The sequence below is a fragment of the Desulfovibrio sp. Huiquan2017 genome (assembly GCF_017351175.1).
Classification (GTDB): Bacteria; Desulfobacterota; Desulfovibrionia; order Desulfovibrionales; family Desulfovibrionaceae; genus Pseudodesulfovibrio.
In genome coordinates this window covers 57,672-257,170 of record NZ_JAFMPN010000004.1, presented here as the reverse complement: position 1 = coordinate 257,170, position 199,499 = coordinate 57,672, and the positions used below count along the sequence as shown (strand labels likewise).

180 protein-coding genes, 2 tRNA genes, 2 other RNA genes, 2 pseudogenes and 1 riboswitch (1 of these 187 only partly in view) are annotated in these 199,499 nt (G+C 63.2%); of the genes and pseudogenes, 76 read left to right on the top strand and 110 right to left on the bottom strand.

Annotated features, from left to right (window positions below; all coding sequences use genetic code 11):
- Window positions 1–436 precede the first annotated feature (436 nt).
- The 4 genes from J0909_RS04965 to J0909_RS04950 all read right to left on the bottom strand — a co-directional run bounded on the left by J0909_RS04965 (window position 437) and on the right by J0909_RS04950 (window position 4,480).
- Window positions 437–814: a class I SAM-dependent methyltransferase gene (locus J0909_RS04965; protein ID WP_207260968.1), complete on the bottom strand. Its 378-nt coding sequence runs from the start codon at window positions 812–814 to the stop codon at window positions 437–439.
- Between the two features lie 29 nt (window positions 815–843).
- The gene (locus J0909_RS04960; RefSeq protein WP_207260977.1) at window positions 844–1,962 is read right to left on the bottom strand and encodes a bifunctional glycosyltransferase family 2/GtrA family protein; all 1,119 of its coding nucleotides are present in this window, start codon (window positions 1,960–1,962) and stop codon (window positions 844–846) included.
- Window positions 1,963–2,057: 95 nt separating this feature from the next.
- Window positions 2,058–3,014, bottom strand: coding sequence for a UDP-glucuronic acid decarboxylase family protein (locus J0909_RS04955; protein WP_207260967.1), 957 nt, complete (start codon window positions 3,012–3,014; stop codon window positions 2,058–2,060).
- A gap of 128 nt (window positions 3,015–3,142) precedes the next feature.
- Window positions 3,143–4,480: a hypothetical protein gene (locus J0909_RS04950; protein ID WP_207260966.1), complete on the bottom strand. Its 1,338-nt coding sequence runs from the start codon at window positions 4,478–4,480 to the stop codon at window positions 3,143–3,145.
- A gap of 1,513 nt (window positions 4,481–5,993) precedes the next feature.
- Between J0909_RS04950 and J0909_RS04945 the strand changes: the two are divergent.
- Both J0909_RS04945 and J0909_RS04940 read left to right on the top strand, forming a co-directional pair.
- Window positions 5,994–7,053, top strand: a pseudogene (locus J0909_RS04945) (IS3 family transposase).
- A 77-nt stretch (window positions 7,054–7,130) separates the two neighbouring features.
- Window positions 7,131–7,397 (top strand): annotated as a pseudogene (locus tag J0909_RS04940) (tyrosine-type recombinase/integrase); the annotation flags it as partial.
- 116 nt (window positions 7,398–7,513) lie between these two features.
- Here J0909_RS04940 and J0909_RS04935 read toward each other — a convergent pair.
- Window positions 7,514–7,590 (bottom strand) — tRNA-Arg (locus J0909_RS04935).
- A gap of 58 nt (window positions 7,591–7,648) precedes the next feature.
- Window positions 7,649–8,065 carry a secondary thiamine-phosphate synthase enzyme YjbQ gene (locus J0909_RS04930; RefSeq protein WP_207260965.1) on the bottom strand — a complete coding sequence of 139 codons (417 nt, stop codon included), beginning with the start codon at window positions 8,063–8,065 and terminating at the stop codon, window positions 7,649–7,651.
- A gap of 393 nt (window positions 8,066–8,458) precedes the next feature.
- Here J0909_RS04930 and speD point away from each other — a divergent pair, with 393 nt between their 5' ends.
- Both speD and J0909_RS04920 read left to right on the top strand, forming a co-directional pair.
- Window positions 8,459–8,866 carry an adenosylmethionine decarboxylase gene (speD, locus tag J0909_RS04925; RefSeq protein WP_207260964.1) on the top strand — a complete coding sequence of 136 codons (408 nt, stop codon included), beginning with the start codon at window positions 8,459–8,461 and terminating at the stop codon, window positions 8,864–8,866.
- Window positions 8,848–9,789, top strand: a complete 942-nt coding sequence (locus J0909_RS04920) for a spermine/spermidine synthase domain-containing protein (RefSeq protein WP_207260963.1) — start codon at window positions 8,848–8,850, stop codon at window positions 9,787–9,789. The genes speD and J0909_RS04920 overlap by 19 nt, the downstream gene beginning before the upstream one ends.
- 299 nt (window positions 9,790–10,088) lie before the next feature.
- Here the strand turns inward: J0909_RS04920 and J0909_RS04915 are convergent, their stop codons facing one another.
- Window positions 10,089–10,514 (bottom strand): pyrimidine dimer DNA glycosylase/endonuclease V, encoded by a 426-nt coding sequence (locus J0909_RS04915; RefSeq protein WP_207260962.1) that lies wholly within the window; start codon window positions 10,512–10,514, stop codon window positions 10,089–10,091.
- Window positions 10,515–10,519: 5 nt separating this feature from the next.
- On the bottom strand, window positions 10,520–11,068 hold the full coding sequence (locus tag J0909_RS04910; RefSeq protein ID WP_207260960.1) for a hypothetical protein: 549 nt from the start codon (window positions 11,066–11,068) through the stop codon (window positions 10,520–10,522).
- A gap of 360 nt (window positions 11,069–11,428) precedes the next feature.
- On the opposite strand from J0909_RS04910, the gene J0909_RS04905 reads away from it, so the two are divergent.
- Together J0909_RS04905 and sppA are read left to right on the top strand one after the other, a co-directional pair.
- Window positions 11,429–13,306, top strand: coding sequence for a 30S ribosomal protein S1 (locus J0909_RS04905; protein ID WP_207260959.1), 1,878 nt, complete (start codon window positions 11,429–11,431; stop codon window positions 13,304–13,306).
- 12 nt (window positions 13,307–13,318) lie between these two features.
- The gene (sppA, locus tag J0909_RS04900; RefSeq protein ID WP_207260958.1) at window positions 13,319–14,221 is read left to right on the top strand and encodes a signal peptide peptidase SppA; all 903 of its coding nucleotides are present in this window, start codon (window positions 13,319–13,321) and stop codon (window positions 14,219–14,221) included.
- Window positions 14,222–14,571: 350 nt separating this feature from the next.
- Here sppA and J0909_RS04895 read toward each other — a convergent pair whose 3' ends face one another.
- Window positions 14,572–15,906 (bottom strand): histone deacetylase family protein, encoded by a 1,335-nt coding sequence (locus J0909_RS04895; RefSeq protein ID WP_207260957.1) that lies wholly within the window; start codon window positions 15,904–15,906, stop codon window positions 14,572–14,574.
- A gap of 3 nt (window positions 15,907–15,909) precedes the next feature.
- Window positions 15,910–17,613: a hydantoinase/oxoprolinase family protein gene (locus tag J0909_RS04890; protein WP_207260956.1), complete on the bottom strand. Its 1,704-nt coding sequence runs from the start codon at window positions 17,611–17,613 to the stop codon at window positions 15,910–15,912.
- A 227-nt stretch (window positions 17,614–17,840) separates the two neighbouring features.
- On the opposite strand from J0909_RS04890, the gene J0909_RS04885 reads away from it, so the two are divergent.
- From J0909_RS04885 to J0909_RS04855, 7 genes are all read left to right on the top strand, one after another.
- Window positions 17,841–18,701: an NmrA family NAD(P)-binding protein gene (locus tag J0909_RS04885; protein ID WP_207260955.1), complete on the top strand. Its 861-nt coding sequence runs from the start codon at window positions 17,841–17,843 to the stop codon at window positions 18,699–18,701.
- A 1-nt stretch (window position 18,702) separates the two neighbouring features.
- Complete coding sequence (locus tag J0909_RS04880) at window positions 18,703–19,476, top strand: HD-GYP domain-containing protein (RefSeq protein WP_207260953.1); 774 nt, start codon at window positions 18,703–18,705, stop codon at window positions 19,474–19,476.
- Window positions 19,473–20,039 carry a GrpB family protein gene (locus J0909_RS04875; protein WP_207260951.1) on the top strand — a complete coding sequence of 189 codons (567 nt, stop codon included), beginning with the start codon at window positions 19,473–19,475 and terminating at the stop codon, window positions 20,037–20,039. Before J0909_RS04880 ends, J0909_RS04875 begins: the two co-directional genes overlap by 4 nt.
- A 67-nt stretch (window positions 20,040–20,106) precedes the next feature.
- Window positions 20,107–20,490 carry a cupin domain-containing protein gene (locus J0909_RS04870; protein ID WP_207260950.1) on the top strand — a complete coding sequence of 128 codons (384 nt, stop codon included), beginning with the start codon at window positions 20,107–20,109 and terminating at the stop codon, window positions 20,488–20,490.
- Window positions 20,491–20,502: 12 nt separating this feature from the next.
- Window positions 20,503–21,321: a helix-turn-helix domain-containing protein gene (locus J0909_RS04865; RefSeq protein ID WP_207260949.1), complete on the top strand. Its 819-nt coding sequence runs from the start codon at window positions 20,503–20,505 to the stop codon at window positions 21,319–21,321.
- Window positions 21,322–21,455: 134 nt separating this feature from the next.
- Window positions 21,456–22,334: a zinc dependent phospholipase C family protein gene (locus J0909_RS04860; protein WP_207260948.1), complete on the top strand. Its 879-nt coding sequence runs from the start codon at window positions 21,456–21,458 to the stop codon at window positions 22,332–22,334.
- Between the two features lie 99 nt (window positions 22,335–22,433).
- Window positions 22,434–24,728 carry a PAS domain S-box protein gene (locus J0909_RS04855; RefSeq protein ID WP_207260947.1) on the top strand — a complete coding sequence of 765 codons (2,295 nt, stop codon included), beginning with the start codon at window positions 22,434–22,436 and terminating at the stop codon, window positions 24,726–24,728.
- A gap of 233 nt (window positions 24,729–24,961) precedes the next feature.
- Here the strand turns inward: J0909_RS04855 and J0909_RS04850 are convergent, their stop codons facing one another.
- Window positions 24,962–25,537: a flavodoxin family protein gene (locus tag J0909_RS04850; protein WP_207260946.1), complete on the bottom strand. Its 576-nt coding sequence runs from the start codon at window positions 25,535–25,537 to the stop codon at window positions 24,962–24,964.
- A gap of 9 nt (window positions 25,538–25,546) precedes the next feature.
- Window positions 25,547–26,056 (bottom strand): nitroreductase family protein, encoded by a 510-nt coding sequence (locus J0909_RS04845; RefSeq protein ID WP_207260945.1) that lies wholly within the window; start codon window positions 26,054–26,056, stop codon window positions 25,547–25,549.
- A 167-nt stretch (window positions 26,057–26,223) separates the two neighbouring features.
- Here J0909_RS04845 and J0909_RS04840 point away from each other — a divergent pair, with 167 nt between their 5' ends.
- Together J0909_RS04840 and J0909_RS04835 are read left to right on the top strand one after the other, a co-directional pair.
- Entirely contained in the window at window positions 26,224–26,604 is a 381-nt protein-coding gene (locus J0909_RS04840) for a winged helix-turn-helix transcriptional regulator (RefSeq protein ID WP_207260944.1), read from the top strand.
- A gap of 72 nt (window positions 26,605–26,676) precedes the next feature.
- Window positions 26,677–27,048: an Hpt domain-containing protein gene (locus J0909_RS04835; RefSeq protein ID WP_207260943.1), complete on the top strand. Its 372-nt coding sequence runs from the start codon at window positions 26,677–26,679 to the stop codon at window positions 27,046–27,048.
- Between the two features lie 97 nt (window positions 27,049–27,145).
- Here J0909_RS04835 and phoU read toward each other — a convergent pair whose 3' ends face one another.
- The 6 genes from phoU to J0909_RS04800 form a co-directional block, all read right to left on the bottom strand.
- On the bottom strand, window positions 27,146–27,811 hold the full coding sequence (gene phoU, locus J0909_RS04830; RefSeq protein ID WP_207260942.1) for a phosphate signaling complex protein PhoU: 666 nt from the start codon (window positions 27,809–27,811) through the stop codon (window positions 27,146–27,148).
- 27 nt (window positions 27,812–27,838) lie between these two features.
- Window positions 27,839–28,600 (bottom strand): phosphate ABC transporter ATP-binding protein PstB, encoded by a 762-nt coding sequence (gene pstB / locus J0909_RS04825; RefSeq protein ID WP_207260941.1) that lies wholly within the window; start codon window positions 28,598–28,600, stop codon window positions 27,839–27,841.
- A gap of 122 nt (window positions 28,601–28,722) precedes the next feature.
- Window positions 28,723–29,394, bottom strand: coding sequence for a prolipoprotein diacylglyceryl transferase (locus tag J0909_RS04820; protein WP_207260940.1), 672 nt, complete (start codon window positions 29,392–29,394; stop codon window positions 28,723–28,725).
- A 74-nt stretch (window positions 29,395–29,468) separates the two neighbouring features.
- Complete coding sequence (locus J0909_RS04815) at window positions 29,469–30,740, bottom strand: Hpt domain-containing protein (protein ID WP_353616736.1); 1,272 nt, start codon at window positions 30,738–30,740, stop codon at window positions 29,469–29,471.
- A gap of 4 nt (window positions 30,741–30,744) precedes the next feature.
- Window positions 30,745–31,542, bottom strand: coding sequence for an acetolactate decarboxylase (budA, locus tag J0909_RS04805; protein WP_207260939.1), 798 nt, complete (start codon window positions 31,540–31,542; stop codon window positions 30,745–30,747).
- Window positions 31,543–31,550: 8 nt separating this feature from the next.
- On the bottom strand, window positions 31,551–32,102 hold the full coding sequence (locus J0909_RS04800; protein WP_207260937.1) for a chemotaxis protein CheD: 552 nt from the start codon (window positions 32,100–32,102) through the stop codon (window positions 31,551–31,553).
- A gap of 224 nt (window positions 32,103–32,326) precedes the next feature.
- Between J0909_RS04800 and J0909_RS04795 the strand changes: the two genes are divergently transcribed.
- Complete coding sequence (locus tag J0909_RS04795; protein ID WP_286181777.1) at window positions 32,327–34,897, top strand: PAS domain S-box protein; 2,571 nt, start codon at window positions 32,327–32,329, stop codon at window positions 34,895–34,897.
- On the opposite strand, the gene J0909_RS04790 is transcribed toward J0909_RS04795, so the two are convergent.
- The 4 genes from J0909_RS04790 to J0909_RS04775 all read right to left on the bottom strand — a co-directional run bounded on the left by J0909_RS04790 (window position 34,894) and on the right by J0909_RS04775 (window position 39,589).
- The gene (locus J0909_RS04790) at window positions 34,894–35,907 is read right to left on the bottom strand and encodes an HD domain-containing phosphohydrolase (RefSeq protein WP_207260935.1); all 1,014 of its coding nucleotides are present in this window, start codon (window positions 35,905–35,907) and stop codon (window positions 34,894–34,896) included. The genes J0909_RS04795 and J0909_RS04790 overlap by 4 nt on opposite strands.
- Window positions 35,904–37,055, bottom strand: a complete 1,152-nt coding sequence (locus J0909_RS04785; protein ID WP_207260934.1) for an HD domain-containing phosphohydrolase — start codon at window positions 37,053–37,055, stop codon at window positions 35,904–35,906. Before J0909_RS04785 ends, J0909_RS04790 begins: the two co-directional genes overlap by 4 nt.
- Before the next feature lie 2 nt (window positions 37,056–37,057).
- The gene (locus tag J0909_RS04780; protein WP_207260933.1) at window positions 37,058–38,311 is read right to left on the bottom strand and encodes a response regulator; all 1,254 of its coding nucleotides are present in this window, start codon (window positions 38,309–38,311) and stop codon (window positions 37,058–37,060) included.
- A 123-nt stretch (window positions 38,312–38,434) separates the two neighbouring features.
- Window positions 38,435–39,589 (bottom strand): MFS transporter, encoded by a 1,155-nt coding sequence (locus J0909_RS04775; protein WP_207260932.1) that lies wholly within the window; start codon window positions 39,587–39,589, stop codon window positions 38,435–38,437.
- A 73-nt stretch (window positions 39,590–39,662) separates the two neighbouring features.
- Between J0909_RS04775 and J0909_RS04770 the strand changes: the two genes are divergently transcribed.
- From J0909_RS04770 to J0909_RS04760, 3 genes are all read left to right on the top strand, one after another.
- Entirely contained in the window at window positions 39,663–40,094 is a 432-nt protein-coding gene (locus tag J0909_RS04770) for a 2-thiouracil desulfurase family protein (protein WP_207260931.1), read from the top strand.
- The gene (locus J0909_RS04765) at window positions 40,091–40,810 is read left to right on the top strand and encodes a M48 family metallopeptidase (RefSeq protein WP_207260930.1); all 720 of its coding nucleotides are present in this window, start codon (window positions 40,091–40,093) and stop codon (window positions 40,808–40,810) included. Before J0909_RS04770 ends, J0909_RS04765 begins: the two co-directional genes overlap by 4 nt.
- Before the next feature lie 211 nt (window positions 40,811–41,021).
- Window positions 41,022–41,672: a flavodoxin family protein gene (locus tag J0909_RS04760; protein ID WP_207260929.1), complete on the top strand. Its 651-nt coding sequence runs from the start codon at window positions 41,022–41,024 to the stop codon at window positions 41,670–41,672.
- A 247-nt stretch (window positions 41,673–41,919) separates the two neighbouring features.
- Here the strand turns inward: J0909_RS04760 and J0909_RS04755 are convergent, their stop codons facing one another.
- The gene (locus J0909_RS04755) at window positions 41,920–42,159 is read right to left on the bottom strand and encodes a hypothetical protein (RefSeq protein ID WP_207260927.1); all 240 of its coding nucleotides are present in this window, start codon (window positions 42,157–42,159) and stop codon (window positions 41,920–41,922) included.
- Window positions 42,160–42,251: 92 nt separating this feature from the next.
- On the opposite strand from J0909_RS04755, the gene waaF reads away from it, so the two are divergent.
- Complete coding sequence (gene waaF, locus J0909_RS04750) at window positions 42,252–43,292, top strand: lipopolysaccharide heptosyltransferase II (RefSeq protein ID WP_207260925.1); 1,041 nt, start codon at window positions 42,252–42,254, stop codon at window positions 43,290–43,292.
- Window positions 43,293–43,580: 288 nt separating this feature from the next.
- Here the strand turns inward: waaF and J0909_RS04745 are convergent, their stop codons facing one another.
- The 13 genes from J0909_RS04745 to J0909_RS04685 all read right to left on the bottom strand — a co-directional run bounded on the left by J0909_RS04745 (window position 43,581) and on the right by J0909_RS04685 (window position 55,445).
- Window positions 43,581–44,000, bottom strand: a complete 420-nt coding sequence (locus J0909_RS04745; protein WP_207260922.1) for a F0F1 ATP synthase subunit epsilon — start codon at window positions 43,998–44,000, stop codon at window positions 43,581–43,583.
- Between the two features lie 12 nt (window positions 44,001–44,012).
- Complete coding sequence (gene atpD, locus J0909_RS04740; protein ID WP_207260921.1) at window positions 44,013–45,410, bottom strand: F0F1 ATP synthase subunit beta; 1,398 nt, start codon at window positions 45,408–45,410, stop codon at window positions 44,013–44,015.
- Window positions 45,411–45,426: 16 nt separating this feature from the next.
- Complete coding sequence (locus tag J0909_RS04735) at window positions 45,427–46,308, bottom strand: F0F1 ATP synthase subunit gamma (RefSeq protein ID WP_207260919.1); 882 nt, start codon at window positions 46,306–46,308, stop codon at window positions 45,427–45,429.
- 15 nt (window positions 46,309–46,323) lie between these two features.
- Window positions 46,324–47,832, bottom strand: coding sequence for a F0F1 ATP synthase subunit alpha (atpA, locus tag J0909_RS04730; protein WP_207260918.1), 1,509 nt, complete (start codon window positions 47,830–47,832; stop codon window positions 46,324–46,326).
- Window positions 47,833–47,836: 4 nt separating this feature from the next.
- The gene (gene atpH / locus J0909_RS04725; RefSeq protein ID WP_207260917.1) at window positions 47,837–48,388 is read right to left on the bottom strand and encodes an ATP synthase F1 subunit delta; all 552 of its coding nucleotides are present in this window, start codon (window positions 48,386–48,388) and stop codon (window positions 47,837–47,839) included.
- Window positions 48,385–48,966, bottom strand: coding sequence for a F0F1 ATP synthase subunit B (gene atpF / locus J0909_RS04720; protein ID WP_207260916.1), 582 nt, complete (start codon window positions 48,964–48,966; stop codon window positions 48,385–48,387). The genes atpH and atpF overlap by 4 nt, the downstream gene beginning before the upstream one ends.
- Before the next feature lie 19 nt (window positions 48,967–48,985).
- A complete protein-coding gene (locus tag J0909_RS04715) occupies window positions 48,986–49,408 on the bottom strand; it encodes a F0F1 ATP synthase subunit B (protein WP_207260915.1) in 423 nt (140 codons plus the stop codon).
- 123 nt (window positions 49,409–49,531) lie between these two features.
- Window positions 49,532–49,906, bottom strand: a complete 375-nt coding sequence (locus tag J0909_RS04710) for a bactofilin family protein (protein WP_207260914.1) — start codon at window positions 49,904–49,906, stop codon at window positions 49,532–49,534.
- A gap of 55 nt (window positions 49,907–49,961) precedes the next feature.
- Window positions 49,962–51,074 carry a rod shape-determining protein RodA gene (rodA, locus tag J0909_RS04705; protein ID WP_207260913.1) on the bottom strand — a complete coding sequence of 371 codons (1,113 nt, stop codon included), beginning with the start codon at window positions 51,072–51,074 and terminating at the stop codon, window positions 49,962–49,964.
- The gene (mrdA, locus tag J0909_RS04700; protein ID WP_207260912.1) at window positions 51,064–52,938 is read right to left on the bottom strand and encodes a penicillin-binding protein 2; all 1,875 of its coding nucleotides are present in this window, start codon (window positions 52,936–52,938) and stop codon (window positions 51,064–51,066) included. Before mrdA ends, rodA begins: the two co-directional genes overlap by 11 nt.
- Window positions 52,922–53,407, bottom strand: coding sequence for a hypothetical protein (locus J0909_RS04695; RefSeq protein ID WP_207260911.1), 486 nt, complete (start codon window positions 53,405–53,407; stop codon window positions 52,922–52,924). The genes mrdA and J0909_RS04695 overlap by 17 nt, the downstream gene beginning before the upstream one ends.
- Window positions 53,391–54,314 carry a rod shape-determining protein MreC gene (mreC, locus tag J0909_RS04690; RefSeq protein WP_207260909.1) on the bottom strand — a complete coding sequence of 308 codons (924 nt, stop codon included), beginning with the start codon at window positions 54,312–54,314 and terminating at the stop codon, window positions 53,391–53,393. Before mreC ends, J0909_RS04695 begins: the two co-directional genes overlap by 17 nt.
- 87 nt (window positions 54,315–54,401) lie before the next feature.
- Window positions 54,402–55,445: a rod shape-determining protein gene (locus J0909_RS04685; RefSeq protein WP_286181771.1), complete on the bottom strand. Its 1,044-nt coding sequence runs from the start codon at window positions 55,443–55,445 to the stop codon at window positions 54,402–54,404.
- A 180-nt stretch (window positions 55,446–55,625) separates the two neighbouring features.
- Here J0909_RS04685 and mnmL point away from each other — a divergent pair, with 180 nt between their 5' ends.
- The 3 genes from mnmL to J0909_RS04670 are packed head-to-tail and all read left to right on the top strand — an operon-like array spanning window position 55,626 to window position 57,408.
- Window positions 55,626–56,606 carry a tRNA modification radical SAM protein MnmL/YtqA gene (mnmL, locus tag J0909_RS04680; protein WP_207260907.1) on the top strand — a complete coding sequence of 327 codons (981 nt, stop codon included), beginning with the start codon at window positions 55,626–55,628 and terminating at the stop codon, window positions 56,604–56,606.
- Window positions 56,603–57,106 (top strand): methylated-DNA--[protein]-cysteine S-methyltransferase, encoded by a 504-nt coding sequence (locus J0909_RS04675; RefSeq protein ID WP_207260905.1) that lies wholly within the window; start codon window positions 56,603–56,605, stop codon window positions 57,104–57,106. Before mnmL ends, J0909_RS04675 begins: the two co-directional genes overlap by 4 nt.
- 17 nt (window positions 57,107–57,123) lie before the next feature.
- Window positions 57,124–57,408: a hypothetical protein gene (locus J0909_RS04670; RefSeq protein WP_207260903.1), complete on the top strand. Its 285-nt coding sequence runs from the start codon at window positions 57,124–57,126 to the stop codon at window positions 57,406–57,408.
- On the opposite strand, the gene J0909_RS04665 is transcribed toward J0909_RS04670, so the two are convergent.
- From J0909_RS04665 to J0909_RS04655, 3 genes are all read right to left on the bottom strand, one after another.
- The gene (locus J0909_RS04665) at window positions 57,405–57,602 is read right to left on the bottom strand and encodes a heavy-metal-associated domain-containing protein (protein WP_207260901.1); all 198 of its coding nucleotides are present in this window, start codon (window positions 57,600–57,602) and stop codon (window positions 57,405–57,407) included. The genes J0909_RS04670 and J0909_RS04665 overlap by 4 nt on opposite strands.
- A gap of 24 nt (window positions 57,603–57,626) precedes the next feature.
- Window positions 57,627–60,125 (bottom strand): heavy metal translocating P-type ATPase, encoded by a 2,499-nt coding sequence (locus J0909_RS04660; RefSeq protein ID WP_207260900.1) that lies wholly within the window; start codon window positions 60,123–60,125, stop codon window positions 57,627–57,629.
- A 76-nt stretch (window positions 60,126–60,201) separates the two neighbouring features.
- Complete coding sequence (locus tag J0909_RS04655; protein ID WP_207260898.1) at window positions 60,202–60,630, bottom strand: MarR family winged helix-turn-helix transcriptional regulator; 429 nt, start codon at window positions 60,628–60,630, stop codon at window positions 60,202–60,204.
- A 58-nt stretch (window positions 60,631–60,688) separates the two neighbouring features.
- Here J0909_RS04655 and J0909_RS04650 point away from each other — a divergent pair, with 58 nt between their 5' ends.
- Window positions 60,689–61,219, top strand: a complete 531-nt coding sequence (locus tag J0909_RS04650) for a GNAT family N-acetyltransferase (protein WP_207260896.1) — start codon at window positions 60,689–60,691, stop codon at window positions 61,217–61,219.
- On the opposite strand, the gene recQ is transcribed toward J0909_RS04650, so the two are convergent.
- On the bottom strand, window positions 61,174–63,390 hold the full coding sequence (recQ, locus tag J0909_RS04645; protein ID WP_207260894.1) for a DNA helicase RecQ: 2,217 nt from the start codon (window positions 63,388–63,390) through the stop codon (window positions 61,174–61,176). The genes J0909_RS04650 and recQ overlap by 46 nt on opposite strands.
- Before the next feature lie 118 nt (window positions 63,391–63,508).
- Here recQ and J0909_RS04640 point away from each other — a divergent pair, with 118 nt between their 5' ends.
- Together J0909_RS04640 and J0909_RS04635 are read left to right on the top strand one after the other, a co-directional pair.
- On the top strand, window positions 63,509–65,332 hold the full coding sequence (locus J0909_RS04640; protein WP_207260892.1) for a PocR ligand-binding domain-containing protein: 1,824 nt from the start codon (window positions 63,509–63,511) through the stop codon (window positions 65,330–65,332).
- A gap of 149 nt (window positions 65,333–65,481) precedes the next feature.
- Window positions 65,482–66,879, top strand: a complete 1,398-nt coding sequence (locus tag J0909_RS04635; RefSeq protein ID WP_207260890.1) for an MFS transporter — start codon at window positions 65,482–65,484, stop codon at window positions 66,877–66,879.
- Between the two features lie 206 nt (window positions 66,880–67,085).
- Here J0909_RS04635 and J0909_RS04630 read toward each other — a convergent pair whose 3' ends face one another.
- Window positions 67,086–67,499, bottom strand: coding sequence for a hypothetical protein (locus J0909_RS04630; protein WP_207260888.1), 414 nt, complete (start codon window positions 67,497–67,499; stop codon window positions 67,086–67,088).
- A gap of 55 nt (window positions 67,500–67,554) precedes the next feature.
- A riboswitch (cyclic di-GMP riboswitch) is annotated at window positions 67,555–67,651 on the bottom strand.
- A gap of 140 nt (window positions 67,652–67,791) precedes the next feature.
- Here J0909_RS04630 and J0909_RS04625 point away from each other — a divergent pair.
- Window positions 67,792–68,640: a sulfide/dihydroorotate dehydrogenase-like FAD/NAD-binding protein gene (locus J0909_RS04625; protein WP_207260886.1), complete on the top strand. Its 849-nt coding sequence runs from the start codon at window positions 67,792–67,794 to the stop codon at window positions 68,638–68,640.
- A complete protein-coding gene (gene gltA / locus J0909_RS04620; protein ID WP_207260885.1) occupies window positions 68,630–70,045 on the top strand; it encodes an NADPH-dependent glutamate synthase in 1,416 nt (471 codons plus the stop codon). The genes J0909_RS04625 and gltA overlap by 11 nt, the downstream gene beginning before the upstream one ends.
- Window positions 70,046–70,210: 165 nt before the next feature.
- Here the strand turns inward: gltA and J0909_RS04615 are convergent, their stop codons facing one another.
- A complete protein-coding gene (locus J0909_RS04615) occupies window positions 70,211–71,572 on the bottom strand; it encodes a TAXI family TRAP transporter solute-binding subunit (protein ID WP_207260884.1) in 1,362 nt (453 codons plus the stop codon).
- Between the two features lie 169 nt (window positions 71,573–71,741).
- On the opposite strand from J0909_RS04615, the gene J0909_RS04610 reads away from it, so the two are divergent.
- Complete coding sequence (locus tag J0909_RS04610; RefSeq protein WP_207260883.1) at window positions 71,742–72,614, top strand: LytR/AlgR family response regulator transcription factor; 873 nt, start codon at window positions 71,742–71,744, stop codon at window positions 72,612–72,614.
- Window positions 72,615–72,774: 160 nt separating this feature from the next.
- A complete protein-coding gene (gene acs, locus J0909_RS04605; protein WP_207260882.1) occupies window positions 72,775–74,691 on the top strand; it encodes an acetate--CoA ligase in 1,917 nt (638 codons plus the stop codon).
- 102 nt (window positions 74,692–74,793) lie between these two features.
- Here acs (J0909_RS04605) and J0909_RS04600 read toward each other — a convergent pair whose 3' ends face one another.
- Window positions 74,794–75,861, bottom strand: a complete 1,068-nt coding sequence (locus J0909_RS04600; protein WP_207260881.1) for a M24 family metallopeptidase — start codon at window positions 75,859–75,861, stop codon at window positions 74,794–74,796.
- 5 nt (window positions 75,862–75,866) lie between these two features.
- Window positions 75,867–77,228, bottom strand: coding sequence for a protoporphyrinogen/coproporphyrinogen oxidase (locus J0909_RS04595; protein ID WP_207260880.1), 1,362 nt, complete (start codon window positions 77,226–77,228; stop codon window positions 75,867–75,869).
- 184 nt (window positions 77,229–77,412) lie between these two features.
- Between J0909_RS04595 and J0909_RS04590 the strand changes: the two genes are divergently transcribed.
- The 5 genes from J0909_RS04590 (at window position 77,413) to J0909_RS04570 (ending at window position 82,579) form a co-directional block, all read left to right on the top strand.
- Complete coding sequence (locus J0909_RS04590) at window positions 77,413–77,670, top strand: hypothetical protein (RefSeq protein ID WP_207260879.1); 258 nt, start codon at window positions 77,413–77,415, stop codon at window positions 77,668–77,670.
- 407 nt (window positions 77,671–78,077) lie between these two features.
- Window positions 78,078–80,174, top strand: a complete 2,097-nt coding sequence (locus J0909_RS04585) for a phage tail protein (protein WP_207260877.1) — start codon at window positions 78,078–78,080, stop codon at window positions 80,172–80,174.
- A 34-nt stretch (window positions 80,175–80,208) separates the two neighbouring features.
- Complete coding sequence (locus J0909_RS04580; protein ID WP_207260875.1) at window positions 80,209–80,673, top strand: hypothetical protein; 465 nt, start codon at window positions 80,209–80,211, stop codon at window positions 80,671–80,673.
- Window positions 80,674–80,675: 2 nt separating this feature from the next.
- Window positions 80,676–82,244, top strand: coding sequence for a hypothetical protein (locus J0909_RS04575; RefSeq protein WP_207260874.1), 1,569 nt, complete (start codon window positions 80,676–80,678; stop codon window positions 82,242–82,244).
- On the top strand, window positions 82,244–82,579 hold the full coding sequence (locus tag J0909_RS04570) for a tail fiber assembly protein (RefSeq protein WP_207260873.1): 336 nt from the start codon (window positions 82,244–82,246) through the stop codon (window positions 82,577–82,579). The genes J0909_RS04575 and J0909_RS04570 overlap by 1 nt, the downstream gene beginning before the upstream one ends.
- Window positions 82,580–82,659: 80 nt before the next feature.
- On the opposite strand, the gene J0909_RS04565 is transcribed toward J0909_RS04570, so the two are convergent.
- The 5 genes from J0909_RS04565 to J0909_RS04545 all read right to left on the bottom strand — a co-directional run bounded on the left by J0909_RS04565 (window position 82,660) and on the right by J0909_RS04545 (window position 86,923).
- Window positions 82,660–83,172, bottom strand: coding sequence for a cupin domain-containing protein (locus tag J0909_RS04565; protein WP_207260872.1), 513 nt, complete (start codon window positions 83,170–83,172; stop codon window positions 82,660–82,662).
- A 9-nt stretch (window positions 83,173–83,181) separates the two neighbouring features.
- Window positions 83,182–83,391 (bottom strand): SlyX family protein, encoded by a 210-nt coding sequence (locus J0909_RS04560; protein WP_207260871.1) that lies wholly within the window; start codon window positions 83,389–83,391, stop codon window positions 83,182–83,184.
- A 59-nt stretch (window positions 83,392–83,450) separates the two neighbouring features.
- Entirely contained in the window at window positions 83,451–84,335 is an 885-nt protein-coding gene (locus tag J0909_RS04555; protein WP_207260870.1) for a DMT family transporter, read from the bottom strand.
- 97 nt (window positions 84,336–84,432) lie between these two features.
- The gene (locus tag J0909_RS04550; protein WP_207260869.1) at window positions 84,433–85,614 is read right to left on the bottom strand and encodes a THUMP domain-containing class I SAM-dependent RNA methyltransferase; all 1,182 of its coding nucleotides are present in this window, start codon (window positions 85,612–85,614) and stop codon (window positions 84,433–84,435) included.
- 16 nt (window positions 85,615–85,630) lie between these two features.
- Window positions 85,631–86,923: a hypothetical protein gene (locus tag J0909_RS04545; protein ID WP_207260868.1), complete on the bottom strand. Its 1,293-nt coding sequence runs from the start codon at window positions 86,921–86,923 to the stop codon at window positions 85,631–85,633.
- A gap of 303 nt (window positions 86,924–87,226) precedes the next feature.
- Here J0909_RS04545 and J0909_RS04540 point away from each other — a divergent pair, with 303 nt between their 5' ends.
- Window positions 87,227–87,784: a hypothetical protein gene (locus J0909_RS04540; RefSeq protein ID WP_207260866.1), complete on the top strand. Its 558-nt coding sequence runs from the start codon at window positions 87,227–87,229 to the stop codon at window positions 87,782–87,784.
- 182 nt (window positions 87,785–87,966) lie between these two features.
- The gene (locus J0909_RS04535) at window positions 87,967–89,286 is read left to right on the top strand and encodes an MFS transporter (protein WP_286181767.1); all 1,320 of its coding nucleotides are present in this window, start codon (window positions 87,967–87,969) and stop codon (window positions 89,284–89,286) included.
- 266 nt (window positions 89,287–89,552) lie between these two features.
- On the opposite strand, the gene J0909_RS04530 is transcribed toward J0909_RS04535, so the two are convergent.
- Genes J0909_RS04530 through J0909_RS04520 form a run of 3 tightly spaced genes read right to left on the bottom strand, consistent with a single transcriptional unit; the run spans window position 89,553 to window position 91,851 of the window.
- On the bottom strand, window positions 89,553–90,335 hold the full coding sequence (locus J0909_RS04530; RefSeq protein ID WP_207260865.1) for an ABC transporter permease: 783 nt from the start codon (window positions 90,333–90,335) through the stop codon (window positions 89,553–89,555).
- Complete coding sequence (locus J0909_RS04525) at window positions 90,332–90,985, bottom strand: ABC transporter ATP-binding protein (RefSeq protein ID WP_207260864.1); 654 nt, start codon at window positions 90,983–90,985, stop codon at window positions 90,332–90,334. The genes J0909_RS04530 and J0909_RS04525 overlap by 4 nt, the downstream gene beginning before the upstream one ends.
- A gap of 2 nt (window positions 90,986–90,987) precedes the next feature.
- Entirely contained in the window at window positions 90,988–91,851 is an 864-nt protein-coding gene (locus tag J0909_RS04520) for a tetratricopeptide repeat protein (protein ID WP_353616735.1), read from the bottom strand.
- A 219-nt stretch (window positions 91,852–92,070) separates the two neighbouring features.
- Here J0909_RS04520 and J0909_RS04515 point away from each other — a divergent pair, with 219 nt between their 5' ends.
- From J0909_RS04515 to J0909_RS04495, 5 genes are all read left to right on the top strand, one after another.
- Window positions 92,071–92,631, top strand: coding sequence for a helix-turn-helix domain-containing protein (locus tag J0909_RS04515; RefSeq protein ID WP_207260863.1), 561 nt, complete (start codon window positions 92,071–92,073; stop codon window positions 92,629–92,631).
- A gap of 9 nt (window positions 92,632–92,640) precedes the next feature.
- Window positions 92,641–94,281: an AMP-binding protein gene (locus tag J0909_RS04510; RefSeq protein WP_207260862.1), complete on the top strand. Its 1,641-nt coding sequence runs from the start codon at window positions 92,641–92,643 to the stop codon at window positions 94,279–94,281.
- 204 nt (window positions 94,282–94,485) lie between these two features.
- The gene (locus J0909_RS04505) at window positions 94,486–95,034 is read left to right on the top strand and encodes a helix-turn-helix domain-containing protein (RefSeq protein ID WP_207260861.1); all 549 of its coding nucleotides are present in this window, start codon (window positions 94,486–94,488) and stop codon (window positions 95,032–95,034) included.
- A gap of 97 nt (window positions 95,035–95,131) precedes the next feature.
- The gene (locus J0909_RS04500) at window positions 95,132–96,769 is read left to right on the top strand and encodes an AMP-binding protein (protein WP_207260860.1); all 1,638 of its coding nucleotides are present in this window, start codon (window positions 95,132–95,134) and stop codon (window positions 96,767–96,769) included.
- Between the two features lie 229 nt (window positions 96,770–96,998).
- Window positions 96,999–98,510 carry a hypothetical protein gene (locus J0909_RS04495; protein WP_207260859.1) on the top strand — a complete coding sequence of 504 codons (1,512 nt, stop codon included), beginning with the start codon at window positions 96,999–97,001 and terminating at the stop codon, window positions 98,508–98,510.
- 79 nt (window positions 98,511–98,589) lie between these two features.
- Here the strand turns inward: J0909_RS04495 and J0909_RS04490 are convergent, their stop codons facing one another.
- The 14 genes from J0909_RS04490 to J0909_RS04425 form a co-directional block, all read right to left on the bottom strand.
- Complete coding sequence (locus tag J0909_RS04490) at window positions 98,590–98,844, bottom strand: hypothetical protein (protein ID WP_207260858.1); 255 nt, start codon at window positions 98,842–98,844, stop codon at window positions 98,590–98,592.
- 24 nt (window positions 98,845–98,868) lie between these two features.
- Window positions 98,869–99,339, bottom strand: coding sequence for a 23S rRNA (pseudouridine(1915)-N(3))-methyltransferase RlmH (locus tag J0909_RS04485; protein ID WP_207260856.1), 471 nt, complete (start codon window positions 99,337–99,339; stop codon window positions 98,869–98,871).
- Window positions 99,336–99,995: a metallophosphoesterase family protein gene (locus J0909_RS04480; RefSeq protein ID WP_207260854.1), complete on the bottom strand. Its 660-nt coding sequence runs from the start codon at window positions 99,993–99,995 to the stop codon at window positions 99,336–99,338. The genes J0909_RS04485 and J0909_RS04480 overlap by 4 nt, the downstream gene beginning before the upstream one ends.
- Window positions 99,996–100,133: 138 nt before the next feature.
- Window positions 100,134–102,551 (bottom strand): Lon protease family protein, encoded by a 2,418-nt coding sequence (locus J0909_RS04475; protein ID WP_207260853.1) that lies wholly within the window; start codon window positions 102,549–102,551, stop codon window positions 100,134–100,136.
- A 107-nt stretch (window positions 102,552–102,658) separates the two neighbouring features.
- The gene (fliQ, locus tag J0909_RS04470) at window positions 102,659–102,928 is read right to left on the bottom strand and encodes a flagellar biosynthesis protein FliQ (RefSeq protein ID WP_207260852.1); all 270 of its coding nucleotides are present in this window, start codon (window positions 102,926–102,928) and stop codon (window positions 102,659–102,661) included.
- Between the two features lie 82 nt (window positions 102,929–103,010).
- Entirely contained in the window at window positions 103,011–103,772 is a 762-nt protein-coding gene (gene fliP / locus J0909_RS04465; protein WP_207260851.1) for a flagellar type III secretion system pore protein FliP, read from the bottom strand.
- Complete coding sequence (fliO, locus tag J0909_RS04460) at window positions 103,765–104,139, bottom strand: flagellar biosynthetic protein FliO (RefSeq protein WP_207260850.1); 375 nt, start codon at window positions 104,137–104,139, stop codon at window positions 103,765–103,767. The genes fliP and fliO overlap by 8 nt, the downstream gene beginning before the upstream one ends.
- Window positions 104,132–104,686 carry a flagellar motor switch protein FliN gene (gene fliN / locus J0909_RS04455; protein WP_207260849.1) on the bottom strand — a complete coding sequence of 185 codons (555 nt, stop codon included), beginning with the start codon at window positions 104,684–104,686 and terminating at the stop codon, window positions 104,132–104,134. The genes fliO and fliN overlap by 8 nt, the downstream gene beginning before the upstream one ends.
- Window positions 104,687–104,770: 84 nt before the next feature.
- Window positions 104,771–105,274, bottom strand: a complete 504-nt coding sequence (locus J0909_RS04450; protein ID WP_207260848.1) for a flagellar basal body-associated FliL family protein — start codon at window positions 105,272–105,274, stop codon at window positions 104,771–104,773.
- A gap of 78 nt (window positions 105,275–105,352) precedes the next feature.
- Entirely contained in the window at window positions 105,353–106,078 is a 726-nt protein-coding gene (locus tag J0909_RS04445) for an OmpA/MotB family protein (RefSeq protein ID WP_207260847.1), read from the bottom strand.
- Between the two features lie 2 nt (window positions 106,079–106,080).
- Complete coding sequence (locus tag J0909_RS04440) at window positions 106,081–106,902, bottom strand: OmpA/MotB family protein (RefSeq protein WP_207260846.1); 822 nt, start codon at window positions 106,900–106,902, stop codon at window positions 106,081–106,083.
- Window positions 106,903–106,926: 24 nt separating this feature from the next.
- On the bottom strand, window positions 106,927–107,688 hold the full coding sequence (locus J0909_RS04435) for a motility protein A (RefSeq protein WP_207260844.1): 762 nt from the start codon (window positions 107,686–107,688) through the stop codon (window positions 106,927–106,929).
- Between the two features lie 18 nt (window positions 107,689–107,706).
- Window positions 107,707–108,414 (bottom strand): YggS family pyridoxal phosphate-dependent enzyme, encoded by a 708-nt coding sequence (locus J0909_RS04430; RefSeq protein WP_207260842.1) that lies wholly within the window; start codon window positions 108,412–108,414, stop codon window positions 107,707–107,709.
- A 363-nt stretch (window positions 108,415–108,777) separates the two neighbouring features.
- On the bottom strand, window positions 108,778–109,908 hold the full coding sequence (locus J0909_RS04425) for a twin-arginine translocation signal domain-containing protein (protein ID WP_207260841.1): 1,131 nt from the start codon (window positions 109,906–109,908) through the stop codon (window positions 108,778–108,780).
- 380 nt (window positions 109,909–110,288) lie between these two features.
- Between J0909_RS04425 and topA the strand changes: the two genes are divergently transcribed.
- Both topA and J0909_RS04415 read left to right on the top strand, forming a co-directional pair.
- Entirely contained in the window at window positions 110,289–112,700 is a 2,412-nt protein-coding gene (gene topA / locus J0909_RS04420) for a type I DNA topoisomerase (protein WP_207260840.1), read from the top strand.
- Between the two features lie 397 nt (window positions 112,701–113,097).
- Entirely contained in the window at window positions 113,098–113,775 is a 678-nt protein-coding gene (locus J0909_RS04415) for a 16S rRNA (guanine(527)-N(7))-methyltransferase RsmG (RefSeq protein ID WP_207260839.1), read from the top strand.
- Window positions 113,776–114,071: 296 nt separating this feature from the next.
- Here the strand turns inward: J0909_RS04415 and cysS are convergent, their stop codons facing one another.
- The 8 genes from cysS to J0909_RS04375 all read right to left on the bottom strand — a co-directional run bounded on the left by cysS (window position 114,072) and on the right by J0909_RS04375 (window position 121,598).
- Window positions 114,072–115,529 (bottom strand): cysteine--tRNA ligase, encoded by a 1,458-nt coding sequence (gene cysS / locus J0909_RS04410; protein WP_207260838.1) that lies wholly within the window; start codon window positions 115,527–115,529, stop codon window positions 114,072–114,074.
- A 43-nt stretch (window positions 115,530–115,572) separates the two neighbouring features.
- Window positions 115,573–116,454 carry an aq_1923 C-terminal domain gene (locus J0909_RS04405; protein ID WP_207260837.1) on the bottom strand — a complete coding sequence of 294 codons (882 nt, stop codon included), beginning with the start codon at window positions 116,452–116,454 and terminating at the stop codon, window positions 115,573–115,575.
- 2 nt (window positions 116,455–116,456) lie between these two features.
- Window positions 116,457–117,653, bottom strand: a complete 1,197-nt coding sequence (gene ispD, locus J0909_RS04400; protein ID WP_207260836.1) for a 2-C-methyl-D-erythritol 4-phosphate cytidylyltransferase — start codon at window positions 117,651–117,653, stop codon at window positions 116,457–116,459.
- 60 nt (window positions 117,654–117,713) lie between these two features.
- An RNA gene (gene rnpB / locus J0909_RS04395) (RNase P RNA component class A) lies at window positions 117,714–118,072 on the bottom strand.
- Between the two features lie 12 nt (window positions 118,073–118,084).
- The gene (locus J0909_RS04390) at window positions 118,085–118,828 is read right to left on the bottom strand and encodes a zinc ribbon domain-containing protein (protein WP_207260835.1); all 744 of its coding nucleotides are present in this window, start codon (window positions 118,826–118,828) and stop codon (window positions 118,085–118,087) included.
- A gap of 45 nt (window positions 118,829–118,873) precedes the next feature.
- The gene (locus J0909_RS04385) at window positions 118,874–119,869 is read right to left on the bottom strand and encodes a Nif3-like dinuclear metal center hexameric protein (RefSeq protein WP_207260833.1); all 996 of its coding nucleotides are present in this window, start codon (window positions 119,867–119,869) and stop codon (window positions 118,874–118,876) included.
- A gap of 170 nt (window positions 119,870–120,039) precedes the next feature.
- A tRNA-Ile gene (locus J0909_RS04380) sits at window positions 120,040–120,115 on the bottom strand.
- A gap of 100 nt (window positions 120,116–120,215) precedes the next feature.
- Window positions 120,216–121,598 carry an MATE family efflux transporter gene (locus tag J0909_RS04375; RefSeq protein WP_207260832.1) on the bottom strand — a complete coding sequence of 461 codons (1,383 nt, stop codon included), beginning with the start codon at window positions 121,596–121,598 and terminating at the stop codon, window positions 120,216–120,218.
- 84 nt (window positions 121,599–121,682) lie between these two features.
- Between J0909_RS04375 and J0909_RS04370 the strand changes: the two genes are divergently transcribed.
- The 3 genes from J0909_RS04370 (at window position 121,683) to J0909_RS04360 (ending at window position 124,551) form a co-directional block, all read left to right on the top strand.
- Window positions 121,683–122,525, top strand: coding sequence for an AraC family transcriptional regulator (locus tag J0909_RS04370; RefSeq protein ID WP_207260831.1), 843 nt, complete (start codon window positions 121,683–121,685; stop codon window positions 122,523–122,525).
- A 77-nt stretch (window positions 122,526–122,602) separates the two neighbouring features.
- A complete protein-coding gene (locus tag J0909_RS04365; protein WP_207260830.1) occupies window positions 122,603–123,553 on the top strand; it encodes a proline dehydrogenase family protein in 951 nt (316 codons plus the stop codon).
- Window positions 123,554–123,660: 107 nt separating this feature from the next.
- Window positions 123,661–124,551, top strand: coding sequence for a DMT family transporter (locus tag J0909_RS04360; RefSeq protein WP_207260829.1), 891 nt, complete (start codon window positions 123,661–123,663; stop codon window positions 124,549–124,551).
- A 120-nt stretch (window positions 124,552–124,671) separates the two neighbouring features.
- Here J0909_RS04360 and J0909_RS04355 read toward each other — a convergent pair whose 3' ends face one another.
- On the bottom strand, window positions 124,672–125,736 hold the full coding sequence (locus J0909_RS04355) for a phosphotransacetylase family protein (protein WP_207260828.1): 1,065 nt from the start codon (window positions 125,734–125,736) through the stop codon (window positions 124,672–124,674).
- Between the two features lie 87 nt (window positions 125,737–125,823).
- Window positions 125,824–127,932 carry an acetate--CoA ligase family protein gene (locus J0909_RS04350; RefSeq protein ID WP_207260970.1) on the bottom strand — a complete coding sequence of 703 codons (2,109 nt, stop codon included), beginning with the start codon at window positions 127,930–127,932 and terminating at the stop codon, window positions 125,824–125,826.
- Window positions 127,933–127,947: 15 nt separating this feature from the next.
- Between J0909_RS04350 and rnc the strand changes: the two genes are divergently transcribed.
- On the top strand, window positions 127,948–128,631 hold the full coding sequence (gene rnc, locus J0909_RS04345) for a ribonuclease III (protein ID WP_207260827.1): 684 nt from the start codon (window positions 127,948–127,950) through the stop codon (window positions 128,629–128,631).
- 98 nt (window positions 128,632–128,729) lie between these two features.
- Here the strand turns inward: rnc and J0909_RS04340 are convergent, their stop codons facing one another.
- The gene (locus tag J0909_RS04340; RefSeq protein WP_207260826.1) at window positions 128,730–129,668 is read right to left on the bottom strand and encodes a flagellin N-terminal helical domain-containing protein; all 939 of its coding nucleotides are present in this window, start codon (window positions 129,666–129,668) and stop codon (window positions 128,730–128,732) included.
- Window positions 129,669–131,737: 2,069 nt separating this feature from the next.
- Window positions 131,738–132,424, bottom strand: a complete 687-nt coding sequence (locus tag J0909_RS04335; protein ID WP_207260825.1) for a response regulator — start codon at window positions 132,422–132,424, stop codon at window positions 131,738–131,740.
- A gap of 256 nt (window positions 132,425–132,680) precedes the next feature.
- Between J0909_RS04335 and J0909_RS04330 the strand changes: the two genes are divergently transcribed.
- The 3 genes from J0909_RS04330 (at window position 132,681) to J0909_RS04320 (ending at window position 134,809) form a co-directional block, all read left to right on the top strand.
- A complete protein-coding gene (locus J0909_RS04330) occupies window positions 132,681–132,896 on the top strand; it encodes a hypothetical protein (RefSeq protein WP_207260823.1) in 216 nt (71 codons plus the stop codon).
- Between the two features lie 154 nt (window positions 132,897–133,050).
- Window positions 133,051–134,232, top strand: a complete 1,182-nt coding sequence (locus tag J0909_RS04325; RefSeq protein ID WP_207260822.1) for a GGDEF domain-containing protein — start codon at window positions 133,051–133,053, stop codon at window positions 134,230–134,232.
- 130 nt (window positions 134,233–134,362) lie between these two features.
- Window positions 134,363–134,809 carry a VOC family protein gene (locus tag J0909_RS04320; protein ID WP_207260821.1) on the top strand — a complete coding sequence of 149 codons (447 nt, stop codon included), beginning with the start codon at window positions 134,363–134,365 and terminating at the stop codon, window positions 134,807–134,809.
- A 58-nt stretch (window positions 134,810–134,867) separates the two neighbouring features.
- Here J0909_RS04320 and J0909_RS04315 read toward each other — a convergent pair whose 3' ends face one another.
- Window positions 134,868–136,031: a DegT/DnrJ/EryC1/StrS family aminotransferase gene (locus J0909_RS04315; protein ID WP_207260820.1), complete on the bottom strand. Its 1,164-nt coding sequence runs from the start codon at window positions 136,029–136,031 to the stop codon at window positions 134,868–134,870.
- A gap of 168 nt (window positions 136,032–136,199) precedes the next feature.
- On the opposite strand from J0909_RS04315, the gene J0909_RS04310 reads away from it, so the two are divergent.
- From J0909_RS04310 to hisG, 3 genes are all read left to right on the top strand, one after another.
- Window positions 136,200–137,309 (top strand): PrsW family intramembrane metalloprotease, encoded by a 1,110-nt coding sequence (locus J0909_RS04310; RefSeq protein WP_207260819.1) that lies wholly within the window; start codon window positions 136,200–136,202, stop codon window positions 137,307–137,309.
- A gap of 149 nt (window positions 137,310–137,458) precedes the next feature.
- Entirely contained in the window at window positions 137,459–137,836 is a 378-nt protein-coding gene (gene hisI, locus J0909_RS04305; RefSeq protein ID WP_353616734.1) for a phosphoribosyl-AMP cyclohydrolase, read from the top strand.
- Window positions 137,833–138,711 carry an ATP phosphoribosyltransferase gene (gene hisG, locus J0909_RS04300; RefSeq protein ID WP_207260818.1) on the top strand — a complete coding sequence of 293 codons (879 nt, stop codon included), beginning with the start codon at window positions 137,833–137,835 and terminating at the stop codon, window positions 138,709–138,711. Before hisI ends, hisG begins: the two co-directional genes overlap by 4 nt.
- A gap of 135 nt (window positions 138,712–138,846) precedes the next feature.
- Here hisG and J0909_RS04295 read toward each other — a convergent pair whose 3' ends face one another.
- Window positions 138,847–139,446 (bottom strand): HD-GYP domain-containing protein, encoded by a 600-nt coding sequence (locus tag J0909_RS04295; protein WP_207260817.1) that lies wholly within the window; start codon window positions 139,444–139,446, stop codon window positions 138,847–138,849.
- A 148-nt stretch (window positions 139,447–139,594) separates the two neighbouring features.
- Here J0909_RS04295 and J0909_RS04290 point away from each other — a divergent pair, with 148 nt between their 5' ends.
- The gene (locus tag J0909_RS04290; protein ID WP_502757427.1) at window positions 139,595–142,459 is read left to right on the top strand and encodes a DEAD/DEAH box helicase; all 2,865 of its coding nucleotides are present in this window, start codon (window positions 139,595–139,597) and stop codon (window positions 142,457–142,459) included.
- A 110-nt stretch (window positions 142,460–142,569) separates the two neighbouring features.
- Window positions 142,570–143,340 carry a tetratricopeptide repeat protein gene (locus J0909_RS04285; RefSeq protein ID WP_207260815.1) on the top strand — a complete coding sequence of 257 codons (771 nt, stop codon included), beginning with the start codon at window positions 142,570–142,572 and terminating at the stop codon, window positions 143,338–143,340.
- A 108-nt stretch (window positions 143,341–143,448) separates the two neighbouring features.
- Here J0909_RS04285 and J0909_RS04280 read toward each other — a convergent pair whose 3' ends face one another.
- Both J0909_RS04280 and J0909_RS04275 read right to left on the bottom strand, forming a co-directional pair.
- Window positions 143,449–145,230, bottom strand: coding sequence for an N-acetylmuramoyl-L-alanine amidase (locus tag J0909_RS04280; protein ID WP_207260813.1), 1,782 nt, complete (start codon window positions 145,228–145,230; stop codon window positions 143,449–143,451).
- Between the two features lie 165 nt (window positions 145,231–145,395).
- The gene (locus J0909_RS04275) at window positions 145,396–146,133 is read right to left on the bottom strand and encodes a metallophosphoesterase family protein (RefSeq protein ID WP_207260812.1); all 738 of its coding nucleotides are present in this window, start codon (window positions 146,131–146,133) and stop codon (window positions 145,396–145,398) included.
- An 87-nt stretch (window positions 146,134–146,220) separates the two neighbouring features.
- Here J0909_RS04275 and J0909_RS04270 point away from each other — a divergent pair, with 87 nt between their 5' ends.
- Window positions 146,221–146,700: a chemotaxis protein CheD gene (locus J0909_RS04270; RefSeq protein WP_207260811.1), complete on the top strand. Its 480-nt coding sequence runs from the start codon at window positions 146,221–146,223 to the stop codon at window positions 146,698–146,700.
- Window positions 146,697–147,563 (top strand): HDOD domain-containing protein, encoded by an 867-nt coding sequence (locus tag J0909_RS04265; protein WP_207260810.1) that lies wholly within the window; start codon window positions 146,697–146,699, stop codon window positions 147,561–147,563. The genes J0909_RS04270 and J0909_RS04265 overlap by 4 nt, the downstream gene beginning before the upstream one ends.
- Before the next feature lie 12 nt (window positions 147,564–147,575).
- Here J0909_RS04265 and J0909_RS04260 read toward each other — a convergent pair whose 3' ends face one another.
- From J0909_RS04260 to J0909_RS04250, 3 genes are read right to left on the bottom strand one after another with little or no spacing between them, the layout of a single operon-like run.
- Complete coding sequence (locus tag J0909_RS04260; RefSeq protein WP_207260809.1) at window positions 147,576–148,217, bottom strand: peptidylprolyl isomerase; 642 nt, start codon at window positions 148,215–148,217, stop codon at window positions 147,576–147,578.
- 5 nt (window positions 148,218–148,222) lie between these two features.
- The gene (aroE, locus tag J0909_RS04255) at window positions 148,223–149,050 is read right to left on the bottom strand and encodes a shikimate dehydrogenase (protein ID WP_207260808.1); all 828 of its coding nucleotides are present in this window, start codon (window positions 149,048–149,050) and stop codon (window positions 148,223–148,225) included.
- A 4-nt stretch (window positions 149,051–149,054) separates the two neighbouring features.
- Window positions 149,055–149,981 (bottom strand): ACP S-malonyltransferase, encoded by a 927-nt coding sequence (locus J0909_RS04250; RefSeq protein WP_207260807.1) that lies wholly within the window; start codon window positions 149,979–149,981, stop codon window positions 149,055–149,057.
- A gap of 454 nt (window positions 149,982–150,435) precedes the next feature.
- On the opposite strand from J0909_RS04250, the gene J0909_RS04245 reads away from it, so the two are divergent.
- Both J0909_RS04245 and J0909_RS04240 read left to right on the top strand, forming a co-directional pair.
- Window positions 150,436–150,861: an HIT family protein gene (locus J0909_RS04245; RefSeq protein ID WP_207260805.1), complete on the top strand. Its 426-nt coding sequence runs from the start codon at window positions 150,436–150,438 to the stop codon at window positions 150,859–150,861.
- A 30-nt stretch (window positions 150,862–150,891) separates the two neighbouring features.
- Window positions 150,892–151,176: an integration host factor subunit alpha gene (locus J0909_RS04240; protein WP_207260803.1), complete on the top strand. Its 285-nt coding sequence runs from the start codon at window positions 150,892–150,894 to the stop codon at window positions 151,174–151,176.
- Between the two features lie 60 nt (window positions 151,177–151,236).
- Here J0909_RS04240 and J0909_RS04235 read toward each other — a convergent pair whose 3' ends face one another.
- On the bottom strand, window positions 151,237–152,007 hold the full coding sequence (locus tag J0909_RS04235; protein ID WP_207260801.1) for an SPOR domain-containing protein: 771 nt from the start codon (window positions 152,005–152,007) through the stop codon (window positions 151,237–151,239).
- Between the two features lie 350 nt (window positions 152,008–152,357).
- Here J0909_RS04235 and J0909_RS04230 point away from each other — a divergent pair, with 350 nt between their 5' ends.
- Window positions 152,358–153,743, top strand: coding sequence for a protein kinase domain-containing protein (locus J0909_RS04230; RefSeq protein WP_207260799.1), 1,386 nt, complete (start codon window positions 152,358–152,360; stop codon window positions 153,741–153,743).
- Window positions 153,744–154,149: 406 nt separating this feature from the next.
- Window positions 154,150–156,135 (top strand): acetate--CoA ligase, encoded by a 1,986-nt coding sequence (acs, locus tag J0909_RS04225; RefSeq protein WP_207260797.1) that lies wholly within the window; start codon window positions 154,150–154,152, stop codon window positions 156,133–156,135.
- A 341-nt stretch (window positions 156,136–156,476) separates the two neighbouring features.
- Here the strand turns inward: acs (J0909_RS04225) and J0909_RS04220 are convergent, their stop codons facing one another.
- The gene (locus tag J0909_RS04220; protein ID WP_207260795.1) at window positions 156,477–156,800 is read right to left on the bottom strand and encodes a hypothetical protein; all 324 of its coding nucleotides are present in this window, start codon (window positions 156,798–156,800) and stop codon (window positions 156,477–156,479) included.
- Window positions 156,801–156,802: 2 nt separating this feature from the next.
- On the bottom strand, window positions 156,803–157,429 hold the full coding sequence (locus J0909_RS04215; RefSeq protein WP_207260794.1) for a TetR/AcrR family transcriptional regulator: 627 nt from the start codon (window positions 157,427–157,429) through the stop codon (window positions 156,803–156,805).
- A 528-nt stretch (window positions 157,430–157,957) separates the two neighbouring features.
- Between J0909_RS04215 and J0909_RS04210 the strand changes: the two genes are divergently transcribed.
- The gene (locus J0909_RS04210) at window positions 157,958–158,647 is read left to right on the top strand and encodes a queuosine precursor transporter (RefSeq protein WP_207260793.1); all 690 of its coding nucleotides are present in this window, start codon (window positions 157,958–157,960) and stop codon (window positions 158,645–158,647) included.
- A gap of 121 nt (window positions 158,648–158,768) precedes the next feature.
- On the opposite strand, the gene J0909_RS04205 is transcribed toward J0909_RS04210, so the two are convergent.
- From J0909_RS04205 to J0909_RS04185, 5 genes are all read right to left on the bottom strand, one after another.
- Window positions 158,769–159,419 carry a CatB-related O-acetyltransferase gene (locus J0909_RS04205; protein WP_207260792.1) on the bottom strand — a complete coding sequence of 217 codons (651 nt, stop codon included), beginning with the start codon at window positions 159,417–159,419 and terminating at the stop codon, window positions 158,769–158,771.
- Complete coding sequence (locus tag J0909_RS04200; RefSeq protein WP_207260791.1) at window positions 159,412–160,233, bottom strand: alpha/beta fold hydrolase; 822 nt, start codon at window positions 160,231–160,233, stop codon at window positions 159,412–159,414. Before J0909_RS04200 ends, J0909_RS04205 begins: the two co-directional genes overlap by 8 nt.
- Window positions 160,234–160,313: 80 nt before the next feature.
- Window positions 160,314–161,018 carry an SPOR domain-containing protein gene (locus J0909_RS04195; RefSeq protein WP_207260789.1) on the bottom strand — a complete coding sequence of 235 codons (705 nt, stop codon included), beginning with the start codon at window positions 161,016–161,018 and terminating at the stop codon, window positions 160,314–160,316.
- 27 nt (window positions 161,019–161,045) lie between these two features.
- Entirely contained in the window at window positions 161,046–162,689 is a 1,644-nt protein-coding gene (argS, locus tag J0909_RS04190; protein ID WP_207260787.1) for an arginine--tRNA ligase, read from the bottom strand.
- Between the two features lie 117 nt (window positions 162,690–162,806).
- Window positions 162,807–163,838, bottom strand: a complete 1,032-nt coding sequence (locus tag J0909_RS04185; protein ID WP_207260785.1) for a DUF2157 domain-containing protein — start codon at window positions 163,836–163,838, stop codon at window positions 162,807–162,809.
- A gap of 122 nt (window positions 163,839–163,960) precedes the next feature.
- Here J0909_RS04185 and J0909_RS04180 point away from each other — a divergent pair, with 122 nt between their 5' ends.
- Together J0909_RS04180 and J0909_RS04175 are read left to right on the top strand one after the other, a co-directional pair.
- Window positions 163,961–164,800, top strand: coding sequence for an AraC family transcriptional regulator (locus tag J0909_RS04180; protein WP_207260782.1), 840 nt, complete (start codon window positions 163,961–163,963; stop codon window positions 164,798–164,800).
- A 24-nt stretch (window positions 164,801–164,824) separates the two neighbouring features.
- Window positions 164,825–165,709 carry a DMT family transporter gene (locus J0909_RS04175; protein WP_207260779.1) on the top strand — a complete coding sequence of 295 codons (885 nt, stop codon included), beginning with the start codon at window positions 164,825–164,827 and terminating at the stop codon, window positions 165,707–165,709.
- A gap of 149 nt (window positions 165,710–165,858) precedes the next feature.
- Here the strand turns inward: J0909_RS04175 and J0909_RS04170 are convergent, their stop codons facing one another.
- The 4 genes from J0909_RS04170 to J0909_RS04155 all read right to left on the bottom strand — a co-directional run bounded on the left by J0909_RS04170 (window position 165,859) and on the right by J0909_RS04155 (window position 170,009).
- A complete protein-coding gene (locus J0909_RS04170; RefSeq protein ID WP_207260776.1) occupies window positions 165,859–167,316 on the bottom strand; it encodes a tetratricopeptide repeat protein in 1,458 nt (485 codons plus the stop codon).
- Window positions 167,317–167,463: 147 nt separating this feature from the next.
- Complete coding sequence (locus J0909_RS04165) at window positions 167,464–168,798, bottom strand: tetratricopeptide repeat protein (RefSeq protein WP_207260773.1); 1,335 nt, start codon at window positions 168,796–168,798, stop codon at window positions 167,464–167,466.
- 129 nt (window positions 168,799–168,927) lie between these two features.
- A complete protein-coding gene (locus J0909_RS04160; RefSeq protein ID WP_207260771.1) occupies window positions 168,928–169,680 on the bottom strand; it encodes an MBL fold metallo-hydrolase in 753 nt (250 codons plus the stop codon).
- A gap of 77 nt (window positions 169,681–169,757) precedes the next feature.
- The gene (locus J0909_RS04155; RefSeq protein WP_207260769.1) at window positions 169,758–170,009 is read right to left on the bottom strand and encodes a hypothetical protein; all 252 of its coding nucleotides are present in this window, start codon (window positions 170,007–170,009) and stop codon (window positions 169,758–169,760) included.
- Between the two features lie 135 nt (window positions 170,010–170,144).
- Here J0909_RS04155 and J0909_RS04150 point away from each other — a divergent pair, with 135 nt between their 5' ends.
- Both J0909_RS04150 and dapF read left to right on the top strand, forming a co-directional pair.
- Window positions 170,145–170,516, top strand: coding sequence for a hypothetical protein (locus J0909_RS04150; protein ID WP_207260767.1), 372 nt, complete (start codon window positions 170,145–170,147; stop codon window positions 170,514–170,516).
- A gap of 83 nt (window positions 170,517–170,599) precedes the next feature.
- Entirely contained in the window at window positions 170,600–171,451 is an 852-nt protein-coding gene (gene dapF / locus J0909_RS04145) for a diaminopimelate epimerase (protein WP_207260765.1), read from the top strand.
- A gap of 76 nt (window positions 171,452–171,527) precedes the next feature.
- On the opposite strand, the gene tyrS is transcribed toward dapF, so the two are convergent.
- From tyrS to glmU, 8 genes are all read right to left on the bottom strand, one after another.
- Window positions 171,528–172,808: a tyrosine--tRNA ligase gene (tyrS, locus tag J0909_RS04140; protein ID WP_207260763.1), complete on the bottom strand. Its 1,281-nt coding sequence runs from the start codon at window positions 172,806–172,808 to the stop codon at window positions 171,528–171,530.
- Window positions 172,809–172,845: 37 nt separating this feature from the next.
- Complete coding sequence (locus tag J0909_RS04135; protein WP_207260761.1) at window positions 172,846–173,625, bottom strand: TIGR00282 family metallophosphoesterase; 780 nt, start codon at window positions 173,623–173,625, stop codon at window positions 172,846–172,848.
- Window positions 173,626–173,686: 61 nt separating this feature from the next.
- Complete coding sequence (locus J0909_RS04130; RefSeq protein ID WP_207260759.1) at window positions 173,687–174,577, bottom strand: CheR family methyltransferase; 891 nt, start codon at window positions 174,575–174,577, stop codon at window positions 173,687–173,689.
- Window positions 174,578–174,722: 145 nt separating this feature from the next.
- A complete protein-coding gene (gene rny / locus J0909_RS04125) occupies window positions 174,723–176,279 on the bottom strand; it encodes a ribonuclease Y (protein ID WP_207260756.1) in 1,557 nt (518 codons plus the stop codon).
- A gap of 187 nt (window positions 176,280–176,466) precedes the next feature.
- Window positions 176,467–176,650, bottom strand: a non-coding RNA gene (gene ssrS, locus J0909_RS04120) — 6S RNA.
- Window positions 176,651–176,676: 26 nt separating this feature from the next.
- Complete coding sequence (zapA, locus tag J0909_RS04115) at window positions 176,677–176,946, bottom strand: cell division protein ZapA (RefSeq protein WP_207260753.1); 270 nt, start codon at window positions 176,944–176,946, stop codon at window positions 176,677–176,679.
- 12 nt (window positions 176,947–176,958) lie between these two features.
- Complete coding sequence (locus tag J0909_RS04110; RefSeq protein WP_207260750.1) at window positions 176,959–177,135, bottom strand: hypothetical protein; 177 nt, start codon at window positions 177,133–177,135, stop codon at window positions 176,959–176,961.
- 77 nt (window positions 177,136–177,212) lie between these two features.
- Entirely contained in the window at window positions 177,213–178,589 is a 1,377-nt protein-coding gene (gene glmU, locus J0909_RS04105; RefSeq protein ID WP_207260748.1) for a bifunctional UDP-N-acetylglucosamine diphosphorylase/glucosamine-1-phosphate N-acetyltransferase GlmU, read from the bottom strand.
- Window positions 178,590–179,203: 614 nt separating this feature from the next.
- On the opposite strand from glmU, the gene J0909_RS04100 reads away from it, so the two are divergent.
- The 9 genes from J0909_RS04100 to buk all read left to right on the top strand — a co-directional run bounded on the left by J0909_RS04100 (window position 179,204) and on the right by buk (window position 188,712).
- Window positions 179,204–180,598 (top strand): FAD-binding oxidoreductase, encoded by a 1,395-nt coding sequence (locus J0909_RS04100; protein ID WP_207260746.1) that lies wholly within the window; start codon window positions 179,204–179,206, stop codon window positions 180,596–180,598.
- The gene (locus tag J0909_RS04095; protein ID WP_207260745.1) at window positions 180,591–181,865 is read left to right on the top strand and encodes a (Fe-S)-binding protein; all 1,275 of its coding nucleotides are present in this window, start codon (window positions 180,591–180,593) and stop codon (window positions 181,863–181,865) included. The genes J0909_RS04100 and J0909_RS04095 overlap by 8 nt, the downstream gene beginning before the upstream one ends.
- 578 nt (window positions 181,866–182,443) lie before the next feature.
- The gene (locus tag J0909_RS04090) at window positions 182,444–183,868 is read left to right on the top strand and encodes an SLC13 family permease (RefSeq protein ID WP_207260743.1); all 1,425 of its coding nucleotides are present in this window, start codon (window positions 182,444–182,446) and stop codon (window positions 183,866–183,868) included.
- 20 nt (window positions 183,869–183,888) lie between these two features.
- Complete coding sequence (locus tag J0909_RS04085; protein ID WP_207260741.1) at window positions 183,889–185,013, top strand: 2-oxoacid:acceptor oxidoreductase subunit alpha; 1,125 nt, start codon at window positions 183,889–183,891, stop codon at window positions 185,011–185,013.
- Between the two features lie 10 nt (window positions 185,014–185,023).
- Window positions 185,024–185,851 (top strand): thiamine pyrophosphate-dependent enzyme, encoded by an 828-nt coding sequence (locus tag J0909_RS04080; RefSeq protein WP_207260738.1) that lies wholly within the window; start codon window positions 185,024–185,026, stop codon window positions 185,849–185,851.
- A gap of 1 nt (window position 185,852) precedes the next feature.
- Entirely contained in the window at window positions 185,853–186,386 is a 534-nt protein-coding gene (locus J0909_RS04075; RefSeq protein ID WP_207260736.1) for a 2-oxoacid:ferredoxin oxidoreductase subunit gamma family protein, read from the top strand.
- A gap of 5 nt (window positions 186,387–186,391) precedes the next feature.
- Window positions 186,392–186,619, top strand: a complete 228-nt coding sequence (locus tag J0909_RS04070) for a 4Fe-4S dicluster domain-containing protein (RefSeq protein WP_207260734.1) — start codon at window positions 186,392–186,394, stop codon at window positions 186,617–186,619.
- Between the two features lie 70 nt (window positions 186,620–186,689).
- On the top strand, window positions 186,690–187,607 hold the full coding sequence (locus J0909_RS04065; protein WP_207260731.1) for a phosphate acyltransferase: 918 nt from the start codon (window positions 186,690–186,692) through the stop codon (window positions 187,605–187,607).
- 19 nt (window positions 187,608–187,626) lie between these two features.
- On the top strand, window positions 187,627–188,712 hold the full coding sequence (buk, locus tag J0909_RS04060) for a butyrate kinase (RefSeq protein ID WP_207260728.1): 1,086 nt from the start codon (window positions 187,627–187,629) through the stop codon (window positions 188,710–188,712).
- A 195-nt stretch (window positions 188,713–188,907) separates the two neighbouring features.
- Here buk and J0909_RS04055 read toward each other — a convergent pair whose 3' ends face one another.
- From J0909_RS04055 to J0909_RS04035, 5 genes are all read right to left on the bottom strand, one after another.
- Window positions 188,908–190,845: a sigma 54-interacting transcriptional regulator gene (locus J0909_RS04055; protein ID WP_207260725.1), complete on the bottom strand. Its 1,938-nt coding sequence runs from the start codon at window positions 190,843–190,845 to the stop codon at window positions 188,908–188,910.
- Window positions 190,846–191,087: 242 nt separating this feature from the next.
- Window positions 191,088–193,043: an OPT family oligopeptide transporter gene (locus J0909_RS04050; RefSeq protein ID WP_207260723.1), complete on the bottom strand. Its 1,956-nt coding sequence runs from the start codon at window positions 193,041–193,043 to the stop codon at window positions 191,088–191,090.
- 24 nt (window positions 193,044–193,067) lie between these two features.
- Window positions 193,068–193,847, bottom strand: coding sequence for a substrate-binding periplasmic protein (locus tag J0909_RS04045; RefSeq protein ID WP_207260722.1), 780 nt, complete (start codon window positions 193,845–193,847; stop codon window positions 193,068–193,070).
- 14 nt (window positions 193,848–193,861) lie between these two features.
- Window positions 193,862–195,862 (bottom strand): DUF6785 family protein, encoded by a 2,001-nt coding sequence (locus tag J0909_RS04040; RefSeq protein WP_207260720.1) that lies wholly within the window; start codon window positions 195,860–195,862, stop codon window positions 193,862–193,864.
- On the bottom strand, window positions 195,859–199,499 hold the 3' portion of the coding sequence (locus tag J0909_RS04035; RefSeq protein WP_207260718.1) for an FtsX-like permease family protein. It continues 1,243 nt past the right edge of the window; the window shows 3,641 of its 4,884 coding nt (coding positions 1,244–4,884); its start codon lies off the right edge, out of view — the gene reads right to left on this strand; its stop codon occupies window positions 195,859–195,861. The genes J0909_RS04040 and J0909_RS04035 overlap by 4 nt, the downstream gene beginning before the upstream one ends.

Here is a 199,499-nt window from a genome sequence, read left to right as displayed (position 1 = left end):
GGCTCTACTTTTCAGACCGCCTAGAAATGGGAGGATTACCCGGGCAATTGCCCGAAATGGATGGGCTGGAAAGACGCCGGGAACTCACACAAGACCGGACCTAAATCGGGGGCATCTCCAAGCGGCGGGAAGTCTCTACTACTAGCTGGCCTTGATGGGGGACTTTACAATGTATTCAGCCTATTGTGGGTTCCTAGAAAATGTACTCAACCCCAACTCTTATTAGTTCTGTTTAGACTTGGAGCCGATGACTGATACTCCAAGAGCAAGACAGTATCCAACATTGGAGTCTTACCGTTAGAGAGCGTAACCAATAAATTAACTATTCATTCCAAACTGAAAATATTTATGTTCGATCTGTGTGAATCCACAGCTTTGAAGGAGTGAAAACAAATCCTGTCTGTTGTAATAACGCTTATGGTCTCGAATCTCATCTTCACTTACAATTTTGAGAGTGTATGCAAGAAATTCTAGCACAGGTTTTGCTTTTTTTACTAGGGACAGTACCGACAAGGGCACCCACTTTTTTGAGAACTCTCTTTACCTCACAGAGTATATCAAATGGATGATCCAAGTGCTCCAATACAGCCATCATGGTCACAACATCGAAACACCCACTATCCAAGGTTAGATTCTTAGTTAATGTCACAGACATTGTTTTTAATTTCTCTGTTGCAATATTGGGGGCTTTAAAATCAATCCCAACCCCTCTATCAATAACAGGTTCAACCATTTTTAACAGTCGAGCTTCCCAGCCACATCCGATATCGAGTAAATGGCCTCCTTTAAATTGCGAAATCACAGGCGAAATCATCGACAAACGCCTTCGCCGCAAAAAAGGCTCTAACAATGCTTCCTTCGCATTTTCCTCCCAGGGAAAACAAAATACTTACGTAATATGAAATTACCGCCAAAACCGACAAAAGAAGCCCAAACTTTGCCCGCCAAAGGCGAAAGTCCTATACTCGTCATGGCATAAGTTACAGCATAATCTATGCAGCACATTATTGCCACCATGACAATATAAATAAGCATCTCACCAGGAGCTGACCAACGGGCTTTATGTCGAAAAAGGATAGTGATACACAGCAGGTAATTCGTTGCCGCTGAAAGAATAAATGCTAACCCAATTGATATCGCCAAGCCCAGCCCAAAAGCCAAAAAGGCACAAAACAGACTCACATTAATGATTGCACTTGCACAACCTATAAAGAAATATAGCAAAATCTGCATTGGCAAAGGGGCAGTATGAGCGCTATAGTGAAGAATGCAATAAAAGGCGCGCGCCCCATCCTTCCATCCTATTTTTTTGCCTTCCTCATATGTGCGCGGGGAATAATGAATGGCACACTCATACACTCGATAGCCCAATTGCCCAACATAGGCTGTGACTTCCGGTTCAAAACCGAAGCGATCTTCCTTTAGCATTGGCACAATTTTTTTGATCGCCTCGCGTTTGAAAAGCTTGTAGCAGGTCTCCATGTCGCTAATATCTAAGTTAGTGAACATATTGGACGCAAACGTCAACGCATTGTTCATCCATGTATGCCAAAAATACAGTACTCTCCGTACATCTCGGCGCAAATACCGCGAACCGTAGACAACGTCCGCTTTACCCTCCTGAAGGGGTTTGAGTAGAGTGAGATAGTCTAGCGGATCGTACTCTTTGTCGGCGTCCTGGATACCTACGAAATCTCCCGTCGCATAGGAAAAACCGGTGCGTAGCGCCGCCCCCTTGCCACGATTGACCTCATGGTGGACTACCGTCACTTCCATATACTCATCCGCCAGACTCTGGGCCACAGGCAAGCTGTTGTCGCTTGAGTGATCGTCAACGATTATCAATTCAAGAGTGACGCCGTGTTCTTTCAAGGCGAGACAACGCCGTATACACTCCGCGAGTGTGCCTTCTTCATTATAGCATGGTATGACAAGAGAGAGGACCGGACAAATTGATTCCATTTTATAAATTTCTACCTTTAATAACAAATTAAATGCTGCTTAGCGACTGAAGGGACAACAGTCTGTCTCATTAGCAAATAGCCAATCTCTTCAGGTCATTCATCACTCGCTTTCAGGCGATTTTCGAAGTACGCAATGGTTTTGACCAACCCTTCACGCAGGGGAACTTTTGGTTCCCAACCCAACTTTTCCTTGGCTATGGAAATATCCGGTTTGCGCTGGACAGGATCATCGCACGGAAGGTCGCAAAATGTGATTTTTGACTTGGAGTTCACTAGGTCAACGACCGTCTCAGCCAATTCAAACACGCTAAATTCACCAGGATTTCCAAGGTTTATTGGCCCTGTGCAGTCATCCGAAGTATTCTCCATAAACAGAACAAAGGCATCAATAAGGTCGTCTACGTAACAGAAGCTACGGGTTTGTTCTCCCTTTCCATAAACAGTGATATCTTCCCCTCGTAGAGCTTGAACCACAAAATTGGAGACAACTCGACCGTCGTTCAGGGCCATGCGGGGGCCATATGTATTGAAGAGGCGCGCAACCTTAATGCGCAGGCTGTGCTGGCGGTAGTAATCAAAAAAAAGAGTCTCAGCACATCGCTTTCCCTCATCGTAGCAGGAACGCGGCCCAATAGGATTAACGTGGCCCCAGTAAGACTCAACCTGGGGATGCACCTCAGGGTTGCCATAAACTTCACTGGTGGAAGCCTGAAATATTTTGGCACCGATACGTTTGGCTAAGCCGAGCAGGTTAATAGCCCCATGCACACTGGTCTTGGTCGTCTGCACGGGGTCGTGTTGATAGTGGACGGGTGAAGCCGGGCATGCCAAATTGTAAATCTCATCGACTTCCACATAGAGAGGGAAACAGACATCGTGCCGGAGCACTTCAAAACGGGGGTTACGCAGCAGGTGTAGGATATTATCTTTATTCCCGGTAAAATAGTTGTCAACGCAAAGAACGTTATGCCCTAAGCCCAGCAACCGTTCACAAAGATGCGAGCCGAGAAATCCTGAACCGCCAGTAACGAGGATGTTTTTTTTCTTCATATTCTTAATCGATAAGATTTTGTGGAGTCAGAGCGTTACGATGAAATCTTCCTGGATGCAACAATGTAGTTTGGGTTGTGTGTCGAACATTGGCGGGCTCTTGTCCACTCTGGATCAAAGGGAACCAGTCAAGCAACACATTTCTCCGCGTCCTGGCGGCGTTCAAGTGGCAACAAAACGGGTAACACCACGGTAAGAAGTAGCAATAGATTATAAGGGAGCATTACTCGGTCGGCGCTGGAGGCAATATGCCAATCCAAATCGTAAGGAGTAATTAAATATATCATAAAAACCAATGCGATATATGCCGTGGCGGCAAGCCAAGGTGCCAACAGCGAAAGGGATTGACGACGCGTTGGGACGAATGCACTCCAACGCTGCCGCAGCAGAACACACCCTCCATTGATCAATATCGATGCACACCAAAGCCACACGGTACCCAAGTCTACAAAGACTTTTTGCCATATTATCGACGGGGCTCCAGAGAGGACTGCTGTTTGAATTCGTATCCACATATTACCCGCAAAGAGGTCATTACTTAGCCCCTGTTGCCACAATAGATAACGCCACACCCCCACGGGTAAAAAGACCAGAATCAGCAGGAGAAGCGATGGCAGAGCTCCTCTGAGGCGGACCTTCACGTCGATCATGAGAACCACTATAGCCATCGACACGGTACTCAATATGGCCAGGGGAATCCCCTCATTCTTAAAATAAGCGGCAAAAATGATGGCAATCATAGCGCAAATCAAATTCCTGCGGTGGCCTCTATTCACGTAGTCGATGAAGAACAAATGGCCCAGAACACATGATGCAGCCATCCAGCCATCCATGTACCCATTATACATAAATTTACCCGGCATCCACAGCAAGGCAATCAAGATCGCAGCTTTTGTCCAACCTCGCAAGTCTAAGGCAGCGATCCCCAGCCATAAAGCCACCAGCGGGAGCATGAGCGCCACTTTGCCAAGGTACTCGTTCCACAAGCCTGCAAGTTTAGCGGCGATAGCGGAAAAAAGAGGAATAAATTTTGGGTAGTCAAAGTGGTCCACTACAGACGGATTAAACTTATTAAGGTAAAAGCCGTGCTCGAAAAAAATCATTTTACCATGAAAAAACCATATGGAACGCGCATCCCAGTCCCACAGGGGGGTGTATAATATTTTTATAACCAGCGGAATAAAAGGCAGAAACAAAAAGAAGTGCCGCCTCATTCTTGTCACCCCAGTTCGGCATACCTGGGAAAGAGCTAGCCACAGATAAAAAACTAGGCCGCCATAGAGCGCCCAGCAGAGCCCTTTAAGGGGAACCCCGAGCAAAGCCAAAGTGAATAAAGACGCTGTGCCTGCCTGCAACCGCAGATATGCATTCGAATCCTGGTCAGGAACGCGCAAGCTCAAAGACAAAATGCTGCCAAGGCCCAGGCACCCCAGGATAAGCACTATGCTATTTACTAACGACGCCAATAGACACCCCTTGCTTGTCCCAGACAATTTTCGCCCCGCTCCGAAAGACCGCCTCCGTATCACCCGCGAGAAAGGACGCCCCCTGACTTTGTAGCAAAATAGGATAAGTAAACTCTCTGCTTCGCTGGCGAAGCAAGGAATTTTTCCCCATTTCCCCTACAAGGGTGAAAGTTGTAGCGCCTACTTCGATGAGTCCGCGTTTCAGTAACCGGACCTCTGGGGGGAGTATTTCTTCTCCAGCATGAGATTTGCCCACTGCGGGAAACCCTACCCTCAAATTGTTCCAAAGGCGGTCCAAAGAATACCTACCCCCGTTAGGGGCAATTAACAGCAGAGGTACAATAATGACCAAGCTTGCACAAAACCGCAGTGCTCCCACAATTAATTCTTGCCTTGCTTGTGAGGGGTTTTCTTGGGGGAAAAGGGTATTTACTATTTTACAAAGCGATAATATCATACTTTTATTTGAACTTTATATCAACGTCGCTAAATACTCCGGGAAGGCATAGGCGGACAAGTTTCCTCTCGCCCGTCAGTCAACTGTGATACTTTAATCTTGTTAACCGTATACGGTGACAAGACATAAATCATATTCAATTTAAATAGTTAGGCGAAGGGGTCCATCTAGCTAGATTCGCGTTTTGTATATCTCCATCGACTTGATTCGGTCAACACCCCTGTGAGGGCAATGAAAAATCGAACCAAGTGCCAAAGCCCTTCGTAGGCCATTGGCAACCATGCGCTAGCCGCCGGTTGCGTTGCCGAGCACCTTCTTCTGCTCGTCGGGGTCCATGTTGAGAAGTGATTTCCCAAAATCAAACATAATTCAGTCCCTCCTGTCAGGATGTCGATTGTTAAAAGATCAGGCATCCTAACCCTGGCTTTCGGCCTCAACCTCAAGCAGGCATAAAGGATACGGAACGGAGGGGAAAAACATGAGATTGCAGCTTAACATATTTCGGAATAAGGTCTGCTGCGGGGGAACGCATATATTTTCTTCACAAAAAAAGGCTTGGAAGTTAACTTCCAAGCCTTTTGCTTTCTCNTTAACATATTTCGGAATAAGGTCTGCTGCGGGGGAACGCATATATTTTCTTCACAAAAAAAGGCTTGGAAGTTAACTTCCAAGCCTTTTGCTTTCTCGTGGTGGAGCTGGAGGGAATCGAACCCACGACCTCTTGAATGCTATTCAAGACGCGGGCTTTGTATCATTTGAAATCATTACTGTTTTTTGCCATGATACCAATTTTTTGCGGAAAGCGGTGATTTGAGGCTGCGAGAGGGGAGCCAAGTGTGCTTATGGAAGATAGCTTTTGACCTTCTCAGGACAAAGGCTCATGGCTGCATCTAGCGCCTCTTCTGGTGTTGAACACACGACACAGAACCAATGCCCGCCAGGAGTGACCTGCTCCCGTGAAATAGGTCCACCGACAATGTGAGTTCTTCGGCGAAATCGACTATCAGAAAGTAGGAGGATTTTGTCGTAAAGAAATCAAGGTACACCGAAGAACACATCGCCTTTGCCCTGCGCCAGGCCGAGCATGGGACTCCCGTGAAGGAAGTGATCCACAAGATGGGGATCAGCGAGCTTCGCCGTCTGAAGATGCTCGAAGAAGAAAACCGCAAGCTCAAGAAGATGGTAGCGGATCTGAGTCTCGACAAAGTCATGCTTCAGGACGTGCTGTCAAAAAAGCTCTAAGGCTTGGTCGTCGTCGGGAGTTGGTGGACCACCTCCGGGTTGACTACGACGTAAGCATCCGTTGGGCCTGTCGTATCGCACTGATTTCGCGGTCGCTGTATACCTACTGACGAAAGACCGACGATCAAGCCGAGCTGCGCATGAGAATCTGTGAAATCGCCGCAACCCGAGTTCGCTATGGTTACCGGTGCATTCACGTTTTACTCTGTCGGGAAGGCTGGGGAATCAACCACAAGCGGGTATATCGCCTCTACAAGGAGGAAGGACTGTTGCTCCGCAGCAAGCGGCCCAAACGCATCGTAAGTGCTATGCACCGTGAAAAGGCAGAAAGCGCAACGCGGCCCGACGAAGTGTGGTCCATGGACTTCATGAGCGATGCTTTTTTTGATGGCCGTAGGCTCAAGCTGATGGCCGTAGTCGACAACTATACGCGGGAAAGCCTTGCCATTGAGGTCGCACAGGGGATTACGGGTGAACGGTGACCGAGGTGCTGGCCAAGATAGCCCGTGATCGCTCACTGCCAGCTCGTATCAAATGCGATAATGGACCGGAATTCACGTCAACGGCCTTGGGCAAATGGGCCTATAAACACCACGTTGAACTGGACTATTCCCGACCGGGAAAGCCTACGGACAACGGACATATTGAATCTTTCAACGGTCGTTTCAGAGACGAATGCCTCAATGTGAACTGGTTCTTGTCTCTGGAGGATGCCCAGGGTAAGATTGAGGTGTAGCGACAGGACTACAATGAGAGTCGCCTTCACTCGTCCCTGGGCAACCTGACGCCCATTGAGTTCGCCATCCATTCCGGGCAATTGCCCGAAATGGATGGGCTGGAAAGACACCGGGAACTCACACAAGCCCGGACCTAAAACGGGGGCATCTCCATGACTGGCTGCCACTAACAGCGGAGCTGGCCTGAGCGTTAACCGAACATGCCAAGTCAAAACGGAGTGAATATGTCTTCTGCGACAAGGACGGAATGCCCTATGCGGAACGGCAGCGGTTGATTCCCCGGCTATGCAAGGAGGCCGGGGTGCGACCATTCACCTACCACGCCATCCGGCATCTGACGGCGTCCATTCTGGCTCAGGCGGGCATGGACATCCCCACGATCCAGAAGATGCTCCGGCATAAGAATTCCCTGACTACCACGATCTACCTTCATAGCCTGGGAATCATGAAAAATGAGTTGGACAAGGCGTTCTCCAGATAAAGGGAAAGGCCTCGGAAGCAGCAGTTTCCGGGGCCTTTTTCAGTCCGTTTACACATATTTTTACACACCCAACAAAGAAGCGGCTACGGCAATATGCCGTAACCGCTTAAAATGTTTGGTGCGCCAGGTAGGATTCGAACCCACGGCCGTCGGCTTAGAAGGCCGATGCTCTATCCACCTGAGCTACTGGCGCGCGTGGAAAACTCCTTAAACAAGGCGGGGCGTGGAGGTCAAGGACATTCGACGAGTCGTTATTCGCCGATGATCTTCACCAGGACGCGTTTTTTGCGGCGGCCGTCGAATTCGCCGTAGAAGATGCGCTCCCAGGTGCCGAAGTCGAGTTGGCCGTCGGTCACGGCAACCACCACCTCGCGGCCCATGACCTGGCGTTTCATGTGCGCGTCCGCATTGTCCTCGAACCCGTTGTGCCGGTATTGGGAGACCGGCGCGTGCGGGGCCAGCTTCTCCAGCCAGACCTCATAGTCGTGGTGCAGCCCCGATTCGTCGTCGTTGATGAACACCGAAGCGGTGATGTGCATGGCGTTGACCAGGCACAGCCCCTCACGGATGCCCGACTCGCGCAGACACGTTTCCACGTCCTCGGTGATGTTCACAAACGCCCGGCGCGTGGGAATTTCGTAAAAGAGTTCCTTGCGATAGGATTTCATGCCGCATCCCTTAGCATAATCGCGGCCGGGGGGCCACGGCAAATCACCGCCCTCGTCCTCCCATGGTCTTCGCAAACCCTGGCCCGGCGCGGGTTGTGTCACGATTCGGGGAAACCCGGAAATAATGCTTGCATTCGCGAAATTCTTGCGTACAAGCTCCATCCATTGGCCCGCGGCATCCGGATTGACCGATCCGAACGGCGGCGGGCGCGCGGAACGCCCCTGGGGTATGCACCCACCGGATGTGGCTTCCGCCGGGTTCGCGTCATGTCGGCGCGGGCCAACCGTACCAAGGGGGTTTTATGTGTTCAGTTGATGGCAGGGCGAGTCGCCCGGCCCGTAAGGCAAGGAGGTGTTTCGGTCACTAACCGCTAACTCACGAGGTGTTGATGAATGAACACTGTCGGTGTGCATTGTATTCTTGAACTCAAAGGTTGTCCTTCCCCTCTGCTCGACGACGAGCAGCTCATTCTTGAAACCATGGTCGCCGCGTCCCAACGCGCGATGTCCACCCTGCTCGACATCACCAGTCACAAGTTTCAGCCGCAGGGCGTCACGGCTCTGGCTCTGCTTGCTGAATCCCACATTTCCATTCACACCTGGCCCGAATCGGGCTATGCGGCCGTGGATATCTTCACCTGCGGCCAAACCGCCCGGCCTCGGCTCGCCTGCGAATTTTTCGTGCGCGAACTCCAGGCCTTGGATCACACGTTGACCGTGCTGCCGCGCGGCAACGGTTGCGGGTGCCACCATCCCTTGACCCCGAAAGAGGAGGCGACGCTGTGGCAGGCTCGAAGCTGACATGCGATTACTGGATCACCGAGTACATGACCGAGGATGACGTCCACCTTCATGGGGTGGAACAGATTCTCGAGTTCAAGCGGACGGAATATCAGGAGATGTCCATAGTCCGCTCCAAGACATTCGGCACGGGGCTGATCCTGGACGGCAAGTGGCAGGTCTCCGAGCGCGACGAATTCCTCTACCACGAGCCGCTCGTTCATACCGCCCTGTACCAGCACGGCGCGCCCAGGCGCGTCCTGGTTCTGGGAGGGGCGGACGGCGGGGCCGTGCGTGAGGTGCTCAAGTGGCGGTCCGTGGAAAAGACCGTCCAGGTGGAGATCGACGAAGTCGTGTACAACGCCTGCCAGGAACACCTGGCCGCCATTCACCAGGGATGCTTCCAGAATCCGCGCGCCGAGATCCGTTTCGGCGACGCTTTCGAAGTGTTGGAAAAGGAGGGCGGTTCCTGGGATGTGATCATCTGCGATCTGTCCGACCCGTTGGAGGACAGCCCGGCCATGAATCTGTTCACCCGGGAGTTCTTCACCACCTGCCGCGAGGCCCTGGCCCCCGGCGGCGTGTTCGTCATCCAGGCCGGACCGGTCACGCCGCCCTTCGACGACGGCCACGCCCGTATCGTGCGCACCCTGGGGACCGTGTTCGAACACACCACCCACTTCTTCTCCTGCACCCCCACCTACGTGGTTCCGCTCGGCTTCGCCCTGGGCTCCCTCAACCCCGTGGACACCGACCCGGAACCCGCCCGGGTGGATGCCTTCCTGGCGGAAAACGTGAACGGCGAACTGAAGTTCTTCGACGGCATCGCTCTGCGGGGGCTCATGAGCCCGCCCAAGTACCTGCGCGACAAGGTGGCCAAGGGGGAAACCCTGTCCACCCTCGACGATCCCGCCCGCTATACCGGAACCGGCGTCAAGTCGTAAGCCGTCATTCGGAGCATGAAAACAACAAACCCCGCCGGTGCATGCGCCGGCGGGGTTTGATTTTTGATGCCTCCGGCGGCCAGAGGGGGAAACTTTCGAGAAAGCTTCCCCCTCTGGACTCCCCCTTCCAAGCTTTTCGGGTGCCTGCGGCAGGGGCGTTCGGTCGCGGAAGGGCGTGTGCGTTCCGGGTGATGGGGGACGAAGCGAACCGGGGCCAAGGGCCGCCTTTAAGCCTCCCCCGCGAAACGGCAACAAAAAGTTTAGGAAAAGAAGGGGATGGGGGGTCGGGTGAAGGCCTCCTACCGCTTCTCCCAATCGCGTACGTCGCCCGGGCTCAGGGTAAACAGGGGGTGCGGTGCGGGGCGGCAGCGGCGGGAGTCTTCGAAGCGTTCGGGGTCGCGTTGTTCGAGCTTGCCCAGCAGGTGTTGCCACTCGTAATCGAGCTGGCCGGTGGTTTCGGGGATGGGAGCGGCCTCGGCGTATTCGTCGATTTTGGACGCGTCGAAATTGTAGCCCCGGTTGCGGGCTTCCGCGAGCACGGCCGCGAGATAGGCGTCGATGGCCTTGAGCGGGTCGGGGTGGGCGCGGAAACGGATGAGTTGGGGATGGTTGGTGTAGCCGATGGTCCGGCCGTGCAGCACCTTGCGGGCGAGCAGGCCTTCACGCCAAACGGCCGTGAGACCCTTGACGTCGAGAAAGCGGGGATGGACGGTCCAGAGCCGCACGCCGCCTACCTCGTTTCGGCCAAGTAGCCCAGTTCCCGGGCGAAATCGTCGGTTTCGGCGGGCTTGCCGTGGAGCAGGTGTCCCAGCCGCATCATGTCGCCGGTCGGAAAGTCCTTTTGCCAGCGGGCGTAGTAGCCGGTGAAGCCGTACATCCAGAGCATCTCCGAGGCCTGGGTGAAGACCTGGCTGGCGAACTGGTCCCAGGTGGTCGAGGTTTCGATCTTCCAGACCGGATATTCCTCGCCGCCCACCTCGCGCGTGCCCTTGAAGTCCACCGAGATGTCGAGCACCCCGTCCGGCCTGGGGGTGATCACCCAGTAATACAGCCATCCCTCGCCGCCCCATTCGAATTCGGTATGCCGATAATCGGCCTCCATGTCCGTGGGGGCGTCAAGCCCGTGCACGTCGCACAGACAGCGGAACAGGTCCTTGATGGGCTCGGAGAAATTGGAATTGACGCTCAGGTCAAAGTGCGAATCGCCCGACACCAGGCGGGCTTCGAGCCACCCGGACCGAGCCTCGGTCAGGAAGATTTCAAAACGGTCGTCGGACACCCCGGCCTCCATGTCGAGTCTGTTCGCACACTACATAAGTCGGCTCGGATAGGCAAAGGATACATGACCCGGGGTCAGGCCGGAACGCCGTGCGAACCCTTGCCAGAAAAGGGTTTACAGGGTGCTGTATTTTCGCTACGTACATGACTCTTCTTAATATGGGAGAATAGTTGATTCGTAACATATTCGAATCGCTGATCTTCCTCGAAAGGAGCGTAAAGATGTCGGGTTCGGCCGCCTGCGCCGACCGAGCAAACGGGGCTCGCCTGCCTCGGAAACGATGACCCGCCAGCTCGGAACCCTCATCTTGAAAATATACGTTAAAACTACTTTGTCCGAGGTCCGTTGTGGAGGTAACCCATGGAAAAAACTAATGAATCTGTAGAAACGCCCGAAATGGAAATGAATTTCGCCGACGCGCTCGACGAATATCTTAATTCCGATTTCGGCGACCTGGACGAAGGAACCATCGTCTCCGGTGAAGTCGTCAAGGTCGATAAGGACTACGTGCTCGTCGATGTGAACTTCAAGTCCGAAGGCCAGATCCCGGTCTCGGAATTCACCGAGCCGGACGGCACCGTGTCCGTCGCTGTCGGTGAGAAGGTTGACGTGTTCGTCGCCCGCAAGAACGAAGCCGAAGGCACCATCTACTTGTCCCGCGACAAGGCCAAGCGGATGCAGCTTTTTGATAAACTGGAAGAACTCCAGGAGAAGGACGGCGAAGCCGTCGGCCGTATCATCCGCCGCATCAAGGGCGGCTACACCGTCGATCTCGGCGGCGTCGAGGCTTTCCTGCCCGGCTCCCACGTGGACCTGCGTCCCGTTCCGGATATGGACGCCCTGGTCAACCAGGAATTCGATTTCAAGATCCTCAAGATCAACCGCCGCCGTTCCAACGTCATTGTCTCCCGCCGCGTGCTTCTTGAAGAAATGCGCTCCGAGCAGCGCGAGAAGCTGCTGGAAACCCTCGAAGAGGGTCAGGTGGTTCAGGGCAAGGTCAAGAACATCACCGAGTACGGCGTGTTCATCGACCTCGGCGGTCTCGACGGCCTGCTGCACATCACCGACATGTCCTGGAAGCGCATCAAGCATCCCAAGGAGATGGTCGGTCTGGGCGACGATCTCGAATTGAAGATCCTCAACTTCGACCGCGAAGGCCAGAAGGTCTCCCTGGGTCTCAAGCAGCTCGTGCCCGATCCGTGGGAAAATATCGCCGAGAAGTACCCCGAGGGTTCCCGCTTCACCGGCATCATCACCAATCTGGCCGACTACGGCGCGTTCGTCGAGCTGGAAAACGGCGTGGAAGGACTGGTCCACATCTCCGAGATGTCCTGGACCCGCAAGCTCCGCCACCCCTCCCAGATGGTCAAGGTCGGCGAAGAGGTCGATGTGGTCGTCCTCGGCGTGGACCCCGAGAAGAAGCGCATCAGCCTCGGCATGAAGCAGATCTCCCCGAACCCGTGGGATGTCGTCGCCGAGAAGTACCCCGAGGGCACCGTCCTTGAGGGCGCCATCAAGAACATCACCGAATTCGGCGTGTTCATCGGCATCGAGGAAGGCATCGACGGCCTGATCCACGTGTCCGACATCTCCTGGACCAAGAAGATCCGCCACCCCTCCGAGGTCTACAAGGTCGGTGACTCCGTCCAGGCCAAGGTCCTCACCGTGGACAAGGAGAACGAGAAGTTCACCCTGGGCGTCAAGCAGCTGACCGAAGACCCGTGGACTCAGGTCCCGGCCAAGTACCCCGTGGGCCAGAAGGTCACCGGCACGGTCACCAACATCACCGACTTCGGTCTCTTCGTCGAGGTCGAGGAAGGCATCGAAGGTTTGGTGCACGTCTCCGAGATCAGCCGCAAGAAGATCAAGTCCCCCTCCGAGATGTTCAAGGAAGGCGACAGCATCGAAGCCAAGGTCATCCACGTGTCCGCCGACGAGCGCCGTCTGGGCCTGTCCATCAAGCAGACCAAGGAAGAGCCCGCCCGTTCCGGTGGCGGCAAGTCCAAGTCCTTCGGTGGCGACAGCGTGAGCGCTGGTTCCACCCTGGGCGATCTGCTCCGCGAGAAGCTTGAGGAAGCCGCTGGTGACGCGCTGGCCGCCGCCCAAGAGGAAGAGGCCGCAGCTGAAGCCCCGGTCGAAGAGGCCGTCGCCGAAGCTCCGGTCGAGGAAGTCGTCGCTGAAGCTCCGGCCGAGGAAGTCGTCGAATCCGAAGCCCCGGTCGAAGAAGAAACCAAATAAGGTAACAACGTCATGCGCATGGCAGGAACCGGAGACCGTTTCTCCCAGCGCCACCCCTTCCTTTTCGGGGTGTTGATGATCGTACTGGCCATGGCCCTCATTACGGGGGTCATGGCCTTTTTCCGTTCCATGGGCTGGACCTCGGGCTCCCTCGTCCTGTCCGGCGACAAGATCGGCGTCGTCCACATCGACGGCATGATTCTCGATTCCACCCGCGTGGTCGATTTCATCCGGACCCTGGAGGAGGACGATGCGGTCAAGGGCGTGCTGCTGCGCGTCAATTCCCCCGGCGGGGCCATCGCCCCTTCGCAGGAAATCTATGCCGCCGTCAAAAAACTCAACCAAGTCAAGCCGGTCATAGCCTCCTATGGTACGGTCGCCGCCAGCGGCGGGTATTATTCCTCCTGTCCGGCCCGGCTCATTTACGCCAATCCCGGGTCCCTTACCGCCTCCATCGGCGTCATGGCCGAATTCGTCACCGTGGCCGACGCCATGGAGAAATTCGGCCTCAAGCCCGAAGTCCTGACCACCGGCAAATACAAGGCCGCGGGCACCCCCCTGCGCAACCTCTCCGATGCCCAGCGCGAACAGATGCTCGACCTCATGCAGGACCTCCACGATCAGTTCGTGGACCATGTGGCCGAAGCGCGCGGCATGGATCCCGCTCGCGTCCGGGCCATCGCCGACGGTCGCGCCGTCACCGGGCGGCAGGCCGTTTCCCTTGGCCTTGTGGACCGCATCGGCACCCAGTCCGACGCCATCGTCGAGCTCAAAAAGGAAACCGGCATCACGGGGCGTGCCGCTCTCGTCGAAGGCCCCGTCGTCAAGCGTTCCTTTGTCCAGGAACTCATGGGCTCCCTCAAGATCGACCTTTCCTCCAGCCTTCCGCAAGGCTGGTCCTTCTACTACAAATAGCCGCCGGGGCGCTCCCGGCCTTGCCGGACCCCGCCGGCACCCTTTTGAAAAGGGTTTCCTGGCCCCGCGCTCCCGGGGGGGCTTTGGCTGGGGCATGGTGTGGAGGGTTCGTGCAAAGGCCGCGGGCGTACCACGGCCTCCTGGGGCGGCACCCGACGCAGCAGGGCGGGATTGGACGGAAAGGACGGCGCGCCCCCTCTTATGAGGAAGCGCGCCGTCCTTTCCGCCTGAAGTCGCCGACCTGAACGGGGACGCTTCTTGTCGCGCCTTCCGCAACGAAGGAAGCGGCCCGACAGGTTTGGGAGATTCTCAAGAACCTTTGCCAAGAGGTTCCCAAGCCGCCGGAGGCGTTAGAAGCCGTAGCGAATGTATTCCTTGTCCCGCCTGTTGATCAATTGGACATAGCGGTAGGTGCCCTTGAGCTGTGCGTCCTCGACGGTCTGGTAGCCTTTGGCGCGGCATTCGGGGCAGGCGTTCACAGGGATTTCGACGCCGAGGCAGAGCGGCCCGGAGTCGGCGCGGGTTTCGACCTTGTAGAGTCCCCGGCACTGCTTGCACAGGGTGACGGACTCCTGCTGGACCTCGTTGATGCCGTCGGTGTCGTAGTAGATTTGCTTGTGGCGGACATAGTTGTCGCCGGTGATAACACCTTGGCGGCTGTCTCCTTTGGAGACGAATTTCGGCGGGTCGAAATAGAGGGCGGGGAGCTGTTTGCAGAGTTCCGCGATATATTCGGTGGTCCGGGCGTCCTGCCGGATGCGTTCGGCGTTGTAGTTGGGCTCGCGCACATGCGAGTAGTCCACGCCCGCCATGGCCAGGCAGATGCCGAGGTTGACATAGGGCAGGGCACCCTGGATGGAGTAGCCCCCTTCGAGCACGGCGATGTCCGGCTTGAGCATGTCGTTCATGGCCGCATAGCCGCCCGCCGAGAAGTTCATGTTGGTGATGGGGTCGGAGAAGTGGTTGTCCTGCCCGGCGGAGTTGATGACCAGGTCGGGCTTGAAGTCTTCGAGGATGGGCAGGACCACGCGCTCGACGGCCATGAGGAACCCTTCGTCCGAGGTGTTGGGCGGCAGGGGGATGTTCAGGGTCCGCCCCATGGCGTTGGGCCCGCCGAGGTCGCGGGGGAAGCCCGTGCCCGGGTAGAGGGTCCGGCCGTCCTGGTGCAGGGAGATGAACAGGGTGTCCGGGTCGTGCCAGTAGATGTCCTGGGTGCCGTCGCCGTGGTGGCAGTCGGTGTCCACGATGGCGATGCGCTTGTGGCCGTATTTTTCCCGGATATGCTCGATCATGATGGCTTCGATGTTGATGGTGCAGAAGCCGCGCGAGCCGTGGACCACTTTCATGGCGTGGTGTCCCGGGGGGCGGACCATGGCGAAGGCGCGGTCCGTCTGCCCTTCCATGATCAGGTCTCCGGCCTTGATGGCCCCGCCCGCGGAGATGAGATGTGAGCGGGTGACCACGGAGGGGACGTCCGGGAAGCAGAAGTGGACGCGTTCCACATCTTCCACGGAGGCCACGTCGGGTTTGAATTCGGTGATGCCTTCGATGTCGAAAAGGCCTTCCTCGCGCAGTTGATCCTGGGTGTAGAGGAGCCGTTCCTGGCGTTCGGGGTGGGTGGGCGAGATGGCCCAGTCGAAGGCCGGGAAGAAGATGATGCCGAGGGTGTTGTTGGATTTGATCATGGTTTAGCGTCCCTCTCCGAAGGTCTTGATTACGCCGGGCCGGACCTGGCACTTGACGCGGATGTTCCGGCCCACCATGTCGTAGCCCTCGACCATGTTGAAGCTGGAGGCGTGGGTGATCTGGGCGTCCTCGGCCCGGAGAAACACGCCCATGGAATCGAGCTGCATGGTCAGTTGGTTGGCGGCGTCCCGTTTGGCGTCTTCCAGGTCGTACCCGGAGGGGACGTTTTCGCGGTAGGACAGGGAAGGGATGAACAGGACGTGGCGTTGGGTGTCGGCGAAGAGTTCGAGTTCCCAAGTGGTCCGGGTCAGGGCCGCGCCGATGGCGTTGGCCACGTCGAAGTTGGCGGGCACTTCGGTGGACAGTTGGAAGCGTTCGCGCAGTTCGTCCTTCAGGGCCTCGGCCGGACCGCCCATGAGATAGACCTTCTTGGGTACGATCCGTTTGCCTTCGAGGAGTTCGTGGATGGTGTAGACCGGCTTGGAGTTGATTTCGTCCACCAAGGCGCGGGCGGCGTCCTGGATGGCCCGGGCCGCGTAGGCCACGGCGTCCCCGGCGAGCTTGCCGCCCGTCAGGGTGCGGGCCGAGGCATAGGCGTCAATGGCCTGGCGGGAGGCCGCCACGTCGCCCACCGCGCTTGCTCCGGTGTAGTTCAGGGCGTCGGTCAGGGTGACGCGTTCTCCCCCCAGGCAGACGGACGGGCCGAGCCGGTTGGGGCCGACGCGGACCTCGGGGCCGACCACGGAGATGGCCGAATCGCCGCCGATGCCGATGGAGTGGACCTTGAGCGCGGAGACCAGGGTGGGGTGGGAGCCGATGTCGATGCCTTCGCGCTCGATGAGCGGCGCGCCGTCCGCGAAGACCGCGATGTCGGTGGTGGTCCCGCCGATGTCGAGGATGATCGAGTCGTGGAAGATGTCGGTCAGGGCGATGATGCCCATGACCGAGGCGGCCGGGCCGGAAAAGATGGACTGCACGGGCAGGGTCCTGGACTGGGGCAGGGGCATGGTCCCGCCGTCGGCCTTGAGGATGTTGACCTTGACGTTGCCGAGCCCCATGTCGTCGAGGGCTTCCTCCACGGCGGTGGCGAAGTCGTTGTACAGCCGCCAGACCGCGCAATTGAAATAGGCGGTGGCCACCCGGCGCGGGAAATTGAGCGCCCCGCCGAGCTGGTGTCCCTGGGTGACGAAGTCGGCGTGCTCGCAGGCGTCCACGGATTTGCAGTTGCAGACCGTGCGCCGGATGAGGTTCTCGTGGCGCGGGTTGCGGGTGGAGAACTTGGAGACCGCGGCGAAGACGCGCACGCCGTTTTCGCGGCAGGCGTCCACGGCCTTGGCCAGTTGGTGGGTGCTGAGCGCGCGGACCTCGTTGCCTCGGTGGTCGATGGACCCGTCGATGACGTAGAAGTCCTTGCAGGGCATGAAGTTGTGCGGGTCGATGCCCGGTCCGGCGGAAACGATGACACCCACGTCCTCGGTCTTGTTTTGGACGATGGCGTTGGTGGACAGGGTGGTGGACAGGTTGAGTTGGGTGACCGCGTTCCGGTCGATCCTGTCGAGGATGGCGGCCAGGGCCTCGGTGACGGACGAGAGCAGGTCGTCGTGTCGGGTGGGCACCTTGCAGGAGGCTACCACCGTGGGTTTGTCCCCGATGTCGATGGCGACTGCGTCGGTGTGGGTGCCGCCCACGTCGATTCCTAATAGCATTTCCACTCCATGGTTTAGTCTGGCGTCATTCCGGGGTACCCCCCTTGGGCGCGGCGCGCAAGTGTCCTTTCGGTCAATGGTCGAATCGGGCCGGGGAATGGTCGCGCCTTGATTCCGGAGCCCGGCGGCGGATCGTTTGCCTTTCCCTGCCATCTTCGTGTAGCGTGCGGGCGTCACAAGGAAAATCCCCGCGTGCCGGATGCCGACGGCGGGGGAAGGAGCATTCCATGAGCAGGATTTTCATAGCGGGTGCGGCCGGAAACGTAGGCTCGGCCCTGATCGATACATTTCCCGACAAGACGATGCTGGTGCCCGGCGCGCAAGGGCCGGAGCAGGCGGAAGCCCTGGCGGCCCGGGGCCTGGAAGCGCGGGTTTTCGATTCCGCGGACAAGGATTCCATGGTTGCGGCCATGGCCGGTTGCGACCGGCTGTTCTTGGCCGTGCCCCTGCACGAGAAAATGGCCCGGTTCGGACGGTTGGCGGTGGATGCGGCCAAGGAAGCGGGTATCGGCTACATTGTCTGCGTGAGCGCTTACGGCGCGTCCTCCGACGCCCATTGGCGGCTGGGCCGGGAGCACGGCATGGTCGATCAGTTCGTGGAGGATTCCAAGATTCCGTTCACCGTGCTGCGGGCCAATTCCTTCATGCAGAATTTCAGCACCGTGCTCGCGCCCATGGTCCGGTCCGGGGTCATCGAGCTGCCCGAGGAAGAATACAAGGTCAGTTACATCGACGCGCGCGACGTCGCGGCCTGTGCCGTCCGGCTGTTCAACGACAACGAAGGCTACACGGACGCCTTTTACGCCCTGACCGGCCCCCGGGGCCTGACCCTTGCGGACGTGGCCGCAACCATCGCCGAGGCCGCCGGGATCGAAGTGCGCTACGCTCCGGCGGACGAGGACGCCTATATCAAGAGCCTGGACGCGGCGGGCGTGCCCGAGTGGGACCGCAACATGCTGGTTTCCCTGAGCCGGGTGATCAAGCTCGGCATGATGGGCAACGTGACCCAGGCCGTGGAATATCTGACCGGCACGCCCGCGCGGCCCTTCGAGGATTTCGCCCTCGAACACGTGGACGCCTGGAGATAGTGTGGGCAAGGGGCGTGAGGAATTGCTGCGGGTTATCCGGACCATCTCGGCGGGTGGCCCGGCCGACGGCATCCATGCCTTGACCGGGCCGGAGTACGATCCCGAAACCCAGGAACTGGCCGAGGCCGTGGCCGTCATGCTGGCCAAGATCGAGGCCCGCGAGGATCGGCTGGAGGAGCTCTTGGCCAAGATCCGGCGGGACACCGTGAACACCATCACGGCCGTGGCCCATGCCCTGGGGACGCGCGACGCCTACACCGAGGGGCACGGCGAACGCGTGGGGGTCTATGCCCGCCGCCTGGCCCAGCGGCTCGGCCTGCCCACCGACGAGGTGGAACGCATCCGCATCGCCGGAACCCTGCACGACATCGGCAAGATCGGCTTCAGCGACCGCATTTTCTCCAGCGACGACACCCCGCTGACCCGGGAGATGGTGGACGAGATCCACCGCCATCCCGAATGGGGCCGCGATATCCTGAAGAATCTCGACTTTCTCGGCCCGGCCCTGGAATACGTCTACGCCCACCATGAACTCATGGACGGCTCCGGCTATCCGCGCGGCCTTTCGGGCGCGGCCATCCCGCTGGGCGCGCGCATCCTCTGCGTGGTCGATTATTTCGACGCCATGACCACGGACCGTCCCTATCAGCGGGGGCGTTCGGCCCAGGCGGCCTTCAACACCCTGCGTAGGCTTGCCGGGACCGCGTTGGACCCGGATCTGGTGGAGGCCTTCATCCTCGAAGTGGAGGAAGGCGGCACGGAGGGCGCGGCATGACCGAGACCCAGGAACAAAAGGTCGCCCGGGTCCTGCTGGACCGCATCGAGCTGGTTCCCCCCGATCCGGCCTGGCCCCGCCTGTTCACGGAGGAAAAGGCCCGCCTGCTCGCCTGCCTGCCCCAGGGGCTTGTCGTGTGCGTGGAGCACTTCGGCAGCACCTCGATCCCCGGCATATGGGCCAAACCCGTTGTGGACATGCTCGTGGAGGTCTCGGACCTGGACCGGGCCAGGGAAGAGGCCATGCCCATTCTGGAAGCACTCGGTTACGACGCCTTCTGGCGGCCTCAACCCCAGGGGGCGACTCCGCCGCATTATCCCTGGTTCATCCGGCGCGGCCCAGGTGGGGAGCGCACCCACCATATCCACATGACCGTGGCCGACTCCACTTTGTGGGAGGGGCTGGCTTTCCGCGATTATCTTCGCGCTTACCCGGACGCGGCGGTGGACTATGAGCGGCTCAAGCGGGATCTGCTCGTCCGGCATCCCGGCGACCGCGTGGCCTACACCTGGGGCAAATCCGACTTCGTGCGCGAGATAGCGGCCAGGGCCGCCGAGCATTGACGGCAAGATCGTGCAAGACCGGCCGCCCTTCGGCGGCCTATCCTCCTTGGAAACCAAAGGAGGCATCATGCAACTCTTCTCGCTGTTCGATACCGGAATCGTGACCGCCGAGGGCGCGTCCGCGTCCGCCGCCGATCTGCCCTGGAACCAACACCCGAGCTTCGCCGGGGTGGCCCTCAAGCACCTGATCACCGGAGCCGAGACCGGCGGCCGGTTCAGTGCGCATCTGGTCCGTCTTGAACCCGGCGCGGAAATCGGCGACCATGTCCATGAAAACAGTTGGGAATTGCACGAAGTGGCCGAGGGGAGCGGGGAGTGCCTGCTCCTGGGACGGCGTATTCCCTATGCGCCCGGCGGGATGGCGATCCTGCCGGAAAAGGCCGTGCACCGGGTGCGGGCCGGGCGGGACGGCCTCTGCCTGCTGGCCAAATTCGTGCCCGCGCTGCTCTGATCCGGATGATTCATGGCATACGAACGGACGCGATATCATGAAATTCCCGGCCTGGACGGGGTCGGTGTGGTCCGCCATGCGGGCGCGCCCCCGACCACTGCGCGCCACGCCCACCGATCCGTGTGCGTGGGCGCGGTCCTGGCCGGGAGCCGGAGGGTGGAAGCCCCGGGCGGGAGCTGCGAGGCCGGGGCCGGACAGGTCCTGATCGTGCCCGCCGGACTGTCCCACTCCTGCCCGGACGCGGGCGAGAGCGAATACGTCATGGTCAGCCTCGCGCCTGCCTGCTTCGAGGCCGCCGGACTGATCCCGCGCCTTCCCTCGGACCGGCCCGTCGTGGCGGACGACCCCACCCGTTTGGGGGATGTGCTCCGGCTGGCCGATCTGGCTGGAAGCGGGGCCTCGTCCCTGGAGCGGCAGGCGGCCCTGCTCGCGGTCATGGAGCCTTTGTGCCGTGGCGGAGAGCCGTCAGCTGCGGGTGCCGGTATCGCCGAATGCCCGGGGGCGGACCGCATCGCCGAGGTTCGCCGCCGTCTGGAATCCGCCTGTGCCGAGGACGTGCACCTCGAGGCCCTGGCCGCCCTGGCCGGATGCAGCCCGTGCCGCCTGAATCGGATGTTCGCCCGGGCCGTGGGCATGCCGCCGCACGAGTACCAGATCCTGCAACGGGTCCGCCTGGCCAAGGCCTGCATCCGCCGGGGAGCGGGGTTGGCCGAGAGCGCGGCCGAGGCCGGGTTTTCAGACCAGAGCCACATGACCCGCTGTTTTCACAGGATCATGGGCATGACGCCGGGCGTTTTCGCCGCAGGAGTGCGGGCCCCGAAAAAAAGTTGAAACCCTCGCATGTCTTTGTTCAGCGGAGACGGTGGGTTGCCCGCAACACCGCTTGCCGCCCGAAATTCCCCACACGATTATCGTTGACTTTTGGGGTCAGACCCTTACGTTTTGCACCGGAGAGACGTTATCCGATGAAGTTTGTTTTGATCCTTGCCGGCCTTTTCGTGATCCTCATGCCCGACCAGGCCCTGGCCTGGGGGCCGGGGGTGCACTTGGCCTTGGGCAACGCCGTGTTGGCCAATCTCGGCTGTCTGCCGCCGTTGCTGGCCGCGATCCTGTCGCGCCACCGCGAGGCTTTTCTCTACGGCTCCCTGTCCGCCGACATCTTTATCGGCAAGGGCACCCGGATCAAGCCCGGCCACAGCCATAACTGGGTGACCGGCTTCAAGCTCCTCAAGTCCGCTCCGGACCCGTGCGTCGCGGCTTACGCCTATGGCTACCTGACCCATCTGGCCGCCGATGTGGTCGCCCACAATTATTTCGTGCCCAACGCCCTGGCCGCCCTCAAATCCGGCTCCAACCTGTCCCACGTCTACGTGGAAGCCCAGGCCGACCGCCGTTTCCGGACCGAACAGGAGACCGCGCTCAACCTCTTGCGCATGCCCAATCGCGTCCAGGACGACTCCCTGCTCATGGCCATGGACCGCCGCCGCTTGCCTTTCCTGGTCAAGAAGCAATTGCTCAAGGGCAGCCTTTCCGTGACCGGCCGCAAATCCTGGACCGGCTCCCTGCGCCTGGCCGAGCGGCTACTTCACTCCTCCCGGGTCAACCGCCAGCTTGACGACATGTTTTCCCTGTCCGAAAACCTGGTCTTCGATTTCCTGTGCGGCCCGGACCGCTCCCCGGCCGTGGCCTTCGATCCCATCGGCAGCGGCAACCTGCGCCGCGTGCGCGACATGCGCCTGAACCGCCGTGGCATGCAGCCGTTCGTCCCGGACGATTCCCTGCTGGCCATCCCGCGCCCGGCCGTGGACCTGAGCGGGACCGCTCTGGCCCGAGTCGGGAGCTGACCCGCCGGCCATCTCCTCACGTTTTCTTTCTTCGGCCGTTTTGTTATAGTGGAAATCTCGCGGCGCGATTCCCGGCCGCGACAACGAATGGCTGCTCCCATGCTTAAACGCGTTACCTTCCTGATTCCCCCCGTCATAGGCCTCATGGTAGGCGTCATGGTGTACGTCGGCTATCGCGCGGACCAGGACAATCACGCCCAGAAGGTTCGGGCCCGGGTGGTCCAGACCCTCAACGAGGCCAAGGGAAATCTGGACGCCGCCATCGGCTCGGGCATCCACTTGGCCAGTGCCCTGGAGGCCTTCCTCAAGGTCAATCCGGAGCTCAGTCAGGACCAGTTCGAGGTCATGGCCGACGCCCTGTTGGTCAACATGCCCGCCGTGCGCTCCATCCAATTGGCCAAGGGGGGGATGCTCTCGCACGCCTATCCGCCTTGGAGCGCGGGCAAGGGGTTCGGGCATCCCCTGGTCCAAAACGCTCCCGTGGCCTTGCGAAGCTTGATCGAGCGAGCCAGGGCCACCGGGCAGCGGCAGATTCTGGCACAGGACGAGCATTCCCGCGCATCCGACGAACTCATCATCCTGGCTCCGGTTTTCCTGTCCGGCAGGACGGGCCAGGCGAGCTACTGGGGCTTGATCAGCGTTCATTTCGACGGTCCCGCGCTGTTTCACGGCATGGGCATCGGCGTGCCCGGCGACGTGCTCCTGGCCCTGCGCCGCAGGACCTTTGCGGAGGGCCGCGATCCCATGCTCGCCGGCGATTCCGTGGTTTTCAACATGGCCCCGGTCGTCCGCACCATTCAGGTGCCTTCTGGCGACTGGATCCTGGGCGCGGCCCCGAGCGGCGGCTGGGGCGGGTCCCCGCACCAAAACTATATTCTCGGCCTCGGGCTGCTGGCCATGATCCTCATTCCGGCCTTACTTTGGGCGGTGGCCGTCATCATCCTGGGCCGACTCAAGGACCGCGAGCGTTACTACCAGCTCGTGCACAGCGCCAAGTCCATTATCATCCGCATCGACATGGACGGCGATATCGTCTTCTGCAACGAGTACGCCGCGGATTTCTACGGCTACGAGCCGGGCGAGCTTCTCGGCAAACCCCTGGTCGGCACCCTGGTCCCGCGCAGGAGCCTCGAAGGCCGCTCCGTGCGCCGTTACCTCAATCGGCTGCTCATGAATCCCTCGGCCCATCCGTTCAACGAGGCCATGAACGTGCGCAAGAACGGCGAAATCGTTTGGGTGGCCTGGGCCAATGACTCGGTATGCTCCAAGGACGGGACCATCCTGGGCCTGCTCTGCGTGGGCACGGACATCACCGACCGCAAGCTCATGGAAGAGGCCCTGCGCCAGCGCGAAAAGCAATACCGCCTGCTGGCCGAAAACGTCACCGACATCATCTGGGGGCTGGACGCGGACTATCGGTTCACCTACGTCAGCCCCTCGGACGAGGCCGTGCGCGGCTTCAAACGGTCCGAGGTCCTCGGCCGCCATATCCAGGATTTTCTCGCCCCGGCCTCCAGGGCCCGCTTTACGGATTCCCTCCGCGTGCTCGACGATATGGACGAAAGCCGGGAGCACCTCACCTCGGTCACCGAAGATCTCGAATTCATCTGCGCCGACGGGTCCTCGGTCTGGCTTGAATCCCATCTCGGCATTCTCTTTTCCGAGGAGGGCGAACGCATCGGTCTGCAAGGCGTCAGCCGTGACATCTCCGACCGCAAACTGGCCGAGGCCCTGCGCGAGGATGTGGAACGCATGGCCCGCCACGATCTCAAGACCCCGCTCGGCGCGGTCATCGGCCTGCCCGAGGAAATCCGTCGGCGCGGCAATCTCGACGGACCCCAGGAAGCCATGCTCGCCACCATCGAAAATGCGGGCGCGGCCATGCTCGAACTCATCAACCGCTCTCTCGACCTCTACAAGATGGAATGCGGCACCTACGTCCTGGACCGGACCGCCGTGGATGTCCTGGACGTTCTTGAGCTGATCAAGGCCGAATCCCTGCCCACCCTCAGCGAAAAGGGTATCAGCGTGGGCATCGAGGTGCGCGGCGGGCAGATGGACGGCGCTCTGCCCGTGTCCGCCGATGCCGAACTCTTCCGCTCCATGCTCTGCAATCTCTTCGCCAACGCCCTTGAAGCCTCTCCCGAAAACGGGTCCGTATCCATCCTCTTGGACAAGAACGACGGCCTGACCATCATCATCCGCAACCAGGGCGAAGTCCCCCTGTCCGTGCGCGAAACCTTCTTCGACAAGTATTCCACCTCCAGCCCCTCGCGCGGCTCCGGGCTCGGCACCTACTCGGCCCGGCTCATCGCCCGCACCCACGGCGGCGACATCACCGTCGAGACCGACGTCCCCGGCGAGACCAGCGTCGTCGTCACCTTGCCCCAATAGGGGAGCGCTGTCGGGGAGAAGGCCTTTCCGCACGGTTTTTCCGGGCCTTCCGTCCTTACGCGGCCGAAAGTCCCCTTGGATAAAATGCACGGCTCCTGCAATCTCGAAAGGATGGTTGCATGGCGCGGAGAAGGGTTGGGGCGGAGAGGGAAAAACGTTTTCGAAGAGGCGCAAGAGGCCCGCTCCGGATTGCCGGAGCGGGCCTCTTGTCCGAGTGTGAGCGGGCGGAGGTGTTAGTCCTGGATCTTGTGCAGAAGCCAGGCCATGTTGTCACCGAGGATGTCCATGGTCAGCATGCCTTCTTCGTCCTTGAGCACCTCGCCTTTTTCTCGGCCGAAGCCCATGTTCCAGTAGCGGGAGCCGGGGACGATCATCTGCTGGCTGGAGAAGAAGGCGTTGATGGTGTTGAAGGTCTGCATGGCCCCGCCGCGCCGGGCGGTGACGATGGCTGCGCCGACCTTGCGGGCGTACATGGAGTCGTTGACCATGCCGACCATGCCCGCGCGGTCGATGAGGGCGCTCATTTCGGTGGTGATGGTCGCGAAGTAGGTGGGCGAGGCGAGCAGGATGCCGTCGGCGGCTTCCATGGCCTCGATACATTCATTGAGGAAGTCGTCCTTGACGGCGCAGCGGCGGTCCTTTTTCTCCGCGCATTTGTAGCAGGCGATGCAACCGTGCATTTTCTTGCCCGCCAGCTCGATCATCTCGGTCTCGATGCCCTGGGCCTCGAGTTTGGCCAGGACGCGTTTGATCATCTCGGCGGTATTGCCACCCTTCCGGGCGGAGCCGTTGAATGCGACAACTTTCATGGGACGCTCCTAATAGGTGTTGTAGTGGATTCGGTCCGGATTGAAGCGGCTTTCGGATTTGGGTTGCTGTGCGGGCCAGCCGATGGGGGCGAAGCCAAGGGGCATGACGTGGTCCGGGATGTTGAACATGGCCCGATAGCCGGCCACCCGGTCCTCCTTGGGATAGATGCCGGTCCAGACCGCGCCCAGGCCCAGGGCGTGTACGGCCAGGAGCAGGTTTTCCATGGCTGCGGCGCAGTCCTGGACCCAGTAGCCCGGGAACTTCTCCTTGGACAGATCGCCGCAGACGATGATGCCCAACTGGGCCTGCCGGACCATCTGGACGTAGGGGTGCAGGTCCACCATGGCGTCGAGCCGGGTCCGTTCGTTGACCACGATGAACTGCCACGGCTGGCCGTTGCCCGCGCTGGGGGCCATCATGGCCGCGTCAAGGATCTGCTTGACCATCTCGTCGGGGACGGGCTTGTTTTCAAATTTGCGTACGCTGCGCCGGGTGCACAGGGCTTCCATAGTATCCATATTCAACCTCCTGGTTGGGAGTGCGGAGCACTTGTTTACCTTGTTCATGTTCTCTGCTAACGGAGAGAAAAGATCAAGTACGCACTTCAAAGTTCTATAGTAACCCAAAAGATACCAGCAGGCCGAAGACGCTCCGGGAGGGGCGCTTGCGGATCGGGAGAAAAGTTATGGCCGAGGCGTGTCCTCTGAAGGTTTGCGGCGACAAGAAGTATTATTGCAGCATGGAGTTGACCTTGCAGGTCATCGGCGGCAAGTGGAAGCCGCTCATCATCCATCGGCTGGGAAACGAGGGAACTATGCGTTTCAGCGAGGTCAGGCGATCCATCCCGAACATCACCCAGAAGATGCTCACCCAGCAATTGCGCGAGCTGGAGGCGGACGGCGTGGTCCGGCGCGAGGTCTACGCCCAGGTTCCGCCCAAGGTGGAGTATTCCCTGACCGAACTGGGGGAGAGCATCATGCCGGTCATCGGCAGTCTGTGCCGTTGGGGCGAGGTCTATGCCGAATGGTATGCCCGGCAACAACCCGACGCGGCCGAAGCCGTCTAGCTGCCGGGCTTTCCATGATTTTCTTTTCACCCGGGGGAGCCTGCGTTAGGCTCGGGGCAAAAAGGGGGGGGAATGACGAGTACTTCCGAAGGCGATGAGGGAGACGGTCGGCGTTCGGCGGTTTTCGATCCGGTGATGGCCAGTGCGGAGATGGGGCTGACCCCGGAGGAATTCGCGCTGTTGCTGCCCAAGGCGGCCATGGAGATCCGCTTGCGCCTGGAAGGCGTCCGGCGGGCCTTGGCGGACGGTGATTTTCCCGCCGTGGCCTTGCATAGCCATACCGTTAAGAGCGTGGGGGCGAGCCTTGGGGCCGATGCCGTTCGCCGGGCCGCGTACGAACTCGAATGTTGCGCCCGGGGCGGGGGCGAGATCCTTTGTCCCGAACTGCTGACCGAACTGGAACGACGCTCCGACGATCTGCTGGCCGAACTGGACCGGGCGTAAAACCTTGTCCCCGACCGGCCGTTTTGCAGAAGACAACGGAAAGGCCCGCTCCGTCCTGGTTTGGACGGGGCGGGCCTTTTGCTTCGTGCGGCGTGGATCAGCCCCGGCAGTTGTGTTTCATGCTGGTGCCTTCCACAACGAAGACCACGGTCTCGGCCACGTTGGTGGACAGGTCGCCGATGCGTTCCAGGTGGCGCGCGCCGATGATGGCGTGCACGCCCCGTTCCACGATGCGCGACTCGGTGACCATGTCGGCGACCATCTGGCGGAGAATGGCGATGGTCAGGTCGTCGGCCTTGTCGTCCATGCGGCAGATCTGCCCGGCCAGGGAGACGTCGTCGTCCACGTAGGCCTTGAGCGCCTCGGAGAGCATCTTCTTGACCGTATTGGCCAGGTCTTCCATCTTGGGGTTGTGGGGCATGGGCGGCCGGGTGGACAGGAAGATGGCCCTGTGGGCCAGGTTTACCGCCTCGTCGCCGAGCCGCTCCAGGTTCACCGTGATGCGCTGCGCACCGACGATGGTGCGCAGGTCCACGGCCATGGGCTGGTCCAGGGCGAGCAGCTCCAGGCTGAAGTTGTCGATCTCGTCTTCCATCTCGTTGATGGTTTCGTCGCCGACGATGACCGCTTCGGCCAGGTCGGCGTCGTTTTCGAGGTAGGCCCGGATCGCCTTGTGCACGGCCGACTCGGACAGGGCCGCCATGCGCAGGACCATGACCTTGAGGTCCTCTAGTTTTTTGGAAAAATGTGCGCGTTGTTCCATGATGCGTTGCGTCCTTTGCTGTTCAGCTTAACCGAAACGGCCCGTGATGTAATCTTCCGTCTGTTTGTTGGCGGGGTTGGTGAACATGGTCTTGGTGTCGTCCACCTCGATCAGCTTGCCCATGTAGAAGAAGGCGGTTCGGTCGGACACGCGGGCCGCCTGCTGCATGGAGTGGGTGACGATGATGATCGTGAACTCCTTCTTGAGTTCGTGGATGAGGTCCTCGATCTTCTGGGTGGCGATGGGGTCCAGCGCCGAGGCGGGCTCGTCCATGAGCAGGACCTCGGGCTCCACGGCCAGGGCGCGGGCGATGCACAGCCTCTGCTGCTGGCCGCCGGACAGCCCCAGCGCCGAGGTGTGCAGCCGGTCCTTGACCTCGTCCCACAGGGCCGCGCCCTGGAGGCTCTCCTCCACCTTCTGCTCCATGAATTGCTTGTCTTTGACTCCGTTGACGCGCAGTCCGTAGGCCACGTTTTCGAATATGGTCTTGGGGAAGGGGTTGGGCTTCTGGAAGACCATGCCGATGCGTCGGCGCAGGGAGACCACATCCAGGCCCGGGGCATAGATGTCCTGGCCGTCGAGGGTCATTTTGCCATCGACCCGGGTACCGGGGATGAGGTCGTTCATGCGATTGATGCAGCGAAGATACGTGGACTTGCCGCACCCGGACGGCCCGATGAGCGCGGTGACCTTGTTGGACTCGAAGTCGATGCTGATGTCTTCCAGGGCCTTGAAGTCGCCGTAGTGGAAATCAAGGCTGGAGGAAGACACCTTGATGGTCTTCGTCATTGTTCATGCTCCGTGGCAATTGAAAAGATGTGTTCCGCCAGCGGCGCAACGCATCACGAGTAACCCGGTGGAGTTACGAGACAATGACTCGTTTGTGACAATTGCGTCACAGGGTGGGGGTGCTAGGGCAGGGGGACCAGGACGTGGAGTTCGTCCCCGGCCTTCTTGATGTCCGGCATGACCGGCTTTTTCGGCGGCGTGCGGAAGTGCACGACCATACGGAAGTGGTCCGGGTGTTCGCCCAGGACCAGATGCTTGACCGCGCCCTCCGAGCGCAAGACGTTGACGCCCCGGTAGCGCCACGGGCCCAGGATATCCACCACCAGCCGCCGGGGATTTTCCAGGCGTATGACCGCGGTCTGGCCCACGGCGCGGTCGGCGACCACCTGGATGCTGAAGCCCTGGGCGGTTTCATCCAAGACCACGGAGCGGATCGTCCCCGCGCCCGCGACCGGAGCCATGGCCGGGATCTCCGCCGTGTTGGCGGCCTCGGCCGCCGGTTCGGGACCGGCCGTATCGGCGGGGGATTCGGGGGCGGGCGCCGTGGCCTGGTCGGCGGATGTCGGTTGTTCGGGGGCGGTCGCGGCTTCCGGCTGGTCGGCGGTGGATTCGGCGGGGGCTTCGGTGCCGTCGGGCAGGACGATGGGCAGGACCGTGAAGTCCACATCCATGCGCACCTCGTGGCGCACCGTTTCTTCAGCCGTGGCCGGGCGGATGGACAGGACCGCGACGGCGAGCCCGGCCATGGCGCAGGCCGCCAGGAACAGGATCCGGAGCCGGAAGTTTTTGGTCATGCGTACCCCTTGCTGAATGAAAAACTCTAGTGGGGTATACTGGAATTGTCGGCCAAAGGCAAAGCCGGAAGCGGTCAGAGGGCCTCGTAGTAGGCGGCCAGCTCGTGTGCGATGCGTTGATCCGACCAGCACGCCTCCATGAATGCGCGGCCCGCTTCGCCCGCCCGTTCGCAATAGTCGCGGTCCTTGACCAGCCGAAGCAACAGGGCGGCCAGTTCGTCCTGATTGGTGGCCGTAAGCCAGGGCAGGTCATCGGTCCCGGCGAATTTGCCGATGTGCATCCGGTTCCAGTCGTCCAGCCCCGCGATGACGGCCAGTCCCTGGGACAACCCCTCCAGGCTGGATACCCCGTAGTATCCCTGCATGTGGTCGAACAGGGCGTGGCAACGCCGTTTGCGCGCCAGGCATTCGTGGTTGGGCACATTGTCGATGAGGTCTACGGAAAGATAGATGTTGCGCCGGTTGACGTACTTGACCGCAGCCAGGAATTCTTCGGTGTTTTTCAGGTCCCTGCGGGTGGGAGAATGGCAGACCCTGAGCTGGCCCGGATCGTCGAAGCGGCCCCACATGGGCTTGAGCAGCGGGTCGTTGATGGGCACCGCGTTGGGCATCCAGCGGGCCTCGGGCAGGAGCTTGAGCAGGTCCGGGGTGGACACGAGCAGGTTGGTCCGCTTGCGTTGCCGGTATTTCTCGCGGAAGGACTCGGGGTCGGAACGAAAGTCGTGGTGACCGTGATGGTGGTGGACCACGAGCTTGCCCTTGAGGTAGTCGGCGGGCTTGAGCGGGCCGAAGGGCTGGTTTTCGTCACAGGTCATGTGGAAGTGGAAGACGTCGGCCTCGCGCATGAGGATGGCGACTTCCTCCATGCCGTCCGGGCCGAGGTCCGGGATATGCAGGTCCTTTTCCCAATCGTGTGCGTAACGGGTTTCCAGGGTGACCAGGCGGGCCGAGTGTCCTGTGTGGCGGTTGAGCGCCTTGCAGAACTGAATGGCGGTCCCGGCGGGATCATTTATGGCGAACATCAGGATGCGCATGGCCGGTGTCCTTGCTTGATAGGTGATATCCACATTGTCCAGATACTCGCCCACGGCCTTGGTCAGTTTGGCGGCCGCCGCCAACTCCCCTCGCTGCCCGGCGTTTTCTATGGCCGCCCCCAGTTCGGACAGCCGGGGTAATCCGTAGGAACCGCCGCTCCCCTTGAGAATATGTCCCTGCCGCGCCACCGCCGCGTAATCGCCCGCCGCCACGGCCATCCGGAGTTTTTCGAGCCCGACGCGGCGCAGCGCCAGGTAACGGTCCATGATAGGCATGAGCTCCGGGTTGATGCGCACCGGGTATTGCGGCATGAATCTACTCCGTTTTCGATGTCCCCTGTTCCACGATTTTCAGTTCCCGGCTCCTGTCACCGCCCAGGTCGAGCCGGTCAAAATCGGACGAGTCGGGCAAGTCTAACGCGAATGAGCGTATTTCGTCCAGATGGGCGTCGGTCGAAGCGAAGGAACAGCCCAGGACGTGTCCGCCTCCGGTGCGGTCCCCGGTCAGGAAATGCCAGTGGAACCCGGGCACGTTGATGCCCTTGACAAAGTCGGGCGAGTAGAGTCCCACCAGGGTCCCGGGCCCCGAAAAGTCTGTAATCACCTGTTGTTTCGTGACCTCGGCCAACGGCGCATAGGGCGGTGTTTGCCGGGGAATGGCCCGGGTCCGCACCCGGTCGAAGGCGGCGTCGATGCGGATCGCATAGAATCGGTTCTTGCTGGGCAGACGCGCGGTCACGGCCGCGTTCAGGGCGTCGAGCCCGTGGATTGCGGGCAGGGCCAGGACGATTCCCGGCGTGAAGTGGGTTACGCAGGCGAAGGGCGTCATGGCCGCCCCGGCCGGGATGTCGGTTTGGCCTCCGGCCGCGGCGTGGTAGGCCACCCCGTCGAGGACCACCAGTTCACCGTCCAGGCCGTTCAGGGTGCCGAGGCCGAAATCGCCGTGTGTGAGCAGCCGGTCCATGGTCAGATTGCCGTCGTAGACCCCGGCCAGAAGGGCGTCGATGGTCGCGTATTGGTAGAGGGCGTCCCCGGCCGACGCCCGGACGGCCCAGGCCGTCGGGGCAAGCAGCAGGACGAGGGCCAGAAAAAAGGCGGACCATTTCGTGCGCATGGGGATTCCTAGAATTTGGCGCCTCTCGGGCCGCTGGCGCCGCTGGCCGTGAGCTGGGATTTGTTCAGCTTTTTGACCCAGACGTCGCCGGTGCTGGTGTTGAACATGAGCTTGCGGCCCTGCGGGCCGCCCACATCCTGGGCCTGGATATCCAGCCGGGCGAATTTGAGCAGTTTCTTGGCCATCTCGATATTGCGCCGGCCGATGTTGTACGAGCCCGTGGGTTCCACGTTGTTGACCGCCACGCCCTGGCCGCCGCCGAACATTTTGATACACAGTTCCCGCCGGGGCACGCCGATCTTGTCCATGGTTTCAAGCATGTTCTGCAAGGCCGTGTCCACGAAGCGGCAGATCTGCGGTTCCCCGCCCTGTGGATGGCGGGAAGTGGAACTGTCCGGCAGAAAGGCGTGGCAGATGGTTCCGATGCCCATCTTGGGCGCGTGTATGGTCACGGCCAGGCATGAGCCGAGCACAGTGGTCACCAGAGTCGGTTGTACTCCGATGAAACAGTCGCCTGTCTGTAAAAAAACCTTGGCCAGTTCCGGCCCTCGTGTGTTCATCTTTATCTCCGATTCGGGGGAGGGTCCCCCAATGCATCCAAATATAAACTGCTACATTCTTGTGCGGGAAGTCAACCGCCCGCAAGATTGCCGGACCGCCTTGTACACCAAATCCACGATATGTCCAATTTATAAAGTGGTGCATATGGAAAGACCGCCAATATTCGTGTATTCGGAAGATTGTGGAGGTATCCATGCAGGGACGGAATCGGAGAGTTCTTTCATTGTTGCTCATCATGGTGGCCCTTGTGGCTGCGGTATCCACCTACGGCACGCGCCTCTTACTCAAGACGGCCATCGTCGAGGAAAGGGTCCGGTTGCAGGAACTGGTCGAGAGCCAGGCCAGCTTGGCCGTGGAGATGGGCTGGATGGCCCATGGCGGCGGCGGGGCCCATGCGGAGGTAACCACGGAGGCCATCATCGAGCATCTCGGCCGGGCCCAGCGCGAATTCGAACTGAAGAGCCGATCCGGCCAGTTCATCGTGGCCCGGCTTGAAAATGGGAAGATCCGCTATCTGCTGATCAACGGAAGGCCGGTGCCCGCCGCCGTCCCCGCCGTCGGGGAGTCTTCGGGGAAGGCCGACCACGAGGCCCTGCGGCGGGCCCTGGCCGGGGAGAGCGGAACCCTGATTGCCCTGGACAGCCGCGGTGTCGAGACCCTGGCCGCCTACGCGCCCATGATCCTGAACCGGAACAGGTTCGGCATGGTGGCCAGGATGGACCTGGAGGAGATACGCGCTCCGTTTACCCGGGCCAACCTGACCATTTTCGGCGTGGGCCTGGGGCTGACCATGTTCTGCGCCTTCCTTTTCCTCAAGGTCAGCGAGCCGCTCATCAGCGATCTGCAGTCGAGCGAGAAGAGTTACCGCGATCTGGTCGAGGGCGCCAACAACCTGATCCTGCGCATCAACGGCCAGGGCCGGATCACCTTTGCCAACTCCTTTGCCCGGGCCTTTCTGGCGGGTCGGGACGGAGAAATTCGCGGGCGCACGCTCATGTCCTATTTCGCGGTCTCCGCCGAAGGAGAGGGGCTGGACGCGGTGGTCGAGGTCATCGGCGGCGAAGGCCGCCAGAACGAGATCCCCGTGCGCATGGCCGACGGCCGCGAAGGATACGTCTCCTGGACGGTCAAGCTGATCATGGATCAGGGCCGCCCGGCGGAGCTGCTGTGCATCGGCAACGACGCCACCCGCATCCACAAGGCCAACCAGGCCCAGAAGGAATCGGAGGAACGCTTCCGGGGGCTGGCCAAGGCCTCGCCCGTGGCCATCATCATCACCGACATCGCCGGGAATCTGCTCTACGCCAACGAGAAAATGCACGAGATGACTAAGGCCTCGGCGGTTCAGTTGGCGGGCCAGGGATGGCTGAACAATGTGTACCGCGAAGACCGCAAGCTGGTCTGGAAGCATTGGCTCGAACGGGTCGGCCCGGCCACGGACAAGGTCGAGCTCAGGCTCCTGTCCGGCAACGGGAGTTTCATCTGGGTCCTGTGGCAGGTGGTCGAGATGGGCAATACCCGAGGCAAGGCGGCCGGGAACATCCATACCTTCACGGACATCACCGGGATCAAGGAGGCCCAGTTGGCCATGAGTCGGTTGACCGCGGCCATCGACCAGGCGGCGGAGATGATCGTGATGACCGGTCTGGACGGCCTTATGACCTACGTCAACCCGGCTTTCGAGGCGGTTTCGGGTTTTTCCCGGCATGAGGCCGTGGGCCGGCCGCCCTCCATCCTGGCGAGCGGGGAGCAGCGGGCCGAGTTCTTCGACGACATGTGGCAGACCATCACCGGGGGCGAGGTTTGGAAAGGGCGCATTGTCAACCGGCGCAAGAACGGCGAACGATACACCCTGGAATCGAGTATAGGCCCCATCCGCAACCAGTCGGGCGAGCTCATCGGTTTCGTCGGCGTGGGCCGGGACATCACCCAGCAACTGGTGGTGGAATCACAGCTCAGGCAGTCCCAGAAGCTTGAGTCCATCGGCGAGTTGGCCGCGGGCATCGCCCACGAGATCAACACGCCGACCCAGTATGTGACCTCCAACCTGCAATTCCTGAGCGATTCCTGCGAGACCTACACCCAGACCATCGGGCGTTGCCGGGAACTGGTCCGGTTCGTCGAGGAGCACCCCGATCTTTTCCCGGACGAGTCATTCCGCGAGCGGGCCGGATCCGTCCTGGACGAGGAGGAGATGGCCTACCTGGCCGAGGACGTGCCGAATGCCCTGAAGGAATCCGAGGCCGGGCTCAAGCGCATTGCCGAGATCGTCCGGTCCATCAAGCAGCTGGCCCACCCCGGGGAGCTGGCCAAGGCATTCCACGACCTCAACGAGATCGTCAGGAACGCCATCACCGTGTCCACGAATGAATGGAAGTACGTGGCGGATATGGCGTTTGAGCCGGACGATTCCCTGGCCCCGGTCTTCTGCCTCAAGGGCGAGGTCGGCCAGGTGGTCCTGAATCTGATCGTCAACGCGGCCCACGCCATCGAGTCCAAGCTTCAAGGGAGCGACGGCCAGGGAACCATTTCCATCCACACGCGGTCCGAAGGGGATTTCGCGGTGTTGGAGGTCTCGGACACGGGCACGGGCATGTCCGCCGAAGTGGCGGCCAAGGCCTTCGATCCCTTCTTCACCACCAAGGAAGTGGGCAAGGGCACGGGCCAGGGGCTGGCCATCTCGCACAATGTGGTGGTCGGCATGCACGGCGGACGCATCGAAATCGAGACTGTGGAGGGTGAGGGCACGACCTTCACGGTCCGGCTGCCCTTCGAGGAGCCCCAGGAGGCCTAGCTCCCGGGTTCGCGGATACGCTCCTCGTCCATGAGCGACAGGGCGATGTCCACCACCTGAGGATCGAAGAGCGTTTCCTTGCCTTCAAGCAGATACCCGACGACCTCGTCTTTGCCCAGGCCGCGCCGGTAGGGCCGATGGGTGATGATGGCGTCGATGACGTCGGCCACGGCCAGCACCTTGGACTGGGGCAGCATTTCGTCGCCGGTGAGCCCCAGCGGATAGCCGGAGCCGTCCAGCCGTTCGTGGTGCTCCCGGATCATTCGGGCGATGGGCCAGACCACGCCCAGCCCCTTGAATATTTCGGCGCCCACTTCGGCGTGGGCCTTGATGACCGTGAATTCGGCGTCGCTCAACTCTCCCTGCTTGTTCAGCAGGTGCGAGGGCACAGCCACCTTGCCGATGTCGTGGACCATGGCGGCCAGCCGCAGCCCGGCCACGTCGTCTTCGGCCATGCCCATGCGTTCGGCGATCATCACCGCGATGTCGGCGGTCCGGTCCATGTGCCCGGAGGTGTAGGGGTCGCGGAACTCCACCAACCGGGTGAAGGCGCGCAGGGTTTGCTCGAAGCCGTCCTTCAGGCGGTGGACGATCTCCAATTTCCTTGCGTCCCGAACCATCTCGGCGTGTTCGATGCCCGCTCCGATGGCCATGGCCAGGTCGTCCGGGGCGGAGGGCTTGGTCAGGAAGCGGAAGATGGCCCCGGTGTTCACGGCCCGGATGGCGGTGTCCATGTCCGCGTAGCCGGTCAAGATCATGCGCACGGTGTCCGGGTAAAGCTCGGCCACCCGGGCGAGGAGGCTGATGCCGTCCATATCCGGCATCTTGAAGTCGGTGACCACCACAGTGAACGGGCCGTGGTCCGCCAAGACTTCGAGGGCCGCTTTACCGCCCTGGGCGGTGTGCAGGTCGAACCGGCCGCGTAAGGTCCGGCGGTGGGCGTCGAGAACCTTGGGTTCGTCGTCCACCAAGAGCACCGGGACGTTTTCGTGCGCTGCGCGTCCGGTCATCGGCTTGGAATCTCCGGCACGAGCACGGTAAAGGTCTCGGGGATGCCGACCTTTTCCGCGAACATGTGCATGCGGTCGATTTTGTCCTTGGTCAATTCAAGGCTCTTGCGCACCAGCAGGGCACCCTGCTTGGAGATCACGTCCTCGTGCAGGACCATGCCCGGCGCAAGCTCCCTGAGGGTTACGGTGCGGATGGCGTAGCGCGCCTCCACCCCGAGCATGCCTTCAAGATAGTACATGAGCTCGGGGTCGTAGGCTTCGAGATCCTTTTCCAGGCTGAGGAAGGCTTTTTGGGGGGTGCTTTCGCGCTGCCGGGCCATGTCGTAGTCCAGAGCAACCTTGAGGATGCGGCCTCCCAGCGGGATGTTTTCTTCCTTGACGTTGTCCCGGGGCGTGCCCGTGCCGTCGAACCCCTTGAGCTGATAGGCGATCATATCCGCGATGGACTGGAGCCGGGGCAGGCGGGTGACCAGACTCTGGGCGATGGCCGGGTGCATCTCCCACATCTGGACTTGCTCGGGCGAGATTTCACCGCCTTCCTCCAGGGTCTCCAGGGTGCCTGGCGGCAGGATGAGCGTGCCGAGCTGGCAGAGCATGGCCGCGATATCGTAGCGCCACAAATCCTTGGCCCCCTTCTTCTCGGCGAAGTAGCGCACGTAGCGGCGTACGCGGTTGATGCGTTCGCCCGCGTGGGGGTTGACCATGGAGGTGATCTCGCTCAAGAGGTCCACGCTTCCCTTGAGGGTCTTTTCGAGCAGGACCCGCTTGGCGGTGACCAATTCGTGCTGGCGGACCGCGTCGGCCACGTTCCGGAGCAGGTTGTCGCGTTCGCACGGCTTGGTCAGGAAGCGGAAGACGTTGCCGTCGTTGACCGCGCGGATGGCATTGTCCAGATCCGCGTAGCCGGTCAGCATGAGCCGGGTGGTGTCCGGGCTCAGATTTTTCAGCTCGTTGAGGAATTCGATGCCGTTCATGCCGGGCATGCGGTAGTCCGAGACCGCTGCCGCGTAGGGGGTGGCCTTGTCGATCCGCTTCAAGGCCTCGGCCGGATTGGCCTGGACATCGACCTCGTATTGTTCGCGCAGTTGGCGGCGCAGGGCGGAGAGGACGTTGGGCTCGTCGTCAACGAGCAGGATGCGTGGTTTCATGGCTACCCCTTGTCCAAGATCTTGTTGAGGACGTCTTCGTCGCCACAGTCGAAGGCGTCGATGTCCTGCCAGTGTTCGGTGATGTGGTCCAGCCACGCTTGCAGCCGCTTTTCCTTGAACAGTTGCGGGGCCATCGCCTCGCGGATGCTGATTCGGGCATATTCCTTGTGAAAAACCACGCAGTGGTGGTCGATGGCGTTGGCCGCAGCGATCACGTTGGGGATGTATTCGTCGGAGGGGCGGTGGTCGTGATGGTAGCCGATGGCGTGGACCACCGCATCGGACAGACCCCACAGGCCCATGAGGTAGGCGCCCACCTCGGCGTGGGTGGTGCCGAAGACCCGCTGCTCCACGACGTAGATCGGGCCGCCCTCCTTGCGAACCGTTTCCAAAACCTGTCTATACATTTCGGGAAAGTAGTTGATCAGGATGAGCTTGCCCACGTCGTGCAGCAGTCCGGCCATGCGGCAGTTGACGATGACCTGCTTTTCGGCCTTGTCGCATTCGGCGATGAGCCGGGCGATGTTGGCCACCCGGAAGCTGTGCTCCCAGAGCAGGTTCAGCTTGAGCCCGGAGAGGGCGTGGTCGTCGAAGGAGGTGAACAGGTGGGTGGACAGGATCAGCGTCTTGATGGTTTCCAGGCCGAGCATGGTAATGGCCTTGTGCATGGAGTCGATGTGCGTGGGCAGGCCGAAGAAGGGCGAGTTGACCAGCTTGAGGATCTTGGCCATGAGCCCCACGTCCTGGATGATGCTGTCGGCGATGCGCTCGATGGACGGCTCGGGCTTGGACAGTTCGTCGCGGATCTCCTGGAAGATGCGGGGAATGACCGGCAGGGCGTCGATTTCGGTGATCAGCTTGAGCATTTTGAGGTCGGTCAAGACCTCCTTGGAGCGCAGGGCGCCTTCTATGCGGGCGATGAGATCCTCGGCCGAGCACGGCTTGGAGATGTACTGGTGCACGGATCGGATGGAGCGGATGACCTCGTTCAGGTCCACCTGGCCGGACAGGGCTATGCGGATGGTTCCGGGATAGGTGTCCTTGACCCGGGTCAGCAGCTCGGCGCCATCCATTCCCGGCATCTTGATGTCCGAGACGATGACGTCGAAGGGGGCCTTCTCCTGGGCTTCAAGGGCGGCTTGGCTCGAGTTGACCAGGGTCATGTCCCAATGGTCCCTCTTGTTCCGCAGCATACGGCGCAACGCGGCGAGGACGTTGGTCTCGTCGTCCACGAAAAGCAGGCGTATCTTGTCCATGGGGCGGCGTTCCTTGTTTGGGTGCAGGGAAGTTATTTTCCCATACACCATACACGAAGCCGATCCGTGAGAGAAGTATAAGATATCCTTTGGTCGGAAGGCGGTCCTGGCCGGGGTCCGAAATCAGTCCCGGGCGGCGGCGCGGATCTGGCGTGTGGTCAGTTGGGCCAGGACCAGGGAGGCCAGGGAAAGGCCCACGGCCGCCAGGAAGACCAGCCGGTAGTCGGCCATCCAGATGAGCCCGCCCGTGACCGGCACGGCCACGGCCGCGATATGGTTGATGGTGAAGCCCACGGCCATGCCCGAGGCGATGTCCTGCGGGTCGGCGATCTTCTGGTAGAAGGTCTTGATGGCGATGGCGAAGTTGAAGACGATGTTGTCCAGGATATAGAGGCTTGCGGCCAGGATCGGGTTTTCGGTCAGGGCATAACCCAAGAAGATGATGGCCAGGGCGGTGTATTCCACGGTCAGGACCGAACGCTCGCCGAACTTGTTGATGGACCGGCCGATGATCGGGTTGGCGAAGTAGTTGATGATGTTGTTGCAGACGAACAGGATGGTCACCTGCTGGACGGTGTAGCCGAATTTGGTGACCAGCAGGAACACGGCGAAGACCGTGAAGATCTGTCTCCGGGCCCCGCTTAGGAAAGTCAGGGCGTAGTAGAGCCAGTACCGGGAGCGGAAGGTCATCTTTTTCAACTGGGGCGGCAGGTCCGCCCGCGACGGGTCGCGGGTCAGGCCCCAAAGCCCGGCGGCCACGGCTACCCCGCCGAGCAGGGCGAACATTTCCGTGTAGCCCAGGCTCTTGGCCAGCAGATAGATGGCTCCGCCAACGCTGATGTTGGTCAGGGCGGTGATGGACCGCAGGCGGGCCATGACCACCGGGGCCTCGGTCCTGTCGAAGTATTGCAGGGTCAGGGATTGGTTCATGGTTTCGTAGTAGTGGAAACCGAAACTCATGAGCAGGGTGGTGAAAACCAGGCCGCCCAGGGACGGCATCAATCCAACCAGGGAGACGCCCAGGCCGAGCACCACCACGGACAGGGCGGCCAATCGGTGCTCGGAGACGATCATGATCATGTAGATGGCCAGCAGGGCCAGGAAACCGGGCACTTCGCGCACGGACTGGACGATGCCCATGCTTATGCCGTCCAGCCCGGCCACTTCCACGGCGAAGTTGTTCAGCAGGGTCCGCCAGCCCTGAAAGGCCGCGCTGGAGCAAATGACCAGCACCAGCAGGAAAATGTACATGCGGCGTTTCTTGTCTGTGTCTGTCATGGGATGGGTCCTTGTTTGCGGGAGCCAGACAATAGGGCTTTGACCCGGCAAAGATCAAGTGTAGAATAGGCCCATGCCCGATACGCCCATTCTCGTGTCCGCCTGCCTGGCGGGCTTGTATTGCCGTTACAACGGCGAGGCCGAGCCCTTCGCGCCCGTGGTGGAACTGATCCGCCGGGGGCGCGCCGTGCCGTTTTGTCCCGAAGTCTTCGGCGGTTTGCCCACGCCGCGCAGGCCCTGCGAAATCCGGGGCGATTGCGTGGTGGACGCCGACGGCGCGGACCGCACCGCCGAGTTCCGGCGCGGGGCCGAGGAAGGCGCCCGGCTGGCCGAACTTCTCGGCTGCCGCGAGGCCGTACTCAAGGCTCGTTCGCCATCCTGCGGCTCGGGTGAGATCTACGACGGGAGCTTCTCTTCCGTTCGCGTGCCCGGCGATGGATTTTTCGCCCGGCTGCTCAAGGCTCGCGGCATCAAAGTGCGCACCGAGGAGGAGCTGGCCGAGTGAGCGGCCTCGCCGTTTTTGCCGAGCTGCCCCTGACGGTCAAGGCCAACCCGCGCGCCAAGCGGGTGCTGGTCAAGCTGATCCCGGGCCGGGGCCTCGAAGTGGTCACGCCCAAGCGATTCGATCCGGCCCAGGTGCCGGATATCCTGGAAGAAAAACGGTCGTGGATCGAACGTACCCGCGACCGCATGCGCGCCGCCGGGATCGACCTTTCGGGCGCGCCGCCGCAACTGCCCGCGAGCATCGACTACCGCGCCATCGAACGGACCGTTCGGGTAGACTACCTCGACCGGCCAGGCCGGGTGCGGGTGACCGAGAACGCGGCCCGGCTGCTCGTCGCCGGACCCGCCTTGGATCGCGAGGGGCTTCTCGACGGGCTGTGCCGCCACACCGTGAAGAAGGCGCGCGAGGCGTTGCTGCCGTGGCTTGACCGGGCCAGCCGACGGACCGGGTTCCAATACGCCGCCCTGCGCGTGCGGCGGCAACGAACCCGCTGGGGCAGTTGTTCGTCGCGCGGGACCATTTCCCTCAACGCCAAGCTGCTGTTCCTGCCCCCGGTTCTGGTGGATCACCTGCTTTTGCACGAGCTTTGCCACACCCGCCACATGAACCATTCCCCCGCCTATTGGGCCTGCGTGGCCGAATACGAGCCGGACTACAGGCGGCTCGAAGCCGAGGTCAGCCGGGGTAGCCGCTTCGTGCCCGCATGGTTCCTGTGACCCCCGCGGCTCCACCCCTTGCCCTGCCTTGTCGCGGTCGATGGACTTCGCCCGTCCGCAGACTTCGCCGCATGGTGCAAGGACAGGGCGATCCGGTTTGTGTTGAGATTGGGCGGGAAAGCGGGTTGCGCTTCTTGTCCTTTTGGGATTTTCATCTTCGCTAGAACACCAAGAGCCGCGTGGCGTGCCGCGTCCCGCACAAGGAGCTGGTATGAAACTGATGGCCTTCAACGGCAGTCCGAGGAAGAAAGGGAATACGGCAACCATGATCGAGCACGCTTTGGAGGGTGCGCGCGGGGCCGGGGCCGAGGTGGAGCTGATCCATCTTTACCACCTCGATTTCAAGGGCTGTTCGAGTTGCTTCGCCTGCAAACGGCACGGGCGCCGGGAGATTGGCGTGTGCGCGCTCAAGGACGACCTGCAACCCGTTCTGGAGCGGTTCAGGGAGGCGGACGCCCTGTTGCTCGGTACCCCGGTGTATTACAGCTGCGAGTTGGCCTGTACCCGGGCGTTCCTTGAGCGGTTGCAGTTCCCCTATCTCAACTACGCGGACTACTCCAAGCCGCATTTCCCGGGCAAGATCGCCACAGGGCTGATCTACACCATGAACGTGCCGGAAAGCCGGCTCGACGAGCTGGGCTACCCGTCGATGTTCGAACGGACCCGGGCCAACCTGGCCCGGCATTTTGGCTCTTGCGAACTGCTGCTGTCCACGAATACCACCCAGTACAGCGACTACGACAAGTTCGAGACCGGCTTTGACAAGAACGACAAAGCCCGGCAGCGCGCGGAACAGTTCCCCAGGGATCTTCAGGCGGCAAAGGAACTCGGCGCACGTCTGGCCCGGGGTTACCAGGCCTGATCCTCGGTCCCCATTCCTGTTTAAAGGATCAGGGTCGGCATATAAAAATGTCGGCCCTGATTTTTTCTCTCCTGCGCACACCGCTTCCCCTCCCTCCCAAAAGAAGGGCCCAACATCGCAACCGCTTTCGCGCAGCGATTTAACAAGGCTTGGGGGGGAAGAGGGGGAAGAAGTCCGGGGAAAGGGGAGAGGGGAAACTCTTTGCAAACGGCTTTCCCTCTTCCCTTCCCCCGGCGTGGAAGGCGTCTCAGCTCTCGGCGTCTTCGAATTTGGTTTGGATGATGGCGGCGTCGTCGGGACCGGCTTCAAGTTGCAGGGATTTGGACTGGCCGTGGCAACGCACGCCTGCGTCGGTCAGGGTGATGTACCCGGCGGACAGGGCGGTGGTATAGGGCATCTGTTCGCGCATCTCGTCGAAGTTGATGCGGCTGGGGAAGATGATGGGCACGGCGGTCCCGGAAAAGTCTTCGAACATGATGTATTTCATGGTGGGCTCCTTTGGTGCGCCTAGGGTAGCCGTTGGGCGTTCACAGATCAAGATGTTGCCTGAACCTGCCCGACAGGATACACGTACACCCCATGCGCGAATACAAAAAAATAGGCGTCTGGCAGACCGCCTTCCTGGGTGATGCGGTCCTGACCCTGCCCTTGCTTCGGGCGCTCAAGGACCGTTTCCCGGACGCGGATATTCATTTCTTCGTGCGCACCGGGGTGGAGTCCGTGTTCATGGCCCAGCCCGAGATTGCGCGGGTCCGGCCGTTCGCCAAGCGCGGTGCGCAAAAGTCCCTGAACGCCGCCGTCCGCTTGGGCTGGGAGCTTGGGAAAGACGGCTTCGATCTGTGGATTTCGGCGCATACCAGCCTGCGTTCGGCCCTGGTGGCCGGGGCCACGGGCATTGGGCGGCGCATCGGCTACAACCGTCCGTGGTTCAACCGGCTGGCCTACACCGAGACCGTGGACCGGCGGTTCGACGAGTTGGCCGAGATTGAGCGGCTCATGGAATTAGTCCGGCCGTTGGGCATCATCGGCCCCGCACCCCGCGCCGAACTCGTGCTGCCCGAGGGCGCCAGTCGCGCCTCCGCGCATTTCTGGGAGGCGTTCTGCCTCGACCGGCCGGTGCTCGGCATCCATCCCGGCTCCACCTGGCCGACCAAGTGCTGGCCCGAGGAATATTTCAGCCAAATCGTCGCCCGCGCCGTGGACGCCGGCGCGCATGTACTTGTCTTTGCCGGGCCGGGCGAGGAGCCGGTGGCTGCCCGCGTCATCGATGGTGCGCGGACCGACCTCAGCCGCGTGACCAATCTGGCCGGACAACTCTCCCTTCCGGAATTGGCCGCCTATTTCGGCAGGCTTGATGCCTGTCTGACCAACGACTCCGGCCCCATGCACCTCGCTTGGGCTCAGGATGTGCCCCTGGTGGCCCTGTTCGGCCCCACGGTCGAGGCCCTCGGTTTCTTCCCGCGCGGCGACAACTCCACGGTCCTTGAAGTGGATGGCCTCCCGTGCCGCCCCTGTGGTTTGCACGGTCCGAAGAAATGTCCCGAAGGTCATTTCAAGTGCATGAGGGATCTTACCCCGGATCGCGTCTGGGCGGAGCTGGAGCGGAAGCTCGGCCTCTAAGGCGGGGGCTGCGCACGCCGGTTTGCTCGGACAAGGAGCCATGCCGGGCGGGCGTCTTCGACGGACCAAGAGCCTTTTGGAAAAGGTGCCTGGGGATCTCCAAAACTTTTACGTTGCTTTACGGGGAGTACGCGGCGCACGGCTTGCGGAGGACGTTTTTCCCGCAGTCATTCGGCCTTGCCGAAGGTGCATCACGCAACGCATACAGCGTGGGGCGCGGTAGCCAATGAAAAGGGGCGGTTCCTTGCGGAGCCGCCCCTTTGTTATCGGGTGGTGGGATGGTCGTTGTTAGCAGGTACCGGCGTTCTGGCCATTGGACTTGCAGCTGATGCGCGAAATGGCGCGTTTCAGTGCGACCTGGTTGCGGGCGGCCTCGACCTTCTCCTTGGCGGCCTGGTTGCGCTGTTCGGCGCGTTCCTTGGCCTTCATGGCGCGTTCCACGTCAATCTCGGTGGCTTTCTCGGCAACCTCGGCCAGGATGGTGACCTGGTTGTTGCTGACTTCGGCGAAGCCGCCGGAGACGAAGACGTAGAATGCCTTGCCGTCTTGTTTGTAGTGAAGATTGCCGATCCCGAGAGCGGACAGGAAGGGCACGTGGTTCGGCAGTACGCCGAATTCGCCCATGATGCCGGGCGCGCCCACGTATTCCACATCCTCGGAAAGAACCTTCCGGTCGGGAGTGACAATTTCAAGCTTCATAATGGCCATGAGTTACCTCGCTTACTGCTTGGCTTTTTCGATGGCTTCCTCGATGGGACCACACATGTAGAAGGCCTGCTCGGGCAGGTCGTCGTACTTGCCGTCCAAGATGTCGCGGAACGCCTTCACGGTGTCCTCGGTCTTGACGTACACGCCGGGCACGCCGGTGAAGACCTCGGCCACGTGGAACGGCTGGGACAGGAAGCGTTGCACGCGGCGGGCGCGGGCGACGGTCAGCTTGTCCTCGTCGGACAGTTCGTCCATACCGAGAATGGCGATGATGTCCTGAAGGTCCTTGTACTTCTGGAGCACGGACTGGACTTCACGGGCGGTGTTGTAGTGTTCGGCGCCCAGGACGTCCGGGGACAGGATGCGCGACGTGGAGTCGAGCGGGTCAACTGCCGGGTAGATGCCGAGCTCGGCGATCTGACGGGACAGAACCAGGGTACCGTCAAGGTGCGCGAAGGTGGTGGCCGGCGCGGGGTCGGTCAAGTCATCGGCGGGCACGTAAACGGCCTGGACCGAGGTGATGGAACCCTTGTTGGTCGAGGTGATGCGTTCCTGCAGCTTACCAAGGTCGGTGCCCAGGGTCGGCTGGTAACCAACCGCCGAAGGCATGCGGCCGAGCAGTGCGGACACTTCGGAACCCGCCTGGGTGAACCGGAAGATGTTGTCGATGAAGAGCAACACGTCCTGGCCTTCCTCGTCGCGGAAGTATTCGGCGCAGGTCAGGGCGGTCAGGGCGACGCGGGCGCGGGCTCCCGGAGGCTCGTTCATCTGGCCGTAGACCAACGCGGCTTTCTCCAGAACGCCGGCTTCCTTCATTTCGTGGTAGAGGTCGTTGCCCTCACGGGTGCGCTCTCCGACACCGGCGAACACGGAGATGCCGCCGTGCTGCTTGGCGATGTTGTTGATCATCTCCATGAGAATAACGGTCTTGCCGACACCGGCGCCGCCGAACAGGCCCATTTTGCCGCCCTTGGGGAACGGGATGAGCAGGTCAACGACCTTGATGCCGGTTTCGAGCAGTTCGACCTTGGTGGACTGCTCGGTGAAGGCAGGGGCTTCACGGTGGATGGGCAGCCGCTTTTCGCAGGGCACCTCACCCAGTTCGTCAACGGGCTTGCCGACGACGTTCATGATGCGTCCCAGGGAACCGGAGCCCACCGGAACGGTGATCGGCGATTCGGTGTCCACGGCAGCCATGCCGCGGACGAGACCTTCGGTAGCGTCCATGGCGATGGTGCGGACCACGTTGTTGCCCAGGTGCTGGGCGACTTCGCAGATCAGGTCCGGCGCATCGACGTTGTTGGGATTCTGGATCTCCAACGCGGACAGAATGTTGGGAAGATTCCCTTCGGCAAATTCGACGTCGACGACGGCGCCGATTACCTGAACGATTTTACCAGTATTAGCCATTTTTCATAGCCCCCTTTTATCCTTTCAGCGCTTCCACGCCGCCGACAATGTCCATAAGATCGCCAGTGATGGCGGCCTGCCTTGTCTTGTTGAAGAGCAAGGTCAGGGTGTCCGTCAACTCGTCACATGCCTTGGTGGCGTTATCCATGGCCGCCATGCGGGCCGCGTGCTCGGATGCGGAAGTATCCAGCAGACCGCGGTACACCTGGACCTTGATGAACCGAGGCAGGAGCTCGGCCAGCAACCCTTCCACGGACGGTTCGTACAAGTAGTCGCCGGAGGTTCCGGTCTCGCCTTGCTCCCCGGCTTCCTCGTGCGCCGCCATGGGCAGCACCGTCAGGTCGACGGGCGGCTGTTTGGCCATGCTCTGGAACTCGCCGAAGCACACGTGGACTTCATCGAGGTCGCCCGCGACATAGCCGGAGATCAATTCGTTCCCGACGCTGGCCGCCAGGGTGAAGTCGAAGTGGGTCATGGCGTCGGCCTCGGCCCGCACGATTTCGAAATCGAGCTTCTTGAAGGTGTCGCGCGCCTTCTTGCCGATGCACCAGAGTTTGACCGTCTTGCCTTCAGCCGCTTTGGCCAGAGCCAGTTTCCTGGCCGTGTTGATGATGTTGATATTGAACGCGCCGCACAGCCCGCGGTCCGAGGTGACCACCATGATTCCCACGGTCTTCACTTCTTCACGGACTTCCAGCAGCGGATGCACCGATTCGTCAGCTCCGGCCGCCAAGTCGCCAAGCATCTCGTAAAACTTGTTCGCATACGGACGGAAGCGTTCGATACGCTCCTGCGCGTTGCGCAGTTTTGCCGATGCCACCATGCCCATGGCCTTGGTGATCTGCTTGGTTTTCTTGACGCCAGTAATCTGATTCTGGACGTCTCTTAACGAAGCCATTCAACTACCCCTTGGTTAAGCGCTGAAGCCTTTCTTGAACTCTTCGATAGCGGCCTTGAGGTCAGCTTCGACGGCGTCGTCGATCTTCTCCTTCTCGGCGATGGCGTCGAGAACGGCGGACTTGGCATTGCGCATGTACTCAAGGAACTCGGCTTCGAAGCGCATGACGGCCTCAAGCGGGACATCATCGAGGAAGCCGCGGGTACCGGCGTACAGCACGGAGACCTGCTCCTGGACGGTCAGCGGCTGGTACTGGGGCTGCTTGAGCAGCTCGACCATGCGGGCGCCGCGGTTGAGCTTGGTCTGGGTGGCCTTGTCCAGGTCGGAGCCGAAGGAGGCGAATGCCGCCAGCTCGCGGTACTGGGCGAGGTCGAGGCGCAGGGTACCGGCCACCTGCTTCATGGCCTTGATCTGGGCGGAACCACCGACGCGGGAGACCGAGAGGCCGACGTTGATGGCCGGGCGGACGCCGGACAGGAACAGGTTGGGCTCCAGGTAGATCTGGCCGTCGGTGATGGAGATGACGTTGGTCGGAATGAACGCGGACACGTCACCGGCCTGGGTTTCGATGACCGGCAGGGCGGTCATGGAACCGGCGCCCAGGGAGTCGTTGACCTTGCAGGCGCGTTCCAGCAGACGGGAGTGCAGGTAGAAGACGTCGCCGGGGAAAGCTTCACGTCCCGGGGGGCGGCGGAGCAGCAGCGACATTTCGCGGTAGGCCGTGGCCTGCTTGGAAAGGTCGTCGTAGCAGATCAGGGCGTGCTTGCCGTTGTCGCGGTAGAACTCGGCCATGGTCGCGCCGGTGTAGGCTGCGATGTACTGCAACGGGGCGGGCTCGGAAGCGGTGGCCGAAACAATGGTGGTGTATTCCATGGCGCCATGCTGGCGGAGCACATCGGCGACCAGGGCGACGGAGGCCTTCTTCTGGCCGATAGCCACGTAGAAGCAATGCACGTCGGTGGTCTTCTGGGCCAGGATGGCGTCCACACAGACGGCGGTCTTGCCGGTCTGGCGGTCGCCGATGACCAGTTCGCGCTGACCGCGGCCGACCGGGGTCATGGCGTCGATGGCTTTCAGGCCGGTGTAGCAGGGCTCGTGGACGGATTTACGGGAGATGATGCCGGGGGCCTTCATTTCCACGGGACGGGTCTCGGTGGATTCGATGGGTCCCAGACCGTCGATGGGCTCGCCCAGGGGGTTGACCACGCGGCCCATGACGCCGTCGCCGACCGGGACCGAGTAGATCTGGCCGGTACGCTTGACCGGGTCGCCTTCCTTGACGCCGGTGTCAGAGCCCAGCAGGGCGACACCCACGTTGTCCTCTTCGAGGTTGAGGACCATGCCCATCAGGCCGCCGGGGAATTCCAGCAGCTCCATGGCCATGACGTTTTCGACGCCGTGCACGCGAGCGATGCCGTCGCCGACGTAGAGGACGGTGCCGGTCTCGCTCATTTCAACACGAGATTCGTAATTCTGAATCTGGTCCTGAATGATTTTGCTGATTTCTTCTGCTTTGATCTGCATTGCCCTACTCACCCCTTTTAATATTTTCTTTTAAAATCTGCAGCTGAGCCTTGAGGCTGGCGTCCATTACCCGGTCCCCGACCTTGAGGACGATGCCGCCGAGAATGGACTCGTCGGTGGAGAAGGACAGTTCCAGCTTTTTGCCGGCCTGTTTCTCCAGCTGGGCCTGGATTGCAGATTTTCTTTCCGCGTTGAGTTCGCTCACCGTGACGAGTTCACCGGTGACGACGCCGGAGACGGCATCAATCATAGCCTTGTAATCGGAGGCGATGGCGGGGAGCATCTCGACCCGGCCCCGATCGGCCAGCAGGTCGCAGAAGTTCTTGACCATCTGGTCCAACGACATCTTCTCGACCAGCTTGGTGACGACGGCTTTCTTCTCCTCGGCGCTGAAGGCCGGGTTCTTGAAGAAGGCCATGGCTTCGGGAGCCTCCTCAATGGAGGCGCTGACGGCCGCAAGCTGTTCGCCGTATTTCACCTGCTCGGCCTCGCCCTTGGCGGCGCCGACGGCAAAGAGTGCCTTGGCGTAACGGCGGGAAACTACGTTACCGATCAATTGAGCACCACCTTTGTTAAATAGTCATCCACGAGCTTGTCGTGATCCTGGGCGCTCAGCTTCTCGGCGACGATCTTCTCGGCGGCGGCGATGACCATTTCGGCCATTTCGGCGCGGATGGTCTCGACGGCGGCCTGCGCCTCGTTGGAAGCGGTGCGCTTTGCCTGTTCGGTCAGCGCGACGGCATCGTTTTTCGCCTTCTCGATGATGGCGGTCTTGATGGCCTCACCCTGCGCTTTGGCGTCGTCAAGGATCTGTTGCTTTTCCTGCGCCATGTTGGCGATGCTGGCCTCGACTTCCTTGAGCTTCTTTTCGGCTTCGATCTGACGGGATTGCAGGTCGTCCAGATCCTGCTTGATGCCGTCGCGACGTCCGACGAAGAAGTCCTTCACCTTGGCGCCCGCAAACTTGTAGAGCAGCCATGCGAAGATCACGAAGTTGAGGATGCGCAGGCCGTAATCCTTTATGTTCGCGGCCGTGAAAAGCGCGTGATGGCCTCCCCCTTCATTGGCGAAGGCGATCGAGGAGACAGCCAGGGCGGTCAGCAGGACCGCAAAAAACACATACGTCCGTTTCAAGATGAACCCCTCCTCTCGTCTAAGCCTGGCCCAGGATCTTGCCTGTTGCCTGCTCAGCGTAGTCGTACACGTCCTTGGACAGCTGCTCCATGGCGACCTTGACCTCGGACTCGATCTCGGCGCGGGCGGCCTTGATCAGCCCCGAGGCCTCCTTGCCCGCTTCGGCCAGCATGGCCTGTTCCTGGGCCACGCCTTCATCCTTGGCGGTGTTGCGGATCTCTCCGGCTTCCTTGCGCGCCTGGATGAGCTGGGCCTCGTAGTCGGCCACCTTCTCCGCCGCGCTGGCGTTGAAACCTTCGATCTTGTCCATTTGATCCGCCATCAACCCCTTGCGTTTCTTGATGATTTCGCGGATCGGGCGGATCAGCACGACATTCAACAAGAAGATCATGACAATAAAGTTCAGACCCTGGATAAAGATTGTTTTGTCAGGTAAAACCATACCTATGCCCCCGATGAGGTTGTGAATTTTGGCGCAAAGTCACTGGGAATTACCCAATTTCGCGCGTTGTGTCAAAGGCTTTTTGCCGTTGAACCCACGCGAATTCGCCCTTTCCGAAACCAATCAGGACTGATCGGTTTCCTTTTGCGGCGTTACGCCCGCGGCGGTGTCCAGGCTGCCCATGACGAGTTGGCCCTCAAGCACCGCGCCTTCCTCGACCACCAGGACCGGAGTCCTGATATTGCCCTGTAAATTCGCCGTCTTGTGCAAGACGACCTTGTTCTTCGCTTCGACTTCGCCCTTGAGCCTGCCGGAAAGCACCAGCTGGCCGACCTTGATCTGGCCGTCCACCACGGCCTCCTGACCGATGACCAGCGTTCCCTCGGAGACCACTTCGCCCTGGAAGTTGCCGTCTATGCGCACCGCACCCTGGAAGTGCAACTTTCCGTGATAATTGGTCCCCGCCCCCAAAAACGCGTTGATCTCATCTCTGGCCATGCAAATATGCTCCTGGAAAACCTGGTTGTGAAAAAAGGGGCGTGATCCGTGTCGATCAAGCCTGCTTGAACAGGAATCGGCGCATCGACACATTGAGTACAAGCCCGACGAGGCAAAAATTCACCAAGGTCGCGCTGCCCCCGTAACTGATGAACGGAAGGGGGATGCCGACCACTGGCATCAGCCCGAGGACCATACCCGTATTGATGAGGATTTGCCAGAAGAAATAGAAGAACACGCCTGCGGAAAGGTAGGATCCGAAGAGCCCGCGCGCGTCCCGGGCGATGACCACCAACTGGTACAGGAACACGCAAAACAGGGTCAGCAGGATCATGGTTCCCACAAAGCCCCATTCCTCGCCGAAGACGGCCACGGCGAAGTCCGTGTGGCGTTCGGGCAGGAAGCGCAACTGCGACTGGGTGCCTTCCAGGAATCCCTTGCCCCAGAACCCGCCGGAGCCGATGGCGATCTCGGACTGGATGATGTGGTAGCCCGCGCCCAGGGGGTCGGTGGTCGGGTCCAGGAAGGTCATGATCCGCTGTTTCTGGTAGTCATGGAGAAAGAACCAGGAGAGGGGCAGCAGACAGGGGATGGCCACCAGGCAGGTCTTGAAGACCCGCGCGGTCACGCCTCGGAAGAGGATCATGCCGCCCAGGATCATCAGGATGGACAGCCCCGAGCCCAGGTCCGGCTGCTTGATGATCAGCCCGGCCAGGACCAGGCCCACGCCGAGAACGTAGGCCAGGCGGATGAAGTTCAGCGGTTCGCGCTCCCGGGACAATATCCGCGCGCCCACGATCAGAATGGCGATCTTGGCCAGTTCCGAAGGCTGGAAGTTCATGAATCCGAGGTCGAGCCAACGCCGCGCACCGTAGATGGTCTTGCCCGCGAAGAACACGGCCACCAGCAGGATCACCGTGATCCAGAACAGGGGCCAGGCCATGGTCTTCAGGTGCCGGTAGTCGAAGAACATGAAGACGACCATGCCGATCAGGCCCATGAGCCCCCAGAGCAGTTGGCGGTGGTAGTAGGGGGCCATGTTCATGCCTGCTTCGAGCCGGGTGCCGCTGGCCGAGTAGAGGTTGAGTACGCCGATGAGGAAGAGGATCACGGCCAGACCGAAAAGCGGCCAGTTAATGTACAAGAGCAGTCGGCGGTCAATGGGCATGGCGCTTCTCCTTGTGCTTGAGGGACAGGGCGCGCACGGCCCGGGCCTTGGCCTTCCGCTCCTCGGGATTGGGCGTGATCTTGCCTTCGAAGAGGTAGTCGATGACCGCCTTGATGATGGGGCCGGCCCCGGACCCGCCGTGCAGCCCGTGTTCCACCAGGCAGGCGATGGCGAACCGGCGGCCGTCCTTTTCGGCGATGGCCGCCATCCAGGCGTGGTCGCGGAATCTATAGGGGATATCGTCATCCTTGAGCGCTTTGAGCTCGTCGGTCAGCCGGACCACCTGGGCCGTGCCGGACTTGCCGCCCACGGTCACGCCCTTGGTGCGGATGCGGCGGCAGGTGCCGTGCGCGTCCTCCACGGTGTCGATGAGTCCCTGGCGGAGCAGTTCGAGCTGGTCGGGCTTGAGCGGGATGCGCGCCTGGATGTCGGTCTTCTCGTCCTTGAGCAGCAGCGGCTTGAGCAGCTTGCCGCCGTTGGCCAGCCCGGCGAAGAAGCGGACCACCTGGAGCGGCGTGACCAGGGTGAAGCCCTGGCCGATGGCCATGTTCAGGTTGTCGCCGCCCTGCCAGGATTCGCCGAACCGTTTGAGCTTCCATTCGCGGGTGGGGATGTTGCCGGCCTTCTCGTGGGGCAGCCGGATGCCGGTTTTCTCGCCGAAGCCCACGGCTTTGGCGAATGCGCTCATGCGGTCCACGGTCAGCTTCTTGCCCTGTTTGTAGAAATAGACGTCGCAGGACTCGATCAGGGCGCGCCGGAGGTCGACCTTGCCGTGGCCGCCCTTGCGCCAGCAGCGGAAGATCCGGCGGCCGAGCTTCATGGACCCGGAGCAGAACACGGTTTCCTTGGGGTCGATCATGTCGTAGTGCAACCCGGCCCCGGCGACCACGTGTTTGAAGATGGAACCCGGGGGATACACGGACTGGATGACCCGGTTCTGCATGGGATGCAGGGGGTCGTCGCGCAGCTTGGCCCACTGCTTGGAGCTCAACCCCGAGGAAAAGTCGTTGGAGTCGTAGGACGGGGCCGTGGCCAGGGCCCAGAGCTGGCCGGTGTCGGCGTCCATGACGGCCACGCCGCCCGCCTCCTCGGCCAGCCAGTCCATGCACAGCTTTTGCAGTTCGAGATCGATGGACAGGGATATCTCGCGTCCGGCCTGGGGATGCTTGAGGATGCGCTCCTTGAGGCGGCGGCCGTTGACGTCCACCTGGTACTGGGTCCGCCCCTTGATGCCGCGCATGCGGTCTTCGAGCATCAACTCGATGCCCTGCTTGCCCACGTAGTCGCCCAGCGCCAGCTCGGGCCGCTTGTTCAGATCCTCTTCGTCCGCCTCGGCCACATAGCCGAGCACATGGGCGAGCAGGGTGCCGTAGCGGTAGAGCCTGCGCGGCCGGAACTGGATTTCCAGGCCGGGCCAGCGCAGCTTGTTGGTCTCGACCACGGCCAATTGGGCGAAGGTCAGGTCCGGGACGATGATCAGCGGCTCGAACGGTTTCACCCGTTTGCGGTTCTTGTTGTACAGGGTCTTGAGTTCGAAATAGTCTTTGCCGGTCCAGGTCGCTATCTGGTGCACGAGGCGGTCTACGTCCGGGCAGTCCTCGCGGATGATGCCCAGCGCGTAGGCGGGTTCGTTCACGGCCAGGAGGTCGCCGTTGCGGTCGCGGATGAGCCCGCGCGGCGAGGGGATGGATTCCTGGCGCAACTGGTTTTCCAGGGCCTTGACCTGGTACTCCTCGCCGCGGTGGATCTGGAGGTACCAGAGGCGCACGGCGAACAGGCAGAAGAGCCCGAGGATGAGGACTTGGAGCAGGAGCAGGCCCGAGCGCGGGGCCTGCTGTTCGGATTCGTTATAAAGGTCTGACATCCTGCCGCAACCTCTCGGGGAAGAAATGGTCCACCAGGAACCAGAGCACGGGGAAGACCACGGCCTGGATGCCGCCCTGGATCAGGATGGGCCGCATGGAGACGTCCAGGTCGGCCAAGAAGGACACTGCATAGATCAGGGCCGGATGGAGCAGGCCCAGCCACAGGCCGAGCAGGGCCATGAACAGATAGGAGCGGGCCTCGAAGAGCCAGCGTCCGGCGAAGTAGGCCGCGGTCAGCAGGCCGTAGCAGCCCAGGGCGTAGCCGAAGGGCAGGTTGCCCGCGCCCTCCACCAGGAGCATCCAGACGACGGCCAGCACGGCGGTGCGCTGGCCGCCTTCCTCCTGGAGGGAGACGATCAGGGCCGGGGCAAAGAAGTCGATGCCCGGCACGGTCCGTTGGGCCCACACGCCGAGGAGGGTGTAGGCGCCCCACCAGAGCACGGCCAGAGGATTATTGGTCGGCAGCACCGCGCGCGTCCTCCTTCCCGGCCGTGTCGTCGGGTTGGGCCTGGGCGTCGGGTGCGGCCGTGTCGCCGGTCCCTGCCTCCACGGCGGGTTCCGGTTCCCGGCTGAGCAGCAGCACCTCTTCGAGGCCGGCCACGTCCACCAGGGGCTCGGCCTGAACCGTCAAGAACAGGGATATGTCGGACCGCCGGATCTTGGTCACCCGGGCCACGGGCAACCCCTTGGGGTAGATGCCGGTCAGTCCCGAGGACAGAAGCAGCTCGCCGGGATCGACGGGCGCGTTCTGATTGACGTAGCGCAGTTGCAGCGGCTCGCCGTACCCTTGGCCCGAGAGCATGCCGGGCGAGCGGTTGTTGGCCCCGATGACCGCTATGCGGCTGTTGGGATCGGTCAGGAGCAGGACCGTGGAGGTAGCCACGCCCGAGCGCAGGATGCGCCCGACCATGCCCTTGAGGGAGGCCACGGGCATGTCGTCGGTCACGCCGGAGGCCTTGCCCTTGTCCACCACCAGAGTGTCCAGCGCGCCCGCCGGGCCCATGCGTTGGCCGATGACCCGGGCCCCGGAAAAGGCCCATTTTCTCGGTGAGCTGAAGTCGAGCAGGGCTTCCAGGCGCGAGGCGGACCGGGCCTGGGCGCCCATGAGCATGTTGGCCCGCCGCAGTTCGGCGGCCTCGGCCCGCAGGTTGTCGTTCTCCTGCTTCAATCCAACCAGATAGATGTAGCGGTGCCAGAACCCGGTGACCTGTTCCGCGACCCAGATGCCGGGCTTGAGGATGATCCCGGAGATGTCCAGCCCGGTGTGGGAGGACAGGGCGTCCAGATGGCCCGTGCGCAGATTCCAGGTGAACAGGGACAGGTACACGAACAGGCAGGCCACGATGAGGATGGCGATCTTCTTGAGTCCTCTCATGCGTCTTTCCCTATCAACTTATGAAAGCGCACAATTGCGGCTTCGGCAATCGTGCGCTTTCGAATAATCCGGTATCGGGCCATGCCGTTAGTCGGTGGTGATGTCCTTGTACAGGTCGATGTTGTCCAGCGCCTTGCCGGAACCGAGGACCACCGCGGTCAGCGGGTCCTCCACCACCGTGATGGGCAGTTGGGTCTCGTGCTGCAACAGCTGGTCGAGCCCCTTGAGCAACGCGCCGCCGCCGGTCAGGACGATGCCCCGGTCCACGATGTCCGCCGCCAGTTCGGGCGGCGTCTGTTCCAGGGCGATGCGCACGCCCTGAACAATGCCCTCCACCTGCTCGGAGATGGCCTCGCGGACCTCTTCGGCGGTGATGGGGCGGTTCTGCGGGATGCCGGTGACCAGGTCGCGGCCCTTGACCTCCATGATCGGCTCCTCGTCCCCCAAGGGGTAGGCGGAACCGATGTGGATTTTGATCTGTTCGGCCGTGGATTCGCCGATGAGCATGTTGTACTTGCGTTTGACGTGCTGCATGATCGCCTCGTCCATCTTGTCGCCGCCGATGCGCACGCTTCGGGCGTAGACGATGCCGGACAGGGAGATGACGGCGATTTCGGTGGTGCCGCCACCGATGTCCACGATCATGTTCGAGGTCGGTTCGGTAATGGGCAGGTTCGCGCCGATGGCCGCGGCCATGGGCTCTTCGATGAGGTAGACCTCGCGCGCTCCGGCGGACTGCGCCGATTCCTTGACCGCGCGCTTCTCCACCTGGGTGATGCCCGTGGGCACGCAGATCATGATCCGCGGCCGGACCAGGCGGCGGGAGTTATGGACTTTGGAGATGAAGTGGCGGAGCATGGCCTCGGTAACCTCGAAGTCGGCGATGACGCCGTCCTTCATGGGCCGGATGGCCACGATGTTGCCGGGCGTGCGGCCGAGCATCTTCTTGGCTTCGCCGCCTACGGCCAGGACGGTTTTGCCGCCCCGCGAGTCCTTTTTGACCGCCACTACGGACGGCTCCGAGAGCATGACGCCCCTGCCCTTGACATAGACCAGGGTGTTGGCCGTACCCAAGTCTATGGCCAGGTCATTGGAGAAGGAGCCGATAATTTTGTTGAGCAGGTTACCCATGTACCCCCCGTTCGAAATTCAGAACTTTGTCAGAAACCTATGCGTGGAACGCGCTTTCCAATAAGCGAGAAGTGCGCTAGCGTACAATATCAACTGAAGATTCGTACCAAATGAAATCGGGTCTAGCAATATGCCAGCACTGGTTTGCCATTTTTTTCTCAAGATTTTCTAAAAAACATCATGGTGCGCATCCATCGACTTTCCGCCCACCTTCGGCGGCGGTTCGGAGAAAGGGTCCAGAAGATCCCCCTGGATGCCGGATTTTCCTGTCCCAATCGGGACGGAACCCTGTCGCGCGAAGGATGCGTGTTCTGCAACCCCGCCGGTTCGGGCTCCGGGCTGCTTGAAAGGGGCTTATCCATCCGTGAACAATGGGATTTTTGGCGCGATATTCACGTCGAAAAACACCATTTGTCGCTATTCACCGCCTACCTGCAATCCTATTCCAACACCCATGGTCCGGCCGCCAGGCTTGCCCAAGTCCTGGACGAGCTCCGGGGGCTGCCCGGCTTGACCTGCCTGGCCATAGGGACCCGGCCCGACTGCCTGGACGCGGAAAAGCTCGATTTGCTGGCCCGGAGCCGGGAACGGCTCGGCCTGGCCGAGGTCTTTCTCGAACTCGGCCTGCAATCGGCCAACGACGCGACGCTTGCGCACATCAACCGGGGTCACGACGCGGCCGCCTTCGCCGGGGCCGCCCGGGCCGCCGCCGAGCGCGGTCTGACCGTGGTCGCCCATGTCATGGCCGGACTGCCGACCCGGGACGGCCGCGAGGGGCTCGCGGAACTGCTCGACACCGTGGCCTTCGTCAACGCGCTCCCGGTGGGCGGCGTCAAATTCCACAACGTCTACGTCTGCCGGGGCACGCGCCTGGCCCGCTGGTACGAGTCGGGGCGGTACGTCCCACCCACCCTGGCGGAGTATCTGCGCTGGCTCGGCGAATCTATCATGCGCCTAGATCCGCGCGTTGTCATCCACCGTTTGAACGGCAATCCTGCTTCGGGCGAACTTTTGGCCCCGGACTGGGCGGGCAACATGCGCCGCATGCACAACGCCGTCCGCGATTACTTCGAAGCGGAAGACATCTGGCAGGGCAAGCTCAACGGAGCGGAAAGCGGGCCGCCGGACTGGTTCGGCCCGGAAGTTGGAGACAAGGCATGAGCCGTCCGCAACGCGAATGGGTGTGCGGCGCGACCTTCGCCCTGCGCCTTGACTGGCGGGACGGGCTGGTCCGCCGTATCGAGTTGGCCTGGGCCGCCGACTCGCGGGAGACGGATATCCTGTCCGGCGAGGCCCGGGCCCTCAAGGCCGCCCTGTTGCGCTACGAGACCCGCTGTCCCCCGGATTGGCCGGACCTGCCATTTGACTTCTCGGGCCTGAGCGAATTTCAGAAGGCCGCCCTGGACGCACTGCGCCGCATCCCGCCGGGCGCCACCCGGACCTACGGCGAAATGGCCGCCCTCCTGGGTCGCCCCAAGGGCGCGCAGGCCGTGGGGCGGGCCATGGCCGCCAACCCGTTTCCGCTGCTTTATCCCTGCCATCGCGTGGTCGGGGCCAACCGGGCCATGACAGGCTTCTCCGCTTCGGGCGGCATCGAGATGAAAAAAGCCCTGCTCCGCCTCGAAGGCGCGGAGCAGGGCCTGTTGCCCGGTTTGGAATGACCGGCCGGGAGATCGTTATGAATTACGATTATTACCCGTTACAGCATGACGCAGATTGTCCCTTTTGCACTACCGAAGTACCTGCCGGAGCCAGCGTCTGCACCGGCTGCGGTGGCGTCTTTGTGGTCAAACGCCGTATAAAGCGCATGGCCTTCGGCTTTTTCATTGTCGGTCTGTTCGTGGGACACAACCTTGCCCTGGAATCCGGGCTTCTCTTTGCGTTGGCCCTGGGAGCATTGGGTGCCTGGGGCGTCAATTGGTCGGACGCGCGCAGGCCGTTCTGGCTTCGGATCGAGCCTTAGCCCACGTATTCGAAGCCGATCTTGTCGATGGCGGCCTTGATGTCGTCCTTGTTGATGGGGGCGGGTTCGGTGTAGGTCACGTCGCCGGTGGGCAGGTCGATGGACACGTCTTTTGCGCCCAGTTTCTCCATGACTTCGGTGACGGACTTCACGCAGTGTTGGCAGGACATGCCTTTGACTTTTACGGTTGCCATAATGGACTCCTTTCGTTGGTGTTTTTATCCCTTGAAGAATCTGAGCCTGAGCGCGTTGGTGACGACGGTCACGGAACTCATGGCCATGGCGGTGCCCGCGATCATGGGATTGAGGGTCGGTCCGCCGAAGATGTGGAGCACGCCTGCGGCCACCGGGATGCCGATGACGTTGAAGGCGAAGGCCCAGAAAAGGTTCTGCTTGATGTTGCGCATGGTCGCCCGGGAGAGGTGCAGGGCGGTCAGAATGGCGTGCAGGTCCGAGTGCATGAGGACCACGTCGCCGGATTCCACGGCCACGTCGATGCCCGAGCCCATGGCGATGCCGATGTCCGCCTTGGCCAGGGCCGGGGCGTCGTTGATGCCGTCGCCGACCATGGCCACGATGCGGCCTTCGTCCTGGAGGCGGGCGACCTCTTCGGCCTTGCGGTCGGGCAGGACCCCGGCGATGACCTGGTCGATGCCCGCCCGTTCGGCGATGACCCGCGCGTTGACCTCGTTGTCGCCGGTGAGCATGACCGGGGTCAGTCCGGCCTTCTTCAGGGCGGCGATGACCTCGGGGGTTTCGTCGCGCATTTCATCGGCGATGGCGAACAGGGCGTTGAGCTTGTTTTCCGAGGCGAAGTAGACCACGGTCGCGCCCTGTTTTTCATAGTCGTTCACGGCTTCCTCGGCGATGCCGTCCGCGCCGAAGCCCAGCCCTTGCTCCTGCATGAACGCCCAGTTGCCGATCAGGATCTCGCGATAACCGATCTTGGCTCTGATGCCCTTGCCCAGGATTGCCTCGAACTCGTCGGGCGCGGGAAAGTCGAGGCCCTTTTTCTTGGCGTAGCGCACAATGGCCTGGGCCAGGGGGTGTTCGGACCGGCTCTCGGCCGCGGCGGCCAGATAAACGGCCTCGGTCTGGGCCATGGTCCCCCGGACCATAGTGATGCCGGTCACCTGGGGGTGGCCGTGGGTCAGGGTGCCGGTCTTGTCGAAGACCACGGTGTCCAGGGAGCCCGCTTCCTCAAGGGCCAGTCCCGACTTGACGAGCACGCCGAGCTGCGCGCCGCGCCCTGCCGAGACCATGATGGACATGGGTGTGGCCAGCCCCATGGCGCAGGGGCAGGCGATGACCATGACGGCCACGAAGATGCGCAGGGAGAAGGGAAAGCCCGCCTGGCCGATGAAGTACCAGGCCAGTCCGGCGACCAGCGCGGTGAGCATGACCGAGGGCACGAAGTAATAGCTGATGCGGTCGGCCAGGTTGGCGATGGGGGCCTTGGAACCCTGGGCCTCCTGGACGAGCTTGATGATCCGGGCGAGCACGGTGTCATTGCCCACGCGGTCGGCGCGCATGGTCAGCGCACCCGAAGTGTTCAGCGTGCCGCCCGCGACCGTGTCGCCGACCTTCTTGCTTACGGGCATGGGTTCGCCGGTGAGCATGGATTCGTCCACGGCGGAGCGGCCGTCGGTCACGGTGCCGTCCACCGGGATGCGTTCGCCGGGCCGGATGAGCAGCAGGTCGCCGGGTTCCACCTCGGCCACGGCGATGGGCGTCGGCTCGCCGTCTTTGAGCAGGGTGGCGGTGTCCGGGGCGAGTTCCATGAGCGCTCGGATGGCGTCCGAGGTTTTGAGCTTGCTGCGCGCCTCGAAGTACTTGCCCAGGGAAATCATGGCGATGAGCACTGCGGCGGACTCGTAGTAGAGGTCCATGGCCAGGATGTGCGGGTCGCCGAGCCCGAAGAGCAGGGCCAGGGTGTTCCACAGGGAGTAAAGGAAGGCCGCGCCCGTGCCCATGGCCACCAGGGAATCCATGTCCGGTCCGCCGCGCAGCAGGGCCGGGATGCCGTGAAGATAAAAATTGCGGCCCGACCAGACCACGGGCAGGGTCAGCAGGAGCTGGGCCAGGGCGAAGGTCGCGGGCGAATGCGCGGGGTCGAGGAAGGCGGGCAGGGGCATGCCCCACATGTGGCCCATGGACAGGATGAGCAGGGGCAGGGCGAAGAGGAAGGCCGGAATGAGCGCCTTTTTCTGGGCGTTCAGGCGGTCCAGGGCCTCCTGGCGGCGTTTTTCGAAGAGGTTGCCCGCCTCGGAGCGCTCTTCGGAAGTGAAGCCCGCGTTCGCAATGGCGTTGCGAATCTCGCGCCGGGAGACCAGAGAGGGATCGAAGACGAATTTGCCGGTCTCGGCGGCAAGATTGACCGAGGCCGCGTCCACGCCGTCCAGATTGCCGACCACGCGTTCTATGCGCGAGGAGCAGGAGGCGCAGTGCATGCCGCCGATGTCCAGGTTCAGGGCCGCCAGCCCGGGCGCTTCGGGCTCGGGTGCGTCCTGGAACTCGGCCTCGAAACCGAGATCTTTGATCCGCTTGCCCACCGCGTCGAGGGACACGGCGTCCGGATCATAGGACAAAGCCATGGTTTCGGCGGCCAGATTCACGGCCGCGTCATCGACGCCGTCCATGTTTCCCACCGCCCGTTCGATGCGCGCCGAGCAGGCCGCGCAGTGCATTCCTTTTACCTGTGCCGTTGCTTTCTTCATGTTGATAACCTTTTTCAATGGTGGGTCCAATATGGACACTGGAGGCGTTTTTGGCAAGGGGGGTGGCGGGGGATATTTATTTGGCCAAAACGGACTCGATGACCCGCATGGCCTCGAGCAGTCGGGCGCGGTCCTCGGGGGAAAGCCCGGCCAGAGCGCGCTTTGCCTGGTCGGAAGCGGCCCGGTGCAATTCGGCCATGAGCGCGGTCCCGGCTTCGTCCAGGCGCAACTCCTTGGCCCGTGCGTCGTCCGGCGAGTGGCGCTCCGCGAGCCAACCCCGGTCGACGAAGCGCCTGAGCATGCGGCTCAGATACCCCTTGTCCAGGCCGAGGCGCGCCGCCAGGTCTCTGGCCGATATCCCGGGGCGGCTGTCCAGTTCGAACAGGACGCGGGCCTCGCTCAGGTTCACCGGGCTGTCGTACAGGTGGCTGCCGAGCAGGCCCGTGTAATTGGTGTAAAAGCGGTTGAAATGGCGGAAACGGTCGATCTGGGTGCGGGTGCTCATGGATGAATCCTGCGAAAAATAGTTGACAAAGTCAACTTGTTCGCCGGAGGGTTGAACCATGACGAATGCAATCATCCATACGGGCAATCCGAGCCAGGCGGACATGGTGGTTCGGCTGCACGTCGAATACTATGCGCGCCATTGGGCCTTTGACGGGCGCTTCGAGGCGCAGGTGGAGCGCGAGGTCGCCGAGTTCGCGGCGGGGTTCGCACCGTCGCGCGACGGTTTCTGGTGGGCGGAGTCGGACGGGCGTTTCGTCGGAGCGGTGGCCGTGGACGGCACGCGTTCGGGCGAGGGGGGCGCCCGGCTGCGCTGGTTCATCGTGGACGAGTCCTGCCGGGGCCGGGGCGTGGGCGCGGCCCTGCTTGAACGGGCCGTGGCCTTTTGCCGCGAGCGTGGCTTCGCCTCGGTCCACCTGTGGACCTTCGCCGGGCTGGACGCGGCCCGGAGGCTCTACGAGCGGTGCGGATTCGTGCTGGTCGAGGAAGCCGAGGGCGACGGCTGGGGGCCGCCCGTTATCGAACAGAAATTCGAATTGGACCGTCAGGCCCGGTTCAGTCCGGCAGCCACCAGGCGGATCAAGTCGTAGGGGTATTCTCCGCCCAGAGATTCGAAAACCGGTCCCAGAGCGGTCACGCCCTTGGCGCGGAAGCCGCGCATGGCGTCCTCGACTCTTTTCAATTCCTCGTCCGGCAGGTTGGCCGCGCGGCGGTAGTCGATTTTTCCCATGTTCACGGCCAGGATGAGATGCCGCCAGATGGAGGAGGGCTTGAGCCCGCGCGCCTCGGCCACGGCGTCGATGTCGCCGTGTTCGAAGAAGAGGTCCAGGCTGGTCTGGGCCGTGGCCGTGAAGTCCGGCTTTTCCGCCGCTTCCCGCCGTTTGGCCTCGCGGACTTCCCCGGGGATCTCCGGGACGGTCGCAGGTCTGCCGTGCTCGTCCTCGTGGGCCTTGAGGCAGGCCAGGAAGGCTTCGCCGAAGCGCTCCCGCTTGCTCGCGCCCACGCCGCTCATGCAGGCGAACTCTTCGGGATCGCGCGGCCGGTAGCGGACGAATTCGAGCAGGGTCCTGTCCGCGAAGATGGCGTAGGGCGGCACGGACTGGGCCTCGGCCAGTTCCATGCGCAGGTCGCGTAGCTTGTCGAACAGGGCCTCGGCCTCCCAATTGGTCAGGACGTCTTCGGCCAGGGCCGGGACGCGGCGCTTCTTTTTCGAGGCCCGAGCGGGCAGGGCCGGGTCCTTGCGCAGACGGACCGCTGTCTGGCCCTTGAGCACGGGCCAGGATCGTTCGTTCAGGGTCAGGGCATTGAAGCGCTCCAGGTCCACCGAACACAGTCCGGCGGCCAGAAGCTGGCGGTAGACCGATTTCCATTCGTCCGGGCTCATGTCCCCGCCGATGCCGTAGGTGGACACGCGGTCGTGATGGAAGCGGACGATCTGGTCGGTGACGGCCCCGGTCAGGACCTGGGCCAGGTGGTTGACCCCGAACCGCTGCTCGGTGCGGAAAATGTTGGATAGCGCCTTTTGGGCGATGACCGTGCCGTCAAAGGTCTCCACCGGGTTCAGGCAATTGTCGCAGTTGCCGCACGGTTCGATGTGCTCCCCAAAATAGGCCAGCAGCGCCTGGCGGCGGCAGGAGGAGGTTTCGAGAAAGGCGAACAGGGAGCCGAGCTTGGCGTGCTCGATGCGTTTGCGGGAGTCCACGGCCTCGCCCGAGTCGATCATGGAGCGCAGGATGGCGATGTCCTGCATGCCGTAGCACATCCAGGCCGAGGCGGGCAGGCCGTCGCGTCCTGCGCGGCCCGTCTCCTGGTGGTAGGCCTCCAGGGACTTGGGCGGTTCCAGGTGGCAGACGAAGCGCACGTTGGGCTTGTCCACGCCCATGCCGAAGGCCACGGTGGCGACCATAATCACCCCTTCCTCGCGCATGAACCGGTCCTGGTTCGCGGACCGTTCGTGGGCTGACAGCCCGGCGTGGTAGGGCAGGGCGTTGAAGCCGTTCTTGCAGAGGAATTCGGCGGTCTGCTCGACCTTTTTGCGCGACAACCGGTAGACGATGCCCGCGTCGTTCGGGTGGTTTTCCTCGATGAACCGTTTCAGCATGCGCGTGGGGTTCTTCTTGGGGACCACGGTGTAGGTGATGTTCGGCCGGTCGAAACCGGTGGCGAAGACGCGGGCGTTCTCCAGGCGCAGGTTGCTGACGATGTCCGCCTGGGTGGGTTTGTCCGCCGTGGCGGTCAGGGCCAGGCGCGGCACGTCCGGAAAACGGTCCTTGAGGATGGAAAGTTGGGTGTATTCCGGACGGAAGTCATGCCCCCACTGGGATACGCAGTGGGCCTCGTCAATGGCGAACAGGGCCGGGGTGCAACGGGCGACGAAGTCCAGGAAGCCGGGCCTGCAAAGCCGTTCCGGAGCCACGTAGAGCAGATCGAGCCGTCCGTCCAGGGCCATCTGCTCGATGTCGCGGGAGGTTCGCGGGTCCATGGCGGAGTTGAGGCAGGCGGCGCGCACGCCCATCTGGGCCAGTCCCTGGACCTGGTCCTGCATGAGGGCGATGAGCGGCGAGACGCAGATGCCCACGCCGGGCCGGAGCATGGCCGGGATCTGATAGCACAGGGATTTGCCGCCGCCCGTGGGCATGAGCACCAGCGCGTCGTTGCCGCGCAGGATATGGTCGATGACCGCCTCCTGCAACCCGATGAATGCGGGAAAGCCGAAGACCGTGGAGAGAATTTCGCGCGCGCTGGGATCGAATTCGGACATGGAAGGCCAACCTAGGGCAAAGGGGGTGGGATGGCAATGGTCTTGAATGGGGCCGGGTTTGACTTGCTCGTTGATTTGATGGACAAGTTGAATGCGTAGGTCAACCAGGGGGGGAACCTTGAAGCGGGAAGAATTGGAGCGGAAGGTCAACGCGTTGCGTAGCGACCTCGTCCGCGCGGAAATCGAGTTGTTGACCCTGGACGGCTCCGCGCCTTCCGTTTCCGAGGTCGGTTTCCTCGATTTGTTTGAATTGGATGAGATTCAGGCCCTGCAGGACGCCTTCGCCTCGGCCACGGGAGTGGCCTCGATCATCACCACGCCCGAGGGCGAGCCTCTCACCCGGCCGAGCAACTTCTGCCGCTTGTGCAGCGACATCATCCGCAAGACCGAACGGGGGCGGGCCAACTGCCGCCGTTCCGACATGGTGCTCGGCCGGTGGAATCCCCGGGGCGCGACCGTCCAGCCCTGTCTGAGCAGCGGCCTGTGGGACGCGGGTGCGTCCATCTCCGTGGACGGCCGGCATATCGCCAATTGGCTCATCGGCCAGGTGCGCAATGAGCGCGTGGACAAGGAGAAGGCCCTGGAGTACGCCCGCGACATCGGGGCCGACGAGGTGGAGTTTGTCCGCGCCTTCGAAGAAGTCACGGTCATGTCCGTGAACCGCTTCAAGGAGGTCGCCAGGGCCCTCTTTCTCCTGGCCAACCAGATGTCCTGGATCGCCTACCAGAATTTGCTGCTCAGCGACACGCTTCGCGAAATCCAGACCGCCCACAAAGAGGTCCTGGGCCTGCGCAATTACCTGACGAACGTCATTGATTCCATGCCCTCCATCATGGTGGGCGTGGACGACGCTGGGCGCATTACGCATTGGAACATGCGCGCTGCCGCGGCCACGGGGTACGAAGAGGCCGACGTGGAGGGGCGGTTGCTGGCCGAGGTCCTGCCCGATCTGAGCCAGGACCTGGAACGCGCCTCGGCCTCCCTGTCCAAGGGGGCCCCGACGATGCGAGAGCGGGTGCCCGCCAACGAAAACGGGGAGCGGCGCTACCGCGACGTGTCGGTCTTCCCGCTGATGGGTGACGGGGTGCGGGGCGCGGTCATCCGTGTGGACGACATCACCGACAAGGTGCGCATCGAGGAGATGATGGTCCAGTCCGAGAAAATGCTTTCCGTGGGCGGGCTGGCCGCGGGCATGGCCCACGAGATCAACAATCCCCTGGCGGCCGTCCTGGGCAGCGCCCGACTCATCCGCAAGCGGCTGCTCTCGGACGGGACGCGCAACCGGCGCATCGCCGGGGAGTGCGGCGCGGACCTGGACCGGGTCATGAATTACGTGCGCGCCCGCGAGGTGGACGTCCTGCTCGACGCGGTCATCGAGTCCGGGGAGCGGGCGGGCCGGGTGGTCACCAATATGCTCGGCTTCTCGCGCAAGACCGACGGTGAGAGGGGCGAGGTGGACGTGACCGAGGTCCTGGACCGGGCCGTGGAATTGGTCGGTAGCGGCCAGGACCTGGAGCACAGCTACAATTTCAAGAACATCGGGGTGGACCGGGAATATGGCGAGGGCGACCTGAAGGTCTCTTGCGACCCGGGGCGGCTGGAACAGGTCTTCTTCAATATCTTGAACAACGGGGCCCAGGCCATGACCTTCGCCTTGGAAGAGACCGGACGGGAACCGCATTTCGTTCTGCGCGTCAAGCGGACCGGCCGGATCATTCGGGTGGAGATCGCGGACAACGGGCCGGGCATGCCCGAGGAGACCCGTCGCCGGGTTTTCGAGCCATTCTTCACCACTAAAGAGCCCGGGGTGGGCACCGGACTCGGCATGTCCGTGTCCTATTTCATCGTCACCGAACATCTGGGCGGGACTATCCGGGTGGATTCCGAGTCGGGCCGAGGCGCGATCTTCGTGCTTGAATTCCCTGCCGTCGTGGCCGGTTAGGACCGCCCCGGGAAATCCGCGCCTTTCGGCCCTTGCCTTGTGTCGGGGCCGTGTATATCCTTACAGATGCCGATGCTACGTCCGGCGGCAGGCCCCGCGTGGCGACGGTTTCGTCCATTACCCTGAAACACCCGGGATTTTCCGCAAACATGCCTTTTTTCGCGCACGACGATCGGACCGCCGGTCTTTATACCATCACCGTCTCCCAGTTCGCCCTGGTTTTCATGCTTTCGGCCGTGGCCGTGGCCGTCCCTGCCCTGGGCCGGGAATTCGGAGCCAGCGCCTCGCAGCTCGGGCTGGTCGAGTCGGGCTACATTTCGGCCGTGGCCATGCTCTTGTTCCCGGTGACCCGGCTGTCCGACAAGATCGGGCGCGGGACCACCTTCGTCTGCGGCATGGCCCTGTTCACGCTCATGAGCATGATCCTGCCGGTCTGCCACACCATCAACCAGTTCATTGTCCTGCGGGTGTTCCAGGGCGGTGGCGGGGCCATGATGGTCTCCACCGGCCTGGCCATCATAGCCGACCTCTACCCCGGGCCCGGCCGGGCCAGGGCCATGGGCATCGCCTCGGCCGGGGTCTACCTGGGGCTATCCGTGGGGCCCTGGCTGGGCGGGCTCATCGTCACCCACCTCGGCTGGCGCTGGATTTTCTACGGTGGGGCCATCCCCTGCGCCGTGGGGTTCGTGCTGACCCTCAAGACCCTGCCCGTGCGTCCGGTCCTCGCCCGGGGCGTGCGTTTCGATCCCGGCGGGGCGCTGTTCATCGCCCTGGGCATGATCCTGCTTTCCCAGGGCGGCTCGCACCTGGACGGCCGGTTTGGCGTGTTCATGCTCCTCGGCGGTCTCTTTTTCCTGCTTTGTTTCGTCTTCTGGGAGGGCCGGGCCAAGGCCCCGCTCCTCAGCCTGGCCCTGTTCAGCGGCAATCCGGCCTTTTCCCTGGGGTCGGCCGCTCAGTTCATCAGCTACGCGGCCATCTACGGGATCACCTTCCTGCTCTCGCTGTATCTCCAGGTCGCCCAGGGGATGACCGCGAGCGACGCCGGGTTCATTCTCATGGTCCAGCCGGTCATGCAGGTCATTCTTTCGGTGGTCAGCGGCAAGTGGTGTGAGCGCTGGTCGCCGCATCTGGTGGCCACGGCGGGCATGAGTCTGGCCACCCTCGGCCTGGGCGCGGCGATCTTCCAGGGCGCGTACCCGGCCCTGTGGTTCACGGCCCTGATCCTGGCCTTGTGCGGCGCGGGTTCCGCCATGTTCGCCACGGCCAACATGGCCGTCATCATGGGCGCGGTCTCCCGCGAGAACTACGGCGTGGCCTCGGCCGTGGTCGCGGCCATGCGCACCACGGGCATGACCGTGTCCCTGGTCTTTATCAGCGGCGTGTTCGCGGTGATCATCGGCCCCGCCGCCCTGAGCCCCGCCAACGCAGGGGTTTTCCTCAAGGCCATGAAGGTGGCTTTTATCGCCCTGACCGTGTTCAGCGCGCTTGGCGTGCTCATGTCCGCCAAGGGACGGCTGGAAGTGCGAAAGGGAACCGGCAAGGCGTAGCCGGAAAAAGCGCGCCGAAGGCGCAAAGGGGGGGCGCAAGCGCACAAGCCTTTTGCCCGCCGGAGGGCGAATCCCCCGATTTTTGCCGCGGCCCCTTCTTTCCTTGGTCGATTCCCGCTGTCGGCAATTGAAAAAACTGGTCTCGATAGGGCCGTGCGCCGCAATGAAAAAAAGGGCCGCCCCGGATGGGACGGCCTTTGTCGTTGCTATACCACGCCGGCCAGCATGTTGCCGGGCGGGGGCAGGCTATGCGCCTGGGCCCTGGCGTAGGCGGCCAGGGCGGACTTGATCCGGCCGGGGGAGGGCGCACCGCCTGTTGCGGTTGCCCTGCGGTCGCGGTAGGCGGCGCCTTCGACGCCGACCTCGGCGCGCAGGTTTTCCACTTCGGCCTCGGTCCGGAAGGCTTCGGCCTGCCGGTTCCGCTCGCGTACCGAGCTGGATAGCGACGGGTCGAGGACCGTGGTCTCCTCGCGGTAGTCCACGCCGAACTTGCCCAGGCGAAAACCGAACGACGTGGTCGTCGTTCTGGCCTGGGGCTGCACCGTCTTGCGTTCCACTCGGCGCTCGGCCAGGGACTCGGTCTTGCGGTATTGTTCGGCAGCCTGCGAGGATATCCGCATGGGCGTCTCCCGTGCCCGGCCTTTTTTTGTCGCAAAAAAAGGCCGTTGCGTTGCATAAGGCAGCCCGGCCGTCCCTGTGACCCATGTCACGCTCTATCCAGAGGGACCCGTGGTTTTCCGTCTCCCGTCCATGGGAGTTGGCAAATCCGAATCAGTCAGGAAAGACTATAGGCATTCGGCCTCATTTTGACAACCCCGGGGGTTTGGCGCTACTAGCATAACCCCTGCCACTGAATAATTTTCGGGGGCCCCGGGGGAATGGGGATTTTCTTCAAACCGTAAGAGAGAGCACATGGGTTACACGATTCTGAAAAAAGAGGAGTTGATCCCGGGCCAGACGACCATGATGGTCATCGACGCGCCCCAGATCGCCAAAAAGGCCAAGCCCGGCAATTTCGTCATGCTCCGCGTCAGCGAGCACGGTGAGCGCATTCCCCTGACCATCGCGGATTGCGACAAGGAAAAAGGAACAATATCAATTGTTTACCTTGTTGTTGGCAAAACCACCGCCGAGATGAACACCCTCCGGGAAGGCGGGCGGTTTGCGGACGTCTGCGGCCCGTTGGGGCGGCCCACGCACATCGAGAAGTCCGGCACCGTGGTCTGCGTGGGCGGGGGCACCGGCATCGCGGCCATGCACCATATCGCCAAAGGGCATGTGGAGGCGGGCAACCGGGTCATCGCCATCATCGGGGCGCGGTCCAAGAACCTGCTGCTGTTCTGTTCCGAACTTTCTTCGTTTTGTCCCGAGGTGCGCATCGCCACGGACGACGGCTCCGAGGGCCACAAGGGCTTCGTCACCGAGGTCTTGCAGGACATCCTCGAAACCGAGGACGAGGTGGCCGAGGTGGTCGCCATCGGCCCGGTGCCCATGATGGAGGCGGTCTGCCGGGTGACCCTGCCCTTCAACGTCAAGACCACGGTTTCGCTGAACTCCATCATGGTGGACGGCATCGGCATGTGCGGCGCGTGCCGCTGCACCGTGGGCGGCAAGACCTTGTTCGCCTGCGTGGACGGCCCGGAGTTCGACGGCCACAAGGTGGACTTCGCCGAACTCAAGGCCCGGCTGTGGCAGTTCAAGGAGCAGGAAGAGGAATCCATGGAATTGTTCAGCAAGGAGTGTCAGTGCCATGGCCGATAGAAAACAGAAAAAGATTCGCGGCCGCACCCCCATGCCGCACCAGGACCCCCAGGTCCGGGCCGGGAATTTCGAGGAGGTGGCCCTGGGCTACTCCCGCGAACAGGCCCTGATCGAGGCCGAGCGGTGTCTGCAATGCAAGAAACCCCTGTGCCAGGAAGGGTGCCCGGTCAATATCGATATCCGCTGGTTCATCGCCTGCCTGGTGGACGATGATCTGGAAGGCGCCTTCAACGCCATCCGCAGGACCAACTCGCTGCCCGCTGTCTGCGGCCGGGTCTGCCCCCAGGAGACCCAGTGCGAGGGCCGCTGCATTCTCGGTAAAAAGCACGAGCCCGTGGCCATCGGCCGTCTGGAGCGCTACGTGGCCGACACCTACGCGGCCCGTTCCGCCTGTGAGGAGGTCACCGACCTGGCCGCCTGCGCCCTGGAGCGCGAGGACGTCCGGGTGGCCTGCATCGGCTCGGGTCCTTCCTCCCTGACCGTGGCGGGCTATCTGGCCGGGCGCGGCATCAAGGTGGATGTGTTCGAGGCCCTGCACGAACCGGGCGGCGTGCTCATCTACGGCATCCCCGAGTTCCGTCTGCCCAAGTCCGTGGTCGCCCGCGAACTGGACGGACTGCGCCAGCTCGGCGTGACCTTCCACACCAACTGGGTGGGGGGCAAGACCATCACCGTCCAGGATCTGCTCGAGCAGGGCTACGGGGCCATCTTCATCGGCGTGGGCGCGGGCCTACCGCGCTTTCTGGGCGTGCCGGGCGAAAACCTCGTCGGCGTTTTCTCGGCCAACGAGTACCTGACCCGTGTCAACCTCGGCCGGGCCTATGCTTTCCCCAACTACGACACCCCGGCCTACCGGGCCCGGCGCGTGGCCGTCATCGGCGCGGGCAACGTGGCCATGGACGCGGCGCGCACCGCCCTGCGCATGGGCGCGAAAGAGGTTTCCATCGTCTACCGCCGGTCCGAGGATGAGATGCCCGCCCGCCGCGAGGAGATCGAACACGCCGTGGAAGAGGGCATCCGCATCCGTTGTCTGTGCGGGCCTCTCGCCTTTCACGGCGACAACCAGGGCCGCCTCAAGGCCATGACCGTGCAGAAGATGGAGCTGGGCCAACCCGACGAGTCCGGCCGCTGCTCGCCCGTCTGCCTGGAAGGCCAGACCGAGCAGATATCCTGCGACATGGCCATCATCGCCGTGGGCACCCGGCCCAACCCCATCCTGCTCGAGGCCACTCCCGACCTCAAGCTGAACAAGTGGGGCTACGTGGAGGCCGACCCGGAAACCGGCGAAACCTCCATGCCCAATGTCTTTGCGGGCGGCGACATCGTCACCGGGGCGGCCACCGTCATCTCCGCCATGGGCGCGGGCCGCCGCGCCGCCAGGGAGATCGCCGAACGGCTGCTGTAGCCGACGGCCTTTACGTATATAAGAAGATCCCCGTCCGCACTTGGTGCGGACGGGGATCTTTTGCTTCCGGCCCTGTCTTTTCGCCTCATCTCTTCGTTTGCGCACCCGCGCGGGCGGGGAAGGCGGAGGGGGAGGAAAATCCTTCCAGCAGTCTCCCCCGGTCTCCTAGTCCACCGGGTGGCCGATGCCCTTAACGGGTTGTTCGGCTATTTCCTCCAGGCGCTGCCGGATCATGCGGATGTGCAGCCGGAGGGAGTAGATGTAGTCTGTATACGAGAGGGGGACCGAGGTCTCCAGCACCAGGCGGTCCATCTCCTCCAGCCGGGCGAGCATGTCGCGGGCCTCGGCCGGATCGGTCAGGTCGTAGGCGTGCATGTCCAGTTTCTTGAGCTGCTTGTACCATTTGAAGATGCGCCGCCGGATCTGCCAGCGGTAGGCGGGCGGGGTGATCTTGAACAGGGGAAAGAGCAGGGTCAGCAGCGGGATGAGCAGGATTTTGAGCCGCTCCACGGTGATGGCCACCTGGAAGGGCAGGTAGCGCATGAGCAGCGGCGGCCCGGACTTGTAGAAGTTCTTGGCCTCGTCGCTCAGGGGGAAGAGGGTGCCCCGGCCGTTGGGGAACTGGTTGGCGGCGGCGAACATGTCGCCCCGGCCATGGATCTTGGCCGCCGCGAGGAGAAAGAGATAGCGCAGGGCCGGGTGAAGGTCTTCGCGGATGACCAGGTTGGCCGAGGGCGCGAGCAGGCTGATGTCGCGGGCGGGCAGGTCGCGCACGAGGTCGATGCCGCCCTGGGGCAGGGTCAGCTTTGCGAGGAAACGATGGGTGCGCGCGTAGGTCTCGGCCCGGTTGAAGGAATAGAGGTTCACCTTCCTGTACGATTCGCCCAGGGTGCGGACCGTCTTGGAGTTTACTCCGGCGATGACGAAGAGGGCGTCGATCCTGCCTTCGAGCAGGTCCGGGACCCCTTGGCTCGCGCCTTCGGCCTGGAGCATGGCGGTTTCGGGGGTGATGCCGTTCTCGTGGAGCAATTGGCGGACGAGGTGGCTGGTGCCGCTGCCCTCGGTTCCGACCGCGACCTTGCGTCCCTTGAGACCCGCCAGGGTCTTGAGCCGGAAACGCTTGGAGGTGAACAGCCAGACGGGTTCATAATAGAGCGAACCCAGGCTTTCGAGATCCGGGTGTTCCTCGGAGGAGGTGATGCCGCCCTGCACGAACGCGGCCTGCACGCCGGAGTCCTGGTTTTCGAGCAGGGCGAGGTTGGCCATGGCCCCCTTGGAGGGGCGCACGTCGAGTTCGAAGCCGTGTTCCCTGAAAAATTCGGCGTACTGTTCGGCAAAGGCGTAGTACGCGCCGCCCTCGTCGCCGGTGGCGATGATCACCTTGTGCGGGGGCAGCGGTTTGACGAATTGGAAGGTCACCCACAGGGCCAGGGCGAGCACTCCGGCGGACGCGCCGTAGATGAGGAACGACATGAGTACGTGGGAGCGCAAAAATTTGAAGAGACGGTTCAGATATGGGTTTCTCATGAGGATGGACTGTAGAGAAAAGGCGGTCTCGGGGCAAGGCGGAGGACGCGAATTCTGACGCATTCGTCGTCTGGCCGGGGGGGGCGGCCGTCTTGCGAAGAGCGCGAAATATGGGTAGGGATGGAAGAGTGTTGGAGTTTTCCGCCAAGCAACCCGGACCGGACAGGCCATGCCCAAGCTCAAAACCCTGCTCATCCACCCCGACCCCGAGGTCCGCACGGCCCTGCGTGACGTGCTGGAGGAGGCTCCCTTCGTCCAGGTCCTGGGCGAGGCGGTCTCGGCCTTCGAGGCGTTGGAGATGCTGGAGGCCATCCCCTACGGCGTGTTCTTCGTGGGGGTGAACCTGCCGGGCGGGGCGAGCGGCATCGAGATGGCCCAGATGCTCGCCGGGCGCAGGAACAAGCCCGCCCTGGTGTTCATTTCCGACTCCGAGTCCCAGGCCTATGCCGCCTTCGAACTGGGGGCCACGGACTATCTGCTCTGGCCGCCCGCGCCCGGACGCATGGCCCGGACCATGGACCGGCTGCAGACCTTCAAGACCCGGTTTCGCGAGGTCCCGCCTCCGGCTCCCTACCCGGACGACCCTGACGACGAGGCCGTGGACGGCGCCGAGCAGACCGTGAAGCTGCCCCTGCCCGAAGAGGAGCAGGACTCCTTCCTGGCCGCGCTCCAGGCCGCCTGGGACCAGACCACCGGCCGCAGGCCCGAGATCGACAAGCTGGCCGTGAACCAGGACGGGCGCACCATCCTCATTCCCTATGACCAGATCATCTTCGTCGAGGCCTTCGAGGACTATTCCTACGTGCACACGGCCAACCAGAAATTTCTCTCCTCCTACCGGCTCAAGAACCTGGAGGACCGGCTCGGTCCGCACCGCTTTTTCCGCGTGCACCGCAAGTACCTGGTCAATCTGGACATGGTCACCGAGATCGCCAGCATGCCCGGTTCCAACTTCATGTTGCGCACGGCCGGGCGCACACGCATCGAGCTGCCCATCAGCCGACGGCGCATCGCCGAACTGAAGAAGATCATCGGGCTGTGAGGAGAGGAGGGCGACATCCGGACCGGGCCGTGGCGGACGACCCGACCGTTCAACCCGCCGCTGCGACCGCTGGCCGAATAAGCCGGGAGTTGCGGGCCGGGAGTGCTATGAATGAGACTCGCAAAATCGGGGTTCCCGGTTGTTTCTGCGAGGAGGATACATGGACCAGTCAGGCGCAATAGATAATTTACTGCAGGAGGAACGGGTTTTCCGCCCGCTTCCGCAATTGGTCATCGAAGCCAACGTCAACCCCCAGGAATTGGAGGGGGCGCGCAAGTTCGCGGCCATGGACCCGACCGGGTACTGGGAGGAGGCCGCCGACGAACTGGACTGGTTCAAGAAGTGGGACCAGGTCCTGGACGACAAGGACGCCCCCTTCTACCGCTGGTTCCCGGGCGCGCGCTGCAACATCGTCTACAACGCGCTGGACCGGCATATCGAGACCGCCAACAAGAACAAGCTCGCCCTCATCTGGGAAGGGGAACCGGGCGACCAGCGCAAGTACACCTATTTCGAGCTCTACCGCGAGGTCAACCGCTTCGCCAATGCCCTGCGTTCCCTCGGGATACGCAAGGGGGACCGCGTGGTCATCTACATGCCACCCCTGCCAGAGACGGTCATCGCCATGCTTGCGGCGGCCAAGATCGGCGCGGTCCATTCCGTGGTCTTCGCCGGATTTTCGGCCAAGGCGCTGCGCAAGCGCATCGACGACGCCCAGGCCAAGCTGCTGATCACCTCCGACGGCTTCTACCGCAACGGACGGATCATCAGCCTCAAGGAGACGGCGGACGAGGCCCTGGTCGGGGCCTGCGCCGACTGCGTGGAGGCCATGGTCGTGGTTCGGCGCTGCAATCTGAACGTGGACATGGTGGACGGCCGGGACTTCCAGTACGAGGACCTGGTCCGCCGGGAACGCAACGAGGCCCCCACCGAGGTCATGGACGCGGACGACCCGCTCTTTCTACTCTACACTTCCGGGACCACGGGCACGCCCAAAGGCGTGGTCCACTCCCACGGAGGCTACATGGTCGGCGTGCACCGCACCCTGACCACGGTCTTCGACATCAAGCCCACGGACATCTTCTGGTGCACGGCCGATCCCGGCTGGGTCACGGGCCACTCGGCGAGCATTTACGGCCCGCTCATGGCCGGGACCACCTCGGTCATGTACGAGGGACACCCCAATTACCCCCAGGCCGACCGGCTGTGGTCCGTGGTGGCCAAGTACGGGGTGACCATCTTCTACACCGCGCCGACCATGATCCGCATGCTCATGCGCTTCGGGGCCCAGTATCCCAAGCAGCACGACCTGTCGAGCCTGCGCCTGCTCGGCACCGTGGGCGAACCCATTTCACCCGAGGCGTGGATTTGGCTGTACAAGCATATCGGCCGCTCCGAATGCCCGGTGCTCGATACCTGGTGGCAGACCGAGACGGGTATGTTCATGATCTCGCCCCTGCCCATCTCCGTGCTCAAACCCGGGTCCGTGACCAAGGCACTGCCCGGCGTGGAAGTGGACGTGGTCGATCGCGACGGCAATCCCGTGCCCCCGGGCAAGGGCGGACTGCTCGTGGTCACCCAGCCCTGGCCGTCCATGATGACCGGCCTGTGGAACGACGACGAGCGCTTCAAGGAATATTGGACGCAAATTCCCGGCGTCTATTACGCGGGCGACGTGGCCCGGCGCGACGAGGACGGCTACATCTGGATCCAGGGCCGTGCCGACGACGTCATCAACATCGCCGGGCACCGCATCGGCTCGGCCGAACTGGAGGCCGCCTTCGGCGTGCACCCGGCGGTGAACGAGTGCGCGGTCATCGGCGTGCCCGACCAGATCAAGGGCGAGGCCGCCAAGGCCTTCGTCATGCTCAACGACGGCTTCACCCCGGGCGACGAACTGGTCAAGGAACTCAAGAAGACCATCCGCAACGAGCTCGGCCCCGTGGCCGTGATCAAGTCCGTGGAGTTCCGCGATTCCCTGCCCAAGACCCGGTCCGGCAAGCTCATGCGCCGCGTGCTCAAAGCCGAGGAGAACGGCTTGGAGACAGGCGATCTGACCGGGCTGGACGAGGAGTAGACGGTCGAAGGGGGCGGCGGGAGCGTCCGGCGGCACGCAAAAAAAAGATCGCGGCCCGCAACTGCGGGCCGCGATCTTTTTTAGATGCGTTTGGCCGGGTGCCTACATGACGCGGCAGCCGTCCTCGGTGACGAGGATTTGGTATTCCCAGCGGATGCCGCCCCAGGCGGGATCGTAGAGACCGGGCTCGACGGTGACGACCATGCCGGGTTCGAGATGGCCCTGTCCCGCTCGGGACAGGGACGGCGGCTCGTGGGTTTCGAGCCCCACGCCGTGGCCCAGGCCGTGGGTGAACATGGCCTCGACCCCGGCCTTTTCAAAGACTTCGTAGGCCACGCGGTAGGCCTCGGTGCAGGACAGGCCGGGACGGATGACGTCGATGGCCGCCTGTTGGGCGGCGCGCACCTGCTCCATGGTCTTTTGGAAGCGGTCGGACGGCTTGTCGCCCACCCAGAAGGTCCGGGTCTGGTCCGAGTTGTAGTCGAGCAGCCTGCAGCCGGTGTCGATGAGCACCATGTCGTTTTCGCGCAGCTTGGTGTCGCCGGGGATGCAATGGGGCAGGGCCGCGTTGGGGCCCACGCCGACGATGGTCGAAAAGGCCAGCCCCTGGGCGCCGTGCTCGCGGAAGAATTTTTCCACCAGCCAGGCGACTTCCCTCTCGGTCCGGCCGGGAATGAGTTCGCCCTCGATGTATCGGAAAAGCTCGTGGTTGAGCCGCATGGACTCGTCCATGCGCCGAATCTCGTCCTCGTCCTTGATGATCCGCAGGGATTCCACGATGTTCTCGGTGGGAACCAGGGTGAAATCCTCGGTCAGCTTGTCGTAGTCGAAGAGGTGCAGGGCCTTGGGTTCGAATCCCAGGGTGTTGACGCCGCGTCCCTTGAGAAATTCGGCGATTTCCTTGTGCTTGCGGGCGGTGTAGATGCACAGGTTCTTTTCGTCCCAGACCTTTCGGGCCGCGTCCAGATAGCGCGGGTCGGTGAACAGGTAGTCCTCGTCCGGGGTGACCACGAGCCAGCCTGACGACTCGTTGCATTGGGCGTCGTGCAGCTCGAAGCCGCTCAGGTAATACCGGTTGGCCGCCAGCGACACGAGCATGGCGGACAGGCCGCGGGCGTGCATTTCGTTCTTGAGCTCTTCGCGGCGTTTTTCGAAAACGGATGTATTCATGATGTTCAATCCAGCGTGTAGGTTTTTTCGGGGGTGCCGCGGACCATGCGTTCGGCCCATTCCACGCCCTGCATGACCGAGTGGTCCATGTTGGACACCTCGTACTTCCAGCCGCCGAAGCGGCCCCGGGAGTGGATGCCCATGGCCTCCAGGCCTGGTTGCAGAACACGCAATGCCTCATCCCGCGCCAGACACGGCACGGGATATCCGTAATCCACGGCGATCTCCCAGCGGGTCAGGATGTCCTTCACCCTGTCCCCGCGCAACAGGGCCGAGTTTATCAGACCCTCCACGGTGCGGTCCATCAGTTCGTGGACCTTTTCCGGCTTGTGCCCGGAAAAGGAGGTCTCGCACATGAAGGCCAGTTGCTCGCCGGGCCGGGCCACGTTGTTGGGCGAATAGTTGTGGAAATTGGTCACCCGGTAGAAGGGCGAGTCGTCGTCCGGGAAATACATCCAGCAACGGGAATCGTGTTCGGCGCGGGGCTCGCGGTCCAGGCCCACCCCGGCCACGTGGACCGAGTTGTGGGTCAGTTTGCCCGCCGCGTCGCGGAAGGCGTCGGGCGCGTCGATGAGCCAGTCCCGGGCCAGGAGATCCAGGGGCGCGGTATTGAGCAGGGTGCCGTATTCCACGGTCAGGCCCTGCGCCGTGGTCACGGTCCGGGCCTTGGCGTTGATGCTCGTCACGGCCTGATTGAATTCGATGCGCCCCTTCAGGCGGTCGGCCAGCCGTCGGAAGATTTCGCCCGTGCCGCCGGAAAGCGGGAATTTGAAGGTGTTGTTCGGGCCCCAGGCCACGTCGTCGCATTCCAGGACGATGTTGCGCAGGACCCTTTTCAGGTCCACCACCGAGACCCGTTCGCCGATCCAGCCGTACTGCATCAGCTCGGGCGGGGTGGCCCAGACCTTGAAGTTGTATGGGTCCATGAAATGACGGGCGATGCCCCGGCCGAATACCGCGTCGATCCATTGGGCGAAATTCTCCGGGCGGCCCTGGGGGCGGTTGCCGGGCAAGAGGCCCTCCACGCACTCCCATCGGGCCGCTTTCGGCAGGTGCCGGATGTTGTTCTGGAACGGGTAGGGCACCCAGGTCCCGTGCGCCCGCACCCAGGATTCGCGCTGGTGCTCCAGCCGCTCGGCGCCCAGCAGGGAGTCCATGAGGTCGTCGAAATAGGCGTAGTGGGAGAAGACCACGTGGCCGCCGATATCCCAGGTGAAGCCGTTATCGTCACGGAAGCTGGCGGCCAGCCCGCCCGCGTGGGGATTGCGTTCGAGGACCAGGAAGTCGGTCTCGCCGAGTTCCCGGAGGCGGTGGGCCGCGCCCAGGCCCGTGGGGCCCGCGCCGATGATCAGATGCGTGGTTTTCACTGTGCGCCTTCTTTGCGATGGGTAGTTCTTTCCGGTCCGCATCTCCGTATCAAGTTTGGTGCCAGGCCGCATCCCTCGCGTCAACGGGACGAGGATAAAAGGTATTCCGCCCGACGGGGAAATAATCATGCGCATGGCCGGTGGGCCTCTTGCCAATCCAGGGCCGGGAGCTTACTTTGAAATCATGACCAGGAAATTCGATCCGGAACTGTTGTATGTGGAATGTCACCGCTGCGGCCAGCCTATCCTCTGGAAGCACGGCATGACCACGAAACTCCTCAAACTGGCCAAGATCGATCCGTCCACCCTGGATGAGCGGTGCGTGATTGTCTCGGAAGGCTGCCCCAACTGCGAGCCCGGCGAGACGTCCTTCACCACCCAGGTCATTCGCCTGAACCGGGAGAAGGACGGGCGATCCTCCATGTCGGCAATGGCCAATTAGGACAGGCCGACAGATGGCGTGAAAAGCGCCTGTATTCCGGGTAACGTACCGGAATACAGGCGCTTTCGATTTTTTCCCCCGGCTGGCGCCGCGCCCGGCGAACCATGGCTCGCCTCCTTGTCCGTCTTTGCTTGTCATTTGCTGCCCGATCAGTAGCCATTCTCTCCCCAGGGGGATTTTCAGGGACTGTTTCGGTGCGGCTCATGCGTCCACATCCATTTGTTTTTGCAGAATAAAATATTATATGATTTCCGGTCTTGCGCGGCCCGTCGCCCGTGGGATCCGTCAAGCTGTTTTTTCCCACCTCTCGGCTCCGTTCGATAGCCGATTTTCTCCCGCCCGGAAAACCGGGGCTATGCTTTGCGGCAAGTCCGGGGCGCGTCCCCGAAAATCAAGGAGCCGACCACATGAGCATAGCCACACCCGCGATCACCAATTTCACGGCGGGCGAGATATCCCCCCGGCTGGAGGGAAGGACCGATCTTTCCAAGTATTTCAACGGATGCCGCGCCCTTCAGAATTTCCACGTTCATCCCCATGGCGGGACTTCGCGGCGGGCCGGGTTCCGGTTCGTGGCCGAATCTCTCAGTCGGGACAAACCGGTTCTGCTCATTCCCTTCGAATTCAACGCCAAGCAGACCTACGTGCTCGAATTCGCCGAGGATGAGATAGGGCAGGGGCGCATGCGCGTCTTCTCCGGGCACGGCGTGGTCCTGTCCTGCGGCACCCCCTATATCCGCGACATTCCCTATACGGCCGACCAGTTCGACGAATTGGACTACGCCCAGTCGGACAACGCGCTCATCCTGGTCCACCCGGATCATCCGGTGCGCGAGATGACCCGCGTGGACCACGCCGACTGGGCCCTGGAGGAGATGGTCTTTCTGGGGCAGCCCGAAGCCTGGAAAGAGAACGACTACCCCTCGGCCGTGTGTTTTTACGAACAGCGGCTGGTTTTGGCCGCGACCCGGTCCCGCCCCGGCACCCTGTGGCTGTCGCGTACCGGCGAGTACCGTGATTTCCGCCTCAAGACTCGCGAGGTCCCCATCGACGGCTGGCGAGATCTCGAGATTGCCGATTCCAACGGCGACGGGGTGCGCGACGGCAAGGCCGGTGACGCCGTGACCCTCAAGACAGGGGAAGGGTTCGAGGCCCGGGACGCCCTCAAGGGCCAGCACCCGGACGGGTCCACCCGCTATTACCGCTACAAGGGCGCGAAGAACTATACGGCTGTCAGCGCGAATATCAAGCTGTCTTTCGCGGCCGAGCCGGAAGGCAACCAGATTGAGGCCATCTGGGACGAGAACGGCGTGCTCGACGATGAGGCGTGGGATTGTTTTGAAGTTGGCGACCGGACCGACGCCCCGGCCGGGGAGGACCCCCTGGACGACGACGCCATCGAGGTCACCCTGTCCGGCCGCCAGGCCAGCGGCATCGAATTCATCGTTCCGCGCCGTTCCCTGTGGATCGGCACGGCAGGCGGCGAATGGACCTTGAGCGCCTCGACCAGCGGATCGCTCACCCCGGAGAACGTCAAGGCCGCCCAGGAGGGCACCAGCGGAGCGTCGAACGTCCGGCCCGAGCCCGTGGGATTCGCCACCCTGTACATTCAGCGGGCCGGGCGCAAGATCCGCGAAATGTCCTACCGGCTGGAGACCGACGCCTATGCCTCCAGGGATCTGACCCTGCTTTCGGAACACATAACCGAAGGCGGGCTGACCCAACTGGCCTACGTCCAGGAGCCGGATTCCATTCTTTACGGCGTGCGCGGGGATGGGGCCATGGTCGCCCTGACTTACGTGCCGGACCAGGATGTGGCGGCCTGGTCGCGCATCGTCACCGATGGCGTGGTGGAGCGTGCGGCCACGGTCTACAACGACCTTGAAAAGCGCGACGAGCTGTGGATCGCCGTGGTTCGCACGGTGAACGGCGAATCCCGCCGCTACATCGAATACCTGGAGGCTCCCTTTGCCGGGGACATCAACGACGCCTTTTTCGTGGACAGCGGCCTGACCTACCGGGGCGTCCCCACGGACACGGTTTTCGGGCTTGAGCACCTGTCCGGACGGACCGTGTCCGTGCTGGCCGACGGGGCTGTGCAGGCCGATCGCGTGGTGGCCGGAGACGGCAGCCTGGCCCTGGATCGCCCCGCCTCGACCGTCCACGCCGGGCTGGCCTACCGCTCGGTGCTGCAACCCATGCGCCTGGACGCGGGCAGCCAACGGGGCACCGCCCAGACCAAGAGGAAACGCATCACCAAGGTGGCCGCCCGCTTCTACGATACCCTCGGCGGCCTCATCGGGCCCGACGAATCCAGGCTCGAGCCTGTCTACTTCCGTTCTCCGTCCACGCCCATGGGGCAGTCGCCCCGGCCGTTTCGCGGGGACAAGATCGTTAATTTCCCCAAGGGGTGGGACCGCGACGGGCTTTTGACCATTGTCCAGGAACAGCCCCTCCCCATGACCGTGCTCATGATTGTTCCGCAGCTTGTCATCAATGAATAACCGGGAAAACCCCCAACGATAAAGAGAGGATACCATGGGAAACACCACATCCCCACAGACCTTGCAACAGGGCGTGAGCCTGTTCAACGATGTCACGGATTTTCTGGGCGCCCGGACTGCCGGACAGAGCCCCGCCAACGCCGAAGAGCGGGCCCGGCTCATCGAGACGGATGCGGAGGGCGAGGCCCGCGACATCCGGCGGCGGGCCGAGCAGGATGCCGCGCGGCTTCGTGAGGACCAGGAACATGCGCGCGCCGGAAACAACGCCCAATGGGGCGGTTCGGGCTTGGCCATGTCCGGGTCCAAGGCCCTCATCCGCGACGCCGACCGGCTCAAGGGCCGACAGGACGAGGAGGAGATCCTTTTCGATGGCGAAAAGGATGCCCGATCCCGCCTTCGTTCCGCCAACAACCGGGCGAATATGCTGCGTATAGGCGGGGACGCCTCGCCCAGGCGCTCCATCCTGTCCCTGGGCTCGAAAATCTACGGGAGGGACTAACCATGACCATCGCTTCCACGGAATCCAAGGTGCTCTACGGCGGCAATGGCTCCACAGCCTCCTTCGCCATCCCGTTCATGTTCCTGCGCAACGAGGACATCCGCGTGCTGCTCGTCGATACCGAGGACGAGGAATGGGTCCAATCCGAGGGGACCGACTATCGGCTCTCCGGGGTGGGGGAGCAGAATGGCGGCGCCTGCACCATGAGCTTGCCCCCCGAACCCGGCCAGACTCTGGTCATCCGGCGCGAACCGGCCATGGTCCAGGAGGTGGACTACGTGGAGAACGACGCCTTTCCGGCGGCCTCCCACGAAGCTGCCCTGGACAAGCTGACCATGATCTGCCAGGCCCTGTCCGAAAAGCTGGATCGGGCCCTGACCTTCCGGATTTCCTCGGCCCTGACCGGCGTGAATCTGCCGGAGCCCGACCCGGGCCGAGTGCTCGCCTGGAACAGCGGCGGGGACGACCTGATCAACAAGGATATCGTCGCCCTGGGGTCCATGATCACGCCCGTGCCCATCAGCCAGGGCGGCACCGACGCGGACAACCCCACCGAGGCCCTGTTCAATCTCGGCTTTGGCGCGGTGGGGCTGACCGTGGCCGGTTGCGAGGAGGAGGCCGAGGCCCTGGCCGCCATCGGGGCCGAGCCGGCGGACGCGGACATCGTCAAGGCCCCCGGCGGGGTGTTGCCTCTGCTGGATGGCTCCAATCTTACTGGCCTCGACATGTCCCCCCTGTTGGTGGCCCCACAGACTGTGATGGTGGCACCGACCGGGAGCAAAATAGCGAATTGGGCCGACGGCGACCAGGACGCCCCGGTGCTGTCTTTGCGTACGGCCTCCGACCTTAAGGACACGTACTACTCGGCGGAGCGCGTGGATGCCGTCCTTGCCGCCGGTGCTGTGGGCATTGCTCCGGGAATCGTCGTCGCCTACGCCTGGGGCGGCACTGTATATGCGTCGGAGGCGTCTCCCGACGGCCTGTCCGTGGACCTGTCTGGTTCTGCGGACGGGTGGTATCACCTCTACGCGGACCTCAATGAGGATGGTAGCTGGGCCGGTGTGGGGTATTCCGCGCCGTATCCTGCCTACGGAACGGCTCGGCTGACCCCCGGCTCGGACCTCTACAATACAGCCACTGGCCGTATGTACGACGGCACGGACACCGAGGTCCGCCGAGTCTACATCGGGCGGGTAAAGGTAGCCAGTGGAGTACCCATAGAGATTGTGGAAACTCCGATTGGTACATCGGTTACACTACCGGTGGCATCGGGTGCCATAATTGAAAAAAGTACTACATACGTTGAGCCGAATCCGTTCAGCGGTCCCGCAAGTGTAGAGTTGGAGCTTTACGGACGTACGCGGGCGTCAGCCTCCGACATACGATGGCAACGTGTTGACAGCATTGTTGTTTTGTCAAGCAACGGCAGAGGATACGGCAGTGCGCCAACTTGCGTAAGCGCAGATGACGTTGTTGTTACAACGGCAAACTGGGCCGCCGCTCCAATACAAATATACTTTGATGGCCTAGGCAACTGCCCTGGACGTATCAAACTTACGAGGGGGTTCTAATGCGCATGTATGCGAAGGTCGGCACAAATGAAATGCTGGTGGGCGGGGACCATCCCGGCGACGGGTGGGTAGCTGTAACGGCTATGCGCCCGGGTGACTACTACACCGTCAATGGTGAGGGCGAATGGTCGCAGGATTCCGATTTGCTGTCCGAAGCTGTCCGGGCCGAACGCGACCGCCGATTGGCCGCATGCGATTGGACGCAAATGCCTGACGCGCCCTTGGACGATACGGCCCGGGCAGCCTGGACGGTCTACCGCCAGGCCCTGCGCGACGTGCCCCAACAGGAGGGATTTCCGTGGGTGGTGGTGTGGCCGGTAGGGCCGGCGGGGTAGTGGACGGCAACAAGTTTCGTCATCACTTTCACCTTCCCCCACGGCAAGGGGTGCGCTTCCTTCGGGACGCACCCCCTTTTCTATGAAATGGTCAGGCGGGTGATTTCGTCGTGGAATTCAGGATAGCGGGCGATCAGTTGGGCCCGGTCGCCGTGGGCGTAGTCCGCGTACTCGAAGCCCGGGGCCACGGTGCAGCCCATGAGGGCGAAGTCCGCGTCCGGCAGCAGCCGCAATCCCTGCCAGGACCCGCGCGGGACCAGGATCTGCGGGCGTTGGCCGCCAAGAAGGTCGTTGCCCAGGACGAGGCGCTCACCCGCGCCGTCGGGGTGGAGTTGAAGCATTTCGCACGGCCCGCCCGCGTAGAAATGGAAAATTTCGTCCGACTGGAGGCAATGCATGTGGGAATACGTGTCCCGGGTCAGCAGGTAGTAGATGGCCGAGCCCATCGACCGAGGTCCGCTGTAGCGGCCGGGCAGGACGCCGTGCGGCACGGTTTCCGCGACCCGGTGGGTTTCCCGGAACCAGCCGCCTTCTTCGGGATGGGGCGTCAGGCCGAGCAGGTCAATGACTTCGCGGGGAGAAGGTCCGTTCATGCCCGCCCCTTAGCCGTTGTAGTGGGGCGGCGGGACGTCCACCGGTCCGGCGTGCTCCATCTCCTCGTCCAGGGCGCGGATCTTTTGGGCCAGGCGTTCCACCAGCCGGTGGAGGCCGTCGATCTGTTTTTGCTGGTCAAAGAGCTGGTCGCTCAATTTTTCCATGGTTCGGTCCTGAAGGGCGAGAAGGCTCTCCAACCGTTCGATTCTGTCGTCCATGCGATCCTCCTTGGCGGAACGAGTATGCGCCCTGGGCGCGGGATTGGCAACGGTGGCGGTCAGGCCCGGTTGGTCAGGTACACGCCGGTGATGACCATGGTTCCGCCCACGGCCAGGGAAAGGTGAATGGGCTCGCCCAGGAGCAGGAAGCCGGTAAGCACTGCAAAGGCCGGGACCATGTTGATGAATATGCCCGCCCGGGATGCGCCGATGACGTTGATGGCCCGGTAGTACCAATAATAGGCCAGCGCCGTGGCCAGAAAGCCGAGAAAGACCACGCACCCCCAGTCCACGGGCCGGACGCGGCCGAGGTCCGCGATGAGTCCCTGGTTCAGGGCCACGGGCAGGAGCATGAGGGTGCCCGTGAAGCTCGACCAGGCCACGGACGAGAGCGGCGGCAGCCGTTTCATGACCGAGCGTCCGCCCAAGGTGTAGGCGGTCCAACTGACCACGCAGCCGAGGATCATGAAATCACCCGGGTTCATGCCACCGGCCAGCAGGGCCAGCGGGTCGCCGTCGGCGATGACCACGGACACGCCCACCAGGGAAATCAGGCCTCCGAGGATGCGCAACGGGCCGAACTTTTCGCCGTAGAACACGGCCGAGAGCAGGGCGATGCACACCGGCGTGCAGGCCACGATGAGTGCGGCCCGCCCGGCCGGGATGGTTTGCAGGCCGGTGAAGAAGAAGTAGCTGTAGGCGAAGACTCCGGTGGCTCCCAGGAAGACCACCGGCAGAATCTGATCACGCTTGAGCCTGGGCAATCGTCCCTCGGCCCGCCAGCACATGTACAGCAGGATGACCGAGGCCAGACCGAAACGCAGCACGGCGGCGGTCATGGGATGCACCGACTGGGCCAGGACCCGCCCGGCCACCCAGGTGCCGCCCCACAACATCATGCTCAGGACGAGCAGTACGTAAGTGTAATTCGGGGATTCCTTCATGGTCGGGAGGATATACGCGTGAACCTTTGAATGATCCACCCCCATGGGGCCGGTTTTCCACGATCCTCCCGCCGGGGTCCGATGCCGCGGGAACCGGCTAGTCCGTTCCGCCCTTGCGGGTCCCTTCATACAATTCGTATTCCAGCAGCCTGCATTCGATCTTGGCGTTCCAGAAGACGCGCCGCCGTTTGGTGCGCAGGCCCACGCATTTGGCCAGGTCCATGTTGCCGGTGAAGATGAAACCGGTCTTGCCACCGCAGTGCTGCTTGAAGAAGTCGCCGATGCCCCGGTAGACCGTTTTCAGTTCGGCCATATCGCCCAGGCGCATACCGTATTCCGGGTTGAGCATGACCACGCCCGGTCCCTCGGGCACTTCGGTCCGTGTGAAATCGCAGACGGAAAATTCGATGAAGTCGCCCACCCCGGCCAGCCGGGCGTTGTCCCGGGCCGCCTCGATGGCCTCCGGGTCGTGGTCCGTGGCGATGATCCGGCCCTTGATCTCCGGGATTTCGGAGTCCTCGGCTGCACCGAGCATCTCGTCCCAGGCCTCGGGCTCGAAGCCGATCACGCGCATGAAGGCGAAATTGTCGCGCAGCAGGCCCGGCGCGCCGTTCATGGCCATGAGCGCGGCCTCGATAGCCAGGGTTCCGGATCCGCACATGGGCGCGATGAAGTGCCCGCCCCGCCGAGCCAGTTCGGGCCAGTTCGAGGCCAGGATGCAGGCCGCGGCCAGGGTCTCCTGCATGGGGGCCTTGTGCGGGCGCTTGCGGTAGCCGCGCCGGGGCAGGGGCTCGCCCGTGGTATCCAGATAGAGCGTGGCCCGATTCTCGCGCCAGTGCAGGAACAGGCAGACCCCGTGGGTGTCCGGCCCGGAGTCCGGCCGCGCGCCGGTCCGTTCGGTGAACCGGTCGGCCACGGCATCCTTGACCCGCAGCCCGGCGAAGCGCGCATCGTTGACCGTGGTGTCGCGGACGGACGCGTCCACTCGGAAATACCCGTCCGCCGGGATGTATTCCTCCCACGGGATACGCTTGGCCTCGCGGTACAGCTCGTCAGCGTCGAACGCCCGGAACCGTTTCAATTCAAAGAGCACCCGGTGTCCCGTGCGCACCCACAGGTTCAGGCGCATGCAGTCGTTCAGCGTGCCGCGCACTTCCACGCCCGCGTCCAGGGGGATGGCCTGGGCAAAGCCGAGGGCGGTCAGTTCGCCGTGCAGGTGCTCGGGCATGTCCCGGGGGCAGGTGACCAGGATCGGGGCCGTATCGGAAAATTTCGTCATGGATGTCTCGGGCGGTCTAGAGAGGGCGCAGGTCCCACTCGCGGACCGGGTCGTCTTCGGTTTGAGGGGCGGAGTGCAGTCCGGCGTCGGGTTCACCGTTTCGGCCGGGGGATGGCACCGTTCGACAGGCGGACAGGGCCAGGAGCAGGGCCAGCCCGGCCATGGCCCCGGTGGACGGATCGTAGAGAAGCGGGGTGGACATGCCCTGGACGAACAGGACGGCGGCCAGCCCCGCGCCCATGCGCGTCAGCCGCCGGGAGACCAGGACGAACAGTCCGGTCAGGCAGGCCGTGGGCAGGATGCCGCCCCAGCCCAGGATGAAGCGCAGCCAGAAGGACGGCACCTGGGGCAAATGCGCGCCGAACAGAGTGGGCGAATCCGTGACCCGCTCCCAGATGGGGGCCATCTCGGGCGGGAAGGTGAAGGGCAGGGCGTGATCCAGGGGCAGGCCGGCGATCAGCAGGGCCGGTTCCCGCGAGAACAGGGCCAGGGACTTGGCCCATAGCCAGTAGTCCACGTACCGGGCCAGGTCCGAAGGCGTGAACGGTAGCTGGAAAGTTGCGGCCAGGCCCGTGAAAAAGGCCAGGAATACGGCGGTGCGGAGTTTCCAGCCGCCTCGGCCGAAACAGAGATATATCCAGGCGGCGGCGAACAGTCCGGTGCGTGACAGGGTAGCCAGCAAGCCCGCCAGGATCAGGGCCCGGAAGACCGGCGCGCCCTGGTCCGGCTCATACAGGCCGTCGTCAGCCAGGCCGGGCCTGAGGGAGGCGCACAGGCAGATCAGCAGCAGCCCGGCCAGCAGGTCCGTCTCGCCGATCCAGCGCATGGACGGCGCGGCGCGGTAAATGAACCCTTCCACGGCCAGATCCAACACGCAGAGCAGTCCGAGGACCGCGCCCCATCGCTGGAAGGCCGCGCGGTCGGGCCGCCCGAAGGTCATGACCCACAATCCGCAGAAGCCGAGCATGATCACCGGGACCAGTTCGGATACGAAGGGCGTGAATCCCCTCAATTGTTGCAGGATGTCGCGCTGGTAGAGGATGACGAGGGCCGACAGTCCGGCGAACATGCACAGTTCGGCGAAGAAGCGGGGCCGCAGCCGCTGCCCGGAGCGCCGGAATAAAATGGCGCGTACCGTGCCCAAGGCCGCCAGGACAGCCCAGGGAAGGAACGGCGAACTCTCCGGGCCGGACCCGGCGAACCGCGACAACAGCGCTCCCAGGGGCACCGCCGCGCAGGCCACGGCCAGGGGCAGTGCCGCCAACCTGGACGGGGTCCGTTTCTTGGGCTGTTCCTGTACCATACGCACCGTCAATTACCTCTTTGGGCGGTCCAGGTAAAGGCGGCCGTGCATCGCCCTTTCTCAGGCTTCTCCAATGATTTCAGGCAACGGTTTTTTCTCGCCCGGGCGGGATGAACGATTTTTCTCCAATGTGGGAAAGTAAGTAATTGATTGAGATAATTTGTGTATTTGTCTGCAATCCAGTGGATCGCGACAACCTGTTAAAATGCTTTGAAAAGATTGTCCAATGCGAAAAAATGCCGTATGCTTGCCCCGTGTTGCCAAGCCTGGGGGGGCATGCGTGGACAGTCCGCAATGACTGGAGAGTCCATGAAATCGGTCGCACGGACCCTGTTCGTCAAAGTTGTTTTTTGCGCCTTTATACTGCTGTCCGGAGCCGGACCGTTGTCCGGTTGCGCTGTGGTCGCGCCGCTGCTCGGCGCGGGGGGATTCGCGTTTGCGCCCCTGCAATACGCGTCCACCGCTTACACCCTCGGCGAGTTCACCTACGAGTATGCGGCCAACGACAAGAACCCGGCCCAGGTCATCGAGGGAAAATATGCCGCCGTGGTCAGCGGCGAGGCCTTTGAGCTGCCCGCATTCCTCCAATCCGAACCCGCCGGCCCCCAGGCCCCGGTCGTGGTTGCCGAGGCGCAAACTCCGGCCACCGGTTCCGAGCAGGTCCCGGCCCTGTCCGAAGAGGCGCGCCGACGCCGTATCGAGAATCTTCTCGGTGAGCGCCGTACCCGGTTCGAGCGCCTTGAACTGCGCCGCATGGCCTTTCTCCGGGCCTACCAACCCCGGCAAACCCTGACCCTCAACCAGACGGCCGACGCCGCCGACCTCGACCTCGTGCGGGCCGCCGGTCCTCAGCTCTCGCTGGATTGACGCCGACTTCACCTGTGACGGTCCGTCCGTCGGGCATCCGGGCCCCGCGCCGTGGCCACGGCGTTGGGCGATGGCCCGGTTCCGGCCCACAACCTTGTTGAATTCTCCTTTTTTTGGGCTCAAGATACGCCCATGCGCAGACTGAACGCCGCCGACAAACGCCTCCTCCGGATCGGTGCGGAATGCCCCGGGAATCTTCGCGGCGCGCCGGGAGCATCGGCCCGGACGGCCCGCAAGTCCTGCGCGGCCCGCCGCGCCCGACCCGGGACGCGCGGCCCCATTGCAAACGGACGCCACTGATCATGCCGCATTTCTTCCGACCAGGGTCCAAACCCTCGCTTCCGCGATCCATCCTGACCCTGGGCTGGGTCAGCTTTTTCACCGACGTGGCCTCGGAAATGGTCTATCCGGTGGTCCCTCTGTTCCTGGTCTCGGTGCTCGGCGCTCCGGCGACGGTGCTCGGGGCCATGGAAGGCGCGGCCGAGGCCGTGGTCTGCCTGATGAAGGGAGCCTCCGGCTGGCAGAGCGACCGTATGGGGCGGCGCACGCCCTTCGTCCGCGCCGGATACGGTCTGGGCGCCCTGTCCAAGCCGCTGCTCGCCCTGGCCGCTTCCTGGCCCGTGGTCTTTGCCGCGCGTATTCTGGATCGGTCGGGCAAGGGGCTGCGCACCACGGCCCGGGACGCCATGATCGCGGACGCGGCGCCCCCGGCCATGGCCGGAAGGGCCTACGGGTTCCACCGCGCCATGGACACGGCCGGGGCCATCGTGGGCGTGTTGTTGTCCATGGGGCTTCTCGCACTGCTGCCCGGCGCGTATCGAACCATATTTCTGCTGGCCACCCTGCCGAGCGTGGTCGCGGTCTGGTTCACCTTCCGTCTCAGAGACGCCTCCCCCGCCCCGGCCGCTTCGACCTCGCGTCGCCCGTTCCGCGAGTCCCTGCGGGGGCTGCCCCGTTCCTACTGGCGTGCCCTGGTCCTGCTGTCCCTGTTTGCTCTGGCCAACAGCACGGACGCCCTGCTCCTGCTGCGGACCCGCGATCTGGGATTCAGCGACCTGCACGTCATCGGGGCCTATGTCCTGTTCAATCTGGTCTATGCGGCCACGGCCTATCCGGCAGGCATTCTCAGCGACCGCTTCGGGCGGTGGGGTCTCATGCTCGGCGGATGGACCCTCTATGCCCTGACCTATTTCGGCTTCGCCCTGTCCGGGCCCGACTGGTGGATATGGGTGTTGTTTCCCGTTTACGGCCTGTACATGGGCCTGACCGAGGGCGTGGGCAAGGCCCTCATCGCCGTGGGGCTTCCTCCGGAGCGTCGGGGCACGGCCATGGGGTTCTTTCTTATGCTCACGGGGCTTCTTTCCCTGGTCGGGAATCTGGCGGCCGGACTCGCCTGGGATTTGATCGGGCCTCGAGCTCCGTTCCTGATGGGCGGGGCGCTTGCCCTGCTGGCCGTGGTTGTCGCTTTGGTTTTGCCCCGGCAACGGGGCAACGCGGCTTGATGTCCGTTCGGGGTTGAAGGGGAGTCGCCGGACGGCTGGCCAGGGAGGGGTGTCGAGATTTTGTCCGCGCCTCCGCGTCGATCCCCCGGGCGGCCACGCTCCCTCCAATGCCTTTTTTCATCCATCTTTGGGCTGGCAAAAAAGAAGAGCCCCCGAAAGGGCATGGAGCATTGGGCGGGGCAAAGCCCGCCCGGCGGCTCTCGCCATCACAAGGAGCCCGCGCCGCTTAAAGAGGAAAAGGAAAGAGCAGGGGCCCAGGCCGGTCCCTATCGGAGCAACAATTGCTGCCCCTTGGAAAAACACCGCTTTCGCACCAGATCCGTGACGATCATCGCCCCCACGGCAGTGGACGCCACTAGCATCAGCATGACTACGATCTGATAGCGGATGGCGGTCAACGGATCCGTGCCGGACAATATCTGGCCGGTCATCATCCCGGGGAGCGACACCAACCCCACGGCCATGAGGGAGTTGATGGACGGGATCATGCCCGCCCGCACGGCTCCGGCCAGAATGTCCCGCGACGCTTCCCGGAAGTCCGCGCCCAGGGCAAGCCGCATCTCCACCTCGTTGCGGCGGGCCTTGAGGTCCGAAAAAAGCCGGTCCAGGCAGATGGAGATGGCGTTCATGGAATTGCCCACGATCATGCCCGCCAGGGGGATGAAATATTGCGGCGTCCACCACGGCTTTGCTCCCACGATGACCCCGGTGACCACTATGGAGACCAGGGCGTAGGACACAAGCATGGACAGGAACGTGGGGATGGCGAAGGGGATGGTCCGTTCCTTGACCCGGCCCCGGATGGTATGCACGGCGGCCGCGACCATGAAGGCGAATAGCAGCAGGATCAGCCAAGCCAGGCGCACCTCGAAGACGAATTTGAGCACGAAGCCCATGAGGAAGAGCTGTACGAAGGTGCGCACCGTGCCCACAGCCAGATCGCGGCCCAGGCCGAGCTTGTGGACGAAGGAGGTCGCGCCCGCCAGGAGCACGAAGCCAAGACAGAGGACGAGCTGCCATGGGCCGATTTCGATGATGTGCGGGGTCACGACAGCACCAGCCCTTGATCTTGTAATGCAATGAAATGGGTCACGCCTTCGGGCACGTCTTCGGAATGGGAGATCATGACGACGGTCACGCCGCTTTCGGCCAGCTCCCGCGTGCGGTCCAGGACCACACCGGCGGAGTGGGCGTCCAGGGAAGCGGTGGGCTCGTCCAGGAGGATGACCTCGGGCGACAGGAGCAGGGAACGGATCAGGCAGATCCGCTGCGCCTGGCCCACGGACAGCTTGTCGGCCCGGGATTCCAGGGTGATGCCCTCCAGGAGGAAGACCGAAAGCTGGGCCGTGATCTCCTTGTCGGAGGGCCGGGTCAGGCCCGCGTTGGCCTTGAAGGCGAAGGGCAGGAATAGATTGTCGCGCACCGTGCCGGGCAGGAGCGAGGGCAACTGCTGCACATAGGCCACGCAACGGCGCAGCTCGGGCGGGGCGATGTCGCGGAGGGGCGTGCCCTTGAAGGAGATGGTTCCGCCCTGGGCCTCCTCCAGGCGACAGAGCAGGCGCAGCAGGGTGGACTTGCCCGCGCCGGACGGGCCGCGCAGGAGATGATAGCCGCCGGGCGCAAGGGTCAGGGAGGCGTCCTTGAGGATGACCGGGCCGTCGGGATAGGCAAAGGAGACCCTGTCCAGGGCGAGAGACACGGTCAGCTCGCCTTGTTGTCGAGAAAGTCGAGGAATTGGAGGGCGACGTCCATGGTCGGGGCCAGTTCCAGAGCTTGTTGCAGGAACTTCCGGCATTCGGTTTCGTCGCCGCGTTCATAGTGGGCACGGGCGATGTTGTAGAACAGGTTTTCGTCGTCCTGGGTGATCTCGAGCGCCCGGGCGTAGTAGGTCACGGCCTGATCCGTGAGCCCGGATTTGCGCAGGTTGATCCCGAATTCGTTGAACAGGTGCTTGTGCTCCGGGGAAAAGGCGGCGTCCAGGGCGACCACGCGCCGGAAGATGTCGCTTGCCTTGTCCGCATCGCCCCGGGCCAGGTAGGTCAGACCCAGGCCGAAATTGGCCCGGACGTTCTGTTCGTCCAGCCCCAGGGCGGATTCGAACTCGAACTGGGCGGAGTAGAGGGCCCCCTGGCCGCGCTGCTCCTCGGCCCGTTGGAGGGTGTCCGAGAGCTCCCGCATACGGGGGTAGACTTCGGCCTGGTAGAATTCGATCTCGGGGCTGAAGCGGGCGAGAAAATCGGGAAAGGGGACGTCTTCCTTGGGTCCGGAAGGGACGTTGTGGGTGTTCAAAGGCTGGACCCGGACCATGCGGTCCCCGTCCGGGGCGGGCTCGATCTCCTCGGCGAACCAGAAGGATTTCTGCACGGTCTTGCGCCGGGTGGTGCCGGTGCCGACCATGGCCGTCTCCTGGGTGGAGAAGGCGCCCGAGATCTTGACCGCGCGGGCGTCGGCCGGGGTGCGCCGCGGCCTGGACGCGCCTGCGGTGCGGGACGGCTTGGGAGCGCCCGTGGCGCGGCTGTTTCCCTTGAGGGAAAAGTTTAGTGTCAGAGTATCGTCAGGGGTCACGTCGATGCCTCGTTTTCTCGAAAATGGCGTGAAGGGAAAAGGTACACTCGGTCGCTTTGGAAGGCAACCGGTCTAACGGTTGAGCAGGGAGGTTTCGTCAAAAGGTGACAAATGGCTTTATATCCGCTACACGCAGGGTCGACGGTCGTCCACCGACGCTTCCGTCAGCGGAGAAAGAGGCCTTGCGCCAGCGTTTGCCATCGAAAACGGAGAGACAACATGAGTACGATCGGGAAGAGGATTCGCGCCTATCGTGAGAAGCAGAATCTGAGCATTGAGGAGTTGTCCGACAGAACCACTCTGTCCGGGGATTTCATCCGTGCCGTGGAAGAGGAGGACATGTACCCCTCCTTGCGGCCTTTGGTAAAGCTGGCCCGCGCCCTAGGCGTCCGCCTGGGCACCTTCATGGACGACCTCGTTTCGAGCGACCCGTTGATCACCCGTTTGGACGAGCGCGAGGAGGAGCTGGTCATGCACCCCGACGGCAAGGAGACCGGGCTGATCTTCCACTCCCTGGGCAAGGGCAAGACCGACCGCCACATGGAGCCGTTCTTCATCGAGCTGCTGCCCGAGTCGGCCCGGGACGAATCCCTGTCCTCCCACGAGGGCGAGGAGTTCATCGTGGTCCATTCCGGTAAGTTGCGGGTTCGCTACGCCCAGGAGGAGAAGATCCTCGAAGCGGGCGACTCCGTCTATTTCAACTCCATCGTGCCCCACAACGTGGCCTGCGGCGGGGATGAAAAGGCCGAGATCTACGCGGTCCTGTATTTCCCGGAATAAGGAGGGTGTATGAGTGCACTTCGAGAAATTACCCTCGGAAACCTGCTGAACGAGATCGCGGGACAACACCCGGACACCGAGGCCGTGGTCTACGTGGATCGGGATTTCCGCCTGACCTACCGGGAATTCGACGAATTGACCGACACCATCGCCAAGGGGCTGATGGGGCTCGGCGTCAAGAAAGGCGAAAAGGTGGCCATATGGGCCAACAACGTGCCTTACTGGGTGGCCTTGCAGTTCGCCACGGCCAAGATCGGGGCGGTCCTGCTCACGGTCAACACCCACTATCGCTCCCATGAACTGGAATATCTGCTCCGCCACTCCGAGACCGAGAACCTGTTCATCATCGGCCAATACCGTGACCACGATTACCTGACCACCACCTACGAGCAGATTCCGGAACTGCGCACCCAGGAGCGCGGCCAGCTCAGAAGCGAGAAGTTCCCGCATTTGAAGCGGGTCTTCTTCCTGGGCCACGAAAAACATAGGGGCATGTACTCCATCCCCGAGCTCCAGGCCATGGCCGCCATGGTTTCGGACGAGCAATACGCCGAACGGCAGGCTTCCCTGGACCCGCACGACGTGGTCAACATGCAGTACACCTCGGGCACCACCGGGTTCCCCAAGGGCGTGCAGCTGACCCATTACAACATCCTCAACAACGGGTACTGGATCGGCGCGAACCAGAAGTTCGTGCCCGGCGACCGGCTTTGCCTGCCCGTGCCGCTGTTCCATTGCTTCGGCTGCGTGCTCGGGGTTATGGCCGCGGTCAACCACGGGGTGACCATGGTCATCCTGGAGGACTTCCTGCCCCTCGACGTCATGGCCGCCATCGACCAGGAACGGTGTACCGCCGTGTACGGCGTGCCGACCATGTACATCGCCATCCTTGACCATCCGCTGTTCTCGCGTTTCGACTACTCGTCGCTGCGCACCGGGATCATGGCCGGTTCGCCCTGCCCGGTGGAGGTCATGAAGCGGGTCATCGAGCAGATGAACATGCGCGAGATCACCATTTGTTACGGGTTGACGGAAGCCAGCCCGGTCATGAGCCAGACCGTGGTGGGCGATTCGCTCAAGCACATGACCGAAACCGTGGGCCGGGCCATGCCCGAGATCGAGGTCCGGGTGGTTAATCCCGAGACCAACGAGGAATGCCCTCCCTGCGAGGTCGGCGAGGTTTGCTGTCGGGGCTACAACGTCATGAAGGGCTACTACAACAACGAGCCGGCCACCCGGGCGGCCATCGACGACGAGGGCTGGCTGCATTCGGGAGACCTCGGGGTCATGGCCGAGGACGGCTACCTGACCATCACCGGCCGCCTCAAGGACATGATCATCCGGGGCGGCGAGAACATCTACCCGCGCGAGATCGAGGAATTCCTGTACCAGATGGACGGCGTTCTCGATGTGCAAGTGGCGGGCGTGCCGAGCGGCAAGTTCGGCGAGGAATGCGGCGCCTTCGTCATCAGGAAGGGCGACGCGGACCTGGAGGCCGAGGACGTCATCGACTACTGTCGGGGCAAGATCGCCCGGTACAAGATTCCGAAATACGTGACGTTCGTGGAGGCCTATCCCATGACCGCCTCGGGCAAGATCCAGAAATACAAGCTCCGCGAACTGGCCGCCGACCTGTGGCCGGACGCGTAGCGGCGATATGCGGAAAAGATTCGGGGGGAACCTTCTTCAGGGAGGTTCCCCCCGAATCCCTTGCCGTCCGTTTCGGCAAAGGGTAGGGCAACAGGGCGGCATGCGCTTCCGGGAAAGGGACTTTTCCGGACGCTTGCAGCCCTGCGCCGCTTCGGCGCGATGGCCGAGATGTTTTGAAGAGTCCGCTTTTTCAGGAGGTATGGAATGGAACAGTACAAGGAGATCGCGCCCCGTCTGGTGGGCGTGCGCGAAGGCGTCGGCTGGACGCCCAAGGAGATGGCCGACCTGCTCGGCGTGAGCGAGGAGAAGGTCACTGGCTACGAGTCCGGGACCATCGAGATTCCGGTGGGCTATCTGCTGGACGTGTCCCGGCTGTGCCGTGTGGACCTGACCACGCTCATTTCCGGCCGCGAGCCGCACCTGAAGTCCTATTCGCTGGTGCGCAAGGACGAGGGCTTCTCCGTGGACCGGCGCAAGGACTACGACTACAAGTCCCTGGGCTACAAATTCGCCGGACGCGAGATGGAGCCCTTCCTGATCACGGTCCCGCCCAAGTCCGGCGAGGACATGACCGAGACCTCCCACCGGGGCCAGGAATTCATCTACGTGCTCGAAGGTCGTCTGGAGGTGCGTCTCGGCGGTGAGCCGATCATCGTCGAGCCCGGCGATTCATTTTATTTCAACTCGGAAACGCCCCATGCCCTGCGCGGCCTGGATGGCAAATCCGTTCGTTTTCTCGACGTGATTCTATAGGGCCGGTCGGAGAACATCCGACCCGCCCGGAAAAGTTTACCGATTTTTGTTGCGGGAAAAATCACAAAACCTGATTCGAATCACGGAGAAAACCCCTATGTTTACCAAAGAAGAATACGCCGGATACAAGGATTTTTGCGAACGATACACACCGGAATGCCCCGATGATTTCAACTTCGCCTTCGACGTCCTGGACGCCAAGGACCCGAAGACCCTGGCGCTCATCCACGTGGACGACGACTACAACCGGCGCGATCTCGATTTCGGCTATTTCCAGGAATCCTCCTCCCGGCTGGCCAACGCTCTGGTCGCCAAGGGCGTGAAAAAGGGCGATCGGGTCATGCTCATCCTCTACCGCCGGGTGGAATATTGGGTGACCATGCTCGCCCTGCACCGCATCGGCGCGGTGCCCATCCCGTCCCCGTCCCTGCTGACCCGCAAGGACATCCGCGAGCGCGTCAACTACGCGGGCATTTCCATGATCGTCTGCGAGGACTCCATCGTGGAGCGCGTGGACCGCGCCCGGCCGGACTGCCCCGGCCTGGTCCGGCTCGTCCAGGTGGGCGGCACGGCCGAAAACGGCTGGACCGATTATGACGGGCTGCTGGCCTCGGGCGACGCGCATTTTCCGCGCACCCCGGACTCCCCCGGCGGCAACGACCCCATGGTCATATTCTTTTCCTCCGGTACCACGGGGCTGCCCAAGATGGTCCTGCACAACCACAAATACGCCGCGTCCCACTACACCACCGGCGCATTGTGGCACGACCTGGAAGAGGGCGACATCCACCTGACCGTGTCCGACACGGGCTGGGGCAAGTCGGTCTGGGGCAAGTTCTACGGCCAGTGGATGGCCGGGGCGATCATCTTCGTCTGGGATTTCCGGGGCAAGTTCCATCCCGGCGACCTGCTCAAGGTCGTGGCCGATAACAAGGTGACCACCTTTTGCGCGCCGCCGACCATATACCGCTTCCTGGTGCGCGAGGACCTGTCGCAATACGACCTCTCCAGCCTGCGGCATTGCACCACGGCGGGCGAATTGCTCAACGACTCGGTTTTCCATGCCTGGCAAAAGGCGGTGGGCATGCCCATCTTCGAGGGGTATGGGCAGACCGAGACCACCCTGCAGGTGGCCACCTTCAAGTTCATGGAGCCCAAGCCCGGCTCCATCGGCAAGCCCGTGCCCGGCTGGGATATCGCGCTCATGGACGAGGAGGGCAACAAAGTGCCCCAGGGCGAGGAAGGCGAGATCTGCATCAACATCGACTCACCCGTGCTCGGCCTGTTCGACTCGTACATGGACGAACCGGAAAAGACCGCCTGCGTCAAATGCCACGGTTGGTATCACACCGGCGACAAGGCCTGGGCCGACGAAGACGGCTACCTCTGGTTCATGGGCCGCACTGACGACCTGATCAAGTCCTCGGGTTACCGCATCGGACCGTTCGAAGTGGAGTCCGCCCTGGTGGCCCACGAGGCGGTCATCGAGGCCGCCGTGACCGGCCTGCCCGACGACGTGCGCGGCCAGATCGTCAAGGCCACGGTCGTTCTCGCTCCCGGCTACGAAGGCGACGAGGCGCTGACCAAGCAGCTCCAGGCGTTCGTCCGCGAATTGACCGCGCCGTACAAATACCCGCGCGTCATCGAATACGTGGACGAACTTCCCAAGACCATCTCCGGCAAGATCAAGCGCAAGGAAATCCGCGAGGCCGACCTCGCCCGGTTGGCTAAGTAGGGGGCTGTCGTTCCCGGAAAACAAACGATCGAAAGCGCCCCCCGTCCGCGACGGGGGGCGCTTTTTATTGTTAACTTCTGTGGTCCATGCGGCAAGCATAGCATCATATAATGATGTAGAAGAATACTTGCTCATTGCCGTGCGACGGCATACGGGGGACCTTCGCAGCCCGGCCCCGGGTTGCGGTGAGACCACCCCGTCCGGCAACGTTTCAGCAAAGGGATTCGCCATGTACGCTCGTCTTTCGGTTCTGTTCTTCGTCTGTCTTCTGTTCCTGCCGTCCTGCCAACACAGCCTCGGCGGCCCGGACGGGCCGGACGCTAACGGACTGACCGAGTTCCGTTACGGGACCGGCTCGACGCACACCCGCACGGAGGTCGGCATGATCATGGTCGGCAAGGGCAAAGTCGGGAAAATGGTGCCGATGATGGCCTATGACGCCCGCTATTCGACAAAGGAGGCCGGGGAGCGGGTGGCCTGGGACGTGACCCTGGAGAACATGCGGTCCTTCGGCGTCGCCAAGGGGACCAAGCCGTTCTATGCCGTCTCGTTCACGACCGACGCCCGGGGCGAGGACATGGCCGACAAGGTCGTGCATGAGACGCCGGTGGTCGACGAATGGGGGCTGGGCGAGAAATCGTTGCTGGAACTCGGACTTCCCTCCGGGACGTTCGCCATCGGCGCGCCCTCGATCCCCCTGCCCCTGGAGGCCCTCCAATCCAAGGACATGCAGATTGTTTTTCCGGAGCCGTCCCCGGCCTACGTCTATCAAGGCGTGAAGGAGATAAACGGCAGGGAATGCTATGTCTTCGCGTACGACAGCAAGCTGACGGTCAAATGGCAGGGCGCTGATCAACCCGGCGCCATCTCCATCTCCGCCGCCTTCACCAAACAGATGCTCCCGGTGCAGTCGACCACGACGCTGACCATCTCCGGCATAATCAAGGATATCGGCACACTGATCGTCTGTGAAATGCGGGAGATTACGGAAGCGGACGCGAAACCGGACCTGCCGCCGGAGGCCCAAGCGGACGACAGCCTGCAATCGGCATTGGAGCGCGCTCCCTTGCAGCCGGTCGCCGAGCCCGTCGCGTTCCGTTATGCCCCCGCCTCGGCCGAGTACAGGTCCGGGGCCTTGCTCCAGGTGGCGAAAAAAGGCAAACCCGCGCTCAAGATTCCCCTTCTGGAAAGCTCCCTGGGGGTCGAAACCGCCATGGACGCCGAGAGGATGGCCTGGCGTCTGCGCATGGCCGACGCCAAGGTGATGGGCCAGCCCCTGGCGCTGCCGGAGCCGCTGGACATCACGTTCACCTCCGACCGTCATGGCCGGGACATCCGGGAGTTCAAGGACAACATGGACATGAATATTTTGTCCGCCGACGACGTGCAAAACGATTTCGTCATTCCCGAAGGCGCCTACAGGTCCGGCGACGTGTGCATGCCCGTGCGGCTGCAGAAAAAGGACTCGGAATTCACCTTCCGGTTCCCCGAGGAGCAGGGATTCGTCTTCCGGGGCATGAAGGAGGTCGGCTCCTTGCGGGTGGTCATGCTCACTGCGGATATCGATTCGTTCGTCGCCAAGAACAAGAATACGGGCCTGGAGAGCCAGGGCCGACTCTCGCTGGTGCGCTATTACGATCTCGCGACCATGCTCCCCCTGTGGTTTGACGGCGTGGTGTCCATCGATCTGGGCGACAGCGTGCTGACCACCTCGGGCGGCATGGTCCGGAACATGGACTAGGCCCGATCCGCAAAGCGGCCCAGGCGGCCGCAAGGGAAAAGGGCGTTCGCCCGAGGGGCCGCTCTTCGTCGTCCCGGGGCTAGTCCCCGTTGGCGCCGTTCTTTTCGTCCGTCTCGGCCTGGGCCACGCCTTCCTCGGTCAGGAGGGTGGCGTAGGCGTCCTTGAAGATCAGCTTGGTGGCCAGTTCGTCAGCCTTTTCGCCCAGTTCCATGAGATGTTCGAGGAAGTCGAGGATGAGCAGGCGGCGTTCCTCCTCGCCGTTTTCGAATTCGAACTTGCAGTCGCCGGAGTCGAAGTAGTGGGCCACACGTTCCAGATAGTCGATGTCGAGCATGGGAAATCTCTCCGTGATTCGCGCCTAGTCGTGATGGTAGGGCATGTTCTTGTGGATGGTCCCGGCGCGGTAGAGCTGTTCGAGGAGCAGGAGCCGGGCCAGTTCGTGGGGCAGGGTCATGTCGGAAAGCCGGATGGTGTGGCGGGCGGCGGCCTTGACCTCGTCGGACAGGCCGAAGGGGCCGCCGATGACGAAGACCGGGCGCTGGTTGGGCGCGTCCGTCCATTTTTGGACGAGGTCGGCCAATTTGCGGCTGGTCAACCGTTCGCCGAATTCATCCAGGAGAATGAGGATGTCGCCGGGCTTGACCTTGGCCAGGATGCGTTCGCCTTCCACCTTGTTTTTCTCGGCGGGGGGGAGTTTGCCGGGTGCGTCCTTGATGACGGTTTCCTCCAACTGGAAGAAGCGCGAGAGTTTCTTCCAGTACAGGGCGCATCCGTCCTGGGAGAAACGCTCCTTGAGCTTGCCCACCCAGAGGAAGCCGATCTTGCTCACCGGACGCTCTCCAGATCGGCGGACAGGGTCCGTCCGTCGAAGTTGATGCGCACGTATCCGCCGTGGGCGAGCATGCCGGGGTTGAGGACCGGGGTGGAGCCGATGCGGTCCGCGCCCCTGGCCTCGTGGATGTGCCCGGTGACGGCCAGGTCGGGCTGGACCCGCTCCAGGAAAGCACGCACCCCGGGGCTGCCCACGTGCTGGCCGTTGGACAGACGGTCCAGTTTGGTGTCGAGCGGCGGTTCGTGGATGACGCAGATGAGCCGGTCGAAATCCCCGGCCAGGGCGTAGGTTTCGTCCAGCCAGGCGGCCAGGGTGGCTTCCGGAACCTCGCCCGGTGTCCCGAAGGGGGTGGGAGTGGACAGGCCCACGCCCATGAGTTTGAGCCCGGGGGCCAATTCACGCACGCGCAGGTGTATGTCCATGTCCCGTTCGCGGAGGTAGACGGTCACGTCGTCTTCATCCATGTTGCCGGGTTGGGCCAGGATGCACGGGTTGAACCGGGCCACGGCGTCGAGCACGTGTTTGGCCGACTCGCGTCCGCCCCGGTTGGTCAGGTCCCCGGTGACGATGACCCCGTCCGCCTCGGCCAGGCCGGGCACGGCCCCCAGCAAGCCGGTGGATTCGTGTATGTCGCCGAACGCTATCCAGTACATTCGAGAGGCTCCTTTGCAGAGGTTGCCTGACACTAACGGCGCGCCGGGCCCGCGTCAACGCATGGTCCGCGCATCCGTCCTTCGGGCGTGCAAAGGGAAGCGGCGGGCATCCTTTTCGGACACCCGCCGCGTGAAGAGCTATTTCCCGCAGGAGCCGGAGGCCGTCTTGAGCGCCAGCTCGGCCAGTTCGGCCAACCGCTGGTCCACCCTGCGATAGAGGGTGCCGAGCGGGAACTGGCCGTTCTTGCCGCGCGTGCCACACTTGAGCCCGGTGAGGATGAACAGGGCCTCCTCAATGGACGTGACCGGGAAGATGTGGAATTTGCCCTCGTCCACCGCCTGGACGATCTCGTCCTTGAGCATCAGGTTGACCACGTTGTCGGCGGGCAGGATCACGCCCTGGCGGCCGGTCAGCTTGCGGCGGCGGCAGACTTCGAAGAATCCTTCGATCTTGCGGTTAACGCCGCCCACGGCCATGACCGCGCCGCTCTGCGAGACCGCGCCCGTCATGGCGTAGGACAGGTTGATGGGCGTGTCCGACAGGGCCGAGAGCAGGGAGGCCAGCTCCGCGCCCGAGGCCGAATCGCCCTCGATGCCCGCGTAGGACTGTTCGAAGCACAGGGACCCGGTGAGTACGATGGGCTTGTTCTGGGCGAACAGCCGGACCAGGTAGGACTTGATGATCATCATGCCCTTGGTGTGGATGGGGCCGCCCAACTGGGCCTCGCGCTCCAGGTCCAGGATGCCGCCGTGGCCCACGCCCGCGGTGCACGAAATCTGGTGCGGCAATCCGAACTCGTAATCGCCGAACAAGGTCACGGACAGCCCGTTGGCCCGGCCCGTGCCGTATCCGTCCGTGTCCACCTTGATAACCTGGCGGTCGTAGTCGGCCATGAATTCCTCTTCATAGAGGTTGGCCCGGTAGTCCTTGGCCCGGACCGCCTCGCTCATGGCCGAGATGTCCACGACTTCCTTGCCCGCCATGCGGGCCAGGGCCGAGGCTTCGATCATGCGCTCGCGGATGAGCGGGATGAACAGGGACATCTTCTTCTGATCCTCGGCCAGCCGGGAGGAGAAGTCGATGAGCCCGGCCATGGCTTCTCGGGTCAGGGGCAGGACGCCTGCCTCGCGGGCGGTCTGCCCGATGACCGAGATGTAGTTGCGGATGTTCGCCGCCGTGCGTGCGGCCGCATGTTGCAGATGCGCTTTGAGCTTGAAATACTTGGCGAACCTGTCGTCGCTGTAAAGCAGGACCTCGTAGTGCTCGTCCGTGCCGATGAGCACCACCTTGAGGTCCAGGTCGATGGGCTCGGGCTGGATGGTCCGGGCGCGGACCTGTTCCGGGTCCACGGGGTCCTCGATGCGCGACTGCCCGGACCGCAGCGCCCGAAGCAGGCCTTCCCAGGAGCTGGGGTTGGACAGCAGGTCCTCCACGTTGAGGATCAGGAAGCCGCCGTTGGCCTGGTGCAGGGAGCCCGCCTTGATCAGGGTGAAGTCGGTGTACAGCGCGCCCATCTCGGCTTCGCGTTCAATGGAGCCGAGCAGGTTGAAGGGGGTGGGATGGTCCTCCACCACCACGGGTGCGCCCTTGGTCTTGCCATTGTCCACGAACAGGTTGACCTCGAACCGGGTAAAGAAGTCCTCGCCCGTGGGCATGGACTCCGGCAACAGCCCGGCCAGGGAGTTGTCGCGCGGGGTGAACTGATCCACGTTGTCCACCACCTCTTCCGCCAGGGCCTCGAAATAGTCGGGCAGTCCCTCGATGTCCTTGAACTTGTCGGCCACGGGCGTGAAGATGTCCGCCATCACCGCCTGGGCTGTTTCCCGTTGCAGCGCGGATTCGGAATCGCGCATGTCCGTTTCGTTCTGGTTGATCTGGCGCAGGATGGAACTGACCCCGGCCAGCAGCTCCTCGCCTTTGGCCTTGAGCTGTTTGCGCTGGGCGGGTTTGAGCTTGTCGAAGTCTTTGTCCGAGACCACCTCGCCGTCCACGATGGGGGACAGGGTCAGCACGCCTTCGTCGTCCAGGCTCAGCGAAAAGTTTTCCTTTTCCGCCGTGTCGTCCATCTTGTTGAACAGCTCTTCGCGCTTGGTGTTGAACTTCTTGACGATGCGCTCGTGCTTCTTCTGGAAGGAATCCTTTTCGAAGCGGGCCGGGATTTCCTGGCGGATGTGGGTCATCGCCTTGGTCTGGGCCAGTTTGAATTTGCGTCCTCTCCCGGCGGGCAGGGACACGGCGATGGGCTTGTCGCTGTCCTCGAAATTGTACAGGTAGACCCAGTCCGCCGGCGGCGCGGTCTTGGCCGCCGCAGGCCTCAGGAACGACTTGACGAAATAGGTGCGGCCCATGTTCGGCTCGCCCGCCACATACAGGTTGTGCTCGTTACCCCTGATCTCCAAGGCCAGGGAGAGGGCGTGGATCGCCCGGGGCTGGAGCTTGGGATAGACGTTCCGGGCCGGAACGTCGGCGCTGGTTGCGTAAGGGATGGTGGCCGGGTCCAGGGCTGCCCGCAGCTTGCTGCCGGGCAACTCCTTGGGAAGGGTCTGCTTGGTCATGGGTTCTCGTTCAGGTTGATTTTGCGCGGCGTTTACACCGTACCCCCGAATCTAAGCCCTTTCCCTCCACTTGTCACCATCGGCGTGGCGGCGGGCTCCGGGCTTGGCTAGCGGATGTAGTTGGGCAGGTTCAGGAAGAGATTCGTGGTGTAAGCGGTCATCTTGTCCATGATCCATGGGAAGGCCAGGAGGAGGGCAAGGAAGATGGCGATGATCTTGGGCACCATGGTCAGGGTCATCTCCTGGATCTGGGTGGCGGCCTGGATGATGGAGATGAAGATGCCCACGGCCATGCCGATGCCGAGCATGGGCAGGGAGATGACCAGGGTCATTTCGATGGCCTGTCTGGCAAAACCGACAACGAATTCCGGTGTCATTTCAGGCCCTCCTTGCCGGGGCGGTTGGGGTTGAGGGAAGGATTTCGGACGCACTCCTCCCCGGGCGACGCGGTGCGCATGGTCACTGGAACGTGTTGACCAGGGAGCCCACCAGCAGGTTCCAGCCGTCGATGAGGATGAACAGCAAAATTTTGAACGGCAGCGAGATCATGACCGGCGGCAACATCATCATGCCCATGGCCAGCAGGATGGAGGCGACCACCATATCCAGGATGAGGAACGGGATGTAGATCAGAAAGCCGATGGTGAAGCCGGTCTTGAGTTCGGAGATGGTGTAGGCGGCCACCAGCATGATGGTCGGGACCTCCGCCTTGTTCTCGGGGCGCGGCTCCTTGGTGATGGAGTAAAATATGGACAGGTCCTTCTCGCGGGTATGCTTGAACATGAACTGGCGGATGGGGACCTGGGCCCGTGTCAGGGCCTCGGTGAAATTGATGGTCTCGTTCATGTACGGCTGAAGCGCGGTCTCGTTGACGGCCTTGCCCACCGGATACATGATGACCATGGTCATGAAGATGGCCAGGGCTGTCAGGATTTGGTTGGGCGGCATCTGCTGGGTGCCCATGGCCTGCCGGATGAAGTGGAAGACGATGATGATCCGGGTGAAGGAGGTCATGGTCAGCAGGATGGCCGGGGCGAGGGACAGGATGGTCAGCAGGAAGAGAATCTCCAGCAGCGTGGAGACTTCCTGCGGATCGGCCTGGCCCGCGGCCAGCTCCATGGACAGCTTGGGGATGACCGGCCCCTGTGCCCAGGACAGGGCCGGGAGAAGCACGGCGGCCAGCAGCGCCAGCAGGGCGACGAGGCGGACGCGGCTAGTCACGGACGGAGCTCCGCTGGAGGATCGAGGCGAAGGACTTGCGCTCGGTCTGTTCCGGTTCCGGGGCGGCCTCCCCCTCGTCGAGGAGAGTGACGTTGTGCTCGGTCACGCCGAGCAGCAGGTCCTTGTCGCGGTAGCGGACCACGGCCACGGATTGGCGGTTGCCGAGCATCAGTCGGCTGACCAGCCTGGGCCCGTTCCGGCCGGAACCGGCCAGTGCGCCGGGGACGCCGAACCGCCTGAGCAGCCAGTAGGCCAGAAAAATGACGCCCAGCAGCAGGAAGAGGTATCCGGCGGTGGTCAGGATGGTCGCTCCCGAATCCACGGCCGGAAGTTGCATGGGGGCGACGGCCGGAGCGGGACTAGCCAAGCTGCTTCACCCGCTCGATGGGGCTGATGATGTCCGTCAGCCGAATACCGAATTTTTCGTTGATGACCACGGCTTCGCCACGCGCCACCAATTTGCCGTTGACATAGATTTCGAGCGGTTCGCCGGCCAGCTTGTTCAGCTCGACCACCGATCCCTGGCCCAATTGCAGGAGCTCGTTGATCAACAGCTTGGTGCGCCCCAGTTCGGCCGAGACCTCCAAGGGGATGTCCAGGATGAAGTCCAGGTCCCGCTTGCCCGAGGAGCTGCCCGCCTTGGCTTCGGGGCCCATGTCGGGCAGTTCGTAGTCGTGGGTCTGGGTGGACAGGAAAGCCTGTTCCTTTTCGTGACGGACCTCTTCCTGCTCGGTTTCGGCCAGGGCCGCGGCCCACTCGTCGGCCAGGGCCTCGTCGTCGTTGCCCATGTTGGCGCTGCCCGCCTCGGACGGGTCGGTCACATCGTCCAGGCTCCCGAGGGGATCGTCCGAATCGCCGGTTTCCAGCAGGGCATCGGCCCATTCCTGCGCGAGTTTATCCTGATCGTCAGCCATATCGCTTACCTCGTTGAATACGTTGTTCTCCGGCCGGGCCGTCAAAAAACGGGACGGCCCGATACGGAGCTAGCAAGAAGCGTGCTACTGGATGACCATTTCCGTGATGTAGACCCGGAGCACCCCGCCGTTGCCGATGATTTGATTCAACCTGTCGGCAATCTCCTGCTTGAGCTCCACCTTGGCCTGCATGGTGGACAGTCCTTCGTAGGTCTTGCTCGACAGGAGCAGGAGCAGGGTGTCCTTGATCTTGGCCTCGTACTTGGTCAGGTCGGCCTGGGCCTCGGCGTCGCGCACCTCCACCTCCACCCCGAGTTTCAGGTAGCGGCGGCCCAGCGGATCGGCCAGGTTGACCAGGAACGTGGGCAGGGGCACGATTTGGCCCTCCAGTTGCTCGGCAGGCTTGCCGGGGTCGCCCGCGGCGTCCTGTTGGGAGGCGGCGTCCTCGGCGGGCGTGGCGAAAAACATCTTGTAGCCGAACCAGCCGCCCACGCCCAGCGCGGCCAGCAGGACGACGATGATGATCCACTTGATCAAGCCGCTCTTTTTCTTTTTTCCTTCTTCCTGGGTCAATTCTTCTTGCGCCATGGCGATTCCCTTTCCTGCGGGTTGTTACCCATTGCTTACCGTCAATCGTTCCACTTTTCCAGGCCAAGTTCCGACTCGTCAGTATCCGCCGATGGGCCGGGCGGTCTTGAGCAGTATTTCCACCCGCCGATTCTTGGGCGAGGCGACCGGCCTGCCCAGTTCATTGATCACCGGGAAGGCGTTGCCGTAGGCGGACAGGGAGAATCGCGCATTGGGCACGCCCTTGTCCACCAGGTAGGCGAGCACCGCCAGGGCCCGGTCCCCGGACAGTTCGAGCGGCGTCCGGCTGGCGTCGGACGCGTCGGCGTACCCGGCCACGTTGATGGGCGCATCGGTCTGGGTCATCATCGGCACCAGCCGGGCCATGAGATATTTGCCCTTGTCGGACAACGAGGATCCGCCGGGCGCGAACAGGATCTGGTCGGTGAAGACCAGGGCCACGCCGTCCTGCTTGGCCAGGACGTCGAGGTTGTCGTTCAGGTCGGACTTGCTGATCTCGTCGGGCAGGGTGTCATCCGGGAAAAGCAGGTCCTTGATGCGCTGTTGTTTGTCCAGGACCTCCCAAGGCTTCTCCATAAGCTCCACGATGAGCCGTTCCTTGGCGTTGACCCGGCCCGAACCGCGTTTGTCGAGCAGACCGAGGTCCGCCGTGGTCAGCGTGACCTTGGTCAGGATCGAGTTGTCCATGGAGGCCATGGACAGGAGCAGGACGAAGAAGGTCAGCAGCAGGGTCATGAGGTCCGAAAAGGTCACCAGCCACAGGGCCAGGGGCGGACATTGCTCTTCCTTTTTTTTCTTGCCCATGGCTAACGCAGCTCCGGTGGGGTGGAGACGTCGAATTCGAAGCCGTCCACGCTCATGGAATCCTTGCGCTCGGGCACCACGGGCATGGTCTCCACGATGCGGTCGCCCAACCGGCTGGAGCGCTTGTCCAGGACGATGTCCACCCGCCGGTTGCGGGCCCGGTTTTCCCGGGTGTCCGGCGGGTAGTGCGGGCGGTACTTGCCGAAGGCCTCCACGCGGAGCATGTCCGGGCTCATGCCGCTGTCGAGCAGGTAGCGGTAGATGGCCAGGGTCCGGTTCAGCGAAAGCTTCCAGGAGAGGTCCGGGTTCCGGTGGTCGTCCTCGGGCTTGTAGTTCATGTCCATTTCGTCGCGCAGGTCCGAGGTGTGCCCGGCCAGAAGCAGCGGGTATTTGACCTGCTTGAGCAGGGGCAGGAAGCGGCCCAGGGTGGCCCGGCCTTCGGCACTGAGGGTGTATCCGTCCGGGCCGAACAGGAGGCTGGCGTTGATGGACAAGATCTGGACGAACCGGCTGGAGGAAAAATTGATGTCGTCGTCCACGTTTTCCCATTTCAGGGCCTGGAGCGGCTCCAGGTCGCCGGTATCGATGGGGCCGGGCTCAACGGTTTTCTTGGTGTCCTTCTTGGAAAAGACCTCGTAGGACGCCTTGTCGAAGCCGAAGGTGCCGATGATGGAGCCCAGGGCCACGAGCTTGCGCCGCTGGTCGATGGTGGCCATGGACACGAGCAGGATGAAGAAGGTCAGCATGAGGGTCATGCAGTCCGCGAACGTGACCATCCACAGCGGCATGTCCTCGCAGTCCGGTTTTTTCTTCTTCTTGGCCATGGCGCGCCCCCTCGGGCGGGATGGTTAGTCCGAGACGATCCTGTCCTTGGGCGGCAGGTAGCTGTTCAGTTTCTCCTCGATGATGCGCGGGTTCTCGCCCTTGGAGATGGACAGGATGCCTTCCATGATCATTTCGCGCAGCAGGATTTCCTCCTTGCTGCGCGCCTTGAGCTTGCCCGCCATGGGCATGAGCACGAGGTTGGCGATGATCGCGCCGTACAGGGTGGTCAGCAGGGCCACGGCCATGGCCGGACCGATCGAGGACGGGTCGCTCATGGTCTGGAGCATCTGCACCAGGCCGATGACTGTGCCGATCATGCCCATGGCCGGAGCCAGGGTGCCCAGGGCCGAGACCACGTCCGCGCCCGTGGCGTGCCGTTCGGCCAGGTAGGATATTTCGGTTTCCAGGATTTCCTGGATGGTCTGCGGTTCCAGGCCGTCCACGGTCAGTTGCAGCCCCTTGCGCATGTAGTCGTCGTCGATCTCCTTGATGAGCGGTTCCAGCGAGAGGATGCCTTCGCGGCGGGCGCGGTTGGCGTAGTCCTTGAAACGGTCGATGATCTCGGCCGGGGAATCCAGGCTGGAAAAGAAGGTGTTCTTGATGACGCCGATGACCCCGATGATGTAGTTCATGGGGTAGTTGACCAGCCCGGCCCCGATGGTGCCGCCCACCACGATAAGCAGGGAGGGCACGGACACGAAGATGATCAGGCTGGAGCCCGTCATGATGGCCGACAGGACCAGTCCGAAGGAGAGGACGATGCCGATTATGGTACCCAGATCCATGCTGTCTCCGCTTTGTTCTTAGCCGCGCGGCGGCCGCGTCCCGAAAATCCGCGTGCCGATGCGCACCAGGGTCGCCCCCTCCTGCACGGCCGGGACGAAGTCGCCGGTCATGCCCATGGACAGGTGCGGCAGGAGCACGCCCAGCCTTGGTTCCAACCCGTCGCGCAGCTCCCGCAGCCGGGCGAACACCGGCCTGGCGCGCTCGGGATCGTCAAAAAACGGCGGCATTGTCATCAGTCCGACGAGCCGCAATCCCTCCATGCCGAGGACCGCCTCGGCCATTTCGGGCAGGCCTTCCACCGTGACTCCGGATTTTTGCGTTTCCCCCGCAATGTTCACCTGAATCAGGATGTCCTGGACGACGCCCAGGCTTGTCGCCTTTTTATGCAACGCCTGAGCCAGCTTGGCGGAATCCACGCTGTGCACCAGGGCGAATTTCCCGGCCACGTATTTGGCCTTGTTGCTCTGCAACCCGCCGATGAAATGCCAGTTGACGTTCAGTCCGGCCAGTTCGTCCTGCTTGGCCAGGGCCTCCTGGACGTAGTTCTCGCCGAATTCGGTCTGGCCGGTTTCGGCCAGGTCGCGGATGTCCGAAGCCGGATGCAGCTTGGACACGGCCACCAGGGTCACGTCCCCGGGGGCGCGCCCGGCCTGCCGGGCGGCATCGGCCAACGCCTCCCGCACCTCGGCCGTCCGTTCGGCCAATTCCTGTTTTCTCTCGTTCATGTTCGACTCTGTCTCGCTGGACCGTTGTCGGTCCTTGCGATCGGCCCTTATGTCCCAATGGCTCTTATCGGTCCGATTTTCAATTAGTTTAATGAATTAATGATGATTTTTCGCATCCGCCCATCGCGTACCCGCTTATATCACGACTTTACGGCCTCTAACTACCCGAAATTTTACCGGAACGGCAATTGGATATAAATAATCAATATTGTCGGAGCGTTAAGTCTAGATATTCTCTAGCAAGGCGTTTTCCCGCGTGCGTCCACCCGCTCCGCGAAGCCGTGGCGAAAGGTCCGGACGGGCAGGGGGGAGGCGCTGTTCACGCGGGACGGGTTCGCCCGCCCCGCGTGAAGGGCGGCCGCCCTAGGCGTGGGTGACGATGGCGTGGATGGTGCGGACGAGTTCGGGTTCGCCCTTGGCGGCGTAGGTTTCGTACAGGGACATGATGGTGGCCTGGGAGTAGACGTAGTTGCGGAACTGATGGAACGGCTTGGCCTTGAGGTCGTTTCGGGAGATGCCGTAGTCGCGCACGGCCACCTTTTCCATGATGGGCAGGACCCACTGGTTGGCGGGCACGGTCAGGACCCAGTCGTGGTCGCCGAGGTGGGTGACGAACCCTTCCTGGCGGCGGGGCAGGGGCAGGGTCTTGCCGTCGGCGGCGAGCAGGCCGTAGGCCACGGGATCAACGCCCGCGATGATGGAGGCGGCGGTCAGCCAACCTACCACCTGGGCCTCGTCCTTGTCGGTGCGCGGATGATTGTGGGCACAGGCCTGGGCCACGATGACCTCGGCGGGCACCTTGCGGGCGATGGATTCGGCCACGCCCAGGGTATGGTGCTCGCCGGTCCCGGCCAGGGGCCGTTCGGTGCGGGACTCGCCGTTGGCGTTCCACTGGAAGACCCACGGCTTGTGCAGATCGTGCAGGAGCTGCGCGGCGATGACCACGTCGCGGTCGAGCATGTAGCCGTAGACCTCGCGGTAGCCGTCGTACAGGGCCATGGACACGCGGGTGTTCAGGCCGGTGTGGGTGCACAGCCCGCCGGGATAGGCGTGGTGACTGGCGTAGCCGGATCCGGGCGCGGAACGGAAGGGCTGGGGCGGGGTTGAGGCCGAGCTGGAGGGCGGCAGGAAATCGGCCTCGGACACGTCCGGGATCAGTCCTTTGGCGGCCAGCTCCTTGTAGATGGCTCGTTTCTCGGAAGTTCCGATGGCTTTGGTCACAGTGGGCGCGGGGTTGTTGAGGATTTCCTGGACCTGGGCGCGCAGGCCGGGGTTGCGGATGGCGGCCGCGGCCTGGAGGATGGCTTGCCAGGCGGCGGACACCGGGCCCGAGGCGTCGGCCATGGCCTGGGGCGTCATGGCCATACATTCATCCAGGGTGACGGGGGACGGAGCGGCCTGCGCCCGGACGGGCAGGGCGGCGAGCGCGGTGGCGGCACCCGCCAGGGCGCCCAATTTCAGGAAATCACGCCGATTTAGAGATTCTGAAGGCATACGTTTCTCCTTGAATGCAGGTGTGTTGTACAATCATGTGACCATACCTCCCGCTTTCGTCGGCAGCCTGACGGCCGGGTGACGGAGTGTGCCTTGCGGGTGGAGAATGGGTAACAAGTCGGAGCCGGGTCGGGGTATTTTTGTAATGCCGCACAATACGGGAAAAAGGTATTTTACCCATTATCTATATATAGAGGCTTGACGAGTTGGCGAAAAAGCGGGCATAGACCCCCCTCAGTCTGTCGGGAACGGGTCCTGGATGTGCCGGGACCCCGCAACCACCAAGGCAGGCCGGATACAATCCTTCGGTCTGTTGAAGGATGCGCGAGTGCAAGCGCGCAATCGCGCGTCCTTCAACAGCCTGAGAAGAGAGTCGCAACATGCCGAAAGATCTGATCATCGTCGAGTCCCCCGCCAAGGTGAAGACCATCTCCAAGTTCCTGGGAAAGGACTATATAGTCGATGCCTCGGTGGGCCACGTGCGCGATCTGCCCACCCGCGATCTGGGCGTGGACGAGGAGAACAACTTCGCCCCGCACTATGAGATCATCCAGGGCAAAGAGGACGTGGTCAAGCGGCTCAAGGCCGCGGCCAAGAAGGCGGACACCGTCTATCTCGCGCCCGACCCCGACCGCGAGGGCGAGGCCATCGCCTGGCATGTGGCCGAGCTGCTCAAGCCGGTCAACGACAAGATCCGGCGCATCCAGTTCAACGAGATCACGTCCCGGGCGGTCAAGGAGGCCTTGGCCCACGCCCAGGACCTGAACGAAAACCTGTTCGACTCCCAACAGGCCCGGCGCATTCTGGACCGGCTGGTGGGCTACAAGATTTCGCCCATCCTGTGGAAGAACGTGAAGCGCGGCATCTCGGCCGGACGCGTGCAGTCCGTGGCGCTCAAGATCCTGGTGGAACGCGAAAAGGAGCGGCGCGCCTTCAGGCCGGACGAGTACTGGCCGTTCAAGGTGCTCCTGGCGGGCGAGAATCCTCCGCCGTTCTGGATGGACCTGCACAAGCTCGAAGGCAAGGCCGTCAAGCCGGGGGCCAACCACGTGTCCAACGCGGACCAGGCCGAATCCTTGCAGGAACAGCTCGAAAAGGGGGCGTTCACGGTGGATTCCGTGCAGGAGAAGCAGCGCAAGCGCCAGCCCCTGCCGCCGTACATCACCTCCACCCTACAGCAGGACGCCAACCGGCGCATGGGCTACTCGGCCAAGCGGACCATGTCCATTGCCCAGCGGCTCTACGAGGGCGTGGAGCTCGGCCAGCGCGGCACCACCGCCCTGATTACCTACATGCGTACCGACTCCGTGCGTATCGCCAAGGAAGCCCAGGAAGCCGCCAAGGAGCTGATCCTGGACAAGTTCGGGGCGGACTTCTATCCGTCCAAGACCCGGAATTTCAAGACCAAGGGCGGAGCCCAGGACGCGCACGAAGCCATCCGGCCCGTTGACGTGACCATCACGCCCGAGAGCGTGAAGAGCTTTTTGCCCGCCGAGCAATACAAGCTCTACCGTCTCGTCTGGCAACGGTTCGTGGCCTCGCAGATGGCCGCGGCCACCTTCTGGGACACTACCGTGCTGGTCAACGCCCCGCAGACCGTGTGGCGCGCCAAGGGGGAACGGCTGCTCTTCGCCGGTTTCCTGGCCGCCATGGACAAGGCCAAGTCCGAGGAGGACGTGGAATTGCCCAAGCTGCACGAGGGCGAAGTGCTTCAGCTCAATGAACTGAAAAAGGAACAGAAGTTCACCCAGCCGCCGCCGCGTTACTCGGAAGCCTCGCTGGTCAAGACCCTGGAGGAATTGGGCATCGGCAGGCCGTCCACCTACGCGGCCATCATCTCCACCCTCATCGACCGCGAGTATGCCAAGCTTGAGGAAAAGCGGTTCGCGCCCACCGAACTCGGCTTCACCGTGTCCGACCAACTGTCCGAGCATTTCCAGGCCCTCATGGACGTGGGCTTTACCGCCCAGATGGAATCCCTGCTCGACGATGTGGCCGACGGCAAGAAGAACTGGGAGGAACTGCTCAAGGATTTCGGCGGCGACTTCTACCCCACATTGGAGAAGGCACGCACCGAAATGGCCCGTTCCCAGCAGGTCACGGACATCAAGTGCGACCTGTGCGGCAAACCCATGGCCATCAAGTTCGGCAAGACCGGAGAATTCCTGGGTTGCACCGGGTTCCCCACCTGCCGGAACATCAAGAACTTCACCCGCGACGAGCAGGGAAACATTCAGGTCGTGGAGCGCGAAAAGCCCGAAGACACCGGAGTCGTCTGCGAGAAGTGCGGCCGCCCCATGGCCATCAAACAGTCCCGGCGCGGCGAGTTCCTGGGCTGCACCGGGTATCCGGACTGCAAGTCCATCGTCAATTTCACCCGCGACGAGAACGGCAACATCAAGGTCGTGGAATCGGAAAAACCCGAGGTCGTCGGCACCTGCCCGGACTGCGGCGGCGAACTGCTGCTCAAGAAGGCGCGCACCGGATCGCGGTTCATCGCCTGCTCCAATTACCCGGACTGTACCTATGCCGCGCCGTTCTCCACGGGCGTGCCCTGCCCGCGCGAAGGGTGCAACGGCGAGCTGGTGGAAAAATCCTCGCGCCGGGGCAAGATCTTCTACTCCTGCTCCGAGTACCCCAAGTGCGACTACGCGGTCTGGAACTGGCCCATCAGCGAGCCCTGCCCCAAATGCGGCCACCCCATCCTCGTGCGCAAGTCCACCAAGGACAAGGGCGAGCACATCGCCTGCCCCAAAAAAGGCTGCGATTATACCCGTCCGGTGGACGAGTAGGCGCGCGGGCCCACTCTCGAACGCCTATCCCGAGGACGACAGTGCGTTGGGGAAAAGAGCCGCTGTTCGGAGTGCTGGGCCACCCGAAGTAGCTCCCTTTGGACGCTGTTTGTGGCGTTGCCCCAAAGCCGCCCAGGGGAGGGCGTTCCGATTTTTTCGAGAAAAGTCGGGATGTGTTGATCCAGGTCAATGTTTTTGAGGGCGGGAAGCCGTAGAAGGGAGTTGCGGATGGGGCATGACCGGCCCACCGCGCATGATACACTCTCTACCTGGGCGGGCCAGCCATCCCGCCCGAACGTCACACACCTACATCCTCCCCAAGAAGGCCGCCTCCCCCGGGCGGCCTTCCTGGCTTCGGGGGCTGGATTGTTTTGGGGAAACAACGTATTTCCTGCCCATGCCCGATACTTCCCCGACCCGTGAGGCCGTGCTGGCCGCCGCGCACAGGCTCGGCCGCGACGTGGATCCGGCCCAGGCCGAATTGTTGGCCGCCTACCTGGACCAGCTCATGAAGTGGAACCGCAAGATGAACCTGGTGGGCCCGTCCGACTGGCGGACCGTGTTCGACCGGCTGGTGGTGGATTCCCTGTTTCTGGCCGATTTCCTGGCCGGGCTGGGTCTACCAGAGCACCCGCTGTGCCTCGACTTCGGGGCCGGTGCCGGGCTGCCCGGCATCCCCCTGCGCGTGCTTTGGCGGCAGGGCGACTATTGGCTGGTGGAGGTGCGCGAAAAACGGGCCACCTTCATGAAAAGCGTGCTCGGCCGTCTCAAGCTGCCCGTCACCAACGTCTTTTCGGGGCGGGCTGAGGACGCCCTGGACCGTCTCTCCCGATCCGGGCATCAGGCCACCGCCGATCTCATCCTCAGCCGCGCCTTCATGCCCTGGCAAAAGCTCCTCGACTTCATCCACCCCATGCTCCGGCGGGAACCGGACCATGCCGGCATGGCGGTCATTCTTTCCAACGACCCGCCTCCGGCAGAAACCGACATTCCGGAAGGCTGGCGATTAGGCGATGTGGCCAGCTACCCGGCGGCGGGCGGTGAACGCTATTTCTGGTCCTTCATGGCCGAATAAAGAAGAATGCCTCCGGCAGCCAGAGGGGAAATCTCTTGAGAGAGGTTCCCCCTCTGGGCTTCCCCTTCAGAATTTTTATGCGCCTTCGGCAAGTGCGAGAGAGCACCAATAGAAAAACCCCGGCTTAGCAAAACCGGGGTTTCCTTGTCGACGAACTCCGCGAAGCGGCGCAAAAAGTTTGGGAAAAGGAGGGGCCGGGGGAAGGGGAGGAACCAACCCTTTTCAAAGGTTTTTCCTCCCCCGCCCCCGGTCGCGTAAGTGCCGTTCTTGGCCGCAGCGCCCGCAGGCGCGGTGTCCTACAGCACGTCCCAGTCGGCGCCTTCGGGGGTGTCGTGGACTTCGACGTGCATGGCGGCGAGCTCGTCGCGGATGGCGTCGGATTTCTCGAAATCCTTGTCCTTGCGGGCCTGGGTGCGCGCGTCGAGGAGTTCCTGGACCTTGTTCGGGTCGATGCCGGTGCGGGCGGCGCGGTTGTCGCGCAGTTCCAGGAGGAATTCGGCGGGGTCGCGGTCGAAAATGCCGAGGATGGAGGCCCAGTCGGCCATATCCTTCTTGATGCGGGCGAAGAGGTCGCGACTGCCTTCGGCCTTGCGGAGCCCCTTGTCTTCGGCCACACGTCCGGCCAGGCGGATGGCGGAGAAGACGTGCCCCAGCGCCCCGGCGGTGTTCAGGTCGTCGGCCATGGCCTCGGCGAAATGCTTTTCGATGTCGTCGAGTTCCTTGGTCAGTTCCTCGGGGAACGGGGATTTCTTCCACTTGTCCTTGGCCAGTTCCACATCAATCTGGTTCAGGGCGGAATAGATGCGCTTGAGGCCCTTTTCGGCCTCTTCCAGGGCGTCGAAGGAGAAGTCCAGCGGGCTGCGGTAGTGCATGGTCAGCAGGAAGTAGCGCAGGGTCTCGGGCAGGAACTTGTCCAGGATGTCGCGGATGGTGAAGAAGTTGCCGAGGGATTTGGACATCTTTTCGGAATTGATCTGGACGAATCCGTTGTGCACCCAGTAGTTGGCGAAGGGCTTGCCCGTGGCCGCCTCGGATTGGGCCACCTCGTTTTCGTGGTGCGGGAAGGTCAGATCCTGGCCGCCGCCGTGGATGTCCAACGGCAGAGAGGAGTATTTTTCGGACATGGCGGAGCACTCCAGGTGCCAGCCGGGACGGCCTTTGCCCCAGGGGGATTCCCAGAATGGTTCGCCGGGCTTGGCCCCCTTCCACAGGGCGAAGTCCAGCGGATCTTCCTTTTCCTCGCCAGGAGCGATGCGTGCGCCGGACTCCAGCTCGTCGATGTTCCGGCCGGACAGCTTGCCGTAGCCCTCGAAGGAGCGGACCCGGAAATACACGTCTCCGGACGGGGTGGCGTAGGCGTGGCCCTTGTCGATGAGCCGCTGGGTCAGGTCGAGCATCTCCGGGATGTGCTCGGTGCACTTGGGCTCCACCGTGGGCCGCTGGATGTTCAGGCGGTCCATGTCCACGTAGAATTCACCGATGAACTTTTTGGCGATTTCACCCGCTTCCTTGCCCACTTCGTTGGCGCGCTTGATGATCTTGTCGTCGATGTCCGTGAAGTTGCGGATGAAATTGACTTTGTACCCCTCGTGCTTGAGGTAGCGGTAGAGCACGTCGAAAACCACGCTGGAACGGGCGTGCCCGATGTGGCAGAGATCGTAGGCCGTGATGCCGCAGACGTACATGTTCACATCGTTGTTGTGGACCGGGGTGAATGCTTCCTTCCGCCGCTTGAGGGTGTTGTAAAGTCTCATTGGATCACTCCATGTTTATTATATTGAAATACTTCAACTTCAATTAAATACTGCCCGCCGGGGCGGCATCCACGTGGACGTTCAGCAGGTCCAGGTTCTCAAACAGGTCGCGGCCCATGAAGAAATAGAGCACGGGCACGGACTCAGCCGGGTTGGCGGACACGGTCAGGGAGCCGGGATCGTTTAGAAAGGCCTTCAAGCCGAGCATGGCCGCCCGGGCCGGTTCGTTGGCCTGGGTCCCGGCGTAGGCGGCCAGGCCGTCCAGCTCAGCGCTGATCTGGGTCAGGGTGGTGGTTTCGGACACCCCCATTCGTTTGGCCCAGTCCGCACTGACCAGGCGCATGAATTCACGGTTTTCGAAGGTCAGGACCGCCTTGCGGATGCCCAAGGCGAAGCTCTGCTCCGGGCGGAACCCGGTCATGTTCAGGTTGTCCAGGGAACCGGTCAGGCGCAGGGCGCCGAGCTTGGGGTCGTCCAGGGACAGGGCCTTGAGTTCCAGGATCCTGGTCTCTGGGTTGTAGGCGTAGTCCAGGTTGCCGTCGCCGGACAGGACCTCGATGCCGAGGCTCTGGATGTACCCGGCCCATTCGCCGAAGTTTTGTGGGGTCACCGGGATGGTCAGTCCCCTGACCGCGATGCTCGCGTAATGGGGGATGGGGTTTTTCCGGTCGAAGGCGGAGATGCGTACCGAGTCGGCCTGGACATGCTGCCCCGAGGGAAACAGGGCGTCCACCCGGTCCAGGACGACCGTGTGGTCCAGGATGTCCACGGACAGGTCGGCGTAGGACAGGGCCAGCCCGGGCGTTTCGCCCACGGTGCGGGTCAGTTCCTTGCTTACCTCGGAATTGACGTACCACTTCAGGCCGAAGAAGCAGAGGGTCGCGAAGAGGGCGAAGGACAGAAGGAATTTTTTCAGGCCCGACACGTTCACATCTCCCTCAGCCCGGTGACGCAGGCCACGGCTTTGATGCCCCGTTTTTCGCCGGTGAAGCCGAGCTTCTCCTCGGTGGTGGCCTTGACGTTGACCTGGTGCGCCTCAAGTCCCAGGAGCCGGGCCACGTTCTTGGCGATCTGGGCCGCATGCGGGGCCAGGCGGGGAATTTGGGTCACGACGGTCAGGTCCGCGTGGACGATGCGCGTGTCGGCTCGTTCGGCCATGGCCAGGACCTCGCGCACAAGCACGCCGCTGTCCGCGTTGTCGAAATTCGGGTCCGAGTCCGGGAAATGGGTGCCGATGTCCCCGCCGCCGAAGGTGCCGAGGATGGCGTCGGCCAGGGCGTGCAGGAGCACGTCGCCGTCCGAGTGGGCCACGACGGAGGGACCGCCGGGGATGGGCACGCCGCCCAGGACCATGGGCCGGTCGGCCGCGCCGCCGAAGCGGTGTACGTCGTAGCCCCAGCCCGTGCAGGACACGGGGGTGCGCGTCTCGCGCAGCCGTTTGAGGTCTTCCGGTACGGTGATCTTGACGTTGCCCGCCTCGCCCGGGATGACCGTCACTTCGGCCAGCCGTTCGACCATGGAGGCGTCGTCCGTGACCTCCCATCCTTCGTCCAGGGCGCGGTCATGGGCCTCCCGCAAGAGCGCGATCTCGAATCCCTGCGGGGTCTGCACGGCTGCGAGCTCGGCCCGGTCCAGAGTGCCGGTCACCGTGTTTCCGGCCACGGTCTTGATCGTGTCGGTCACGGGGACGGCCGGGATCACGCCGCGCGCTTCGGCATCCAGGGCGGCGACGAGGTCGGTGATGAGCCGCGCCGAGACGAACGGGCGGGCCGAGTCGTGGATCAGCACCCGACCGCATTCCTTGGGCAGCCCGGTTAGCCCGTTGCGCACCGAGTCCTGCCTGCGTTCGCCGCCGGGAACCACGGTCCAGCGAACGCCCAGGTCCTCGGTCTTGAAGAATTGTCGCAGCCGCTTCTCCATGCCCGGGGCGTCGTCGGGCGGGAAGACGAAGACTAGGCCGCGCACGCCCGCCACGCGGGAAAAGGTCCGGGCGCAATGCCAGAAAAGCGGTGCGCCCTTGTACTCGATGTACTGCTTGCGCTCGCCGCCCGCGGCCTCGGCCAGGCGGGTGCCGGAGCCTGCGGCCAGAATCATGCCCCAGATGTCGTTCATGGTGCGGTCCATGCTGTTGCCTGTCCAAATTGGGTGCACGGGGGAGGGGGACCTCCCCCGTGCGGTAACACAAGTCGGAGCCGGTCATAAGCCGGGTTTTGTTCCCCTTGCGGGGTGGTCATCATTCATCTAGGCCGCCCGTTACCGGACGGCTCAAGCAACCAACCCGACAGCTCGGCCGGGCCGGCCTCAAACGCTGTCCTATTCGGTCTTGCTCCGGACGGAGTTCACCTGGCCTGCCGCGTCGCCGCGACAGCCGGTGGGCTCTTACCCCACCGTTTCACCCTTACCGCCGGGAAAACCCGGAGGCGGTCTGCTTTCTGTTGCACGTGACGGGGATCGCTCCCCCTGGGAGTTACCCAGCGTCCTGCCCTGCGGAGCCCGGACTTTCCTCCCCGGTCAATGACCGCGGCGATGACCCGCCCGACTCCGGACTTGTGATGCTATTCCTCTTCGCTCGCGGCGCTCCCGCCCGGCACGAATGCCTGCCAGTAGATCAGCCGCTGGCAGTTGGGGCAGCTCAGGATCTGCTGGCCCTTCTGCAAGTCGTTGTAAATCTGCGGCGGGATCATGATGTTGCAGCCCGAGCAGACGCCCTCGGACACCGGCACGATGACCGGGTGCTCCATGCGCTCGCGGATGAACTCGTAGCGGCCCAGGATCGGCGGCGGCACGGCCTTGCAGGCCTTCTTGCGCTTGCGGTTCAGGGCCTCCAGCTTCTTGTTGGCCTTTTCCAGCCGCTCTTCCAGGGTGGTCTTGAGGGCGTCGTACTGTTCCTGGACGCCGCCCATCTCCTCGTTCAGGGCCTGGGTGGCCTCGTCCTGGCGGAGTAGTTCCTCGCGCACGGCTGCCTGCTCGTCGTCGCGCATGCGGTTGAGCTTTTCCAGGGAATCCATTTCGCGCATCATGGCGTGGTATTCCTTGGTGTTGCCCACCAGCATCAGCTTGTTCTTGGACTTCTTGATCTTGCCCGCATCCTCTTCAATCTCCACGGACAGCTTTTTCTTCTGTTCGCTGAGGATGTTCATCTTCTCATCGATTTGACCGCGACGCTCCTCGAACTCGCCAAGCTGTTCCTCAAGGTCGGACAGTTCCTGCGGGGCCTGGTCGATCTCCTTGGTCAGCTCAAGGATGTCATCGTCCACTTCCTGCAGAACGATCAACTGTTCAATCTGTTTTTGATACATGGATTAACCTCTCTGTCTATTTAAAAATCGTGAAAAGTGTTTCCGCTAGTTGGCATATACCGCGAAGGGGTCATCCCCCGGGAAGAAGCGGACCTCCGCGTCGGGCAGGGCCGCGTCCAGCTCCTTGGCGAAGCGGCGCATCATCTCCTCTTCCAGGGAGAAGTGCCCCACGTCCACCACGCAGACCGGGGTCTCCACGGCCGGGTGGTATTTCATGTCTCCGGTGATGAAGACGTCCGCTCCGGCCCGCGCCGCCTGCTCGATCAGGTCCGCGCCCGACCCGCCGCAGTAGGCCACGGTCCGCACGCGCTCGGGGCGGGGCCCGGCGACCAGCAGGGCGTCGCGCCGGATCAGTCCGCCCAGGCGCGCCATGAACGCGTCGAATTCCAGCGGCTCGGGCAACTCGCCCGCCTCGCCGAAACCGATTTCGCTTACCGGCGCGGTCAGGGGGCGCAGGTAGAACAGGGGGCGTTTGCCCAGGGAAAACTCGATCTTGTCCGCCAAGCCGGGCCATTGCGGCTCGTCGCAGACCACCCGGACCTCGCCCGAGCGGCTTTGCGATACCGAGTGGACACCCTGGTGGTCCGCCCAGATGTCGGCGGCCTGGCGGCTGACGGGCTCCGCGCAGTAGAAGGACGCCTCCACCGGGGTGTGCCCGTGTTCGACCTCCAGCAGCCGAGTGCCGGTCAGCCCCAGTTCACCCCCCAGCCAGAAGGCCGGGCCGCCGGGCCGGGTGTCCAGGGAAGTGTGGGCCGCATACAGCCAGCTCCCGGAGCGGATTACCGTTCGCAGCACGTCCAGGTACATGCCTTCCGCGTTCGGGGCCTTGGGCTTCAGATACAGGGGATGGTGCGTGAGCACTGCGCCGGCGCCCCAGTCGAGACAGCGCGCGAGCGCCGCCGGGGTCGGCTCCAGCGTCACGGCCACCTTGTCGGTCGCGTTCGTCGACCCGGCCACCTGCACTCCGGAATTGTCCCAGGAACTCTGGTTTCCCTCCGGGGCGAGCTTGCGGAAAATCGTCAATATATCTTTAATTTTCATATAGTTACGGCCACCTACCATAATGAGGATGCTCCCGTAGGGTTTCCCCCTCGGGAGCATCTCTTGTCCTCTTCCGTCTCCCGGCCGACGGCCTTTGTGGGAGAGTTCAGGATATATGCGTTCTTCTGCTTTCGGGTCTTCGTCAAATACGTCTCCCGGAAGTGGGTCGTTGGTGGGCCAGCCAGGATTCGAACCTGGGACCGACCGGTTATGAGCCGGTGGCTCTGCCAACTGAGCTACTGGCCCGCCGTGGAGTTCGGTACCATAGCCGCGTGCGGCAATAGTGTCAACTCCCGGGGCGGGAGCGCCGGCGTGCGGACGCGGAGAGCCGCTGTCGGCGGGGGGATTATTCCGTGCCGGTTTCGGCTTGGCGGGCCACCGCCTTGTCGATGGTCCGGTGGGCGAACCACAGGGCCACGGCGGCCGAGGTCCAGACGATGCCGAAGATGGCCAGCCACAGGGCGGTGATGGGGTAGCCGAGGATCTGGGTGAACAGGGTGAACAGGAGGAAGGGGGCGGCCACCTGGCGGGCCAGGCCGAGCCAGATGGCGAACATGGGGCGTTTCATGCCCTGGAGGACCGAGGTGGGCACGAAGATGGCCACGTAGCCGTACAGGGTGAAGGCATCTATGCGCAGATAGCCCGCGCCCACGGCGATCACCGCCGGGTCCTGGGTGAAGATGCGCATGAGCGGTTCGGCGAAGAGGAGGATGGGCAGGGACAGGGGAATGAGCAGGTACGCTCCGTAGAGCAGATTTTTGCGGAAGCTCTCGCGGATGCGGTCGATCTTGCCCGCGCCGTAGTTCTGGGCCGTGATGGTCAGGGCGGCAACGCCCAGGCCGATGGTCGGCAGGAGCACCACCTGGTCGATGCGCGTGGCGATGCCGTAGGCCGCCGAGGCCTCGGGCCCGAACCCGGACACGTATCGGAATATGACGAAGAAGCCGAGCGCGACGGTCATGGAGTTGAGCGCCGCCGGAAAGCCCTGGTGGGCGATCTCCGCGTACAGTTGGGGCCGGGGGATGAGGTTGCGGCCCTTGTTGGTCTTGAGCAGGCCGGTGCGCCGGGTCTTGCGCAACAGGTATACCGCACCGATGGCCTGAAGAAGGATGGTGGCCCAGGCCACGCCCGCCAGCCCCATGGCGGGGAGGCCGAAGCCGCCGTGGATGAACCACGGGTCCAGGATCACGTTCAGCGAGGCCATCAGGATGAGCACGTTGCGCATGCTGGCCGTGTCGCCCTGGGATTGCAGGATGGCGTTGAACAGGAACAGGGCCATGGTGGCCGCGTTGCCGGCGAAGATCGGGATCATGTATTCCAGGCAGGTGTCCAGGTACGAGCCGTGCGCCCCGAGCCAGCCGAAGATGGCCGGGGACCATGCCAGGCCGAACCAGGCCAGGAGGGCGGATGCGAAAATGCCGAAACTGAGCATCTGCACGGCCACCAGGGCGGCCTTGCCCCGGTCGCGCGCGCCCAGCGCCGAGCCCATCAGCGCGGTGGAGCCCGTGCCGATGCCGCCCGCCAGGGCCGTGATGATGAAGTACACGGGCAGAGACAGGGCCAGGGCGGCCTGGGCCTCGGTGTCGATGCGTCCGGCCCACCATGTGTCCACCACGTTGAACATGGTATTGAAGAATAGGCCCACGCTCGAAGGCACCGCCACCTGGCGGATGACCTCGGAAATAGGGCGTGTTGTCAGGTCGGTCTTGTCGATGGCCGTGTTGCTCATGGCGCGAGTGTACCCGTTTGATCCCCGGGGATACAGTCTTTTTAAGCCGGTTGACGATCCCGCGCAGGCCCCGTACCTAGAGGCATGGGCAAGACGCCGACCAACCGCCAAGTGCGCTTCTGGCGCGACCCGGATTTGCCGGGCGTGGAGGTGCGCCGGTCTTCCTACAACGAGGAGGCCTTCCGGCCCCATGTCCACGATGCCTATTCCATAGGTTTCATCGAGCACGGCCGGACCACCTTCGAACTCGACGGGGGCCTGCACGCCGCGTCCGTCGGCGAACTCGTCTTCATCGGGCCGGGGCTGGTCCACGCCTGCAACCCGGACCCGGACTCGGACATGGCCTACACCATGTTCTACGTCGCCCCGTCCTGGCTGACGGCCGTGGCCCGCGATCTTTTCGGCCCGGACGCCACGCCGCCGCGATTCCCCCGTCCCGTGGCTTCCGACCGGCAACTTGCCGATCATCTGCGGGAACTCCGGGAAGCCATCGCCGACAACGAAGGTCGCCTGGAAAAGGAGTCCCGGCTGGTCCAGGCCCTGGCCGACGCTATCACCCGGCATGGCTCACCCGGCCCGGCCCCTGTTCCGGAAGCCCGCCCCGGCGGGCCCGACGCGGTCCGCGCGGTGCGCGGCTATCTGGCCGATCGTGTGGCGGAAAAGGTCTCCCTGGATGAATTGTCCGCAGCGGCGTCCATGAGCCGTTATCATCTCCTGCGCGTCTTTCAGGCGGCCACCGGCCTGTCGCCCCACGCCTACCAGAACCAACTACGCGTGGACCTGGGCAAGCGGTTGCTGGCCGAGGGGCTGCCCGTCAGCCGGGTGGCCGTGGAGACCGGATTCGCCGATCAGTCCCACTTCAGCCGCGTGTTCCGCCGGTACACCGGGGCCACGCCCGGCCAGTACCGGGATTCCGGCCTGTCCTGATTCACGCCGCAATTTCATACAATACGGGTTTCCCGGCCCCGGCTAGGCTGCTTCTCCGCAACCAAAGGAGAAGACATATGCTGCTGTGGCAAAAGATGATGATCGGGCTGGCCCGAAGCGAATCCATGACCCGCCGGATGCAGGATTCCCGGTTCATGAGCCGGTTCGCCCGCCGGTTCGTGGGTGGCCGCGACCGTGACGAAGGCTTGGAACGCGCCCGCGCCCTGCATGGAAGCGGTCTGTCCGCCTCCCTGTTCTACCTCGGTGAGTACGTGGCCGATCCGGACGAGATCCGGGCCACTCGCGAGGCCCTGTCCGGGGCGGCCCGGGGATTGGGGCGCGACGGCCTGGACGTGCACCTGTCCGTGGATCCGACGCAGTTGGGATCGATGATTTCCTGGGAGACCTGCCACGAAAACGTGGTGGCCCTGGCCGGGGACGTGGCCGACAACGGCCGGGGTGGGCGCGACGTGCTCATGCTCGACATGGAGGATTCCTCGGTCACCGGGCCGACGCTTGACCTCTACCATTCCCTGCGCGGCCAGGGGTTGCCCATGGCCGTGACCGTGCAGGCCTACCTGCACCGGACGCCCGAAGATCTGGCCCGGCTGGTGGAGAATGGGGCCATGGTCCGCCTGGTCAAAGGGGCCTTTGCCGAATCCGGCAAGGTGGCCGTTACCGGACGGCGGGACCGGGACGAGGCCTACCGCAAGGCCGTTGTCACCCTGTTGTCTCCCGAGGCCCGCGAGCGCGGCGTGTATCCGGTCTTCGGCACCCATGACCACCGCATGGTCGCCTTCGCCGAGCACGTGGCTGCGGCCAATGGGTGGCGGCGCGACCAATGGGAGGTGGAAATGCTCCTCGGCGTCCGGCCCGCCTACCAGCGCGAGTTGGCCGATCGGGGCGTGTCCGTGCGCCTGTACCTGCCGTTTGGCCGCGACTGGTGGCCTTACTCCATCCGCCGGGTGGGGGAGAATCCCAAGAATCTCGGTTTTGTTTTCCGTTCCATGGTCGAAAAGGCCGAATAGGAAACGTCTGCCGATCCGGGAAGGGCGGGCCGCCGGGAGCCGCAATTTCATACAATACCCGGCCGGTCCGCCCTGGCATGGTGTTCCCGAAACACACCGGAGACACTATGTCCGAAGACACCGCCGTTCTGCCCCGGTCCGCCGCATGGCTTGCGCCCGTCTGTCTGGCCGGGGCCGTGTTCCTGTGGGGCACCTCTTTCATGGCCGCCAAGACCGCCCTGACCGGTTTTTCGCCCAGCGTCCTGGTCTGGTTGCGCATGACCCTGGCCGCGCTGACCGTCCCGTTCCTGCTCGGGCGCATCCCCAAGCCGGACTACCGCCCCGGGGACTGGAAGATACTTTCGCTGCTTTGCCTCATGCAGCCCTGCCTCTATTTCCTGCTTGAAAGCCACGCCCTCAACCTGACCACATCCTCCCAGGCGGGCATGGTCTCCTCCCTGGTGCCGCTCTTCGTGGCCGCCGGAGCCCGGGCCATCCTCGGCGAACCCATGACGCGCGGCTCCATGCTCGGATTGGCCGTGTCCATGGCCGGTGTGGTCTGGCTGTCCGCCGCCGGAGCGCCTGCCGCCGACGCGCCGGACCCCGCGCTGGGCAACCTGCTCGAGGTCGGGGCCATGGTCTGCGCCGCCGTCTACATGGTGGTCATGAAACGGCTTTCCGCCCGTTACTCCACCTGGTGGCTGACCGGCCTGCAATGCGTGGCCGGGGCGCTCTTCTTCCTGCCCGGGGGGTTGGGCAACCTGTCCGGGCTGGCCGACGCGCCCGCCGCGGCCTGGATCGCCGTGGCCTACCTCGGCCTGTTCGTCACCCTCGGGGCCTTCGGCTTGTACAACATGGCCATGACCCTCATGCCCGCCGGGCGTGCGGCTTTGTCCATCAATCTCGTACCCCTCGTGGCCCTGGGCGCGGGCTGGCTGCTGCTCGGCGAAACCCTCGCCCCGGTCCAGCTGGCCGCTTGCGGCGTGGTCGGCGTCGGCGTGTGGCTGGGGCGGCGGTAGGGGAGAGGCCGGAGAGGCCCTCGGGATCGTGTCCCGGTGTGATGCGCGGTAAGGTGGAAGGGGACAAAAAAAGGCGGGTCGCTTGAGCGGCCCGCCTTTGTCTGTCTTGTCCGGTTTCGGCTATTTCAGGCCGAGTTCCTGCTTGAGGTATTCGAAGTCGATGTTGTTGGACACAAGTTCCGCGCCCTGTTTGATCTTGATGGCGTCACGCAGCTTGTGCCGGGAGAGGATGTCGTCCATCTTCTTGGCCACCGTGAAGGTGTCTTCACGGACCATGATGATGGGGGTTTCCAGGACTTCGGACCGGGTCAGGATGATGTCGTTGGGGTAGAGGTTGCCGGTCAGGATGAGGCAGGGGCAGTCGCCTTCCAGCGCCACGAGCTGCACGTCGGACCGATCGCCGCCCACGATGATGGCGGAGTTCTTCTTCTTTCGGAAATGAGTCATGAAGTTCTCGACCTGCATGGTCCCGATGAGGAAGGACTCGACCACGCGCTCGCTCTTGTTGTGGGCGGAGATGATCTTGCCGCCCAGTCGGTCGGCCAGGTCGCCGACCTTGATGGCGCCCATGAGCGGGTCGCGGGGGATGACGCCGAGGATCTTGACGCCCTTGGCCTCCAGGGCCGGGCCGAGGAGCTGGGTGATCTCGTCCATGAAATTCGGAGGCACGTCGTTGAGGATGACGCCGGTCATGAGATCGCCCAGGGTTTCCTTCATGACCATGAGGTAGTCGTATTTCAATTCTTTCTGGAAACGGTCGATGATCACGGTCTTGATGCCGAGCTTGCGGACCACGGAAATGGCGTCGGTGTCGCAGTACTTGCCGGAATACATGGACCCGGATCCGGCCACCAGGGTGACGTCCTTATCCTTGGACACGGCCTCGTATCCCTCGACGATGTGGTCCAGCAGGCCTTCCATCTTGCCGGTGAAGGCCTTGACCTTGAAATCTTGGGTGACGACCACGGGCGTGACCATGGCGGGATCTTCGGACAGGCCGAGCACGTCCTGGACAAAGGCGGCATCCTCGTCGCCGAGCTTGCCGTTGACTTCCATGGGCATGGCCCCGACCGGCTTCATGTAGCCCACGTTGTACCCGTCTTTCTGCAGGCGCAGACCCAGCCCCATGGCGATCATGTTTTTGCCTGAATATCCCGTGGTCGAGCCTATGTAGAGTCCAGCCATGCCTATTGTCCTCCTGAAGTGAAAGGGGCGGGAACCGCAACGCCCCGTCTTTTGTTAGTATATGAGACCGTCAAAAATGTCCAAGCGTCATATGGGCCCCACGGTCACGCGCAGATCGGCCACGAAGGCCCCTTCCGCGTCCACCAGGATGGGGTTCAGCTCGGCCTCGCGGATTTCGGGGAAGTCCGTGGCCATCTGCGACATGGACAGCAGAATGTCCTCGATGGCCGCAAGGTTTGCGGGCTCTTCGCCGCGCACCCCGCGCAGCAGGGGGAACGATTTGATTTCGCGGACAATGTCCTGGACGTCGTGCAGGGCCAGCGGGGCCAGCCGGTAGCTGACGTCGCCGAGCACTTCGGCGGACGGCCCGGCCAGGCAGAAGGAGATGAGCGGACCGAACTGCGGGTCCTGAGTGAAGCGGATGATCACCTCGCGGGCCCTGACCGGCCCCATGGTCTGGACCAGGCAGCCCGCCAGATACACGTCCGGGCGCTTGCGCTGGGCGCGGGCGGTGATGTCCAGCCAGGCGTCGCGCACCTCGCGCGGGGTGTGCAGATCCAGGGCCACGCCGTCCACTTCGCTTCGGCTGGTCAGGTGGGGCGATTCGATTTTTAGCGCCACGGGGTAGCCCATTTTCTTGGCCGCGCGCACGGCCTGATCCGAGGTGCGCACCAGCCGGGTTTCGGGCACGGGCAGTTCGTAGGCCGCGGCGATGTCCATGGCGTCGTTGAAGGGCAGCTCGGTCACGCCCGCCGCAAGGGCGGCTTCGATGGTCCGCTCGGCCCGTCCCTTGTCGCGGCGGAAGCAGACCTCCACGGGGAAGGGGCGGTTCTTCCAGCGGTAATGGGCGAGCATGGCCGAGATGGCCGTGACCGCCGGTTCGGGATAGGCGTAGCAGGGAATGCCCGCGTCGAGGAGCATGTCGCGGCCCGGAGCTATGCGGTCGAACCCCATGAACGAGGCGAAAATCGGCTTGTCGCACGTCTTGGCCATGTCGATGATGACCTGGGCGGTCTCGGTGATTTCCGCCGAGGCCGTGGGCGTGAGCAGGACCAGGATGGCGTGGGTGACCTCGTCCTCGGCCACGGCCTGCAAGGTGGCCCGATAGCGTTCGGCTTTGGCGTCCCCGATGATGTCGATGGGATTGTAGATGGCCGCGAAGGGCGGCAGGACCTCGGTCAGCCGGTCCAGGGCGGTCTGGGAGGGCCGGGCCAAGTTGAGCCCGGCGGCCTCGCAGGCGTCGGCGGCCAGGATGCCGGGCCCGCCGGAGTTGGTCACCACGGCCAGGTTCGGGCCCCGGGGCAGGGGCTGTTCGGAAAAGGCGCGCGCCAGGTCGAACAGGGTTTCCAGGTTCTCCACCCGGATGATACCCGCCTGCTTGAACGCGGCCAGGCCCGCCTCCACGCTCCCGGCCAGGGAGCCGGTGTGGCTGGACGTGGCCCGCGCGCCCGCGGCGGTGGTCCCCGCCTTGATCATTATGACCGGTTTCTTCTCGGTCACGGCCCGGGCGCGGGCCAGAAATTTGCGGCCGTCGTCCACGGACTCCAGGTAGCCTATGATGACCTTGGTGTCCGGATCATCGCCCAGGGCTTCGAGCACGTCGGCTTCGGATACGCCCGCCTTGTTGCCCAGCGAGATAAACTTGGAGAAGCCGATGGACTCGCCCTCGGCCCAGTCCAGGATGGCCGAGCACAGCGCCCCGCTTTGGGAGAAGAAGGATATGGAGCCCTTGGCGGGCATGGTCTGGGCGATGGATGCGTTCAGGTTGATGGTCGTGTTGAAGAGCCCGAGCGTGTTGGGGCCGAGCAGGGTGATGTCCCGGCGGCGGGCCAGGTCGGCCATCTTCATTTCGAGTTCGAAGCCGTCGCGCCCTGTTTCGCGGAACCCTGCGGAGATGACGCAGATGGCGTCCACATGGGCGTCGGCCAGGTCACGCATGGCCTGAAGGACCTTTTCGCGCGGCAGGACGATGATGCCGAGGTCCGGCGGGCGGGGCAGATCGGCCGTGGACGGGTAGGCGGGCAGGCCGAGAATTTCTCCGCCTGCGGGATTGACGGGAAAGATTGTCCCCCTGTACCCTGCCGAGATTAAATTCGACAGGATAAGATGCCCGAGCTTGAGAGGGCTCCGGGAAGCGCCGACCACGGCGATGGATTCGGGGTTGAAAAGTTCACAAAGTTGGGCGTCTGGCTGCATAAACAAGGGGGTTGAATGGATACCGCTGCACTACAGGATTGTATCCACCATAGGTTTGCCCAAGTCAAGGTCCTGGAGACGGCTCTGACCCACTCTTCGTTCGCAAACGAGCAGGACGGCTTCGAGGATAACGAACGGCTGGAGTTTTTGGGCGATGCCGTGCTGGAATTGTGCATCTCCGAAGAGGGATTCCGGCGGTACCCGTCGGCCCACGAGGGCCAGCTCACGCGCATTCGCTCGCAACTGGTCAAGGAGCAGTCCCTGGCGGCCATTGCCCGGGAACTGGATCTGGATCGGTTTATCCGCCTGGGCCGGGGCGAGGAACTTCAGGGCGGCCGGGATCGCGATGCGCTGTTGGCCGATGCCTTCGAAGCCCTGCTCGGCGCGGTTTTCCTGGACGGCGGGTTTGAAGCCGCCCGGCGAACCATTCTGGACATCTTCGAGGATCAGTGGCCCGCTCGGGCCATGCTGCCCGAGACCAAAGACTACAAGAGCCGCTTGCAGGAAGTGGCCCAGGAGCTGTTCCGCGACCGGCCGGTGTACGTGCTGGCCGGAACCAGCGGCCCGGAGCACGAAAAATTGTTCGAGGTGGACGTCACCCTGCCGCGCGGCGAAAGGTTTCGCGGCATCGGCACCAGCGTGAAGCGGGCCGAGCAGGAGGCCGCGCGTATCGGCCTGGATTTCCTCGAAGAAGAATAGACTCCCCCGACATCACAGGTAGAAATCATCGGAGACCATGCCCTGCGGGACGAACCCGCAGGGCCGGTTTCCGATGGTCTTCAGTCGCGTGCGCTCGGCTAGCCGCCGATGAGCTGCATGGCCATTCTGGGCAGGGAGTTGGCCTGGGCCAGCATGGCGACGGCGGACTGAGTGAGAATCTGGTTGCGCACGAATTCGGTCATTTCCTGGGCCACATCGACGTCGGAAATGCGGGATTCGGCCGCTTGCAGGTTCTCGGCCTGGATTTCCAGGTTGGTGATGGTGTTTTCCAGTCGGTTCTGCATGGAACCGAGGTTGGCGCGGATCTTGTCCTTGGAGATGATCGCCTTGTTGATCGCATCCATGGCGGCCTGGGCCAGCCCCTGGGTGGAGATGGACTTGCCCGCGTTTTGGGCTTCCCAGGTGTCGCCGTTCTTCAGGGCGGCGGAGTGCCCAAGGCCGAAAGAGGACGCGGTGGAGCCCTGGATGGCCACGTAATAGTAGTCCTCGGACGAGTCGTTGCCGGTGCCGAAGTGGATCTTCAGCGGGCCGGTGGGCTGCAGTCCCGTGCCGTCGTGGTCGCCGATTGGAGACCCGCCGGGCCTGCCGGAGAGATTGCCGTTGAGCAGGTAAATTCCGTTGAAGTCCGTCGCGTTGGCGATACGGGTGATCTCCGAGCACATTGCCTGATATTCGGAATCGATGATCATCCGCTGGTCGGAGTTGTAGGTGCCGGTGGACGCCTGCATGGCCAATTCCTTGAGGCGGATCAATTTTTCATCGACCACCTGCAACGCGCCGTCGGCGGTCTGGATCAGCGAAATCGCGTCGGACGCGTTGCGGATGCCCTGGTGCAGGGAACTGATTTCCGAACGCATGAGTTCGCGGATCGCCAATCCGGCCGCATCGTCCGCGGCAGTGCCGACGCGCAGGCCGGATGACAAACGCCGGGTGGAAACGCCGAGCCGTCCATAATGCTCGGACAAGTTCCTTTGGGCGTTCATCGCCATGAGGTTGTGGTTAATGACTAAAGACATCAGAACCCTCCTTGTTCAATTCTCAAATCCATTTTGCCACGATTAAGCATTATGTATGCCAGGTTAACTTTATTAAATAATATCAAGTGAATATTTGTTTAAATAAAGTCTAGAAAGGCTATTTTTTCCGCCTGTTGAAACGGGCGTAACCGTCTGGCCGTCAATGCTTTGTCAATATTTGCCGAGTGGGTGGGGAATTGGGCGGGCGCGGTTAACCCAGTTTTGAAGAGGTGGGGCGCCGAGGTTTTGTCCGTGCCCATGCGGTGGTGGGAATTGGTTTGCTGACGGAAGGTTGGGCCGCGCTTCCGCGTCGGGGCTTCGGGTTGTCCGCTTTACATTGTTGTTTCGCCTTTCCGGCGACTTCCTTTTTTGCTGGCGCAGAAAAAAGGAAGCAAAAACTGCGCTGCGGTGCTGCCGCCCGGAAGCGGACCCAAGAGCCCGTAGGCGGCTTTCGCTGGTTTGATAGATGTCTGCTGCGCAGACTCGATCAAAGCTGCGCTTCAGCTCGCCGGACACGGGCTCTAGGGTTCGCTTCCGATTGGTGTTCTGCGTAAGGGAATTGGGCGGGCGCGGTTAACCCAGTTTTGAAGAGGTGGGGCGCCGAGGTTTTGTCCGTGCCCATGCGGTGGTGGGAATTGGTTTGCTGACGGAAGGTTGGGCCGCGCTTCCGCGTCGGGGCTTCGGGTTGTCCGCTTTACATTGTGGTTTCGCCTTTCCGGCGACTTCCTTTTTTGCTGGCGCAGAAAAAAGGAAGCACAAACTGCGCTGCGGTGCTGCCGCGCGGAAGCGGCCCCAAGAGCCCGTAGGCGGCTTCCGCTGGTGGGATAGATGTCTGCTGCGCAGACTCGATCACAGCTGCGCTTCAGCTCGCCGGACACGGGCTCTAGGGTTCGCTTCCGATTGGTGTTCTGCGTAAGGGACTTGGGCGGGTGCAGTTAACCCAGTTTTGAAGAGGTGGGGCGCGGAAACTTGTCCGCGCCTCCCGGGCCAGGAGAAATTAGGTTTGTTGGCGGGCGGTTGGGCCGCGCTTCCGCGTCGGGGCTTTGGGTTGTCCTCCCTACATTGTTGTTTCGCCTTTCCGGCGACTTCCTTTTTTGCTGGCGCAGAAAAAAGGAAGCAAAAACTGCGCTGCGGTGCTGCCGCGCGGAAGCGGCCCCAAGAGCCCGTAGGCGGCTTCCGCTGGTTTGATAGATGTCTGCTGCGCAGACTCGATTAAAGCTGCGCTTCAGCTCGCCGGACACGGGCTCTAGGGTTCGCTTCCGATTGTTGCTCTGCGTAAGGGGATTGAGTGGGTGTAGTTAACCCTGTTTTGAAGAGGTGGGGCGCGGGGACTTGTCCGCGTTTCCAAAACTAGAAAAAATCGTTTTGTTGGCGAAAGGTTGGGCCGCGCCTCCGCAATACGGGAATGGCCGGAAGCGAAAAATCGCCAGTAAAAATGGTGCTGCGTACTCCTCTTACAAAAAATAACCGCGTCCCGCCCAACAAAAGCTCCACCCGCCCCCCCCGGCTCCTCCTCCTGGAGCGCCTCGGGTGCCCAGCACCCGACAGCGGCTCTCATCGGTCTCCCGGTCATGGCAACTTCCCCCGCGTCCCCCCACCCCTCTTCACCACGCCGAACGAGCCCTGGATCGGGCGTTAGAAGCCGACCGCGAAGGGGCGGCGGCTCCTGTTCCGGCGGGAGTCGGACCGAGGTAAAAGGAAGCGTTTCGACCCGAGAGTCTCGCTATATCTTTAGGCAGAGGGAGCCGCCCCAAGCGGATCGGATTCTTGCGCCCGATCCCCCGGGCGGCCGCGCCCCCTCCAGGGCCCTTTTTTTCGTCCTTTTTTTGGGCCGGCAAAAAAAGGACCCCGCCGGGAGGGCATGGAGCAAGTGCGGGGCAAAGCCCCGCACGGCGGCTCTCCAAAGGCTGGTGCGGCTTCAGCCGCCTCACTGGCTCTCTCCCTCTCCATCGCACGGGGCCCGCCCCCTCGGCGACTGTCCAAAATTCAAGTTGGGCGGACCAAACCAAAGACCCCGGCAAGCAACCTTCGCTGCTTGCCGGGGCCGTTACTTGCCAATGTAGGCCGGATCAGGCCTTGAACCGATACCCCACCCCACGGATGGTCTCAATCCAGGACGCATAGGGCCCCAGCTTCTGACGCAGCCGCCGGACATGGGTATCCACGGTGCGGGAATATCCTTCGAAATGGGTGTCCCAGACCGTGTCCAGGAGGTTGTCGCGGGTCTGGACCTTGCCCGCCCCGGACACAAGCACGGTCAGAAGTTTGAACTCGGTGGCCGTAAGGGCGGTCTCCTCCCCGTCGATGGTGATCTGATGCGCCTCGAAGTCGATGCGCAGCCCCTCGCGTTCCCACAATTTGGGGGCGTTGGGCTCGGGCGCGCCGTAGCGACGCAGGATCGCCTTGATGCGCAGGGCCAGTTCGCGCGGGGAAAAGGGTTTGACCACGTAATCGTCGGCGCCGAGCTCCAGGCCGACGATCTTGTCCACTTCCTCGCCCTTGGCCGTGAGCATGATCACCGGGATGCGGGCCGTGGCCGGATCGCCCTTGAGTTGGCGGCAGACTTCCAGGCCGTCGGTTCCCGGCATCATCAGGTCGAGCAGGATGATGTCGGGCTTGAAGGCATGGGCCAGGCTCAGGCCGAGCTGGCCGTCCTCGGCGGCGGCCACGTCGAACCCGGCGGTAGTGAGGTTGTATTTCAGCAGTTCACGCGTGTCTCTGTGGTCTTCGACCACCAGGATTTTCTGGGCTGACACTGTTGACTCCTTTCGGTGTGATGGGACTGCTATACCCCATGTCTGTAACAATAAGTGTTACATATGGGCAACAATTTCGCAACTTGGCCTTCTCGTGGCATCGTTCGGAGGTAGGGGGCGCGCATTCCGAATGCGGGGCATAAGCGTTTGAATTTATGTGGGAACAATATTGCTTGAAGGCATAAAGCGGAAGACGGGCCCGGCCGATAAGTTAGGCAACGGGAAAAACCAATCAAGGACCATCGGAGCGCGCCGCATGTATTATCACGGATTCGACAAGAAGTTCCCCTCGGGCAGTAAGTACTGGACACTCTACGACGACCAGCTCATAGGCATGCTCTTTTCCAAGATCGTCAATAAGACCGTGAGCGTGGAAGCGCCCGGTGCCGATCGCGGGGCCATGGTGGATGAGATGGTCCAGAACCTCTTTGACCTCTGTTTCTACATCAACAAGGATTTTCATGATTGTTGACCGCCGTCGAAAGCGCGTTTCGAAGGGCCCGGTTCGCCGGGCCTTTTTTGTGTGAGCGCCGGTAATCATTGACTCCGTGCGCCTTTTTGGGCACAAGATTTCATGGCTGGAATAGTGTTTTCGATATGTTGAATCAGGGAGCCTCGACATGCGCATGCAATCGAAACTGACGGTGGGATATGTGCTCATTGGCCTCGTCAGTTGTCTGACGGTCGTCTTCATTGCCCGACAATTGATCCGCAGCGATTTTGAAGAATATGTCCTGCAAGAGGAGTTTGCACTCTTCCGTGCGGACTTGGCGGACTACGCCGCCCGCCACGGCGGCCTGGAGCGGGCTTTGCACATCGAACCGTTCAGCACCTTCGCGACGCCGTTGGAGGCCTCCAGGCGGTGGCAGGGCCAGCCGTTCCGCTTCCTGGTCATGGATCAGGCGGGGGCGCTCTTGTTCCCGGCCGGTCCATACAAGGCGGGAGAAATCGTTCCCGGCGGGGTTCTGGCCGAGGCTGTGCCCGTGACCGTGGACGGGCGGGTCGTGGCTTTGGCGGCCCATATCGGCGAGGAGAGGCTGGTGCGCGACGACGTGCGGTTCCTGGGCACGGCCGACATGGCGTTGGCGGTCGGCGCGGGATGCGCGATGGTTCTGACGGCGCTCCTGGGGCTGGCGTTCGCCTGGCGGCAGGGGAGACCGGCCCACCGGCTGGTCGAGTCGGTGCGGGATGTCGGTACCGCGGACGGCGGCGGTCATTGCGTCGAGCTGGGCACGGACGACGAACTGGCCGAGATGGCCGAGGTCTACAACGCCATGAGCGACGAGTTGGCCCGCTGCCGGGTTGAGCTGGGCGAACTGGCCGTGCTGGACCCGCAGACCGAATTGTACAACCGACGCCATTTCGACGAGCAGGCCCGGCAGTTTTTCGAGAGCGCCAAACGCTATGAGCAGCCCTTGTCCCTCGTGATGGGCGACCTGGATCTTTTCCGGGGCCTGAATGAGCAATTTTCGCGCGAGGTGGGGGACATGGTCCTGGAAAAGGTGGCCGAACTGTTTACCCGGCATACCCGCAAGAGCGACGTGGTCGCCCGGTATGGGGGGGAGGAGTTCGTCGTCCTGTTCACCAATACCACCCGCGACAAGGCGGCTATCGCCTGCGAAAACATCCGCCGGGCCGTGGAGGCCTACCCCTGGGACGAGTTTCATCCCGACCTGAAAGTGACCATCTCCATGGGATTGGCCGACAACACGGGGCTGGACAGCGCCTCGGCCATGGTTGCCCGGGCCGGACAGTTCCTGACGTCGGCCAAAGCGGACGGTCGCAACCGGCTGGCCGGGACGGAGTAGGACCGATCGGTCGCCCCCGCATGCCGCCGCCATGGATTGGAGCGGGAAAGGGTGCCTGCCTTCAATGGCGGCGCAAGGTGTTCATGCGCCGTGAAAAGAATAAACTTCCCTAAAAAACACTGAGAGATATATGCCGCATACCATGCCGGATGGCATCAATGTATTGTTTGTCGCCGGGTTCGGCCCCATTGTGACCGACCAGGAGAAGAGCGAAGGGCTTTTTCGAGATGTCCTGCGCCTGCCACTGGCCTCGATCGAAGGGTATGCGGGCTATCTGTATTCGGCGGACATCCCGGGAGTGAAACACTTCGCGTTGTGGCCGCTGGATAAGGCGGCGCTCTCCTGCTTCGGCAAGCCCGAATGGCCGGAGAGCGTGCCCGTGCCGCAGGCGTGGCTTGAGATCGATGTCGCCGATATCGAATCCGCGACAAAAATTCTGGAAGCACACGGGTACGACCTTCTTATACGCCTGCGGGAAGAGCCCTGGGGGCAGACCGTCACACGTTTCCTCAGCCCGGAAGGCATCCTTCTCGCCGTTACCCACACACCCTTTTTGAGGGACGGGGAGACGGACTAGGCGCGTCGGATGAACGAACCGCTCCGGGGGCCCGGCATTTGGCCTTTTGAGTGCGGTGCTAGGCCCCCAGGCAGAGGTTTACGGCCTTGATCACGTCGGCCACGTCGTCATCGGTCAGCTTGGCGGACAGCGGCAGGCTCAGGGTCTCGCGGCCCAGGGCCACGGCGTGGGGGGTGTCCTCCAGTTTCCAGCCATAGCGATCCCGGTAATAGGGATGCTCGGGCACGGCCAGATAGTGCACGCCCGCGCCGATGTTTTCCTTGGTCAACCGGACCAGGAACTGATCGCGGTCCAGGCCGCAGGCCACGGGGTCGATCATCAGGGTGTACAGGTGCCGGGCGTGGCGGGTGCCGGGTTCTTCCGGGGCCGGGGTGCCCACGGGCAGCGTCCGGAACGCCTCCTGGTACATGTCCCAGATCTCGCAGCGCCGTTTGAAATTTTCCTCCACCCGGTTCAACTGATGGATGCCGATGGCCGCCTGGATGTCCATCATGTTGTATTTGAATCCGGCGTGGATCACCTGGTAGTGCTTGTACCCCTCATCCGAAAAACGCTTCCAGGCGTCGGCGGACATGCCGTGCAGGCCGAGCACCTTGATGTCGCTGATGTCCGCATCCTCGCGGGCGATGACCATGCCGCCCTCGCCGGTGCAGACGTTCTTGGTCACGTAGAAGGAAAAGCAGCCGAAGTCGCCGAAGGTGCCTGCGTGGCGGCCTTTGTAGGTGGTCTCGATGGCGTGGGCGCAGTCCTCCACCACCTTGAGGTTGTGCTCGTTGGCGATGGCCATGATCGGATCCATGTCGCAGGACCGGCCCGCGAAGTGCACGGGCAGGAGGGCCTTGGTGCGGGGAGTGATCTTCTCGCGGATGCGGTCCGGGTCTATGTTTTGGGTGACCGGATCCACGTCGGCCAGCACGGGCGTGCCCCCGGCGTGGATGATGGCGTTGACCGAAGCGCAGAAGGTCAACGGCGTGGTGATGACCTCGTCGCCGGGCTCAAGGCCCAGGGCCACCAGCGAGAGGTGCAGGGCGGCGGTGCAGGAGTTGCAGGCCGCGGCGTGGGCGGCCCCCACGTAGGCGGAGAACTCGCGCTCGAACCGGGCCACTTTGGGGCCCGTGCCGAGCCAGCCTGATTTCATGGAATCGACCACTTCGTCGATTTCCTCTTGGCCGATGAGGGGGGCGCCGAAAACCAGAAAATTATCCTTGGAACGAACGGGCATGTCCGTATCTCCTTGTATGGGTTAGGTGAGCGCAGGTGTAGCAGATAAAGACCGGGTGGTAAACGTTGACCGTGGGGACTCCGGCCGCTATGGGACCTCTATGATGCCACCCTGTTCAATGGAACGGCCCCAGATGGACGCGGCCGGCCGGACGGTTGCGAGGGCCTTGTGAACTACGCGCTTCTTTTCCTGTCCATCCTGCCGTCGGTCGTCCTGATGTGGATGTTCCTGACCAGCGACAAGTACCCCGAACCGCCGGGCGCGCTCACCGTCGCCTTCCTGCTCGGGATGCTCGTTCCGGTGGTCTTTTACGTCCTCTCCCCGCTCTTCGACTTCGCCCAAGCCCTGTTCCCGGCGGACAACCCCTATCTGTCGGGCGCCTTGGACGCCTTCCTGCTCGCGGCCGTGCCCGAGGAGTGCCTGAAATTCGCCGTGCTCTACGGTCTGTGCAGGCGCTTCCCCGCCTTTGACGAACCCATGGACGGCATTGTCTACGGCGTGACCGTGGCCGTCGGGTTCGCCACCTTTGAGAACCTGGCCTATGTCATGGCCGCCGACAACTCCATGCTCGCCGTGGCCAGGGGAGTGCTGGCCGTGCCGAGCCATGCCATGGACGGGGCCATCATGGGCTATTTCGTCGGCCGGGCCGCCTTTGCGGACGGCGGCGGACGAGGCTTGTTGGCCAAGGCCCTGCTCATTCCGATACTCCTGCACGGCCTCTATGACACGCCCGTGCTGGTCCACGCCCACGTCGAGGCCGTGGGCGTTCGGCTGGCTGCCCCGGCGTCGGCCGCGCTGAATTGGTTGTTCCTCACGGTGGTTCTGTGGCAGATAGGCTATGTGGCCAAGATAACGGGCAAGATGCGCAGGGAACAGGAACCGGGCCCCCTTCCGCGACCGGAGGCCTCGCCCGACGCGGTTTCCGCCGTGGTCGCGGAGGTGGCGCAGGATGTGATCCAATCCGACGTGGTCTGCGTCATCCGCAACACCCGCACAGGCATGGACATGCTTCTCGTGGTTCTCTGCGCCCTCGGTCTGTTCCTGAGCCTGGGCGTGCCCCTCTTCGGGGAGGTCGACGTCCTCGGCGGATTGAACGCTGTGCTGCCGCTCCTTTTCCTGGGCGGCTCCATCTTGTTCGGCTTCCGGTCCATGGTCGGCCTGATCAAGAACCTGAGTCCGCTCCGACTGCGGCGGCTGCGGGAACGGGAGTGCGGTGCTTCGCCGAAGCCGGAGGCCGCGGGGACCCGGCGCGGGAAGTCCCCGGCCGGGGACGCCTGAAGCCGGAAGGGCGTTGGTCGCGCGAAACGGCGGATGACGATCCGGTGACGCCGCACCGCCTCGGGTTGCGCTTTGGAACGGCATTGGCTATATACCTCCCCCGGCCCAATCCCGGGCCGTGGGGACATATCTGATACGAGGTACCGCAAGTGATCAGACCTGATTTCGAAAAAATGAACGGCCTTGTGCCCGCCATCGCCCAGGACGCCGAGACCGGCGAAATCCTGATGATGGCCTACATGAATGAAGAATCCTGGGAAAAGACCCTCAAAACCGGCGAGGCCCATTACTGGAGCCGCAGCCGTCAGGAGATATGGCATAAGGGCGGTACCTCGGGCCATACGCAGAAGGTGAAGTCCATCCGCATTGACTGCGACGACGACACCTTGGTACTTCTGATCGAGCAGATCGGCGGCGCGGCCTGCCACAAGGGCTACCGCTCCTGTTTCTACCGCGAACTCAAGGACGGCGTGGTCAGCGAATGCTCGCCCTACGTCTTCGACCCCAAAGAGGTATATAAGAAATGAGTGAACAATTTCTCCGACTCGGCGTGCCCAAGGGCTCTCTCCAGGATGCGACCATCAAACTGTTCGAAAAGGCAGGCTGGAAGATCAAGCTGCACGAGCGCAACTATTTCCCGGATATCGACGACAACCGCATCAAGTGCTCCCTGGCCCGCGCCCAGGAAATGTCCATGTACGTCGAGAACGGCACTTTCGACGTGGGCCTGACCGGCATGGACTGGATCCGCGAGAACAAGTCCGACGTGGTCGTGGTTGACGACCTGATCTATTCCAAGGTCTCCAACCGCAAGGCCCGCTGGGTGCTCTGCGTGCGCGGCGACTCCCCGTACAAGCGGCCCGAGGACCTGGAAGGCAAGAAGATCTCCACCGAGCTCATGGGCTTCACCAAGGAGTACTTCGAGTCCATGGGCATCCACGTGGATGTGTCCTTTTCCTGGGGAACCACCGAGGCCAAGGTGGTCGAGGGACTGTGCGACGGCATCGTCGAGATCACCGAGACCGGCACGACGATCAAGGCCAACGGCCTGCGGATCATCGCCGAACTGATGCAGACCAACACCCAGATCATCGCCAACAAGGACGCCTGGGCCGACCCCGAAAAGCGCCAGCTCATCGAGGAGATCAACCTGCTCCTCCAGGGCGCGTTGCGCGCCGGCAAGATGGTCGGACTCAAGATGAACCTGCCCAAGGATAAGCTCAAGGATCTCAACGGCACCTTGCCGTCCCTCAATTCTCCCACCGTGGCCGAGCTTCAGGACCCCAACTGGTTGTCCGTGGAAGTCATGGTCGAGGAGAAGATCGTCCGCGAACTGATCCCCCGGCTTGTCGGGTTCGGCGCCGAGGGCATCATCGAGTATCCGTTGAACAAGGTCATCTAGTCGGCCGCCCTGTTTCCGAAAAGATGGGCCGGAGGGAGCGACGCTCCCTCCGGCCCTTTTTTGCGGTTTGGCGCATGGCGGGGACTTGCCTGGCCGGGTTGCCCTGCCGCATCACGCCGATCGCGCCTCGGTCGTCTAGAACAGGTCGATGCGGCCGTCGGTTTTCCTGAACCAGGTAAGGAAACCGTCCACGCATTCGGGGCAAAGCCGCGTTCCGCGTTCCTCGGTGATGATCTCGGCGGCCACTGGCCGGGGCAGGGAGTCGCGGTAGGGGCGTTCGGAGATCATGGCGCAGTAGGTGTCGGCCACGGCGATGAGCCGGGCGAGGCGCGGGATCGCCTCTCCGGCCAAGCCGTCGGGATAACCCGAGCCGTCCCACCGTTCGTGGTGGGACAGGCAGACCTCGGCCACGTCGGCCAGTTGGGGTATGGGAGCGAGCAGGGCCGCGCCCACCCGGGTGTGGTCCTGGACGTGTTTGAATTCTCCGGGAGTGAGCCGGGTGGTTTTGAGCAGGATCGAGTCCCGGGTGCCGACCAGGCCGATGTTGTGCAGCCTGCCGGTCAAGAGCAGTCGCGCGAGGATGTTCTTGGGCCGGTCCAGGGCCTTGGCTATGCCATGGGCGACGCGGGCGACTTTTTCGGAGTGAAAGGCGGTGGTCTGGCCGCGGGCTTCGGCGGTGCGGGCTATCTCGATCAGGCTTGCGAGAACATCGGGAGAGCAGTTTTCGGGTGGCATGGTGAACTCCAGGCTGAAACGGTTGTTTGCCGGGCAAGTATGTAACCGTCGGGCGGAACGGGGCAATTATATTTCGCGGCTTGCCTCGCCCGGCCCCTCGCAGTAGGATTCAGGCGTGGAAAGCCCCGTTCTCGAATACGTCTCGGCCATGCTCGATTCAGAGCGCATGGCCCATCAGATTGCCCACCATCGCATCGTCGAGGGTGCGGACGCCCGTTTCGGCGAACCGCGCCGTCCGTGGCCCGCCGTCCTGCGAAGCGCGCTGTCGCTGCTCGGCATCGACCGGCTGTACGCCCACCAGGCCGAGGCCGTGGACTATATCCGCGCGGGGCGGCATGTGGTCGTGGCCACGCCCACGGCCAGCGGCAAGACCCTGACCTACAATCTGCCGGTCATGGAACAGATCCTGGCCGATCCCGAGTCCAAGGCGCTGTACCTGTTTCCGCTCAAGGCTCTGGCCCAGGACCAATTGAAGGGGTTCAACGAACTGGCCGCGCTTTTGCCCCTGGAAGGGCATGAGGACCGCAGGCCCACGGCGGCCATCTACGACGGCGACACCTCGCCGCACTTTCGCAAGAAGATCCGCAACGCGCCGCCCAACGTGATTCTGTCCAACCCGGAGATGGTCCATCTGTCCATGCTCCCGCACCATGCGGGCTGGGCCGAGTTCCTGTCCGGGCTGACGCATATCGTGGTGGACGAGGTGCATACCTACCGCGGCGTCATGGGCGGGCACATGGCCATGGTCTTCCGTCGGCTCATGCGGCTGTGCCGCTACTACGGGGCCAATCCTACCTTCGTCTTCTGTTCGGCGACCATCGGCAACCCGGCCGAGCTGTGCCGGATGCTGACCGGGCTCGACGTCCACCCCATTCTGGAGTCCGGCGCCGCCCATGGCGGACGGCACATGATTTTCATCAATCCGGACGCGAGCCCGTCCATGGCGGCCATCACCCTGCTCAGGGCGGCGCTGGCGCGCGGCTTGCGGACCATCGTCTATTGCCAGTCGCGCAAGATGACCGAACTCATTTCCCTCTGGGCGGCCGAGAAAAGCGGGGAGTTCAAAAGCCGGATATCCGCCTACCGGGCCGGGTTCCTGCCCGAGGAGCGGCGCGAGATCGAGGCGCGCATGGCCGACGGCGAACTGCTCGCGGTCATCTCCACCTCGGCCTTGGAGCTGGGCATCGACATCGGCGGACTGGACGTCTGCATCATGGTCGGCTACCCGGGTTCGATCATGGCCACGTTGCAGCGGGGCGGCCGCGTGGGGCGCAGCCGACGGGACTCGGCCGTGGCGCTCATCGCCCAGGAGGACGCCCTGGACCAGTATTTCATGCGCAACCCGGACGATTTCTTCGCCCGCCCGCCCGAGTCGGCCATGCTCAACCCGTTCAATCCGGTGACCATGGACCGCCACCTGATCTGCGCAGCCGCCGAACTTACCCTGCGCCGGGGCGAGTCGTTTCTGGCCGAGGAGCCGGTGGCCCGTCGGGTGGAGCAACTGGTGGAGGCCGGACAGCTTTTTGAGGTGGAACCCGATTTGCCGGGCCACCCTGTGGAGATCGTCACTCCGCGCAAGCGACCGCACCGGGACGTGGACCTGCGCGGCGCGGGCCGCCAGATGCACATCGAGGACAATTCCCTGTCCGGAGACAAGGCGCCCGTCATCGGGACCATAGACCAGTACCGGGCGTTCCGCGAAACCCATCCGGGCGCCGTCTACCTGCACCGGGGCCGGACCTTCGTGATCCGGGACCTGGATCTGGCCACCAACGCGGTGCATGCCGAGGCCCGGCGGGTGGGCTATTATACCCGGCCGCGCGGCTCCAAGGATACGGAGATCCTGGAGGTCCTTGGACAGAAGGCGAGCTTCGGCACGCGCGTCTATTTCGGGCGGGTCAAAGTTACGGATATGATCACCGGCTACGAGAAGCGCTCTGTCCGCGGCGGCAAGCTGCTCGGCATCAACCCGCTGGACCTGCCGCCCCAGGTCTTCGAGACCGAGGCCATCTGGTTTGAGATCGGCCACGACATCCGGCGGCGGTGCGAGGAGGAATTTCTGCATTTCATGGGCGGTATCCATGCCTTCGAGCACGCGGCCATCGGCATGCTTCCACTCCTGGTCATGGCCGACCGCAACGACCTGGGCGGCATCTCCACGCCCATGCACCCCCAGGTGGACGGTCCGGCGGTGTTCATCTACGACGGCATGCCCGGCGGCGCGGGGCTGACCCGCCAGGCCTTCGAGCGTGCCGACGAACTCATCGAGACCACGTTGCGGACCATCCGGGATTGCCCGTGCGAACTGGGCTGTCCGTCCTGCGTGCATTCGCCCAAGTGCGGCTCGGGCAACCGGCCCATCGACAAGCGGGCCGCCCTGTTCGTGCTGGAGGCCATCCGCTCGGGCGACCCCCAATCCATAATCCCCAAGGATATCGACGTGAACACACTTCCCGGCATCGACACCAAGCGGCCCGCGCCCAAGCGATACGGCGTTCTGGACATCGAAACCCGTTTTTCCGCCGACGAGGTGGGCGGCTGGAACCGCGCCGACCGCATGGGCGTGTCCATCGCCTGCCTGTGGGACTCGGGCGAGGAGGCCATGTTCGACTACGAGCAGGACGACATGGACGAGTTGGTGGCTCGCCTCAAGGAGTTCGACCTGGTCATCGGCTTTAATCACATCAAGTTCGACTACGCCGTGCTCGGCGGGCTGCACCCGTTCCCCTTCCGCTCTTTGCCCAACCTCGATCTTTTGGTGGAAGTCAACAACCGGCTGGGCTACCGGGTCAAGCTCGACAACATCGCTTCGGCCACGCTGGGCGCGGGCAAGTCCGCCGACGGGCTCATGGCCCTCAAGTGGTGGAAGGAAGGACGCCTGGACCTGATCACCGAGTATTGCCGCCAGGACGTGGCCGTAACCCGGGACGTGTACCTGTTCGGCCGCGAACACGGTCACGTCTTCTTCACCAACAAGGCCGGGCAAAAGGTCCGGCTGCCCATCGACTGGTAGGCCCCGCTCCTCCCGTCGCCGATTCCCCGCCCCCTTTTTTTGACATCCCGCGCGGTTCCGTATTAGGGCGGATATGGCGGTCCTGTATACGAGCAACAAGGGGGGAGTGTATGATCAAGGAGACGGTCCGGTTTCTGTTTTTCGCAGTCCTGCTTCTGGCCGGAGTCCAGTATTCGGCATTGCCCGAGGTGGCGCATGCTCTCAAGGTCGCGGCCCGGTCCGGAGACCCGGCGGCTCAGGTCGCCTTGGCGCGCATGTATTTCGAGGGCGACTTCGGCAAGCACGACCCGGACATGGCCGCCCGCTGGCTGCAACGGGCCGTTGACCAGGGCGACGCGGACGCCATGAACATCCTCGGGCGTTTCCATCTGGCGGGCGTCGGGGTGGAGCGCGACCCGGCCAAGGGGCTTGCCCTGCTTCGGGCCGCCGCCGACAAGGGCCAGACCCAGGCCCAGGCCTACATGGCCTACGCCTACGGCCAGGGGGCCGGGGTCAAGCGCAACGCCGCGGAATTTCTGCGCTGGACCCGCAAGGCCGCCGAGTCCGGCGATGCCCGGAGCCAGTTCAACCTGGCCGTTCTCCTGCTGACCGGCAGCCTGGTCCCCCAGAACATTCCCGAGAGCTACCTCTGGCTCGAACGCGCTGCGGACCAGGGGTTCACCGAGGCCCAGGTGAATCTGGGCGAACTGCTCCTCCGGGGCGTGGGCCAACCGCCGGACGTGGTCGAAGCCTGCAAGTGGTTCGCCATTGCCGGGACCAAGGGCCATCCCCAGGCCGAGAAGCGCCTTCATCAAATCGTCGAATACATGACCAAAGAGGAAATGGACGAGGCCGCGCATCGCGCGAATGTCTGGCTTGAAATCAAGAGTGGCGCGCGGTAGCGGCCATTTGTCGGGGCGCCCCAAGGAGGGGCGGCGCGGCATGGCCCGAACGGCGCGGGAGACTCGGTCCCTTCCGGGACGCGCACGGATGCGGCGGCCCGAGGCCGTCTAGTTCATGGCGTAGCGTTCGATCTGGCTCTTGTACGCCAGGATGCCGTCCACGATGCCGTTGGCCAGGTGGTCGAGGTACTTGTCCGAACGCAGCCTGGCGGCCTCGGTCTTGTTCGTGATGTAGCCGATCTCCACCAGGACCGAGGGCATCTTCGCGCCCATGAGCACGTAGAAGGGTGCCTCGCGGGTGCCCTTGTTCTTCAGGGGGTAGGCCTTGCGCACCCGCTTGATGGTGTTGGTCTGCACGTCACTGGCCAAGTCGCGGGACTCCTTGATCTTGGAGTTGACCATCAGGTCGGTCAGGATGAACTGAAGGTCCGAGATGGCGCGCGGGTCCACGGCGTTCTCGCGGGCCGCGATGCGCACGGCCGCGTCGGTCTTGGCCAGGTTCAGGCTGTAGGTCTCCAGCCCGTGTACCTTGCTGCTGTGGTTGGCGTTGCAGTGGATGGACAGGAACAGGTCCGCCTTCTGGGCGTTGGCCATGGCCGTGCGTTTCTCCAGCGGAATGAATACGTCCGTGTCCCGGGTGTAAATGATCTGGAACCCCTTGCGCTTGAGCTTGCCGCCCAGGAGCTTGGCGAATCGGAGGTTGATGTCCTTTTCGCGCAGCCCGTTGGCCATGGCCCCCGGGTCCTTGCCGCCGTGTCCGGCGTCGATCATGATCGTCCGCACGGTCAGCCCGAGCTGTTCGAGTAGGCTTCCGGCCATCTGCTTGCTGCCCTTGGGCGGGCGGTAGTCGGAATTGGCCGGAGTCTTGTGCGCGGGGGCGGCCTTGGCCACGGCCGGAGCGGGCGACTTGCCGTCGGGCGAGTACACGTCGATGACGATGCGGTAGGGGTTTTGCAGGGGAAATATCTTGTAGTCCTGCATGTTCAGGAAATCGAGGACCACGCGGGTGGTGTCCTTGGAGTACTGGCCGGTACGGATGGAGCGCAGGATGCCGTCAGACACGGTGGTCGCGGCGGTCACATCGTGGCCCAACCGGGAGTCCTGGAGATCTATGTACAGCCGGTGCGGGCGGTTCACGGCCGGATTGGGGCCGAGCATCTGGTAACGGTATTTGACTTGGGCGTCGAGTTCCAGGACCACGCGGGTGTATTCATCGCTGGAAGTGAACCGGACCACGTCGAGATGGGCCAGCCCGGAAGGATCCTTGTGCGCCGAGGACGTGGGTTGTTGCCTGACCGGAGTCTTGTCGGCCTGCTTAGCCGAGCCTGCCCTGCCCGAGACCTTGTCGATCGCCCACTGGTACTTGCCCAGTTGCTTCAGGGCGACCTCGGCCTTGTCGCGCATGTCCGAGCGCGGATAGTCCACGATGATGGAGGCCAGATCCAGCCGGGCGGCGGTGGTTTCCTTGAGCCGCTTGGCGTAGACATCGGCCCGCCGGAAGAGACAATCGTCGGCCCAGCCGTGGCGGGGATATCGGCTCAGGACCCGGCCGTAGTAGTCCACGGCCCGGCGGAAGTCGGATTTGAGCCCGCTGCGCGCGCCCAGTTCCTCGTAGACCCGCCCTATGTAATACAGGGCCTTGGGCGCGTAAGGGCCGTTGGGCGCGGCTTTGAGGCAGTTGGAAAAGGTCTTCTCCACCTTCTGCCAGTTGGAACGGTATTTGGCCTTGCGTGCGTTCTTGACCAGGGCGTGAAATTCGGAGTGTCCCACGGTGAAGTAGGATTTGGCGGAAACGGCGCGTGCGGGGGAAGCCCACAGAACAAGAGCCACCAGGGTGCAAAGCACCAGGGCAGTCAGCGGGCGTATGTTCGCGGCGTGAAACGGCTTCATGACATATGGGACCGTGGCTCGGGTCTGGCCCGCCCGGCATCGCCTTCCCGCAGGCGCATGTCCGGCAGGTTCATTAAGCCCGTATTTTTCAGAATATTCTAAAAAAAGTCCAGAGAAAAAGGGGAAAGGTCTTCGGATAGGACTCGTTTGGGTCTCGGAAGCGGCCTAGGGCAGGCCCGTGGACAGCCAGCGCGCCCAATCCTCGCGCCCGTTCAGCCGGGCCAGCCCGGCTGCGGACCTCCAGTCGTAGTCCACTTCGACGAACCGGGCGTCCCAGCCCTCGTCGGTGCGGGAGAGCACGGCGTAGGCCGCCCGGGGCGAGCCGCAGGCCATGACGTGGGGCGGATCGTCGTCTTCGTAGGCGGGCAATCCCACACTGCCCGGATTGACCAGGGTGACGCCGTTGACACGGGCCAGCCCGGCGTGGTGGCTGTGTCCGGCCAGAACCAGAGAGCATCCTTCGGCCCAGGGCTGGAGGTCGGCCAGGATCGCGTCCGGGTCCCGCGGGGCGGGCAGGCCCGTGGACACGTCCTCCAGCAGGTAGGCCGCGTCGTTGCCGGGGGTGCCGTGGCAGAGCAGGATATCCGGCTCGAGGCGCAGGGTTTTGGGCAGGGTGCGGAGCCAGTCGAGGGCCGCTGGCCCCAGGGCTTCGCGCACGGCGGCCGAGGCGGGCGAGGGGGCATCCTCCAGAAGGATGCGGTCCTGGTTGCCGAGCACGGCGGGCATGGGCGTTTTTTCGAGTTCGGCCCAGGTCCCGGCCGGGTCCAGCGGGCCATAGAACGTGTCGCCGAGATTGACGAATCGGATCAGACCGTGTGCCCGGGCGTGAGCCAGGACGGCCTTCAGCGCGGCCGCATTGCCGTGGATGTCGGCCAGGACGGCCAGGGGCGTCGTATCGATCATGCCCGGATTGTGGCGGAAAAAACGCCCGGAAACAAGAGGACAGGATATGCTTTACTCTGCGGTCTCCTCAATATAAGAGGCCTGACCATGAGCAAAACGCTGGTCGTCGGCATCTCGGACATGAAGCTGTCCACCAATCCCGGAGACGTCATCGTCACGTATTCTCTGGGCTCTTGTCTCGGGGTCACGGTCTATGATCCCAAAGCGCGTATAGGCGGCATGGTCCACTGTCTTCTGCCCTCGGCCGTCGCGGCCCGGGAAAAGGCGCGCGCCAATCCGTTCATGTTCGTCAACACCGGAGTGGCCATGACCGTGCGCCGGCTGGTGGATCTCGGAGCGGACAAGAGCCGGCTGGTCTTCAAGGCGGCGGGTGGGGCAAACATGCGCAAGGACCGCATCTTCGACACGGGGGTCCGCAATTTCAAAGCGCTCATGAAGCTTCTGGATCACAATAATCGTCGGCTGGAGGCCAAGGACGTGGGCGGAACCATCCCGCGCACACTCTTCCTGTACCTGGATACCGGTCGTGTGGTAGTACGGTCATTGGGAAAGGAGAGCGACCTATGAGCCGACGAGACGAAATCCTGGCGGCCTGCGAAAAAGTCGTGGCCATGCCGACCTGCGTTCACAAGGCAGCGTCCTTGTTGGATGGCGCAGAAATGGATTTCGCCCGCCTGGCCCGGATCATCGAATACGACCCCGGCCTGACCGCCAACCTGCTCAAGGTGGTCAACGCCTCGAGCCTGACGGACGGGCCGATGCTGACCGTGCGGAGTGCCCTCAATGCCCTTCAGTCGTCCGAGGTCCTGCGTTTCTTCATCTCCACGGGCGTGGCCCCGTACTATGTCCATGTCATCGCGGGCTACGATCAGGCCCCGAGCCAATTTTTGCAACATTCCACCACTGTGGCCATAGCCTCGCGGGAGTTGGCCCGGATCCTCATGGTGGACGTGCCCGGGTACGTCTACACCGCCGGGCTGCTGTCCGGCATCGGGAAACTCCTGCTCGGCGCCTACGTGCAGGTGGACCTGCGCGAGATCCTGCGCCTGGTCTTTGACGAGGGCATGGCCTTCGACGGGGCCGAGGAAGCGGTCCTCGGCATCACCCACGCCGAGCTGGGTTCCATCGTGCTCGAACGCTGGGGGCTGCCCGAGCCTCTGACCCGGGTGGTCCGCCATCACCTGCGGCCGGACGGATACGACGGCCGGGACGCGGTCCTGGACCTGGTCCATGTGGGCAACGTCCTGGCCAAAATGATCGGCCTGGGCCTCGGTGCGGACGGCCTCAACTACGAGGTCTCGTCCCGGGTGGTCGAGCAGTTGGGCATCACGTCCCAGATCCTGGACACGGTCGCGGCCAACGTGGTGGTCGAGCTGCGGTCCCTGTGGGATCTCTTTCTCGAGTGCGCCGACGATTTCTGCAATCTGTAGCGCTGTTCCCTTTTAGCGGGCGCGGTAGGCCTTCTTGATGAACACCGGGGTGACCGGGACGTCTTCCATGCGGTTCGCCCTGGCGGTCTTGACCTGGCTGATCTTTTCGACCACGTCCATGCCCCGGATTACCTTGCCGAAAGCGCAATATCCGGCGCTGACGCTCTGCGTGTAGGAACCCGCGCCGATTTGCGAGGCGGACTGGCTGAAGTTCAGGGACGGGTTGTCCGTGACGTTGAAGAAGAATTCACAGGTGGCGGAATCCGGCGAGTCGGCCCGGGCCATGGCCACGGTGCCCTTGACGTTCTGCAGGCCGGAGGCCGATTCGTTGACGATGGGCGGGAAGAGCGGGCGCTTGTACTGGACCGGGAAGGTGTAGCCGCCGCCCTGGACCACGTTCATGCCCTGGCTGTCCTTGGCCCGGACAACCCGATGGAAGACCGTCTCGTTGTAGAAACCGGCATCCACGTATTTCAGGAAGTTCTCCACGGTCTTGGGCGCGTCCTCGGGATAGAGCATGATCATGATCCGGCCCATGGAGGTCTCCATGATCACTACCGGGTTGGGCCCGGCCTGGGCAGGCCGGGCGGACAGGGCCAGGATCAGGGAACAGGTCAGGAAAAGCGGTGCGAACCAGAAGCGTATGCGTGTCATGACAATCATCCTTTTTCGTTTTTTTGCGTTGTCAGGGCCGTGAGAAGCAGTCGTCGCGCCCCGGCCTCGTCCATTTCCCGTCCGGTCCACAGCCGGAATTGGGCCAGCCCCTGGTGCAGGAACATTTCCAGGCCGGAAACGGTGCGGCACCCGGCGGCCCCGGCTTCGGCCAGGAAGCGGGTTTCAAGCGGATTGTATACGATGTCGTAGGCCACTGCGCCTTCGGCGAAGCGGTCCGCGTTCCACGGGGTCTCTCCGGCCAGGTCGCCGGACATGCCGAGCGGCGTGGCGTTGCAGACCAGTTCCCACGGAAAATCCGTACGCGTGTCCCAGTCCAAGCACTCCACGCCGAAGTCGGCGGCCAGGGCTTCGGCCTTGGCCCGGGTGCGGTTGGCCACGGCCACGCGGGGGATACCGAGTTCCAGGAATCCGGCCACGGCTGCCCGCGCCGCGCCGCCCGCGCCGAGGACCACGGCCGAGCGCGGCAGGGGATCCACCCCGCGCAGGGGGGCGATCACGCCGATGACGTCGGTGTTCTCGCCGCACAGCCGGTCGCCGTCCCAATATACGGTATTGACCGCGCCGATGGCTCGGGCCCGGTCCGAGATCGTGTCCAGGTGGGCCATGACCGCCCGCTTGTGCGGGATGGTCACGGACAGGCCGTGGATGGGCTCGGTGCGCACGCGCTCCATGAACGCAGGCAGGCCGTCGGGCTTGAGCGGCCAGGCCTCGTAGCGCGCGTCCAGCCCCAGTCCCCCGAATCCCCAATTGTGCAGGGCCGGGGACAGGGTGTGCCCGAGGGGCCAGCCGATGATGCCGTAGGCGCGGGGCACGGTCCTAAAGTTCCTCGGCCTGGGCGAGGCCGCCCACGTTCAGGCCGGTCCACGGTTCCTCCTCGGAGCCGAGGTTGGCCTTGAGCATCTTGAAAAGCACGCCCTTGGGGCCGATTTCCACGAATTTGCGCACGCCGACGGCCCACAGGGCCTGCATGGTCTGGACCCACAGGACCGAGGAGGTCATCTGGCGCCGCATCACATCCATGACGGCCGCAGGTTCGGGCTCGGGCAGGGCCGTGGCGTTGTGGAAGACCGGAAAGGCCGGAGCCTTCCAGGAAAGGGTTTCGAGGAAGGCGGAAAACTCGTCGGCGGCCTCCCGCATGAGCGGGGAGTGGAACGCCCCGGACACGGCCAGGCGGATGGCCCGTCCCTTGGCCTCCTTGACCAGCGTCTCGGCCGCGTCCAGCGCCTCGGCCTCGCCGGAGACGACGAATTGGGCCGGGGTGTTGTAATTGGCGATACGCAGTTCCTTGCCGGACTGTTGCACGGCCTGGGCCACAATGGCCTCGACCTGGTCCTGGGGGAGCTTGACCACGGCGGCCATGCCGTGGCCTTCGCCGCCGCAGTCGGCCATGAGCCGCCCGCGCAGAGTCACGGCCCGGATGCAGTCCTCCACGTCAAGGATTCCGGCCGCGCCCAGGGCGGCGAATTCGCCCAGGGAATGCCCGGCCGCGGCTGCGGGGGAGAGCTTGTCCTTCACGGCCAGCCACAGGGTCAGGTTGACCACGGTCAGGGCGGGTTGCAGGGCGCGGGTGTCGGCCATGTCTGCCGGGTCGCCGTCCCAGTATATTTCACGCAGGGCCAGGCCGGACTCGCGTTCGGCGAGTTTCCAGAGGTCCAGGGCGGCGGGACTGGCTTCGGCAGCGTCGCGGCCCATGCCCTGTTCCTGGGACCCCTGTCCGGGGAAGAGAATGCCGGTCTTGGTCATGGATATCTCCTTGGGAATGCGCGGGACGGTCTCCGGCCCGCGCGGTGGTGTCGATTTTCGGTGGCTCCGGGATACCGTGCGGCGGAAGTCCGCGTCAAGCGTGCGCAACGTCCGCCGTTTCGGCGGCCCGGGCCCCCCGGGGAGCCCTCCGTTGCCCGGCGGGCGGCGCCCGCTCTCAATGGGACGCACAACGCATTTAAATTGTTTCCAAAATAAGGCAAACAGCGGTTTCAATTGGTGCCCGTCCGTCAACTGTCCGATTTTTCAGATTATATCTAGACTTCGTCGCAACCCTTGCCACGCGGGCTTTTTCGGGAAAGTGGACGAACAGACTTGATTTAACTGGATATCCCTTGTATGAATGCGGGTAACGGTCAAAAACTCTCATCGCGCGACCGTGGATTCCATGCGCTTGAAACGCTTGGGGTTCAGTTCCGACGGAGGAAAAAGACGAATGGCTATTGTGGATTCCGAGTGTATTTTCTGCAAGATCGTGGCCGGGGAAATCCCCTGCGCCAAAATCTTTGAATCGGACACGGTCCTGGCCTTCCTGGATATCGCGCCCGTGCATCCGGGCCATGCCCTGGTGCTGCCCAAAGACCATCATCCCACGCTCATGGACATTCCGACCGCGCTCGGCAACGACCTCTTCCAGGCCCTGTCCGCCGTGGGCGGCGCGATCATGGAAGCCACGGGCGCGGATGGGCTCAACCTCATGCAGAACAACTTCGAGGCGGCCGGGCAACTGGTTCACCACGCGCATTTTCATCTCATTCCGAGGTTTGCCGACGACGGCCTGAAACTGTGGGGCCAGTCGTCCTACGAGACCCCGGACGAAATGCAGAAACTCGCGGCCACCATCGCGGGATTGCTGAAGTAAGTTATTGATAACCTTTTTTGGAGGCAATCGATGAGCACTCTCACCAAAGCCGGAATCGTGGATTACATCTACGAACGCACCGACAAGAATCGCGCCGAGATCAAGGACCTGGTGGAGACCATCCTGGAGATCATGAAGCGGTCCATCAAAAAAGACCATGCCCTGTTGATCTCCGGTTTCGGCAAGTTCGAGGCTTACGACAAGCGCGCCCGCAAGGGCCGCAACCCCCAGACGACCCAGACCATTACCCTGCCTCCGCGCAAGGTGGTCGTCTTCCGGCTGTCCCGCAAGTTCCGCGCCGAACTGAATCCCTAGGCCGGGGGCGTAAAAAAAGGCCGAGCGATGCCCGGCCCTGAAGTTCGGTCCGCGACCGGACTACGGTTTTTTCAGCACGAACCCTTTGGGGTAGTCCGCCTTCAGTTTTTCCAAGGCGGCTCCGGCCGTTGCTTCGTCCGGGAATGAACCCGCCTGCACGCGGAACAGCCCCTCGTCGGTTTTGACCAGCACAGAGCCCTTGTATCCGTCCGCAATGAGACGTTCGAGGGCTCTGTTTGCATTCTCCACGTCCGAGAATGCCCCCACTTGCACATAATACGGTCCGCCCGGGGCCAGGGTCGAAGCGGCGGTCGCGCCGGACGCTTCGCCCACATCGCCGATGCCGACCACTTCGTCCTCGGGATTGGCCGGAGGAAGGGGTTTGGCGGTCTGCGCCGCGGCGGCAGGGGCCGTCGCAACGGCAGGGACCGGAGTGGCGGCAGGGGCCGGGGTGGCCTGCGCGGCCTGTTCGGCCCGTTCGGCCGCTTCCGTGGCCGGGGGCGCGCCTTGGGCCGCGGCGGCCTCGGCCTCACGCTTGAGCTGATCCGCGTCGGGCAACGGTTCCTCGGCCAGTTCGGTTTCGCCCACAGCGGGGGCCTGCTTCCCGGCCTGCTTGGCGGCGTCCACCTCGTAGACTTCCTCCACCGGGCCGTCCAGAGGCTTCTCCTCTGCCACCACATGGGTTTCCTCGATGATGGGCCGCTCGGCGGGAGCGGTCTGGGTTTGCGCGGGCTGTTTGACCGGCGGCGCGGATTCGATGTGCTTGCGGAAGCAGCCGCTCAGGATGAGGGCGACGGTCAGCACCGCCAGGGCCAGTATGGTTTTCTTCATGGGTAGTCCCCCCTGTTGGTTCTCTGTGCCTTGTATGTCTAGAGGATGTCTAAAGTATACGTCAAGAGGTGCCTTGGCAAGCCGGGCCGGGTGTTTTCCGGCGCGCGATCGGGACGGGCCCGGCCAACCCCGTCAAGGTGTTTTTTTATGCCGATCGGTTGTTTTTTCCCGTCATTCGTTCTCGAAACCGCGTTTTGCCGAAAACCGGGTGTAGGTTGTTCGGGAAGTCCGGGGATCGGCCCCGGACGCCATCCCGGTTCAGGGGCGGGGACTGCGGTTCCCGCCCCGTTTCGCGCCCGGGACCGCAACGCGGGATGGACGCGGGCCGTTCCCTTGGGCTACCGTGCCGCATGCGCATCGGACGATATGAAATACGCGGCCTGCTCGGCCGGGGCGGCATGGGCGCGGTGTACAAGGCGGCCATGCCCGTGACCGGCCGCATCGTGGCCCTCAAGGTCCTCAGGCCCGCCGAGATCATGGAGGAGCTGGTGGGGGAGGACGCCCTGCGGGCGATGTTCCTCAAGGAGGCCTCGGCCATGGCCTCCATCAGCCATCCCAACGTGGCCGCCATCCTCGATGTGGACGCCGGAAGCGACGGCCCGGACGGCAGGCCCGCGCCTCCACATTTCACCATGGAATATTTCTGCGGCAACCTCGGCGCGCTTATGGGCGAGTCCTACGAAGTGGAGCGCCCGTCCCGGAGGCTCGGGGTGGAGACCTCGCTGGCCGTGGCGCGGGGTATGCTGCGCGGCCTGGACCGGCTGCATTACGAGGGCATCATCCATCGCGACGTCAAGCCGTTCAATGTCATGCTGGCCGAGGACCTGGGCGGTCCGGGCACGGTCAAGCTCATCGACTTCGGCCTGTCCAAGCTGCGCGGCGAACCGACCGTGCGGCACAAGGGCATGGTCGTGGGCTCCCCGTACTACGCCGCGCCCGAGCAGGAGGCCGATCCGGAGGCCGCCGACGAACGCTCGGACCGCTATTCCGTGGGCGTGACCCTGTACCGCATGCTTACCGGACGGTTACCCGAGGGCCCGGCGGACGGGAAGGGCATGCGGCCCGTCCGCGAAGTGCACGCCGACCTGGACCGGAGCTGGGACGAATTCTTTGCCATGGCCCTGGCCCGGGACCCGGCGGACCGTTTCCCGGACGGCCCGGCCATGCTGGACGCCCTGGATGATCTGGAGGCCCGTTGGCGAGCCCGGCGCGAGGCGGCCTGTGCGGCCCCGGACCTTCTGGCCGAGCCCGAAATTTCAGAAACGTGCCCGCGCCCTCGGTCCGTGCCGCTCAAGGCCGGACTCAAGGAAGGGCGCGCCGCCTTCGGCCTGGACGAGCTGTGGCGGCCCGCGTGCTACGCCCACGGCGAGTTTGTCGACCGGGGCGACGGCACGGTGGCCGAGCGGACCACGGGGTTGGTCTGGGAGCGCTACGGTTCCCGCTATCCGCTGACCTGGGGACGCGCCAACGCCCATGTGACCCGCCTGAACAAAAACGCCTTTGCCGGCCGCACCGACTGGCGGCTGCCCACCGTGGCCGAGTTGGCCACGCTCTTCACCGGCCGCACCGAGCCCGGCGAGTTCTGCCAGGAGCCCGCCTTCGATCCGCTCAAGGCCCGCCTTTGGTCCGCCGACCGCAAGGCCTTCACCGCCGCTTGGTACGTGGACGCCGAACTCGGCTTCGTCTGGTGGCAGGACCTGACCTGTCGCTTCTTTGCCCGCGCTGTGGCCGGGTAAGGGGGATGCCTCCGGCGGCCAGGGGGGAAACTTTTTTAAAAGTTTCCCCCCTGGCCCCCCTTTCCAAACTTTTTGTGTGCCTGCGGCAGGGGCGGGCGAGAGCGAGAGTCTCACTCTCTTTCCCGGAGCCATTTCAGGCAGCGCAGCCCCCCATTCCCTTGGAGCGTCTTCGAGTGCGCCGCTACCGCAAGCCGCCTCCCGGCGCGCAACCTGCGCCACTCACCGCCTCCAAACCGTTCACCGGGTTGTTTGTGACCGTTCACCTAAAAATGGAAGCGATCGGCATTCGCTTTCACTAGAGGATGAAGTGTCGGCGGCGGTCTTCCGCCACGACTCGGCATTTCAATGGGTTGCGGTCCACGCCGGATGGGCGAGGCGAAGAAACGAACAGATCAGGAGCATCTCGATGACCGAAGAAGAAAAGAAAATCGAAAGCATGCAAAAGGAAGGACAGATATTTCAGCCGGACGCGGCCATGCAGGGGCAGGCATGGATCGCGGACATGGCGGCCTACGAGGCGGCCCACAAGCGGGCCCTCGATGATCCGGACGGGTATTGGGGCGAACGGGCCAAGGAACTGCTCGACTGGTTTTCCGATTTCGACTCCGTCCTGGAAGCGGATTACGACAAGCCGGAGTTCAAGTGGTTCTCGGGCGGCCGGACCAACGTGGCCTACAACTGCCTGGACCGCCACCTGACCGACGGCCGCCGGAACAAGGCCGCGCTCATCTGGCAGGGCGAGCCCGAGGAGGATGTGCGGGTCTACACCTATCAGATGCTCCACACCGAGGTCTGCCGGTTCGCCAACGTGCTCAAGAAAAAAGGTGTCAAGCGCGGCGACCGGGTTTCGCTGTACATGCCCATGATCCCGGAACTGGCCATCGCCATGCTGGCCTGCACCCGGCTGGGCGCGCCGCACTCCATCGTCTTCGCGGGTTTCTCGTCCATCGCCCTGCAATCGCGCATCCACGACGCCGAGGCCAAGGTCCTGGTCACGGCGGACGCGGTCCTGCGCGCGGGCAAGACCATCCCGCTCAAGCCCAACGCGGACGAGGCCCTCAAGGATTGCCCGTCGGTCGAGCAGTGCATCGTGGTCAAGCGCGGCGGCAACGAGGTCAATATGGTCGAGGGTCGCGACTCCTGGTGGCACGACGAGATCACGGCCGAGGACATCACCTCGGATTGCGGCTATGAGGAGATGGAGTCCGAGGATCCGTTGTTCATCCTCTACACCTCCGGGTCCACGGGCAAGCCCAAGGGGGTGTTGCATACCACCGGCGGCTACCTGGCCTACGCGGCCCATTCGACCCAGATCGTCTTCGACGTCAAGGACGACGACGTGTATTGGTGCACGGCCGACGTGGGCTGGATCACCGGCCACTCCTACATCGTGTACGGCCCCCTGGCGCTCGGCGCCACCTCGGTCATGTTCGAGGGTGTGCCGAGCTACCCCCGGCCCGACCGTTTCTGGCAGATCGTGGACAAGTTCAAGGTCAGCATCTTTTATACCGCACCCACGGTCATCCGCGCCCTCATGCGCGAGGGCGAACAGTGGACCAAGACCTACGACACCTCCTCCCTGCGTCTGCTCGGCTCGGTGGGCGAGCCCATCAACCCCGAGGCGTGGCTGTGGTACCATGACCACGTGGGCAACGGGAAACTGCCCATCGTGGATACCTGGTGGCAGACCGAGACCGGCGGTATCATGATTTCGGCCCTGCCTTACGCCACTCCGCTCAAGCCCGGCTCCGCGAGCCTGCCGTTACCCGGAATCTCGGCCCAGATCGTGCGCCGCGACGGCTCCCGCGCCGAGCCCAACGAGGGCGGGCACCTGATCGTGGACAAGCCGTGGCCCGGCATGCTGCGCAATGTCTGGGGCAACCCGGAACGCTACAAGTCCACCTATTTCGCAGGGTTCCCCGGGGCCTATGAAGCGGGCGACGGCGCGCGCGTGGATGAGGACGGTTATTTCTGGATCATGGGACGCCTGGACGACGTCATCAACGTGTCCGGCCACCGCATGGGCACCGCCGAGATCGAGTCCGCCCTGGTGGCTCATCCCGACGTGTCCGAGGCCGCCGTGGTCGGCATGCCCCACGACATCAAGGGCGAGACCATCTACGCCTATGTGACGCTGCGATCCGGGCTCGAACCCTCGGACGATATGGTCAAGGAACTGAAGGTCTGGGTGCGCAAGGAGATCGGCCCCATCGCCACTCCCGAGTTCATTCAGTTCGCGGACGGGCTGCCCAAGACCCGTTCGGGCAAGATCATGCGCCGCGTGCTGCGCAAGATCGTCGAACACTCCACGGACTTCGGCGACACCTCCACCTTGGCCGATCCGGGCGTGGTCACCGATCTGGTGGAAGGCAACAAGGAGTTGATCGGCTAGCGTCGGCTCCCGGGAGCGGCGCATCCACACCGTTTTCGACAACTTCGCACGGCGACGAACAGAAGGCCCCCGCTCGGTGCGGGGGCCTTCTACGTCGGGGCGGGGCGGTCTATGAGGGGCGAACTATGGAGCGGCAATGAGCAAGACCGCCAAGCTCTTTCCGGCTGGCACCTGTCTTTTGGCGTCCGGGCAACCCGTCCGGACCGAAGCTGACTTTTCACTGCGACGGCGACGGCGACGGCAAGGTTTGCACCACCGCCCGGGCAAAGTACAGGAACCTTCACCGCGAGCGCTACGAAGCCGGCCGTGTGGAACGTCCCTAACCGCATGGGGAACGCGGCCTATTCGTCGGCCCCTTCCCGCAAGGCCCTGATCCTGTCGGCCACGTGTCGGCTAAGATGGTAGGCTCCGGCCTTTTCCAGCCGGGCCGACAGTTGCACCTGCACTCGCTCCGCCTCTTTCAGCGTCGCCCGGCTGGCCTGCGGGGTCTCCAGGCGGGAGCGCCGGATGAGCCGCCTTATGTCGGCGAAGAGTTGTTTCTCCAGAGAGTCGCCGGACTCCAGCGAAAGGCTCGGTCCGCTTCTGGCCGGTTTGGCCACGCCTTCCTTCTTTTCCTTTTCCCACTGACGCATTTTGGCCTCGGCCAGGATGTCGAACGCGTGCATGGCTATTCGCCCTCCATCGCCCAGGCCACCAGGGCGTTGATGCTTGCGATCCGGCAGCGCATGGCCGCGGCGAACGACCTGCGGATGTCGGCTTCGTCCGCGAATTCCGAGAGGATGGCCACGGTCCCCCGGACCGATTCCTCCAGGATGCGCCGGACCATGAAGCGGAATGTCCGGGTTTGTTCGAGCCGGGGGAACTGCTCGGCCGCCTGGGCCAGAGTCTGGGCTTCCATGTCCCGGAGATAGTCCGGGGCGAAGTCCGCGTATTCCGTGTCCTGCCCCCAGCCCAGCAGGATGACGGCCTTGAGCCGGTTCCGGGCCAGGAAACCAAGCAGGTCGCCGGATGGACCGGACATGGCGTCCTGCCCCGGCTCAAGACCCGAGGGCCGGGCGAATTCGGCGATACGCTCCCGGGTCAAGCGCGACAGCTCGGCCACGAATTCGTCCGTGACGATCGAGCGGAACAGCGCCTGCTTGCTGGGGAAATACTTGTACACCGTGCCTGCGGCCACGCCCGCGTCCCGGGCGATGGCCTCTATGGTTGCGCTTTCGAACCCTTGTTCGGCGAACCGCGACTCTGCGGCGGCCGCAATGCTGCGGCGGACGTTCTCCTTGAGGACCTGCGCCATGACCCTTGCTTCCTTTTGCTTAAAAATGAATGGTGTGTTCGCTTTTGATAAATGAACGATATATTCACTTTTAAACGCCGTCAAGGGCGGACATGGAAAGGGCGCCTGTTTTTCGGCGGCGGGCGGCGCTGTCCGAGGCTGTGGAGAGGAAGAGATATACTTGAAGCAAGGACCTTAGGGGGGCGCGGGGTGTTGGGGAAAGAAGGCGATAACCGTTGTCGATCCGCATTCCCCTCGGCCATCGCGCATCCGAGGTTTTATGAAACCGGCAGGGGGAGCCTTCTGAACAGTCAACGATGATTTTTGAGGCAAGTACCTGGAAAAAAGGTAAAGCGACGAGTGCCTGGCCCCTCGGCAATGGCCCGGCCGTGGCCTGGAGGTTTCGGTCGCTGCCCCCGGAATCCAGGCCGCAGGCGACCATCCTCTTCCCGGACCGGCCTTCCGCCCTTTCCCGAAGGAGTCGGCGGACGCGTCCCCTTACCCAGTCCGGGCTTGACCTCGGGCCGAAATGGGGGCAAGTCACCCCACATGAACGAGCTGTTATGGATACTGTTTGCATTGATGGACCTGTGCATGGTTCTGGTGGTGTACCGGCTGTTTGGCAAGGTGGGGCTGTTCGGCCTGATGGTCTTCAACCTGTTGCTGTGCAACATCCAGGTGTTGAAGACCGTGGAACTGTTCGGGCTGACCACGACGCTGGGCAACGTCTTGTATGCCAGCGTGTTTCTGTCCACGGATCTTCTGAGTGAATTCTACGGCAAGAAGGAGGCGCGCAAGGGCGTGCTCCTGGGGTTCGTGACCCTGGTGATGATGGTCGGCTACATGCAGATCGCGCTCTATTTCCAGCCCGCCGCGTCCGACTTCGCCCAGCCGCACCTGGAGGCCCTGTTCGGGTTCCTGCCTCGCGTGGCTCTGGCCTCCATGGCCGCGTACCTGGTTTCCCAACTGCACGACGTCTGGGCCTTCCACGCCATCCGCGAGCGCACGGGCGAAAAGCACCTGTGGCTGCGCAACAACGCCTCGACCATGATCAGCCAACTGCTTGACTCGGCGATCTTTTGCATCGTCGCCTTCTGGGGCGTGTTTCCGGCGGACGTGTTCATGGAAATCCTGCTGTCCACCTACATCATCAAGGTGGTGGTGGCCGCCCTGGATACCCCGTTCATCTATCTGGCCAAGCACCTGTTCAACAAGCAGCACCAGGTTCAGTCCGCTTAAGGACAACCGATCACAAACGAAAGGCCGCCGGAGCGATTCCGGCGGCCTTTTTTCGCGTCTTCCGCGCGATGTTTTCCTGCGCGTTTTCCCGCGCAAAAGGGGCATTGTCCGGGCGGTGGGGTCAGCCCTCCAGGGCGTCCAGGTCCGCGCCCGTAATGGCGTCGAGGTTGGCCTTGATCCGGTCCAGCGGCCAGTCCCACCAGCGGATGGCGAGCAGCCGGTCCACGGTCTTCCGGTCGAACCGCGAGCGGACCTCCCGGGCGGGGTTTCCCGCGACCACGGTGTAGGGGGGCACGTCCCGCGTGACCACGGAGCGCGCGCCGATGATCGCGCCGTCGCCCACGGTCACGCCGGGCATGACCACGGCCTCCATGCCGAGCCACACATCGTTGCCGATGACCGTGTCGCCCTTGCGTCCGGGCATGTTGAACAGGGCCTTGACGGCATCGAAGCCGGTCTCCGGGGTCATGGTGAAGTTCCAAAAGGGGTAGGTGGAGAACCCGTTCATGGCGTGGTTGGCCGAACTGGTCACGAAGATCGCGCCGTGGGCCATCTGGACGAATTTGCCGATGATCAGTTTCTCCGGGCTGAGAGGGAAGAGATACGGGGCGATGGCGGCCGCGTAGTCCTCCACCGGATTGAAGTTGGAGTAGTAGCTGAAGTCGCCGATTTCCATGCGCGGATGGTCGATGACCTGGTTCAGGTTGACCACGGTCTTCACGACTGTGCCGTCCGGCAGGATCATGGGGTGTCGGGTGGTGGGATCAAGCATGTTCGGACTCCTTGGATCGGGGTCGGGCCCCGAGGTGATCGCGCACGAGGCCCACGAACCTGCGCGGGTCTTCGACGGGAAGCATGTGGTTGGCCCGGGCCACGGATTTGATGCGGGCCGGGGGCACGGCGCGGGCTACGCCCACGGACACGGCCTGGAATAACAGCCGGGAATCCTCGCCCCAGGCCACGGTAAGCGGGATGTCGATCGCGGAGAGCGCCTTCACGCCCAGGTTCGGGGTCTCCTGCTGATGCAGTTGGCGATGCAGGGTGTGGCCGTTTTCGAGCTGTTGGCCGCGCGTCGTTTCGGGCTGGGCCGCGAAGTAGCCCACCCTGTTGGCGGACTTGTCCACGAGGGCCTCCACGGCCTGTCTGGTCTGTCCGGCCGCATCCAGATCAAACACCTGGCCGAACATGGCCCCGGCGTCGCGGCCGAAGACGTGCATCTCCTCCTCGTTCAGGCAGCCAGGATAACCCGGCTCGTAGACCAGCAGGCTGGCGATCCTGCCGGGGTGGCGGACCACGGCGTTGAGGGCCGCATCCGCGCCATAGGACCAGGCGACCATGTGCACCGGGCCGTGGACGGCCAGCCGGACCGCCTCGGCCGCGAGATCGTCCGCGTGGGTATTCAGGCCGAATTCGCCCCGGTCCGCCGCGCCGTTCACGCCGAAATGGCGCAGGGGCACGGCCGTGGCCGCGAATTCGCTCTTGAGCTGTTCGATGTGCTCGCGCCACATGCGCTCGTCGGCCAGAGCGCCGTGCACGAACAGGATGGTCCCCTGTCGGGGGCCGGAGGATGTGTTCACCGTCGTCATGTTCCCTCCCGAGGTGTGGTCCGCAAAAAAAAGGGCTGCCCGAATTGCCGTGCAGCCCTTTGAAATGTCCTGTCCGCCCGTTACCGGGCAGCGGTCTTTTTCTTGAGCAATGGCTTGCTGATGCCGAACCTGGACAAGACCGCCTTCATCTGGGTGGTGGATGTCGGCGTTCCGTGATGCAGGACCTGGACGCGATGCCATGTGGAGCCCTTGGCCTCGCCGGACTCGATCTTGGCCTGCAACCCGGCGGCGGCCAGTTTGTCGCTCAGCGACCGGGCCATGTCCACCTTGCGGAACGAGGCCACCTGGTAGACGTAATCGAAGACGGCTTCGCCGGGCTGGTCCGGGGCGGGCGCGGCGGTCTCGGTCTTGACGGGCGCGGCCTCCGGCTTGGCCGGTTTCGGTGCGGGTTCGGGCTTCGGTTCGGGTTTGGGCGCGGGCTTGGGCGCGGCCACCGGGGTGTCGAGCATCTGTTGGGGCGAAGCCTTCAGTCGGTCCTGGTAGTCCAGTTCCTCAAGGGTCAGGACCTTGGGTGGCGAAGCCTCCCCGACCATCTGGCCGTGTTCGCTGCCGGGCATGATCTCCTGGAGCGGCGGGACGTCGGCCTCGGGCCGGTAGCCGCGTCCGATGAGGATGCCCATGACGAAGAAGAAGGTCAGGGCCAGGACGCCCACCCCGGTGATGCTGATCATGCCGGGCAGGGACAGGGATATCTCGTACTTCCGCTTGGCCGCGTTGAGCTTGGGCACCTTGACCTTGTATTTCGGTTCCAGATTTTCCGCCATATTCCGTCCTTGGAGGTTCGCCCGCCCCTACATGGATTCCGGGGCGTTGACGCCCAGCAGGCCGAGGCCGTTTTTGACCACCCCGGCCACACTGTCGAGGAGCATGAGCCGGGCCGAAGCCACTTCGGGTTCGGCGCTGAGTACGTGACAATTGGTATAGTACCTGTGGAGCGTCGAGGCAAGCTCTTGCAAATACATGGAGATCAGGTGCGGGCTCTGGGTCCGCGCGGCGGCTTCCACGTAGTCCGGGTACTGGTCCAGGAGCTTGAGCGTCTCCATGTCCCACTCGGTATCGAGCAGGGCCAGGGAGGCCGGGCTTACGGCCGCGGCATGGATGCCCGCTTCCTTGGCCTTTTTGTCCAGCGAGCAGATGCGCGCATGGGCGTATTGCACGTAGTAGACCGGGTTGTCCATGGACTTCTGCTTGACCAGCTCCAGGTCGAAATCGAGCTTGGAGTCGGATTTGCGCGAGAGGAACATGAACCGGGCCGCGTCGGAGCCGACCTCGTCCACCACGTCCTTGAGGGTCTCGAACTGGCCCGCGCGGGTGGACATGGCGATGGGCTGGCCGTCGCGCAGCAGGTTGACCAGGTTGACCAGGATGACGGACAGGCCGCCCGGCTTGCCCAGCGCCTCACAGGCGGCCATCATGCGCGGCACGTAGCCGTGATGGTCGGCGCCCCAGATGTCGATGACCAGATCGAAGCCGCGCTTGAACTTGTTGTCGTGGTAGGCGATGTCGGACGCGAAATAGGTGGTGTCCCCGTTGGACTTGCGCAGCACGCGGTCCTTGTCGTCGCCCAGCTCCGTGGACTTGAACCAGAACGCGCCGTCCGCGGCATAGCCCATGCCCGAGGCGGTCAGGTCGGCGAAGGTCTCGTCCACCTTGCCGTCGTCCACCAGGGATTTCTCCGAGAACCATACGTCGTGGCGCACATGGAAGGCGGCCAGGTCATCCTTGATGCCTTGCAGGATGACGTCCTTGCCGTACTCCTTGCAGACTTCGACGGCCTCTTCCTCGGGGAGTTCCAGAAGGTCGGGGCGCAGGCCCGTCAGGTCGCGGGCGATGTCGGAGATGTATGCGCCCTTGTAGTAGTCCTCGGGCTCGGCCGGGTCGAGTCCGGCGTCCTGCCGGGCGCGGTAGAGGATGGACCCGCCCAGGATGCGCATCTGGCGGCCCGCGTCGTTGATGTAGTACTCGGCCTCCACGTCATATCCGGCCTTCTCCAGGATGCGGGTCAGGGCGTCGCCGAGGGCCGCGCCGCGCCCGTGCCCGATGTGCAGCGGCCCGGTGGGGTTGGCGGAGACGTACTCCACCTGCACCTTGGTGCCGTTGCCCAAGGTTGAGGAGCCGTAGGCTGCGCCCTGATTGAGGATCACGCCCACGGTTTTCTGCCAGAAGACCGGGGCAAAGGTGAAATTCAAAAAGCCCGGACCGGCGATCTCGATTTTCTCGATGAGCGGGTCGTCCGCGAGCGCCGCCTTGATGTCCTCGGCCACTGCGCGTGGGGCCTTTTTGGCCTCTTTGGCCAGCAGCATGGCCACGTTTGCCGACATATCGCCAAAGGCGCTGTCCTTGGGCGGTTCGATGACCGCCTTGTCCGGCCACGGCAGGCCCAGTCCGTCCAGCGCCTGCTTCAACGCCGCTTCCAAATGTGTCTTCGCTCTCATTGTAGGGTATTCTCCTTAAACAAACCTCGTGGCGAAGCCTCTAGCACGAAACCCCGGGCAATCCAAGTGGAGATGGGGGAGCCTTCCCGGCCGGGGAACGCGGGCCGGAGCCGGTCTTTAACGATAGCGGGGGAGCGTTCGCCGGATGGCTGCCGGGAGCAGGCGCAGGGTTTTCTCCTCGATGGCCTCCCGATGCTTGTGGTACTGAAGCCCGGCCAGGATGACGAGCAACCCCAGCCCGCTCAGGGCGAAGGAAAAGGACAGGGTGTCGTCGAACACGTCCGCCGCGAGGTGCCCGAGGTAGATGGACACGCCCAGGGCCCCGAAGACGATGAACACCCGCCGCTGCAAAACCACGGAGACGCCCATGAGCAGCAGGTTGACGCCGCAGTAGGCGAACTTGCCCAGCTCCGAGTCGCTGTCCAGGCTCGTCAGCCCGCCCCAGAAGGCCAGCATGCCGAACAGGTACAACCAGAAGGCGAAGTCCTGCCGGGTGCGGCGGTCGACCAGATAGCCGGTCACGAGCATGGCCAGCCCGAACCACAGGGAGACGATCTTGCGCTGGTCCCAGGAAAAGTCCGGGCCGTAGAGCACGGCCGTCAGGTCCATGGACATAAACCACAGGCAGAACGCGATGGGCAGGGTGATGAACGGAAACCGGAACCGGCGCAGGGCCAGCAGGCCCGCCACGACCGTGCCGACCTCCATGAAGAACCAGCCGCGTCTGATCCAGTGGAAGAAATCCAAGTACATGCCGGGGTCGCCCCACATCCAGCCGCCATACATCTCCTGCATGCCGTAAACGGTCAGCGGGGTCATGCAGACCGCGGCCGTGACCAGGATGCCGCCGGGCACGCGCTGCCCCCTGCCCTGCCACAGCCAATTGCCCATGAACAGGAAGGCCAGCCCGTAGCCCGCGCCTATGAGCAGATGCCCCGGCCCGCCGAGCCGCCCCCAGGCGTCGGTGACGAAGATGGTCATGGCCCCGATGACGATGAGCCCGCCGAGGTAGTAGAGCACGTTGGTCATGGTGAAGGCCGGAGCGCCCTCGTGCCCGTCCTCGAGAAAGGCCACCAGGGCGTCGCGCGTCTCCCGCGCGATGACGCCCGCCCGCACCGCCTCGTCCAGGTCCTTTTGCGTGAACTTCATCGGCTCTCCCGGTTTCCTCCGTCCTAGCCGGGAATATCCTCGAAGGTCAACGCCTTGGAAGAAAGCCGCTGTCCTCCATTCGGCCATTTGCCTTTCTTTCCGGGCTGGGCGATGATCGAGCCATGACCCGTTCACCGTCCAAGGAAACCGCGTACGTTTCAGCCTTGCCCTTCTGGGGCGGGGTGGAGTTGCTGCGCGCGCGGTTTGTGACCCAGCGCTTCTCCCGGCATTTTCACGAAGGGTTCGCCGTGGGCTGCATCGAAGACGGGGCCATGCGCTTCCGCTATCGCGGCGAATCCGTGGTGGCCGCGCGGGGCCAGGTCAACCTGGTGGTGCCGGGCGAGCCGCATGACGGCCACGGTGCCGGGGAAGCGGGCTGGACCTACCGCATGTTCTACCTTTCCCCGGACGCGCTCATGGCCGCCGCGCGCGAACTCGTACGCCGGCCGGAGCTCCCCCATTTCCGGGCGGGCGTGCTCGATGATCCGGCCCTGGCCGCGTGTATCGACCGTACCCACCGGCGTCTGGAACGACCGGAGACCTCGCTCATGGAGAAGAAGACCCGCCTGCTCGGGCTGCTCACGGCCTGGATAGCGCGGCACGCGGACGACCGCCGGGGCGCGCCCCGGGCCGGGCGGGAGCACCGGGCCGTGAACCGGGCCCGCGAGATCATCGAGGACCGCTTCGCCGAGGACCTGCCCCTGTCGGAGCTGGCCCGCGAGGCCGGGCTGTCTCCCTTCCACCTGGTCCGCGTTTTCGAGCGGCAGCTCGGCGTCACGCCCCACGCCTTTCTGACCCAGACCCGGGTGGAGCGCGCCCGTCGCCGCCTGGCCGGGGAAGGCCGCGTGGCGGACATCGCCATGGACTGCGGATTCGCGGACCAGGCGCACCTGACCCGGCTGTTCAAGCGCCAGACCGGGGTCACGCCCGCCAACTACCGCAAGATGCTTCAAAACTCCTAGGCCCGTTCGGGGCATGGTCCGGCCATGCCCGAACAATACATCGCTTGTCTCAATCTTTCCCTGGCCATGATCCTGGTCGGCAGTTCCGTGGTGGCCGGCAAGATCATGGTGGAGGATCTGCCGGTATTCCTGGCCTCGGCCCTGCGTTTCGTCCTGGCCCTCGCCATCCTCCTGCCCCTGCTCGCGCGGCGGGAGGGCGGCCTGCCGCGCCTTTGCCGCCGGACCTGGCTCAAGCTGGCCGTCCAGTCCCTGTGCGGCTCGTTTTTGTTCACGGTCTTTTTGCTCTATGGCCTGGCCCGGACCGGACCGGCCTCGGCGGGCGTCATCACCTCCACCACTCCGGCCTGCATGGGACTCCTCGCCTGGCTTTTTCTCAAGGACCGCCCGTCGCGCCATGTGCTCTCCGGCATCCTCCTGTCCATGGCGGGCGTGCTGGTCATCAATCTGGCCCGCTTCCCGCATGCCGGGGGCGGGGGCGCCACGCACCCCGTGCTCGGCAATCTTCTGGTCCTGGCCGCCGTGTTCTTCGAATCCCTGTTTTTGCTCATCCGCAAGACCGTGCCCGAACCGCTTTCCCCCCTGGCCGCGTCCACGATCATTTCCCTTTTCGGCCTGCTCTGGTTCCTGCCCATGGGCCTTTACGAAGCCGCCACCGCCGACCTCGCCGCCATTCCCCCCGCCGACTGGCTCGTGGTCCTCTACTACGGTGTGTTCGTCACCGCGTTCGCCTATATTTTTTGGTTCGCGGGCATAACCAGAGTCCGGCCGTCCACGGCCGGGGTCTTTACCGCGATCCTGCCGGTGTCCGCCCTGATCCTGTCCGCCCTGGTGCTTCATGAGCCCATCGGCTGGCCGCAGATTGCGGGCTGCGGCTGCGTGCTCGGCGGGATCGTGCTCATATCGCGATGACGGGGCGAAGGTTCCCGGCGGCCGGGCACCAGCCGGGCCGGACGCCAGCCACGCCGTGGGGATCGTCGCGCCCGCTGTTTTGCCAGGGCGTGCGGCGTGAAGGAAGATGGGCGTTGCGCCCTTTGCCGTTTCCCGGCCGCCTGAAATTCCTACAGCTCCAGGTTGGTGAACGGCTTGCGCTTCTTTTTCCCCTTTTTTTCTGGGGGGTCCGGAAGATTGTCGAGGTTGAGGGCCTTTTCGTCCGCGCGGCGGCGGGGGAAGGCGGGCCGGGCCCCGGCCTGACGGCGGGCCTGGTCGAGCTTGGCGTGGGCCAGGTCGTTTTCGGGGTCCAGGGCGAGCACATGCTCGAAGAACGGGACGGCGTCGTCGGGATAGCGCAGTTCCAGATACAGGGAGCCGATGTTCAGGGCCGCGCCCACGCTTCCCGTATAGAATTCGGGGTCGATGGCCAGCGCTTTTTCGAAGCAGTCCAACGCGGTTGTGCGCTCCAGCCCCTCCCAGTGGGCAAGCCCCATGTTGTAGAGGATGACCGCATCGTCCGGGGCGATCCCGAGGGCCTTTTGGTAGACCTTCACCGCCTCGGCCCAACGGCCTTCACCGCGCAGAAGGATGCCCAGCCTGTTGAAGTGGATCAGGTCGTCGCGGCCGAGCACGCGTTTGCCGTCGATGACCCGGTTCAGGTATTTGACGGCGAGGTCCGGGGCGATGCCGGACACAGCGTCCACGATGCGTTCCGTCAGGTCGCCGACCATGGAGCGGGTTTCGCGCTCGGCGGCCCGGACGCCTTGATCCAGATAGCATTCGGCCTGCTCGTGCTCCCCCTGGCGCAGATGCTGTTCGGCGATGTCGATCTTTCGTTCCGGGTTGAGCGGCGAGATGGCGTCCAACTCCTTGAGGTAGGCCAGGGCGCGTTCATCCTCCATGTCGCGGAAGGCCTCGGCCAGCTTGACGAGAGGGGCCATGAAGATGGGGTTGGCCTCGTGGGCGGCCATGTATGCCTGGACCGCCGCATCCACCTGCCCGGTGCCCATGAGTGCGTCGCCGCGCATGACCAGCCCCCGCGCCGAGTCCGGCCGGAGCATGAGAATGCGGTCCGAGACGGCCAGGGCGGCCGTGTAGTTGCGGGCTTCCAGAAGTTTGGCGCAGTGCTCCGCCTGGCGGCGCAGCTCCATGGGCGGGGAAATGGCCGCAGCCAGCTCTTCGATGACCTTGTTGGCCGAGGCTGGCTTGACCAGCACGCGGGCCACGCCCAGTTCGAAGAAATAGGCCACGGTTTCCTGGGTCGCCTCCCAGGTGAGCACGATCATGCGCGCCTCGGGACACTCCCGCGACAGCCGGATGATGAAGTCCGTGGACGGACGGTTGTCGATCATGCGCTCGATGAAGACCACGACGGGGATCTCCTGTGCGCGCAGCGCCACGCATTTGTCCACGGCCGCGTCCGGCGAGGTATAGGGCAGGAGCACCTCGCCGCGCAGGCCGATGACCCGGGAGACCATGTTGCGCAGGGCGTGGGTGAACCCATGGTCGTCCGAAAGGTAGACGATGACGCCTCCGTCCTGTTCGATGAATTTGCGGACCACGGCGTCGGCGGTTTCCGGCGGCATGCGCATCCCCCTTGGCTGCCGGTGGCGGGACGGCGATCCGGCCCACGTTTCCATACTATGTGAAATGGGGGAAACGGGTCAACCCGGCACAAAAAAGGGACGGGCGGCATGGCCGCCGGTCCCTCGCGGACGTCGGTGTGTCGGGAATCAGCCCGCAGCCTTCTTGAGTGCGGCGAGCTTGCTCACGGCCGTGGGATTCTCCGGATTGAGCCGGAGTGCGTTTTCGAAGCAGGGAAGGGCGTATTCATATTCGCGCAGGTCGGCGAACAGTTCGCCCAGGTTCATGGAGACCGTCTCGCTGGCTTTGTAGAAATCCGGGTTGAAGCGCAGGGCCTTCATGAAGCACTGGCCCGCACGGTGCTTGTCCCCGCCGTCGTAGAAGGCCATGCCCATGTTGTAGTGCAGCCCCTCGTCCTCCGGGGAGATGCGCAGGGCCGCCGCGTAGTTCTCGATGGCCTCCCGCCACTTGCCCTGGCCGCGCAGGGCGATGCCGAGTTTGTTGAACAGGGCGATGTCGCTCTTGTCCAGCCGGGCCCCCTTGGCTTCCAGGACCTTGGTCAGGTACTTCTCGGACATGCCCGGATCGTTGGCCACGGCCTCGGCGATGTTCTCGGCCACGGCGCTGATCATGCCCATGGCCTCCCGGGTGACGGTTTCCAGGGCCTGGTCGAAGTAGGCCTCGGCCTTGTCCATCTCGCTGCGCTGCGCGTGGACCTTGCCGATCTCGGTCTTTCGCTGGGCATTGAGCGGGCTCAGGCGGTCGAGCTTCTTCATGTACTTGAGCATCTCGTCGTCGTTGACGCCCCGGTACGCATCCACCAGCTTCTTGATGGGCTCCAGGTAGATCTTGGAGCTTTCGTGGGCCAGATGGTAACTCTCAAGGGCCTTGTCCACTTCGTTCTGGGCCAGGTGCACGTCGCCCTTGAGCATCAGTCCGGCCGGGCTCTCCGGCTTGAGCTTGAGCACCTTCTGGGCGATCTTCATGGCTTCCATGAGCTTACCTGCGGCCAGGCAGCGTTTGCCGATCTGCATGTATTCGCTGAGTTTGCCTTGAGGCTTCACCGTAAAGGCCAACTTCTCGATGATGTTGTTCATGGACGCTGGCTTGGAGATGACGTTGGCCACCCCGATCTCGTAGAAAAAGGCGATGTTTTCGCGCTTGGTCTCGCCCACCAGGACGATGATCTTGAGCTCCGGCAGCAGGCGCTTCAGCGTCAGGATGGTGTCCGTGCTGGGGGCGCCGCCGACCATGCGCTCGATGAACACGATGAAATCCAGCCCGGCCTTGTGCATGAGCTGGACCTTTTTCAGCCCGGCGTGGATCGTCTCCACGGCGGTCAGGCAGTCCCGTTTGGTGCCGATGACTTTAAATATGGTTGAAGACAGCATTTTCTTGAACAGCGGGTCTTCGCTGATCAAGATAATGGAACCGCTGGTTTTTTCAAAATAATCGTAAACTATGGAATCGTATTTACCGGCCATGTTCTCCCCTGGTCACGGCGTGAATGACAAGTATTGACGGCGCCATCCGTTGCCGCCGGCGCGCCGGGGCGGAAGATGGCATGAGATTCTGCAAAAGGGAATGATAAATCCTCCCTCCCAGGTGAGGAATCAGAGCTCATAGACATCGCCCGGTTCGGGGACGAAGCCGTGGACTTCAGGCATGGTGTCCACGGCCATGCGGATCATGTCCAGCATGGTGTGCCGGATGGTCCGCCGCATATGTACCAGAGCGCACGCCTTGGCCCCGGATTTGCGGGCCATCTCCAGGGAGGTGCCCACGTCGCCGTGGCCGGTGGTTATTTCGTCGAACGTGAAGGCCTCGTGGACCACCAGGTCGCAGTGTTCGGCCAGGTCCACGGTGGCGTCGGTGGGCTTGCCGTCGCCCGAATAGTACAGGGACTTTCCCCCGGCATCCAGCCGGATGGCCAGGCAGGGTATGGCGTGGTCGTTGAGGGCGAAGCGGAAGCGGAAGCCGCCGTGCTTGAAGTCCTCGCCGGGCATGCACTCGATGAAGAAGATCTCGAACGCGGTCTTGGCCAGGGCGTTGGAATAGGCCAGGTCCATGAGCCGTTTGACCCGCGATTCGATGCCGCTTGGGCCGAGAATGGTCAGCCGCTTGGTGCGTCCTTCCTCCAAGGATCGGACGATCAGGGCGGGGAGTCCGAAATAGTGGTCGGCATGGAAGTGGGAGATGTACACCGCGTCCAGGTCGAGGGGGTTGGCCGCGTGTTCCCACAATCGGCAGGAGACGTTGAAGCCGCAGTCCAGCAAGATGGATGAGTTTCCGGATTCCACCAGCAGAGAGGTGTTCGGCAGTCGCTCGTCAAAGGCTTCGCCCACCCCGACAAAAGTCACGCGCATTGGCTGCTCCGTAGTCTGAAGTTCCCTTAAGAGGATATTCTTTAGCAAAGATGGGAGGAAAGTGAAAGGAAAAGGGATTAATCCTCATCCCGATTGCGGACATTGTCCCGCCAGGAATTGAGCGGGGCGTAGCACCACTGTCCGGCGTGCTGGGAGCGCTTGACCTGCTCGGCGGTCTCGGGATCGAGCATCAGCCGGCATAGGTACCGGCCCGCCTCCCCGTCCCAGAACAGGTCGGGGCAACGGCGCATGTAGCCGTATCGCCGGTGGGACTCCATGCAGGGATCCTGCATGCAGCACCACCCGCATCCCACGCACTGTTTGGACATGTTCGCATTCTCCTTTGTTCGGATCCGCCCAGCGATACCGTTCCCTTTCCCGAAAAGCAAGGCGGCCCGGCTTGACAGATCATTCACTCACCTTCATAAACAATCCTCACGGAGCATTATGTCAAAAGGAGCAACATGCCGTATACCGCCTGCATACACACTCTGGAAACCCACCTCAAAATCACCGTTTCCGGCACCATGGACTCTTATGAGGAACAGGCCGACTTCAGCCTCCTCCTCGCTCGGCTGGGCGGCGAATACGAGCAGCAACGGCTGCTGCTGGACGAGCGGCTGCTGCGCAAGCATCTTGACGCCCTGGACGCCTACCGCCTGGCCGAGTCCCCCACATCCGCCGAGGCCGCGGTCCGGGGCGTGCGCACGGCCTGCGTGCCCAACCCCGAAGATCTCGCCTTCGCCAAGATCCTGGAAACCAGCCTGTCCAACCGTTCCATCAGCTACCGGGTCTTCTCCTCCGAGGCCGAGGCCGAGGTCTGGCTGCTCCGTTGACCGTCCGGAATCATTCATACGCAAAAAGAATTGGACCATACCGGCACCGGCATATACCCCTTGGGAAAACTGCGAGGTTCCCCATGAATATGTTCACCGAGTCCGTGCCTTTCTACAAGATGCAGGGGTGCGGCAACGATTTCGTCATCATCGACAACCGCGAACTCGGCGTGCCGCGAGAGGTCATGGCCGATTGGGCCAAGGCCGTGTGCGCCCGCGCCTTCGGCATCTGCGCGGACGGGCTGTTCTTCTTTGAAAACGCCGACGACCCGGCGCTCGCCTACCGCTGGCATTTCTATAACTCCGATGGCTCCCGGGCCGAGATGTGCGGCAACGCCTCGCGCTGCGCCGCGAAACTTTCCCACGCCATCGGGCTGGCCCCGGCCGAACACGCCTTCGGCACCGACGCCGGGCCGATCAAGGCCAAGGTCCTCCTGGACGGCCCGGACGAGGGGCGCGTCAAGGTCCAGCTCACGCCGCCGCTCAGGACCGAAACGAATATCGTCCTCGACATTGACGGCCAGCCGCTGACCGTGCATTTCACCGACACCGGCGTGCCCCATACCGTGGTCTTTGTGGACGACGCGCAGAGCGTGGACATCATGGATCTCGGACCCAAGATTCGTTACCACGAACGCTTTGCGCCCGCCGGGACCAACGTGAATTTCGCCCAGGTCGTGGACGGGAACACCATGCTTTTGCGGACCTACGAGCGGGGCGTGGAGGCCGAAACCTATGCCTGCGGCACCGGCGCCGCCGCCACCCAGCTCCTGGCCCACACCCTCGGCCTGACCGGCGATCGCGCCGATTTGACCACCACCGGGAACGAAGTCCTTACCGTGTTCCTCGAAAACGGCACGGTCTACCTCCAAGGGGCCGCCGAACTGACCTTCAAGGGCGAGCTCTACCTCAAGCCCCTCGGCCTGAGCCTGTAGCCAACGTCGGAGGCATGAAACGAAAAAAGGGCCGGTGAAAATCACCGGCCCTTTTCTTGTCTGTCTTGTCCGACGGCTAGCCTCGGGTGACCAGGCCGTAATTCTTTTTGCCTTTGCGGATGATGAGCAGTTCGCCGCCGATGAAATTGGTGTCGGCGATTTCGTCACCGTCTTCGACGCGCTCCCCGTTGAGGTAGATGCCGCCGCCCTGGATGTCCTTGCGGCCTTGGCCCTTGGATTTGACCAGGCCGAGGTCCACGAGCATCTGGGGCAGATCGGGCACGTCGCCCGGTGCATAGCGCACGGCGGGCGCGGATTCAAAAGCAGCGCGCAGGGTGCCGGGGTCGATGGTCTTGATGTCGCCCTTGCCGAACAGGGCCTCGGTGGCGGCCAGGACGCGCTCCAGCTCGTGCTTGCCGTGGATCATGGTGGTGACCTCTTCGGCCAGGCGCTTCTGGGCGGTGCGCAGGTGCGGGGCCTCCTCGGTCTGCCTCTCCAGCTCCTCGATCTCCTCGAGGGTGAGGAAGGTGAAGAGCTTCAAGAACTTGATCACGTCCGCGTCATCGGTGTTGATGAAGAACTGGTAGAAGGCGTAGGGCGAGGTCAGGTCCGCGTTGAGGTACACGGCGTTGCCCTCGGACTTGCCGAATTTCTTGCCGGAGGCCGTGGTGATCAGCGGGAAGGTCAAGGCAAAGGCCTCGGCCGATTCACCGTCTGCGGCGCACCGGCGGCGGATGAACTCGCAGCCCGTGGTGATGTTGCCCCACTGGTCGCCGCCGCCGATCTGAAGACGGCAGTTTTGGTTCTTGTAGAGATGGTAGAAATCGTAGCTTTGCAGGATCATGTAGGAAAACTCGGTGTAGGAGATGCCGGTCTCCTCGCGGTCGATGCGGCCCTTGACCGCCTCCTTCTGAAGCATCCAATTGATCGTGAAGTGCTTGCCCACGTCGCGCAGCAGCTCGATGCAGGTCATGTCCTTGGTCCAGTCGTAGTTGTTGACGATGTTCGGGCGCTCGCCGGTGTTGCGTTCCACGAAGCGGCGCACCTGGTGCTTAATCATCTCCAACCGCTCGTCGAGCTTGCTCGTATCGGACAGTTCGCGTTCCTTGTCCTTGCCCGACGGATCGCCGATGCGGCCGGTGGCCCCGCCCATGAGGTACAGGGGATGGTGCCCGGCCTTCTTCATGCGGACCAGGCAGAGCAGGGGGACGAGGTTGCCTACGTGGAGGCTTTCGGCGGTGGGGTCGAAGCCGCAATACATGGTCGCCCCGGGCTTGGACAGATATTCACGCACCTTGTCCTCGTCAGAAACCTGATTGATCAGCCCCCGCCATTTCAACTCGTCGTAGATATTCACTTTCGTCCTCGTTTATGTGGTTTGACAGTTGGTCGGGCTAGCCGTTCCGTTGGAACGTCGCCATGGATACCGCCTTGCCGGTGGTATCATCTATGTCAAAAATCGCGCCTTGTAAAACCCCGGGGCCGGTGGCCGCCTCCAGTTGTCGGGGCAGCCCGGTGAGGTAGCGGTCCAGGATAATTTCCGGTTTCATGCCCAGGCAGGAGTCGGCGGCGCCGCACATGCCCAGATCGGTCAGATAGGCGGTGCCGCCGGTGAGTACCTTGGCATCGTTGGTCTGGACGTGGGTATGGGTGCCGACCACGGCCGAGACCTTGCCTTCGAGGAAATAGCCCATGGCGATCTTTTCGCCCGTGGCCTCGGCATGGAAATCCACGACGGATACCGGGATGTCGGCGGGCAGGGCGTCGAGGACGGTTTCCGCGGCCGCGAAGGGGCAGTCGATGGGCGGCATGAAGGTTCGGCCGATGAGGTTGATGACCGCCACCGGGGGTAGTCCCGCCTTGCGGAAGACGCGCACGCCCGAGCCGGGCAGATGGTCTGGGTAGTTGTGGGGCCGGAGGATGCGGCCGTCCTCGTCGAGCAGGGAATAGAGATCCTTGTACTTCCAGATATGATTGCCGCCGGTGATGCCGTCCAGGCCCGCCTTGAGCAATTCGCGGGCGTGCTTGGCCTTGAGGCCGTAGCCGGAGCTTGCGTTTTCGCCGTTGGCGAAGGCCATGTCGATGGCCTCCTCCTCGCGGATGCGGGCGAGGTTCTGGATCACGGCCTTGCGGCCGGGCAGGCCGACGATGTCGCCTAGAAAAAGAATGCGCATGACGTTCCTTGGGGTGATGCGTGAGGGATGCCGCTTGGGGGCCGGGTGCCCGGAAGGGCGGTTAGATCCGCTGGAAGACTGTGGGGGCCACCTGACGGATGGGCAGGGTCATGCCGGACAGGCTTTCCGAGTGCCCGATGAACAGGTAGCCGCCGGGCTGGAGGTTCTCGCAGAATTTCCGGAAGAGCACTTCCTGGGTGGGGCGATCGAAGTAGATGACCACGTTGCGGCAGAAGATGATGTCCTGCCGGTTTTGCAGGCGGAAGTCCTCCATGAAGTTCAGGCGCTGGAACGAGACCTTGTTGCGCAGCACGGCATCCATCTTGACCAGTTGCTTGTCCTTGGACTTGAGCATGTACTTCTTCTTGAAGGGCATGGGCACGTCGGCCACCTTGTCCATGGAGTAGACGGCCCGCTTGGCCTCGGTCAGGATCTTCTGGGAGATGTCCGTGGCCAGGATGGTGAAGTCGAACCCCTGGCGTGAAGCGCCCCACTCGTGGAGCACCATGCCCAGGGTATAGGGCTCCTCGCCGGAGGAGCAGCCCGCCGACCAGATGCGCAGGGCGCTGGAGCGGCCCACGCCCCGGCTCCACAGCTCGGGCAGGACCATATTGTTCATGATGTCCCAATGCTTGGGCTCACGGAAGAAATGCGTGGTGTTGGTGGTGACCACGTCGATCAGGTGCGTGCGCTCCTGTTCGCGTCCGGCGTCGGAAAAGACGTAGTCGCAGTATTCCTTGTAGCTGGACATGCCCAGGGCGCGCAGCCGCTTCTGGAACCGGGACTGGAGCAGAACCTTCTTGGTGGGCGGCATCTTGATGCCGAGCTCGGATTGAATGTGTTCGCTGAACCGCCGGAATTCGGCGTCGCCCATTTCCGAGCGCACCAGATTCATGGACTGGTCCATGGCTTTCTTGAGCTTTTCGGTGGAGGGGTCAGTTTCGCGGTTCATGTCTTGTGCGACTCCATTTGCTGCCGGATGCGATGAGACCACCATAGAGGATTATCATTATCGGAGGCTATGATTTTTTTGCGCAACCGGCATGTCGAAAAGAAGAAGCGCACCCGGGCGAACCCGGGTGCGCGATCGGATTCGCTTATTTGGCGTAGCCAACGGCCCGTTTCTCGCGGATAACCGTGACCCGGATCTGGCCGGGGTAGGTCATGTTGTTCTCGATCTTCTCGGCGATGTCCTTACAGAGCACGTAGGTGTTTTCGTCGCCGACCTTCTCGGAATCGACCATGACGCGGATTTCGCGGCCCGCCTGGATGGCGTAGGCCTTCTGCACGCCGTCGAAGCCGGTGGCCAGCCCTTCCAGTTCTTCAAGGCGTTTGACGTAGTTTTCGAGCAGTTCCTTGCGCGCCCCGGGCCGGGCACCGGACAGGGAATCGGCGGCCTGGACCAAGTTGGCCAGGATGGTCATGGGCGGGGTGTCCTCGTGGTGGGCGGCGATGGAGTGGATGATCTCCTTGGACTCGCCGTGCTTCTTGGCTAGGTCCGCGCCGATGATGGCGTGGGGGCCTTCGATTTCGTGGTCCACGGCCTTGCCGATGTCGTGCAGCAGTCCCGCGCGCTTGGCCTCCTTCTCGTTCAGGCCGAGTTCGGCGGCCATGACGCCGCACAGGAAGGCGACCTCCATGGAGTGCTGGAGCACGTTCTGGGAGAAACTGGTGCGGTAGTGCAGGCGGCCGAGCAGGTTGATCAACTCGGGGTGGATGCCGTGCACGCCCACGTCGAAGGTGGCCTGCTCACCGATTTCCTTCAACTTGGTGTCCATCTCGCTCTCGACCTTGCGGACGATCTCCTCGATGCGGGCGGGGTGGATGCGTCCGTCGTGGATGAGGCGTTCGAGGGCCTGTTTGGCGACCTCGCGCTTCAGCGGGCTGAAGGCGGACAGGACCACGGTTTCGGGCGTGTCGTCGATGATCAGGTCCACGCCGGTGGCCGCTTCCAGGGCGCGGATATTGCGGCCCTCGCGGCCGATGATGCGGCCCTTCATGTCCTCGGAGGGCAGGGTGACGGCGGTCACGGTCTGCTCGCCCGCGTAGTCCCCCGCATAACGTTGAAGGGCCAGGGAGAGGATCTCCTTGGCCTTCTTCGAGGCGTTTTCCTTGGCCTCCATCTCGATATTGCGGATCATCTTGGCGGCTTCGTGCCGGGTGCGGGATTCGATTTCCTTGAGCAGGTTTTCGCGGGCCTCCTCCACGGTCAGGCCGGAGATTTCCTGAAGCTTGCGCTCATGCTCGTCGGACTTCTGGGAAAGGTCCTCCTCCAGTTCGCTCAGGTGTTTTTCCTGCTTGATGAGCTGCTTTTCCAGCTCCACCACCTGGGCTTCCTTGTCGGCGACCTTCTCCCGCTTGGCGTCGAGGCGCTCCTCTTTGGAATGGAGGCGCTTTTCCTCGCTCTTGAGCTGGCTTTCGCGGTCCTTGAATTCCCGCTCCAGCTCTTTCTTCTGATTGAAAATTTCATCCTGTGCCTGGAGACGCGACTCCTTCTTGAGAGCCTCGCTTTCCTTGCGGGCCTCTTCCACAATGCGTTCGGCCAGTCCCTTGGAGTCGGATATCTTCTTGTCGGAGATGTATTTGAAGAGAAGTATCCCGACTCCGAGGCCGATGACCAGTGCTCCGCCGACCATGGCGATTTGGGCTAACATGTGGTTGCTCCTTATGTATGTTAACAGGCTATTCCACAGGCGGCCTGTTTCCGCCGAGCCGGGGCTTGAAGGGCACGCGACAAAATGCACTCTGCTCTGAAGAGAAGAGAGGAGGGTGGTTTCGGATATGGCTGTAGGGTATATATCGCCGCCTGAAAACGCCGGTTTGGTCCGGTCAGGCGGAGTTTAAATCCCCGGGAAGCCGTGTTGCCTGTATGTTTTGAACCTGGCATGTCCAGGTGGGCATGACTCGCGCGCCTTCAGGCTTCCCGGCTGAACCGGGCCTGCGCACCAGCGCACTGGAGTCGTCGCCCCATATAAGAGCATTGGCTCAATAACACTCCGGGCAATCACGCACGTCCCAGGGTAATTCCTTGCCGACCTCGGCCCCGTCCAATTATCGGCCCGGGTCCGTTGAGGTCTTTTCCAAAATCTCTCCGATCTTCCCTTCCAGCCGCCTCAGTTTATCTTCGGCGACCAGATAGTCGTCCGCCAGACTCAGGAGCAGGTAGGTGAGCAGCTTTTCCTTGCTGATGTCACCCGCTCCGGCAACAAGCTCCTTGTGCTTGTTCTCAATGAACGCCTGGGCGGCCTCGATACGGACATTGTCCGCATCCGTTTTGAAGGATATTTCGAGTCCCAGCAGAGTCAGCGTGTAGCGAGGCATCGTAACCCACTATCATTCCAGCTCGTTCTGAATTTTTTCGAGCAGCGTGTCAATACGGGATTCGATGTCGTGGCGCAATCGCCTCTCGGCCTCGGCCTCCTCCTTCAATCGCTGATTCTCTTCTTTCAGTTCCGCAATTTTATTCAATAATACGTTGAAACGTTCTTCAAGCTTGGCAACTAATTCCATATCTTTTATCTATGCTTTTTTCGGGTCCAAGGCAAGATTTCTTTCCACAGTTATTTGAAGGGTTTTCCACTGCATCCCTAGTTTTTCTTCAGGTTCCTTCTCAGGTTGACCTGCTTGCCTCTGGCGATGCCGGTCTGATTGTCCGGCACGTCCTTGGTGATGGTGGAGCCCGCCCCGATCAGGGCGTTGTCGCCAACGCTTACCGGGGCGACCAGGGCGGTGTTGGAGCCGATGAACGCTCCCGCGCCGATTCTGGTCGTGAATTTATTTTTTCCGTCGTAGTTGCAGGTGATGGTCCCGGCCCCGATGTTGGCTCCGGCCCCGACCTCGGCGTCGCCCAGGTAGGTCAGATGGCTGGCCTTGGCCCCTTCGCCCAGGACCGCCTTCTTCATCTCCACGAAATTGCCGATGCGGGCGTCCTTTTCGAGGCGTGCGCCGGGCCGCAGCCGGGCATAGGGTCCGACCGTCGCGCCTTCGCCCACCTCGGCCTTTTCGATGTGGTTGAACTCGCGGACCACGCAGCCGGACGCGAAGGTCGCGTCGGTGATGTGGTTGTAGGAGCCGAGCCGGGCTCCGGCCGCCACCTTGGACGCGCCGTAGATCTCGCAGTGGCCGAATATCTCGGCCCCGGGTTCTATCTCGGCTCTGGGACCGATGATCACGGTGCCGGGGTTGTGGATAAGTACGCCCGCGTCGAGCAACTCATCCACAATGCGCGCCCGCAGGGCGGTCTCGGCGGCGATCAGTTCGCGCGGGGAGTTGATGCCCATGAGCGAGATGTCGTTGCCCGCCTGGACGCCGTCCACGGAAAGCCCCTGGGCCACGGCCAGGCCCACCAGGTCGGTGATGTAGTATTCGCCGGACTTGTTGGTGTTTTCGAGTTTTTCGAGCAGCGGACCGACGGTCGCCACCTTGAGCAGGTAGATGCCCGCGTTGACCTCGCCGGTGACCGGCCCATGCAGGGAGAAATCATAGTCCTTGGCCTCGACGACGGCCTTGATCCGCCGTTCCCGGTCGCGGACCACCCGGCCGAAGGCCCCGGTGTCGCGCGGGGTGATGGTCATGAAGGCCAGGTCGCAGCACCCCTGGGCGGCCATCAGCCGGTCCAGGGCCTCCACCGTGACCAGCGGGGTGTCGCCGTTGATGACCAGGCAGTGGGTGGCCCCGGTCTTGGTCACCGCGTCCCAGGCCACCTGGAGGGCGTGCCCCGTGCCGAGCTGTTCGCTCTGCGTGACGAAACGGTCGGCCATGGCCGGAAAGGCGGCGGCCACGCTCTCGGCGTCGTGGCCGACCACGGTCAGTATATTGTCCTTCATGATGGGCGCAAGGGCCTCGTACACGTAAAAAAGCATGGGCTCGTTCAGTAGGGTCTGCAGCACCTTGGCCTTGGGCGAGTGCATGCGCGTTCCCTTGCCGGCGGCAAGCACCAGGGCGGTGGTCTTGGTTTTGGGCATTCTGTTCTCCATATTGGGTTCCATGTACCGTTATGCCGGGCATAAATTACCCGCTCGCCGGGGAAAGAACAAGGCCCCTTTGCAAAATGGCGTCGACTTGTATTGCTATGCCTGCCGGATGAGGCGGACAAAGCGGGGGGCTTCGGATCGTCGTCTTCACCAAGCCGTCCGCGCGGGTGCCGTTCCTCTCGGGATCTGCCGTTTTCCTTCCCGTAACCGGACGTGGGTTAAGAATCGAAACAGCGTAAAAAATATGAACGCGTTTTCGGCCGAGAACATGGGCCGAACAACAAGGGCGAAACGAATTTCTCTTCAATTTCGGATTGTTGGCTGCCGCATATCCGGCTGCCGCGTCCCGGCATGACGTTTGCTCCTATGGGCTGAGGTTCCGGAAGGAGCGATGCCCGACGCGGCCTGAAATGGGCCGGGTCATCCTGCCGGAGCGCGGCGGGGTCTTCTTGTTGCGGAGAAGGCCTCGGCCGACAGCGCCATCCCGCCGGGGAGACGGCCCATGTGCCGTTGCCCCGGCGGCGGACCGTTTCGCCTTCAGGCGTTCGGCCCGAGCGCCGCCGGACCCGTGCGGGCAGGCAATCTGAACTGAACAGGAGGCGGTTATGGATCACGATTTTCTTGTGGACGCCCTGACCAAGGTGGTCGGCCCAGACAATATTCTCACCGGCAAGGAAGATCTCATCGGTTACACCTACAACGCGGGGGGCGCGGCTCCGTCGGCCGTATTGCCCGCGGCGGCGGTCATCCCGGAAAACACGGAGCAGGTTTCCGCCGTGGTCCGGTTCGCCAACGAAAACCGGCTGCCCGTCCTGGTGCGTGGACAGGGGTCCGGCCTGAGCGTCAACGTCATCCCCGAACGGGACGAGTCCATCGTCATCTGTATGCAGGCCATGAACGAGATCGTCGTGGATCCGGGCAGCATGACCTGCACGGCCCAGGCCGGGGCCATTACCTCGGACATCAAGGCCGAGGCGGCCAAGCACGGGTTGTTCTATCCGCCCGACCCGGCCAGCTTCACCTTCACCTCCATCGGCGGCAACGTGTCCACCGACGCCGGCGGGTTGCAGTGCGTCAAATACGGCACGACCAAGAGCTACGTCTCGGGCCTGGAGGTGGTCCTGCCCAACGGCGAGATCATCCACACCGGCGGCAAGTGCATCAAGGATGTCACCGGGTACAACCTGACCCAGCTTTTCACCGGGGCCGAGGGCACCCTGGGCGTGGTCACCAAGGCCATCCTCAAGCTCATTCCCCAGCCCGAGGCCCGGACGGCCCTGCTGGTGGCCTTCGACGACCTGGAGAACGCGGCCACGGCCGTGGTGCGCATCATGCACGGCGGGGTGGTCCCGTCGGTCATGGAGTTCATGGAAAAGACCTTCATCGAGGCCGTGGAAGCCTACACCCATGCCGGGCTGCCCGTGGATGCGGCGGCCATGCTGCTCATCGAACTGGACGGCGAGGCGAGTTCGATCCCGGCCAAGATAGGCCGCGTTCGGTCCATCTGTTCCGAACTGGGCATGATCGAGTTTCGGGCTGCGGCCAACGAGGAAGAGGCCGAAGCCATCTGGCTGGCCCGCCGCGCCGCGCTCCCGGCCCTGGCCCGGGTGGCCAAGGGACGGCTGGGCGGCGACCCGGCGGCCCCCATCGACCGCCTGGCGGACGTGGTCGGGACCCTGCACGGGCTGGGCGAAAAATACGGCCTCAAGGTAGGCTGTCAGGGCCATGCCGGGGACGGCAACGTGCATCCCCATTTCTTTTTCGACAACGACGAGCAGAAGGCCCTGGCCGCCCAGGCCCGGACCGAGTTCCACGAATACATCATTTCCATCGGCGGCACCGTGTCCGCCGAGCACGGCGTGGGTCGGGAAAAGGCCCCGTACCTGGTCAGGCAACTGGGCCGGGCCCAAGTGGACGCCATGTGGGCCGTCAAGAAGGCCCTGGACCCCAATCTGATCATGAATCCCGGTTGCATCTTCGGGGAGTCGGATCATGACTAGCCTGTCCGAAGAACTCAAGGCCCGCGCGGCCAAATGTACCCGCTGCGGCTCCTGTCTGGTCGTCTGTCCGGTGACCCGGCGGCTGCACAGCGAGGCCACCAGCTCACGCGGCAAGTTGCAGATGATCCGCGCCTTGGGCGAATCCCGCCTGGACGCGGGCGGGGAGCTGTCCCGCCTGGTGAACCAGTGCCTGCTTTGCGACGCCTGCTCCGAGCGGTGTCCCTCGGGCGTGAAGACCACGGACCTGTTCATCATGCTCCGGCACGAGATCGGCACCGAAGTCCCGCTGCCCAAGCTCAAGCGTCTGGCCTTCACCGGGCGTACCTACAGGCGCCTTTTCGACCTGGCCATGCGCGCGGGCGGTCTGTTCCAGAAGGTCCTGTTCCGTGACGCGGGGAACGGCCAGGGCATGGAGCCCCGATTGCCCATCCCGGCCGCCGGTCTCGACGTCCGCCGGGTGGTTCCCAAGCTCGGCGTGCGCCCCCTGCGCAGCCTGGTCCCGCACCGGGACGGCCTCGGACATCCCCGGGCCCATGTGGCCTTCTTTCCGGGCTGCATGCTCAGCTACGTCTACCCCGAGGCCGGGGCCGCCGTGGTCGAGACCCTGCGCGCCAACAACGTGCGGGTGTCCATGCCCGATGACATGGGCTGCTGCGGCACGCCCATGCTGGTGAACGGCGATTTCGACACCGCGACCCTGCTGGCCGAGCGGGTCATCAAGGCGCTGGGCGAACGGAAATACGACGCCATCATCACCGCCTGTCCCACCTGCGGATCGGCCCTGCGGGAGCGCTACGAACTGCTGCCCTTGTCCAGCGAGGCGCGCCGGACCTGGGAAGGATTCCGGGACAACGTCATCGACTTCTCCCGGTACCTGGCCGAGACCGGCCTGCACCGGAACATGGTCGCCCGCGAACGCACCGTGACCTACCACGACTCCTGCCACATGGTCCGGAGCATGAAGGCCAAGGCCGAGCCGAGGGAGCTGTTGGCCGAGCTGCCCGGCGTCGAACTGGTGGAAATGCGCGATGCCGGGAGTTGCTGCGGCTGCGGCGGCACCTTCAGTGTGGAGAATTACGAGCTGTCCCGTCGCATCAACGACGACAAGATCCGCAACATCATTGATTCCGGGGCCTCCACCGTGGCCATGGGATGCCCGGCCTGCATGATGCACATCGCCGACGGCCTGGCCCGCCATGGAGCGGCCATCCGGGTGGTGCATACCGCCCAGCTCTTGGCCGAGGCCTACGGCCCGCCCCTGCGATAACCCCAGCCATTCCTCCTCCATGCCCGGTATGGGGGGCCTTCACCTCAAGCCGGAACGACCGTCGTTCCGGCTTTTTTTGTCGGGAAGGGATGGCCGGAGCGCGGGTGTTGCAAATGGAAAGCCTCGGGTCGGCGGACCGGTTCCCCCGGAGCCCCTCCGTCCGGACGCCGATGCCAATCTCCGGGGCAGTGGGTCAAGATGGCCGCCCGGCCTCTTTGTGTCCACACTGGCCCGCTTTCGATCCGGCCCACCGTACACACAGTGAACAGTTAAGAAAGTGAACAGTGCTTAACATCTTAACAGGCTGTGCGCCGACCGTGGAGAGGTCTGGAATTCGCAGTAAAAAATAAACAATATTACAGCATGTTATCAAGTCATTCATCGGCCGGTTTTGTGGCACGGTGGTTGCTATTGAAGGGTGCTTCACAACGACGTCCGGTCTGCCCTGAACCTGAACCGGCCGCCTGAGGGAGCATCAATGGTAAGAGTCTGCGTGCCGTCCCCTCCGTCCCGAAGGACGACCGGCGGCATCAATTCGGGTTCAACGGACCGCTCTCTTGCATTGTAGGAGGTGCAGCATGGAGTGTAAACAGAACGCCGGTGACGGCTGGGTCGCTTATCTCAAGTACGCCGTCGCCATTCTTTCGATCTTCGCCGGGGTGGCCATCGCCCTGACAACCCCGCCCGACGGCTTGACGCCCGAGGCGATGCGCGCCATCGGCGTGCTCGTCTTCGCCGTGGGTTGGTGGATATGCCAGATCGTGCCGGAGTACGTGACGGGTATTTTGATGTGTACCCTGTGGGCCGCGACTCACAGCGTCAAGTTCAACGTGGCCTTCTCGACCTTCGCGGGCACGGGTTGGTGGATGATGGTCGGCGCCTTCGCATTGGGTGCCGTGGCCGGTCGGACCGGCCTGTTGCGGCGGATTTCCCTGTATGTCCTGACCTTGTTCCCGGCCACCTTCCGCGGCCAGGTCCTGGGCCTCATGGGCGCGGGTACGATCATCAGTCCGCTGGTGCCGAGCATGAACGCCAAGTCCGCCCTGTCCGCGCCGCTGGCCCTGGCCATCAGCGACTCCCTGGGGGCGGAACGCAAGAGCCCGGCCGCCTCGGGGTTGCTCGCGGCCTGCTACACCGGATTCGTGCTCATGGGCCACATCTTCCTGTCCGGCTCGTTCAGCCATTACATGCTGATCTCGATCCTGCCCGAACAGTACAAGAATGTTTCCTGGTTCGATTGGTTCCTGTGGGCCCTGCCCTGGGGCGTGGTCGCCTTTACGGGGTTGGCGCTGTACATCTTCTGGGCCTATGCGCCCAAGGAGCCGCTGACGCTGCCCAAGGGATACGGCCGCAGGGAGCTTGACAAGATCGGGCCCATGACCCGGGACGAGAAGATCGTCCTGGCCGTCATTCTCTGCGCGCTGCTCGGCTGGATGACCAGCTTCCTGCATCACGTCTCGGGCGCGGTCATCGCGGTCATCGCCATGTGCGTGCTGCTGGGCGTGAAGACCATGACCAAGGAAGACTTCAAGACCCGCATCGAATGGCCCGCCATCTTCCTTATCGGTTGCGTCTTCAACATGGCCAAGGTCGTCAAGGCCCTGAGCATCGACACCTGGTTGTCCGACGCGCTCAAGCCGATCATGGGCATGGTCATGAGTTCCGTGCCCGTCATGATCATATCCATCGTCGTGGTCATCGTCCTGATCCGGTTCCTGATAACAAACATGACGTCGGGTTCCATCATCGTGGCCATCGTCATGATGCCGTCGGTCCTGGCCGCGGGCATCAACCCCTGGATCGTCATCTTCGTCGCCTTCACGGCCGCCAACGTCTTCTTCTTCAAATACATGAACACGATTTATCTGTGCGCCCAGTTCACCACGCACGGCGAAATGTCGGACCACTGGCCCATGGCCAAGTTCTGCATGGCCTTCACGGTGATCAGCACCATCGGGTTCCTGGTCAGCATTCCCTTCTGGAAGATGTTCGGCTTAATGTAATATATTGAGGAGTTTATTCAATGAGTACAGCCAAATTGATCCAAGGCAACGCCGCCATCGCCCAGGGCGCTTTCTACGCCGGGGCGCGGTTCTATGCCGGCTATCCCATCACGCCTTCGTCGGAAATCGCGCAGATCGCGGCCAGCGAGATGCCCAAGCTCGGCGGCGTCTACATGCAGATGGAGGATGAGCTGGCCAGCATGGGCGCCATCATCGGCGCATCCCTGTCCGGCGCCAAGGCCTTCACCGCCACCAGCGGCCCCGGTTTCTCGCTCATGCAGGAGAACCTCGGCATGGCCACCATGGGCGAAGTGCCGCTGGTCGTGGTCAATGTCCAGCGATCCGGCCCGAGCACCGGCCTGGCCACCCGCCCGGCCCAGTCCGACATGATGCAGTTGCGCTGGGGCCGCCACGGCGACCAGAGCGTCGTCGCCCTGATTCCGGCCACCGTGGCCGAGTGTTTCGAGCTCACCGTCAAGGCCTTCAACATCGCCGAGAAGTACCGCACCCAGGTGATCGTGGCCCCGGACGAGGTGGTCGGACACATGCGCGAGAGCTTCCGTCTGCCCGAGCCGGGCGAGCTGGAGGTTATCGACCGCGTGAAGCCCGCGGGCGAGCCCAAGGACTACAAGCCGTTCAGCTTCGAGCCCGGTGCGGTGGCCCCGCTGGCCGCCTACGGGAGCGACTACATCTTCCACGTCACCAGCTCCATGCACGGCGAGGACGGCTACAGTTGCAACACGCCGGACAACGCCGCCCGCCGCGTGGCCCAGCTGCACACCAAGCTTGAACAAGACATCGACGACGTGATCATGGTCAAGGAGTTCGACGTGGAGGGCTGCGAGATCCTCATCGTGGCCTACGGCGTGGTCACCCGCGCCGCGCGTACCGCCGCCGCCAAGGCCCGCGAAAAGGGCGTCAAGGTCGGTGTGCTGCAACTTCAGACCGTCTGGCCCTTCCCGGCCAAGGCCGTCGCCAAGGCCGCGCAGAATGCGAGTTCCGTCATCGTTCCGGAGATGAACTACGCGGGCCAGATGGCCGGCGAGGTTCGCAAGGTCGTCGGCGACGCCTCCATGGTCCGCACGGTCAATTCGTACAACGGAACCATCATGTTCCCCGACGCCATCGAAAAGGCCCTGTACTAGGAGAGTAACGATGAAATACGCCACTGGAATGGATTATATAAAGACCGACTCCCTGCCGCACATGTGGTGCGCGGGTTGCGGCGACGGCATTGTCGTCAGGGCCATTGCCTGCGCCCTTGAAAACCTTGAGCTGGATCCGCGCAAGATCGTCATGGTCAGCGGCATCGGCTGCTGGGGCAAGGCGGATGATTACTTCACCTGCAACGCCCTGCACACCACCCACGGCCGGGCCCTGGCCTACGCCACGGGCGTGAAGAGCGCCAACCCCGAGCTGACCGTGGTCGTGCTCATGGGCGACGGCGACGGCACGACCATCGGCGGCAACCACCTGCTCCACGCGGCCCGCCGCAACATGGATCTGACCGCCGTGCTGGTGAACAACTACAACTACGGCATGACCGGCGGCCAGGCCTCGGCCACCACGCCCCACGACGCCGTGACCAGCACCTCGGTGCTCGGCAACCCCGAGCGCAGCGTGGACGTTTGCGAACTGGCCAAGGTGGCCGGAGCCAATTACGTGGCCCGCGAGACCGTGGCCCAGGGCACGCGGCTGTCCAAGCGCATCCAGGAAGGCATCGCCAACAAGGGCTTTTCCCTCATCGAGGTGGCCAGCCCGTGCACCACGCTCTTCGGCCCGCGCAACAAGATGCGCCAGCCCGTGGACATGCTCCGCTGGCTCAAGGAGAAGGGGGTGTCCGAGGCCCGGTACGATAAGATCGAGGACGCCGCCGCCCAAGGATACTTCAAGGTCGGCAAGTTCGTGGAGCGGACCGATCCCGACTTCAACACCAGCTATGAAGTCATGCGCGAGCGCCTGCAGCAGAAGGAGGGCAAGTAACATGACGAAACACTCCGAAATCATCATGGCGGGTACCGGCGGACAGGGGCTCATCTTCGTGGCCTCCTTCCTGGCCGAATGCGCCATCGCCGAGGGCCTGAACGTGGTCCAGACCCAGACCTACGGCATCGCCCAGCGCGGCGGCTTCATCTCCGCCGAGGCGATCATCGCCCCGGACGAGATCCTGTTCCAGCAGGTCCTGAGCCCCAACGTGATCGTGGCCCTGCACGACGTGGTCGGCGGCCGCTACGACAATGCTTCCGTGCCCGTGGTCTACGACTCCAGCATCATGGCCGAACGGACCTTCGACAACTGGCTGGGCATCCCCTGCACCAAGACGGCTCAGGACATGGGCGCGCCCAAGTCGGCCAACCTCGTGGCGCTGGGCGCGGCCTACCAGCTCCATCCGTTCGTGGACTTCGACAGCATCGTCGCGGCGGCCACCAAGAAATTCGCCCCCAAGATCGCTGAAATGAACATCGAAGCCGTGAAAAAGGGCATCGCCCTGGCCGAAGCGGCTTCCCAGACGAGGTAATGACCATGGAAGAAGCCAAGAAGAAGTTCAAGATCACCATCGTGGAAGAGCGCTGCAAGGGGTGCGGCTACTGTAAGGAAACCTGCCCCAAGGACGTCTTCGAGTTCGAGGGCAAGCTCAACGCGGCCGGATACGTCGTGTCCTCGCCCAAGCACCTGGACCGGTGCATCGGCTGCAACAGTTGCGTCATGGTCTGCCCGGACCTGGCCCTGTCCCTGTCCGAAGAAGCATAGCAACCGACGGCCGAGCCGTCTTCCGGGGCCCCGCCGCATGGGGCCCCGGGATCCATATCACGAGGAATTCATGTCATACACCACCCTGGAACAACTGGCCGACAAGGTGCGCAACAGCGGCCGGGGCGCGCGGACGGTGTCCGTGATCAACGCCACCGAGAGTCATGTGCTCGAAGCCGTGCGCGACGCCCGGGAAGACGGGCTGATCACCCCGGTACTGTTCGGCGACAAGGACGTCATCGCCGAGCAACTGGAACTTCTCGGCCTGTCCCCGGCGGACTTCGCCATCGAGCATGCCGCCTCCCCGGAAGAAGCCGCAGTCCTGGCGGGACAATCCCTGGCATCGGGCCGGGCCGATTTCCTGATGAAGGGCAACATCCCCACCGGGAACATGCTCAAGGCCCTGTTCAGCAAGGAAGCGGAATTTCGTACCGGGAATCTCATTTCCCACTTGAGCGTCATCGAACTGCCCGATCATCCGAAGCTCTTCGGCCTGACCGACGCGGCCATCAACATCAGCCCGGACGTGGAGCAGAAGAAGGGGATCATCCGCAACGCGGTGGCCACCATGAAGGCCATGGGCTTCGTCTCCCCCAAGGTGGCCGTGCTGGCCTCCACCGAAGTTCCCAACCCCAAGATGCAGGCCACCATGGACGCCGTGGAGATCAAGAAGGCCGGAGCGGCCGGCGAACTGGGCGACTGCGTGGTCGAGGGCCCCATTTCCTATGATCTGGCCATGAGCCCCGAGTCCGCGAAGATCAAAAGGTTCGACAGCCCCATCCAGGGCGACGCCGACCTTTTGGCCTGCCCGGACATCAACGCGGCCAACGTGCTCATCAAGGCCCTGCGTTATGCCGGGCATTCCCGCAGCGCGGGCATCGTCATCGGCGGGCGCGGCCCCATCGTGCTGACTTCGCGGGCGGCGGCCACCCAGGACAAGTACTGGCCCCTGGTCCTGGCCGCGTCCGCGACCCTCGGCGACAACTAACGTTCGACAGGAGCCATCAGTGTCTCAAGATTCATATGCCATACTGACCATCAATCCTGGATCGACCTCCACCAAGATCGCGGTCTTCGACAACGACAGGCTGCGCTTCGAGCACAAGGTCGATCATCCGGCCGAAGAGCTGGCCCGGTTCACCAACAGCATGACCGAGCAGTTCCCCATGCGCCGCGAGGCCATCCTCAAGTGCTTGGCCGACAACGGCGTGGACCTTGCGTCCCTGAGCGCCGTGTCCGGCCGGGGCGGCAAGCTGCCTCCCCTCCGCCAGGGGGCCTACGAGGTCAACCGCGAGATGTTTGAATTCCTGCGCGACCGTCCCATCGACGACCACGCCTCCAACCTGGGGGGCATGCTCGCCTACGACATCGCCCAGGCTCAGGGGATTCCGGCGTACATCTACGACGCCGTGGTCGTGGACCAGCTTGAGGACATCGCCCGCCTGAGCGGCCTGCCCGAGATGAAGCGGCGGGCCTCCTGCCATGTGTTGAACATGCGCGCCGTGGCCCGGCGCGTGGCCGAGCGCGAGGGCAAGTCCTTCGAGCAGTGCTCCTTCGTGGTCTGCCACATGGGTGGCGGCATCAGCGCCTGCGTGCTCAAGAATGGGCGGATGATCGACGTGGTCACCGACGAAGAAGGCCCGTATTCGCCCGAGCGGTCCGGCGGACTGCCCGTGCGTCAGCTCATAGACAGCGCCTTTTCCGGCGAGTTCGACAGGTTATCCCTGACCCGCCGGACGCGGGGCAAGGGCGGCCTGGTCGCCTACCTGGGCACGAACAACGCCATCGAGGTGGAGCGCCGCATCGATGCGGGCGACGCCGAGGCCGCGCTGGTCTACGAGGGCATGGCCTACCAGACGGCCAAGACCATCGGCGGGCTGGCCACCGTGCTGCACGGCGGCCTGGACGGAGTGGTCATCACCGGCGCGGTGGCCTACTCCGAACGGCTGACCGGATGGATCAGGGAGCGTATCGCCTTCCTGGGGCCGATCTTCATCGAGCCCGGCGAAGACGAGTTGCAGGCCCTGGCCCTGGGAGCGCTCAGAGTCCTGCGCGGCCAGGAGGAGGCCCACAAATTCACCCTGTCCGATTGATTTAACCATAACCCACCCCCCGGCGGACGGCTCCGCACCTCGCTCTGACGATTCCGCCAGGCATCCAGAGAGGGCCGCCCGCCCGGCCCCATCCCGACATACGGCAAGACCCCTTACAGCCTGAGCATGGGATGGGATTTCGCGGCCGGAACGATTATCTACAGGATCGTTCCGGCCGTTTTCTTTTTCTTCGGGCTATTGGCGGACCTGATTATCCTGGAGCCGTTTCCAGACGGTCACCCGGCTGACGCCCAGGCGGCGGGCCACCCGGGTCTGGTTGCCGCCCATGCGGTCCAGCATCTTGTTGAAGATTTCGTTTTCCATGTCCTTGAGGGAACTCACGTGGATGGTCAGCATACCCGGGGCGTCGTCCTGCCCGGCCGGGTCGGCGCATCCCCGGCTCCGGTGCGTGCGTTCGGCCAGCAGCTTCATGGCCGCATAGTCCAGGTTGCTTTCGAGGGGCTGGAGGATGAGCAATTTTTCCATGAAGTTTTCCAGTTCGCGGACGTTGCCCGGCCAGTCGTACTCGCGCATCATGTCCAGGGTGCGGGCGGATAGCCGTTTGCCGGGCTCAAGGCCGTACATGGACCCCTTGGTGGCCAGGAAGTAGCAGACCAGGGTCTCGATGTCCTCGGGCCGCTCCCTGAGCGGGGCGATGTTCAGATTGAGCAGGTTGAGCCGGTAGTAGAGGTCGCTGCGGAAGTCGCCTTTTTCGACCATGCCGAGCAGGTCCTTGTTCGTGGCGGCCACAATGCGCGTGTTCACGTCAAGGATGCGGTCTCCACCCACGCGGAGCACGGATTTCTCCTGGAGTACGCGCAGCAGGCGGCTCTGGATCATGGGCGAGATGTCGCCGATCTCGTCCAGGAAGATGGTCCCGTTGTGAGCCAGTTCGAAGAGCCCGGCCTTGCCGCCTTTCCGCGCTCCGGTGAAGGCCCCGCTGGTGTAGCCGAAAAGTTCGCTTTCCAGCAGGCTCTCGGGCAGGGCCGCACAGTTGACGGCCACGAACGGCCCCTTGCTCCGGGGGCTTGAATTGTGGATGCCCTGGGCGAAGAGCTCCTTGCCCGTGCCGGTCTCGCCCTCGATGAGCAGGGCCGCGTCGGTGGAGCCGAACTGCCGGGCCCTGAGCACGCATTCGTGCATGGCCTGGCTGCTGTAGGTGATGTCGGCAAAAGATTTCTTGGCCACCAGGCCCGCGTTGCGCAGGGCGTTGCGCGATTTGCGTTCCAGGGATTGGATGTCCGAGATGGATTGGAAGGTGACCAGGGTCTCCTCGATGCGCCGGTTGATGCTCAACTGGATGCGGTTGACCATGAAGGCACTCTCGCCGCTGACCACGGTTTCGTTGACCAGAAAACTTCCGTCTCCGTAAATGTCGCGGAAGATTCTCGGCACCTCGGGCGAGGCCAGGGGCTTGCCGACCACATCCGCCTGGGTGACGTTGAAGATCCGCTCGGCCGCGAAGTTCATGATCGGGATGTTGCCGTCCTTGTCCACGCAGAAGATGCCCTCGCTGGAATAGTTCAGGATGTTGGTCACCCGGTTGGCGGTCAGCCGCTCCTTGTAGTTCAGGTCGATGATGTTCTTGGCCGCTATGAGTGCGCTGCGGACGTTCTCGCGGGAGGACTTGATCATGACGTAGTCCACGCCGTGCTTCTGGACGTGGTCGCAGGTACACCCGCCCAGGCCGATGACCGTGTGGTCCTTCAGGGAAAAGACCTTGTTGATCTGCTCCTGGAAGTCGTCCTTGTTGGAATAGGAGAAGACGCTGAAGTCGAAATCCGGGGTCAACTTGGCCAGGCTCTCCAGTTCCTTGAGCAAGGGACAGTCGTAGCTGACCAGGGCCACCTTGTGGCCGTAGCTCTTGGCCTTGTTCAGGGCCTGGACGTAGTCCACCACCGAGATGGTGATGGAGATGACCGGCTTGGACAACATCTCTTCCATGAGCAGGGCGGTTCCGCCCTGAGAAAGGAAGACGTCGTATTCGCTCTGGTGTTCCAGCGCGTACAGGTGGCCGTCGGTCAGCAGGCCCCCCTTGCGGATGTCCAATTGCAGTCCGAGGCCCTTGGCGACCCTTGCGGCCTCCCGGCTCAGGGTCTCGGAAGTCGAAATAAGTAATGCTCTGTGTCTCACGGATGGGTTCCCTCCTTGCAGCCCGTCGCACGTCCTTTTGCAAGGATTTGGACGAGCCGTATTACACCGCCATGGAGTCGAAGGGATGTTACAGGAAAACGTCCGCCGATTCAATGCCCATGGTATAAACGCATGGTTTGGCAACAGTTGTTTCGGCGGTCGGCGGACCCGCGCCGGGATGCGTCCGGCATTCTTGCTATAAAAGATAAAAAACTTATTTAAAACAGCATATTGCGACTGTCTTAGTAGGCCAGTCGGCCGAGCGACTTCATGATCAACGTGCATCCCATGGCGAACATGCCGGTCAACCCCATGCCGCAGGAGAAGCCCGCCAGCAGGACCGGGGCGTAGTGGCGCCATTTGGTGCCGTACTTTTTGAGGAAATAGAAGCGGCCGAGCAGGGCGCCGATCACTTCGAGGAGCATGCCGTGGGGCGTGGACTGGCCCAGTCCCCGGACCACGCCGTAGACCAGGAGCACGGGCAGGCCGAGCACGTTGAGCACCGAGTAGAGGATCAGCCCGAGCCCCAGGCCGGACAGGACCACCGGGCCGGACAGGGCCTCGAAGAACAGGGAGTTGCCGTCCAGGGTGGAGGTTTGCAGGAGCAGGGTGTTCAGGGCCTGGAGGTGCCACAGCTCCTGGGCGAATGGATACTCGGGCGAGGGGATGGGCGCGAGCTGCCAGAGGAACTGGGAGAAGAGCAGGGAGGATACCATGACGATGGGGAAGACCAGGATTTCCGCCTTGATGATCCCGCGCAGGGACGTGCCGGTCAGCTCGATCTGGCGGAACTGGACCGTGGCCTCGCCGTAGTTGTGGAACGGGATGGGCGCGTACCAGATTTCGAGCCCGTGATAGCCGAAGAACTTGGCCCCGGCGATGAACGAGAACTCGCGGACCATGGGCAGGGCCACGAACTGTCCGGCCACGCCCTCCATGCGCGCCGAGATGTAGGAGATGACCGGAGTGTAGATGAAGCCATAGAGGACGAAGAAGATCCACGGGAAGCTGGGCACCAGCCAGAGGCAAAAGGCGATGTAGCACAGCGTGGAGAAGACGTAGATGCCGATGGACACCCAGAAGTTGATGTCGCCGCGTCCCTGGGGCGGGTTGAACAGGGCCGAGAAATCCAGGCCGCCGCTCGAACTCTTGAAGGACCGGACCACATGGTAGACGCCCACCGCGCCGATGGCCAGCCCCAGTCCGATGCCGAAGCTCATGTAGAAATCGAAATTGTTGGCGAAGACCGTCTCCACCGTGGCCATGCCCGGATGCCAGCGGTGCAGGATGCCGTGGGCGTAGAGGATCGGATTGGCCACGATGGTCACGATCAGCCCGAGCAGGCCGCCGATGACTGCCCAGAACGGCAGGACCATGCCGATAAAGACCAGGCCGAGGTCGAACTGGATGCCCGTGGCCACGGCGGGCAGGACGTCCTCGGTGTGCCGGGTCAGCTCGATCCACGGGATGGGGATAAGCCGGATGGGCTCGGTGAAGAGCAGCCCGGACAGGGCGGGCAGGAGCACATAGAAAAAGCCGAAGGCCAGGCCGATGACCCCGCCGATGGAGAAGACACGCCACTTCCAGCCGGTTTTCCTGTCCTCGGTGGATTCGGCCAGGGCCATGGTGCCCAGCGCCCCCACCGGGGCCATGGGGAAGGGCAGTTTCTCCACGTCCGAGGTGATGCGGTAGAGCGAGTAGCCCAGGCCGAAATGGTCGATTCGCTGGACCAGTTGCGCGCCGATGAGCAGCAGAATGGGGATGAGCCAGTCGCGGTGCAGGAAGGTCCGCTCCAGATAGGAGCCGGAGCCCAGGGCCGGGGCCACCCAGTGGGGGATGAACTCGGTCAGGCCGAGCATGCGCGCCGCGTCGGACTGGACCAGGTACTGGTTCCAGAGCAGCCCTTGGAAAGGCGAGGCCAGGGCCGCGCCCGCCATGTAGTAGAGCAGGAATATTTCCTGTTCCTTCAGGTGGGTATAGGAGCGCTTGGCGATCTCGGCGAAGAGGATGATGGTCACCCATCGGGCGGCCGGGCCGATGCCCTGGCCAATGACCAACTGGAGGTACATGGAACCGGGCATCATCAAGAAGCCGATGAATATGGCGCCCACGATGGCCTTCCAGTCGAAGCCCTCCTCGAACTTCTCCGGCGGCTGCATCAGGTTCCGGTATTCTTGCAGTTCCTTGTCGTCGTACATAGGTTTCGCTCCGGCTGATCCGGCTTAACGGTAGAGGTCGAGTATGGCCTTGAGGCTGCCGTCCCGCTTCATCTCCCGGAGGCGGCCGTTGAACAGGTCGATGAAGGGCTCCCATCCCCGCCCCCTGGGAAAGAGGAAGCGGAATTCCGCCGTGCCCACGGGGGTTTCATCAATGCGGAAAAGGGTCGGTTGCAGATTCGGGAGGTTGCGGAACATCCACAGTATTTCCGTACGGTTGACCAGAGCGGCGTCCGCCCGTCCCAGCCGCAGGAGTTCGAGCAGGGCCTGGGGCGAGGTGGTGTCCAGCCTCGTGATCCCGCCTGGACCGAAGTGTCCTGCCAGGGCGGGATAGAAGAATCCCCGGATGCCCGCCACGGTCTTGCCGTACAGGGATTTCGGCCCGGTGTAGCGCAGGGTGCTCGTCGCGGGATAGAGGAGCACGTCCTCGTTGGGCATGAAGGCGTCCGTCCACAGGAAGCGTTCCGGAGCGGCGACCCATTCCTTTGCCGTGGCGTAGATGTCCACGCCGCCGTGTTCAAGCATGCGCCAGCCGCGTCTGTCGGGCAACAGCCGGGGAGTGGCCGTGTAGCCCAGCGGTTTGACCACGGCCCGGAGCACGTCCATGAGGATGCCGTTGCCTCGCGCCTGGGCGGTGTTCAGGTAATAGGGCGGCACATCCGCGTGGGCGATGAACATGACCAGTTCGGCGGTCTTGGGCAGTTCGGCGGCCAGGCCGGGAGAGCCCGCGCTCTCGACGAGCAGCAAGAGGAAGGAAAGTTGGAGTATTTTGAAGAGAAATCGCATGGGCATTCTCATGATTACAGGGGAAAGACCGCATACGCCTGGCTGGAGAACATGCCGATGACGGCATAGATGCCGCCCATGAGGAAGTCGCCGAGGATCAGGCCGATGAACAGGAAGCGGACCTTGTTGTAGAGCCGGGTGCCGCCGTAATGCAGGACCAGATGGTTGCACAGCCAGCCCAGGAAGAAGGGGTACCACAGGATCTTCATGCCCGCGGAGTAGGCCGCCAGGTAACCCAGCGGATGCAGGGGCCACCAGGGCAGCTTGTAGTAGCAGTAGATGAGCGCGAACATGACCAGGGCCCCGAAGCCCGCATAGGTCATCAACCAGCGGTTGGGACCCACGGGCTGGTCCACCAGCCGTTGGGCGTTTTCGAAGTTGGCCAGCACGGTTTGGGTGGCCCAGTCCAGGCGTAATTCCCGCAGCCCGTAGCGGTGGCCCAGGTAGAGCATGGTGGCGAAGGCCGCGGCCAGGGCCAGGACCAGGGAGAGGCCGATGGCCACGAGCACCAGGTTGCGCCGGTCCGGCCTGGCGGATTCGCGGATCTTGGCTCCGTGGAACAGGGTTGGAGCCACGGCCTCGCGCACGTCCAGGAACAGGACTTTTTGCATGATCGCGGTGGCGGCCACGCCCGCCGAGCCGAGGACACCCGTGCCGAACAGCCCCACGATCCCGTCGGACGGAGCGGCGGTCAGGGTGAAATACGGCAGACCGCCCTGGCAGACCAGCCGGCTGACCACCAGCATGACCAGCATGAAGGCCATGGGCAGGAGGACGGCCCCGAGCCAGGGCAGCCCGAACCAGCGGCACCAGACCGTGAGGAAGACCATTCCGAGGACGAGTCCGGCCAGCGGCCAGACGGGCGGTCCCCACTCCCGTGGCGGCGTCCCGTGCGGGGACTCGTCGCCCCGGTGGAACGGCCGGACGAGGCGGCCGAAGGTTTCCTTCAGGTGATACCGGGCCAGCCAGAGCAGGAAGACGAAGAAGACGGCATAGGCCCCGATGGTCTGCGCGCCCTCGGGCCGGGCCAGATCGGGCCCGAGCGTGGTGCCGAGCGCGGCCTCGGGCAGTTGCCAGCCGAGCACGTAGAGCAGGCCGAAGAGCAGCCCGGCGGCCAGGTGGAAGAACCACATGGAAAAGGAGATTTGCCGGGTGGTCAGGAAGGCGAAGCCGACGAAGGCCGGGATGAAATAGAGCTTCAGCTTGTAGAACCCGGAGAACAGCCCGAACTTGGGGAAATAGGACCCGGCCAGAACGAGCGTCGGCAGTTGCGGAACGGATGGGTAGTAGAAGTGCAGGCCGTTGAGCAGGTGCAGGGCCCCGGCCAGGACCAGGCCGATGAGCAGGAAGCGGTCGGTCCACCAGGAGGAGAGTTGCCGCTGGTCCAGCGCCTCGCCCATGAGCAGAGGCACGCGCAACAGCGGGAAATTGACCCGCTCGTTGACCACCCACTGGCGGCCGAACAGGACGGTCAGGCAGACCATGACGAAATACGCGCCCAGGATGAACAGGGACCAGACGATCAGCGGCGGCAGCCACACGCCCCACGGGATGGCCGACAGGATTTGGAACACGGACATGTCCCGGCCGCCCTTGATTCCCTGGAAAAGCTGGCGCACGGCCTCGGCCGAGTGGGGGAACCAGGCGTCGGGCAACAGCGGGCCGAGGACCTCGGCCCAGCGGTAGGCGTCCCGGGCGTAGCGCTGGGGCGCGGTGACGTTGACGAGGAAGGTCTCGCTCAGCCCGGCGTAGCCGATGGCCGAAAACAGGGTCATCATCAGCCAGACGACCAGGAGCTCCACTCCGGAGAGGACGGGCGGCTTGCGGGTCAGGCGCGCGACCCCGGCGTCGAGGACGAAAAGCCAGGCCAGGATGAAGAACGGGGCCAGGGGGAAGTGGCCGCCGCCAAGGGGCACGCCGCCCAGGACCGCGTTGTTGTAGGGGGTGTAGACGCACAGGACCAGGCCGAGGAGAAGCCCGGTGAGCAGCGCGCGCGGCCGCAGTCGTCCGTTCATGCCTCTTCCTCCGCGTCCTGCCCGGCTTCTTGCCGCAACCGTTCGGCATCAAGGTCGTCGGCGTAGTGGACCACGGCCTCGTCGTCCAGGGAGCGCCAGGCCAGCAATTGCTTGCGCAGGTCGTTGATAAAATTGCGGTTGAGATTTTTCCAGGCCGTGAATTCGCCTGCCTCGCGGTCGATGAGCACCTTGATCTGCCGGAAGCCCGCATAGATGTCCGACGGGCAGAAGACCAGCCGGACCTTCTGGCGCACGCCGAAATCGAAGGGGGCCAGCCAGACGCGCAGGTCCATGGAGAAGCACAGGTCGTCGGGCAGGGGGATGTCCCGGTCCGCGCCGGAGAACAGGCCGGTGGACTGCTCCCGTTGTTCCAGATCCAGGAAATTGCAGCGCATGTCGTCGGTGCAGAAGGCCCCGTGGGAGACGTCGTGGTGGGCCAGGTAGTAACGGCGCAGGAAGCCGCCCGCCGAGGCCATTTCGTTCATCTTGATCAGGAAGGGCAGGATGACGGTCATGCGGTCGCCTTCGGCCTCGGGCATGGTCCAGGATTTGTTCACGTCCGGGATGGCGATGTTGGCCGCCACCCGGGCCGGGTAGATGGCCGAGACCAGGACCACGCCGATGACCAGGACCATGGCGGCCACGCCCGCGGTGGACGAATAGTTGGCGGTCATGCCCGCCCACAGGGGCGTCCCGGCCAGGAACGCGCTGGACGTCTGGGCCAGGACGTAGCCGATCACCACGGAGATGACCGCGAAGGCCAGGGATTCGGCGATGAACAGGAAGGCCACGTGGGGCGGGGCCAGGCCCACCGAGGTGTAGACCGCGATCTCCGGGCGGCGCTCGTAGACCGATCCGATCATGGTGTTGAGCACGATCAGGATGGAGATGGCCAGGGGTATCAGGATGTTGGCCATACCAGAATAGTTGACCGCGTCCGAGGCGTAGTACAACGACGTGCCTTCGGGCCCGCCCTTGAACAGGAGCAGGCCGAAGCGGTCGCCCAGGTCGTCGTCCACCTTCTGGCCGGTGTCGGGGTGAACGGCGATGCCCTTGAGGCGGCCTGCGGACAGGGAAAGCAGGATTTCGGCGGGCATGATGACGGTCTCGAAGCCGGGAATGTGCTGGTAGCGGGACTCGGCGGCCATGACGTCGTCGCCGTTTTCAATGGCCTCGGCCTCCACCTCGGACATCTGGGTCGCCGCTTGGTTGGGGAAGACGATGGGCGTGACCGGCTCGCCGTCCAGGTCCGGGTTGTCGCGTAGCCCATCGTCGCTGAATACGCCCACCAGGGTCAGGGGCAGGCCCCAGAGGACCACCTTGTTGCGCGTGGGATCGTCCGGGTCGGCCCCGATGCGCTCGGCCATGCGTTTGGGCAGCATGACCGCCTCGCGTTCGCCCTCCTTGAACCAGCGGCCCTTGATCAGGATGCGGTCGAGCCCGCTGACCTGCGGTTCGCGCCAGGACAGCCCGATGAGGCCGCGTCCCTGGGCCTCTTTGCCGTTGCGGACCACGGGGATGAGCGGGGCGCGGGATTTGTCCGAGGTAAGCCCGGTGTCGTACCAGACACGCGGGGCGACCACTCCGGAGCCGGAGAAGGCGTTGCGCATGACCGCCAGGGCCTCCACCGGAATATCCTGCCAGTTGATGTACTTGGCCATCAGCCCGTCATAGGATGCGTGGTCGTTGAACCGGGCCCATCCGGCCTGGCGCACGGACTTGACCGTGGTGAAGTTCATGATGGTGAAGGTCAGAATGACCAGGGTGGCAAAGGTCAGGAAGGTGCGTACGGGCCGCCGCTTGAGATTGCCCACGCCGAGCGCGAAGGCGGCGGCGAAGGCCGCCATGGGGCTGATTCCGGTCAGCTTGACGTGGGAGGACCGTTTCTGCAGTTCGACCATCTCGCGCTCGAAACGGAAGAAGATGATCAGGGAGACGAGCAGCGACAGGGCCAGGATGAAGAAGGCCAGGATGACCACCAGCGGCGAATAGGTCAGTTGGAAAGCGGGATGGACCAGGTAGATGACTCCGATGATCAGGACCAGGAAGCCGAGGAAGGCGAGAATCCGTTTCCGGATGTCCACAAAGGAGAAAAAGAGCCGTTCCATGCAGTAGGCGAAGGGCACGAACAGGGCCACGTAGAAGAGCACCCCGAAAAGCACGTCGCGCTGGGTTTTGTCCACGTCGTTGTAAACCCGGCTCGCCTTGGACAGGGACGCGCGGGAGGCCTCGATGAATTTGTCCCATTGCCGGGTTTCCCGGAATCGTTCGGCCTCGGCCAGTTGGGCGTCCCCCTCCTTTCGCAGCAGGCGGATGCGGTCATTGACGATGCCCTTTTCCTCAAGGTTGTCGATGCGCGGGCCGAGCAGGGTCCACATGTCCCGGGCCGCCCGGAATTCGGTCAGGGGGATGACCGGCCAGCGGCGGGCGACGTAGCCCCGCCCCTGCGGATGTTCGGGGTCGGCGTTGAGCAGCAGGACCTTCTTTTCCAGAACGGTATCGGACAGGGTCAGTTTGATCGGGGTGTCCGGCTCCAGGAAGATGGTCCCCAGCGTGGACGAGCGGGTGTCCAGACGGCTGTACCAGTAGCTCACGGGCGGGGCCTCGGTGCGGCCGTCGATGAGCGTGGGCCGGTACAGGTACTTGAAGGTCCGGGGATCGAACATGTCGAAGAGGGTGGTCTGGGTGCAGGCGAACAGGACCAGATCGGTGGCCTGCACGGCGCGGGAGAGCTTCAGCCGGTAGATGTCCCGACCGGTCTTGGGTTTGTCGATGGCCCAGTCGGCCAAGCCGGTCTCGTCGTTGAACCTGAACGCCTCCAGCACGGCCTTGTGATAGCTGACCTTCTTGCCCGCCAGGCCGGGAATGCGGAAATTGCCCTGGGTATCGACCATGCCGTAGTTGCGCGTCTGCCACTGGAAGGCCAGGATCACGGTGCCGGTTCCGGGCCGGTCCGGGAAGATCTCGCCCTTGCGCAACAGGTTGGCGCGGCCTTCCACGGTGACGAAATCGTTCTTGGCCCGCTTGCCCGCGTCGGCCAGGGGCTCGTTCGTCAGGGCGCCGACCAGGGCCCTGACCAACCGGGACTGTCTCTTCAGAAAGGGAAAATTCACGCGGCCGGACCGGTCGTAGGGAGTGCCCCAGGCCGGGCGCACGTCGTGGACCGTGGCCAGGGTAAAACCGGGCAGCCCGGCCAGGGCCATGGGTTCGCCGCCGAGGTCTGGCCGGTCGGGCAGATAGCTTTGCCAGGCGCGCTTGCCGGGCCGGAGCGTGTCGTGGAACAGGCGCGCGGTTTCGGGATCGGTGCCCTTCAGCCGTTCCACCGCGCCCTTCATGACCGTGTCCAGTGGGCGGAAGAAACCGGTCCGGTTGACGTCGGGCTTGAGGTCGATGAGCCAACCCTGGTCGAATCCGCCCAGCCCGTCGCCATGGGAGGAAAGGTACAGGGAAACATGGGCCGCGATGGCGGTCTCGCCCAAGGCGTCGCGCACGGCCCGGGCCGAGGCGATGTCTTCGAGCTGGCCGGAAGCGTCGGCCAGGATGGCGGTCTGAAGTGTCGCGGCGGGCTGGAAAAACCGCTTCAGCGCCGTCCGTTCGGCTTCGGGCAAGGGGTAGTCGTCCACCGTGGAGCTGATCC

Coding starts and splice junctions, on each gene's coding strand:
- J0909_RS04965 (WP_207260968.1), bottom strand. CDS start 814: ATGATTTCGCCTGTGATTTCGCAATTTAAAGGAGGCCATTTACTCGAT.
- J0909_RS04960 (WP_207260977.1), bottom strand. CDS start 1,962: ATGGAATCAATTTGTCCGGTCCTCTCTCTTGTCATACCATGCTATAAT.
- J0909_RS04955 (WP_207260967.1), bottom strand. CDS start 3,014: ATGAAGAAAAAAAACATCCTCGTTACTGGCGGTTCAGGATTTCTCGGC.
- J0909_RS04930 (WP_207260965.1), bottom strand. CDS start 8,065: ATGAAATCCTATCGCAAGGAACTCTTTTACGAAATTCCCACGCGCCGG.
- speD (WP_207260964.1), top strand. CDS start 8,459: ATGAACACTGTCGGTGTGCATTGTATTCTTGAACTCAAAGGTTGTCCT.
- J0909_RS04905 (WP_207260959.1), top strand. CDS start 11,429: ATGGAAAAAACTAATGAATCTGTAGAAACGCCCGAAATGGAAATGAAT.
- sppA (WP_207260958.1), top strand. CDS start 13,319: ATGCGCATGGCAGGAACCGGAGACCGTTTCTCCCAGCGCCACCCCTTC.
- J0909_RS04895 (WP_207260957.1), bottom strand. CDS start 15,906: ATGATCAAATCCAACAACACCCTCGGCATCATCTTCTTCCCGGCCTTC.
- J0909_RS04890 (WP_207260956.1), bottom strand. CDS start 17,613: ATGCTATTAGGAATCGACGTGGGCGGCACCCACACCGACGCAGTCGCC.
- J0909_RS04885 (WP_207260955.1), top strand. CDS start 17,841: ATGAGCAGGATTTTCATAGCGGGTGCGGCCGGAAACGTAGGCTCGGCC.
- J0909_RS04875 (WP_207260951.1), top strand. CDS start 19,473: ATGACCGAGACCCAGGAACAAAAGGTCGCCCGGGTCCTGCTGGACCGC.
- J0909_RS04870 (WP_207260950.1), top strand. CDS start 20,107: ATGCAACTCTTCTCGCTGTTCGATACCGGAATCGTGACCGCCGAGGGC.
- J0909_RS04865 (WP_207260949.1), top strand. CDS start 20,503: ATGGCATACGAACGGACGCGATATCATGAAATTCCCGGCCTGGACGGG.
- J0909_RS04860 (WP_207260948.1), top strand. CDS start 21,456: ATGAAGTTTGTTTTGATCCTTGCCGGCCTTTTCGTGATCCTCATGCCC.
- J0909_RS04855 (WP_207260947.1), top strand. CDS start 22,434: ATGCTTAAACGCGTTACCTTCCTGATTCCCCCCGTCATAGGCCTCATG.
- J0909_RS04850 (WP_207260946.1), bottom strand. CDS start 25,537: ATGAAAGTTGTCGCATTCAACGGCTCCGCCCGGAAGGGTGGCAATACC.
- J0909_RS04845 (WP_207260945.1), bottom strand. CDS start 26,056: ATGGATACTATGGAAGCCCTGTGCACCCGGCGCAGCGTACGCAAATTT.
- J0909_RS04840 (WP_207260944.1), top strand. CDS start 26,224: ATGGCCGAGGCGTGTCCTCTGAAGGTTTGCGGCGACAAGAAGTATTAT.
- J0909_RS04835 (WP_207260943.1), top strand. CDS start 26,677: ATGACGAGTACTTCCGAAGGCGATGAGGGAGACGGTCGGCGTTCGGCG.
- phoU (WP_207260942.1), bottom strand. CDS start 27,811: ATGGAACAACGCGCACATTTTTCCAAAAAACTAGAGGACCTCAAGGTC.
- pstB (WP_207260941.1), bottom strand. CDS start 28,600: ATGACGAAGACCATCAAGGTGTCTTCCTCCAGCCTTGATTTCCACTAC.
- J0909_RS04820 (WP_207260940.1), bottom strand. CDS start 29,394: ATGACCAAAAACTTCCGGCTCCGGATCCTGTTCCTGGCGGCCTGCGCC.
- J0909_RS04815 (WP_353616736.1), bottom strand. CDS start 30,740: ATGCCGCAATACCCGGTGCGCATCAACCCGGAGCTCATGCCTATCATG.
- budA (WP_207260939.1), bottom strand. CDS start 31,542: ATGCGCACGAAATGGTCCGCCTTTTTTCTGGCCCTCGTCCTGCTGCTT.
- J0909_RS04800 (WP_207260937.1), bottom strand. CDS start 32,102: ATGAACACACGAGGGCCGGAACTGGCCAAGGTTTTTTTACAGACAGGC.
- J0909_RS04790 (WP_207260935.1), bottom strand. CDS start 35,907: ATGACCGGACGCGCAGCGCACGAAAACGTCCCGGTGCTCTTGGTGGAC.
- J0909_RS04785 (WP_207260934.1), bottom strand. CDS start 37,055: ATGAAACCACGCATCCTGCTCGTTGACGACGAGCCCAACGTCCTCTCC.
- J0909_RS04780 (WP_207260933.1), bottom strand. CDS start 38,311: ATGGACAAGATACGCCTGCTTTTCGTGGACGACGAGACCAACGTCCTC.
- J0909_RS04775 (WP_207260932.1), bottom strand. CDS start 39,589: ATGACAGACACAGACAAGAAACGCCGCATGTACATTTTCCTGCTGGTG.
- J0909_RS04770 (WP_207260931.1), top strand. CDS start 39,663: ATGCCCGATACGCCCATTCTCGTGTCCGCCTGCCTGGCGGGCTTGTAT.
- J0909_RS04760 (WP_207260929.1), top strand. CDS start 41,022: ATGAAACTGATGGCCTTCAACGGCAGTCCGAGGAAGAAAGGGAATACG.
- J0909_RS04755 (WP_207260927.1), bottom strand. CDS start 42,159: ATGAAATACATCATGTTCGAAGACTTTTCCGGGACCGCCGTGCCCATC.
- waaF (WP_207260925.1), top strand. CDS start 42,252: ATGCGCGAATACAAAAAAATAGGCGTCTGGCAGACCGCCTTCCTGGGT.
- J0909_RS04745 (WP_207260922.1), bottom strand. CDS start 44,000: ATGGCCATTATGAAGCTTGAAATTGTCACTCCCGACCGGAAGGTTCTT.
- atpD (WP_207260921.1), bottom strand. CDS start 45,410: ATGGCTAATACTGGTAAAATCGTTCAGGTAATCGGCGCCGTCGTCGAC.
- J0909_RS04735 (WP_207260919.1), bottom strand. CDS start 46,308: ATGGCTTCGTTAAGAGACGTCCAGAATCAGATTACTGGCGTCAAGAAA.
- atpA (WP_207260918.1), bottom strand. CDS start 47,832: ATGCAGATCAAAGCAGAAGAAATCAGCAAAATCATTCAGGACCAGATT.
- J0909_RS04715 (WP_207260915.1), bottom strand. CDS start 49,408: ATGGTTTTACCTGACAAAACAATCTTTATCCAGGGTCTGAACTTTATT.
- J0909_RS04710 (WP_207260914.1), bottom strand. CDS start 49,906: ATGGCCAGAGATGAGATCAACGCGTTTTTGGGGGCGGGGACCAATTAT.
- rodA (WP_207260913.1), bottom strand. CDS start 51,074: ATGCCCATTGACCGCCGACTGCTCTTGTACATTAACTGGCCGCTTTTC.
- mrdA (WP_207260912.1), bottom strand. CDS start 52,938: ATGTCAGACCTTTATAACGAATCCGAACAGCAGGCCCCGCGCTCGGGC.
- mreC (WP_207260909.1), bottom strand. CDS start 54,314: ATGAGAGGACTCAAGAAGATCGCCATCCTCATCGTGGCCTGCCTGTTC.
- J0909_RS04685 (WP_286181771.1), bottom strand. CDS start 55,445: ATGGGTAACCTGCTCAACAAAATTATCGGCTCCTTCTCCAATGACCTG.
- mnmL (WP_207260907.1), top strand. CDS start 55,626: ATGGTGCGCATCCATCGACTTTCCGCCCACCTTCGGCGGCGGTTCGGA.
- J0909_RS04675 (WP_207260905.1), top strand. CDS start 56,603: ATGAGCCGTCCGCAACGCGAATGGGTGTGCGGCGCGACCTTCGCCCTG.
- J0909_RS04670 (WP_207260903.1), top strand. CDS start 57,124: ATGAATTACGATTATTACCCGTTACAGCATGACGCAGATTGTCCCTTT.
- J0909_RS04665 (WP_207260901.1), bottom strand. CDS start 57,602: ATGGCAACCGTAAAAGTCAAAGGCATGTCCTGCCAACACTGCGTGAAG.
- J0909_RS04660 (WP_207260900.1), bottom strand. CDS start 60,125: ATGAAGAAAGCAACGGCACAGGTAAAAGGAATGCACTGCGCGGCCTGC.
- J0909_RS04655 (WP_207260898.1), bottom strand. CDS start 60,630: ATGAGCACCCGCACCCAGATCGACCGTTTCCGCCATTTCAACCGCTTT.
- J0909_RS04650 (WP_207260896.1), top strand. CDS start 60,689: ATGACGAATGCAATCATCCATACGGGCAATCCGAGCCAGGCGGACATG.
- recQ (WP_207260894.1), bottom strand. CDS start 63,390: ATGTCCGAATTCGATCCCAGCGCGCGCGAAATTCTCTCCACGGTCTTC.
- J0909_RS04635 (WP_207260890.1), top strand. CDS start 65,482: ATGCCTTTTTTCGCGCACGACGATCGGACCGCCGGTCTTTATACCATC.
- J0909_RS04630 (WP_207260888.1), bottom strand. CDS start 67,499: ATGCGGATATCCTCGCAGGCTGCCGAACAATACCGCAAGACCGAGTCC.
- J0909_RS04625 (WP_207260886.1), top strand. CDS start 67,792: ATGGGTTACACGATTCTGAAAAAAGAGGAGTTGATCCCGGGCCAGACG.
- gltA (WP_207260885.1), top strand. CDS start 68,630: ATGGCCGATAGAAAACAGAAAAAGATTCGCGGCCGCACCCCCATGCCG.
- J0909_RS04615 (WP_207260884.1), bottom strand. CDS start 71,572: ATGAGAAACCCATATCTGAACCGTCTCTTCAAATTTTTGCGCTCCCAC.
- J0909_RS04610 (WP_207260883.1), top strand. CDS start 71,742: ATGCCCAAGCTCAAAACCCTGCTCATCCACCCCGACCCCGAGGTCCGC.
- acs (WP_207260882.1), top strand. CDS start 72,775: ATGGACCAGTCAGGCGCAATAGATAATTTACTGCAGGAGGAACGGGTT.
- J0909_RS04600 (WP_207260881.1), bottom strand. CDS start 75,861: ATGAATACATCCGTTTTCGAAAAACGCCGCGAAGAGCTCAAGAACGAA.
- J0909_RS04590 (WP_207260879.1), top strand. CDS start 77,413: ATGACCAGGAAATTCGATCCGGAACTGTTGTATGTGGAATGTCACCGC.
- J0909_RS04585 (WP_207260877.1), top strand. CDS start 78,078: ATGAGCATAGCCACACCCGCGATCACCAATTTCACGGCGGGCGAGATA.
- J0909_RS04580 (WP_207260875.1), top strand. CDS start 80,209: ATGGGAAACACCACATCCCCACAGACCTTGCAACAGGGCGTGAGCCTG.
- J0909_RS04575 (WP_207260874.1), top strand. CDS start 80,676: ATGACCATCGCTTCCACGGAATCCAAGGTGCTCTACGGCGGCAATGGC.
- J0909_RS04570 (WP_207260873.1), top strand. CDS start 82,244: ATGCGCATGTATGCGAAGGTCGGCACAAATGAAATGCTGGTGGGCGGG.
- J0909_RS04565 (WP_207260872.1), bottom strand. CDS start 83,172: ATGAACGGACCTTCTCCCCGCGAAGTCATTGACCTGCTCGGCCTGACG.
- J0909_RS04560 (WP_207260871.1), bottom strand. CDS start 83,391: ATGGACGACAGAATCGAACGGTTGGAGAGCCTTCTCGCCCTTCAGGAC.
- J0909_RS04555 (WP_207260870.1), bottom strand. CDS start 84,335: ATGAAGGAATCCCCGAATTACACTTACGTACTGCTCGTCCTGAGCATG.
- J0909_RS04550 (WP_207260869.1), bottom strand. CDS start 85,614: ATGACGAAATTTTCCGATACGGCCCCGATCCTGGTCACCTGCCCCCGG.
- J0909_RS04540 (WP_207260866.1), top strand. CDS start 87,227: ATGAAATCGGTCGCACGGACCCTGTTCGTCAAAGTTGTTTTTTGCGCC.
- J0909_RS04535 (WP_286181767.1), top strand. CDS start 87,967: ATGCCCCGGGAATCTTCGCGGCGCGCCGGGAGCATCGGCCCGGACGGC.
- J0909_RS04515 (WP_207260863.1), top strand. CDS start 92,071: ATGAGTACGATCGGGAAGAGGATTCGCGCCTATCGTGAGAAGCAGAAT.
- J0909_RS04510 (WP_207260862.1), top strand. CDS start 92,641: ATGAGTGCACTTCGAGAAATTACCCTCGGAAACCTGCTGAACGAGATC.
- J0909_RS04505 (WP_207260861.1), top strand. CDS start 94,486: ATGGAACAGTACAAGGAGATCGCGCCCCGTCTGGTGGGCGTGCGCGAA.
- J0909_RS04500 (WP_207260860.1), top strand. CDS start 95,132: ATGTTTACCAAAGAAGAATACGCCGGATACAAGGATTTTTGCGAACGA.
- J0909_RS04495 (WP_207260859.1), top strand. CDS start 96,999: ATGTACGCTCGTCTTTCGGTTCTGTTCTTCGTCTGTCTTCTGTTCCTG.
- J0909_RS04490 (WP_207260858.1), bottom strand. CDS start 98,844: ATGCTCGACATCGACTATCTGGAACGTGTGGCCCACTACTTCGACTCC.
- J0909_RS04480 (WP_207260854.1), bottom strand. CDS start 99,995: ATGTACTGGATAGCGTTCGGCGACATACACGAATCCACCGGCTTGCTG.
- J0909_RS04475 (WP_207260853.1), bottom strand. CDS start 102,551: ATGACCAAGCAGACCCTTCCCAAGGAGTTGCCCGGCAGCAAGCTGCGG.
- fliQ (WP_207260852.1), bottom strand. CDS start 102,928: ATGACACCGGAATTCGTTGTCGGTTTTGCCAGACAGGCCATCGAAATG.
- fliN (WP_207260849.1), bottom strand. CDS start 104,686: ATGGCTGACGATCAGGATAAACTCGCGCAGGAATGGGCCGATGCCCTG.
- J0909_RS04450 (WP_207260848.1), bottom strand. CDS start 105,274: ATGGCGCAAGAAGAATTGACCCAGGAAGAAGGAAAAAAGAAAAAGAGC.
- J0909_RS04445 (WP_207260847.1), bottom strand. CDS start 106,078: ATGGGCAAGAAAAAAAAGGAAGAGCAATGTCCGCCCCTGGCCCTGTGG.
- J0909_RS04440 (WP_207260846.1), bottom strand. CDS start 106,902: ATGGCCAAGAAGAAGAAAAAACCGGACTGCGAGGACATGCCGCTGTGG.
- J0909_RS04435 (WP_207260844.1), bottom strand. CDS start 107,688: ATGGATCTGGGTACCATAATCGGCATCGTCCTCTCCTTCGGACTGGTC.
- J0909_RS04430 (WP_207260842.1), bottom strand. CDS start 108,414: ATGAACGAGAGAAAACAGGAATTGGCCGAACGGACGGCCGAGGTGCGG.
- J0909_RS04425 (WP_207260841.1), bottom strand. CDS start 109,908: ATGCCTTCAGAATCTCTAAATCGGCGTGATTTCCTGAAATTGGGCGCC.
- topA (WP_207260840.1), top strand. CDS start 110,289: ATGCCGAAAGATCTGATCATCGTCGAGTCCCCCGCCAAGGTGAAGACC.
- J0909_RS04415 (WP_207260839.1), top strand. CDS start 113,098: ATGCCCGATACTTCCCCGACCCGTGAGGCCGTGCTGGCCGCCGCGCAC.
- cysS (WP_207260838.1), bottom strand. CDS start 115,529: ATGAGACTTTACAACACCCTCAAGCGGCGGAAGGAAGCATTCACCCCG.
- ispD (WP_207260836.1), bottom strand. CDS start 117,653: ATGGACCGCACCATGAACGACATCTGGGGCATGATTCTGGCCGCAGGC.
- J0909_RS04390 (WP_207260835.1), bottom strand. CDS start 118,828: ATGTATCAAAAACAGATTGAACAGTTGATCGTTCTGCAGGAAGTGGAC.
- J0909_RS04385 (WP_207260833.1), bottom strand. CDS start 119,869: ATGAAAATTAAAGATATATTGACGATTTTCCGCAAGCTCGCCCCGGAG.
- J0909_RS04375 (WP_207260832.1), bottom strand. CDS start 121,598: ATGAGCAACACGGCCATCGACAAGACCGACCTGACAACACGCCCTATT.
- J0909_RS04370 (WP_207260831.1), top strand. CDS start 121,683: ATGGGCAAGACGCCGACCAACCGCCAAGTGCGCTTCTGGCGCGACCCG.
- J0909_RS04365 (WP_207260830.1), top strand. CDS start 122,603: ATGCTGCTGTGGCAAAAGATGATGATCGGGCTGGCCCGAAGCGAATCC.
- J0909_RS04360 (WP_207260829.1), top strand. CDS start 123,661: ATGTCCGAAGACACCGCCGTTCTGCCCCGGTCCGCCGCATGGCTTGCG.
- J0909_RS04355 (WP_207260828.1), bottom strand. CDS start 125,736: ATGGCTGGACTCTACATAGGCTCGACCACGGGATATTCAGGCAAAAAC.
- J0909_RS04350 (WP_207260970.1), bottom strand. CDS start 127,932: ATGCAGCCAGACGCCCAACTTTGTGAACTTTTCAACCCCGAATCCATC.
- rnc (WP_207260827.1), top strand. CDS start 127,948: ATGGATACCGCTGCACTACAGGATTGTATCCACCATAGGTTTGCCCAA.
- J0909_RS04340 (WP_207260826.1), bottom strand. CDS start 129,668: ATGTCTTTAGTCATTAACCACAACCTCATGGCGATGAACGCCCAAAGG.
- J0909_RS04330 (WP_207260823.1), top strand. CDS start 132,681: ATGTATTATCACGGATTCGACAAGAAGTTCCCCTCGGGCAGTAAGTAC.
- J0909_RS04325 (WP_207260822.1), top strand. CDS start 133,051: ATGCAATCGAAACTGACGGTGGGATATGTGCTCATTGGCCTCGTCAGT.
- J0909_RS04320 (WP_207260821.1), top strand. CDS start 134,363: ATGCCGCATACCATGCCGGATGGCATCAATGTATTGTTTGTCGCCGGG.
- J0909_RS04315 (WP_207260820.1), bottom strand. CDS start 136,031: ATGCCCGTTCGTTCCAAGGATAATTTTCTGGTTTTCGGCGCCCCCCTC.
- hisG (WP_207260818.1), top strand. CDS start 137,833: ATGAGTGAACAATTTCTCCGACTCGGCGTGCCCAAGGGCTCTCTCCAG.
- J0909_RS04295 (WP_207260817.1), bottom strand. CDS start 139,446: ATGCCACCCGAAAACTGCTCTCCCGATGTTCTCGCAAGCCTGATCGAG.
- J0909_RS04290 (WP_502757427.1), top strand. CDS start 139,595: ATGCTCGATTCAGAGCGCATGGCCCATCAGATTGCCCACCATCGCATC.
- J0909_RS04285 (WP_207260815.1), top strand. CDS start 142,570: ATGATCAAGGAGACGGTCCGGTTTCTGTTTTTCGCAGTCCTGCTTCTG.
- J0909_RS04280 (WP_207260813.1), bottom strand. CDS start 145,230: ATGAAGCCGTTTCACGCCGCGAACATACGCCCGCTGACTGCCCTGGTG.
- J0909_RS04275 (WP_207260812.1), bottom strand. CDS start 146,133: ATGATCGATACGACGCCCCTGGCCGTCCTGGCCGACATCCACGGCAAT.
- J0909_RS04270 (WP_207260811.1), top strand. CDS start 146,221: ATGAGCAAAACGCTGGTCGTCGGCATCTCGGACATGAAGCTGTCCACC.
- J0909_RS04265 (WP_207260810.1), top strand. CDS start 146,697: ATGAGCCGACGAGACGAAATCCTGGCGGCCTGCGAAAAAGTCGTGGCC.
- J0909_RS04260 (WP_207260809.1), bottom strand. CDS start 148,217: ATGACACGCATACGCTTCTGGTTCGCACCGCTTTTCCTGACCTGTTCC.
- J0909_RS04250 (WP_207260807.1), bottom strand. CDS start 149,981: ATGACCAAGACCGGCATTCTCTTCCCCGGACAGGGGTCCCAGGAACAG.
- J0909_RS04245 (WP_207260805.1), top strand. CDS start 150,436: ATGGCTATTGTGGATTCCGAGTGTATTTTCTGCAAGATCGTGGCCGGG.
- J0909_RS04240 (WP_207260803.1), top strand. CDS start 150,892: ATGAGCACTCTCACCAAAGCCGGAATCGTGGATTACATCTACGAACGC.
- J0909_RS04235 (WP_207260801.1), bottom strand. CDS start 152,007: ATGAAGAAAACCATACTGGCCCTGGCGGTGCTGACCGTCGCCCTCATC.
- J0909_RS04230 (WP_207260799.1), top strand. CDS start 152,358: ATGCGCATCGGACGATATGAAATACGCGGCCTGCTCGGCCGGGGCGGC.
- acs (WP_207260797.1), top strand. CDS start 154,150: ATGACCGAAGAAGAAAAGAAAATCGAAAGCATGCAAAAGGAAGGACAG.
- J0909_RS04220 (WP_207260795.1), bottom strand. CDS start 156,800: ATGCACGCGTTCGACATCCTGGCCGAGGCCAAAATGCGTCAGTGGGAA.
- J0909_RS04215 (WP_207260794.1), bottom strand. CDS start 157,429: ATGGCGCAGGTCCTCAAGGAGAACGTCCGCCGCAGCATTGCGGCCGCC.
- J0909_RS04210 (WP_207260793.1), top strand. CDS start 157,958: ATGAACGAGCTGTTATGGATACTGTTTGCATTGATGGACCTGTGCATG.
- J0909_RS04205 (WP_207260792.1), bottom strand. CDS start 159,419: ATGCTTGATCCCACCACCCGACACCCCATGATCCTGCCGGACGGCACA.
- J0909_RS04200 (WP_207260791.1), bottom strand. CDS start 160,233: ATGACGACGGTGAACACATCCTCCGGCCCCCGACAGGGGACCATCCTG.
- J0909_RS04195 (WP_207260789.1), bottom strand. CDS start 161,018: ATGGCGGAAAATCTGGAACCGAAATACAAGGTCAAGGTGCCCAAGCTC.
- argS (WP_207260787.1), bottom strand. CDS start 162,689: ATGAGAGCGAAGACACATTTGGAAGCGGCGTTGAAGCAGGCGCTGGAC.
- J0909_RS04185 (WP_207260785.1), bottom strand. CDS start 163,838: ATGAAGTTCACGCAAAAGGACCTGGACGAGGCGGTGCGGGCGGGCGTC.
- J0909_RS04180 (WP_207260782.1), top strand. CDS start 163,961: ATGACCCGTTCACCGTCCAAGGAAACCGCGTACGTTTCAGCCTTGCCC.
- J0909_RS04175 (WP_207260779.1), top strand. CDS start 164,825: ATGCCCGAACAATACATCGCTTGTCTCAATCTTTCCCTGGCCATGATC.
- J0909_RS04170 (WP_207260776.1), bottom strand. CDS start 167,316: ATGCCGCCGGAAACCGCCGACGCCGTGGTCCGCAAATTCATCGAACAG.
- J0909_RS04165 (WP_207260773.1), bottom strand. CDS start 168,798: ATGGCCGGTAAATACGATTCCATAGTTTACGATTATTTTGAAAAAACC.
- J0909_RS04160 (WP_207260771.1), bottom strand. CDS start 169,680: ATGCGCGTGACTTTTGTCGGGGTGGGCGAAGCCTTTGACGAGCGACTG.
- J0909_RS04155 (WP_207260769.1), bottom strand. CDS start 170,009: ATGTCCAAACAGTGCGTGGGATGCGGGTGGTGCTGCATGCAGGATCCC.
- J0909_RS04150 (WP_207260767.1), top strand. CDS start 170,145: ATGCCGTATACCGCCTGCATACACACTCTGGAAACCCACCTCAAAATC.
- dapF (WP_207260765.1), top strand. CDS start 170,600: ATGAATATGTTCACCGAGTCCGTGCCTTTCTACAAGATGCAGGGGTGC.
- J0909_RS04135 (WP_207260761.1), bottom strand. CDS start 173,625: ATGCGCATTCTTTTTCTAGGCGACATCGTCGGCCTGCCCGGCCGCAAG.
- J0909_RS04130 (WP_207260759.1), bottom strand. CDS start 174,577: ATGAACCGCGAAACTGACCCCTCCACCGAAAAGCTCAAGAAAGCCATG.
- rny (WP_207260756.1), bottom strand. CDS start 176,279: ATGTTAGCCCAAATCGCCATGGTCGGCGGAGCACTGGTCATCGGCCTC.
- zapA (WP_207260753.1), bottom strand. CDS start 176,946: ATGCCTCGCTACACGCTGACTCTGCTGGGACTCGAAATATCCTTCAAA.
- J0909_RS04110 (WP_207260750.1), bottom strand. CDS start 177,135: ATGGAATTAGTTGCCAAGCTTGAAGAACGTTTCAACGTATTATTGAAT.
- glmU (WP_207260748.1), bottom strand. CDS start 178,589: ATGCCCAAAACCAAGACCACCGCCCTGGTGCTTGCCGCCGGCAAGGGA.
- J0909_RS04100 (WP_207260746.1), top strand. CDS start 179,204: ATGGATCACGATTTTCTTGTGGACGCCCTGACCAAGGTGGTCGGCCCA.
- J0909_RS04095 (WP_207260745.1), top strand. CDS start 180,591: ATGACTAGCCTGTCCGAAGAACTCAAGGCCCGCGCGGCCAAATGTACC.
- J0909_RS04090 (WP_207260743.1), top strand. CDS start 182,444: ATGGAGTGTAAACAGAACGCCGGTGACGGCTGGGTCGCTTATCTCAAG.
- J0909_RS04085 (WP_207260741.1), top strand. CDS start 183,889: ATGAGTACAGCCAAATTGATCCAAGGCAACGCCGCCATCGCCCAGGGC.
- J0909_RS04080 (WP_207260738.1), top strand. CDS start 185,024: ATGAAATACGCCACTGGAATGGATTATATAAAGACCGACTCCCTGCCG.
- J0909_RS04075 (WP_207260736.1), top strand. CDS start 185,853: ATGACGAAACACTCCGAAATCATCATGGCGGGTACCGGCGGACAGGGG.
- J0909_RS04070 (WP_207260734.1), top strand. CDS start 186,392: ATGGAAGAAGCCAAGAAGAAGTTCAAGATCACCATCGTGGAAGAGCGC.
- J0909_RS04065 (WP_207260731.1), top strand. CDS start 186,690: ATGTCATACACCACCCTGGAACAACTGGCCGACAAGGTGCGCAACAGC.
- J0909_RS04050 (WP_207260723.1), bottom strand. CDS start 193,043: ATGTACGACGACAAGGAACTGCAAGAATACCGGAACCTGATGCAGCCG.
- J0909_RS04045 (WP_207260722.1), bottom strand. CDS start 193,847: ATGCGATTTCTCTTCAAAATACTCCAACTTTCCTTCCTCTTGCTGCTC.
- J0909_RS04040 (WP_207260720.1), bottom strand. CDS start 195,862: ATGAACGGACGACTGCGGCCGCGCGCGCTGCTCACCGGGCTTCTCCTC.